The sequence below is a fragment of the Leeuwenhoekiella obamensis genome, assembly GCF_055391795.1.
This window is the reverse complement of sequence record NZ_AP029251.1, coordinates 1,566,101-1,796,786: the sequence shown is the minus strand read 5'-3', so window position 1 is coordinate 1,796,786 and position 230,686 is coordinate 1,566,101. Positions and strand designations below refer to the sequence as shown.

Here is a 230,686-nt window from a genome sequence, read left to right as displayed (position 1 = left end):
ACTGTAGAAATTCAGCAAGAAATTGTCGCAGGCTCAGATAAGGCGATCTTAAGTCTTGATAATGGAGAACAAATCGAGCTTGCCGAAGAAACGGTTTACACTTCTGATGATGCGAGTTTGCAAAACAATAAACTGGCGTATAGCAAAGGCAAAACTTCTGAGACCTTGCGATATAATTACCTCACTATTCCGCGTGGCGGTAAATTCTTTGTAGAACTTTCAGACGGGACGAAGGTTTGGTTGAATTCTGAGACGCAACTTAAGTTTCCTGTGCAATTCATTGCTGGGCGATCGCGTGAGGTCGAACTGGTTTATGGTGAGGCGTACTTTGAGGTTTCGCACAGTACAGATCACGGCGGAGATTCTTTCGTTGTAAAACAAAAAGAACAGCAAATAGAGGTTTTAGGAACCGCATTTAACATCAGCGCTTATAAAAACGAGAGTACGATTTACACCACGCTGGTAAACGGTAGCGTAGCTTTGAGTAAGGCTGCGGCCAAAGAAATCCTGAAACCCGGACAACAGGCAAAAAATACGATAAACACTTCACGATTTGATATTTATGAGGCCGATGTTGCTGGCGCAACTGCATGGAAAGATGGGCTCTTTATGTTTAATGATGAGACGCTGGAAGATATGATGATTCAACTAGCGCGCTGGTATGATGTAGAAGTTGCTTTTGAAAACGAAGACAAGAAACAATATACCTTCTCTGGTACTCTGCAAAGAGAAGATCACATAGCTAAACTATTAAATAATCTAGAAAAAACTGGAGAGGTTCAGTTTGAGATAAACAACAAGAGAATTATGATAAAATAAAGGCACAAAAAAAGGAATTAAAGTTAGCACCTTCCACAGCAACAAACTGAAATTCCTTATTAAAATTAATTACTTAAATCAACTTAATGTTTAAATAATCCTTCCACAAATTTATGAAAATTAATTTGACTCTTTATCATGGCTTTATAAGTCATGGTATACACAAATTCATCATGAGAACATTTATATTCTTGCTATGTGCGACAGCATTTGCATTTAGCCCAAACACTGGATTTTCTCAGGATGCCCCTATTACAATTGAAAATGATCAAACACTATCTCTAGAAGAGGTTTTTGATCTGATCAAAACTCAAACAGACTATATGTTTGTGTATCGCTCTGATGAGGTTATTAAAACACCATCTCTGGATGTAAAAAGCGGAGTGGTAAAAACTTCAGACTTGCTTAATAGAGGCCTTGATCCCCTGGGATATTCTTATTTTTTTGAGAACAATATCGTAATTGTAAAAAAGAAACCAACTCAAAATTTACCACCAGCAGTACAACAACTTATTGAAGTTACGGGCGTAGTGCGAGATTCACTAGGCGTACCTCTGGGTGGAGCAACAGTTAAGATCAAAGATTCTCAAAGAGCAACGGCAACTTCACTAGAAGGTGAGTTTAAACTCTCTAATGTAGCGGTGGGTTCTAGTCTTGTTTTTAGTTATGTAGGTTTTCTGGATAATGAGGTTGTTATCTCAACAGAGAATGCAAAAAATCTAATTGTTACGCTTAAGGAAGATGTAAGCGCTTTAGAAGAAGTTGTTTTGGTGTCAACCGGATATCAAACCATTTCTAAAGAGAGAAGCGCAGGTTCTTATTCAAAACCAGATATGGAGGTTTTTCAAAACCGTAGCAGTAGCATGAATGTTGCAGAGCGTTTGGATGGTTTGGTTCCTGGTCTTACGGTAAATAGAAGTCCGGGAGCAGAGATATTTAACCCGGTTCTAGTAAGAGGTTTATCTACAATGCAGTTCTTGCAAACCAGTCCGCTTATTGTGGTAGATGGTATTCCTATTGCAGATATTGAGCCTAGAACTGCAAGCGCAAATTCAATACCTGGATTATTGAATATTAACCCACAGGATATTAGAGATATTACTGTTCTTAAAGACGCAACAGCAGCTTCTATATGGGGAGCGCGTGCAGCAAATGGTGTGATCGTGATCAATACTAAAAAAGGTTCTTCAACAGGAGAAGTTGAGTTTAACTATGATACTTTCATCACTATGGAGGGCAGACCTGATCAAGGATATTTAAATACTTTAAATAGTAGAGAATTCATTCAGGTAGCCGAAGATATTTTTGACCCAGAACGCGTGAGCTACAATACGGCAACGGGTTATACCACTAGTGGTAATGGAATTCCTCCACATGAGAGAATTCTTTATGATCGTTATCGTGGAGTTATTAGTGATGCAACCGCAAGAAGACAACTGGATAGCTTAGGAGCCATAGATAATAGAAGTCAGATAAATGATCTTTGGTATCGTCCATCAATTCTTACTACACATACGCTAGCTGTATCTGCAGGTAAGAAGGGATATACTTTTTATGGATCAGGAAATTACACGGGTACACAAAGTAATCGTCCTGGCGAGAAGAACAATAGGTACAAATTAAACTTGAGACAAAATTTTGAAGTTGGTAAGCGCTTTAATTTTGATCTTATTACAGACTTAACGTATCAGGATCAATTTAGTCCTAACAACATAAATGCAAACAGTCGTTTTCTTCCCTATCAACTTTTTAGAGACAGTAACGGTAACAACTTAGAGCTTAATCACATGACAGAACTTAATGATTCTATTCGTCGTGTGATGGAAGACGCAAGTTTAGTTGATCTGTCGTATTCTCCGCTTGACGAGATTGACTACGCATATTCTACACGTAAGACTAAATCTATCAGAAATATTCTAGGAGTAAATGTTGAATTGTTTGATGGCTTGACCTTTCAAGGAAAATATGGTTACACGGTGAACGCTGTAGATAATGAGGATTATGTAGATCACAAAGCCATTGGCGAAAGAACAGAGTTAGTCGAGTTCACTGTAGTACCTACGCCGGGTGCGGCACCGCAATATTTCTTACCATCTACTGGCGGTAAATACACCACAAGAAATACCAGTGTAGAAGCCTATACTGTAAGAAATCAATTGGCTTACGCCAAAGACTGGAATAACCGAAAACATCAGCTTAATTTGATCATAGGTCAGGAAGCGCAAGAGCAGATAAGTGTTACAAAACTGAATGAAGTTAGAGGTTATGACGATAGATTACAAAGCTATGAGCAAGTAGATTATGGCAATCTAGCAAGAGTTGATAATGTAGTAAAGCCTATCACATATAATTATCCTCAATATGGCTTAGTGATAAGTAGTTTAACTTCTCAAAGATATTTTGGCAGAAGCGAAAGCACTACAAGATTCACATCTTATTACGGGAACGCAGCTTATACTTTTGATCAAAAATACTCAGTAAACGGTAGTGTAAGAAATGATCAGAGTAACCTTTTTGGCTTAGATAAATCTGCACAGAACAAACCCGTATGGAGCGCCGGCGCAAAATGGAATATCGGCAAAGAATCTTTTCTTCAAAATACAGCTTGGTTAAATACACTTGCCTTAAGAGCAACTTATGGTATCGCTGGTAATGCACCAGCTCCAGGAACTGCGGCATCTTTTGATATCTTATCACCTGTATCTAGTTTCTTCTTTCCTGAGACTGGTTTAAGGATCTCAACTCCTGGAAACAGGAAGTTAAGCTGGGAGCGTACAGCAACAAAAAACTTAGGTTTAGATTTTTCTATCATGAGACGTCTATCTGGATCTCTTGATTATTATAATAGGAAGACTTCAGATCTTTTAGGGACAATCCCAACTAATCCATTTACGGGATATAGTAGTGTAGTAGGAAACCTTGGGGATATTGAGAACAATGGTTTTGAGATGGGCTTACAAAGCCGCAATATTGCAAGCAAAAATTTCTCTTGGACAACAACTCTTAATGTCGCTTATAATGAGAATAAGGTTACAAGTCTAAACCTTACCGAAGAAACGACTTCTGGAGATGTAAGGGTAAGAGAACAGTTTGTTGAGGGCTATGCTTCTTTTGGGCTATTTGCTTACGATTATGTAGGTCTTGATGAAGAAGGAGATCCTCAAATACGTCTTGCAGATGGTACGATCACTTCAGATCCTAATGTAGCTACTCCTGAAGATATCAAATTCATGGGTACGACTCAACCAAAATGGAATGGTGGATTTGGAAATACTTTTCAGTATAAAAACTTATCTCTTAATATAAATACTGTATACAGCTTGGGTCATGTAATGCGCCGCGATGTAAACACATTTTACACAGGTACAAGGCTGGATGCTAATACTTTTAATTTCATGAGCGGTAATATTCACAAAGAGTTTATAGACCGTTGGCAACAGCCAGGAGATGAGTTAACAACAAACATCCCTAGACATTCTGCAATTCCAGATGGTACGCGCAACACAGACTATTACGTCTACGGCGATGATAACGTCATCAGTGGATCATTCATCAAGATCAGAGACATCAATCTAGTTTATCGTCTTCCTAATACAATTTTTGGAGTTTCAGGAATTGATAATGTTACGATTCGTGGTCAGGTTTCTAATATCCTTTTGTGGGCAGATAATGATTATGGTATTGATCCAGAGTATCACTTTTTCAGCGGAAGCAGAGCACTGAGACAAGGACAAAAACTGACATTAGGTCTAAATGTAAAATTCTAAAAAAAGCACTATGAAACTTTTATATATAAAAACGTATAGAGCATTTTTCTTGATGCTCAGCATACTGATCGTTAGTTCTTGTTCTAGCGAATTCCTTGAGATTATCCCAAAGGGAAAACTCATCGCAGAGAAGACTGTAGATTATGATAAGATGTTCTACAATCTGAACTTGATCAACATGACAAATACAAATGCTCAGGTTCCGCTTAGTAGCGAAATGGTAGCTTTTGAACCCTTTATAAGTTCTTCAGCATTAAGAACGCAGCGCCTTTTTAAATGGGAAGGATTAGTGTATGAAGATGAAGAAAATGCAGCAGAACTTGAGAATACAATGGAGAACTTGTATATCTACAACAAGATCATAAACGAGGTTCTCGATGCCACTGAAGGTTCTGAACAAGAAAAGCTTTCGCTGCAAGCGGAAGCATTAGTAGGAAGAGCTTGGGTGTATTTCACGCTTATCAATTATTATGGTTTGCCGTATAATGAAGCAACTTCCTCTACAGATCTTGGATTTCCTATAGTTCTTGAGGCAGATCTTGTAGCATCAAATTTTACGCGTGCTTCTGTAAAGGATGTATACGACTTGATGGTTAGCGATCTTACTCAAGCCATCCCTAACTTGCCTACTCAGGTTATAAGTAGATTTCGTTTTACACAAGCAGCTGGTAAAGCCTTATTAGGTAAAGTGTATACATTTATGGGAAGATTTGAAGAAGCAGAACCTCTTCTAGATGATGCGCTTGCGGCGCTACCTAGCGTAGGAATTGATGTAAGACTGCTAGATTATAATGACGGTTACAGTACACAGCGAGTAGATCTTGATCCAGAAAATCTTTATGGAAAGCAATTCACGAATAGCTGGGCGAATTATAATAGTGAATTGGTTGTAAAAGCAGAGGTGATGGATCTTTATGAAGATACAGACCTGCGTTTACAATATCAATATTCTCAAACTGCGCGTGATGGTAGTTCGTATCCAGTAGAAGGCGTTTACCGCAAACAAACGGGTAGCGGTCAGGCGGCATTTGGTGTGCGTGTTCAGGAGATCTATTTATTAGATGCAGAAGCAAAATGTCGCAACAATGATCTAGCTGGAGCTGTTGAGGTGCTAGAAGATTTTAGAGCACATAGAATGCCGGTAGAAAATGCCATAGTTCCTGCAGCAATAGCTTCAAACAGAGAGGCATTACTCCAATTTATTTTTGACGAGAGATTGCGTGAGTTTGCCGCGCTAGGTTATCGCTGGTTTGATATTCGTAGACTTACGGTAGATCCAGATATTCCTACACCGGTTTCAAATTATACACACACGATCTATGCTACAGACGGTTCTGTACAAAGCGAGACTCAACTTACTAAAGAGCGCCTTGTTTTAAGATTTCCGCAGTCTGTGATGGATCAAAACCCTAATCTAATTAACAACGATTAATTCGTGAGCAACAGGCCCGAAAAGCTTCAATGTTGAGTAAGGTCTGTTTTTAAGAAAATATGAAGATGAAAAAGACATTGTTTTTAATTTCTTTCCTTTTTGCTCAAGCTTTTGCTTTTGCGCAAGGAGTTGAGTTTGTAGAAGAGGATATTGATCAGGTTTTGGCTACAGCCAAAAAAACAAACAAGTATGTGTTTATAGACTTTTACACAAGTTGGTGTGGACCGTGTAAAATGATGGATAAGCAAATTTTTCCGCAACCGAAAGTGGGAGAATACTTTGACTCAAAGTTTGTAAGCATGATAGTAAACGCTGAAAAAGAAGGCGTTGATCTTGCGAAAAAATACGGAATCAAAGCGTATCCCACATTTGTAGTTCTTGATAGATCAGGCGAATTACAACATATATTCGCAGGAGGAATTCTGGATGCAGATAGGTTTATTGCCGCAGTAGAAAATTCTTTTGATCCTAAGAAGGCATACGGAGTTCTTAAGAAAAAATACGATGCTGGCGATAGAAGTGTCGCATTACAGTCGGCATATATACAGGCTTTGATCACTACGCATACAGAGAATCCGCAGCCGCTGGTTGATGCATTTTACAAGGAATTAAGTACAGAGCAAAAGGTAAGTAAAGATGCGCTTTTTGTTTACGAGTTTTTTGCACCATTAGACTCAGAAAAGGCAAAATTCTTTGAAGCAAATAGATCGCAGTTTCGCAAAGTTGCAGATGCAGCAAAAGTAGATTCTATTTTAAGAAGTAAATATGAGCAATACTTTGGCACGATCGTAAAAGGTTATGCTCCAGAAACAACCGTGGCAGATCTTGATAAGATAAAAAAACACGTAGCTTCTCTAGGTATTAAAGATTCTAAAGCGCTTCCTGTTTATACATCTGGCGCAAAATTAAAGCTTACAAATACTGGTAAAGAAGAGTTTCTTAATACGTTAAAAGCAACTACGCCTAAGCTCACTGATAATGAAAAAGACATGATGCTTTATATGGTTTTACCGGGGCTTAAAACAATTCTTACAGATCAGGAAAAACAAAATTTACTCGCCATGGTGAGTAATGATGATGTAAAAGGATACATAGAACGTAGCGTTAAATAGATTATAAGTAAATATTCAGTTTAACGAGTGGAGAGATCAGTCTTCGTGATCTCGCATATTTAGAGTTTAACTCAAAAAATTCATCGATGAAAAAATTAGTTTATTTCGCGGCAGCGAGCATATTTACTTTGCTATCATGCAAAGACGATAAGGCCACAAAAATAGATGGCTTTGTGATAGAAGGAGAAATGAATGACCTACCCGAATCTTCTCTTGCGATTTTGACGTATAAGCAGCAAGATTCTACCGTTACAGATAGCGCTCAAGTAAAGAATGGAAAGTTCAGTTTTAAAGGAAAGCTACAACATCCTGTAGAAGCAAATATTAGTTTGCGTCACGGCAAGGATTTTCCTGAAAAGGCATGGATGGCAGATGCATTTCATTTTTTTATTGAAAATTCTCTAATGCAACTTACCGCTACAGATTCTATTAAAAATGCAAATTTAGAAGGCTCTGCATTAAATGATGAAGCGATAGAGGTAGAAGGCCAGATCTCACCTTTAACTGATGAGATCATCGCGCTGTATAGCCGCATGAAAAATAGAAGTAAAGAAGACAAGTTGATCACCTATGATACAATCCAGATGTATGTAGATAGTATTAAAACTACAGCACATGACTTTATCATGAGTCATCCGGGATCTTATGTTTCTTTACAGCGTTTTATGCGTCACGAGATGCCTAAGGATTTTGATCCTATTGAGGCAGAGAAGAACTTCAATTCTCTTTTTGATGACAATCTAAAACAGACACCGCTGGGCAAAATGATCGCTGAGAAGATCGCGATCGAGAAAAAATCACAGATAGGTAAAGAAGCGATAGATTTTACTCAAAAAACTCCAGATGATGAAGATTTTAAATTGAGTTCACTAAGAGGTCAGTACGTTCTTGTTGACTTCTGGGCGAGCTGGTGTAAACCGTGTAGAGCAGAAAATCCCTTTGTGGTAAAGGCTTACAACAAGTATAAAGATCAAAATTTTGAGATCGTAGGCGTTTCTCTTGATGCTGGTAAAGAGGCTTGGGTAGCCGCGATAGAGAAAGACGGTTTACCGTGGATTCATGTGAGCGATCTTAAATACTGGAAGAACGAGGTGGCATTACAATACGGCGTTCATTCTGTGCCGGCAAATGTTCTAATTGATCCAGATGGGATTATAATTGCAAAAAATCTTAGAGGCGATGCGCTTACAGAGCGTTTGTCTGAGATCTTTGATACAAAAGGCTAAAACTTCAGTTTCTGGGCGGTAATCCATCGCTGCTCAACAAACAGTTCAGATACATTTTATGCAGTGTTTTTCCGGGTGAGAAAATCGCCCGGGGCACGCTGTTATTGTCTTTTGGCTGCAGCCAAAAGAATTTTTACACCAACATTAATAGTAAGAATTTACAAAGTGCATACGCAAAGAATCATCCCTAAACTATTAAAAACATTTCTGGTTTTTACACTGCTATTGCAGGCAGATCAGATGTTTTCTCAAATTTTTGATCCAGTTTCTTGGGAAACAAGAGTAGAAAAAATAAACGAGTCTGAATACGAATTGATAAGCTTGGCAAGCATAGAACCAGGCTGGCATTTGTATTCGATAGATTTGCCAGAAGGCGGCCCTGAAGCTACAACGTTTACTTTCCCACAAAGTGAATCATACATCCTTGAAGGCGATGTGAAACAGGAAGAACCCATTACCATTTTTGACGACATCTTTGGTATGGAAACCAGTTTCTTTGAATACAAAGCTGAGTTTAGACAATGCATTAAAATACGTCAGCAGGATTTTACTAAGGTCGAGGCTGAGGTCTATTTTATGGTTTGTAACGATTTACAATGTTTACCGCCAGAAACAAAAACGCTTGTTTTTAAAATGCCATTCGAAGCGCAGCCAAGCGCACAAAAACAAGAATCTTCTATAGCAAATAGTGATGACAAATCTTCCTCAGAGAGTAATGAAACAGACAATGATAGAAGCTTCTGGGGGATTTTTATAGTATCCTTTCTTTCTGGGTTTGCAGCGTTGTTGACGCCCTGCGTTTTTCCTATGATTCCGCTTACGGTTAGTTTTTTTACAAAGCAGAGCAAAACAAGAGCGTTGGGTATTCGCAATGCTATTATTTATGGTCTTAGTATTATTATCATTTATGTGATTTTAGGAAGTTTAGTAACGCTTATTTTTGGCGCAGATGCTTTAAATGCGTTATCCACGAATGTATGGTTTAACTTGATCTTCTTCTTATTGCTCGTCATTTTTGCTGTTTCATTTTTAGGAGCTTTTGAGATCGTTCTGCCCAGCAGTTGGGGTACAAAAATGGATGCACAAGCCGATCGCGGTGGTCTTGTAGGGATCTTTTTTATGGCGCTTGCGCTGGCTATCGTTTCATTTTCTTGTACAGGACCTATCGTGGGGACTTTACTTGTAGAAGCTGCTTCACAAGGCGGATTAGCACCTGTCGTGGGAATGCTAGGTTTTTCATGTGCTATAGCGATACCATTTGCATTGTTTGCTGCATTTCCTGGTTGGATGAATTCATTGCCGCGCTCTGGCGGATGGTTAAATACCGTAAAAGCAGTTTTAGGTTTTCTTGAACTGGCACTTGCATTTAAATTTTTAAGCAATGCAGATCTTGTTTTACAACTGCATATTTTAGAACGAGAAACATTCCTAGCGATATGGATCGCTATTTTCGGTGGTCTTGCGCTGTATCTTTTCGGTAAGATCACTTTGCCGCATGACAGTAAATTAACGCATATTTCGGTGGGGAGATTAAGTCTGGGACTTTTTGTTCTTGCATTTACCGTTTATCTCATTCCTGGTTTATGGGGAGCGCCATTGCAATGGATAAGCGGTTTCCCACCACCGCAACAATATAGCGAGTCGCCGTATGGTGTGGGAAGCAGTAGAGGTGGTTCTTCTTCAAACACCACTTTGCCAGAAGAAGCAGAGTTAGGTCCGCATGATATTCCTGCGTTTAAAGATTATGATGCAGGTATGGCTTACGCCAAAAAAATAAACAAACCTGCACTTCTTGATTTTACAGGATATGCTTGCGTAAACTGCAGAAAAATGGAAGAGCGTGTTTGGTCTGATCCTAAAGTGCTTCAGGTATTAAAAAATGATGTGGTTTTGATCTCACTTTATGTGGATGACAAAAGAAACCTCCCGGAAGCTGAACAATATGTCTCAGAAACAACAGGGAAAAAGATCAAAACCATTGGGAATAAATGGAGTGATTTTCAGATCAAAACCTATCAAGCAAATGCGCAACCGTATTATGTGATCATTGATAATGCTGGTAAAAGTCTAAACCAACCCACAGGTTACGATCCAGATATTGATGAATATTTAAACTGGCTTCAGTTAGGAAGTGACGCTTATAACAAAGGATGATGAAAAAGTTTCTACCGCTTATATGCTTATTAGTTGCGCAGCTCATCTTTTCGCAACAGCGAAAGGATTTTAAACCTGCCGAAATGAGCACCGGCATATTGCCTAATGGGATGCATTATTATGTGATGCAGAATGAAGAGCCTAAGGGGCGAGCCGCATTTTATTTTGCGCAAAACGTGGGTTCTATTCTTGAAGAAGACGACCAGCGAGGATTGGCGCATTTTCTGGAGCATATGGCCTTTAACGGCACAAAGAACTTCCCAGACAAGAAAATGCTGCAATATCTGGAGCAAAATGGGGTGAAGTTTGGCAACGAGATCAATGCATTTACTTTGTATGATGAGACGGTTTATAGCATTCGTAATGTGCCTACTGCAAACCCAAAACTCATAGATTCTGTATTGTTGATCTTGCATGATTGGGCAGGTTCTTTGACTTTGGCTGATGCCGAAATTGACAACGAAAGAGGTGTTGTGCATGAAGAATGGCGCACGCGTTACAATCCGCAAAAGCGGGCAAAAGATTCTGTGCAAGAGTTGGGTTTATTGCAAGGCTCAAAATATGCAGATCGTTCGCCAATTGGATTGATGGAAGTCATCGATAATTTTGAGTATGAAACCCTACGAAACTATTACAAACAGTGGTATCGCCCTGATGAGCAAGCTGTAATTGTTGTGGGCGATTTTGATGAGCAGGAAGTTGTTAAGGAGGTAAAAAAACTGTTTGGGTCTATTCCTCTGCGTGAGGATTTGCCAGAACGTCCTGTTTTTGATGTGCCGCTGGGCGATGAGTTGACCTATTTGCCCATCAAAGACAAGGAACTAGGCGTTACATCCATAGAGTATTATATAAAGCATAAACCTGATTTTGCTTTAAGCGAAAAGGAATCTATAGAGCGCGATCTTAAACTTCGTATGGTCAATACAATTCTAGATCGAAGGTTTACAGCTTTGGCCGCCGAGCCAGAGAGTCCGGTGTTTTCTTCGCGATTCTCTAATGAAGAAGTTGTGCGATCTATGGAAGCATTAAAAATTGATATGCAACCGAAAAATGATAGCTTGCTCGCCGCGTTACAATGGGCGGCGATAGAGTTAAAACGGTTTGATCTTTATGGCGCTACTGAAAAGGAATTTGAACGAACTAAATCTTCATTACAGGCCAGTTTTAAACGTGGGATGGAAAAGGGCGGAAGCTCTAATGTTTTTCATGCAATTGAGATCTACAAAGCCTTTTTTGATCAAAAACGTTTGCCAGACTACAGTTGGGAACAAGAATATCAGTTGGATTATCTAAACACTTTAACTCCAGCAGACCTATTGAAAACCTTCAAAGAATATTATAGTACTGAGGGAAATGTGGTAGCAATTTTAGGTTCTGACGCTCTAGACTATCCTTCAAAAGGTGAGGTTTCTGAGGTTTTACAAATAGGTCGTAAAGCAAATCCTAAGGTTTATGAAGAGAAGGTAATTGAGGCTAAACCATTAATGAAACTTGACCTGCCTGGAAGTGAAATTGTAGAAGAAAAGCAATTCACAGATGTGGACGCTAAGTATTTTAAACTAGCAAACGGCGCAACGGTTTATTTGTATAAACCCATCTCACAAATGGATGGCGTTTATTTTAAAGCCATCAGCGCAGGTGGGCGATCTGTATTGCCTCAAGAGCTTTTAGAGAATTCGCTGTTTGCAACCTACTTTAGTGCAGAATCTGGCATTGCAAATCTAACTAAAGAAGAGCTTAGAAAGTCAAGCGAACTGGTTATGCCTTCGGTTAAAATTGAGGAATATCAGGAAATCTTAGACGGCTATACCAATCTTGAAAATCTAGAAAAGTTGAGTAAAGGAATTTACCTTGCTTTTACCCAACCAAGATTTGATGAAAAGGTGTTTGAATCCTCTCGTCAGGTTTTAAAAAGGATGGTCACAATGCTTCAAAGTAGCGTGCAAAGCAATCTGTCTGATTCTTTGCAGATGGCAAAAGCTAATTTTAGCAACCGCGAAGTACATCTTAATAGCAAACTACTTCAAAATCTTACAATACCAGAGATGGAAAAGGTGTATCGCGACCGCATAACTAACGCAGCAGATTTTAAGTTTGTTTTTATGGGCGATGTAGATCAGGAAGATTTTAAGAAGCTGATCAAGAAGTACATTGGTAGCATCCCGGGAAGAGAGAAAAAGGAGCAGATAATAGATCAGAATTTAAGACCTGAGCTGGGTATCTATAAGCTTCACATGCAGCGAGAAATGCAGACCCCACAGGCAACGGTAAATATTTATCTTACAGGAGATCTGCCATATTCAGCAAAGAACGAGACGATGATTCAAGTAATTGCTCAGCTATTAAATAAGCGCTATATGGAAAAGATCAGGGAAGAAGAAGGCGGTACTTATGGCGTGAGGGTCAAAGCGGGATTACTTCATCTTCCAAATGCACATTATGAACTGAACATCAGCTTTAATGGTAATCCTGACAAAACAGATCGTCTTGTTGAGATCGTGTATGATGAGTTAGAAAATCTTACAAAGCAAGTAGATAATAAAGCCTTTGAAGAAGTGATCAATAACTTCAAGAAAGCAGCTACTGAACTTAAGGATAACAACAAATCTTATTTTGATGCGGTGATGGATCATGTAGAAAATGATACGCCTATTCTTACGCTAGAGCAACGCCTGCAGATGATCTCACAGATTTCGGTAAAAGATGTTTTGGCTACAGCCAAAAAAATAAATAAAGAAAAACGAGTAGTTGAGGCAATTCTTTCGCCATTAAACGTAGACGGAGAATAATTTTAGTCTTAACTAGCACTAACGAAAACACAAACAATAATTGTTTAGATATGAAATTTCATTTTAGAAAATGCTTACTGCTTCTTTTGGCGCTAAGCCTGCAAAACACATTTGCACAACAAAAGAGTGGCGAAGATTTTGAAAAACAGGATATTACTAAAGGCGTTTTGAGTAATGGTCTGCATTATTATATCATGCATAATGAGGAGCCTAAGGAGCGTGTTTCCTTTTACTTTGCTCAGAATGTAGGTTCTATTCTTGAGAATGATGATCAGCAAGGGCTGGCGCATTTCTTAGAGCATATGGCCTTTAACGGTACTGAGAATTTTAAGGATAAAGGGATGCTAGAATACCTGGAGCAAAACGGGATAAAGTTTGGCTCAGAGATCAATGCGTTCACCAGTTTTGATGAGACGGTTTATAATATTAATCAGGTGCCGGCAACTAATGAGAAACTGCTTGATTCTGTATTGCTGGTTCTTCATGATTGGTCTGGATCTCTCTCACTTCTTGATGAAGAGATCGACAAAGAGCGTGGTGTTGTCAATGAAGAATGGCGTTCTAGAAATACAGCAGGCTTTAGAGCAAATTCTAAGGTTTGGTTAGAAGGATTGCTGCTTGATTCTAAGTACAGCAAGAGAATGCCCATAGGTATTATGGATGTTGTTAACAATTTTGAATACGATGCGTTGCGCCAATATTATGCGCGCTGGTACAGGCCAGATCAACAAGCTGTAGTTATCGTGGGCGATATTGATACAAAGGTGATGGAAGAGAAAGTGCAGCAGGTTTTTAGTACAATTCCGCTTAAGGAGAATTTGCCAGAGCGTCCCACCTTTGATGTGCCTATTAATGATGAGCTGATCTACATTTCGTCACAAGATGAAGAGCTAGGCGAACCGTCTTTACAATACATGATCAAGACAAAGACAGAGGAGTTTGAGAAAATAGACAAGATCAAAAACAATCTGATAAATGGATTTTTAGGATACATTTTTAACAATCGTATGTCAGAGCTTACGCGCGAAGAAACGAGTCCGGCGCTGGGTGTGCGTTTTGGTGTACAGGAATTTGTGCGCCCGCTTGAGGTTACGAGTTTAGGTATTCAACCGAAGAAGGATAGTCTTTTAAGTGCGTTAGATTTTGGCTTAAGCCAATTTAAAAGATTTGCAGAATACGGGGCAACAGCAGGAGAAATTGAGCGTGCAAAAGCTGCATACACTACCAGTTTTGAAAATGCTAAAAAGAATATTGCTAAGCGTAGCAATGATTCTTATGCGCAGGAAATCTATAGCGCTTTCTTCAACGAGGAAGAAGTTACAGATTACAGTTGGTCTCTAGATTTTAGAAAAGACTTTATCCAGACCGTAGATAACCAGATGTTACTTGATCAATTAAAAAAATATCAAACCACAAAAGGTAAAGTGATCGGGATAACTGGGTCTAATAAATATACTTATCCTACAAAAGATGAGGTTATCGCTGTCGCGAAAAAGGTCGATAAAGCATCCGTTGAGGCCTTTGAAGAAGAGGTGATGGACAAACAATTGATCGCTGGAGAACTTAAGGGAGCGACGATCACTAAAACAGAAAAAATAGATCGAATTGAGGCAAAGCAATACACCTTGTCAAATGGTTTAAAGCTTGTGTTATTCCCTACGACTTTTGATAAAGAGCAGATCTATATGCAGGCTTTTAGCATGGGAGGTTCGTCTTTATTAGAAGCAGATCTTCTTCCAGACGCAGCGATGGCAACAGGCATTGTATCACAGTCAGGTTTAGGCGAGCTCAATAAAATAGAATTACAAAAGTTCCTTGCGGGTAAACAAACTTCACTTTCTGCAAGCATCGGCGGAATTTCAGAAGGTCTAGGCGGTAACAGTTCGCAAGAAGATCTTGAGACGCTTTTTCAGCAGATCTATATGCAGTTTACAGCACCACGTTTTGAAGATCAGGCGTTGCGCATTATCAAAGAGAGTCTAGAGAAAAGTCTTGTAGCACGTCAAAACAATGTAAAAAGCGCTTTTCAGGATTCTTTGAGTATGGCAAATTCAGGGCACAGTGAGCGTACTAAACTCTTTGATCAGGATTTTATAAATGCCTTAGATCTTGACGATATGCAGAAAGTGTATAAAGAGAGAATCTCTAATGCTAGCGACTTTACATTCGTCTTTGTGGGCGATTTTAAAGAAGATAGAATGCTTGAATTGGCTAAAAAATATCTTGGTAGTATTCCAGGAAATGGCACAACAGAAACTCCTGTAGATCATAAAGGTCGTCCTGCGATAGGTAAGACAGAAGTGCATATCACAAAAGAAATGCAAACTCCACAAAGCACCATACAAGTGTTTTTAAATGGTGATATGGAATATACTCGCAAAAACAGTTTGATGATGTATATGATCGCTCAGTTATTGAATAAAAAATACATGGATCATGTGCGCGAAGAAGAAGGAGGAAGTTATGGCGTGAATGTAGGTAGCAGTTTACAAAAATTGCCTAGCAACGAGTTCAATATCGTAATTAGCTTTAACTGTAATCCTGATAAAGCAGAGAAGTTGCTAGACATCGTTTACTCAGATCTTAACGCATTACCTAAAGAGATTGACGCAGATGATTTTCAAGAAGTGAAAAACAACATGAAAAAGTCAGTTACTGAGAATCAAGAAGACAATCAGTACTGGTTAAGCAATATCACAAAGAATCTTCAGAAGGATGAACCTATAACTACCGAAGCTTCATTTTTAGAAAGTCTTGAAGAAATAAGCATGCAAGATATCAGCGATTTGGCAAAACAGATCAATGATTCACAACTCAGAATTGTAGAAGGAGTTTTATCTCCAGTAACAGAATAAGCGCAGCGTGATCGTATTATAAATTTGAACTAGCCTTTAAACCTTATAAAACTCAATGTTAGCGTGTAGACAAGGGCTTAACCTGTTTTAAGTCCTTGTTCTTTTATCATTTAAGCTATGATAGATACAGAATTATATTTCAGCAAATACCGTTCTCAGATCATCGGGAACGAACAATCTTATGTTACGCCTTACGGCGAAAAGGACTTGTGCTACGCAGATTGGACCGCCAGCGGAAGGTTGTATAGACCCATAGAACAAACCATAACAGAGAAGATCGGGCCGTGGCTGGCAAACGTGCATTCAGAAACCTCGTATACAGGAGCCTTAATGACACAAACCTATGAGCAAGCCAGAAAGATCATCAAGAAGCATGTAAATGCCAACGAAAATGATGTTTTGATCGCATGTGGAACAGGTATGACAGGGGCTCTTGCAAGATTACAACGCATCTTGGGATTGCGCATCCCAGAACGTTGGCAAGACCATTTCGCTTTAGCGGAAGAAAAGCGCCCCGTAGTTTTAATCTCACATATGGAGCATCACTCTAATCACACATCATGGTTAGAAACCGTTTCAAAAGTAGAGGTGATTCCAGCAGATGAGGAAGGGTTGATAGATATTGAAGCATTTAAAGAATTACTACAAAAATATGAAGGTCGAGAATTGATCGTCTCGATAACCGCTTGCTCTAATGTTACAGGTATTACGACACCATTTTCCACCATAGCGATGCTTACACATCAATATGGTGGAAAATGTTTCGTAGACCTTGCGTGTAGCGCTCCTTATGTACATATAGATATGCATCCAGAGAATGAAGAAGAAAAACTGGATGCTATTTTTTTCTCACCGCATAAGTTTCTGGGTGGTCCTGGAAGCTGTGGTATTCTTGTGTTTGACAAGGCGCTTTATAAAAATAAAATACCAGATCAACCCGGCGGTGGCACTGTTGTTTTTACAGATCCTTGGGGAAATCACATCTATAAAAATGATGTGGAGCAACGCGAAGATGGCGGTACACCAGGATTTTTACAAACGATCAAAACTGCTATGGCTATCCAACTTAAAGATGCCATGACGGTTGAAAAAATCCAGGAGCGCGAAGAAGCGATCAATAAAATTGTTTTTAACAAGCTTGGTAATGTTGATGGTTGTAATCTTCTTGCGGAGCAACATCAGGAGCGTTTGTCAATTTTCTCATTTTATCTTGATGAGGTACATTATGAGTTGGTTGTGCAGTTGCTTAATGATCGTTTTGGTATTCAGGCGCGTGGCGGTTGCTCTTGCGCCGGTACATACGGCCATTATTTAATGCATATAGATGAAGACCATTCTAAGCGTATTATGCAGGATAGTGAATTTGGGTGCACCCTAAATAAACCGGGCTGGGTGCGTGTTTCTTTTCATCCTACGATGACAGATGCTGAGGTGAATTTTGTTTGTGATGCGATCATCGCGATCACAGAGAACGCAAAAACATGGAGTGCAGATTACAAACGCGATGCAGATGGATTTCGCTCAGTTTTGAACCATGAACTTCCAGATGTTACTGCCTTTTTTAAAGCAGCTTTAGAGACAGAATCTGCTGAAGTAAATCTTTCTATTTAAAACCTTATGAACGTTAATAATTCAATAATCAAGCAAATACAGACACCAATTATCATGGTTATTATTGCTATTGTAATTATTAGAATTTCAGTTACCTGAGAAGGCGCTTACACGATATTTTACCAAAGCCTTCTCATTTGCGAGAAGGCTTTTTTTATTCAATTAATCAAAGCGATCAAATATTAACAATGGAATCAAAATCATTCAAAATACAGATAATCACAGAAGACAACCTCAACATACTTGCGAGAATAGCAGGCATTTTTGTACGTCGTCACATCCCGATAAAAAGTATTGAATTAGTAAGAAATACAGCAAAAGAAGAACTGCAAATAACTATAAAATTATCTTGTGAAGATAACCAACTTGTAAAAGTCGTCAACCAGATCAATAAGCAGATCGATGTTCTAGCCGCGACATACACTCTTGAATACAAAACATTGGTAACGCTTTAGATCAATTCATTTTATAAATCCTATCTTTCAGAGGTAAACCGAATTACTAGCTTATAACTTAGCTTAATTTCATTTCCATGAAAATAAAACTCACCATTCTCACTGTTCTTGTTTTTAATCTTTTATCTGCGCAGCAGCAAAACCTGGTCGATTATGTCAACACGCTTCAAGGCACGTTTTCTACACCAGAACTAAGCTACGGAAACACATATCCCACGGTCGCGATGCCGTTTCCGGTGCATTCCTTTTCGGCGCAGACCGGTAAAAATGGCGATGGCTGGAAGTATCAATATCAAAAGGAAACCATACGCGGATTTCAGCAGGTGCATCAATGCAGTCCGTGGGTGAATGATTATGGCGTTTTCTCGTTAATGCCCGTCATTGGTGAGTTAAAGGTGAATGAAGAAGAGCGTGCAAGCCGTTTTAGCCATGAGAATGAGACCGCAAAACCGTATTACTACAGCGTGCAATTTGATAACGGTATCAAAACCGAAATCTCACCGGTAGAGCGCGGCGGTCACATGCGATTCACTTTCCCGAAAAGGGAGAAAGCCTTTCTTGTTTTTGATGGATATACAAAGCAAAGCAGCGTAACCATCGACCCAAAAAATCGAAAAATCACAGGTTGGGTGCACAACGGTTTGCTTATTCCAGAGGGTTTTAAGGCCTATTTTGAAATCACTTTTGACAAGCCATTTAAAAGCTACGGCACGTGGGAAAATCGTGAGAATACTATCGCTCAAGGCGAAAAGAACGCTGAAGGAGACGGTAAAGGCGCTTACTTAGAATTTAAACCTGGCACAACGGTGCAGGTAAAAATCGCATCTTCATACATAAGCTCAGAACAAGCTAGCTTAACCATGCAGCAGGAATTGGCTTCTCATAAAAAGTTTGAGGAAACAAAGAACAATGCAAAAGCTGCATGGAACAAACTCTTCAACCGTGTGCTAGTAGAAGGCGGAAGCGAGAAAGACCGAAAGACATTTTACTCTTGCTTGTTCAGAGCGAATCTATTTTCACACAAATTCTATGAACTAAAGGAAGACGGCACACCGTATTATTACAGTCCGTATGACGGGAAGATCCATGATGGTTACATGTACACAGATAATGGATTTTGGGATACATTCCGGTCGCAGTTTCCTTTGACAAATATTCTCAGCCCAACAATGCAAGGTCGCTATATGCAATCTTTGCTAGATGCGCAGGAACAGAGCGGTTTTTTGCCCACGTGGTCATGCCCGGGAATGTCTGGTATCATGATAGGGAATCACGCGATTTCTTTGTTGACTGATGCTTATGTAAAAGGCATTGAAGGTTTTGATGGAGAGCAGGCGCTTGCTGCTTATTTTAATGAAGCCACAAACGGCGGGCCTTGGGGCGGTTCTAACGGAAGACCAGCGCACGACGATTGGTTTGAGAAAGGTTACATTCCGTATAAGGTGGTGGGAGAAAGTGCAGCAAAAACCCTGGAGTATGCCTATGACGATTGGTGCGGATATTATTTGGCGAAAGCCACAGGAAACAAATTGTACATGGACGTTTTTGAACGCCAAATGTATAATTACAAAAATATCTATGATACCAGTGAAGGTTTTATGCGTGGGCGAAAGGAGAACGGCGAGTGGCTAGAGGATTTTAACCCGATTGCTTGGGGCGACCCTTTTACTGAGGCAAATGCCTGGCAATACAGTTGGTCAGTTTTTCATGATGTCGCCGGACTTATAGATTTAATGGGTGGCGAGCAGAAGTTTGCTGATAAACTGGATACATTTTTTACCATGGAATCTACGTATGACGTGGGGCATTACGGGCAGGTAATTCATGAAATGCGCGAGATGGAACTTGCAAACATGGGGCAATATGCGCACGGAAACCAGCCGGTGCTTCACGTGGCTTATCTCTACAATTATGTAGGCCAACCCTGGAAAACGCAGTCGCGTGTGCGCAAGATTCTTGACCAACTGTACAGCTACACAGAAAAAGGGTATCCCGGCGATGAAGACCAGGGCGGAATGTCGTCTTGGTATGTGCTGAGCGCGATGGGATTGTACAGCGTCACGCCGGGTACGGTGCAGTATAATTTGGGCAGTCCGCTGTTTGATAAGGTCACGATTACCACAGAGGCCGGGAAGAAATTTGTAATCAATGCCAGCGGCAACAGCGCAGAGAATGTGTATGTGCAATCGGCTAGCCTTAACGGTGCGGACTACACAAAGAATTACATCGATTATCAGGATATCATGAACGGCGGAACCTTGCAACTTCAAATGAGCGACACGCCTGCAAAAGACCGCGGGATTAAGGAGAGTGATAAACCGTATTCGGTTTCAACGGCGCAGGAATAAGCTGTTTTTCTCGCTTTCGCGAAAACTACTCAGCAGTAAAAACCCCGACAACTTCTGGAAGCTGTCGGGGTTCTTTTCGCCATGAGCGAAATAATTATACTTTGATAATCTCTATGCGATGCGTTTTTGGTTTATTTATCTCATAGATTTTATCCACTAGGATTTTAAGGTTGTCTTCCCACATTTTTCGTATTTCGGGGAAGCGGGCGGTGCGGTAGATGCCCATTTTGCTGGTAACAAAAATATTATCAGTAGAGCTTGCCGCATCAAAAGCTTGCTGAGAATCTTCATATAACATGCCTTTGTCCCTGAAGAAATTAGATTGCACCCACTCATATTCACGCAGTTTTCCTTCGATTTCTGCGCGTTGCTCATTAAGGAACATCACATTCTTGGCCTGCTTGTATTGTGGTGTGTTGCCATAGTTTGCCATGTTTATTCCTTTGGTAAAATCGGCTGCGGTGAATTGTGCAATTTCATTACCATCAATCAGGAGTTTATAATTGCCTGCGTTAAGATTGTCTACCTTGAGAATTTCTTGATTAAACTCTTTTACAAAAGGATACACCTTAAGCGCATCGCCCAGCTGCTGCGGATTTCCCCACGCGCCAGAAGTAGAGTCTATGGGATAAGGCAACGACTGCGCTTCATATTGAAAGGAAACTTGGTCTTTTTTCGCGTTAAGCAAATAGACTTTAGCATTCTCAGCTTTGTCAATAGAAGCGGCATCAGCATTAATGGCAATGTCTGCCACAGGTTTGCCCGCCAGTCCTTGACTTTTAAGAATGATAGACGCCATCACCAGATGTCCCGGTTTGCCCGGATGAATACGGTCTGGACCGGTAATGGTGTATGCAGAATCAGACTGTTGCTCGCGTTGTGTTATTTCTAGCATCGGGTGGTAGAGGTCGATGTATGGCCAGTTGTTCTTAGCCGCGCCTTTTTCTTGAAAAGCGACGATTTCTTCAATGGTTTTGCTTTTTCCAATAAAATTGTTCGCATCAATTTTTACCGTTTCATCAAAGGGCGACGTACTCATAATCGCTGGTTTGATGTCTGGATATGACATTAATTTTTCTTGCATGAGTTTAAAGTCGTGCGCAGATTTTGCGATGCGTTGCTTTGCTGTTTTTTCAGCGTCATCTTGCCAGAATTCTGCATAGCCGCTATCGTTCATACCGAAAGTAAGTACCACGATATTCGGGTTCATTTTAAGGATGTCGTCTTCAAAACGAGCATACATCTGGCCAACCACATCGCCACCAGAACCGCCGTTAAGAATCTGTACTTTCCTTTCGGGGAAATGTGTCATGTAATACAGCCAAACATACGATTCATAAAAACCGGCATGCGTGATGCTATTGCCCAGAAAAACGACGCGGTCGCCATCTTTAAAGGGTTCTAATTGCTGTGCATTTGCAGCTTTAAAGCAAAAAATACTAAGTAAAGCGCAAAGAATGATTTTCTTCATTTGATTGTAGATTTTCGTGTCTAATTGAATTCTATTCTTAAGGTTTTAAAACCCATTTTCGGGATAGAGAAAGACACGTTTTTATCGTTAGATTTTAATTGGTTTTCTATAGAACCATCCAAGTTTACAAGCGCAATAGATTTAATGTCTTTTGTAAACTGAATATTTCCTTTTTTATCATCGCCTTCTGGATTAAAAATCCGTGCGTAATAGGCGTTTTCCTTCTTTGAGAAAGAGGTAAGCAACCAACCATCTTTCTTTAAATCAAGTAAGGATTTGTTGTTTTCTTTTGGCGAAAGCCCAGTAATAACGGCCGTGAGCGGTTCTTGCTTGCTTTGTAGATGTTTCCAGATTTGCGCTTGTTTCCAGTTGCCTTTATGCGGCATCAGCGAATAATGGATTTCTGTAGGTCCATCAACGGTGTAATTGCGTCCCCAAAGCCCTATGCCAGAATATTGAATGGTCAGTCCCAAAGGAAAATCCTTGCCGTGGGTATAACTTGTTGTATGGTCTGTAAACAGCGTCATACCATATTTTTCATCACCATCTGTGACATCAACCCAATCCACAATAATGTTGTTTTTAATGTTTTTCCATGAGGTGAAAAAGGTGTCGTCAAGACCACTTTCCATCACATCAAATGCTGAATTCTTAAACACTCGCTGGTTCTTAAGGTTTACAGGAAATAGGCTTAGTAGCTTTTCACGGTCATTATAAAACGCTTTTTCAAGATTCTTCCAATCAAAGTTTTCTTCCTTGAAAGCACCAATTCCCATGTTCTCACTCCAGTCTATTTTAAGGTCAAAATCTATAACAGGATTTTCATTGTACAGCGTTACGGTTTGGGTCACGGGAACATCTGCGATACTGGTTTTTATCGCCAGTTTATAAACTAACGGACCGTTTTCAAGAATTTCGATTTCAGCAGTTTTATCCACCGTGGTTTTCTTCCCGCCGTCGTCATAAAAATTGCCAAGCAAGGTGTTGAAACCGTATTGAGAATCGGCGTCCACAAATTCTTTATTGTCTGCTTTTTTAGCGATTAAACTAGTTATTTTTCCGCCTTGAGCGGCATCAAAGGTCAACGTGTAGTTCTCAGTTTCTACTTTGTAGATGTTGTTTGATTGGGTTATTCCTTTTTTGGCTGTAGCCAAATTATCACCGCCCGAAACAATTTTATAAACCGAATAGCCCATCGCTGGCGCAGTGGCTTTAAACGTTATGAAATCACCATTTTGCTGATTCATTACGGCTTCGCCCTCCCATGTTTTAATTGTGCTGTTTTGCGGGGTTTTTACGTGAACCAATTCTTCGCGTACCGTACCTGAAGTGTTGTAAACACGAATAAACTTACCATCAGCCGCAGCATTCTGTTGAATATTTGCATCGCTGATATCCATGGTGTTTTTTGTCCAGTTCACTACTTTATCTGCCCAGGTGTCGCCTTTTTCACCATTGTAAGGCACGATCCAGCAGTCGTGATGTTGTGTAAGCAAAAGCGTGCTCCACGCGTTTTTAAAGTCGGTTTCTGGGTAGGATGTGTTGTCGTAAAGTGAGTTTATCGCAGTGATTTTCTCCGCAAGGATAATCTTGTTTGCCGCCTCACGTTCCTGCTGTGCGATACGCTGCATCACCTGACTTCCCCAAACTAAACTCACCTGCAAATCCTCCTGATTTACATGCCAAGGTTTGATATCTGCCGTTTGCGAAGCATGGTCAAAGTAGTTTGTCCAAGTCGTGTATTCTGTAGGTTTATAAAAACCACCTTTAAGCCACGGGCCGTTCTTCCAACCCGCGTCTTGCAAACACATCCCGATAGGCGCTGTAAAATCATTTTGTAACGCCGCGTTGATATATTCTGGCGAATTGGCGTTTGCGATGGTCTCCCAAGTAGAATTAGGTTTAAGCGACTCAAAACTGTAGCGCGGCGACATAATTATCGATGTACCGTCAGAGCCCACCCAATTTACCAGTTCGCCATCGTGCGCTCTCGTATAACCGCCCCAGCAAGTGTTTGGGTTTTTTAGCGAGGCATATTTAAAGCCAAAAGAAGAAAGAATTTGTGGTAGACCGCTAGTAAAACAAGGTTCTTCAGAAGAGTAGGAGGTAAAGGTAATTTCAGGGAAATAGTGTTTTAATTTTTCCATTCCCAGTTCAAACTGTTTTATGATGCTTTCGCCCGAAATGTTCCACATATACGGCTGGCCATACGCCGGGTTCACATATTCTACGCGGTCTTGCGCAAAATATCCTTTAAGTTTTTCAACTGATGCAGCGTCGATTTTTGAAGCGCGGTCCCAAGTTTCAGGTTCAATTTCAAGGTTGATCTTCCAGTCTGGATTTTTCTCAAGTTCATCAACGATGTAGGCTGTATAGCCTTCTGGGTAATGGCCCCAGATCCCGCCGTGGTAGCCATCTACAAAATATGCCGTTTGCTGGGCATGAGACGTAAAACTTGCGCAGGTAAATATCATTAGAAGTATAAAAATGGCTTTTACACTCCGGTTTTCGATTATCTGAATATTCATTATTTAATGGCTAGACGATTGAAGGTTTAAGATAAATCAATAAAACGGTTTAGCAAAAACTTTGACAACAAGTCATTTAAGAATAATCGGGTTAAAACCAATTTTTAGAAGCAGTCAATGCCGCTAGATCTAGATGGATATGGTGGGAGATATTTTCGCTTAAAGCGAAATAAAATGCGCTATGATCTATAAAGGCGATAAAATGTGTATTTAACGTTTAATTTTTAAGTATTACGCAATTAAATGATTATTTCATTAACGAAAATTTAATATAAATAAAATTGAATACATTTTTTTGAATAAAATTTAAAAGTATACATTTGCAACGAAAACGATGTAGTAATTAAAATTATTCATGAAAACATCAAAGACATTAGGAGAATTCATCATTGAGAATCAGAAGGATTTTCCCTATGCAAAAGGAGAATTATCAGCATTGCTGAGTTCCATTCGTCTGGCAGCAAAATTTGTCAATAAGGCGATAAACAGAGCCGGACTTTCTGAAATACGAGGAAAGCTTGATAACACAAATATTCAAGGTGAGCAACAAGCGAGGTTGGACCAGATGGCCAATGATGTTTTTATTCAAACGTTGCGCAACCGTGGGGAAGTTTGCGGTATTGCCTCTGAGGAAATGGAGGATTTTGTGGTGTGTGACGGTGAGATCAATAAAAATGCAAAATATGTAGTGCTAATCGACCCATTAGACGGATCATCAAATATTGATGTGAATATTACTGTGGGGACCATTTTTTCAATCTATAAACGCAAGTCGCCAGTGGGAAGTCCCGTAGAACTGGAAGACTTTTTACAGCCCGGCGTTAATCAAGTAGCGGCGGGCTATGTGATCTATGGCACTTCTACGATACTTGTGTATACTACGGGTAACGGAGTTAACGGTTTTACTTATGATCCGGGGATAGGATCATTTTTCCTATCGCATCCAGACATTCGTTTTCCTGAAAAACACCAGATCTATTCTATCAATGAAGGTAACTATGTGCACTTTAAAGATGGAATTAAACGCTTTATAAAATGGATGCAGGAAGAAGCACCACAAGACGGGAGACCTTATACTTCTCGCTATACGGGTTCGCTTGTGGCAGATTTTCATCGCAATATGCTCCTTGGGGGCATTTTTTTATACCCTATGGGTACGATGGCGCCACTGGGAAAACTGCGCTTACTGTATGAGTGCAACCCGATTGCCTTTATCACAGAGCAGACGGGAGGCGCTTGCAGCAATGGCTATTTGCGTATTCTAGAATTGCAACCCATAGAATTACATCAACGCACACCCTTTATCTGTGGTTCACGACCGCTAGTAGAAAAGGCAGAAGAATTTTTATATCAAGAATATCAATCTACGATCAATTCAAATTTTTTGACAAACGCAAATCAATTCATTTAAATCAAAAAACATGGAAACTCCAGTAATGGAATCTAAGTCAATTTCGCTTAAGCGATATGGAATAGAAAGCAAGCAGGTACATTACCAGACTGCGCCAGACGAATTGCAGCAGCATACCTTGAGAAGGGGAGAAGGTGTAGAAACTGCAAATGGTGTACTTGCTATTAATACAGGGCGATTTACAGGTAGATCGCCTAAGGATCGTTATATCGTGATCGATGATGTAACGAGAGATAAAGTGAATTGGGGAAGTGTGAATATTCCTTTTGATTCAGTAAAATTTGACAAACTCTATGCACGCGTTGCGGCACACCTTTCGACCAAAGAAGTTTACGTTCGCGATGCATACGCGTGCACAGAGGAGTCATATAAGCTTAACATTCGTGCCATTACGCAGACGCCGTGGGCAGGTTTGTTTGTGCATAATATGTTCTTAAGGCCAGAGGAAGCGGCTTTAGAGAACTTTAAAGAAGACTGGCTGATCTTAAATGCGCCAGACTTTTATGCTTTTCCTGAATGGGATGGTACTTCAAGAAATAATTTCTCAATTATTAATTTTACTAGGAAGATCATTTTACTAGGAGGAACGGGCTACACTGGTGAGATCAAAAAAGGGATATTCTCTGTTTTGAACATGCTTTTGCCTACTGAACATGATGTGTTGCCTATGCACTGTTCTGCCAATCAAGGCGAGGACGGCGATACTGCCATTTTCTTTGGCCTATCAGGAACCGGGAAAACCACTTTATCTACAGATAGTAACCGCACTTTGATAGGAGATGATGAGCATGGCTGGACGCCAAAGAACTCCATATTTAATTTTGAAGGTGGGTGTTATGCAAAGGTGATAGGTCTTTCTCAGGAAAAGGAGCCAGAGATCTTTGATGCTATTAGACCAGGTGCTATGCTTGAAAATGTTGTGCTTACTGAAAATGGTGCGGTAGCATTTAACGATGATAGCATTACGAAAAATACACGTGTGAGTTATCCTATTGAGTTTATTCGTGAGAATAGCGAGCTAGCAGAAAATAATACTATAAAGAATATTTTCTTTCTTTCTGCCGATGCATTTGGGGTATTGCCACCGGTTTCTAAACTTACAGCTGAACAAGCAGCATATTATTTTATCAATGGCTATACGGCTAAAGTTGCAGGTACAGAACACGGTATCAATGCGCCATTGCCGTCATTCTCGGCTTGCTTTGGAGCACCATTTATGCCGTTGCATCCCACAGTTTATTCTGATATGCTGATGCAAAAAATAAAGGACAATAAAATTAATGTCTGGATGCTTAATACAGGCTGGATAGGTGGACCTTATGGCAAAGGCGAGCGTATACCACTTAAATATACTCGTGCTATTGTAAATGCTATTCACGATGGAACTTTAGGAGAGTCAACCATAGAATTTAAAAACGATTCTATTTTAAATCTATCCTTCCCAAAACAATGTCCAGGAGTGCCTGATGAAATTCTAGATCAGAGTAAATTATGGAGTGATGCTTCTTCTTACGAGACAGCGACCAAGCAATTAGCTGCGCTGTTTAAGGAAAATAACAAACGATTTTTAAAGTAAACCTTTTAGGTTGGTTTTTGTTTTTTAGTTGAGGTTACGTGAAAATGCCGCCAGTGATGGTGGCATTTTCTTTTTGAATAATTTAATGTGCTTAGTTATTGGGTTAGATTGAGGAGGATTAATTTCCATACACTATCCATACACTATCCATACACTATCCATACACTATCCATACACTGTCCATATACTACCTTTTCTTTTTAGTTTTTAGTTGACATGGATAGATTAATTTGTGAATTAGCTAATAAGGTTATTAGCGAATGGGTGTTGGAAGCTAGAAGAGAATAAATCAATTTTCAATTTGTGGATCTCAAAATTGTAATTACTTATGACTGTGACTGTAGACTGAAGACTGAGAATGTCACTTCGGCTCCGCTCAGTGAACGGGGTTGATTGAACCCTCTGAGCTTTGTTTCACTTGCTCATCTCCCTTCTAGTATAAGGGAGAAGCTTTTTACTGCAAACTGCGACTGAGAATCGCTAACTGAAAAATGTAACTTCGGCTCCTCTCAGTGAACGTTTTTTTTAGCTAATTTGTTTAATTAGCGAATGGATAACTCTGTCATTTCGAGTGAAATTATGAAGCATAGCGAAATGATTTTGTATCGAGAAATATGTTGTCAGCCTTTTTCTTTTTTATACTGTCTAAGAAAGAAAGTAAATCCCGATATTCTTATGGATTAATCAAATATGATTTATCGATTTTCAATTTGTAGATTTAAGAATGTAAATTACTGAGAACTGACACTGAAGACTGATGACTTTGCGCGATATACTGAAATTCTTTTGCTTACTTTTATTTTCCATTTAATTTCTATAAAGACAAACATTTCCATGAAATCTATTCTCCAGGCTTTTATTTGTTTCATCACACTTACGGTATTTTCTCAACAACCCGATCCGCCGGGGCAGGTTGTGGAAGGAGAAAAAGCTATCAATGAGGCTTATCTCTTTGCGCATATGACAAAGGATGATTATGGTAGTTTATATTACTCAGTAAGCCAAGATGGACTGCATTGGAAACAGTTGAATAACGGGAATGTAGTATTTGATGAATATCATGGTCATGCAGATATCGCTAAAGGACCTGATGGAAAATATTATATCGCAGGGAATCAAAGCGACTCTTCTCCTGACATTAATATTTGGGTATCTGATGATCTTATAAATTGGAATAAACATGCAGTTTATACTCCGGATCTAAAAGCTACACCGGGATACTCAGAAGCGATGCAACGCATTGGGGCACCTAAGTTGTATTTTGATAAGGATTCGGAAAAATTTATTCTTACTTGGCATACGCCGCATCAAGATGGTACACCGGAGAATGCAGAAATATACTGGGCGAGTCAGCGTACGCTATATGTCTTATCTAAGGATCTTAAGAATTTTGAAGGTCCGCCGCAACGGATATTTGACTGGGATTTTGGGACGATAGATGTCTTTATCAGGAAAGTGGGAGATACGTATTTTGCTGTACTGAAGGATGAAACCTGTCCCACGCTTTATTGGCCCACAGGTAAAACCATACGCATTGCAAGATCTAAATCTTTAACTGGCCCGTATTCATTACCTAGCGATCCTATTAGTCCTAATTTTAGAGAGGCCCCTACTTTAATTCCTTCTCCGGATGGTAAAGTTTGGTATCTGTATTATGAGCAGTATCCGGGAGTTTCTTATGGCTTATCTATCGCAGACAATCTTAACGGACCATGGTATCAAGCTTCAGGTTATACTTTTTTTAGTACTTGGGATAAATACAGTTTACCACAAGGAATACGTCATGGTTGTATGATCACAATTTCTGATAAGGAGTATGAGGCTTTAGTAGAAAGCTTTGGAGAGTGGGGCGTTAATCGATTGTTGAATTTTTGATTAATCAATTCTTGATTACTCTATTGGGGGTGATTGAACCCTCTGAGCTTCGTTTCATTCGCTCATCTCCCTTCTAAAATAAGGGAGAAGCTTTTGCAGGTGACTGTCGCTTTGACTTCGCTCAGTGAAATGAATCTTTTAATGAGTTAATTAGCTAATGTGAGAATTAGCGAATGGGTGCTGGGAGATTAATAGATTCTCAATTATTCGATTGGGATGATTGGAACCCTCTGAGCTTCTAGTATAAGAAGAAACTTTTTACTGCATACTGCGACTGAAGACTGGTGACTGAAAATGTCACTTCGGCTCCGCTCAGTGAACGAGATAGTTTAATTGGAAAATGTATGATTATTGCTTTACTCGATATTTTGATAGTTCTGCGCGTCCCATGGCTCTTATATTTTCTCGCTGTGAGGGTGTCATAAGTTGGGAAATACCTTGTACGTAGTTATTGGGTACTATCATCATAAACTCATAACCATACTTCTTGCTTTGTGGATATAATTCGCTAAATATTGCGTGAAAGTATTGATTAATTTGTGCGGTTGATTTTCCTGAAGCGATCATATCCTTGGCTAGCTTCCCATAATACATTCTATTATCATATTCTTTTTTTGTTTTGTAGAATTCAATAAACTCCGCAGCTTCAGAGCTGAGATTTGTGGAAGATTCTTTGGAAGGTGGATTAGTGTAAAGTGCTTCATTATTATAGATTTTTCCATAGTGCAAGGATTTTTTTGTCACATCAAAGTAACCAGAGAAAATTGCCACAGGTTTATTTTCTATCATTAAAACCGGATGACCTTCTTTTGTGTATTTATATTTTGTCATTTTAGAGTAATCTATAGGCTTGCCGTTATAATAAATTACATCTACTTTCTTCTCTAGATCTCTTCCATAGACATAGGTGTTGCCTTCTTTAATTTCTGGTTTGTAAAAATGTTGTTGTCTGTCAAAATTATTCACTAAAAATCCTGTATTAGTTATTGAGTCCTGCAAGAAAAATCCAGTGCCATATATAGTAAAAGTAGATTTTGATTTTCTCCCTTTGATATACAGATTTGCATATTTATCATAAAATTCTAGGACCGCAGGAGAATTTTTCATTACTTCTCTAGCGATTCCTGTTTTGCCTAGATCATACTTTTCGTCAAAACCACCCAAGCCATGATAATAATTCTGAATGTGTGGGATATAAATAAGTGCTCCATTATCTAAAGCCCTTGAAGTTGATATGACATGCAGACGTAATGACTTTCCATCAATTATAGGGTATGGATAGACCAACTTATCATTGGGGACGAATGGGATCTTTTTCCATGAGACTTGCTTGTCTTTGATGATCTTATCAATGTCACTATAATATATAATTATTCGCGGCTGTGGTGGTGAGAATTGGCCTGTAAATGCCTCTGTAATCCAATTTCCTTATTCATCATAGGTATAGGAATATTTTATTTTGCCTCGCGAATCGTTTAACTCCTGTTTTAATCCATTTTTATATAATGCAAAACTTTTAAAAACCTCATTATCAGTTGATGTATATTTATAGTCAACTTTTAATAGACCATCTATTTTAGTGTATTGATATTCAAAGGAGCGTGAAGTTTTATCTTTTTTACGAAATTCAGTTTTCTTTATTACTCTTTTCTGATCATCATAAAGGTATGTTGAGACCCAATACTTGTTATCGCTTTTAATTAATAATCTGTCTTTGTTGTATTCATATGTAGAGGGTATTGAATCATACTGATAATTGAAAACTTCAGTTATAAGTCCATTTGTGAAACCTTGGTATATCAGTTTTTTTCTTTTGCTTCGGCACGATCATTAGTTATATTATTTAGATAGTTTAATAAATTACCGTTTCTGTCAAATATTTGCTTGTCAATAGAATATATATTCCCTTTTTTAAGTGAATATAATTTTTCACTTGCATAAGGTTCATAAGGATTTTCAGGTGCATTAACCTCATCAATAAATACTGTAGATCGTTGCGCATTCGCTTTCGCGAAAGCTAAACATAAAAGAATGAAAAGATAACGAGTCATGATTGAAGGTTTGAAACAAATGTGTCAAAAACTCTAAGTAGATGAAATACGGCATTTGACCTATATTTTGGCAAGGAGCGGAAAATGGGATTGGTTCATTTTCGTGTAGGCTTCGCTCAATTGACAATTTCATCAATGAGGAAATTAGCTGATTTGCTAATGGAGATTAGAACCCTTTGAGCTTCGTTTCACTCGCTCTTCTCCCTTTTAGGAAAAGTTAGAGGCATTTTATTGGAGATTGTTGACTGAAGACTGCCGACTGAGACTGTCACTTCGACTTCGCTTAGTGAACAGGATAATTTAATGAGTCAATTAGCTAATGTTAGATTTAGCGAATGGGTGCTGGAAGTTGGGTGTGGGGAGATTGATTAATCAATTCTCAATATGCTATCAAGTGATTCTGGGAGTGGCATTAACTTGATTTTCTATATTCACCGGGTGTAACACCTACATTTTTTTTAAAGACTCTGGTGAAATGTTGAGGATACTTAAAACCTAGTTCATAAGCTATTTCACTAATTGATTTGTCAACATCTAATATTAGATCTTTAGACACCTCAATAATTTTAAGCTGTATAATTTCTGACGCGCTTTTCCCTGTTTCTTTCTTAACTAGATCACCAAAGTAGTTGGGCGATAGATTAAACTCGTTTGCAAAATAGGATACAGTTGGGAATCCTTTAGTTTGTGCTATTTCTGATTTAAAATAATTGTTGAGTTGCTTATCAAATTTTGTAATGATGCTATGATTTAGGTTTTCACGGGTAATGAATTGGCGATCATAGAAACGTTTACAATAATTTAGTAGTAGCTCTATATTGGTGGCTATGATAGATTTGCTGTGTTGATCAATGTTTTGATCTAATTCATAATCTATTTTGTCAAAAAGTTCAATAATTGACTGCTGTTCTTTTCGAGAGAGATGCAAAGCTTCATTAAGCTCATAGTCAAAAAAAGAATATTCACTTATTATCTTCCCCAATGAAGTGCCATGTATGAATTCTGGATGAAAAATCAATGCCTTACCCTTGGGGTTATAGTTTTTGATACTCTTGATCTCTACAAATTGTCCTGGTCCCACAAATACCATAGAGCCTTCTTCATAATCATAAATGTTACGTCCATAAAGCATATCACAACCATTAACACCCTTTAAGAAAATCGCATAGAAGTTAAACCTAAATTTTCCTTCTTGAAGAGGTGTCGCAATTGAGCTATCAAAAACACTGATAAGTGGATGGCGTGTGTCAATCCCCTTAAGCTCATTGTATTTTTTTACAGAATCGATATTTATAACCTCTTGCATATTTATGTTTTAAACAAATATAATCGAGAACACAGTCAATGTATTAATACCGATGGCTAAATATGTAAAAATGGTATCTAATGCAGTAATATGTATACTGATTATACACTAGTCTTTTGAGAAATTTGTTACTGATCTCAATGTCAATTCTTAAAGAAGAAGTTTAAGTGATCAATTTTTGATGGTACAAATTAGGATTAGATTATATAGGACACAGATTCAAATTGTCTAATCATCAAAAGACACTTTAAATGTGATTGTTAGATAAGGCTTGTAGATAATTATATCGAATCGATTGAATCTTTGAGAGAGAAAATTTTATGCAGTTCATATAAAGAGTCAATAATTAATTAAATTATATATTTTAAGGTGTGAAAATCAAGGTTATAGGAGTGTTTGTGGTGCTTTTGAGTCAGGTAGGTTTTGCTCAGGATACGACCGTTGAAAAAGAACTTAAGGAATTGTCAAAGAACAAGTGGCAATGGATGGCTGACAAAAATATGGACGAGCTTACAGCTTTATTTCACCCGCAAGCACAATTTGTGCATATGGGCGGTTCATGGGGAACTGACCGCGAGTTGGAAATAATCAAGAAAGGATTCATTTGGTATAAAAAAGCCGACATTCAGGAAGTAAACGTTGATGTGCTGGGCGATACGGCGATACTTTTAAATCGCATCACCTTACTTGCCGTAGTAGGAGGTAACGAGGTTACAAATCCGTTTATGGTGACTGAAGTGTATAAGAAAGAGGCAGGTAACTGGAAACTGGCAAACCTCTCTTTTGTAAAACTGCTCACGGGTTCACCTGGAGAATAAATTCAGAATATGAAAACCCTTGTTTTGGCATTACATATCGTATTTAGCGTGGTAAGCTGCGGGCAAGCTGTGGAAAAGCAGGAGCTTGCAGATGGAGATAAGATTTTAATTATTTATCTCTCTCGTACGAGTAATACTATGGCTGTTGCCAAAATGATACAGGAGCAAACCGGCGGTCGGCTTATAGCACTTGAACTTGAAGAGTCCTATCCAGAGGATTATAAGGCAATCGTCGCTCAAGTTGCAGAAGAAAATGAAACAGGATTTTTGCCTCCTTTAAAGACTAAAATTGATGATCTAGAAGATTATGATACAGTTTTTATTGGTTTTCCCACTTGGGGAATGCAACTACCTCCACCAATGAAAAGTTTTTTAACGCATAATGACCTGTTAGGGAAAACAGTTGTACCTTTTAATACCAATGCCGGTTATGGTGTAGGCAGTAGTTTTAAAACGGTAAAAGAATTATGTCCTAGGGCTAATGTCCTTGAAGGATTTTCAGTCAAAGGCGGGATAGAGCGCGATGGAATCCTTTTTGTCATGGAAGGTGAAAAGGAAAGCGAGGTTAACCTGAAAGTGAAGGATTGGTTGACATCAATTTTCAAAAAAATATCTAGATGAGCGGCAGTAAACATATCGGAGTGATTTTGGCTTTAAGCCTTATTTTAATTTTAAACAAAATGGAGGTTTTTGCTCAAGATGCAACGCCGTTAACTCCTACGCAGGCTGGTATAGCCCACATTGCTATTGCCACCGCTCAAGGTGATGTAGAGCATATTGAGATAGCTTTGAACAAGGGACTAGATGCCGGCTTAACTGCAAATCAAGTCAAGGAAGAGCTAGTGCATCTGTATGCCTATTGTGGATTTCCGCGCAGTTTGATGGCTATTAACACACTCACCGAAGTTCTGAATGACCGTCGAGAGAATGGAGTTATTGATGACGATGGAGAAGCTGGCACAGCTGTCATGGGAACAGATAAATATGAGCAAGGCAAGCAAGTACTTGAAGAACTTACGGGTATTCCTGCCAACGGTAGCAAAGCGGGATATGCTATAACAGTACCTATTATTGAAGTGTTTTTAAAAGAACATCTTTTTGCTGATATATTTAAACGTGGTGTGCTGAGTTATCAAGAACGCGAAATCGCAACACTTTCTGCACTGTTTACCATGGGAGGTTTAACGCCTATGGCATCAGGACACTTACGCATTAATTTAAGATTGGGACTTACTGAGGGGCAAGCGTATCAAATTTTGGGTATGATTGAAGAATCAGTAGGAAAAAGTAGAGCAGATGAGGGGAGGCAAATTCTTAGCGCACAAAATACGCAGCAGCAGGAAGCAACTACAGAAACCGCTACATCGGTAGATTTGTTTGATAGGGGAGAATTGATAGAAGCTGATGTCTTCACAGGCAATGCTTGGCTTAACGGATTAGTAACGGCAGACGAAATCAATGATAATTCGGTGGGCGTGGTAACTTTTGAAAAAGGAGCGCGTACGTACTGGCATAAACATCCCAGCGGGCAGATTATTCTCGCTTTACGCGGAAAGGGATTTTATCAAGAGCAAGGTGGCCCAAAGCGGATATTACAAAAAGGAGATGTGGTAAAATGCCCAGAAAATACTCCGCACTGGCACGGAGCAAGCACAGATGAAGATTTTATGCAGATTGCAATTACCGGTCGAGCAAATGGGCCCACACAATGGTTGCAAGAAGTAACACAAGCAGAATATACCTCTGAAAATTAGTATCTTTAAGAAGAACCTTTTAAATCAAAAACTATGGTTACACTACAGGTAAATGGCAAGAAAATGCAAGTGGATGTTGACCCAGAAACTCCGCTACTTTGGGTCTTAAGAGACCATCTGGATTTAATGGGGACAAAATATGGTTGTGGTGTAGCCCAGTGTGGTGCCTGTGTGGTTCATCTCAATGGCGAGGCGGTGCGTTCTTGTGTTACAAAAGCAAAACGAGCAGAGAATCAGGAAGTAGTTACCATAGAAGGTCTTGCCGAAAATCATGACCATCCCGTACAGCAAGCCTGGAAAGATATTGATGTACCCCAGTGCGGATATTGCCATAGTGGTCAAATCATGTCTGCAGCAGTGCTTTTGCGCGAAAATCCAGAGCCTACTGATGAAGATATAGATATTGCGATGGCTGGTAACATATGCCGTTGCGGTACGTACTCGCGCATTCGTAAAGCCATTCACCGCGCTGCAGAAATCAAGAAAGAATCTCTTTAAAGCATTTACATGAAAAGTTTAAAGCAACAAACACTAAGAAAGGCGGTAGGTGCGGTTTTGGGAATATTCCTTATTAGCGCCCTCTTCTACACGCTGGCGAGTATGAAAGATATAGATAGAGATGATTCTGGGTACATACCTTTAACGCAAGCGATGCAAGACAGTTTAAAGTCTAAGCAAGCCTTTAAGAAGGTTTATGAAGTATTGATGCATCCTCGCTGTATGAACTGTCATCCGGCAGGTGACATTCCCTTACAGGGTGATGATAGTCATGAACACAGTATGAAACCCAGACGCGGTCAAGATGGAAAGGGATTATATGCGATGAAGTGTGCCAACTGTCATCAAGCAGAAAATACCGAGGGATTGCATGCGCCTCCTGGAAATCCTAATTGGCACCTGCCACCTGCAGATATGAAAATGGTTTTTCAAGGAAAAGGCATTAATGAACTTGCAAAACAGCTGATAGATAAATCAAAAAACGGGAATAAAAACATGGAAGAGCTTATTGCCCATGCTGATGATACGCTTGTAAAAGCAGGATGGAATCCTGGCGAAGGATTATCACTGCCGCCTATATCTCATCAAGAGTTTAAGCAAGCTTGGATAACCTGGATAGAGAATGGAGCGTATGCTCCAGAAGAAGATAAATAATTGCTGATTGATAGTGAATTTTATGGGTTAAACCCAAAATAAAAAAGGAACAGCGCGCTGTTCCTTTTTTTGTTTTGTTATATCATACTTCTTCAAGCAGCGGATGATTATAAAAACGCTTGTTCTTTGCTCTTGAAAGGGCATTAGCATACGCCGCAAAAATAGGAGGAAAAGGAGGTTCGCCAAGACCAGTAGGGTCTTTTTCATTTTCTACAAAATGTACTTCAATATCTTTTGGCGCCTCATGAATGCGCATCATTCGGTAATTATGAAAATTAGATTTGAGCGGTGTACCATCCTTAAAATTCATCTTACCAAACATCACGTTACCTAGTCCATCAGTTACCGCGCCTTCAACCATATTTCTTGCTGCATCTTTATTGATAACGATGCCACAATCAGCGGCGCTATACACCTTGTCAAAAACCGGATTGCCGTCTTCTAACTTTAAATCTACCACATGCGCCACGTAAGAATTATGGCAAAAATAGGCTGCCACTCCACGATGTATGTTTTCTTTTGGCGAAAGCCAATTTGATTTCTCTTTTACCAGTTTTAGCACGTCAATAAAACGCTGCGCTTCATAATCATTACGTTCTCCCACGGGATTGCTGAGCGCTTTTTCAAAAAGCTCAATTCTAAAATCAATAGGGTCTTTACCAGCGGCAATGGCAACTTCATCTAGAAATGCCTGCTCAGAAGCTCCCATAAAGTTTGAGCGTGGCGCCCGGAAAGCACCAATGGTAATGTTTGAAGGGATTTCCCAACTTTCTACGAGATAATGCTCTACCGCACCAGCGGGAAACCTGTTTTCATGTACCGGACTTTCTGGAATACCGCCACCTTTTACATGATATGCGATTAAATTATTGTTTGCATCCAGCGCAGCCCTAAATTTAATATGATACGCCGGGCGATAAATACCGTAAGTCATGTCATCTTCTCGCGAGTAGACAAGTTTTACGGGTTTTTTAAGCTGTTGCGAAATAACAGCAACTTCAACTAACTCGTGCGAATATGCCCTTCTACCGAAACCACCACCCATGCGGCACATCGTGATGTCAATATTCTTTGGGTCCATTTTTAAGCGCGCCGCCACCGTTGACTCAGTGAATTGTGGAGCTTGCAATGGGCCAGCCAGTACTGCGCTATCCTCCTTTACATCAGCAAAAAAGTTAATAGGTTCCATCGCATTATGTGCCAAAAAAGGTGCGGTATACGTACTCTCTACAATCTTGGCTGCATTTTTAAAAGCCTCTTCTGGATTTCCATCCTGGCGTCTTACGGTACCTGGTTCACTGCTTTTTTGTTCCATCTTCTGGAGATGGTCTTCTGTGCTTTCCAGAGGGCCGGGTATCACACGCTCAGAGCGATTCCCAAACATATTCATCTTTTGAACATACTCACCAGATTGTTCCCACGTGGCATTTACCTTTTTCTTGGCTTGCATGACTTGCCAGGTACTATCTCCTACTACGACGATTAATTTGTTGAACGAGACCGTGTCAAATATGCTTTGTTCATAGTCTTCAGCATAAGTGTCAATGGTAAATATGTCTGTGATGCCGGGCATTTGCAATGCCTCAGTGGCATCATATGTTTTTAATTTTAACCCAAAAGCCGGAGGATGCATTACCGTTGCATACTTCATGCCTTCCACCTTATAATCCATCCCAAAAATGGGTTTCCCGCTAAGGATATCGTCTATTCTTACATTCTTTTTTGAGGTACTGATAATTTTGAAATCCTTAGGTTTTTTAAGGGGCACATTTTCCGGTACGGGAGTATTGGCTGCTTTTTCAGCCATTTCGCCATACGGCAATTCTTTACCCGAAGCGTGTTTTAAAATTCCGTTTTCGGTAGTGATTTCTTGAGCGGGAACCGCCCAAGTTGAAGCCGCTGCATTGATGAGCATCTGTCTTGCCGTCGCCCCGGCAGTGCGCAGGGCTGTCCACCCTTGTCTTACAGATTGACTTCCACCAGCAAATTGACGCGTGTAAACATCCAGGTCATAAGGTGCTTGCTCAACTACAACATCTTGCCAGTCAACATCCAGCTCGTCTGCAACAATCATGGGTAGTGATGTGGTTACGTTCTGGCCAAACTCAGGATTAGGAGCGAGGATAGTTATTTTGCCATCTGCCGCTATTTTTAAATATGCGTTGAGTTTATGTACGCCTTCTGGCACCGGAATCCCATCTTTTGAGAGGGGGTTAGCATGCATAAGCCAGTTAAAGCCCAGTAGCATTCCGCCACCTGCCAGCACAGATGACTTAATAAATGAACGCCTGTTTACTTCATTTTTTACCTCTTTCATACCCAATTGAATTAATTATAGTGTCTCTCCTAATTTTTCTGACATAAAACGCACTCTAATTTAATCAATTTGAGGCGCATTTGCCCGTAGTCCACTTGCTATCAGTAAAAATGGTAAGCAATACTGTAAAATGGTTTATAGTAAATATTTCTGATAAGGAGTATAATGCTTAGTCAGAGCAGTTAGGAGAGTAGGGTATTAATTGATTGTGGAATTTTCGATTAATCATTTCTCAATTTGTTGATTGGGTTAATTTAATCCTCTGAGCTTTGTTTCACTTGGTCATCTCACTTCTGGGATTAGGAAGAAGCTTTTTATTGCGAACTGCGGCTGAAGACTGCCTACTGAAATCATCACTTTTTCTAAATGCGATAGTTGAGGATTTTAAGTAATGCAATTGAGTTAAATAATTTTAACTGTGATAAGAATGACTAAGAACATCATCTAAAATATAAAAACGCATAGATGTAAATCAATTGGTTTTATTTGTATCTTTATGGTAATCAGTTAGTTTGATGTGTTTTGTGCTTGTGAAAAATCACATCAATACAAAGTGTAATTCATCAATATCTGACCATAAAATGGGATGGAAAAATTTAAAAAACGTATTCAGCTTACCATTATAACCGTAATTATAGTTCTGACGATTATAAGTGCAGGTTTGTTTAAGGTAAATAGTATATCTCATGAAAATGAACTGGCTGAAGAGATCGAGAAATCTTCGGAAAATCTACAGTATTTAAGTCAGTCAATTTTAAAAACGGTTTTGCTTCTTAAAATTGAGGAGAGCGAATTTGATTCTCTAGCTGGTAAAGAACTCAAGCGTTTATTGCCTGATTTTGATATGAAGTACAGTAAGTTTCAAAGTGATCTTAATTTACTTGTAGAGAGAAATAAGTATCTCAAAGATCCTTTGAAGATATATAATGCAGAAGCAAAACCTCTATATTCGGATATTTTAAGCGATGCCAAATACATATCAGAAAATAATGCGTATCCATATGATGTAGATGTTTTTACTTACCTCGAAAAACAAGACAGTAATGAAAAGCAATTTTTAGAGGCGATGCGCAATATAAGTGCAATTGTGCGAAGTAGCTCTGAAGATAGACTAGATAGAATATATAGTATTAATTATATCATTCTGGTTACCTTAATAATTTTTATACTCATCCTCTCTTTTTTGGTATTAACACCCATTTTTAAGAAAAGAATAGAAGACTATCAACAGTTACTTGAGGCAAAAGAGCGAGCAGAGGCTGCCAGTAAAGCGAAAAGTGATTTTATGTCTAACATGAGTCATGAGTTGAGAACGCCTCTCAATGGTATCATTGGGTTTACTGAATTACTGGGCACCACAGGACCGTCAGATTTGCAAAGAGAATATCTTCAAAATGTGACCAAATCTTCTAACAACCTTTTGGAGGTTATTAATGATATTCTTGATTTCTCTAAGATAGAGGCCGGAAAATTAAGGATAGATAAAATTCCATTTAATCTTCATCAAACTGTTGAAGATACTATTGATTCACTTTCAATTGAGGCACATAATAAGAACATAGAATTGATATGCAATATCGACCCTAAGTTACCTGTGCAATTCCTTGGTGATTCCATTCGCGTCAAGCAAATCTTAATGAATTTGCTAAGCAATGCTCTAAAATTTACCACTACGGGTGAAATTGTAGTGAGTATAGAGAAAAATGGGATTATCTATGAAAAGGAAAGCAGTAAATATCTCGATCTAGTAATTTCAGTTACAGATACAGGTATTGGTATTTCAGCAGATCAATTACAGAATATTTTTCAAAGTTTTACACAGGCAGATACCTCTACAACGCGCAAGTATGGTGGCACAGGACTTGGCCTTACGATATGTAAGAATCTAGCAGATATGATGGGAGGGAAACTGGAAGTAGAAAGTAAAATAGGTTCTGGTAGCAATTTTAAATTACACCTTACTCTTAAAGTGCTTAATGAAGAATACTCATCTGGGGTGCCTTTAAAGCCAAAGCTAAAAAAGGTTCTTGTAATTGATGATAACATAACAAACTGTAGATTGATGCGGGGAATTTTTGAATTTCTAGAAGTGCCTTGTGATATATGCTATAGCGGTAAAGAAGCGCTTACTTTATTGTACAATGCTAATCAAGAAAATGATCATTACGATCTTATCATCACAGATCATCAAATGCCCGAAATGGATGGCATAACGCTAGTAAAAGAGATAAAGGGAATTTTAAAAGAATCACCAGACCCTTTTATTCTCATGCTTTCTTCTTTAGAAAAAAGTCTTTTTCTGCGAGAGGCAGAAGATAGCGGTATCAATAAATTTTTATCAAAGCCAATTAAGATAAGCGATATCAAACAGTTGTTATCAAAGGTGTTTGCTCAAAGAGAGCGTATGGCAAATCAAGACCTTACAAAAGCAATAAGTTTTAAAAGCGAAACCAGAGTGGTAATCGCAGAAGATAACAAGATAAACATGATGCTTTTAAAACGCATTCTCACTTTGATGAATATAGAGGTGATCCCTGTAAATAATGGGGTGGAAGCCTTGCAAGTAACTCTAGCCCAAAATCCGGATCTCATTTTTATGGACATTCATATGCCATTTATGAACGGTTATGACGCTACACGAGCGATCAGAGCATTACCGGGAGAATGTAGTAATGTGATAATTATCGCGCTTACGGCAGATGCGATGATACAGGATAAAGAAAAATGTATGGCCGCTGGCATGAATGATTTTTTAGCAAAGCCGTTTAGAACCATTCAGATCGAGCGTATGTTGAGAAAATACCTCTCTTCTCATTTTGTGAGCAATGCTTCTTAATATCTCATTTGTTTTTTGGCTGCAGCCAAAAGAATAAAATCTGTACTTCAAAAGGAAATTGTACTTGTGAAATATCTGAAAAGTCTTCTTAAATATTTGTTTGATAGAGTAGTAGGGTGATTATTTGTTATCTTTAGAATTAACAAAAAACTCCAAATCATGATCAAGTATTTTTTAATCTTTAATCTCAGTTTAGAAGGAGATTATAAGAATTTCTACAAGCAGCTAGAGCGTCTACGGGCGGTAAAAGTTCTCGATTCTATTTACTGCATCAAATACAGAGATTTTAAAACCAATGAATTGCTTCAATTCTTTCAAAAGTTCTTAGGTAAGAACGATGGGTTACTTGTCGTGAAATCTTCGCTTTGGGTAGGCAAGAATTTGATTGAAACGCCTAATGGTTTATAAGATCTGTAATCCTCAATCGATATAATTTAGCAATTCAGTTTTTAAGTAATAGCATTTTGTTTAAAACAGGATTACTGTTACTAATATTCTTGTTGTATTAAAATCAATGTAATTAACCGTCTGTTAATCTTTTTGTTGACTCGTCGAAAATTATAACATAAACCGATTTATTTCTAATAAAAATGTTATTTATGTAAAAGTTATATTCATCAATCATCAAAAATAGAACGTTGCTATGACCCCAAGTATCAACAATCTGTCTAAGGCGAGCGTGCGTTTTGGTTTCGTCTGCTTACTTCTATTTACAATTAGTTCTGCAGATACTGTTTTGGCTGTAGCCAAAAGAAAAAATGTATCTCAACTTACTCCTACATCTAGCAATACTTTTGACAAAAGTCATGGACAAAATGCCCCTAGATTTTTGTCAAAACTAAATGATTCTATTGCCGGTAGAAGTTTAGCAATAGATACAGACGGTGATGGAGTTGATGATACTATTGACCTGGACGATGACAATGATGGTATTCTTGATGAGGACGAATCTGTGTATGTCGTTAGAAAATTTAATTATCAGGGCACAGATCAAACTTTTATAGTTCCTGCAGATGTTGAGCAAATTGAGGTTAAAGTTTGGGGAGCTGGTGGCGGTGGTTCAAATTATCAATCTAGGTATTCTACAGGTGGAGCAGGCGGTTTTGTTTCGGGTTTTCTTGATGTTTCGGCAGGAGAAACATATACGGTGATGGTGGGCCAAGGTGGTGTATCAGACAATAATGCTACCCGCGGACCTATTTATGGTTTTGGTGGTGAACGCACCGCACATTATTATGGTTCATTTGGCGGTGGATTATCGGGTTTATTTACAGGAAGCGCTACGATAACAGAAACTAGTCAGTCACGCGCGATTCTAATTGCTGGCGGTGGAGGAGCAGGAGAACGGAGCACAATTTTTACAACCATTGGCGGTCAAGGAGGAGATGCGGTTTATGGAGGCGGTAGCTCTACAATGCATGGCGGTAATGATACCTTTGAGTACGGCGGTGGTGGTGGTGGCGGATATTCTGGTGGACTAGCAGAACAAACCCGATTAAGTACCGACCCAGCTAATGCAGAACATGGCGAAGGTGGAAGCAATTATATTGATCCTGCTGTGACTTTTTCTTCATCTCTGTCAACGGCAGATCTAAGTACGTATCCAGATCCGTATGCAATCTCAATAAATAATCCTCCTAACACAACAGATGTGGACTATGTATATGGTGTGGGTGTGGGAACGAGCAACTCAAATGCGAGTGGAGGTAATGGTCTGGTAGTTATTCGTTATTTGGTCAAGGTCGATACAGATAATGATGGCATACCAGATTTTCAAGATCTTGACAGTGATGGAGACGGTTGTAGCGATGCTAATGAAGCTTATGGCGATCCGCAAGCAGATGGAGGAGATTCGGGAATTTTTGGGGCGGGAACTCCAACTTTAAGCAATGGAGGTGTTGATGCAAATGGATTGGTAATCGCCGCTGGAATAAATACTGCCGGCGATGCTTATACAAATACAATTCAAACAGTAGATGGTAAGAATACTTTTCAGCAAGGTATGATGCTATCAATACTTACAGATCCTTTTAGTCTCACTGCAGAAGAGGGTTCTGATGTGCTTTTTTATGCAAGAGGTAGCGCAACGCCAACAGCTACAAATCCGCCAACTACAACAACCACAGAATTGACCTTCGCCTGGCAAGTAAGTACAGATGGAGGTAATACATATTCATTTTTGCCTAACGGTTATGGGAATAGTAACAGCGGCGATCCGGCATTTTTAAAATTAGAAAACGTCACCGCCTCAATGCATGGCAATTTGTATCGTGTATTATTTTTCAGTAGCTCAAACACTTGTTTTGAAATTTCCTCTCCTGCAACATTAAATGTTCTAGCGAGTGTGCCTTCTTTGTCACTAGAAAAGTCGGCTACTTTAAATGATGAAAATGGAGATGGTTTCCCGCAAGCAGGAGAGACTATAACATATGATTTTACTATAAACAATACTGGCGACCAAGATCTGTCAAACATTGTTATTACTGATGCTCTTCTGGGCGGAGATATATGTACTATACCATTTTTAGCCGCTGGCGCCACCTCAAGTTCATGTAGCGCTACCTACACGTTGACGCAAACAGATATTGATAATGGATTTATAATTAATCAGGCACAAGTTACCGCTGAAGACGGTTCAGGAAATATAATTGATGATCTATCTGATGATCCAGAAAAAACTACAGATATTGATGACAATGCAGACGGCGAGCCTGACGACCCCACGACAACACTTTTGTCAGCAAATCCCAAGATGCTACTTTTTAAACGAGGAATTTTTAACGATGAGAATAGCGATGAATTTGCGCAACCCAGAGAAACGATTAGTTACTTCATTGAAGTCATAAATACAGGAAACGTAACGTTAGAGCAGATTCACATTAATGATCCATTGTTAGGAGGCGAGATAGGTTTGATACCTAGTTTAAGACCAGATGAAGTTTTTAATTTACCTGTCTTAACGTATACAATTCAGCAAGAAGATGTTGATAATGAAGAAGTTTTTAATCAGGCTTACGCCGAAGAGAATTCTCCTGCGGGCGCTGTAGTTATCGAAATTTCGGACGACCCTGATGATGTCACAGAAACTGATCTAGATAATGATGGTGATGCTGATGATCCCACGATAATTCGTTTAAATGCAGAGCCAGCCTCTATCGAGATCTTCAATGCGCTTACGCCAAATAATGATGGACTGAATGATTATTTTAAGATCAAGAACATCTCTGATTATCCCGATAATAATGTGCAGATTTTCAATCGATGGGGCGTGCTGGTCTGGGAAATTGAAGGTTATGATGAAGACCAAAACATTTTTAAAGGAATCTCAAACGGTAGAGCCACTATAGCCAGAGGCGAGCGTCTACCATCAGGAACTTATTTCTATGTGATCGTTATTCGGGATGCTTCATTGCCTGAAAACGAAGAGACCTGCACTGGATATCTATATATCAATAACTAAGTGTTTTGCGATGAGAATTTCTGATGTCTTCGGTTTTTTAGTTTGTGTAGTTTTGAGTTTTTCTTCTAAAATTCAAGCTCAGCAAGACGCGCAATACACGCAGTATATGTATTCCACGCAAGTGATAAATCCTGCGTACGGAGCATCTCAAGAATTTCCCACAGTTTCGCTTTTAGCAAGATCACAATGGGCAGGAATTGAGGGCGCGCCTAAAACGGGAATTCTTGCTACTAATGTACCTTTGGGAGAACAGCAAAAAACGGCTTTGGGCATTTCGGTAGTTCATGATGTGATCGGGCCGGCGACGCAAACCAATTTATCAATTGACTATGCTTATAATCTCAAGATCAATAACCAATATAAACTCGCACTAGGTTTAAAGGCTGGAGCTGAATTGCTGAATATAGATTTTAATAAACTTAAGGTTGATGATGCAGGTGATTTTTTTGAAAGCGCAATAGATCAAAATCTGCAACCACAAGTTGGTGCAGGGATTTACTTTTATGACAACCGTTTTTATACGGGGTTTTCGGTGCCTAATGTATTACAGAATTCACATTTTGATGATCAGGATAACGCTATTGAGAAAAATCGTCAGCATTATTATCTCATGCTGGGATATGTCTTTCCGATTAATGAGAATATTAAGTTTAAGCCAGCAACGCTTTTTAAGGTTGTAAATGGCGCACCGTTGCAATGGGATTTTTCAGCTAATTTTCTTTTTTATGACAGACTTACTTTTGGGGCGGCTTACAGATGGAGTTCGGCGGTGAGTTTGCTTGCAGGTTTTCAGGTGATAGATCAGATTTTTATAGGAGCAGCGTATGATCATGAAACCACCGCTCTTAAAAATTATAGTAATGGTTCTTATGAGGTTGTCGCCAGGTTTACCATTTTCAACAAGAGAAATTGTGCCTGCAGTCTTAAGCCTAGGTTCTTTTAGCGTAAGCTAAAACCTATTTATCATTTTACAGAATAACTGATATATTTGAGCGCTATCGAGCAATTGTAAATGACCGCAGACAAACGATTTTTTAAATATCTCAAAACTGGCGAGGAGGAGAAGCGCTGGGGAATGTACGTTACCGGTGCCGGGCATATACAGGTGCCTAGAGAGACAACATATCCTTTTGTGAGCGATCCGCAGCATCACTATTTTCACTTCTCAATGGGGCGCCGGCTTAATGATTATCAAATAATCTATATCACAAAAGGTCGCGGGATTTTTGAGTCGGAGGTTTCAGGGAAGCACGAGATCAAAGCAGGAGATGCGTTTGTACTTTTTCCTGATGTGTGGCATACCTTCAAACCTGATGAAGAGACGGGTTGGGATGAATATTGGGTAGAATTTAATGGAGATCTGGTAGAGCATTTTGTACAAAACAATTATTTACAGCCAGAAAATCCGGTGATCTCTATCGGGATAAGCAATCAGGTTGCGTCAAATTACCTCAAGATCATCGCGGCGATCAAAGAAGAAAAACCCGGTCATCAATACATAACATCTGGAATTGTCGTGCAGCTGTTAGGGCAGATCATTTCGGCGATCAAGTTTCAATCTCTAGAAGGCAGGGAGATCGAGGATAAGATAAAACTCGCCCGCCTCAAAATGCTCGAAAATCTTGAAATGCCCATCAAACAAGAAGATATAGCGCAAAGTCTAGGTTTGGGATATTCGGTATATCGCAAGAAATTTAAGGAATATACAGGCCTTTCGCCAGCGCAATATCATATTCAGTTGCGCATACAGACGGCAAAAGATCTTCTTACCACCACAAACATGAGCATTAAAGAAATTGCTCATAAACTCAGTTTTAACAACAAGGATTATTTTTTCAGACTGTTTAAGCAAAAAACCGGTTGTACACTTTCAGAATACCGGGAGCAGAATCTGGGTTGAGGTTTTCTTTTTTTGGCTTAAAGCCAAAATGTGCCCGCCATGATACTTTTACTTCTTATTGTCTATATCAAAAAATGCAGTGAAAATATCATTTTGTGCATAATGCGCTTTCTTGAACCTATTATTTTGCAGTCTATAAAATTTCTTGAAATACCTGTGATCTATGCTTAAAAATAGCTCGAAATATACCAAAGTGTTATTTGTTGTGTTAGTGCTTTTCTCGGAAGCGATATTTCCTCAAACCGCCACTAAAACTGATGATTCTCATGTTTTAAAAGTGAAGATAGAAGATGGCTTTTGGGGGCCAAAAATTCAAACTTGGCGTTCTAAAACCATCAATGATGTTTTTGACAAATTTGAGGGGAAATACAAATTAGAGTGGCGCTTAGGGGAAGAGTATGAGCGAACCAAAAAGCGTCGGGATGCTTTTGAGAATTTTGATCTTGTGGCGCAAGGAAAACGCGATATTGGGGAGCATAACGGTCCGCCGTGGTATGATGGCTTAGTTTATGAAACCATTCGTGCAGCGGGAGATTTTCTTAAAAATTACGAAGACAAAGCGCTTGAAAATCGGGTGGATGGCTACATAAAAAGAATCGCTGCTGCCCAGCAATCTGACCCTGACGGATTTTTAAATACCTATACCCAACTCATAGAATCTGATCATCGCTGGGGTCGTGATGGCGGATTTTTACGCTGGCAACACGATGTTTATAATGCCGGAATGCTGATCGAGGCTGGTGTTCATTATTACAAGGGAACCGGTAAGACTCAACTGCTAGAAGTTGCTGTGAAAATGGCAAATCTCATGCATGATCTTATGGGGCCGGCGCCTAAGTTGAACATCATCCCAGCACACGCCGGGCCTGAAGAAGCCGTGGTAGATCTGTACACTTTGTTTAGAGATCATCCCGATGTTAAGTCTAAAATTGAGACAGCGGTTAATGAGCAAGATTATAATGATCTGGTAACATTCTGGATCGAGGGAAGAGGCGATCACGTGGGTTTACCAGACTGGAATGCTTGGGGAAATGGCAAGTCTGATCAATGGATCAGAGACAATAAATATGACGATCCGAAATTTGGTGATCATAATAGGCCAACCTTTGGTGATTATGCACAAGATTCAATCCCCGTTCTAGAGCAAGAAACGATAGAAGGTCATGCAGTGCGAGCAACGCTTCTCGGTACAGGAGTTACTGCGCTCGCCATGGAAAATGATGACAAGCGATATATAAACACGGCAGAGCGACTTTGGGACAATATGGTGGGTAAAAGAATGTCAATTAATGGCGGAGTGGGAACTATCGCGTTTGATGAGAAATTTGGGCCAGATTACTTCCTGCCGAACGACGCTTATCTAGAGACTTGTGCGGCTGTGGGTGCCGGTTTTTTTAGTGAGAAAATGCATGAACTCACTAAGGAAGGTAAATACATTGACGCCTTTGAACGCGTGCTTTATAACAACGTACTCTCAGGGATATCGCTGGATGGCGACCGTTATACTTATGAAAATCCGTTAGTGAGCGAGCATCATCATAGATGGGATTGGCATGATTGCCCATGCTGTCCGCCTATGTTTTTAAAAATGGTTTCGGCGTTGCCAGATTTTATTTATTCCGCTGCCGCGAAAAAGATCTACGTAAATCTATTTGTGCAAAGCAATGCTACTATTCAACTAGAAGAAGCAGGAGAAGTTGCGATCAAGCAAACCACTGAATATCCTTGGAATGGCATGATAAAACTTGAAGTAAACCCTGAAAAACCTGAAAAGTTTGCTTTGGCGATCCGCATCCCAGAATGGGCGAGAGGCGAGGAGAATCCTTATGGGTTGTACGAATCAGATTTTGTGGGAGGTTATACTGTGCGGGTAAATGATAAGACGGTTAAGACAGCAATTGTAGATGGGTATATTTCGCTACAGCGAAAATGGAAAAAAGGCGACACAGTAACGCTAGATCTACCTATGCAACCGCGATGGGTAACTGCAAACGAAAAGGTGCAAGACTTAAAAGGAATGGCTGTTTTAGCTTCTGGGCCGGTGATCTATGGCTTTGAAGAAAATACAAATACAGATCTTGAAAGTTTAAAAATAGATACCAATGCGGCATTGAATCTATCTTATGACAAAGATGCGCTGGGCGGAGTGAATATTATTACAGGAGAAGCAAAGCAAGAAGGAGAGATGTCAACTTTTACTGCAGTGCCATATTTTGCCATGGGTAACGCGCAACCGGGGAATGCTTATAAGGTTTGGGTTTCTGTTGAAGACTGACCTGAAATAGATCTTAATTCTTAAATGAGAAACATATAGTTTACTAAACTAGTTTTATCTTTAAATTCTATTAAGAATCTAAATCTATTTTCGCTGTATATTTTATGCGACAATGAAGTATTTAATTGCAGAAGATGAAGTTACGTTACAAGAGTCTATTGCCAGATATCTGAGCAATGATGGTAATGTTTGTGAATTAGCTTCAGATTTTTATCAAGCAAAAGAGAAATTAGATCTATATGATTATGATCTTATCATTCTAGATGTAAATCTCGTTACTGGCAGCGGTCTACAGTTAGTAAGAGAACTTAAGGAAAAGCAGAATACAACACCTATAATAATTGTTTCGGCTAATAACTCCTTAGATGACAAATTGCGTGGTCTTGACCTAGGTGCCGATGACTATATTACAAAACCATTTCACCTCGCAGAGCTAAACTCTAGAATTAAGGCAGTCTTAAGACGCGGTAAATTTGACGGTGATGATTCTATTTCATTTAATGAGATAAGAATGGATACTTTGGCTAGAGAAGCATACGTTAATGAGAAACCCATTGTTCTTACTCGCAAAGAATATGACCTATTATTATTTTTTGTTACAAATCAAGGAAGAGTACTATCTAAGGCTATAATCGCAGAACACTTATGGGGAGATGATAGCGATCTGTTAGATAATTTTGATTTTATCTATGTGCACATCAACAATCTACGTAAGAAGTTAACAGCTGTAGGAGCAAAGTATATAAAAACCGCTTATGGAAGCGGTTATAAATTTATGGCCGATTAAAAATAAAAAACAAAATAAAACAAGATTATTGAGAAAGGCATCAAAGACCTTTCTCATTTCTAGCAGTATAATATTATTACTCTCTGCTACTGCATTGATATTCTATACTCGTTATCTTCTAAAGCATGAGATCGAAGAAGAATTATATTCTAGTAAAGATAGATTAGAGCGATCACTTATAAAGAATCCAGACCATCCAGGTATTCCGCCTATAATGTCTGTAAAAAAAGTGAGCTATAGCGAAAGGGAAACACTTAAAGATACTGTGATCTATGATCCATTACAAGATGAGGAAGAATTGTTTAGGCAACTTTCGGGCACTAAGGTTATAAACGGTCAAAGCTATAGAATAGCCGTAAGGGTCATGGTTATTGAGTTTGAGGATATTTTATCGGCAATACTCATTAGCTTTTTACTGGTAATATTACTAGGATTCATATTTCTGTTTTATCTCAACAAATCTCGAAATGAAAAATTATGGGAACCATTTTTCGCTAATCTTGAGCGACTAAAGGCTTTTTCTCTTACATCAGATAGACAAATTCAATTTGTAGAATCTAATATAGTAGAGTTTAATGAACTTAATCTTGAAATAGAACAATTAACCACTAAAGTAAGAGCAGATTATAATAATTTAAAACAGTTTACAGAAGACGTTTCTCATGAGATCCAGACACCGCTTGCGATCATGCAAGCTAAGATCGAAACCTTTATAAATAATAATAAAATAGACGAATCTCACTTTGAAGAGATCGCCTCTTTGCAAGAAGACATACAGCGGTTAAAACAATTAAATAAACGACTAATTCTTTTAGCGAAAATTGAGAATAATCAATTTGTCTCAACAGAGGTTGTAGCTATGAATGCGATTGTAGATAATAGCATTTCAAACTTTTGCGAAATTCTAGACAAAGAATTTACGGTTATTAAAGAAGCGAATGTTGATGTTATCATGGATAAATATCTGGCACAAGTACTAGTTAATAATCTTATTTCTAACGCTATAAAATATTCAGAAACTGGGGAGCCCATAACTGTAACGTTTAAAAAAGATGAACTGCTTATTGCAAACTGTGGAGCAGAGCGAATAAGAAATCCAGAAAAGTTGTTTGAACGTTTCTACAAAGAGGCAAAACAAAGTGACTCCATAGGTTTAGGTCTTGCAATCGTTAAGAAGATCTGTGATCATTATGGTTTTGTTCCAGGTTATCACTTTCGTGAAAAGGAAGCACAGACGTACAAAACGGGACAACATATATTTAAAATAAGTTTTAATTCTAAGATTTAAGAAAGTCCTGAAAACATCTTTAAAATCTCTTTAGAAAACCGATTTACTTTAGCCTCAAACAAGTAAACCATGCACAGATTATCTCTCAGAATCTTTTTTTTAATAATATGTATCCTTACGACGGTTACAGCATTAAGTCAAGAGACAATTACAATAGCCGGTCAGGTCATAGATAAAAATACTAAGGAGTCACTTCCGTTCGTAACGGTTTCAATTAAAGAATATACCTCACAAGAAATTTTAGGTGGTACAGTTACAAATGAGTCTGGGAGATTTACTATAGAGCAGCCCATGGGCAACTATGTGGTGTCACTCTCATTTATAGGCTATAAAACGGTAGAAAAACGAATTACCGCAGGTGGATTAAACCGCATTTTTGATCTTGGCAAAATAGAGTTAGAAGAATCATCTCAACAACTCGATGAAGTCACTTTGATCGCTGAAAGAAGCACAATAGCTTCTGATCTAGATAAGAAGACCTTCAGTTTAAGTAATAATCTTGCTCAATCTGGCGGCTCTGTTATGGATGCTATGAAGACTATGCCCGGTGTAGCATTTGATCAAGATGGTAAGATCATTCTTCGCGGAAGCGATAAAGTTGTTGTTCTAATTGATGGTAAACAGTCTAGTCTTACCGGTTTTGGAAATCAGAAGGGGTTATCTAACATACCTGCAGCTAATATTGAGCGTATAGAAATCATCAATAATCCATCAGCAAAATATGATGCAAATGGTTTTGCAGGCATCATAAATATCATTTATAAAAAGGAAAAACAAAAAGGTTTTAATGGAGATGTAGGTATGTCCTTTGGACTTGGGGCATTAGGAAAAAGAAAACAAGATACCCCCACAGATCTTGGTAGTTACTCGGTAAACCCCAAGGTAATACCAAGCCTTAATTTAAACTACCGTACAGAGAAAGTTAACTATTTCTTGCAAAGTGAATTCATTCTTCAGGAAGCGCTGCCTAACAATGAGTTTACTACTCGCTTTTATGATGATGGCAGGGCTATTTTATCGCAAGTGCCTGAAAATCGTAAACAGTTTAGAAGTATAATAAGTGGCGGTGCAGATTTTACCCTGAGTGATAATGACGCTCTTACAGTTTCTGGCATGTTTGATCGTGAGCGGCATATAGATACTTCTCAAGTGGCATTTGTAAACCTCAATACAAATTATAGAAATAGGCTTTACACCTGGCAAGAAGAAGAGATCACCAGTTTTATTAATGCAGCTGCAAACTATAGACATGACTTTACAGAGGCTGGTCATTTTCTTACTGTAGATATGCAATACACTAGAGGTCTTGAGGATGAGACATATTCATTGAATGATAGTTCTTCTGTGCGAGTAGGTAGAGATAAAACTAACATTAGAGCAATTGAGCATACTGCCAGTTTTGCTGCAGATTACAGCAGAGCCTTAAGCAATGGGAAGATAGAACTGGGAGCTAAAGCACGCTTTAGGAACTTACCCGTAGAGTATACAATAACACCCGGCAATCAATCTATAATCTATCCTAATCTAGGAGATTTTTCAAACTGGAAAGAAAATCTATACGGTGCCTATGTTAATTATCTTTTAGAAAAAGAGCATTTTGATATTGAAGCTGGTTTAAGAGCAGAGCAAACAGCTGTTTCCTATAAACTAGACCCTAAGAATACATATTATAATACAAATGATAAATATGATTATTTTGAACTATTTCCTAGTGTAAGATTTACCTATAAACTAAATAGTAGTAACAAAATATCAATTTTTTATAATCGTAGAATTGACCGACCAGGAGAACCAGAATTACGCATTTTTCCAAAATATGATGACCCAGAATTACTTAAAGTAGGTAATCCATATTTAAGACCACAGTTTACAAACAGTGCTGAGCTAGCACATAGATACTCATGGGGTTCAGGATCTTTTTTTACTGCTATATATTATAGGAAGATCAAAGGAGCGTATCAACGCGTTTATAGCATTGATGATAGTAACCCAGATTATGATATCATAAACCGTATTTACCAAAATACCGGACAAAGTAGTAATGCAGGGTTTGAAATATTGTTAAGTCAAGACATCACAGATCATTGGAAGTTCTCAACTAGTTTGAACTTTTATAAAAACAAAGTGTATGAATACCAAGGCACATTACTTTTTCCTGTTGAGAGACCATTTTATATCAATAGTTCTTCAGACAATGCAGGTGATCTTAAAGTGACAAATACCTTTGATCTACCTTGGGGTCTTGAGGCTCAACTCACTGGTCTTTGGTTTTCAAAACGTAATATTCCTCAAGGTGAGCAATTGGCAAGATCTTCGGTAGACATAGGATTAAAAAAGGCGCTGTTTAATAAAAATGGAGAGATCACTCTATCTGCAACAGATCTTTTTAATCGTTTTGGCTTACGCCAAAATATAACAGGAGAAAACTTCAATGCCATGTATCAAAATTTCTACGAAACTCAGATCGTACGTCTAGGATTTAAATACAAATTTTAAAGATTTTCGATTTAAAGATCGTCATCTTAAAAATTACTTTAGAAAAGCTTTTTAAGTTTAATCTACAAATTAAGGTAAACTTTAAAACAAGGGCTTATTAGGTAAAATTACTTCGTTTAAAGAGTGTTTAATTTTAAAAATTATTCATTAGGGAAGTATAATACTATTCATTACTACTCTGAATCCAAGCCCTGTAAGGGGAGGAGGAATAAAGCGGGATCCTCCTTCCTTTATCAGGCACAACTCTTCAAGACTCATTACTTTTTCAATATAATTTTAACCTTAATATTCTTAATGATGAAAAGTCAAACCCTTAACAAAGTAGCTCAGGTTACCCTGTTATTTTGGATCATGAAAATTATAGCAACTACTCTAGGTGAAACACTTGGAGATTTTATTGCTCAAACACTAGGTCTGGGTTATAGTGTAGGTATAGCAATAACAATGTCATTCTTTATTTTAAGTTTGTCAATACAGCTTTATACTAAGCGTTATATTCCTGTTTTTTTCTGGATAGTAATAATCGCCACGACAACACTGGGTACGGAGATTTCAGACTATATGGATCGCAGTCTGGGATTAGGCTATACGTATGGTAGTCTTATACTATTTATATCTCTTGTTGCAGTGCTTTTTATTTGGTATAAGGCCTATGGTAATCTTAATGTATATCCCATTATAAATAAAAAGAAAGAAATTTACTTCTGGTCTGCCGTATTGCTGTCTAACAGTTTAGGTACGGCTTTTGGAGATTATTTAAGCGATGTAATAGGGTTCAGTTACTTGCAAGGAGCATTAGTGACATCGTGCATAATCGCCATTGTCATTTTCTTACATTATTTTACAAAGATCAATCAGGTATTGCTCTTCTGGATAGCCTTTATTTTTACACGTCCTTTTGGGGCGACATTCGGTGATTTGCTTACAAAACCTATAGCTAAGGGTGGTTTAGACCTAGGAACGTTATCATCATCTCTCATATCAATAGGCTTGATGACTATCTTAATAATTTTGGCGCATGCCAAACACAAAAATAATAGACCAGAATCACTTTAGATTTGCTTTAACCAAGCTTTAGAATCACACTTTACATTTATGGTAGTAATATAAAAAACGTAAAAAATGAAAAAAGCGATTATCGGTATAGCATTGGTTTTTATAGCATTAATCACCTTTGCTTTTACATCAAGTGACAATGCTCCAGAAGCTGTAAAGAAGGCTTTCGCCAAAAAGTTTCCCACAGCAAAAAAAGTAGCCTGGGAGAAGGAAAGTGACACAGAGTGGGAAGCAGAATTTAAAATGGATAAAGTGGAGTATTCGGCTAACTTTCTTAACGATGGCACCTGGCAAGAAACAGAACATGAGATTAAAAAATCTGAAATTCCTCAACAAGTCCTTTCATCCCTAGAAACAAATTTTCCTGATTTTGAGATCGAGGAGGCAGAGATTTCAGAAAAAGCCGCAGGCACATTCTATGAGTTTGAAATAGAAAAAGTAAAAACCGAATGGGAGGTTACCCTAGATGCCACGGGTAAGATACTTAAAAAGGAAAATGAAAAAGAAGGGGACAAGGATTAATAACCGTTGCCTCTTAAATTGATTTTACTCTCAATGCCTAGAAATATTTTCTGGGCATTTTTTATTTAAAAACACTCAATTCCTCTTCATACACAGGGCTTTCAATAGACAAGAAGTCAAGCACACTGTGAAAAACATAATGCTGTGTGACCTCAGTTTCGTGCTTTACTTGTTTTGAATTTTGTGATGCCCATACTATAAAAGGGATTTCTAATTGCTCATGTGGAGCAATACTTTTTGGGATGCCATGCATGTATAGATTGTTCTCGCCCAGGGATTCTCCATGATCAGAAACATAGATCATTGAAGTTTTATAACCTTCAAGTTCTTTAAGGTCCTTGATGAGCTTGTCAAGAATGTAATCAGTATAAACAATGGTATTGTCATAAGCATTGATCAATTCTTCTTGGGTGCAATTTGCAAGTTCTACACTGGTACAAACGGGAGAGAATTTTTCAAAGGCCTCAGGATATTTTTTAGAATATGTAGGTCCATGACTCGTACTGGTATGAAGTACAACAAACACCTTGTTTTTTGAGCTGGCAAGTATTTTTTCATTTAGGCCATCAAGCAGCACTTCATCATAGTTGCAAAGATCCCCTTCACAGTTGGCCCTTAGATCTTCCTTGCGACTGAATTTGTCAATAATGACTTTGGGTTCGCCCCAATTTGTACTGCGCCATATCACCTCTACATTATTTCTAAATAAATAATTGGGTAAAATTTCATATAGCTTACCGGTTTCTTTGTGGTCTAGAATACATTTTACCCCTGCGGTGGTGTATGTTGCGCACGATTCGGCTTTGTAATGATACAGGTTTTCTACCTGGGATAAGAGCGGGTTGGTATCCTTATCATAACCATAAAGAGAGAAGTTGCCACTTCTTGCCGATTCGCCAATGACAAGCACTATAACAGATTTTTCGTTATCCTTTATCGTTGCATCTGGCAGCAGGATTTGTTTTTTATTTTCTTTATTCTTCTTAATATAATACCGCGAGGTATTGATCACGTATGACCACGGCATCACTAGGCCACCCAGGGTTTTAGAGTTTTTGTCTATCCATAACCAGTTAGGTGCGTTTGCATAAGAAATGGCAAGCAGGGCAATTAAAGTCAGGCCTACATGCGTAAAGAACCTCTTTACGGTGGGTTTTATAATCTCAATTTTAAACAAGATAATACTGGGCAGGACTCCTAGAAAAATCAGATAAACAAACAGGCCTATTGATACAAAACTGCTGGACTCTTCATAATTTGTGTTGAGCACATTGCCTATCATGCTTCTGTCCACAATTATTCCATAAGAATTTATAAAATAAACAGCAATGGCACTTACGTGGAAGAAAAAGGCCAAGATCCATTTTCCTATTTTCCCCAGGGCATAAAGGCCTATGTAGAACACCCAGGCATTTAAAAGCAAGGCACAGATAAGCAAACTGCTTAGCAGCAGTACACCGTTAGCACTCGAAATTTCAAAATTATCAACGACAAATGAAAAAAAAGGGTAATGAAAGACTAGGTTGAAAAAACTCAATAACAAAGCAAAATAGCTAAGCTTAATTTTTTTTGACATGGTTTTTAATAAGAATTAGACCAGTGGATACGAGTGCAAGAATAGCTAAATAAAAGATAAGCAAATGATCTGAGATAGCTTTTTTAACAACGAGGCTAGACCATAGGATGAGGATGCCAAGGAGTATGAATACGTGGTATTTATTTCTAAAAAAGGCTATCCAGCAAGCGTTTTTGCAAATCAATATGCCCAAAATAGCAATGCAATACCCCAGAGCGCTTCCTACAACCACATCAAGCGGATAATGAGCTCCCACTGCAACCCTAGAAAAGGCTACAAAGAGCCCCATGATAATCACGCTCATGGTCCACAATATCCTCTTTGTTTTTTGTTTTGGCATAAAGCCAAACATTAAAATTGTCAATATCATGAATACAGAGACTGAATGGCCTGAAGGTAATGAATTATGGCCGGTGAGCGTTTTTCCTATGATAACAAAACTGTCTTGATCATAGACCGCAGCCGGTCTGGGCATCGCAAATAATCTCTTTAATACAGTGCATACCAGTAGCGAAAGCATGGCAGAATTCAATAAGGCTTCCCAAAGTTTTGAAGCGCAGATAACAAAAATGCTCAAAAAAGGAAAAAATATGAGAACATCTCCCAGTTGGGTAAGGTTGTTCTGAAGAATAGGATAATGGGATAGAAACTTATTTATTGTAAGAAACCACTCTTTTTGAACTTGAGTATAATTATTTATAAATCCGGTTTGATTATCTAATGATAAGAAGTAAATAGCACAGAAGGCCATAATAAGAACCGCAGGCAGCATAGATCTAAATCGAATAGAATTGAAATTGGCAGTGATACGACTATCTAAATTCTTATCTAAAAACATAGAATTACCTTGATGGATTGAAAAGAATTGATTTATCGACTAGTATTCTTTTCCCAGCAAGATTATTACCTAATTCTGTGAAGATTCTAAATGAATTCTAAAGAGAATCTAAAGAATGTTTGGAGTAGCTATTTCATTTCAACTTATTAAGATGTGCACACAATGATCACAGAAGAATACTGTGTAAATAGCTTTGAATAAGTAATTTATTATGTTATGACTTAGATTTTCTTTAGAATTGCTTAAAGATCTAGAAAGATCCATTTTAAAAATTTGAGCTCAAAAATCAATTAGAATTTTATGAGCAAAAAAGTAATTATCACTTTTAAAGAAATTAAAAACTTAGACGGGCCATTAAAGTCTACTTCCATAATTTTTAAAGTTGTACTCGCTCTTCTTTTTTTGATCACACAACAAGGATTCTCTCAAGATACTAGCGAAACCAAACCTCAAATAGGTACTACTCAAAAACTGGGTGATGTTGTCTTATTTGCATTACCAGCAGCAACCTTAGGTACAAGTTTTATATTAGGAGATGAGCAAGGTACATGGCAATTCAGTAAAGGTTTACTTCTTACAGCTGGAGTTACTTATGGTCTAAAATTGAGTATAAATAAAACTCGACCAGACTTTAGCAATGACAACGCTTTTCCATCGGGACACACCTCTACAGTCTTTCACAGCGCGGGATATATTCATAGGAGATACGGGTTTAAATATAGCATACCGTCCTATCTTTTAGCCGGTTTCACTGCTGCTAGTAGAATTGATTCAAAGAAGCACGATATCTACGATGTATTAGCTGGTGCAGTTATAGGTTTAGGAAGTAACCTACTTTTTACAACAGAGTATCAGCAAGAACATTTTGAGCTTAGTTACAGCAGCAATAAAGGAGATCATTTAATTAGACTAACCTATAAGTTTTGAAGGACTAATATGCTTCAAATACATTAATTTATAATTCTGGTTTTGATTAAAGCTCAAGGATTTTAAAAGGTACAGCAGGAGGCGAAGTTCAGTTTTTTCTTGATCTTCTTTTATAATAGAGAGGTTTTAAACCAACCTAGACTCAAAAATAAAATTATAAAGAAGTTTTTGGCTTAAAGCCAAAAGAAAAATCACGCGGGTAAAACCTTAAAGACTGAATTGGTTTTATAGTACGAAAGGTATAAAAACAAAAAAACCTCCAGTTTTCACTGAAGGTTCTTTTTCGTCGGGGTGGCAGGATTCGAACCTGCGACCTCCTGCTCCCAAAGCAGGCGCGATGACCGGGCTACGCTACACCCCGAGTATTGGTCTCAAGGAAAAAAAGAGTTGCGGAGAGACGGGGATTCGAACCCCGGCAACGGTTACCCGTTGACAGATTAGCAATCTGCTCCATTACCACTCTGGCACCTCTCCTAAAGAACTTACGTCTCTTTCTCAAAACGCGGATGCAAATGTAGCTTTTACTTGAGAACTACACAACCTAAATCGACATTTCTCGCGTTTTTTTTTGAAATTAATTTTTATTAAATTTTAACAATCTGAAATTCAGTTTTTTGTTGAAATAAAAATTTTTATTCAGTTAGGTCTTTTGCACTCACTACGGTTCTAAAACCTACATGATCTGTTGCAGAATCCATAGAATTACCCATTCTTGCCGAAATTCTATAGCTCGCACAATAGGATGCATTGCATAAAAACGATCCGCCTTTGATGACTTTTTCTTGTTGGTAAGGCATATCTGGGTTGTAAGATCTATCTGCGCCTTTCGGGTTTTTTGTCAATCCTTCACCGGCAGCTACCTGATAATAATTAACATCAAACCAATCTTGTGTGTATTCCCATACATTACCGCTCATATCATAAATGCCTAAAGAGTTAGGCGGATATGATTTTACCGGTGCAAGATGACTGTGACCGTCTTGAGAGTCGTTATTAACTGGGAAATCGCCCTGCCAAGTGTTTGCCTCATCATTTAATTTGCTTTCATCATCGCCCCAAGTGTAGATGCCACCATTTAATTTTCCGTGCGCTGCGGCCTCCCATTCAGCTTCTGTGGGTAAACGACGACCAGCCCATTTGCAATAGGCTAATGCATCTTCATAAGCTACATGAACTACAGGAAAATCATCTTTGCCTTCTATAGAGCTATCTGGTCCTTCTGGATGGCGCCAGTTTGCACCCGTTTGCCATTTCCACCATTGGCTGTAATCAACTAGATTATTCACTTTCTCAAGTTCACGACGAAAGATCAACGAACCTGGTTGTAAAATGCTATCATGCGGTTTTGGCGTGTTAGGAGGTAATTGCTTTTTCATCTCTTCCCAGTTAATAGCACGCTCTGCGATGGTTTCGTAACCTGTTTCTTCAACAAATTTTTTGAACTGTGCGTTGGTCACTTCTGTCTTGTCAATAAAAAAACCATCTACTGCGACCGGATGCGCCGGTTTTTCGCGTGGCAACGCATAAGAATCACCTTCTTGTGCGCCCTGAGTGAATTGCACTCCAGAAACCCAAACCATTCCTTCTGGAGCAGCGATCTCTGCAGGCTGCTCAACTAACAAGGCAAAATCCTTAGGTTCTTCTTGTATGGTTTCTTTAAGTGAAGTTTTTTTCTCTTTATCGCCGCAAGCCATAAGCAATGCACAACTGCCCACTGCGGCAAGAATTCTTAAATTCATATATCTATATTTTTTTGGCTGTGGCCAAAACATTTCTAATTATTCATACTACGCAAAACTGCAATCACCGTCACCAAAGTTCATCTGCACATCGCTAAAATCTTCTTTGCCAAATTGCTTGGAAATAATCGATTCTTTCACCTTTTTGCTCTTGTACAGAGCCGCTCTTTTCTTAAGCTGACTCACGATCGCATCGTCATATGTGATGATCTGAGAAACGCCCAGTTTTATTGCATGTAGCAATACGATATCGCCTAGATTTTCTGATGCGTTTTCATAATAAGCAAAAAGCACTTTAAGCGTATGATCGCGCTTTTGAAGCACTAAAAAACCGGTTGTTTTACCGTCTTCAAGAACTTTTACCAGATAAATATTAAAACTGCTATCAAAGCTTGAAAATTCGTATTTATCCTTTGGCGTAAGCCCTAACAAAGGCGCTTCTTGTACCCAGTGATATTGCTTAAGCCAAGCAAAAAACGCCGCCGACTTTGGTGCGATATGGTTTGTGCTCGTTCTATTTATGAACGCTTCACTCTCAGGATCAAGCGCGTTAAGATACTCTAGCGTTGTGTTGTTTAGCTTTCGCGAAAGCGACCTAGCTCTTAACCATAACCACGGCTTGAGGATGAAATTAAGCATTCCGTCAACCACCTTAAGCGGCTCAACCCACTTGTTATATTGTGGCCTGATCAAAGGCAAAACCACTGCAATATTACTACGTAGCACAAACTTGATACCCTTACTATTTTTAAGATCGTAGAAATATCCCGACTTCTCATATACTCGTTTTGCGCTAGGTGTAAATTGAGAAATGCCTATTTTACCATCTTGCAATTCATACATTTTTTGCAAAATGCTGCGCCCCACGCCGGTTCCTTTTGTCTTAGGATGCACCCACCAAGTGCTAAGCCAAGCGATCTTCTCGATCTTAAGGTCTATGCGAATGGTATCAATAAACGCGCCCATGTAACCTACGAGTTCGTCATTTAGATAGGCGAGAATTAAAACAGTGTCATCATCACCTGCGGTTGGGTTATGAAAATGTGCAAGCAGACGGTGTTTTGTGATGGATAAAAACTCATGGTCCCACAGTTCTTTTTCCTTAAAAAGTAGCGGAATTTCCTTCTTTGTTACAGGTCTTAATCTTCTATCCATTGCGTTTTATATGGTGTGCACCAGTTAACTTTTCAAATTTGCTGTATAGATTTTCCATCACGATGTGACGTGCGGTATCTCGCTCTGGTTTTTCCAGAGAAATACGCTGTATAATTCTGGGATGAATGTCTTTTTTTATCCCGCTATTGCCAAAAATAACCAACTTCTCATCATAAGAAAAAAGAGCGTCAATCAATTGAGCAGAAATACCTTTATCAGTAAAAGGGAAGGCAAAACACGCGTAGTCTAGCGCTAGTTTTTCTTTAACCCATTTTATGCTATTTATCGCTTCTTCCTTTTGTGCGTCTATATCTAATTTTTGCATTCTGGGATGACTCATTGTATGACCGCCAAAGTAAAAACCGTGATCTCGCATTTCTTCAATTTCGGTAAGCGTCATGAATGGTTTTTCATCTGCGAGATATTCTTTTGGGTCGTAGCCCAAAAGTTCACAGATCGAATTTATTTTCTCATCCCGTTCAGTATAAGAGAAACTATTGATCGCGGTTTTTATTTCCTGAAAGTTGGATGAAGTTTGCAGATATTCAGCAATGATTTTGACTTTGTTGCTGTCTTTTTCTGCTGCGATCTGTTCAAGGGTTACACTGCTTAAATATTCATAAGGCAACGCCTTATTGTCTACAAAATCTGGATTGAGAAAACTCACCGCAGAGATGCCATGCTCAGCGAGAATAGGGAAAGCATGCTGGTAAATTTGGCGTAAGCCATCATCAAAAGTGATCAAAAAAGAATTCTCAGGAATCTTAAGATCACCATCGTTAAAAAGCAATTTAGGATCAAGCGGACTGTATTGTTTTTTAAGCAAACGTATATCCCTAACAAAGGCGTCTACATCTTTAAAAGTGTACCTATGCTTGATGTGAGGCGGCGTCCTGTTGTCTATTAAATGATAATATCCAGTAATGCTTTGCTTCTTAAAAGTAGCCAGCATACCAGGTTTTGCAACAGTGTATAAAACGTCTTTTACGAGTCCCATTTGCGGTAAAAACCGCTAATTTAGGATTTAAGGCGGTAAATCATAGCTTAATCTTGAGAACTGTGCAAGGCAAGAATAGGCACGCGTGCATAACGGCTAAGTTTTTTTACCATTGGCGTGTGAAATAGATTCTCAAAAAATGAATGTTCTTTATTCAAGAAAGCGATCATACCGCTGTTTCTGCTCTCGGCAAAATTGACTACGGCCTTAGTTACTTCGCTATCATGAATATTGTGATATTGAATATTTTCAGCACCTAAAATTTCTTCTAGCGCAGCCTTGTTATGAACTTGATCTTGTGTAAGTGTTTCATCTTTTTCGATCACATGAAGTACTGCGATCTTAGCTTTAGTAAGATGAGCGATCTCTACAAGATGGCTCATTTCTTTTTGGTGAAAACGCAATGAAAAATCCGTAGGAAAAACTACTTCTAGCGTTGGCATATAGACCACATCTTCAGGAATTGCAAGCACGGGACAGCTTGTGATATTTTCCATCACGGTTGCTGTGTTTGTGCCAAAAAACTCTTCAACAGCGCCGCTCGCGCCTTGAGTTCCCATGATCACATAATCAATATCGTATTTGTCTACACACTCATTAATTCCCTCTGTAAGGCTGTTGTATAGTGAGATCGTATGAAATGCATGACAGCGATTTGCATTTTTAATGGTGAGTTTTTCTTTAAGCTCTTTGAGATTTTCTTCAGAGATCTCTTTATAGGTCTCATAATGCATCTCGCCAGTCTCTGGCATGGTCATGTTATCGCTAGTGTAGATCTGCGGCTGAAACACGTTAAGCATATAAAAATCGCAAGGATAATTAATGAATAACTTGGTTGCATAATCGATCGCTTGCCATGCGTTTTTAGAAAAATCTGTTGGAACTAAAATCTTCTTTTTCATCACCTTGATTAGGTTTGGTTTATTATAAAATTAAAAATTTGGCTACAGCCAAATCTTAATTTGCGGTTAATTCTTTATCACCGCAAAAACCTGAAAATGATCAAAGATCTATAGATCGCTAAGGATAAAATCTCTCGCCATTTGCGCATGCAAGAACGTCGTGTTAAGCATTGGTAGCGAGAAATCTTTGTCGTCAAGAAGCATGGGTAATTCTGTACATCCCAAGATTATACCATCTGCTCCACGGTTTTTGAGCAGCTGCATCTGGTTGATATAAAATGTTTTGGCTTGCGCCGAAAAGTTGCCTTGTGTGAGTTCGTTAGCAATAAGATCATGAGTCATTGTCAAATGCGATTCCTCAGGAATGATGACCTTTATATCGCTTTGCTCTGCAATGCGCTTTTGAAGAAATCCTTGCGTCATTGTAGGCATTGTGCCTAGTAAACCTAAGTTTTTTAATCCTTTAGCATTGGCTTCTTTTGCTATAGCATCGGCGATATGCAAAATGGGAATGTCAAGTTGCGGTTGCACAAAATCATACACAAGATGCGGTGTATTTGCACAGATCAAGATCGCATCAGCGCCAGCGTTTGAAAGATTTTTGCTGATATCGAGATAGGCTTGTTTGATCTTTTCGGTATGGCCTTCACGCATAAGCGCGACGTTAAGGCTGTACATCAACAACGGCGGATTGTATTTTGAACCGATCTTCTCAGAAACCAAAGAATTAATAAGTCTGTAATATTCTATGGTGCTATGCCATGAAGTACCACCTATTAATCCTAGTGTTTTCATTCTTGTTCAAATTTTTCAACCCAACCGCGATAGCCGCCTACCAAATCATAGATCTTTACAAAACCTTTAGTCGAAAGACTATCTGCTGCTTTGCCACTGCGATTGCCAGACCTACAATATAGGAATACCGGAGTGCCAGGATCTAGGGTTTTTATTCCTTTGGCGAAAGCCTCATTGTCTAAGTAATTGATGTTTACCGCTCCTTCCAGATGACCTTCTTCAAACTCTTCTGGGGTGCGAACATCAACCAGCATAACCTTTTTATGAGTTATAGAATCTTTAAAAATTGTGTTCTCAAGCTTAACGATCTGGGTTGTGTCTTGAGCCCAGGTAGTTGCTGAAAAGAGTGCTATAAAAAGTATAAAAACGTATCTCATAGTTTATGATAAAGTGGATGGGCAAACGTAATCTGTTACCGGCACACCAGCTTCTTTAATGGCTTTAAATCCGCCTTTAACGTCTACCAAATTATGAATACCGCGACTTTTTAAAATACTTGAAGCGATCATGCTGCGATATCCACCAGCGCAATGTACGTAGAATGTTTTGTCTTCTGGGAACTCAGCCAGATGCTCATTAAGATAATCTAGCGGTGTGTGCGAAACCTCTTTTAAATGCTCAGATTTAAATTCGCCATCTTTTCTCACATCAAACACCGGAACATCATTTTGCTCGATTCTAGATTTAAATGCTGTTGCAGGAATACTCTCAACGGTGTCAAGTTCTTTACCAGCATTTTCCCAAGCCTCGATACCACCTTGCAGATAACCCAAGGTCTTATCAAAACCTACGCGGGCTAATCTGGTGATCGCTTCTTCTTCACGACCTTCTGGAGTTACTAATAAAATAGGTTGCTCAACATCTGCGATAAGAGCGCCAACCCAAGGAGCGAATCCGCCATCAAGACCTATAAAAATAGATCGTGGTATATGACCTTTTGCAAAATCATCCTGATGTCTCACATCAAGCACAACAGCACCAGTTTCATTTGCTGCAGTTTCAAACGCCGCAGGAGAAAGTGCTTGTGTGCCGCGCTGCATAACTTCGTCAAAATGATCGTAACCTTCCTTATTCATTTTCACATTAAGCGGGAAGTATTGTGGTGGTGGCAATAAACCATCTGTAACTTCTTCTATAAATTCTTCGCGCGTCATATCTGCACGAAGTGCGTAATTCATGTTTTTTTGATTACCCAGCGTGTCAACGGTTTCTTTCATCATATTCTTACCACATGCAGAACCAGCGCCGTGAGCAGGATAAACAATTACATCATCAGCAAGCGGCATGATCTTATTGCGTAGACTATCAAACAATAATCCTGCGAGATCCTCTTGCGTCATGCTTGCCGCTTTTTGAGCAAGATCTGGTCTTCCGACATCACCTAGAAAAAGTGTATCGCCACTAAAGATCGCATGATCTTTACCATCTTTATCTCTTAAGAGATAGGTTGTACTCTCCATTGTGTGGCCTGGAGTGTGTAGCGCAATAATTGTGATATCTCCAATTTTAAATTCTTCACCATCTTTTGCCACGATACAATCAAAAGAAGGATTTGCTTCTGGACCGTAGATTATTTCTGCACCGGTTTCTTTAGCCAGTGTAAGGTGACCACTCACAAAATCTGCATGAAAATGCGTCTCAAAAATATATTTTATCGTAGCGTTATCTTGCTCAGCGCGATACGTATAAGGCTCAACCTCACGTAAAGGATCTATTACAGCCGCTTCGCCATTACTCTCAATATAATATGCGCCTTGTGCAAGACATCCGGTATAAATCTGCTCTATTTTCATGATTCAAATATATTTATTGCAAATGTAAAACAGGTATTTCTTTAGTTATGTAATAGGAGTTACACATTCGTGATTTTTCTATTTTACAATTCGTCATGGTTTTACGACAGTTCATCACTTTAGATTTTACAGTTTAGAAGACATCTTTCATTTTTGTGGGATCAATCAAAAAACGAACAGTAATGACACAATTTATTCTTTGGGTAATTGCCACTGCGGTTAATGTCCTTTTGGCTTAAGCCAAAAAAAATGTTTTATTTTAGAACTTCTCAAAAGCGTGATAAGCGCTACAAATATTAGAATCTGTGCGGTTTTTAACTGAATTATCTAAGTCTTTAGTTGTAGGAGTAGCTATATTTTTAGTGTTCCTTATCATTCGATATTTTCAAGGAGCAGAGATCGCTTTTAATACGGCGTTGTACCTTAACTTCTTTGGGACTTTAGTGTACAGTGTTGTGCTGTACTTGCTTAATGCCTATACTTTTTACTATTTCTACACCAAGCACGAGAAAGATCTTTTCTCTAGAAAGCATTTGCTAAGCGGTTTTGTAGGTAGTATGTGTATGACGGTAGCGGGTATTTTTGTATTGCGCTTTTTCTTTAGTGTAGTGGTTGCAGGGCAGGAAATCGCTTATTTCTTAAGTAACGAACGCCTGCAGTATTACTATGTTACGATCATAGTTTCGATCGTGGTGCTGCTTATTTTTTACACCGTTTTTTACTATAAACACCGTAAGGAAACGCAGGTTAAAGAACAGAAGATCATTGCCGGTACGGCATCTGCTCAGTTTGATGCATTAAAGAATCAGTTAGATCCTCATTTTCTATTTAATAGTCTTAATGTTCTTACTAGTTTAATAGAAGAAAATCCTGTGCAGGCACAGCGATTTACAACTGCATTGAGCAAGGTGTATCGCTATGTGCTAGAGCAAAAAAACAAAGAACTGGTAACGGTAGAGGAGGAGTTGGCTTTCGCCAAAACGTATATGAGCCTTATAAAAATGCGTTATGAAGAAAGTATTGTTTTTACCATGCCGCAAGAGGTAGAAAATCCTTTGGCGAAAATTGTTCCCTTGTCTTTACAATTGCTACTTGAAAATGCTGTGAAACACAATCGCGTCACACCTTCAGACAAACTTTTTATTACCATAGAACAAGAAGGTAATGCGCTCGTGGTAAGCAATAACCTTCAACCTAAAGCAATTATTAAAAAGAGCAGTGGTGTAGGATTGCAAAACATTAAACAACGTTACGGTTTACTTACTGAGCGACCGGTGATAATTTCAAAGGATGCGAGTAAATTTCGCGTAAGCGTACCCTTATTAACTGCGCAGATCAATAGCGGTGCAAAGGTCTCAAAAGTATATCTTGACGAGAAGCGATACGCGCAGGCTAAGGAGCATGTAGAGAAGGTAAAGGGCTTTTATGGCAATTTGCTGGCGTTTTGTATCGTGATGCCAGCATTGACGATTTTGAATATCTGGACGGGATCATTCCCGTGGGTGATCTTCCCTTTTGCAGGATGGGGATTAGGCTTGTTTTTTCATGCGATGGAAGCATTTAACTGGAGCCCGATATGGGGCAAAAAATGGGAAGAACGCAAGCTGCGTGAACTCATGGAAAAAGACGATCTGGATTGATTGACAATTCATCCTAATTTTTTGACAACTGGGTAGAATACAATTGTGAAGCCATGGTTTTCTGGAGATATTTGACTCAAGAAATTTAACCAATAACACTTTTAATCATGGAATATCAAAACGAATCTAAGTACAGCAGAGCAAAAGAAAAAGTTGAAAAACTTAAAGGATTTTATGGCAATCTAACTTCTTATTGTATCATCATTCCTTTTCTTGCATTGTTGAATTATTTTACAACATCTTTTCCTTGGGCGATTTTCCCGGCTGTGGGTTGGGGACTTGGGCTTTTCTTTCACTGGATGGAAGTTTCTGGATGGAATCCTATCTTAGGTAAGGACTGGGAAGATCAAAAGATCAAAGAATATATGCGTAAGGATAATTATAATCTATAATCTGATCCTAAATCAAACAAATCATGGAAGATTATAACAAAGAAAATAAATACTTAAGAGCTAAAGAAAAGGTAGCTAACCTTAGAAAATTCTATACTTCGCTGGCTTCTTATGTAGTATTTATGGCAATCTTAGCAGGAGTGAACTATTATGTAAACGAGTTGCGATATCCTTGGTTTTTATGGGCAGCTTTTGGTTGGGGAATTGGCTTGATATTTCAGGCAGCAAAGACCTTTGAGTGGAATCCGCTTGCGAATAAAAACTGGGAAGAACGCAAGATTAGAGAGTTTATGGAAAAAGAAGAACGCAACGAAAAAGGCATGGGAAGATGGGAATAAATACTACGATCATGAATGAACAAGAAACAAAATTAGAGCGCGCCCGTAAGAAGGTAAAAGAGATCAAAGATTGGTATGCGCATTTTGTGGTTTACATCGTTGTTTGCACACTTTATATTCTTTTTAATTCTGGTGTTTTTGATGGCGGCAAAGTGAGCGGCTACATCCCGTGGTGGTCATCGTTAACAATGCCCATAGGTTGGGGAATAGGTATTTTGTGTCACTGGTTTTATGCCTTTAAAGGCGGAAACTTCAAACAGCGATTAAAAAACTGGGAAGAGCGCAAGATCCGAGAATATCTGGATGATGAAAGGTCAGAATCTTCAAAGTTCAATGAAAAATAAATAAGTAGTTTTGGCTACAGCCAAAAAATAACAACCGCCATACATCATGAAAGTACTCATCATTGAAGATGAAAAGCCATCTGCAAGAAGACTCGCCAGAATGCTAGAAAGACAAGGGGTGAAGGTAGATCAAATGCTACACTCAGTCGAAGAATCTGTTGCTTGGTTTAAAAGTAACACGGCACCAGATCTTATTTTTCTGGATATTCAATTAAGCGATGGGTTGAGTTTTGAGATCTTTGATGCAGTTGAGGTAAAAAGCGCGATAATCTTTACCACGGCCTTTGATGAATATGCGCTGCAGGCATTTAAATTAAACAGCGTAGATTATTTATTAAAACCTATTGATGAAGAGGAGCTTGAATCTGCGGTAAAAAAGTATCAAGAGCGACTGCCGAAGCAACAAAACGTGCAGTTGAACTTTGAAGATATCAAAAAATTACTGGGCACAACGCCTGTAGAACGCGAGTTTAAAAAGCGTTATACAGTAAAAATAGGTCAACATCTTAAAATGATAGGCGTTGATGAAATTGAGTGTTTTTACAGCGAAAATAAAGGCACGTATGCGCACACCATTGATGGGCGGGATTACCTTTTAGAAACTACATTAGACAGTCTGGAAGATGATCTTGAACCTCAAAAATTCTTTAGAGTAAGTCGCAAATTTTACATCAATATAGATGCGATCAGAGATATTGTGACGTACACAAATTCGCGTTTGCAGCTTAAATTAAATCACTACAAAGAGCAAGAAATTATTGTGAGTCGCGAGCGAGTAAAAGATTTTAAATTGTGGTTAGAGTAGATTAATTCGTTGCGTTGAGCCTATCGATCTTCTCTTTAAATTTTGCGATCGCTTCTTTATCCAGTGAGTTGTCAATGCATTTACCGGCATCTTCAAGAATAGCTTCACTCTGCGTGATAATTTCCTTTTTGTAATCTTTAGAAACGGCTTCTTGCTGTAATAAATGACTTAACACATACAGCATTTTTTGCACCATCACTGCGTCATTTTTACAGTATTGCCTTAGCGGCGAAAAGACATAATACAGGATTTCTTTAAAATCTATTGTGCGCAGAGCAGCAACTTTGCTTCCATCTTCATTGATTAAAAAACTGAAGTCATGTTTACGCATACGGAGGGTAAAAAGTTCAGTAAGATAATCTAGGCAGCTATTTGCCGTGCCGGGATCATTAATCCCCGGGCTCATCGCTTTTACAGCGATCTCTGTGAGTTGCTTGAATCCCAGAACATAATTTTGTGAAACGATCTCACTACGAGAAAACCCAAAACAAGAGATCAATCTTTTTATTTCTTTTTTACTTAGGTTTTTATTGCATTTTACGAAAGCAGCACCCTTAACGGTAAAAGTACCTTTTGCAATAATGATGTCTAATTTACAATCTGCATCATGGCAAAGGTCTATGAGGCTTTTTTCATCAAGTGTTTGTAAATAGCCGGTTTCTCTGCTTTCAATTACATTCCAGTTCTCTGTGTCAGGATAATTATGATCATCACCGCTGTCGTTATTAGAGATCAGTTGTTCTAAGCGATTTTTTGACTTGTTATAAATGTCCTCGATAATATTATTGATCTGTATTGCTTCAGATATGCTGTGAATAAAATAGATAAAGCAGGCAAGAACATTAAGCACAAGAAAAATTGACAATAGTATTGCCACACCGGGCAGTTCTGTTTTATCCTGAGTAGGTTTCACCGCAAGGAGAATAAGAATACAATAAGTCAAAACGCCCATGTAAAATCCCAGAACGTATTGATGTTTTTTATTGCGAATAAGTCCCGGTAAAATGCGCGGAGAATAATTTGATGAAGCCTGGCTTAGCAACACCATCACCATTGAAAAGCTAAAAACCATAAGCGAGAAAATCCCAGCAATAAAGGTGCTTAGCAGACTTCGCGCTGTCTCAGCATCGTTGATAAACAACTGCGGAACTTCTTCAATAAACCATTTTGATATGCCTTCTTTTTCAAGGAAAAGCATAATAAAACCAAGCATTAAACCTGAAAATGTGAGTAAAGTAGGGTAGAATGCGATCTTAGTCGTGATGCGCTCAAAAAGCCATTTTAGCCTGATGTAGATTTGCTTCATGGTTTAAAATTCTGCATTTTAAACTGAAGCTATTAGCGGTTTTGCAATATGTTAACAGCAAATGTTACTGCTCTAGATTGTTTTCTCTAAAGGCAGACGGAAGCAATTCTGGGATGTATTTTATCAAAATAGGCAATAGCAAACTTCCACCAGGAAGTAAAAAGATCGCAAGCGATGGGATGCTTTTACAAATATCCAGTAATTGCGCTTTTACTTTTTTACGCTCATCTTTAGTAAGATCGCGCATAGTGCTTTGTCCCAGCAATTTTACTAGTTCGCCGCTTTCTAAGATTTCTTGTAGTAATCTATCCTTATTTCTTAAAACAAGCACTTTTACCGTGCGATTAGTTTGCTTGTAAAAATTCTTAAGCGGATTGCTATAATTAAGATAAGAAATACTGTTTTTATGTTCTGTAATGAACAAATGCGCAGTGAGAATGGCATCATTACAGATCTCATTATTTAGATCAAGTTGCTGTGCTAATCTGCGTAGAAATATATTTTCCTGCTGCTCGATCTGGTTATCTTCCCAAACGGTGAGTGCGGCAAGATCCATAATGTAGCGCTGTTCCCATTGGGTTTTAAAACCAGTAAAAGATAATTCTTCAAGCTTTGAAACTTCACGCACAAGATTCTTGTTGTATCTCAACGATTTCTCGAAAAGTTGTATCAACAGATCGTCATAATGTTTTTTAGTTCCCTTTTTTGTGAGCGCTAGCCAAAGCGTGTTCATCACAGCAGCTTCAAGGCCTGAGATGTAATCTGCAATATCATTATGACCTTTAAGAAATTGCTCAAATCCCAATACATCCAGAAAAAGCAAAGCATTTGTGATGAGGTGACTAAAGTTCTTTTGCAACAAAGGCTCATTAGTCTGAATCCGAGAATGTATTCTTTTTTCTAACGCGCTTGCTGTGCGGTTTTTGCGCGTAAGAATATATTCCCTTTCGGGGGAAATGATCTCGTAATAAGCAAGAGCATCTTCAACAAAATCTTCCGTCTTTCTTTCATTGGAAGCGTGAACAAAAATCAAACAATCTAGAAGATTGAGTTTTGTGAGCTCTAATTCTGTCAGCGTAAATTTCGACGAAAGTCTACTTAAAGAAATGACAGATATACCATAAATAAAACCGCTTTCTCTGATTTTTAGGTAATAGTCATGTGTAGAACCAGTGAGAGATTCTTTTTCTAATTGATGTAATTTTTTATTTATCCAGCCCGCTGATGAAGGATTCATACTTCTTAATTCTACTTCAAAACTACGTGGGTTTTGTGAGATGTAAAAGTTTAGATGGAGCGTAAAATGTTAAATAAAATTTTAACACTTTTTATTGAAACCAAGTTAGATGTAACTGCGTAAGTATGGTACAATTAGGTTAGAATTTGGAAATTATGATCCAAGAAAAAAAATGATTTTGTTTTATTACGTTGAAAAAGAAATAGAATATCAAAAATAATGGTTGATTAGTTTTTTTGGATTTTTTGTTAGTTGCGAATCGCCCGTTCTTTAACGGGCGATTCCTATTTATAACAACTATTGAATTTTAAAAATGGGAAGTTTTAAGCGCCTACTGCACCAAGGGTGTAAAGCTGCTCAAGGGTAGGAGATTCGCTACCACCTTCTGGCTCAAGTGTGATACCAAAGGCTTCTGTCTCGTTAGGATTGCTAAGCTCAAACAGTTTTGTAGAACTTTGGTTAAAACCAGATAGCAAACCAATACTTGTAGGTGTAAGTGGATCTAGTTTAAGAGACCAAACCTGATATTCTTTACCTTCTGGAGCTTCAGGAAGACCAGATGCATCTATGATCGCTTTGTTTTGTTCTTTATCCCAAAACACATTTACATAAGCATCAGGAGCAACCTGCTGTCCTGCAAGCGGTACGCGAATAAGATCAGTATCGCGGTACAGCTCAATAATTTGCTTTGAGGTTGCAAGTTTTGCATTAGATTCTTCAATCTCAGTTATTAAAACTCTGTTTTGAGTCTCAACTACTTCTACATCATGCTGTAAAGCTTTGTTCTTATTAAGCAGGCTAACGATTCCCACTAAAAGTGCGAGTGTCGCTGCAATGCTAATGTACATGATGATGCGAGATGTATTATCCTTCTTATTAATGCTTATAACTTTAGAATTGTCATTAAATTTAAGCAATAAATTATCTAGCAGCTTTTGAGGATCATAAGGAGATAAGCCCATTGCAAGTTGCTGCAATGCTTGCTCAATAGCCTCTACTTCTTCTTTAACTTCAGGGTTTTGTTTAAGCATAGAACTTACTTTAACACTCTCTTCTTCAGGGAGTGCACCGTACACATAAAGTTCTAGTATACCCGAGTCTATGTATTCTTTTACGTCCATTTAATCTTAGGGATTTAAGATTGTTCTTAATTTATTAATACAAATACGGTTGCGTGTTTTAATGGTACCCAGAGGCATATCTAATTCTTCACTAGCTTCTTTTTGGGTAAAGCCCTTAAAGAACAAAAGATCAATAACTTTTTTGCAAACGGGTTCCAGCTTTTCAATATACTTCTTGATACCTATGGCATCGATCTTACTTGAAAAACTATTTTTTGTTTCGAGTATATCTACGAAATAATCCTCAGTAAGGTTCTTCTTTTGATTTTTAAATGACTTAGATCTTAATTTATCTATAGATGCATTGCGAGCAATGTTTAGCATCCACGTGAAGAAGCGCCCTTTTTTAGAATTGTAACTTTTAGCATTATCCCAGATCTTTATAAAGACATCCTGCAAAACTTCTTCTGCAACTGTAACGTCTCGAACAATACTGTTAATTACTCCAAAAATACTTTCAGAATACATACCATAAATTTCCTGAAATGCCTTTTGATCTTTCTGCTGAAGGCGGGCGATGAGCTCGTCTGGTTGCATAAATTATTGAAGTTTTGTTAGTTGTGTTAAGATATAAAAAAAAAGTAACCCGTAGGTTACTTTTTAAGTCTGTTATTTAAGCATTGCTTATTCAATAATGCCACCGCACATAACTCTTGCGCCTGCGGCACCACTAGGTTGAGATGTAAAATCGTCAGCACCTTGGTGAACGATAATACCTTTACCTACAATATTTTTAGTAGCGTCTTCACATCCTATACACCACTCATCTGTAGTCATAGAGATAGAACCGTTACCGCTAGCATCAGCTTCAAAGTTTCCTATATCTCCTTTGTGGTAACCTTCAGCAGCTCCCCATTTACCATGGTTTTCATGCGTTGGGTTCCAGTGTCCACCAGCTGATTTTCCATCAGGTGAAGTACAATCTCCAGTTTCGTGAATGTGAATTGCGTGTGTACCTTCAGATAAACCTTGAAGAACGGCAGTCATTTTTACTTGTCCGTCTACTTCTTCAAAAGTTACAGTACCGGTTGCACCGCTATCGCTTTTTGGCTCAAGGTCAAAACTAATTTCCTTAGCCATTGCTGTTTCTTCCATCTCTGTGCTATCATCCATCTCAGTTTCCTCAGTCATAGCATCTTCTCCATCTGTCTTCTTTGTTTCCTTACAAGCGGTCATGCTAACCATTGCCGAAAGAACAAATAGTAAAGTGATTTTTTTCATAATGATTTGTTGTGGTTATTAGTATTAGAGTTTAAAAGTAAAGTTTCAAACTTGGCTATCCAAAGAATTACAATTAGCTTAACATTAAGAAAACAGATAAACAGTGGCCTCGTGTGATATTTCTTTTGACTTAAAGTCAAAAAAACTGAGCTGCGATCTCTAGTCTAATTATTTACAAATTCTTCTGGTACTGCAATTTGCAAAGCGGTTTTGTTAATATACGCCTCAACTTTAGTTTCATTGCCTATAAATTCACCGTCTACCTGAAGCGCCACAGGTTTTTTACAATAAATTGTTACTTGATCTGTGCGGATGGTTTTTACAAAATCAGGATCTTGAACGGTATCGCCTTTAAGCGTTTTGAGAATTTCCCAAATGTCTAGTTTTTTAAATACAAGCACTTCAAATTTGCCGTCGTTCACTTTACCTGTGGGATTGATATTTGCTCCTGTACCAAACTTTGATGCATTTGCGATCGCGACCATGATTCCTTCTTCGTCGTGTGTCTCGCCGTTTGCTTCAATTTTATATTTAAAAGGAAAATCTTCTTGAATTAACGTAGGTATTGTGTTTATGAGGTAGCCAAATTTCCCACGAATACTGCTCTCATCATAATTACGTATCAAAGCGGCATTGATACCCACATCTGCGATGTGCAACGATGGATGACCGTTAATTTCTAGCATGTCAAAATCTATAAGATGATCCCCTAGCGCGATCTCTATTTGTTTATCAAGATCATCAGGAATGTCAAGATTTACCGCAAGACCATTTGCTGATCCAGAAGGTAAAATGCCTAATGCGATATCAATTTTTCGGGCGATTTCTGCGATGCACACAATGGTGCCATCACCTCCCGAAACTAAAATTCGGTCTGCTTTAAATTCTTTATTGATTTCAAGAATGTTCTGCTCGTCATTTTCACCATCAGTTTCATATTTCTTGAGTGTAAGATTCCTTTTCGCGCAAGCGTTCTCAACCGCATTAATTATTGGAGATTTATCGTTGCCGCCGGCAATGGGGTTAATTACTAAAAGAACGTTATAAATGGAGGACATGGGTTTTGTTTTGATCGAAAATAGCTATTTTGACGAAAGCAAACCGTTAATAATTTACCAATAGAATGAAGCTGGATCTTAAGTTATATCGTGGATACGCGAATGATAGAGAGCTTGTAGTTTTTGGTCATGTGTTTAAATCGCGCAGTCCTGATGCCTATGAATATGACAAAAAAAAGTTAAGACATGCGCTTACAATAATCCAGATCTTTAGGGTTAAACCGGTAAATAATGTGGAGGTTGAGCTAGACTTTAAAGGGACTAAAGTAAAGACCAAAACGATGGAGGATGGTTACTTTAGATTCAATGTGCCCTTTGATCAAGAGATAAAAAGCGGTTGGCATACGTATACGGTTTCGGCAAATTGCGATGGCGATATTTCTACCGCGCAGGGAGAATTATTGAAGCCTTACAAAAGTAAAGTTGGGATAATTAGTGATATTGACGACACGTTTTTAGTCTCACACAGCAACAACATTTTTAAGAAGTTATATGTTATGCTTACGCGAAATATAGACCGCCGCAAGATCTTTGACGATGTGGTAGAGCATTATAAGCAGTTAAGCATTGCTGGCCAGGATGCAAAGGAAGCCTCAAATTCATTTTTTTATGTTTCGAGCAGCGAGTGGAATTTGTATGAATTCATAGAACGCTTCGCCCGTAAAAACGAACTGCCAAAAGCAGTGATCAAGCTTAAAAAATTAAAAACCGGTCTACGTGATTTTGTGAAAACCGGTAGAGGCGACCACGATCATAAATTCACTAAAATTCAGGATATAATTAGTTTTTATCCGCTTATCGATTATGTGCTTCTGGGTGATGATTCGCAACAAGATCCTAATATTTATGAGCGTATTTGTAAAACCTTCCCTAAGAATATAAGAGCGGTTTATATCAGACAAACCGGTTCAAAACAAAATGAGAATACTAAGAAAGCATTAAAGAATATAGAATCTATGGATGTTTCCACCTGCTATTTTAAAAAAAGTAGTATAGCCTTAAGACACAGCAAAGAGGTTGGGATAATCAAATAAAAAACCCCGCAAAAGCGGGGTTTTTAGTTTTAAGTTTTAGTCTATTGAGAACGACTGTACTTCTTTAAATGGAGACAGATCTAACGCCTGGATGGTGTCTTGATATCTTGGCCATTCTTCCTCATAGAATGTATTTACAGAGGTAAGCGCTTCTCTTAATTCATCTTTGGCTTGCGCCAAAAGTCGATTCTCTGTATCTGTAAGTCCTTCTGGTCTGCTGCTAATGTAGCTACTCGCAGTACCAATGCGTGTCATCACATTTTGCTCGGGGCTTCTTACAATACCTTGTCTATCATCTTCCTTACCGATGAATAAAGCGATCTGATTATCGATCTTCTTGATGATCTCTTCTGAAGCTTTGATCTCAGCTTCATATTGATCTTTACCAGCATCCTTCATACGCTTGATAAAATCCTGAGCGGTATTCTTACTTTGTACTAATTGCTCTACAGCATCAGCTGCGATTTGAGTGCTTTTCTCAAGATCTTTACCGCTATAATAGATGTCTTCAAGAGTTTTCTTACTTTGATTCAATCTAGGGTCAGACTTTACATTAATAGTCTCAGAAGATTTTTCAGTTCCATAAACTACTTCAACTTCGTATGATCCAGGTCTTACTGATAATCCACCGCGTTCGCGATCGCCTTTTCTTAAAGTACGTGAAGGTCTGTCAGCTCCTTTTTCATCCATGTACCATCTGAAGTTGTATAAACCAGCTTCTTCTGGAACTTTTGTTTTAAGGGTTCTTATCAATCTACCTTTGTCATAGATATTCAGTTTTACTGTATCCCATTTTTTCTCAGCATCTTTAGCCGTATTAGGACGAATAAAATAAGAGATCTTAGCTCCTGTAGGTCTGTTTACACCGCTATAAATTGCATCTGCTGCAAATCGAGTTCCTGTAGGTTGTTGATATGCATTTTGATAAGCTTCGGTAGGAGGGAAGACTTGTACAGTTCCCGGCTTTCCGTTCTCAAAGTTGTTGAGCATGGAACTATTTCGCGCAAGCGCTCTTAATGGTTTAATATCATCTAGCACCCAGAAGCTACGCCCAAAAGTCGCTATAACTAGATCATTTTCTCTAGGATGAATAACCATGTCTTTTACCGGCACAGTAGGGAAACCTTCTGTCCATTTTGTCCAGGTTGCTGCAGCGTCAATAGAAACATACAGTCCGTCGTCTGTTCCTAAGAACATCAATTCTGGAACCTTAGGATCTTCAATGATCGAAAGCGTGTAACTCTTAACATCACTACCATCTACGATGCGCTCCCAAGTTTTACCATAATCTTTTGTTCTATAGGCGTATGGTGTGTAATCGTTGCGGCGATAGTTATTCGCGATAAGCAATGCTTGTCCTGGTATATTTTTGTTTGCTCTTATTTGTGCTATCCAGCTACCTTTTGGAAGACCCTCTAAGTTTTCTGTAAGATCCGTCCAATGGCCACCACCATCTCTTGTAACATGCACACGGCCATCGTCTGATCCCGTCCAGATCAAGCCCATCTCAGCTTCTGATGGTTCTATTACAATGATAGTATTGTAGTTTTCAGCGCCAGTTGCGTCTAGAGTTAAGCCACCGCTTTCGGCTTGTTTTTGTTGTTCAGGATCGTTTCTTGTAAGGTCTGGTGAGATCACTTCCCAAGTTAGACCGCCGTCAAAGGTTCTATGAACAAACTGAGAACCAAAGTAAAGTGTCTTATCCTGAAATGGAGAAAGAGCGATCGCACTATTCCAGTTGAATCGTAATTGAACATTAGGATCTGGATGCGTAGGTCTTACAGAATAGTTATTACCTGTTTTTGCATCAAATCTACCCACATATCCTTGCTGACTCATAGACCAACCTTTTTCTACGTCTGTAGGATCTGGTACAACGTCAAAACCATCACCAAAGGAAATCTCCTGCCAGTATGAATTGCGAATACCTTGTGATTTTAAAACATAAGCCGGACCTCTCCAGCTACCGTTATCTTGCATACCACCATAAACATTGTATGGATAGTCATTATCTACAGCAACGTGATAAAATTGTCCTACTGGGATATTTTCAGCAAATCTCCACGTGTCGCCGCCATCTCTTGTGATGTATAATCCACCATCGTTACCATCCATCATAAAGTCTGGATTTGTAGGGTGAATGTACCATGCATGATGATCTGGGTGAACTCCATTATCACTACCGTAAGAAGGCATGAGTTCTTTAAAACTTTTACCGCCATCTTCAGAAACGTTTACATAGGTGAAGATAGAATATACTCTATTTTCATTATCTGGAGCTACATAAATATCTGCATAATAAAATGGGCGATTACCTATTTCATTCATGTCGTTATTTACCATTTTCCATGATTCGCCACCATTGTCAGAACGGTATAATGCATTTTTTTTAGACTCTACATACGCGTAGACAACATCACTTTTGCTAGGAGCGATCGCAAGACCTATTCTACCCAGCTCACCTTCTGGTAAACCGTCTTCAGATTTAAGTTTTTTCCAGTTCTCACCGCCGTCGTAAGTAATGTATAGACCAGAACCTTTTCCGCCACTTTTAAAGAAAAATGGATCACGATGATGTTCCCACATTGCAGCGATCAATTTATTAGGATTGTTAGGATCCATCACAAGGTCTGCGGTTCCTGTTCTGTTATTTACAAAAAGAACTTTTTTCCAAGATTTACCGCCATCTGTGGTTTTAAACACACCGCGTTCTGGATGATCACCCCATGGCGAACCTATTGCTCCTGCATAAACAACATCAGGATTGTTAGGATCTATAATTACACGATAGATATTACGTGTATTTTCAAGGCCCATGTTCTTCCAGGTTTTTCCGCCATCTAGAGATTTAAAAATACCATAGCCGCTATTCACACTATTACGAGGGTTTCCTTCTCCTGTTCCTACCCAAACCACGCTAGGGTTTGACTGTTGTATAGCTACAGAACCTATTGAAGCAGTTTCTTGATCGTCAAAAACCGGCTTCCAGGTTACACCGCCAGAAGTAGATTTCCATAGTCCGCCAGAGGCAGAACCTGCATAAATAATATCAGGATTGCTGGTTACCGCATCAATTGCAGTAACACGGCCGCTCATCCCGGCAGGACCTATATTTCTAGGTTGCATGTTCTTAACCAGAGACATGTCTAACTTTTGAGCGCTGGCAATCAGCGGAATAATAAAAATAAATAGAATGGGGAGTTTCCTCAACATGTGCAGAAGTATTTAAATTATAGTACTAGTTGTCTAATTTATACTTTTTTTAAAAGTAATCAGGCGTATTCGGGCACTTTCATGGCATTTTCAATAATGCAGATCAGGATTTTTCTTTGGGCGTCCATCCAGCAAGTGTGCTGTATGCCGGGCTTTCGGCAGTCGCTTTTTTTCGCCGTAAGGCTACAAAAGAGCTCCAACAAATGCCTCAATCCCTGACGCAACATTAACGTAAGCTTATTAAGTACTTACCAAATGTTTAACGAACGCATCTATACTTTTACATCACTAAAATCAAATAAAATAAACTGAAAATGAAAAAGATATTTTTAACTCTTGCCGCTGTATCAATGCTTGCAGTAGCTTGTAATGATAAAGAAAAAAAGACTGAAGATGAGATGACAGATGAAGTAGCAATGGAAGCTACAGAAATGGAATCTCCAGATGCAGATCTTGCAGATGAGCAAAATACCATCGCAGACATTGCTATGAGCAATGAGAATTTCTCTGATCTTGAAGGTGCTGTTGTAGCTGCAGATCTAGGAGAAACTTTAAAGAGTGAAGGTCCTTACACCGTTTTTGCCCCAACAAATACTGCTTTTGAAGCAATACCACAGGCAGATAGAGATGCATGGATGAAGCCAGAGAACAAAGAGAAATTGGCTACAGTACTTAAGTATCACGTAGTGCCAGGTAAATTTACAGCAGCAGATATTCAATCTGCAATTGAAGAGAATGGTGGTAGTTTTGAGATCATTACCGTACAAGGTGAGAAGATCACTGCAACCTTAGATGGTAAAGATGTTGTGCTTACTGATGCAAAAGGTAAAACTGCTAAAGTTGTAATGACAGATGTAGAAGCTTCTAACGGTATCATTCACGCGATCGATGCTGTTGTGATGCCCGCAAAATAATTTTCGGCGTAAGCCAGAACATAAATCCTCGTCTTATTAGACGGGGATTTTTTTTTGAGGTTACTTTAACGTCAGCATGTTTTTAAAGCATTTATAAATCCTGTAATTTTAGAAGATATGAAGAAGAAACCGCGAGAGAGGGGATTTAGTTTTAAAAAATACGAAGCCCCAGAGCAGCCGCTTTTTGATAAGCTACTTGATATTTTTAAGGAGCTTATTACGCATACTTCGGGAGATTTTGATGAAGCGCTAGACTGGCTCAAAGAATTAGATAAAGAATATAATCTTACCACAGAAGATTACACCTTAGATGACTTTGTAGAAGAGCTTAAAGAAAAAGGCTATATACGCGAGGAGATCAAGCCTGACGGCAAAAATGGGATGAGCATAACCGCAAAGACCGAGAAAGCCATAAGAAAAAAAGCGCTTGAGCAGATCTTTGGCAAGCTAAAGAAAAACGCACAAGGCAATCATCGAACCAACAAAATGGGTAGGGGAGATGAGCAAACAGGAGAATTTAGAGAGTATCAATTTGGCGATCCTTTAGAGCGAGTTTCAATTACCGAAAGTCTCAGAAATGCGCAGATCAATCATGGCTTGGGCGATTTTAATCTCAGCGAAAATGATCTGGTCGTAGAGCAAACGCATCATAAATCGCAGATGAGCACTGTGCTTATGATAGACATAAGTCACAGTATGATTCTCTATGGCGAAGATCGCATCACGCCGGCTAAAAAAGTGGCCATGGCGCTAGCCGAACTGATCACTACACGTTACCCAAAAGATACGTTGGATATCTTGGTTTTTGGTAACGATGCATGGCCTATTAAGATCAAAGATCTTCCGTATTTACAGGTCGGTCCGTATCACACAAATACCGTTGCCGGACTTCAACTTGCGATGGATATTTTAAGACGCAAGCGCAATACAAACAAGCAAATTTTTATGATCACAGATGGTAAACCCAGCTGTGTGCGTGAGCCAGATGGATATTACTATAAAAACAGTGTAGGCTTAGATGACTACATCGTGAATAAATGTTATAGCATGGCGAGTCAAGCTCGAAAGTTGAAAATCCCCATCACCACGTTTATGATCGCTCAGGATCCTTACTTAATGAAGTTTGTGCGAGAATTTGCTCAGGCTAATCAAGGAAAAGCTTTTTATACCGGTTTAGAAGGCTTAGGCGAAATGATCTTTGAGGATTATGAGACTAACAGAAAGAAAAGAATTAGATAAAAAGGAAAAACTACACGAATGTCAAAACCAAATATCACCACTTTAAAAGCACTTAAAGATTCTGGTTATACAAGCAAAAGCATAAAAGAAGAGTTGCGTGCAAATCTTCTTGAGAATATAAAACAAGGTAAAAACTCTTTTGAAGGAATTCATGGTTATGAATACACCGTGATCCCAGAGCTTGAAAGAGCAATTCTATCCAAACATAATATCAATTTATTAGGATTAAGAGGTCAGGCAAAAACAAGACTGGCCAGATTAATGGTGCAGTTGCTAGACGAGTGGATGCCTGTTATTGCCGGCTCTGAGATTAACGATGATCCTTTAAAACCCATTTCGCGTTCAGCGGTAGAATTACTAGAAGAAAAAGGAGCTGAAACTCCGATAGATTGGGTGCATCGCGACGAGCGATTTTTTGAAAAATTAGCGACGCCAGATGTAACCGTAGCTGACCTTATAGGAGATATTGATCCTATTAAAGCGGCTAATTTAAAACTGAGTTACGCAGATGAGCGCGTGATACATTACGGGATGATACCACGAGCTAATCGATCAATTTTTGTTATCAACGAATTACCAGATCTACAAGCACGTATTCAGGTTGCGTTGTTCAATATTTTGCAAGAAGGAGATATACAGATTCGTGGTTTTAAACTGCGCTTGCCGCTAGATATGCAATTTGTGTTTACAGCAAATCCAGAAGATTATACAAATCGAGGAAGCATTGTAACGCCGCTTAAAGATAGAATAGGTTCACAGATCTTAACGCATTATCCGCATGATATTGAGATCGCAAAAACTATTACGCAACAAGAAGCGAGCAAGAATAACGTACAATCTGATATTGTAGAGGTGCCACCATTTGCGATGGATCTTCTTGAGCAAATTAGCTTTGAAGCGCGTGAAAGCGAACTTATAGATGCTAAGAGTGGTGTGAGCGCTAGGATGAGTATCACCGCTTTTGAAAATCTTCTTAGCACGGCAGAGCGTCGCGCGTTGATCAACGGTCAAGAAAAAACTACGGTGCGCATGGGAGATTTCTTAGGGATAATCCCTGCGATCACCGGTAAGGTAGAACTTGTTTATGAAGGTGAGCAAGAAGGTTCTTCGGCTGTCGCCCAAATTCTACTAGGTGATGCGATAAAAACACTCTTTAGAGATAAATTCCCAGAGATCAAGAAACTTGAGAAAGAGTCTGAAAAGAATCCGTATGATGAGATCGTGAATTGGTTCTTTGATCAAACTGAGTTTAAACTTCTGGATGACATCAAAGATGAAGAATATAAAAAAGAGCTAGACAGAATTGAAGCGCTAGATGCTTTGATCAAAAAATACCAACCAGAAACAGAACCTGCAGATATTTACTTCTTAAAGGAATTTGTACTGTGGGCGCTGGTAGAGTTTAAAAAACTTAGCAAATTCCGCCTTACAGAAGGGATGAGGTTTAAGGATCTCTACGGTAGTTATATCAGCGGAATTTAAACATAAAAAAACCGGCTTTTAAAGCCGGTTTTTTTATTTCTAGTTATCTCTAATATCAAATTCTGTTCTTCGATTCATTCTGTGATCTGCTTCAGTACATTGTCGTACTTCACATTCTACAGCAGGGTGGCCTTCTCCTTCTTCACGCACTTCAAGGCGCACAGGATTTACACCATTTCTCACAAAGTAATCTCTTACAGATTCTGCTCTGCGACGCGCAAGATCGTGGTTGTAGATCTCTGGTCCGCGAATGTCTGTGTAACCTGTGATAAGGATATTCACATCAAGATTGCTTTTTAAGATATCAAGTAATCTTTCAACTTTCGGGCGCATGTCTCTTCTAATAAAGTCTGTGTCAAAGTAGAAGTAAATAGGCTCATACTCTGTTGCTGCAGCCTCAGACTCTTCAGTTTTATCTGTTTTGGCTATAGCCAAATCTAAACTTACGCGCTTCTCATTGCTATTATTGAAAGTTACTTGCTTTTCTACAGTTTCATATCTGTTTTTTGTAACCTTCACATTATATGATCCTTGTGGTAGACTTACTTGATATTCTCCAGCTTCATTAGTATAAACGATCTCAACGATGTCATTTTGAGCATCTCTAACAATAACTTTTGCATCAGCAATAGGCTGACCTGTTTCATCATCTTTAATCGTACCTGTGATAAAATAGCTTGCTTCATTAAAAGCATAGATCTTGTCCTTTCCGCTGCGGTTTGAAGAGAAATATCCGCTCCAGTTTGCTTCATCGATCGCTAGGGCAAAATCATCACGGCTTGTGTTGATATCTGCTCCCATGTTTTTCGCTGTAGCGAAACCATTACCTGCACCTGTGCTAAAATAAAGATCCAGACCGCCTAAGCTATTAATGCGATCGCTTGAGAAATACAGGTTTCCTTTTTGAGAAATAAAAGGAAATTGATCAAGGCCTTCGCTATTTATGTTCTCACCGAGGTTTTTTGGTTTACCAAAACTACCATCAGCATTTACGGCAACTTCATAAATATCATAAGAACCGTAACCACCGCTCATATCACTTGAGAAGTACAATTTCTTGCCATCTGCGCTTAGTGAAGGGTGAGCGACACTATAATTTTTACCGTTGAATGAAACAGGCTCAATGTTCGTCCACTTGCCATCTTTAAATTCTGCTTTAAAGATCTGTAGTAATGAAACTCTAGCGCCATTAACTCGTGTTTTGTTCTTTGAATTACGAGTAAAATACATGGTCTTACCATCTGCAGAGAAAGTAGGATTACTTTCGTGCAGATCTGTGTTTATTTCAGAGAAAAACGGCTTGATGTTAGTGATCATCCCGTTTTGTACTTCACCTTGAAAAAGATCCAAAAATGGTTGTTGATTCCATTCATAAATGGGTCTGTCTGTATTTCGCGAAGACGTAAAAACAAGTTTACCGTCATATTCTACAGCACCAAACTCAGAATAATTTGATGAGGTACTTAACGTCTCGATAAAATAACGCATTGGAGTCTCACCCATATCTGCTTGTATGCTGTTAAGAATATCAACTTCTTCACCTGTGTAATCGCTAAGAAGTTCGTTTGCTAATTCATATTCCTCTAGAGATTTTGCAGCATTAGCATAACGCAATTTAAACGCATCATCAGGATTGAATTTGTCAAAAAGCTCTTTATAAGTAGTGCTGGCTTTTGCATAATTCTGCGTGTAATAATAGCTATCTGCCAGCTTTTCTAGAAGCTCTTGAGTTCTATCGTTTTGTTTTTCAAAAATAGTGATCGCCTCAGGAAAGTTCTTGCTCGCAAATTCTTGAGATCCTTTTTTATATGTCGCTTCTTGCGCGGTAATGCCTTGCATAACAAATAGCATAACGCACACTGATAAATACTTTTGTAAATGTGTCATAATTTACTGGTCTGTTTAAGAGGTTATTTTAGAAGAATCTTGGAGATTTAGAATATTCGGCTGTAAAGCCAAACAGACTAAAATCAAATAACACCATGATCTCATGGCTACCACTGCTGTAATTACTAAGATTAGAAGTGGTGTAGTCATAAGCATAGCCCAGTTTAAGACCAGGAGAAACTTCAAAATTAAATAGTCCAGTTACAGCATCGCCAAAGCGATATCCTACACCTGCCTCAAACTTCTCTAAGAAAAGTACGTTTGCATTAACATCTAATTCAAACGGAGCACCTTTTACACCTCTTGCCATAAAAGAAGGCTTGAACTTCACATCATTATTGATGTCAAACACGTAACCTGCAGTTAAGAAAATATGTGTTGCTTCAGCTCCCAAGGTTTTTACACCATCCTTACTTTCAAGATGGTCGTTTGCAAGAATATTTGGCGTACTTAAACCCACGTAGTATTTATCAGTATAATAAAATGCACCAATACCTATCACTGGGAAGGTCTCGTTTATCATTTGACTAAATGCAGGATCTGTACTCATGTTACCGCTGTTAAATTGCAGTTGAGTAAAATCGGCATTAAAAAAGCTAAGACCCGCTTTCATACCTAACGATAATTTTCCTGCATCAGACACCGGAATGTTGTAAGCAAAATCTGCGTTAAGATTTGTTTCTTTTACAACATCACCTATTTCGTCATGAACGAGATTAAGTCCCATTTCTATACGCTCAGACAAGGCTGCGTGGGCAAAGAAAGTTCCTGTTGTGGGAGCGCCATCTATGCCTACCCATTGTGAGCGGTAAAAACCACCCACATTCATTGTGCCTATTTCACCGGTAGCATACGCTGGGTTCACGACACTCATGTTATACATATATTGAGTGTAAGAAGGATCTTGTTGTCCAAAGGTTTTAATACCAATAAGGACGATCGCTGCAAAAAGTATATTTTTCAATGTTCTAGTTTTCATATTGATTATCCTTTTATCTGTTTAGGTAAATATGACCTTGTACTGGTTTTGTTGATCCATCATTGTAGTTAAGGATGTAGAAGTAAACACCATTAGGTAAAACTCCGCTTCCTAAACCACCTTGGTTAGAACGTCCATCCCAGTCACCAGTTCCCGCATTTCCTTTAAATACAGTCTGACCGTTACGGTTAAAGAACTCAATAGTATAATCAGGATAAACCAAATCAATATTTCTAATTTCAAAAGTGTCATTTACACCATCGCCGTTCGGCGAAAAGCCATCAGGTATAAACAATCCGTCACACGCTGAAAGATCAACGGTAAGAGCTACACGAGTGCTTCCTTCACAACTTCCGTCTAAAGTAGCAGACGCATAATAAGTCGTACCATCTGTTAACGTAGTAGTGGTTGCAAGAGCAGTGCCGCCGGTATTTGTATCATAAACTGAAACACCTGTAGCTGGCTGAAGTTTTGCAATAAGATCTGCGATAGTAGGCGAATCATTTATACAGAACTCAAGAGCTTCAGCGATAGTAGGCGGTGCTGGGTCAACTACATTAAATGAACCAGTAAGGTTAGTTAACGAAGTACACTGTGTTGCTACACTCATTACAGAAGTAATAGTAACGTTAGTAATTCCACCATTCATGAGCAGGCTTCCGTCAAGCTCAAAGCTTGATGCGCCGTTAACGAATGATAATGTAGCACCAGTTTCAGCTTGAGCATTTGCACCATCCACGACATAAGTGATGATATAATCGCCATCCATTAAAGCTGTAGCATCTGTGATGATAACATCAGAACTATTGCCGTAGCAGATATCTGCGATAGTTAGTGTTGCACCCGTTGTATCAGGTAGTGGAGTGATCTCAAAATCTGTTGTAGCAGAAGCGCTCGCAGCATCGCAACCAAATTCACTTGCAATGTCAGTGATCGTCACAGTTTGTATTCCGGCGGAAGCCAAAAGATCTGCATCTATAAGGAAAAGTCCTTCACCACCATTTAAGGCAAAAGTTGCTGTATTTCCAGTTGATGCGTTCGCTCCACTAAGGTCAAAAGTAACTGTGTAATTTCCATCTACCAGCTTAGTAGAACTTATTGTTGCTAACCCAGATTCTGCAAAACAAATATCCATAGCATCTAGCGATAGATCGCTTGCGTCAGGAATAGGATTTACATCAAATGTTACACTAGCCGCTGTGGTATTTGTACAGGTGGTAAGTGTATTTGTAGCAGATGTAATAGTGAAAGTTGTAGTACCAACTTCTGTTAATGATGAAGCAAGAACCGTAAATTGAGCAACACCATCTGTAACGGTTATTGTTGCATTAGTTTCGGCCATTGCATTGTCACCAGTAAGCGTGTATGTAATATCATAGTTGCCATCATCTAGTCCAGTTCCTGAGTATGTGATCACAACGCTATCACCAAGACAAGCATCAGTAGCTGTAAGATCTTCGCTAGCTACTTGCGGAGTAACATTAATATCAAAACTATAAGCGATCGCTAAAGCATCTGTAAAGCAATCAGACTGATCATTTGTTACAGTAGTTACTGTAATAGTTGTTTCACCAGTATTTGCAAGGTTTGCAGGGTCAATATCAAAGTTTCCTTGTCCTGCTGATACAGGAACATTAGTAGCAAAATAAGAACCCTCATTTGCACCACTTAATGTGTACATGATCGTGTAGCTACCGTCTGCAAGAGCAGGAGCATCTAGGGTTACATTAAAGTTAGTTTCATCTGCACAAGTATCAGGAGTGCTTATGCTAGCATTTGTAAGATCTGGTGTTGGAGTAACATTAAAGTCTGCTATAAGCATACTAGCAGCCGTGCTACAAGATGTAGAGGCATTTGCAATACTATCAACAGTTACTGTGTAAGATCCTGTAGCTGTAAGAAGAGAAGCATCTACACTAAAGCTAGCCTCACCGTTTGTCACAGTAATCGTGTCAGTTAATCCAGTTGAATTATTAGCACCGCTTAATGAGTATGTAATAACGTAATCTCCATCACTCAAATTTGCATTAGGATCTGTTAAGAATACTGTGCCTGCATCACCTAAACATACAGTCTCGAGCGCTGTTAGTGCAGTTGAACTAAGATCAGGATTTTGATTCTGAGTAAACGTAACCGAAAGATCATTTACAACAGAGCTACAAGCATTACCAGAATCTTGCTCTACAATACCTGTGATTGTGATCGTGATCTCGCTGTCATCAGACAAGTTGCCTGTGTCGATGTTAAAGGTTGCATTACCACCAGTAAAAGTCACTACTTCATCTACAGATATAGTAATAGCATTTTCGCTAGTAATTTGATAAGAGATTTGATAAGAACCATCAGCAACCGTAGCACCGGTAATTTGAGCAAATGGGCTTTCGCCAAAACAAATATTCTCGATCGTAAGTGTGCTTTGCTCAAGTGTTGGCACTGGAGTTATCTCATAACTTGCGTTTAAAGGCAGACCCGCTGTAGGAGAACATGTAGGAAAAACTCTAACGAAGTTTGTAACTACAAGATCTTTGTTTCCTGTTTCAGCAGAAAAAGATGCCGGAATATCAAAAGATGTATCACCATCTACGGCTGTTACTTCAACCGTTTGTTCTACACCATTAATTGTATATGTAAGATTATATTCCCCATCAGGGATGTTATCAACAGAATCTGTAATTGAAGCTGTAACGATCTCATTTTGGCAAGAATCTTCTACTGTAAGTGTACTGTTGCTAAGGTCTGGGTTAGCATAAATAGTAAAGCTTGAAGCAGGAGAAGAGAAGTTAGTCGCATCACAAGTAGAGATGGTATTAACAATGTTTGTGATCGTCAGAGTAGAAGTACCGTTTACTAAAATAGAAGGGTCTAAGGTAAACGAAGCCATACCATCGGCAAACGTCACGGTTTCAGACAAACCAGTTTGATTGATATCACCGGTGATATCATAATCAATAGTAAAGTCTCCATCACCTAGTCCAGAATTTGAATCAGTTAGATAAACTGTTACTGAATCATCCTCACAAGTGTCTGCCACAACCACGCTCACTTGCTGAGCATCAGGAATAGGCGAAACTTCAAAAGCATCAGTAATATTTGCTGTGGTTACACAACCTTGACCAGTTTCAAAAGAATCAATTCTAATAGTATATGATCCTGTAGAAGGAATTTCGGTAGAAGGAATAGTTCCAGTTCCTTGACCACCGCTTATAGTTACAGAACTTGCATTGTAAACTTCACCATCCGGACCGTCAATGGTATAAGCTACTTCGTAAACACCATCTTCTAACTCTATCTGTGGAGTGTTAGCTGCGTCGCTTATGATAAATGTTGCATTATTGCCTTCGCAAATAGGCTCATTAACCACAACTTGAGAATCGCTAGGATCTGGCATTGCATTAATAGAGATCGTGTCTGTGAGTTGTGGGATTTCTGCCGCACAGTTATTTGGCGAACTAGGATCAATAATTTCAGTGATCTCTACAGTTGCATCTCCCACTGCCGTGAAAAAGTTACTGTTAAGATCAAACGTAGCTAAACCATCAGTAAAAGTAATGCTGATAGTTTCAGAACCTTGGTTAGGAGCAGGGCCTACTTGATAAGTCAGTTGGTATGTCCCATCAGGGATAGTTGCGGTATTATGATCAATCTCTGCAGTAACATTAAGCGGAAGCTCTGCAAAACAAACATCATCACTAGGCTGAGTGATTGCAAAAGTTGCTCCATTAAAGTTTAGAACATCCTCAATTTCAATTGAAACATTAGTTGTTGAAGGAGCACAAGCAGGGTTAAGTGGATTAACCGTGTATGAGAATGAGTAAATACCAGGACCAAAGGAGTCTCTTATATTTTCAACATCGATAAAAGAATCTTGAGTAGAAGATATTTCATTTGTTCCGCTGTTCTCAGTCCAAATTCCACCTTGATCTTCGCCCATCAATACATCTTGAAGGTCAAAACTTGTAAAAGCAGAAAGATCATCAGTCTCACAAAATATTTGCTGCATTGCTGTACCGCTTTCTGGAGTTCTTATTACTTCAAGTTGCACAGTACTACTTGATGAAGGGCAAGCTCCTTGAGCAGGAACTGTATAAGTAAATGTGTAATTTCCTGGCCCGGCTTGCTCTGCATTAAAAAGAGAACCCATTAATGAGCCAGAAGGCGCATTAATTGAAGACCAAGAACCATCCAGAGTAGGACTTGGGCTACTTCCTGTAAATTGAAAAAGATTTACACTGTTATCATCACTACATGCTACAACATTGCTGTTGTTCTCTCCTGGGAATGATCCCAAGGTTACGGTAACGATTGAAGAGTTATCTGTACAACCAGATTGCCCTTCTACAGTATACGTATAGGTAAATACACCACCGATTATTACTTCATGAGTATCTAGTACGCCAGTAGTTCTGTTTAATCCGCCGGTGTTATTGTTGTTTGTCCAAGTTCCTCCTGCAACAGCATTGGGGCCTAGAGCGGCAAATAAATCTAAATAGCGATTATTAGACTTATTACATTCAATCAGGGACGCATCATCTCCAGCACATTGCGCGAATGATTCGCTGTAAAATGCTGTAAGAAAAATAGTAATAAAAAGATACGAGACCCTCGTAAGAGTAAAAGTTTTAATCATAAAATCACGGGGTTAAAATTGATAACTATTTGAGGTGTAGTTGTTTAGTTGTTGGGTGTTTAAGTGTCAATCTAATTGCAAAATAATTAAAAGAACAAATAATTATTAGAATTTTCTTAAATATTTTTAAGGATAAACAGTTTTTCCGTCCGGAAATTTAGCAAATCGTTTATTTTCAGCATTATGTACGTTATCCGGGCGTTCCCAAGGCCATCCGCCAAATTCTGTTTGCCTAAAACGGTTTATTCCATCTTCGATATCTTGTCTATTATTCCCGACAAAGGGTCCGTTTTGTATCACTCTTTCTCCAATGGGTTTTCCTTGTAATAGAAGTAATCTTGCCGATTTTTTTCCATTTTTTAAAGAGAAATCTTGTGTAGGGTCTAGAATAATTCTGTGTCTTTCAGGTATTTCAAATCCATCTGTAAAAATATTGTCTCCTTCGAAGAAGTAAAGCGACCTGTTTATTTCTTCATCTTCACGCTCTAGAATAAAAGTAGCATCAGGATCTAAATCGATTAACCAAATTGCAACCTTGTTGTCAGAATTTACGGCCCAAGAATCGGGTGGAGGAGCAGGTGCTGATTTATCCTTATAATTTCCGGCTATCATTTTTACTTTTATAGAATTTCCTTCAGCGTCTGTTGTATGAACAATTGGGATATCTTCATGCCAAAACATGCTAAAATGCGGTTCTACATTCTTACTTTTCGCCGGAAGGTTAAGCCATATTTGAAATAATAAAAGCGGATTAGGTTTGTCTTGATGAATAAGCGGGAACATCTCACTATGTTGAACGCCTTTACCAGCCGTCATCCATTGCACGTCACCATCACCAAATCGCCCAGCAGCCCCGAGAGAGTCAGAATGATCTACGTAGCCAGTTTCTGCGAGGGTTACAGTTTCAAAACCAAGATGTGGATGCGCAGGAAAACCAGGGATCTCACGACCGTGATACATTGCCCAGCCGTCTTTTTGCTGAAAATCTTGCCCTAGAAGTCTGCCTGCAAGAGAAGCATCAGGACCTAATTTGCCATTTCCTTTAGGGTATTTGTCATTGTGAAAAGCACAAAATAAAAATGGGTCTGCAGTTTCCCATTGTTGTCCTATTTGTGTGATTTTTTTGATAGCGCTCATAAGATGTCTTTTAATCTAATCAACATTAAAATTAAGCGGATATATTGGTTTTAACCGTTAATTTTACTCAGATTCTTAGAAAAATTTCAAGGTTTATGAGTCAGTACTTTCAGAAGGAAATTAGTTTGCGAGCAAGAAAACGCGGTTTTCATCTTATCACTCAGGAGATTGTGCAAGCAATGCCACAGATCAGAAGTATAGAAATTGGCATGCTACAGGTTTTTATTAAACATACTTCGGCCAGTTTGACTATTAATGAAAATGCAGATCCTACAGTAAGAGAGGATTTTGAGAGTCATTTTAACGTGATGATCCCAGAAGATCAGCCGTATTACAAACATAATTATGAAGGTTCTGACGATATGCCGGCGCATATTAAAGCTTCTTTGCTTGGAGCATCAGTGCAAATTCCTGTAACAAAAGGCAGATTAAATATGGGCATCTGGCAAGGAATTTATCTTTGCGAACATAGAGATTACGGTGGTTCTAGAAATATTGTAATTACCTTGATGGGTAATTAACTTTTTGCCTCAAGAAGTTCTTCTAGAATTCTTACCACGCCATTTTCATTGTTACTTGTTGTGCTAAATTTCGCTGCGTTTTTTACCGCGTCGCTAGCATTTGCCATTGCATAACTAAAATGCGCCTGATCTAACATCTCCAGATCATTGTCATAATCGCCAAAGGCCATCGTTTCTTCTTTACTAATAGAAAGACGATCTTGTAATAGTGCGATCGCACTGCCTTTGTCTGTGTTGTTGTTAGAAATATCTAACCAATTCTCACCAGAAACTTTAACCTTAAAATCATTTTCAAACTTCTTAAAGTCTGGATAGGTGTTTTTCCTAGAACCAGTAAAACTATAGATCGCTATTTTAAGGAAGTCGTCATTTTCAATACTTTTTAAGTCTTCGGTTTGCTTGTAATCGCGGTAGTATTCTTTAAAGTGCTCTAAGAAATCCTGATTCTTACTTTCAACATAACCGTGTTTTTTACCACACAACACGATGTGCGCATCTTCAATTTTACGGGCGATCTCAATAAAGTTTTGACAAGCGCTTTGGTCAAGGGTTTTAACCATAAGTTCCTCTTCTCTATGTTTTACAAAAGCGCCATTTTCTGCAACAATATAGATCTCATCTTTAATGGCATCAAGCTTTTCGCGAATGCTATAATATTGTCTCCCACTTGCAGCTACAAACTGCACACCTTTAAGCCTTAGTTGATGTTCTAGTTCAAAAAATCTGTCGCTTACTTTGTCTTCTGCGTTAAGGAGTGTGCCGTCCATATCAGTGATGACCAGCTTAACATTTTGTAGTTCCATAGGTTAGCTAAAATAGGTTTTTTGGCTGCAGCCAAAAAGAATTAAACATTAAAAAAATGCAACCCTTTTGAGGTTGCATTTTATATTGTGATGCCTTTCGGCGAAAAGGTCTAGAATTTTGCTCCTTTTTCTATTCCTTGAAGCGCTTTTGTAATGAAAGTTCTGATGTCGTCGTTTGCCGTTTTAAGATCTTCTGAACGTAGATACATCATGTGACCGCTGCGGTATCCTTTAAAGTCTAGTCTGTCGTCTAACTTACCATTAGCATTGATCTGCCCCATGATGTATTTTGCATTAAAATAGGTGCATGCACCATCAAAATAACCACTTTGAACCATTACATGCAGATTAGGGTTTGTGTTCATCGCTTCTCTAAGATCTGCGCCAGAGTGATTGTTGTCGCGATCCCAAGGATGCACGGGGCCAAATAGATTGTATTTTAAGTCTGTTTTAAAGCCTAGCTCGTTAGCAAAATAGTAGTTTGCCGGCGGAGTGAAACTGTTAAGCCATGAGGTCAATTCGCTATTATAATCTGGTCTGTCGCCAGCGTCTTTTACATCTTGTCCTCTGTAGCGAGAATCTAGACGACCTATGGTAAAACCTTCGTCACGCAAAAGATCCTTCCAGAAATAATTAAACGGTACGGCAAGATTATTTTGAGCGATGGTTTTCTCAGAAAGCCCAGAATAATACGCCATTTTCTTGATTATCGCATCGCGCTCACTTTTTTCAAGAAAGCCGCCTTTTGCAACTGCGGGTAATACGGTGTTTACTGCATATTTTTCAACTTCAGGAAGAAGCTCAGTAAGATCTCTAGATTGTAATTCTGCCGGTAAAGCATTGTGATACCATGCAGCAGCTGTAAAATATGGAAGTCTATTTGCGATCTCTACAGGACCTTCAAAATTAAAACCAAGTTCTGTAGGAGAAACTAAGATCACGCCATTAAGATACATCCATTCGCCATTCTGTAAAGCGTTTGCTAAGCCAGAAACTCTAGTGGTTCCGTAGCTTTCACCTATTAAGAATTTTGGCGCAAGCCATCTATCATTGCGTGTCACAAAAGTTCTTATCCATCCTGCTAAATAATTGATGTCTGCGTTAACGCCAAAGAACATTTTTCTATCTGGCATTTCGCCGTCTTTGTTTGCTAACATGCGGCTATAACCAGTATTTACGGGGTTTACATAAACGATATCTGCAACGTCAAGAATAGAGTTAGGATTATCCTTCATGCCATACGGCTGAACAGGGTAACCTTCATCGTCAATTTTTAAAACACGAGGACCAGTATACGCAATATGCATCCAGATCGAGGCAGAACCAGGACCGCCGTTAAAACTAATAACCAGCGGACGATCTTCTTTATTTTTTACATCTGTGCGCTGGTAAAAAGTGTAATTAAGTGTAGCAACAGGATTGCCTTCATCATCCCAAACAGGTTGAAAGCCCACAGTTGCAGTGTAAGGAATGTTTTTACCGTTAATTGATGAGGTGTGGTTGGTGACGATCGTTGTGTCAACCGGAGCTTTTACTTGCTGTGCAGTAACGCTATATGCTAATAGCGAAAAAAGTAGAGTGATCGATAAATGAATTTTCTTCATTAAAATGAAATTAGGGTTAATAAAAAGTCAATTATGGAGCCCTCAATATAAGAAAGAAATTCCTTCTAAAGCCACGCCAATGAAGACAGCAAAGCCAAAACTGAGCAGTGTTCCGACAAGAACATACTCGGTTTTAAGATGATCAGAATCTTTAAAACGAAGAATAGATTTTGCGCCTATTAAAAAACCCACAGCAGAAAATTGGCCTACAATGATGAAAATGAGAACTAACCATCGCTCTACAATTCCTATAAGTCGACCGGCGTTAGGGAGATCTTCACCTTTTTTGCCGTCAAAACTGATGTTGTAGGTTTCAAAAATTTCGCGGATAAAAATGTTTGCAGGTTTAGTACAAAATAAAAATGCCGTAAAAACCTGTAAAAAAAACAGCGAAAAAGAAATATCAAAAGCAGGCTGCCAGTCGAGTAGCTTCAGGTATGTAATTGAAAAAACGGCAAACACAATTGCATGCAAAGTTTGGTCAATAAAAAATGCATATTTTCCTGTGTATTTGCTTTTGATAAGTTTTGGCTTAGAGCCATCAATAACAAAATGAAGTATTGCAATGCACAGCGCAAATGGTATAAAGCTTAAAGCGAAACCTAATACCGCGTGACAAATAAAAACAATGAGTGCATGCCATAGCAATTTTTTGCTTCTAAAGCCTTTTTTGTCTTTAGAAGATGCCATTTTCTTATTCTGGAAGCTATAATCAGCAAGGAGATGTGCAATTAGCTGAAGCAGAATAAGATGTTGTATGGTCATGCTAGTGGTTTGTTAATGCATTTTCGTAGTACAATATAGCTTTTTCTATGGCATTATAACCAGAAGTAGTGGAATGCTGATTAACTGAAGATTGACTAGTGCCCAGTTTATTTGCGATCTCTTCTTCTGATAAGCCCCACAATTTATAGAAAATAACCTCGCTTTGTTTTTTTGTGGCTTTAGAAAAAATGTGATCTAGAAGAGTAAAAATCGTGTTTATCGTGCTATCTAATACTTCATCATTAGAGATAAACATGAGAGTACCTTTAATGATAACACGCTTTTTGTAATGTGTGCTACTCTCGCTTACTAAGCGGCCGCTTAAATAAATCGCTTCACCATCTATAATACCAGCTTCTGGATCATAGCGAGATAACTCTTCAAAGCCTATTGCCATACGTAAACCATGCTCTTCAAAATAGCGATGACGCTTTGTCTTTGCATTAAGATGAAGTGATTTTATGAATGTTTTTATAATGAGCGCTACTCGTAGAGAATCTTGAGGAGCGGGTGTAACACACTCTAAGTAATCACCTTTTACAAGCCTACTAAACGTATTAAAAGTACGCTCTAATTTTTTAAAGAGTTCTTGTAATCCTGTTTCTAGAGTTTCTTTTGAGGGATCGTCTAGACTTGTATAGGCTATTACATCTCCAGATATGACGGCTTTATGCTTCATATCACAAATATAAGTAAATAAACTTATATTTTATATTTATAAGCTATTAAACTTATATTTTATGTTTATAAGCTCTTGAGCTTATTTATTTTGGTTAAATAGCGCTTTAACGTGTGGTTTTTGAAGCTCTATGATCGTGAAGACTCCTAGTAAAATGCCTAAAATACCTGTAAGACAGTTAAGAACAGCCATTACCATAATGTATGTATGGTGTTTTCTTTTACCAATATAACTAGCAGCAACTATTGTCATTATCCCAAAAGCAATAGAGATAAAGAACCCAACAATTCCTATGATTTGAAAAATTGCGAAGAAGTTAAATGGCATTTCTTCAAAACCATTATTTTGTTCTACGGCAGGGATAAAGAATCCAATAAAAGCGTATATCAAAAAGAAAAGAGAGAAAAGAAGGTTTAAAATTCCTTTAATGATAAAAAGAGTTTTAAAGGTGTCGAGATTGTTGCTTGGTTGAGTTTCCATGAGATGTTTATGTTATATGTAGTGAAAGTATGCAATTTGTTACGTCAAAACGTATTTAATAAAACGCTTCAATTTTAATAGTAATCACTTAGCATAAAATGAACTAAACCTTACCTTTGCCGTTCCCTAAAATTTTGATCCTTGATGACTGCCGAAACGATAGAAACGTACTCAGATCTTTTTAAAATAGACCAAAAGCTTGATAAACTTGTTAAGGATATTGAGCTGCTTAATTATCTTAATCCGCTTAATATTGAGCAGGAAAAGAAGCGCTTTTTTGCTTCAAAATATTCTGAGAATCCTGTTTTTAAATATCGCAAACTAAAGTTTGACCCTTACCGCATGCAGCGGTTATTCTTTAATCAGCGTGTTGAAGATATTAAAGATGATGAGGTGCGTAGTCTATATGAGGATATCATTTATGAGTACAGCGGCATAATTCAATGTTTTGAGAGTATAGGTCAAGGCAAGCGTTTTTACTACAATACGCTTAAAGTCTTTGGGACACCTAAAGAAAAAGACGTGCAGAATGCGCGTTTTATCCTGCATTTTGCAGATGAAGATGGTCTTGACGAAATGATCCCACGCTACACTGCTGATGAAGCTGAAGCATACTTTAGAGCTTTTGCAAAGCAGTATGATTTTAATTTTAAGATCAAGCAAAGCACACATATTTCGGCGGCGGCAATGGTGCTTAATGCATCAGAAACTTTGGTTTTGAAACGCAATCATAAGTTTAGTGAAAACCAACTTAAGGTGCTCGCAAATCATGAGATCGGGGTGCATGTTGTCACAACGTTTAACGGAAAAGCGCAACCTTTAAAGATTTTTTCTAATGGTTTTGTAAGCAACACAGAAACACAAGAAGGTCTTGCAGTTTTAAGCGAATATATGAGCGGTTGCCTTACTATGAAGCGCATGAAAGAGCTTGCTTATCGTGTTATCGCGGCAGATAGTCTTATTAAAGGATATGACTTTAGATCTACGTTTGATCTGCTGTATAGCCAGTATAAACTAGACAGAGAATCAGCCTGGCAGATCACTTTGCGCGCACACAGAGGCGGCGGTTTTACAAAGGATTTTGTATATCTCACTGGTTTAAAAAAGATGTACAATGCCTTTGAGGCTGGTGATGATTACAAGTTGCTACTTTCGGGGAAGGTGACGTATGAGTACCTGCCAATCATTAAAAAACTAATCGATAAAGGTCTTGCGATTCCTCCTAAATTTGATTCGTTCTCTTTCAAAGAGAATTTGAATACAAACAAAAAATTAGATTTTATACTTCATAATCTTAAATAGGTTCTTTTGGCTTTAAGCCAAATAATTATTGCCGCAATCCCGTTAAAAATTTGTAAAAGCAGTAGTTAAAGAAATTTAATTTTCTGCGGCTTAAGCGAGTGCTGTTATATCTTGTAGCGTCATTAAAATGAGATTATGATTATGCTGATGAAGCGCTTAGAAATATGGATCATTGCTACAATATTTTTGTTAACCGGTGTTTTGACTTTTGCCTTTAAAGGTCAGGTGTATAGACCTGATGAGGCTGGTGCCGAAAATTATGAGGTTACGCAAACCTGGGAAATGCCTGATGAACTTTCAGAGGTTTCTGGGATTGCATGGCTAGGCAGCAATAAGATCGCTGCGATTGAAGATGAGGATGCGATAATTTACATTTATGATCTTGATAGTCGTAAGGTGATTGACAAGATCACATTTGGCGAATACGGAGATTTTGAAGGGATTGCCGTGCGTGGCGACGATGCGTATGCGATGCGTAGCGACGGAGTGTTGTTTGAGATCAAGAATTTTCAATCAGAAAAGCCAGAGGTTAACACGTATGAACTTCCCTTTGACGACAAGAATAATATGGAAAGTTTGTCGCTGGATCGAGGTAAAGAGAATCTGCTCATAATCCCGAAAGATAAAGATACAGACGACGAAGATCATAAAGCGATCTATTACTTCTCTATTGATGAGAAGGAGTTTAAAAGTAAACCGTACGTAAACATTGATCTTAAAGACAAAAAGTTAAAAGAATTTGAGAAGAAAAAGGGTTATAAAACCCTGAGGCCATCAGAGATCGCGGCGCATCCAGGAACTGGTGAGATCTATGTTTTAGAAGGTGTAGACCCTAAACTTCTCATTCTTGATCTTGAAGGAAAAGTAGAAAAAGTCTACACCTTTGATGATGATATTTTTCCGCAGCCAGAAGGGATGACATTCACGCCCATGGGAGACCTTTTTATATCTAATGAAGGTCGTGGTGGTAACCCTGCGAATATCGTTATGGTTGAGCTTTTTTAAAGATTGATGTATTTGCTACGCGGGTATTTTACCTCATAGCTAAATTCCTTTTTAACGCTTTGCTTAGGTTCTAATTTAAGTTCCCATTGCATGATGCCGTCCTCATCATCATATTTTGCATCGCCAGTTTCAATTTCGCTTACTTTAATGTCGTCATTTTGAGAAATCGGGATTCTATCTTCGAGCAATAAATTGATTGCGCTGCTTTTATTGTTTTTAATATCGATAGTGTACTTTCTGGCAACGATGCGGTTATTTCCTAAGAAAGTAGATTTTTTAAAATCATTTTCTCGTTCTCTTTTTACGATAATATTTGGGTCTACGCCCAAAGAAAGACTCAGACTGTCTGAAGTTGCAACAGGGCTAATCTGGGTTTTACCCGCATAATTACCTTCAAAATAAATGCTTGCTTCTCCCTGCAAAAGATCATATTTCTCCCATTCTCGCACGGTTGCTGTAAGAAAAACATTTTCATTAAGCTCTGGCGCAGCATAATGTTTGTAAGTCGCCGGAAGATCAAAATTATCGATCTCAATAGTCGTTACATCACCATTAGAAACAATAGAATACGGCTTATTGATCTCAAATTTTGTGTTCGTTAAACTTTCTTGCTTTGCTGTAACATTCTCGCTATAGTCTTCTTGTTCAACTTTAATACCTGCCACGGCGCCCGTTAGGCTTCTCTTTTTTTGCCTCCCATAACCTACCACTACCACTTCATCTAATGTATTTGAATCTTGCTCAAGTTGAACATTCATAGTAGATGCATAAATAGGTAAATTTTGAGATTGATAGCCCACATATGAAATTGCCAACTCCTTCCCACGCTGAATATTAATTCTGTAATCCCCATCAACGTCTGTACTTACGCCATTTGAAGTTCCATTTTCTATAACATTAACGCCCGGCAGTGGCAGGCCATTGTGATCTAGAATTCTTCCATGTACTGTTTTAATCGTTGGGTTGTATTTGTGATTATCACGTCTTACCGCCGTTGAAGATCTATAATAGCGTCCCACAAAATTTAAATACTTGGTATCAAGCTCGGGCTTTATATTATTTGTGCTAGGATCACCAGTAGAAAGTGTGAGTTGCACATTGTCCCAATCTACACCGCTTTGTTGATATACATTTGCTTTATAATTTACTTCAATAGGGCTGTTACTGTTCTTTGCACGTATATCATATAAAGGGAACCATCCTGCGTTGCTAATGTTGTATGAAAGCTTAAGATCTAGATTAGTTGCGCTTTCAGCATCTAGCTTAAGAACAATTTCACCGCGTCTTTCTTTTTTATTGTCATTGAGTTTGTTCATTTCTTTTTTAAGATCAGCAACAGACTTGTCAAGGTCATATTTTTCAAGTCTTAGGCGGTAGATCTCATTCTTGATTTCGGTGGTGCGCTGGCGATAATAGGTTGCGATCTGTTTTAATTTCTCGAGAGAAAGATCTGTGTTATCGCTATTCACACGCTCATTTTTTGTAATAATGTCTAATTCCTGCTGATAACCGCTTATCTGATTTTCGATCTCATTTACTTTCGCGTCAAGCGCATCCATTTCATCCTCAAGACTTTTATATTCTGCAGTTTCTTTCTTTTTGTCCAAATAATTATAATTAAACATGATAGAGAGTACACTGGCATTTTTAAGTCCAGAAACCTGTATGCTACTTTCAATAATATCTGGCGAGAGGTTGTCAAAAGTTATTTCATTACTACCACCTTTTAAGCTTATATACGCTTGTCTTTCAATGGTTGCGCCTTGTAAATACACAGTGACATTTTTTATGGTAGAACTTTGCGCTGCTGGCTTTTCGCTTGCGCGAAAAGAATTAACACAAAAAAACGCTAAAATGAGAGTAAAGATATTTTTCATGAAGTGAATTGATTGAGAATAATATTGTTTGAATATAACGGTTTAATTTAAAACTTAAGTGAAAATGAGGAATATAAAAATGAACTTGCATCTAGATTTGGCGTATTAGGAATTGTTCTCTTACCGCCTATGAGAATATTAAAATCTCCATAATCGCCCTTAACACCTGCGTCAAAACCACTTTGAATAAACGACGGATCAAAGAAAATGGGATTCTGAAGATTTGTATTGTTATTGAGGTCATTACTAAAGTATCTACCGCTCGCAAACACAGACCAATGCTGACTTATAAAATATTCTGCATTAAAATCTGCGCCTACTTGTAGACTTTGATTTAGCGGATCATAACTTGACGCTTGCGCTAAAAATCCTGCGCCTAGCTCCAGAGAAAAATTACCTTTTGTAAATGTTAGTGCATTGCTTGCATAGCGAGAAAAACCAATGTTATCAATATTGCTACTTATGGTTTTTTGCGAGAAATCTAATGAGAATTTTGGTGAGGTGTAAATATTCAATTGATTGTCTTCACTAGGTTTTTCTACGATTTGAGCTTTCGCCGAAAGGCTAACATTTATGCATATGAGAATAAAAATGATGCTTTGCTGTAATCTATCGCTCATAGTTATCTTTTAATTTAAAGACCTAAAGACAATATCTATGTTGCAAAAGTATTGAAAATGAACAGGTCTAATCTAAAAATCTAGATTTCAGCGCTGGTGTTGGGATCATGCAATGCTCTTTCTTACCATACCATTTGTAGCGGTTGCGGGCGACAAAGTCATAAACGGAATTGCGTAAAAATCTTGGTACAGCGATAAATCCGTAGGCGAGGGGATAAGACTTGTCTAGATATTTTGAAACTCTAAGGGCAGCGCTACTTTTTATAAAAACCTTGCCGTGGTCTATAAAAACCATGCTGTCAGTTTCGGCGGGATCAATATTGTATTTTTTAAGTAAGTCTTTGCCGGTTTCGCTTTGTAGCGATGCAAAATAGATTTGCTCTTTTTTATCATGTTTAATGATAAATTGTACTGCGCCATCGCACAGATTACAAACACCGTCAAAAAGCAAAATCTTATTATGCATGGCGTAAAATTATTGAAATTTGACCGTATTTTGCAGCGATGTTTGAAAAAGAAAAGCTCATAGAACTGGCGCATTATAAAATGCCTTTTGGTAAATATGAAGGCCGTTACTTAGTCGATATTCCTGAGTATTATTACGGTTGGTTTAAACAAAAGGGTTTTCCTCAAGGTAAATTAGGTTTTATGATGGAGCAGATGCATGAGGTTAAAATAAACGGCATTGAGGAAGTAGTAAGAAAAATAAGGGATAATTACCCTAGGCCGAGTAACTTTCGCGGAAGCGAAAAATAAACATTTTACACTTCTTTAACTTCCTTAAAATTATACATACCTTTGCATCCCGTAAAATCACTTTTAGATGGCAGAAACCAAATACATCTTCGTTACGGGCGGGGTTTCATCTTCACTAGGTAAAGGAATTATCGCAGCTTCTCTTGCTAAATTATTGCAAGCTAGAGGATACCGTGTTACAATTCAAAAGCTTGATCCGTATATTAATGTAGATCCAGGAACGCTTAATCCATACGAGCACGGCGAGTGCTACGTTACTGATGATGGTGCAGAAACAGATCTTGATCTGGGGCATTATGAGCGTTTTCTTAATGTAAATACTTCGCAGGCAAACAACGTTACAACTGGTAGAATTTACCAAAATGTAATTGAAAAGGAGCGCCGTGGCGAATTTCTAGGTAAAACCGTGCAGGTTATACCGCATATCACAAACGAAATTAAAGAGCGTATTCAAGATCTGGGTAATCGTGGTGATTATGATATCATCATTACAGAGATTGGTGGAACTGTAGGTGATATTGAGTCATTGCCATACATTGAGTCTGTACGCCAATTAAAATGGGAGCTAGGCGATGATAATGCGCTAGTTATTCATTTAACGCTCATTCCTTATCTGTCTGCAGCAGGTGAATTAAAAACAAAACCTACGCAACACAGTGTAAAAACACTGATGGAAAGCGGTATCAAAGCAGATATTCTTGTATGTCGTACAGAGCATGAGTTAAGCGATGATCTTAGATCTAAATTGGCGCAGTTCTGTAATGTTAAGAAAGAAGCTGTAATCCAATCTATAGATGCATCTACAATTTATGATGTACCTAATTTAATGCTTGAAGAAGGTCTTGACCTTATTACGCTTCGTAAGCTAAAATTATCTGAAGATACTAAGCCAGAGCTTACACGCTGGAATGAGTTCTTGCGTCGTCATAAAAATCCTAAAGAAGTTGTAACCATTGGTCTTATAGGTAAATATGTAGAACTTCAGGATAGTTATAAATCTATTTTAGAAGCTTTTATTCACGCTGGTGCAGAAAATGAAGTGAAGGTAAATGTAGAGCCTATTCACAGTGAATTTATCACGCAGCAAGTAATTGACGAAAAGATAAGTAAGCTAGATGCTGTACTTGTTGCTCCAGGTTTTGGTGAGCGTGGTATAGAAGGTAAGATCAAAGCCGTGCAGTATGCCAGAGAAAATAATATTCCTTTTTTAGGGATTTGCTTAGGGATGCAAATGGCTGTGATAGAGTATGCACGCAACGTGCTAGGTCTTAAATCTGCCAATTCGACTGAAATGCACAAAGAAACTCCAGATCCTGTAATAGATATCATGGAAGAGCAAAAAGACATCACACACATGGGCGGAACCATGCGTCTTGGAGCTTGGGATTGTGACCTTGATGTAGACAGTATCGTGAGCAAAGTTTATAATGGTAACATAATAAGCGAGCGTCACCGTCACCGTTATGAATTTAATGATAAATACCGCAAACAGCTAGAAGATGCTGGTCTTAAAGTTACTGGTACAAACCCAAAAACCGGACTCGTAGAGATCGTAGAGATCCCAGAACATCCATGGTTTGTAGGAGTGCAGTATCATCCAGAATATCGCAGTACGGTTGCAAATCCACATCCGTTATTTGTAGCGTTTATTCAAGCGGCGGTAGAGCACAAAAATTCATAAACACCGCCAATGTGGCATAAAAAGGATTCTTGGGCTTGTAATTGTTTGCAGTGCTACAAGCAATCCTTGCAAATTATAAATTGAAACAGGCATTTTGCCTCATAGAATATGGAAGAAAAAAAGTTTGACGTAAAATCATTGATAGGTTTCTTGCTCATCGGCGGGATTTTGATATGGATGTTGTACAACAATCAACCTACCGAAGAAGAACTTGCTGCTGAAAAAGCAAAGCAAGAGCAGGTAGAAAATCAAGAAAAACAAGCAGCAAATGATGCAGTTATCGCTCAAGGCGAAAATGAGTCTGCCGCGCCTGTTACAGATAGTTTAGGTCAAATACGCTTACGCGAAAAGTTAGGAAGCTTTGCTTACAGTGCAACGCTACCGTCTGCGACTGATGCAACCACCACAATTGAAAACGACAAGATGGAACTTGTGGTTAGCAACAAAGGTGGGCAGATCGTTGAAGCAAGACTAAAGGAATTTAAAACCTATGATTCATTACCAGTTTATCTTATTAAAGATGGTAATAGTAGCTTCAATGTAACCTTTAGCACTTCAGACAATAGAACGCTTAATACACAGAACCTTTACTTTGAACCTTCAGTTACAAAGAATGGTGATAATAATGTGCTAAGCATGAAACTTAAGGTTTCTAACAACGAATATCTTGAGTTTAGATATGAGTTAAAACCTAATGATTATATGTTAGGTTTTGGCGTGAAAACGCAAGGATTACAAAACGTGATCAATACCTCAAATCCTACACGTTTAAAATGGGATTTTAAAGGATATCGCCATGCCAAGAGTATCTCTTATGAAAATCGCTATACACGTTTAACCTACGAGTATGATGATGAGAAGCATGATAAACTAGGACAAGCCGGTGAAGATGATGAGATAGAAAATGGTGTAAACTGGTTCAACTTTAGACAGCATTTCTTTGGGTCTATGTTATTAAGCGATACGCCGCTTAACGATGTAAAATTTACTTCTAAGAATCTTGTAGAAGATGAAGAAGTTGATACTTTATACACAAAACAATATTCTGCAGATGCATTGCTAGAGCCTACAAACGGTGAGCTTAATTATGCAATGGACATGTATTATGGCCCAATGGATTATCAAATACTTAACGACTATGATCGTGGTCTTGATGAAGCAATGCCATTAGGTTGGGGGATTTTTGGTACGATAAACAAATACATTATCATTCCATTATTTGGGTGGTTGATCTCATTCTTACCAGCTGGTTTTGCAATTATCGCATTAACGATTATCGTTAAGATTTGCTTGAGTCCTATTCAATACAAGCAATATCTTTCTCAAGCTAAGATGAAGGTGCTTCGTCCTGAGATCAACGAGATCAACGAGAAGTACAAAGACAATAAGATGAAAGCGCAGCAAGAAACAATGGCGCTTTATAACAAGGCAGGCGCGAGTCCGCTGAGTGGTTGTTTGCCTGGATTATTACAAATCCCGGTGTTCTACGCATTGTTCACGTTCTTCCCATCAGCTTTTGATCTAAGACAAAAAAGTTTCCTTTGGGCAGATGATTTATCAAGTTATGATGTGATCGTGCAGTTGCCATTCCATATTCCATTATATGGAGATCACGTGAGTTTATTCCCAATTCTTGCAGCGATCGCTATCTTTATTTACATGACGATGACTACTGGGCAGAGCATGCAGCAAACGCAGCAACCAGGAATGCCTAATATGAAATTCTTAATGTACTTGTCGCCACTTTTCATGTTGATATTCTTCAACAATTACGCTAGTGGACTTTCATTGTACTATCTGGTTTCAAACCTTATTACAATTAGCATCATGCTTGTGATCAAGAACTTTATTCTTGATGAAGATAAAGTACATGCTAAGATAGAGGCTAAAAAAGCTCAGCCACGCAAGCAAAATAAATTTCAGCGTAAATTCTCTGAAATGATGGAGCAGGCAGAGCAACAGCAAAAGAAAAAATAAGTTTAGTTTTTTCGCTGTAGCGAAAAGAACAAAAACCTGCAAGATGTGTTTCTCACGCTTGTAGGTTTTTTGTTTTTAGGAATTTACCTTAGAGGCTTTGTGCAGAGAAAATCCTTGAATGTTTATTTGTAATTTTGCCTTTTTAATTGCGACTTAGCAAGTCAATATATTTTTATGAAAACTGTTGTTGTAGGTCTTAGCGGTGGTGTAGATAGTAGTGTATCTGCTTATTTACTTAAGGAAGCGGGTTATAATGTCATTGGCCTTTTTATGAAGAATTGGCATGACGATAGCGTGACCATTTCTGATGAATGCCCCTGGCTGGATGATAGTAACGATGCGATGCTTGTTGCAGAGAAGTTGGGGATACCTTTTCAAACGGTAGACCTGAGTGAGCAATACAAAGAGCGTATTGTAGATTACATGTTCCGTGAATATGAAATGGGGCGTACGCCAAATCCTGACGTGCTTTGTAATCGTGAGATCAAGTTTGATGTTTTTATGAAAATTGCAATGAGTCTAGGCGCAGATTATGTCGCGACTGGGCATTATTGTCGAAAAGGTGAGATCGAAGCAAACGGCAATCCGGTTTTTCAATTGCTTGCCGGCGCAGATCCTAATAAAGATCAATCGTATTTCTTGTGTCAGTTATCACAAGAACAACTTTCAAGAACACTTTTTCCCATAGGTCATTTGCAAAAAAGCGAAGTGCGTGCTATTGCAAAAGAACAAGATCTTATTACGGCCGAGAAAAAAGATAGTCAAGGACTTTGCTTCATCGGTAAAGTGCGTTTGCCAGAGTTCCTTCAGCAGAAGTTGATGCCTAAGGAAGGTAATATCATTGAAATTCCTGCAGAAGTTTCTGAGGTAAAATTCAAGGCTTTGCAAGAAGAAAATTACAGTGACGGTGATACGCTTACTCAGACGATAAGTACTTTGGCTTTAAAGCCAAAATACAAAAGCACAGAGGGTAAAGTTGTGGGTAAACATCAAGGCGCACATTACTTCACGATAGGTCAACGCAAAGGGCTGGGTGTAGGAGGCACGGTTGAACCGCTTTTTGTGATCGATACTGACGTTGAAGAAAATATAATTTACACCGGTCAAGGAAAGCAACATCCTGGTTTGTATCGCAGTGCTTTGTATGTGCAAGCAAGCGAAATACACTGGATACGTGAGGATCTTGAACTTGCAGTAGGCGAAACCCTTGAAATTATGGCGCGCATTCGTTACAGGCAGCCATTACAAAAGGCCACCCTGCATAGAACAGAGGATGGCCTTTATGTAAGTTTTGCTCAACCACAATCTGCGATTACCACAGGTCAATTTGTGGCTTGGTATCGCGGGGTTGAATGTCTAGGATCTGGTGTGATATCTTAGTGTGAGTGACTGAAAAAGTCAGCTTCCTCGCCGCGTATGCGTTGAGATCTTCCCATAGTTAGATAAAGCACTCCGCCTACAAGTGGCAGGATCAATAAGATGGCTAACCATGCGTTTTTACCTTCTCCTTTAAATTTTAATTTTGAGATGTTGAATATGCAGATGATGTTTAGAACATATCCTGCGATTATCACTGCGAGAAGTAACCCGTTAAAAGTGGGAAATCCTTCCATAATTTGTAAAGGTATCATAGCTTGAATTTTTAATTATACTTGATGTGTGTTTCAATATGACCACACTCTAATTTTTTCTTTCTCTTAAAGTTACGCAGTGACGCGCTTGTATGGTGAGCAATTCACTATACTTTAAGACCATAAGGCTGTATTTTAGCATTCTTTAAATACTTTTTTGGCTGTAGCCAAAAACTGCTAGCTAAATGATATTTTTACAGCAAAATTTACCGCATGCATAAATTTAAAACCTGGATCTCTGCCGCACGTTTGCGCACATTGCCATTATCTATTTCTGGTATTCTTACAGGAAGCGTAATGGCTATTGAAACAGGAAATTTTAATGGGACGATCTTTGTACTTTGTTTGCTGGCAACGCTAGGTTTTCAGGTATTGTCAAATTTTGCAAACGACTATGGCGATGGTGTAAAAGGTACAGACAACGAGGATCGTATAGGTCCTACGAGAGCCATGCAAAGCGGACTCTTAAGCGCAAAAGAATTACGCGGCGGAATGATCGTAATGGCACTATTTTCATTGATCGTGAGTATTGCTTTGATCTATGTCGCTTTTGGGTCAGAAATGATCTTGTATTCTTTGATCTTCATCGTTCTGGGGATTCTTGCAATTGCTGCTGCGATTAAATATACGGTTGGCAATTCGGCTTATGGATACCGAGGTTTAGGTGATGTTTTTGTTTTTCTGTTTTTTGGCTTGGTAGCTGTTTGCGGCTCTAATTTTTTATATGAAAAACAACTTTATCTATATACTTTTCTGCCGGCTACGACCATCGGGTTTTTAAGTGCTGCGGTGCTTAACCTTAATAATATGCGCGACAGATTATCTGACGCAAAGGCTGGTAAGATCACACTTGCGGTAAAATTAGGAGAAGCTTCCGCGAAAGCGTATCATGCATTTCTCATTCTAGGCGCACTTGCTTGTGTGTTGATCTATTTTGCAGTTACCGGCACTTGGTTGTATTCAGTAATTTCAATTTTGGTTTTTGTACCGTTGATCATTCATTTAAAACGTGTTTTTAAAAATGACGCACCGGCGCTTCTGGATCCCGAATTAAAAAAGGTTGCACTGAGTACATTTTTCTTCTCGTTATTGTTTTTGCTAGGCTTTCTTTTTTAACGAAAACTTAGTACAGGCTTGACTTGCGAAGATTGTTTGGTTTCGTAATTTTCTGATCAATCAAATATTTACGATCCATGAAAATTACATACTACGGGCAAAATTGCTTTGGCTTTGAAGCCAAAGAAGTAAAAATTTTAACCGATCCTTTTATCACCGGCAATCCATTAGCAAAAGATAAAATTGACATCAATACCATTGAGGCAGATTATATCTTCCTGACGCATGCGCATCAAGATCATATTCTGGACGTTGAGGCTATTGCCAAAAATACTGGCGCGGTGATCTATGCAAATTATGAGATTGCTAATTACTTTGGTGAAAAAGGGCTTACCGTGCATCACATGAATCATGGCGGAACTGTAAAATTAGAATTTGGTTCCGCAAAATACGTGCAAGCGATTCACACAAGTTCATTTCCTGATGGAAATTATGGTGGTCAACCAGGAGGTTTTGTTTTTGTAATAGACGGCAAAACGGTTTATATGGCTGGAGACACGTGTTTAACGATGGATATGAAGTTGATCCCGATGCAGTTTGACGTTGATATCAATATTTTCCCGATAGGTGATAACTTTACCATGGGCGTTGAAGACGCTATTATTGCAAGTGATTTTGTAGAATGTGATAAAGTCATAGGTTGTCATTATGATACTTTTGACCCGATTAAAATTGATCATGAGTGGGCAAAATCACAATTTGAATTAAAAGGTAAAGAACTTACGCTGCTTGATATAGGAGCATCTCTTGAATTATAATTTGTGAAAGCAACATACTTTAAACATACATTACAATTTAAACGCCCCAGCGGGACTTCGCGGGGCGTTCTTACTGAAAAAGAAACCTGGTTCATACGTATTGATGCCACAGGAAAAGTAGGCTACGGCGAGTGTGGAATCTTAAGAGGACTGAGTATTGACGATCGCCCAGATTATGAAGAAACCTTAAAGTGGGCTTGCGATAATATTCATCAAGGTCTTGATGAGTTGTACTTCAAGCTAGAAGGTTTTCCTAGTATTCAATTTGGGTTAGAAATGGCGTTTCGTTCATTTGAATCACAAGACCCTTTTAAGCTATTTCCCTCTGCTTTCACTCACGGTGAAAAGGGGATAAGCATAAACGGTTTGATATGGATGGGTGAAGAAAAATTCATGCATCAGCAAATAGAGGAGAAGCTTGAAGCTGGCTTTGATTGCATTAAAATGAAAATAGGTGCTATTGATTTTGACACAGAGATTAAGCTTTTAAAAGGTATTCGTGATCGCTTTTCAGCGAAAGATATTACGCTGCGTGTAGATGCAAATGGAGCATTTGCTCCAGAGGATGCCATGAAAAAACTTGACCAACTTGCTTCGCTAGATATTCATAGTATAGAGCAACCTATTAAAGCGGGACAATGGGACGCGATGGCAAAACTCTGCGAGAACACACCATTACCTATTGCATTAGATGAAGAATTGATAGGCATTTTTGATGTTGCAAAAAAGCAAGAGATGATGCAACATATCAATCCTCAATATATCATTCTTAAACCTAGCTTGATCGGCGGTTTTCGCGGAAGCGATACCTGGATAAGTCTTACAGAGCAAATTAATGCCGGCTGGTGGATCACATCTGCCTTAGAAAGTAATGTGGGGCTTAATGCGATCGCACAATATACTTACACAAAAAACACGGTGATACCACAAGGATTAGGAACTGGTAGTTTGTATACAAATAATGTATCTTCACCTTTAGAAATAACACGAGGTCATCTCTGGTATAATCCAGAAAATAGATGGTCGCTTCAATTTTAATGTATGTTTATAGCTCAGGCTTATAAGGCAAAAAATAATGCTTTCTGGTTTTATTTAATTGGCTCTTTAATTATTTTTTTAGGCAGTATTATTGGGCAGATCCCATTTGTTATAGGAGTCGCTTTAGAAGTAGGTCTTGAAGGAATGACTACCATAGATGGCAATAATTTATTGTCAGTTTTAGACCCTAATTTATCTTTCTTTCTACTTTTAGTTTCATTTGTATTTGCTTTTGCGGCTATAATTTTTGTGGTGAAGATCTTACACGGGCAGAAGTTACTTGAAGTTACAACCACTCGTAAGAAATTTGATTGGGGAAGAGCATTTTTTGCTTTTGGTTTAGTGGCAGCATTTACCATTATTTCTACGCTTATAGATTACTGGCTTTCGCCGGAAGATTATGTGCTGAACTTTAGACCTATTCCATTTTTAATCCTCTTTATATTATCGCTTTTTCTTGTCCCAATTCAAACAAGTACAGAAGAATATGTCTTCAGAGGTTATCTTATGCAAGGTCTTGGGATTCTAGCAAAAAATAGATGGTTCCCATTAGTTATTACTTCAGTAGTTTTTGGAGGAATGCATTTTTTCAATCCAGAGGTAGATAAATTGGGGCCTATAATAATGATCTATTATATAGGAACTGGATTTTTACTAGGCATCATGACATTGATGGACGAGGGTATGGAGCTTGCCTTAGGCTTTCATGCAGGTAATAATATGATCACGGCGCTGCTAGTTACTGCAGATTGGACCGTATTTCAAACCGAATCTATTTTCAAAGATGTCTCAAATCCTGAAGTTGGTTTTGATGCTGTTTTGCCAGTATTCATTGTATATCCCATCTTCTTGATTATCTTAGCATATAAGTATAAGTGGAAGGGCTGGAAGGAAAAACTTTTTGGTAAAGTAAAACCGCCCGAAACCGCACTTATAGACGAGCAAGTAACAGTTTAAAATTTCATTTTACCTGTCTTATGGCCAAGAATCCTTTACACCCAGCATTTCAACTTAATGGTAAATCCTACAAAGTTTCTGGATTAAAAGATCTGGCGAAAGAATATATAAGGATGGGCGAAGCCCATGAAGAAGAGATAGGTGACTTTTTATTGTCTTGGTTAGATGATAAGAAGTATGTAATGGTTAATACTTCAGGCAGTACGGGTGAGCCCAAATCTATCAAGCTACGCAAAAAGCATATGATCAGTAGTGCAAAAGCTACTGGTAAGTACTTTGGGCTTGATGAAGATACCACAGCGCTACTTTGCTTGCCTTCTCGCTACATCGCCGGTAAAATGATGCTTGTAAGAGCAATGGTTTTAGGCTGGAGATTAGATGTTGTTCCACCTAAGGCAAATCCGTTAGATCAGGTTTTTAAACGTTATGAATTTTCTGCAATGACGCCTTTTCAATTAGATAATTCTGTGGCTCGCTTGCATTTAATAAGCAAACTTATCGTGGGCGGCGGTCCATTTTCAGAGTCGTTAAAAGAACTAGTAGCTGATATTGATACTAAGGTTTATGAAACCTATGGAATGACAGAGACAATTTCGCATATAGCGGTAAAAAGAATAAACAGCAAGAAGCATAAAAGCGGCGAAACTCCCTTTAGAACGATGAGCAAAGTTACCGTGAGTCAAGATGATCGCGGTTGTCTTATAGTAAAAGCGCCAAAGGTTTCTAGCGATCCTGTGATCACAAATGATGTGGTGCGATTATTTAGTTACAAAAAATTCTTGTGGCTAGGCCGTGTAGATAACGTGATCAATAGCGGCGGGATAAAATTGCATCCAGAGCAAATTGAGAAAAAATTGGCACCGCAGATCGATTCTCAATTTTTTGTAGCTGGCGAAGAAGATGAAAAATTAGGCGAGCGTCTCGTGCTCGTCATAGAGTCTGATAATATAGACGTTGCCAAGCTAGACTATTCTGAGCTTGATAAATACGAAGTGCCCAAAGCTGTTTACTGCACGGCAAAATTTGTGTACACAGAGACGGGCAAGATCAAACGCGGCGCAACCCTTCGGGCGTTAAAATCCTCAGAGCAGGTATAATTTCTTTTTTGGTATAAGAATTGATTTATTGATCGCGTAAGTGATTTTTTCGCTTTAAGCGAAAAGGTCTCCTAAACCATTAATTAACCGAAACGAAAACCTAAACGCTCAAAAGTGGCATTGTTTATTGATTTTTGTTTCCTTTGTGAAAAATTCCTTAAAATGAAGAGAATAATCCTCGCAGCAGTATTTTTTGTTTTTTTAGCAAATGAAGCTTCGGCGCAATATTATAATAGAATGGGCGGTATGGGTCGCATGAATCGCAGCATGTCTCAACCTACTCCCAGACCACAACCAGAACCTAAAACTCCAGAAGATATCACTGCAGAGCGTTTGCCAGTGTATGTTGAAGAATTTGGGCTTGACCCATTTAAATCTGAAGTGTTGAGATCATATCTCAATGATTATTATGATAAGGTTTTTAGACTTCAAAAAAATGATGCATTAAAAGGTGAGGATGCTCGCAAGGAATATGAATTTATAGAGAAAGAATTCAAAAACAACTTGAGCAATATTCTTACAGAGGATCAAGTCAATAAATTTATGGCGATCGATGACTTTGATAAAAAGAAGAAAAAGCGAAAGAAAAAAGATAAAGACAATTAGTAAAAAGTGCCAGATGGCACTTTTTTTTCTTAAAACACAACCAAAATTTGAGCGTTTACGTAAATGTATCATTAAACCAACGCTCAAATTCTTGATATGATTAAGATTCAAAGCATTAGATGCGCTATCAAAGATTTTCTTGTAACTTTTGTAGATAAATACCTTGTTAAGAGTAAGAGTTTGTCCGTTAATAAATCGTTAATCCTAGCTGCGCATATTGCTCTATCTAGGCTCGCGGTTAACTTTGGTATTTTATACAAGTAAAAAATGATTGATAAAGGTACGCTGGTAAAGTGGAAAAATGGAGAAATTGTGGAGACTGGCAAAGTAAAGTCTATCTTTGGAGGAGAGCTTGCTCAAATAGAAGATAGTATCAGTGCAAAAAGCGCTCCCATTCGCTCCTTATATATAGAACAAGAAAACGGAAGTCACGTCTTAAAATTAGAAAGTGAAGTAGAAAAAGTCTAATGGCAGAATTAATTAAAGTTTATAATGAAAACCCTAACTCTCGCGAGATAAAGCGCATTGCAGATTATCTTAGAGATGGCGGCATCATAATCTATCCTACAGATACGGTTTATGGTCTGGGCTGTGATATCACAAATACAAGAGCGCTAGAGCGCGTGGCACAGATCAAGGGTATAAAGTTAGCTAAGGCAAACTTTTCTTTCATTTGCGAAGACTTTAGTAATCTCTCAGATTATGTGCGCCAGATAGATTCTACGACTTTTAAAATACTCAAACGCGCTTTACCTGGGCCGTACACTTTTATTCTTCCGGGTAACAACAATTTGCCTACGGTTTTTAAAAAGAAAAAAACAGTAGGAATTAGAATTCCAGATAACAACATCGCTCGCGCAATTGTTCGCGAACTGGGTAACCCTATCATTTCTACATCTATCTACGATGAGGACGAAGTGATAGAATACACCACAGATCCAGAACTTATTTTTGAAAAATGGGAGAAGATCGTAGACTGCGTAGTAGACGGTGGTTATGGTGATAACGTGCCTTCTACGATAATTGATCTTACTTCGGGCGATCCAGTTTTAATAAGAGAAGGTAAAGGAAGTCCAGAGTTGTAATCTTTTCACTTTCGTGAAAAGGTCTTCGACAGGATCTCTTTACTTATTTTCTTATTTCATCTCATCTCGTTAATTTTCTGTTATTTAGATTTTCATTATTAATGCTTTTAGCTCATGAATAGTAGTTTTAAATTAAAACTATAATTATGATCAGAGAAGGAAGCAAAGTAAAATGGAAATGGGGTAATGGCACCGCAACAGGCAAAGTAAAATCTACTTTTGACAAGAAAGTTACCAGAAAGATCGATGGAAGCGAAATAACGCGTGATGGTAGCAAAGATGATAAAGCACTTTACATCGAGCAAGAAGATGGCGCTAATGCTCTTAAATTAGAAAGCGAAGTACAAAAAGCTTAATTACACTTTTAATTTTTTGGCTTAAAGCCAAAACAAAATATACAAGACGGCAACCGCCGTCTTTTTTCTTGCTACTATTTCCGTTTAGGACAAAGCATAAAAAAAACCGCTGATAGCAGCGGGTTTTCTCTTTTTGGCGAAAGCCAAATTATTTTAAACCTATTTAGGCATACCGTCTTCGATCATTTTGTAGAACTGATCTAGCTTAGGAAGCACAACGATTCTTGTTCTACGGTTTTTAGCACGACCTTCTGCAGTGTCATTGCTAGCAACAGGAACGTAGTAACTTCTACCAGCAGCTACCATTCTTTCTGGTGGCACACCAAACTCGTCCTGAAGGATTCGCACAACAGAAGTTGCACGCTTAACACTTAGATCCCAGTTATCTTGGATCACGTTATTGCTTATTGGGTTAGGATCTGTATGACCTTCTACCATAAATTCTATTTCTGGCTTAGCTTTTACAACTGTTGCAACTTTACCAAGTACTTCTTTAGCACGGTTTGTTACATCCCAACGACCGCTATTAAATAATAGCTTGTCTGAGATAGAAACATATACAACACCTTTTTCAACATTTACTTCAATGTCTTCGTCGTTGATATTTCCTAGAGCTCCTTTAAGGCTAGTTACAAGTGCAAGAGTTACACTGTCTTTCTTGTTAAGCGCATCACGGAAAGCTTTGATCTGTAGATCTTTTTCTTTGATAGCTTCTAGAGAACGCTCAAGGTTTTCTGCACCTTTAGTAGAAAGTGTAGTTAAGTTACCTTGAGTATCAATAAGGTCGCGATTAGTTTGCTTAAGATCAGAAATTTGATTTTCCATACGATCTTTTTCAGCAAGACAAGTATTTAATTTTACTGTCGCTGAGTTAAGCATATCTTGTGTTTCTTTTTGTTTTGCTTCAAGTGCAGCGTATTTCTTCTGCGAAACACATGAAGTAAGTAATACTGCCGATGCAGTTATGATCAAAAATTTTTTCATCTGTTTAAAAATTGTTTTTCTTTATTGTTTAACGATCAAAAGTATTAAAAATGGTATGCAATATAAGTGCCTTAACAATACTTTAAAAATTAATCTTTTAACATATTGGTTTTCGTGCTGTTGGGCTTGCCATTTTTACCTCTTAACCGCAGTAATATAACGTAACTAATACGATTTATCTTATATCATATTTTAAAACCCTTATTTTAATGGGGCTTTTACTTTATTTATTTGGCTGCAGCCAAAAGAATTTCAACCGATTAAATCGAAATAGTGTTAAGATTTAGTTAATAGAGAAATTTATAATTCTTCATATTTCTCATAAAATCGTCCATTTTGCTTATTGGTATTGATAATATCACAAAAGATAAGCCTTATTCTGCATGATATTTCAATATAACCTGGTGAATTTTAACAATTTGATGTAAAAATTGGGTAGTGGTTAACAAATCCTGAAAACTTAATCGGTTAATTTAACGTACATCTTATTGATAACCAATACCAAAAGTTAACTTATGAAACAAGAAACTACGCTGCGCACGCTTCTTACGTGCTTTTTTTTCACCCTTTTCACAACTCTTACTTTGCAAGCGCAACTTGTGACGCAAAGCAATGATGGTGGTGGTGATGGCACTTTGAGAGCTGAGATCTCTGATACTCCTGCTGGGGGTGTTGTAACTTTTGACCCTTCAATCACTTCGGTTGGTCTTATAGGTCAAATAGTAATCACAAAAGACATTACTATAACAGGTAATGGTTTATCGAATACCTTAATTGATGGTAATGACGCTAGCCGAATTTTTTATGTTATCTCTGGTGTTACGCTAACGATCAATGACCTTACACTCACAAACGGGGCAGATGATGATGGCGGCGCGATCTACGTTAGTGGTGGTGCATTGAATCTAAGCAATACAGCGATAGAAAATAGTTTAGCTTTTGGCTCTTCCGGTTCTGGAGGAGCTGTTTTTTTAGATGCTGGTTCAGATTTTTCTGCGCTTAATTCTTCTTTTTCAAATAATAGAGCAAATAGAGCAGGTGGAGCAATTGAAGATAATTCAGGCGACTCTACGGTTCTATCAATTGTGGGATCTAGTTTTATGAATAACAATGCCGGAGTTTCACCGGCTACGGCAGCTCCAGGAAATGGTGGTGCAATTCATATTACAGGTGCTGGTGACATGACGATAGCAACAAGTGACTTCTCTGGAAATATGGCAGCAAGAGAAGGTGGTGCTTTATGGAATGGTGCGGGTCTAATGACCGTAACAGCAACTAATGTGGATGGTAACATGTCTTATGGAGGCGAATCTCATGATGGTGGTGCTGGTATCTTTAATAATGGCGGTGATTTGACAATTGAGTCAAACTCGGTTATAGCAAATAATACAGGTAGTGGAGCATCGGCTTCTGGTGGTGGTATTTTGAGTCTTGATGGTGCAGTAACTATCACAGATTCTGAAATTCATATGAACATGGCTAATAGAGCCGGTGCAGGTATTGAAATCATAGATGGATCTTTAACGATCACTAATTCTAATCTTACCGGAAATTCCTTTGTAAGTGCAAGTCCAGGTAATGGTGGTGCGCTTCATGTTACTGGAGTTGCGACTGTTAATATCACAGGTGGTACAGTAAATATGAATACAGCAGATTCAGAAGGTGGTGGTTTGTGGAATCAAGTCGGGTCTACCATGACGGTTTCTGGAGTTGAAATTTCAGGTAACACCGCACTTGGCGCTGCTGCTGACAATGGCGGTGGTGGAGTTTTCAATAATGGAGGAACGCTCAACATTGAGAATGGTACAATGATCACTTCTAATTCGGTTACTGGTGCTTCGGCTTCCGGTGGCGGACTTTTATCTACTGATGGCGCTGTTAGTATTTTGGCTTCAAGCCTAAATAACAACACAGCAAATCGTGCCGGCGGTGCTATTGAAATTATAGATGGAGAACTGACTATGACAAATTCTTCAATGAATGAAAATAGTTTTACAACTCCCGCACCGGGTAATGGCGGTGCACTTCACGTTACTGGAGTTGCGACTGTTAATATCACAGGTGGTACAGTAAATATGAACACAGCAAATTCAGAAGGTGGTGGTTTATGGAATCAAGCCGGATCAACTATGACTGTTTCTGGAGTTGAAATTTCGGGTAACACCGCACTTGGCGCTGCTGCAGATAATGGTGGTGGAGGTATTTTTAACAACGGTGGAGATTTGATAGTTAATCAAAGCACCATGATCACAGATAATACCGCAACAGGTTCTGCTGGATCTGGAGGTGGTATCCAGAATGTGACTGGTGGAAGTGTGAACGTTTCTGCGAGTACAATTTCGGGTAATATGGCGATGCGCGCAGGTGGTGGTATAGAAGATAATTCTACTGCAGATGCAATGGGAGAGATCATTTTAGTTGATGTCGCTTTAAGCGAAAACATGACAGGTTCGGCTCCCGGAAACGGTGGTGGATTGCACGTTACAGGTCCTGGTGATGTTATGATCACTGGCGGAATGATAAACGATAATACGGCAGCTAACGAAGGCGGCGGATTATGGAATGGTAGCGGAACAATGACAATTGCAGGTGCGACAATTGCAGGAAATGTGGCAAGCGGAGCAACTATCGCCGATCCTTTAGATATTAAAGGTGGAGGAGGGATTTTTGCAAATGATGGAGGTAGTCTAATAATTAATGAAGGAACAACGATTTCAGGAAACTTTGCTGACGGAGCGGGTGGTTCTGGTGGAGGTATTTTACTAGCTACAACTTCTTCTCTTGCGATTAATGGTACAGAAGGTAGTCCAGTAGTTTTTGATGGTAACGCTGCAAATCGTGCTGGTGGTGCTATTGAAGATTGGTCTCTAGATAATTCAACATCGACTATTGCCTTTGCAAACTTTACAGGAAATAGCGCAGGTGTGGATATTGATGGATTCACAGCTTCTGCTGCACCCGGAAATGGAGGAGCTATTCATATTACTGGTACTGGTAGCATGACGATTTCGGGTGGTAGTGCTATGAATAATTTGGCTGCAGCCGAAGGAGGCGCGTTTTGGAATAGCATAGCATCAATGACTATTGAAAATGTAACGGTTACCGGAAATACAGCTAGTGGAGCCGCAGCAGACAATGGCGGCGGTGGACTATTTAATAATGGCGGAGTAATGATGGTCGCTAACAGCATGATATCAGAAAATATGGCTGATGGAACTTCCGGTTCAGGCGGTGGTATTCTTAATGTCGCAGGAGGCTCTCTAACCGTTACTGGTTCTGAGATCTCTGAAAATATGTCCATGCGTGCTGGCGGTGGAATTGAAGATAACTCTAGTACAGCAGGCGGATCTTTAAGTCTTATCAATGTCGATTTAATGAATAATAGCACAGGTTCAGCTCCAGGAAATGGTGGTGGACTTCATATCACTGGTGGTGGAAATATAACGATCACAGGTGGTACCATTTCAGGAAACACAGCTTCTAATGAAGGCGGTGGCTTATGGAATGGCAGCGGGGTGATGACGATAAATGGCACTATGATCTCAGGTAACATAGCCAGTGGAGCTACAATTGCAGATCCTTTAGAAATAAAAGGTGGTGGCGGAATTTTTGCCAATGACAATGGTACTTTAATAATAAATGAGGGTACAATGATAACAGGCAACTTTGCTGATGGAGCAGGTGGCTCTGGCGGTGGAGTTCTAATGGCTGTGGGGTCTTCTTTAACTATAAATGGAACGGAAGAGTCTCCAGTTACTTTTGATGGCAATGCAGCAAATAGAGCAGGAGGTGCTATTGAAGATTGGTCATTAGATTCTGCTGTGTCTATGTTAACGAATGTAACCTTCACAGGAAATAGTGCAGGCGTTAGTTTAGATAGTTTTACAGCAACCGCAGCACCTGGTAATGGAGGAGCGATTCACATAAGTGGCCCTGGTAGTATGATGATCACAGATGGTATGGCAACAGGAAACCTAGCTGCATCAGAAGGAGGCGCATTCTGGAATAGTACTGCAGATATGACTATTGATGGAACTCAAATTTCTGGAAATATCGCCTCTGGAGCGGCAGCAGATAATGGCGGCGGCGGACTATTCAATAATGGAGGTTATCTTATGGTGATGAACGCGATGATCGCAGATAATACTGCTAATGGGGCTTCAGGATCTGGCGGTGGAATACAGAATGTTGCTGGTGGAATGGTAGACGTATTAGATTCACAAATCATGAATAATATGGCTATGCGCGCCGGTGGTGGTATAGAAGATAACTCATCTATAGAATCAGGTTTTATTACTCTAACAAACACAACTGTGAGTGGTAATGCTACAGGAGCTGCTCCTGGTAACGGTGGTGGTTTTCATATTACTGGCCCTGGTGATGCAGCAATCGTTAGTTCAACCTTTAGTGGTAACACGGCAGTAAATGAAGGTGGTGCTATCTGGAATGGAGCCGGAAGTATGTCAATCATAATAAGTACTATTTCAGGGAATAGTACAGATGGTGATGGCGGTGGATTATTTAACCTTAATGGTGAGCTTAGCGTAAATGCTTCTACAATTGCAATGAATACTGCTGCAGGAACTGGTGGTGGTGTAGATAACGCAGCTAATAGTCCTGTAACAACTTTTACAAATACTATTGTAGCAATGAACACAGCAGCTACCGGAAATGATATAGGTGATGGCGGTACATTTACTTCAGCAGATTATAATCTTATAGGTATCGCAGGGTCTTCTATTTCGGCGCAAGCCAATGATATTTTTGGATCTGTTGCATCACCTGTGGATCCATTGCTTGGTGCTCTTGCAGATAATGGCGGCGTAACTCTTACTCACGCTCCGGGTAATAAATCTCCGGTTTACAATGCGGGTAATCCAGCAGATACTTTTGTAGATCAGATAGGTCAAGACGTTTTTGACGGTATTAGAGATATAGGTTCTTTTGAAGCACAGCTATCTCTAGGAGTTGATGATTTTGCTATCGTAGGTATCAAAGGAAGCAAATTGTATCCTAATCCTGTAATGCGTGGCGAGTTTAATATAAATATTCCTCAATCTGTTTCTGGGCAAGAGATCGCTCTTAAGATCTATGAGGTAGGAACTGGCAAATTAGTTTACAATCAGCAGGCGACTAGTGGAGTGAATAATGTGAATGTAAACGGTCTTGCATCGGGAACGTATATTGTTCAACTTGTTCATCAAGACAAAGTTCAAAATCTTAAAATGGTAGTGGGGCGATAAGTCCTTTTGACTAACTTAAACAAAAACGCCCCTTTTAGGAGGGGCGTTTTCTTTTTTATTTATTTGGCTGCAGCCAAATCTTCTAAAGGAATTTGATGCTTAAGTATATCATCAAAATTCTCTCTTTCTCGTATCAATTTTAATTCTCCATTAATGAAAAGCACTTCTGCAGGTCGCAATCTAGAGTTGTAGTTGCTAGACATTGAGAAGCAGTATGCACCGGCATTACTGAATGAAAGAATATCTCCATCAGTAATTTCGGCAATTCTGCGGTTTGTAGCAAATGTGTCTGTCTCGCAGATATATCCCACAACGCTGTAAAAACGTTCTTTTCCTTCCGGATTGCTAATGTTCTCTATATGATGAGAAGATCCATAAAGCATAGGGCGGATAAGGTGATTAAAACCACTATCTACCTGTGCAAAAACAGTAGAAGTTGTTTGCTTTACAGAGTTAACGCTCACAAGAAATTTACCAGATTCACTCACTAGGAATTTTCCTGGTTCAAAAGCCAGCGTAAGTTCGCGGCCGTATTCTTTTTCAAAAGCATTGAAGCGTTTTGTTAGCTTTTCGCCAAACTCTTCAATGTTAGTTTCAATATCGCCAGGGTTATATGGTACTTTGAAACCACTACCAAAGTCGATAAAATCTAATTCTTTAAAATGCTTTGCAGTATCAAAAAGGATCTCTGAAGCATGAAGAAAAACATCAATATCAAGAATATCGCTACCGGTATGCATGTGAATACCGTTAATGTGCATTTTAGTATTTTCTACAATACGTAGTAAATGCGGTAGCTGGTGAATTGAGATTCCAAATTTACTATCAATATGCCCCACAGAAATGTTTGTGTTTCCACCAGCCATAACGTGAGGATTGATCCTTACACAAACAGGGATCTTTGGATGTTTTGTACCAAAGCTTTCTAAGATAGAAAGGTTGTCAATGTTTATTTGCACACCCATTTTGGCGACAGCCTCGATCTCACTCATAGAAACCCCGTTAGGAGTAAAAATGATGCGTTGTGGCTCAAAGCCCGCAGCAAGACCAAGTTTTACTTCTTGAATACTTACAGTATCTAGGTTAGAGCCTTTATTTTTAAGCAACTGTAAAACCGCGATGTTTGATAATGCTTTAACTGCATAATTAATTCGCAGGCGTTTGACCTTTTTAAAAGCACCGGTTAGACGTTTATATTGTGATACAATTTTATCCGCATCATATACATATAGCGGACTCCCGAACTCCTCAACTGCCTTTAATAGGTCTATACGTGTCATTGTTAAAAATTTTAAGCCTACAAAGCTAACATAGAAAAAAGATTCTACATCCTGTTATTGTTAAAAAAATCCCAATTTATTTAAGCGAGTCACGCTGGGTGTGGTGGTTTTGTACATTTAGTTATTAAAACCCTTAAGATGACTTCAATTTTTACCAGGCCAATGTTTCCTCTGGAAATAGTGGTTTTTCCTCAAGAGACAATAGCCTTGCACATCTTTGAGCAGCGATATAAAGACTTAGTTCAAGATTGTTTAAAGTCTGGGATGACATTTGGTATACCTGTGGTTATGGATGGTAAATTAAATTATGGTACAGAAGTTAAGCTTCATAAAATAGTTAATGAGTATGAAGATGGAGCTATGGATGTGGTTTTTAAAGCCTTGAGAGCTTTTAAAATAGAGCGTTTTTACAAAGATTTTAATGGTAAATCATACTCTGGGGCAGATGTAAGCTTTTTAGACAACGAAGAAGATGGTTTAGCTACCCAACGATTAATTTACATCGACTTGCTTAAACAGCTTTATAACCTACTTAAAATATCAATTCCCGAAATCGATATAAACAAAACTACAAGCTTTACTTACGCACACAAGTTGGGTTTAACGTTAAGTCAGGAGTATCATTTGCTCACTATGAAAAAGGAGTCAGAGCGCCTGAAATATCTTCAAGATCATCTTAATATTTCAATACCCGTGCTTCAGCAAATGGAAAAGGCTAAGGAAGTTGCGAGACTTAATGGCCATATTAAGAATTTTGATCCTTTAGATTTTTCTGATCTTGCTTTTTAAAAAGTATAGATATGTCTTAAGTGAAGTTTCTTTTTAAAGCATAATTACAAGACATTTTTATGTATTTATCTTACTTTTGTTTTGAAAAATTTAAAAACACAAGAATCCGCTAGATTATGAATCTACACGAATATCAAGGAAAAGAGATACTAAGCAGTTTTGGCGTTCGCATACAGCGCGGTAAAGTTGCTACTACACCAGCAGAAGCAGTTGAAGCTGCAAAAAAACTTACTGAAGAAACCGGAACAGGATGGCACGTAATTAAGGCTCAAGTTCATGCCGGTGGTCGTGGTAAAGGTGGTGGTGTTAAACTCGCAAAAAACCTTCAGGATGTAGAATCTATTTCTAATGACATCATTGGGATGAACCTTGTAACTCCGCAAACTTCTGCAGAGGGTAAAAAAGTTCACCAAGTGCTTGTTGCGGAAGATGTTTACTATCCTGGTGATAGCGAGCCAGAAGAATACTACATGTCTGTACTGCTTAACCGCGCTACAGGTAAGAACATGATCATGTATTCTACAGAAGGAGGTATGGATATCGAGGAAGTTGCTGAGAAAACTCCACACCTTATCTTTAAAGAAGAGATCGATCCACTTCTGGGATTAATGCCTTTTCAAGCAAGAAAAGTAGCATTTAACCTTGGTCTTTCAGGAGCTGCTTTTAAAGAGATGACAAAATTTGTAATGGCGCTTTATAAAGCGTACACAAATTCAGATTCTTCTCTTTTTGAGATCAATCCTGTTCTTAAGACAAGTGATGACAAAATATTAGCAGTAGATGCTAAAGTTACTCTAGATGATAACGCACTTTACCGTCATAAAGATTATGCAGAGATGCGTGACAAACGTGAGGAAAACCCTATTGAAGTAGAAGCTAAAGAAGCTGGCCTTAACTATGTAGACCTTGACGGTAACGTAGGTTGTATGGTAAACGGTGCAGGTCTTGCAATGGCAACTATGGATCTTATTAAGCAAGCCGGTGGTGAACCAGCAAACTTCCTAGACGTAGGTGGTACTGCAGATGCAGAACGTGTTGAAACTGCATTTAAGATCATCCTTAAAGATCCAGCGGTAAAAGCGATTCTAGTAAATATCTTTGGAGGTATCGTTCGTTGTGATCGTGTAGCTCAAGGTATTGTAGATGCATACAAAAATATGGGTAATATAGATGTGCCAATTATTGTGCGTCTTCAAGGTACAAACGCAGATATCGCAAAAGAATTGATAGACAATAGCGGTCTTGATGTGCAAAGTGCGATTCAGTTTCAAGAAGCTGCAGACAAAGTACACGCAGTACTTTCTTAAAATAATTATTTCGCTTTCGCGGAAATCTAACCCTCAGGATCCCTGGGGGTTTTTTTATGCTTTTTATTTATAAGTCAGTTTATTTTATAGGTAGGTGTAACGATTTATTTTTTGGTTGGTCTTTAAAGTAATCAATCAAATCAATAATGAAACGAGCAGTTATGTTACTGGCAGTACTTCTATGCCAGTCTTTTTTATTTTCACAGGAAACTGATAGCATTCCGAGGAAAAAGATCACCATTTCAAGAATTACCGAAGCACCGAAGATTGATGGAGTTCTTGATGATAAAGCTTGGGAAGGTGCTGCGATCGCTTCAAACTTCATTGAGAGAATGCCTAACAATGGCAAACCCATTGCCGATAGTCTTTCAACAGAAGTTAAGATCGTTTATGACGACAATGGGATTTATTTTGGCGCAAGCCTTAAAGACCCAGATCCCTCAAAAATCCTTACCGAACTTACTGAGCGTGACGATATAGGTAATGACGACTTCTTTTTTATTCTCCTTAATGGCTATAATGACAGGCAGCAGAGTTTGCAATTTATCGTGACCGCTGCAGGTGTGCAGTATGATGCAAAGATGACGAGTAATGGCGAGGATACTTCGTGGAATTCCGTTTGGTATTCTGCAGTGAATATTGTGGATGATGGTTGGATAGCTGAAGTTTATATCCCGTATTCTGAGGTGCGTTTTCCTGAAAAAGATGTGCAGAAATGGGGTTTGCAGTTAGAGCGAGAATTCAGACGTACACGCACAAGATATTCGTGGAGTCACGTAGATAATACAAAGGGATATTACTCAATTTATGACGGTGAGATCTATGGTATAGAAAATATTGAAACGCCTACACGACTTAGTTTTCAGCCTTATATTTCTTCATATTACAATAATTATGACGGCACAGGAGATGTGACTGTCAATGGAGGGATGGATCTTAAATATGGTATTAACGATGCGTTTACGCTAGATATGATCTTGATTCCGGATTTTGGTCAAACGCCTTTTGATAATGCGGTTTTGAATCTCTCTGCGATAGAAGTGCAATACGTTGAGCAAAGACCGTTTTTTACAGAGGGAACAGAGCTTTTTAATATAGGAGAGCTTTTTTATTCTCGTAGAATAGGTAGTGCGCCTTCGGGTAGAGTAAACCTTGCAGAAAATGAAGAATTGATTGAATATCCCGGAAAAGTAGATCTCCTTAACGCGCTTAAGATCTCTGGCCGTACAGACGACGGACTTGGAATCGGCTTTTTCAACGCAGTTACAGAAAATACTTTTGCTAAGATCAAGAATACTGAAACCGGTGAAACACGGGAAGAAAAAGTAGAGCCGATAACCAATTATAATGTGTTGGTTCTAGATCAGCGTTTCGGTGATAATTCTTCTATTTCTTTTGTGAATACCAGCACCGTGCGTGACGGAAGTTTTAGAGATGCGAACGCCACGGCACTAGCGGCAAATATCACGAATAAGAAAAACACCATGCGCTATTGGGCAGGTTTAGAAGGCAGCTGGGTGCATGAAGATGAGACAAAATTTGGTGCAGAAGCGAGCGCTGGTCTTTCAAAGATTAGCGGTAAACATCGCCTTAGCGGCGAAATTTCTCTGCGTACTAAAGATTATGATATTAACGATCTAGGATATTCTAACTTCACAAACCAGATCACTTATTATGGCTATTATGGCTACCGTTTATTGCAACCCAAAGGCTTTTTAAACAACATGTTTCTAAACTTTAATCTTGCCCACACGCGCAGGCTGGAGCCAGATCTTTATAACGAACTCAATTTCAATTTTAACTCCAGTTTTACCACAAAGAAGTTTTGGAATTTTGGTGGAGGTTATGAGAGTACGCCTTTCGGCGAAAAGGACATCTTTGAGCCTAGAACACCCGGAAGACATTTTAATATCCCTACATATAATGAAGGTTGGGTTTGGGTAAGTTCAGATTTTAGAAAAGCACTGGCTTTTGAAACCTTTGTTGATTGGACAAAATTCAGTGAAAAAGGGCGAGCTGTTTTGAGTATGGATTTTAGTCCGCGATATCGGGTTTCAGATAAATTGACCTTTAGTCTTAGTAGCCAGGCAAATCTATCTAATAAAGAAGAGGGTTTTGTTACTAGAAATAATGGAGACATAATTTTTGGTCAACGTGATCGCAACACGTTAATACAATCTATTAGATCAAAGTACATCTTCAACAATAAGATCGCGTTGAATTTAGCCTTTAGGCATTATTATTCTGAGGTTACCTATTTAGGTTTTTATGCTTTGCAAGAAGATGGTGAGTTGCAACAAACAGCAATAGAAAATGAATTTGACACCACTTATAACACCTGGAATGTTGATCTAAGATTCTCATGGTGGTTTGCTCCGGGGAGTCAAGTGAGTTTACTGTATCGCAACGCAATTGAATCTTACGTTGGCGAAACCAATCAAAGCATGTCTGATAATTTTGAAACCTTGTTTGATCAGCCGCAACTTAATAGTCTCTCACTTAGAGTTACTTACTTTCTTAATTATAATAGAGCTAAAAACTGGTTTAAGAAGAATAATACAAGTACTTCTCAATCAACTTCTTTCTTAAATCGTAGAGGAAAAAAGTATGATGGCTTAGTTTCTGGTTTTTAAATAGTTAAAAAGTGTTAAAATCATTAAAACGCTGTAACTGTTTGATTTGTCAATAGTCTATTAAGTATAACATTCATCAATTTAAAATCAAACAATTATGAGAAATTTAAAAACCTTATTGCTTGCGGTTTTGATAGCTAGCAGCAGTGTAGCAATGGCAAACACAGAGCCAACAAATTATGACGAACCAACTAAGATCTGTAAAGAAGTTACAACGTTCTTAGAAGAGCACAATCTAGAACTTGCTTCAGATGTAAAAGCTAGAGTTACTTTTATGGTAAACGGTAGCAACGAAATCGTTGTTATGAATGTAGAAACAAAAGACAAGGCTGTTGAGAAATACATCAAAGCTCGTTTAAACTACAAGAAGCTTAAGTCATTTGCTAAAAAAGGTACTCCTTACTTTCTGCCAGTAAAAGTTGAGCAGAGCTAGAAAAAGAAGTTTTATACCTACGAATGAAACCCGGTTCTAATCAAATCGGGTTTTTTAATGCCATAAAGTCAGCTATTATTCATTTAAAAATGACAAAAAGGCATTAATTATGAGTTGGTATTCATTTTGACTATTGAATCATGAAAATATTTACAAACAAGTTTCAATTAAAAAATATAGTAAGATGAGTTTAGTTAAAAGAACAGATGAGAATTGGTTACCAAACATTTTTGACGATATGTTTAAAACAGATTGGTTTGGTGGTACAACTAATGTAAACAGCATCGGCACAAGTATTCCGGCTGTGAACATTAAAGAGAATGAGGATGGTTTTAGTGTAGAAGTTGCTGCTCCTGGCAAGTCTAAAGAAGACTTTAATATTGAGTTAGACAATGAGGTGATGACCATTTCGGCGCAAGCCAAAAAAGAAAACGAAACAAAAGAAGACAACGGCCGCTACACGCGTAGAGAATTTAGTTACGCAACTTTTAAAAGAGCCTTCACACTTCCTGATAGCGTAGATAACAGCAAGATCGCTGCGTCATATGAAAATGGAGTTTTGCTCATCAGCATCCCAAAAAAGGAAGAAGCAAAGGTGCAGCCCAAACGTCTTATTGAGATAGCATAATTCATGTTAGGTTAATTAATTAAGTTAGTTAAGATGGTCAATGCCTCGCGATTTGCGGGGCATTGATTTTTATGGGGGTTTTCACCCCTTTTTTATTTCATTGTGGCATTAAAAGGAAAAAATACTTAACTATGAAGGTTATAAACTAACTAACCCAATCATGATCAAAAAATTACAAGTTATATTTTTCTTGCTTCTTGTTTCATTTTCAGCGAGATCACAAAAAATATTACTTACTGCAGATAGACTTTTTGATGGAGAATTACTTCATAAAAATTACGCAGTTTTAGTAGAAGGCAACAAAATTCTTGCTGTTGATGCCTTTTCTTCGCTTAAAGCGAAAGCAGATACTATAATACAATTTGGCGATAAAACCATAATGCCGGGAATGATAGAAGGACATTCGCATGTTTTGCTGTATCCCTATGATCAAAGATCTTGGAACGATCAGGTTTTAAAAGAATCTAGAAGTCTTCGCGCTATTAGAGGAGCGATCATGGCAGAGCGCCAACTTATGGCTGGTTTTACTACCGTGCGTGATCTAGGTTCAGAAGGTGCAGAATATGCAGATGTAGCGGTAAAAAGAAGTATTGAAACCGGGCTTACTCCGGGCCCTAGAATGATTGTTGCTGGTCGCGCAATTGTTGCTTCAGGAAGTTATGGTCCTAAGGGGTTTCATCCAGATGTGCACACGCCGCTAGGCGCGCAAGCTGCAGATGGAGATGAATTGCGCAAAGTTACACGTGAGCAAATAGGCTATGGAGCAGATGTGGTAAAAGTTTATGCAGATTACCGCACAGGACCTCGTGGCGAGTCGATGCCTACATTTTCATTAGAAGAATTAAAACTTGTGGTTGAAGCAGCTAAAAGTAGCGGTAGAAAAGTGGTGGCTCATGCTGCGACCGAAGAAGGAATGCGCAGAGCGATCCTTGCTGGCGTTTCTACCATTGAGCACGGCTCAGAAGCCACAGGTGAGATTTATGAATTGATGAAACAACATAAAGTGGCGCTTTGTCCTACACTGGCGGCTACTTATTCAATAAACACATACGGCGACTGGGACGGTAAATCATTACCAGAACCACAAGAGATAACTGAAAAAAGAGAGTCTTTTAAAAATGCCCTTAAACATAACGTTACCATTATCGCTGGCGGCGATGTGGGTGTTTTTCCTCATGGAAAAAATGCGCTAGAGCTTGTGCTTATGGCAGAGTATGGTATGTCTAACATTGATGTTCTTAAAGCCGCGACAAGTTCTAATGCAAAATGGATCTCGCTTGATCCTGTGGGCAATTTAAAAAAGGATTATTTAGCAGATATTATCGTTGTAGATGGCGACCCATCAGAAGAGATCAGCAAATTATATGATGTTGATTTTGTGATGAAAGATGGCGATATTTATAAGAGTTAATCTGGCTTTCGCCAAAATTCTTCAACTATGAGATCAATTCTTTCTTTTGTCTTATTAATCATTTGTTGTACTGCAAATGCACAGGAAAAGGAATATCATTTTTTCAAATCAGTTGATGGTTTGCAGATCGCTTATACAGATGAAGGTAAAGGTGAGCCGGTGATGCTTATTCACGGTTTTATCAATACCGGAAGCAGTTGGGATAAGTCGAGTTTAAAGAAAGAATTACTTAATTCGGGTTTTAGAGTGATCGTGCCAGACCTTAGAGGTAACGGTAAATCAGATCAACCTCATGATCCAGAGAAGTACAAAAATAATATTGAAATAGATGATCTCATTGCTCTAGCAAATCATTTACATTTAGAAGAATATAGCGCCGTAGGTTATTCTAGAGGTGCGATAGTTTTGGCAAATCAGCTTACAAAAGATAAGCGCATCACAAAAGCAGTTTTAGGCGGAGTAGGGTTGGACTTTTCAAATCCTGATTGGGATAGGAGAATAATGTTTGCCGATGCTTTTACAGGTCGCAAAGAACCCAATGAGATCACCGCCGGAGCGGTAAAATATGCAAAAAGTATCAACGCAGATCTTGAGATCTTAGGATACCTTCAGGATTATCAGCCGGTGACTACACCTCAAGAATTAAAAGAAATTTCAGCAAAAGTTCTGGTTATTGCAGGTGATCAAGATAAAGGCAACGGCGATCCCGCAGAACTTCATCAGGCAATTATTGATAGCCAACTAGTTTTTGTGCCAGGTGAACATGATGGCACGTACCACTCAGTAGCTTTCGCGGAAGCGATAATAGATTTTTTAAATCAGTGATCTTATTGATTTTCTTTTCGCATAAAGCGAAAAAACATCTGCGAGATGGGTATAAACATCAGTCCGGCAAAGAGGAATAGCACAAATGCAACCTTAAGGTTGAAGGCGTGCGCAAGATATCCCACAAGCGGTGGACCTAGCAACATCCCCACGATAGAGTAAGTAGAAATGATCGAAACAGCCATGCCTGCGCTGTATTTTTCTGATTTACCGGCAAGACCAAAGGTCATAGGGAAAATCGCTGCAGCACCTAGACCTACCATTCCAAATCCTATCAACACAGGCCAGAAATAGGGGAGGAGAATCGCGATCAGAATTCCGCAAACAATGGTGATGCTACTTAAAATATATGTACGCTCTTTGCCTATACGATCTATGATCTTATCGCTCATAAAACGCGAGATCGCCATAAAGATCATAAAGCTTAAATGACCAAGTGTGAAAACGTCTTGCCCCACGATTTCTTTAAAATAAACACCCGTCCAGTCAAACATTCCGCCTTCGCAAATCGCCGCAAAAAATACAAGAAGGCCCAGAGAGAGGATGAATTTATCAGGTTTGCCTATTTTGATCTTGTTACCGCTAGTGGCCTTGTCTTGCTTGATCAGCCAGCGATACATAGGCAGCGCAACAATAAGCACAAAAATCGAAATGCTCAACAAATGATAAGGCATTGCAACATTGTATTTTACCATCAATGTTGAAAATCCCACACCAAGAACGCCACCGCCGCTCCACACACCATGAAACGACCCCAAGATCGTTTTGCCGTATTTCTTCTGTAGCGTAATACTCTGCGTATTCAACGAAATATTTAAAATACGCATACAAAAACTAAAACTAAATATCGCGATCACAAGTACAGCGATGTTTTGCGCAAAGCCAATGGTTGCAAGCGACAACGCAAATACACAAAACGAGATCACCATAGGAACCCGGCTATTAAATCTTGATACAAGCCAGCCGCTAATGGGCAAACCTATCAACGAACTAATAGGCATCGTGAGCAATAAATTACCAAGTTCAGCCTCATTGAGGTCAAAATTTTCTTTGATCGTCGGGATGCGAGAAGCCCATGTAGAAAAGCAAAAGCCGGATAAAAGAAAATAAAAACTCAGCGCGATACGTTGCTTCCTTGTGGTGCTCATTTAATGCTTAATTAAGAAGCGCAAATATCTTTCAATTTATCGGTCTTGAGATTACCAGAAGATTAAAAGTTTTTTCGCTTTAAGCGAAAGGGTGTTTTCTACAATTCATACAATTCTAGCGGTAGATCGTCAGGATCTGCAAAGAAGGTGAACCTTTTGCCCGTTAACTCATCAACTCGCACCGGTTCTGTTTTTACACCTTTTTCATTGAGTGAATGTATCGCTTCATCAATATCTTCCACTGAAAATGCGAGATGTCTTAGACCCGCAGCTTCAGGTCTTGAAACACGCTCTGGCGGATCAGGGAATGAGAATAATTCTATCACGTAATTATTGTCTAAAGCAAGATCCAGTTTATAGGATTTTCGCTGGCTACGATAGGTTTCTTGCAAGATCTTTAAACCTAAGATTTCAGTATAAAATGCTTTTGACTTTGCATAGTCGCTGCAAATAATGGCGATGTGATGAATTGCTTTTAAGTGCATGGTTTTGATTTATTTTGGCTGCAGCCAAAAAATGATTTTTCTATTTTCTAGGATGAAATTGCTGCATTACCTGCGTAAGATGTGATCTGTCTACGTGCATATAGATCTCGGTAGTGGTGATGCTTTCGTGGCCCAGCATTTGTTGAATTGCTCTTAGATCGGCGCCGTTTTGTAATAAATGTGTCGCAAAAGAGTGTCTAAACGTATGCGGACTGATAGATTTCTTAATGCCAGCATGAATCGCCAAATCTTTAATGATCGTGAAGACCATCGCACGTGTTAATCTGCTGCCGCGACGATTGAGAAATAACGTGTCATTAAATTCGGGTTTCGGTGTGGTGTGAATCCTGATCTCGTTGCGATAAATGTTGATGTATTTCTGCGTGATATCTGCGATAGGTACAAAACGAGTTTTGTCGCCTTTGCCTGTGACAAGGATATAGCCTTCTTTAAAAAACAGATTTGAGATCTTAAGATCAAGTAATTCTGAAACGCGAAGGCCGCAACCATAAAGGGTTTCGAGCATGGCGCGATTGCGTTCTCCTTGCGGATGGCTAAGATCTATGGCTGCGATAAGTTTGTCAATTTCTTCTTCAGAGAGCGTGTCTGGAAGTTTGCGACCTAGCTTTGGCGCTTCAATGAGATCCATGGGATTATCCTCGCGATATTCTTCAAAAACGAGATAATTAAAAAATCCTTTTAAACCACTAATGATCCTAGCTTGTGAACGCTCATTTACCGTTTTTGCAACTTCATAAACAAAGGTTTGTAGGGTATCTTTTTTAATACTTTTTGGCGAAAGCCCTATCTCATTTTCTTCTAGCCATTGCGTGAGTTTCTGTACATCAAGGCTGTAGTTTATGATGGTGTTTTTTGAGAGGCCGCGTTCTAGTTTGAGGTAATATTTATAATCGTCAAGTGTTTTTTGCCAAGTCATAAAGCAAGCTAGTTTGTGCTATATCCATCGCCTAATTTAAGGCTTAACTGAATACCATGCCTGCTGCTGAATGGATTTGTGCCAAATGAATGATTATAAAAATACATAAGTCTAAAATTCTCAAAAAGATACGCGCCGGCAAGAAGATTTACAGATGAGTTAGATCTATAACCGGCACCAAGTTCAAACTTCTCTTTTATAGTTGTCGCAACATTTACATCTACTTGAAAAGGTGCGTTGGGCTCGTATTTTAAAAGCAAATTAGGTTTGATTATGTATTCATCAAAAAGTCCGGCGTAGAAACGGTAGCCAAAAATACCATAAACTGGCAAACTCAAGGAAACAGATTTATCTGAAGCAAGAACGTCACCCAGAATATTAGGCGTAGAAATCCCAGCATAAAACTGCTCCTGATTATACAGCAGACTCATCCCGATCATAGGTACTGTAGATTGTAAATTTTGAGCAAAATTAGGGTCGTCTTCAAGGCCTAGTTCAAGAAAGCGATCTTCATATTGCATAACTCCGGCGGTTAATCCAAAAGACAAAACAGGCGTTTGATAATTTTGATAATATGGACGAGTATCCATAAAACCCAGCTCAATCTTATAGCTGTAAGCAGCGTAGAATTGAGTTGTTGTGGTAACACCAACTTCGTCAAAAAGAATTCCGCCGCCAAGGCCCATTTTACCATCTTGTAACGGGCTGGTAATTGTACCCGTAAGCGTACGCGGACTCCCATCAAACTGATTAAAAAAACCAGAGTTGCTGATGTTAATTTCAGCATTTGCAAGCATGCCTGCATAAGCTGAGTTCAACAAGAATGGGTTGTAGTTATATTCTGCAAATACAGGTGTTTGCTGGGCTTTCGCCAAAAAACATACGAATAAGGATAAAATAAATAACTTAAGTCTCATGATTTTCTAGCGTCGTATTACGATAAACCCTTTAAGGTCATTAAACTCTGATTCTTCTGCGGTTTCAATGGTAAAAAAGTAAGTTCCGTTAGGTAACTGTGAAGCTCCCATTCCGGTTTTTCTATTGGCTGTACCATTGAAGGAAATAGACTGGTTATCATAACCAGTGGCTTCAAAAACAAGATCGCCCCAACGATTGTAGATCTTAACCACATTATCAGGAAATTCTTCAATTCCTGGTATTTCCCAGAAGTCGTTTCTTCCATCACCGTTAGGAGAAATACCATATTTTGTTTCTTTTACTTCTGTTAGCGTTGTAAAACTCACAATCTCACAACCGGTCGCAGAACCCAAAACATTAAAAGGCGTAACACTTATGTAAAGCGTTGTTCCTTCAGGAAATCCTGTGCTAGGAGAATAACTTGTTCCGGCAACTATTGTTTCTTCATAAATGTCTATTTGGTCAGAATCACGGCTTACGGTTACCACATAAGCATCTGCATTTTCAACGGTCGTCCAATTAAAAACAGCCTCAAGCGCAACGTTTATATCACCATCTAATGGATTGATAATAGTTGTACAGGCAGGAAGCGTGAGCAACGTTTCGGTTGTGAAACTTGTTTCGGTGCAACCGCTTGCGTTGCCGGAAGAATTGTAAGCCGTTACAGTAACGAATATTTGTGTGTTTTCTGGTAGATCATTCGGTAGATCGTAAGAGGTAACATTTCCTACATCTTCGTTATTCACAATGTCTGAACCACCAGAAGTTGTACCTACGGTTAAGAAATATCCAGTCGCTTCCGCGGAAGCGTCCCAGCTAAGATCAGTGTCGATAGCCACATCAGTCGCGCCGTCTGCGGGATTGTTTAAAACAACACACTCAGGAACGGTGATCACTGTTTCGGTTGTGAAACTTGTTTCCGTGCAACCGCTTGCGTTTCCGGCAGTGTTGTAAGCCGTTACAGTTACGAATATTTGTGTGTTTTCTGGTAGATCATTTGGTAGATCGTAAGAAGTAATATTTCCTACATCTTCGTTGTTCACAATGTCTGTACCGCCCGAAGTTGTACCAACGGTAAGTCTATATCCAGTCGCTTCCGCGGAAGCGTCCCAACTAAGATCAGTGCTGATAGCAACATCTGTCACTCCGTCTGCGGGATTGTTTAAAACAACACATTCAGGAACGGTGAGCAGAGTTTCGGTTGTGAAACTTGTTTCGGAGCAACCGCTTGCGTTGCCGGCAGTGTTGTAAGCTGTCACGGTAACGAATATTTGTGTGTTCTCTGGAAGATCATTTGGTAGATCGTAAGAAGTAATATTTCCTACATCTTCATTATTCACAATGTCTGAACCACCAGAAGTTGTACCAACGGCTAAGAAATATCCGGTCGCTTCCGCGGAAGCGTCCCAACTAAGATCAGTGCTGATAGCAACATCTGTCGCTCCGTCTGCGGGATTGTTTAAAACAACACATTCAGGAGCCGTTATGATAATCTCTGTGGTAAAACTTACTTCTGTACAACCAGTTGTGCTACCAATGGAGTTTATAGGAATAATCGTTACAAAATATTGCGTGTTTGATTGCAGCGTTCCGTCTGGTAAATCGTAGAAAACATCAGTTACCGTATCATTTAAAATATCGTCAGCACCTGAACTTGTACCTACAAGTATAGTGTACTCGTCAGCGCCATTTGCAGCGTCCCAGTATAGATCTGTGTTGACATTTACATCTGTAGAATTATTTACAGGAATGCTAAGCTCAGTACAATCTGGCGGAGCGGTTGTGTTGCTCGTAGTGAACATTTCTTCAGTACAACCGGTTAGTTCACCATCAGCAAAATATGGTGTGATCGTTACATAAATATCTTGATTGGGAGGAAGATCATTTTGAAAATTATAGATCTGAACATTGCCTACATCAAGATTATTTTCAATATCTGTACCGCCTGATGTTGTGCCTACATTAAGAATATATCCACAAGCTCCTGTGGTATTTTCCCATTCGATCCCAGAATTTATGGGAACATTTGTGTCTAAGTTTAATGGATTGCTAAGGGTAACACATGTTTTGGTGACGCTTACATTTACTGTGATGTCATTTCGCGTAAGCAAAAGATTTTTACCGTTTGTGCCTGGAGGATCAGCATTCTCAAACGGAACCAGATCGCTTGTGATCTCGCTGTAATAAACGCCGTTGTCACAATCGCTTATGTTGCTAAGAATTAGCTCAGGTGAGTCTGGCGCATTTGTAAGTTCTACACCATCTTTAAACCATTTATAATGATTTTGCTCACCGCGCACGGTGGTTTTAAGAATCACATCGTCGCCAGCAGTAGGCGTAAGGTTTTCGATTTCGTTAACCTTAGCTTGTAGTGCATAAGTGTAGTCTCTAAATAATGGCAAACTTGGGATGTTTGTCCAATACGTTGTTAAGAACGAAACGTAACTAAGATGCTCATTTTCAAAATCGCCAAAATGAAAATTATTATTGTCAAAGTTGAGTTCAAAATAATTTGTGCGTCCATCTTTTGTAAGACTTGCAAAATCAGGAATTCTACCAGATAGGTTATTGAAACTCACATCTAGCACATCAGAAGCACCAAGAGCGCCTTTTGCATTCCAGATTGCATAATACTGATCCATAATATCAGTACCAGAAAAAAGGTTGTGATTTAAGATCAGCGAGCCTAGTTTGGTGTTTTGGGTAATATTAAGAGACTCGATCTGGTTATTCGCAGCGTTAAAATATTGTAGTTCTGGGTTTTGAGTAAGGTCAAGTCCTGTGCCAGTAAACAGATTATTATTAATGATAAGGGCGCTTAGTTTTGTATGAGTTGTAACATCAAGTGCAGGCAATTCATTATAAGCTAGATAAAGATTAAGTAGATCAATATTGGTGCTAAGATCAATACTTGGGAGTTTATTGTAATTAAGGTTAAGCGTGTTAAGCTTAGTATTTGTTGTAAGATCCAGATTAGTAATATTATTACTAGAAGCATTAAGACTTGTGAGATTTACGTTTTGACTTACGTCAAAAGTAGTGAACTGGTTACTCGCTAAGTTCAACGATTCTAGAGCAACATTGTTAGTCAGATCTATATTCGTCATATAATTACTTCTGGCATTTAAAGTTCTCAAAGCCATGTTTTGAGTAACGTCTAGCTGTAAGCCAGGAGCAGAATTCTTCCCAGTTATAGTAAGATTTGTAAGCATATCTGCATCAGCAAAAGAAACTGAAGCGATCTGGTGACTAGAGATTTTAATATCTGTTAGTGTACTGGTTTGTGGTACGTCAATGGTTTGCGTATTTGTAGTTTGAAGCGTGATGGACTCAAGTGCAAGAAAATTTGATAAGTCTACATTAATAATATTTCCTCCTTGAAATGCAACCGTTTTTAGCACATTTTGCTCGCTGGGTAACGTCGCATTGATCGCAAAAGAGTTGTTGAAATTAGTACTAAGTGCCAAATATTCTAGACTGCTGTATCCTGAAAAGTCAACCGTAATATCATTGTGCATTAAAAGATATATGTCTACAACTGTATCAGTATTCGGGAAGATTACATTTTGAAGATTCCTAAAGTTATAAATATCTATTTCCTCTGACTTGAGATTGTTACTAAGATCAATAACGGTAATAGGAGCGGAGTTTGTCCCGCCATTTGCTCTCGCCTCAAATATGCGCAACTCTGCATTTGCGCTTAGATCTAGTGAAGCAAGAACCATATTTTGATTAAATCTTAGTTCTTCTAGTTGCGTTAAAGAGGTAAGCGGCAAAGTCGCAAATTGATTTGTGCCAGCATCTAGAGTTAGCAGATTTGTAAAAGCCTCTAATCCTGTAAAATCTGTAATCGTATTTACAGAAATATTTAAAGCGGTTACCGCTTGCGCATCAGTATTTAGAATGTTGCCGTTAAGACCATTTGTGTCAATACCTTGATCTACGAGAAACTGCTCAAAATTACCATCTGGTATTGCAGTGGTTTGGGCTTTCGCCGAAAGGCAAAAAATAAAAACGAGGACTAAGTAGAAATACTTCATCGAATTAGTTGAGAGTTATTTTAAGAGCACAAAAACTTCCTAAAGCGCCAAAAATAAAAATATAACTCAAAACTTAATTTTTTTAACAAATAGATTTTTTTGAAAATGAACGGTTTACGACTAAATCTATGAAAACATAGATAAAAGCCACTATAATTTTTAATAATGCTTTAATAATCATTTATGCTTTCGTTATAACCGCAGGGATTCTTTTCCTCCTAGATTTGCTCAAAAATCTAAAGAAAAATATCATGAAAAAAATAGTTTTATTAGCAGCTTTTATAGTTGGAGGAATCGGAGCAATGAACGCTCAAGAGATGTTTCAATTTGGTGTAAAAGGTGGAGCAAACTTTGCTAGCATCACAAACGGGAACGACGCGTACGACAATGAAAGCGGGAGAACAAGCTTTAATATAGGTGTTCTTGCAGAAATTCCGGTATCAGAGAAATTCTCTATCCAGCCAGAGGTTTTGTATTCTGCGCAGGGAGCAACGTTGATCTCAAGAGATGAGGATAATATTTTTGATACAGACGAGAATGTAGAATATCAATTAGATTACATTCAAGTTCCTGTATTGGCTAAAGTTTATCTTGTAGACGGTCTTAACTTCCAGGTTGGTCCTTCTTTTAACTTTAAAGCAAATGAGGAGATCGATTATGCACCACAAGATGACGGTGGAGATGTAAATCTTGACGAGGCAAAAAGCTTTGATATGGGAGCTGCAGCCGGTCTTGAATATAAATTCAACAATGGCTTCTTTATTAACGGTCGTTACACATACGGTTTTACAGAACTTTATGACAACAGTGACCTTCATAACTCTGTTATCCAAGCCGGTGTAGGGTTTATGTTCTAAAAAGAAATTGTTTATTAGGGATGTAAGAAAGCGTTTGTCTTCATTGGGCAAGCGCTTTTTTTATGTTTAAAACTGTGGCAGTTTAATTTTTTACTGTTTTATAAAGGTTTATTTTTGGCTTAAAGCCAAAAGATGAAAGAACTAAGAATATTGATCATTAACGGTCCTAATCTAAACATGCTGGGCAAGCGTGAACCGGGAATTTATGGTAGCCAGACCTTTGAAGATTATTTTACAAAACTTCAATTGAAGTATAAGGATACGCAGTTGAGCTATTATCAATCTAATATTGAAGGTGAGCTTATAGGAAAGATCCAGGAAGCTGATGAGGATTTTGATGGCGTGATATTAAATGCTGCTGCTTACACGCATACCTCTGTGGGAATAGGCGATGCGGTAAAAGCGATAAGTAAACCGGTGATCGAGGTGCATATTTCTAATACTTTTGGAAGAGAAGAATTCAGGCATCAAAGCTATATTTCTGCCGGTGCATCTGGCGTTATCCTAGGTTTTGGTCTTAAAAGTTATGACCTTGCGATAGAGAGTTTTTTAATAGAATAAAAAAAGCTGAGCGTTTGCTCAGCTTTTTCTTTTTTATGTTGTTCTAAGATTAAAATCTTTTCCCAAAAGTAAGTCCGATTCTAGGATATGCTTCTGATCCGTAACTGCTGTCATCATACAAAAAATTACGTCCTAAACCGCCATAGATCTCAAATACAAAACCAGACTTGGTCATGAATTTTCCACCGGCTGCAAATCCCATCCCAAAGCCAAATTCTGATTCTGATCTTGATTCAGAACCACCATCTGATAAATAGTAAACTTCATAATCTACATCTTGAGAAAATAATGCTGTGTTTGCTTCAATAAAGAATCCGGCAGATGGTTTATTTCCAAAATAGAAACGATAAAATGGGGTCACCATATACTCTAAGTCAATATCATCAACTAAAGCCACAGCGGCAGAAAGACCTATACTACTTTCATCAGATAGATGTCTTTCGTATTTGATTTCAGGAATTCCTGCTACAGAATAAAGCATATTAAGCGTGAATTCATTTTTACCAAGACCTTGATAATCGCTATAATCTTCCTCTTGAGCAAAACCAGTAAGTGATGCGAATAATACGCATGCTAAAATTGCAATGTTTTTAATTTTCATGATGAATTTTTATTGATTGAAGCAAATAAAGAAATAATACTGAGAAATAAAAAGCATTATCATTAAATATACTTTACGGTTATTTATTTTGGTTTTAATTATTTGGCTTTAAGCCAAAAGAAAAATGCCGCACTTGATAAGTACGGCATTTTAATTACTATAATGTAGCCTAAATCTTAGGCAAAATTTTATAAGTGAATCACTTCGTCGTAAGCATCAGCTGTAGCTTCCATAACCGCTTCACTCATTGTAGGGTGAGGGTGAACAGCTTTTAATACTTCGTGACCAGTAGTCTCTAGCTTACGACCCAGAACAGCCTCTGCGATCATATCTGTAACTCCAGCACCTATCATATGGCAACCTAACCATTCACCATATTTAGCATCAAAGATAACTTTTACAAAACCTTCTTTGTTACCAGCAGCACTTGCTTTACCAGATGCAGAGAATGGAAATTTACCTACTTTGATCTCGTAACCAGCTTCTTTAGCTTGCTTCTCTGTCATACCTACAGATGCGATCTCTGGGCTAGCGTATGTACAACCAGGAATGTTACCATAATCTAGTTTCTGTACGTGCATACCTTTAATCTTCTCAACACAAAGAATACCTTCAGCAGAAGCTACGTGTGCAAGAGCAGGACCAGGAACAACATCACCTATTGCGTAATATCCTGGCATGTTAGTTTGGTAAAAATCGTTAACGATGATCTTATCACGATCTGTGATGATACCTACGTCTTCAAGACCTATACCTTCAATATTCGTTTTAATACCTACTGCAGAAAGTACGATATCTGCTTCGATCTTTTCTTCTCCTTTTTTAGTCTTAACGGTTGCAACAACACCATCTCCAGAAGTATCAACACTTTCTACAGATGAGTTAGTCATCACATTAATACCTTGCTTCTTGATGCTACGCTCAAATTGTTTTGAGATCTCCTCATCTTCAAGAGGTACAAGGTTAGGCAAGAATTCTACGATAGTTACTTCAGTACCCATGCTGTTGTAGAAGTTTGCAAACTCTACACCTATAGCACCACTACCTACTACGATCATTTTCTTAGGTTGCTCAGCAAGTGTCATCGCTTCACGATATCCTATTACTTTTTTACCATCTTGTTTAAGACTTGGCAATTCGCGTGAGCGAGCACCAGTTGCGATGATAATATGATCTGCGCTATATTCTGTACCATCAACGTCTACTTTTTTGCCTGGCTTAAGTTTACCAAAACCATTAATAACGTCGATCTTATTTTTCTTCATTAAGAACTGAACACCTTTGCTCATGCCTTCGGCAACGCCACGGCTACGCTTAATAACGGCATCAAAATCTTTATCAGCACCTTCTACTTTAAGTCCGTAATCTTCTGCGTGTTTTAGGTATTCAAAAACCTGTGCACTTTTTAAAAGTGCTTTTGTAGGGATACAACCCCAGTTAAGGCATACACCACCTAGATTTTCTTTTTCTATAACAGCGGTTTTAAAACCCAGTTGTGAAGCACGAATGGCTGTAACATAACCACCTGGGCCGCTTCCTAAAACTATGACATCGTATTTGCTCATATCTATTTTGGTCAAAAAAATTAGAGCACGAATTTACACATAAAAACCCTAAAAAACGAACTGAACTCTGGCTGGGTTTTTGGGTTTAAGAATTACGTTACTTTCTTAGTTTTTCTGCAATGATTTTGCGTAAAACAGGAATATTTTCTTCAAGAAACCAAGGATTTTTGTTGATCCAAAAATGATTTACAGGAGATGGGTGTGGAAGTAAAAAATACTTGGGTAAATATTCTCTAAAATTCTGAAGGCGTTGTGTCAACGTTTTATCGTCTTTTAAATAATATCGTTGCGAGTGATTACCGATCAATATAAATAGCGGATCGTTTTCAAATTTTTCTAACACTTTATGATGCCAAAGTGGAGCACATTCTGGGCGAGGAGGGAGATCACCGGTTTTCGCTTTGCCTGGATAGCAAAACCCTAAAGGTAAAACAGCAAAATTATCAGGATCGTAAAATATCTCCTCATCAACGCCAAGCCAATCTCTTAATCTTCTGCCGCTGGGATCGTCCCATGCTTTATTGTTAAGGTGCGCAAGTCTGCCCGGCGCCTGACTTGCCAGTACTATTTTGCTTCTAGAAGTTCCTGAAATAATAGGATTTGCGCCCAGCGGTAAGTGCGGTTCGCAAAATCTGCATTGCTTTATTTCATGAATTAACTTCTTGATAGGTTGTGTTTTTATTTGGCTTTAAGCCAAAAAATAACCCGCGAAATTGCGGGCTATTTATTCTAATATTATCTTTCAATTATTTTCTTAATTGAATATCACTTTCTTTAATATCAAGTGTATTCATTAATTCACTTAAGCTAGGTGTCTTGTTGAATTGAGATATTAAGTCGGAAGGAATAAGAGCAATTCTAATAGGAACGCCCACAGTATAAAAATCATCTAGAGTACTAAGATCACTATCACCAATAATTGATATAAGGGCTGTTCCACTTACATAATCAAAGTCATAGACATATTGAAATTCTCCTTGATCATCAAAATAACTAACAGGTAAGTTTGTCCAAAGATTGTCACCAAGGTTTAAATAAACAATTATTATATCTCCATCAAGAACACCGTTGTAACCAAATTCTTGTGAAGTCCATACGTTTCCATCGGCGTCAAAGTTGAAATCTGCTGTTTCTTCATAAACCGTAGGGACAACAACTCCGTCTGCTCCATTTTGACCATCTTGTCCATCAATGCCATCATATCCCGGAGGTCCTGGAGGGCCTTCTGGACCTTCACATGCAGTTAAACCTAAAGCGAGTATTGTAAAAAGTGTGAGTAGTTTTTTCATTGCTTTAATAATTTATAGTTATACTTTTTGAATAATCAATAGTCGTTCCAAAAAATAGATTAACGTTATTTTTTTCTTTTTATTGATCTTCAAAATCTATGCTAAGCGAATTCACGCAGTAGCGCTGTCCTGTTTCTGTAGGGCCATCGTCAAACACGTGACCTAGATGACTACCGCAGTTTGAGCATAAAATTTCGGTACGAATCATACCATGGGTAGTGTCACGCACATATTCTATCGCACCTTCTTTTGCTTGATCAAAACTGGGCCATCCGCAGCCACTTTCAAATTTGCTATCGCTTTCAAATAATTCTGAGCCGCATGCTGCGCAGGCGTAAGTGCCATTCTCAAAATGTAAATTGAATTTTCCTGTGTGCGGACGTTCGGTTCCTTTTTGTCGTAAGACATAATATTGCTCAGGAGATAATTGCTCCTTCCAGTCTTGTTCAGACTTTTCTACAGCATACTTTTTCATATTACTGATCTGCTGGTTCAAAATCTAAAGCAACTCCGTTTATGCAATGGCGTTTACCGGTAGGTTTTGGTCCATCGTTAAAAACGTGACCTAAGTGCCCGCCGCAAGTTGCGCAATGTTCTTCTGTGCGCGTGTAGCCTAATTTATTGTCAGAAGAAAACGCAACGTTACCTTCTATATAATCAAAAAATGATGGCCAGCCTGTACCGCTGTCAAATTTTGTTTCACTTTTAAAAACTGGTGTACCACAAGCAGCGCAAACGTAAGTTCCTTTTTCTTTGTTTCTCAGAAGGTCGCTGGTAAAGGCACGCTCAGTTCCTTCTTTTCTAAGCACATTATATTCGGCATCTGTAAGTTCCGCTTTCCACTCAGAGTCAGTCTTAGAAACTTTAAAATCTTCTTTTGTCTGCTTTTGAGCAGAGCTTTGACAACTTAGGCACAAGGCCAAAATTGCCAGCATTAGTATATTTTTCATAACAAAACATGTTTTTAGCTAAATTAAGCAAACGCCTTGCCAGCCCATTTTTCTTAATATGTTTTTAACAAAACGCTAACGCTACAACCTTGTCATGATAATATTCTTTTAAAATAAGCCTTAAACTTTTGGTAAAAGGTTTTAATGCCTAATTTTAGAGTAATTACTAACTAACCATAATACCCTTTGAAACAACAGCGTGTAATTATTGAAAATATTAAGCCCCAGATAAATAGCGGGGAGTTTTTTATAAAAAGAGTAACCGGTGAGATCGTGAATATTACTGCAGATGTAATAGGCGATGGTCACGATGTTATACAGGCAGAAGTATGCTTTAAACATGCAGATGCGGCAGACTGGCAAACCGTGAGATTGCAACCCGGCATCAACGATAATTACCACGCATCCTTTATAGTTGACAAACAAGGCGATTGGGAATACAAGATCAAAGGTTGGGTCGATCAAGCCTTAAACTGGCAACATGGTATAGAGGCAAAGATCAAAGATGGACAGCATGTAAAAAGTGAATTGCTTGATGGTGTGCAATACCTTAAAGCGATCATAGATGATCTTAACGATAATGATAAAGCATATTTAAACCATGCGATTACCGTTTTTCAGGATGAGCATGCTTATGACGAGGCCGCTGCAATTGCCATAGAAGATAGGCTACACCAACTATTTTATAACAATCCTATAAGACAGCTTTTCAGCGAAAGCAAAACATTAGCGATCTACGTTGATAGAGAAAAGGCACGTTTCAGTACATGGTATGAATTTTTTCCTCGTAGCGCTTCCGCGGAAGAAGGTAAGCACGGAACATTTAAAGATTGCGAAAGGATCTTACCTCGTGTCGCTTCGATGGGATTTGACACGCTGTATTTTCCGCCGATTCATCCAATAGGCGAGAAAAACAGAAAAGGAAAAAATAACGCAACCAATGCGCAAGAAGGAGATTCTGGTGTGCCATGGGGAATTGGTTCTCGTTTTGGTGGGCATAAATCCATCCATCCAGAATTAGGGAATGAGGAGGATTTGAAAAGCTTGATCAAAAAGGCAGAAAGTCTGGGAATTGAAGTTGCGCTAGATCTTGCATTTCAGGCGGCTCCAGATCATCCATATCTTGAGTCAAACCCTGAGTGGTTCAAGAAACGTCCAGACGGGACAATGCAGTATGCAGAGAATCCGCCAAAGAAATATCAAGATATTGTAAACTTTAATTGGGATACGCCTGCTTACAAAGAGCTTTGGCAAGAATTGCTTAGCGTTGCTCTACATTGGATTTCCTTCGGTGTTAAAGTTTTTAGAGTAGATAATCCGCACACAAAGCCATACCTTTTTTGGACCTGGTTTATCACCGAAATTAAAAAAGACCATCCAGACGTGCTCTTTTTGGCGGAAGCCTTCTCAAGACCACGCGTAATGCAACAGCTTGCTAAACAAGGATACTCGCAATCGTACACTTATTTTACTTGGAGAACCAGCAAGCATGAGCTCACAGAATATCTCACAGAGCTCACTCAAACAGAGATGAAAGAATATTACAGGCCAAACTTTTGGCCTAATACGCCAGATATTAATCCGTATCACTTGCAAGGTGCAAACGAGGCGCAGCATTTAATTCGCTATGCGCTGGCAGCTACATTAAGTAGTAACATAGGTTTGTACGGGCCGGTGTATGAATTTATGGTGACTGACGCGATGCCGGGTAAAGAAGAATATCAGGACTCAGAGAAATATCAGATCTGCCATTGGGATTGGGATTATGAGAATAAATTGATGCGTCTAATTGCGAAGATCAATGCGATAAGACATCAGCAGCCTGCGTTGCAGCAAACAAATAATATTCGCTTTTGCGAAATAAACAATGATGCGATGCTTGCTTTCTATAAGTATGATCAGAACAAAAACGATGAGTTGCTCATAGTGATAAGTCTTGATCCTTATTATAAACAAGCGGGATCAATACAGTTGCCGCTAGGAGAACTGGGCGTGCATCAAGGACAACGTGTGATGGTAAAAGATCTGGTAACAGACAGCACGTATAACTGGTATGATGAGTGGAACTACATCGAATTACACCCAGCATTGCCTTTCCATATTTTTAAAATCTATAAATAAACATCAATCAAAGGCGAGAGCTTACAACCTTAATAAAACCGTGTGATGACTCAAGATACCATTCACAAAAATTCGATTTTTAAATATCAATCTAAATGGGAAAACCTGCTAGATGATGAACATTTTCATAAAGAACTTTGTGAGGATATTCTGGAGCCATACATTCTTAATCAGCGTTGGTATGGCGGTAAAGCAAGCGCTTTAAAATATGTTGAGATCATAGATCATTTTCCTATAGAGCGTGGTGATGAGCGCTATTATGGGCTTGTGCTTGAGGTAAATTTTAAGGAAGCTTTTGTGCAAAATTACTTCTTGCCAATAGCTTTTGTTACAGATCCGGCTTACGCCAAAGGTGGAATCGCGTATCTCAACCTAGACGGGACAGAAGGTTATCTTATTGATGCACTTTTTCTTGAATCTTTTAGAAAACAGATCTTTGAAAAGATACTAGAAGGAGAGAAAAACAAATACAAAGAAGTAGCGTATAGAAGAGGTTTCAGTAATACATGCCAGTCTTACGAAAGCAGTAGATTTCTAGGAGCAGAGCAGAGTAACACTTCTATAGTTTACAACGATAAATACATACTTAAGATCTTCAGAAGGGTTTATGTTGACGAGAATCCAGATTATGAGATCAATAAATACTTGACTCAAAAAGGGCATTTTGCAAGTACGCCAAAATACCAAGGTAGCATTACTTTACGCTTTAGCGATAACAATGTGATGACGCTTGGTCTGCTACAAGAACTTGTACCTAATCAAGGCGATGCGTGGGAATTTTATACAAATAATCTTAAAGCGGCTTTCGCCAAATTATCTGAGCAACAATCAAACCTGTCTGAGATAAAGGCATTGAAGCATTTTCAGCAAATTACGCTGAAGGAATTGCCAGAGAATATTTTAAGCTGGTGTCCGCTTGAGTTTTTTGAAGATGTTGAGCAATTAGCAAGACGAAGCGCACAAATGCATATCGCTCTTGGTCAAGAAAGAATAAACAACGCGTTTACGCCGCAAGCCTTTGGTAACGATTATACGGTTTGGTTAAAAAACCGACTGATATACATGTTTGAGAATCGCATGAATCTTGTGGAGAATAATCTTCATAAGCTAGAAGATATGCGACTTGAGCTGGCGCAAGAGTTCATGAACAACAAGAAATTGATCAGAAAACGCTTGTTAGATTTTGATGAAACTAAGCTTAAAAGTGAGCGCTTAAGAATTCACGGCGATTATCACTTGGGTCAAGTACTGGTGAATGACAGAGATTACTTCATTATCGATTTTGAAGGAGAGCCAGAAAGTACAATTCGCGACAGGAAGGTAAAACAACCGCCTATTAAAGATATCGCTGGGATGTTCCGTAGTTTTCACTATGCCATCTATGCAACGATCTTTAATAATAAGCAATCACTAGATTATGAATATGAAGAACTATTTCATGTAGCTGAAGCTTTATACAGCTATATGGTAGGCATATTCTTAAACACATATATTAAAGAAGTTCAACAAGCCAATCTTAACATAGGCTACATTAAAGAAATTGAGTTCTTGCTCAATTACTGTTTGCTTGAAAAAGCCGTTTATGAGCTTGGCTACGAACTGAACGCGCGCCCACGATGGGCCATAATTCCGCTTAAAGGAATTTCTAATATTCTAAATGAAACCAATGATGAGTAACGTAAAAACGTATAGTCTTTTTACAGAATTTGATATCGATCTTTTTAAATCCGGAAAACACTTTAGACTTTATGAGAAGTTAGGTTCACACCCCATTGAAGTTGATGGAGTAGATGGAACTTATTTTGCCGTCTGGGCGCCTTCTGCAAAATCTGTAAGTGTTATAGGAGACTTTAATTATTGGTTAGAAGGAGAGCATAAACTCAATGTGCGTTGGGATAGCAGCGGTATTTGGGAAGGTTTTATCCCTAACGTTGGCCCCGGTACAGTTTATAAGTACAAAATACAATCGCATAACAACGATATAAAAACAGAAAAGGCAGATCCTTTTGCGTTGAGAAATGAGCATCCGCCAAAAACAGCTTCGGTGGTTTATGGCTTGGATTATAAATGGCAAGACAAAAAATGGATGGATACTCGTGCTGAGCATAATAGCATTGATAAACCATTCTCTGTTTATGAAATTCATTTAGGCTCATGGCGAAAAAAAGCCGAAGAGAATAGAAGCCTTAGCTATACAGAACTGGCAGATGAATTAGTGGACTATTTGGTGCAAACCGGATTCACACACGTAGAATTCATGCCTATAATGGAATACCCTTATGATCCTAGTTGGGGTTATCAATTAACGGGATATTTCTCGCCTACATCACGCTTTGGTTACCCGGAAGAATTCATGCTTCTGGTAGATAAATTACACCAAGCAGGAATAGGCGTGATCTTAGATTGGGTGCCTTCACATTTCCCTGAAGATGCGCATGGTCTTGGATTTTTTGATGGTTCAAACCTGTATGAACATCCAGATAAAAGAAAAGGTTATCACCCAGATTGGAAGTCGCTGATCTTTAATTATGGTCGCAACGAAGTGCGTGCATTCCTGATAAGCAATGCGATATTTTGGTTAGAAAAATACCATGTAGACGGTTTGCGAGTTGACGCTGTAGCCTCTATGTTGTATCTAGATTACAGTAGGGAAGATGGAGAATGGGAGCCAAATGAATTTGGCGGTCGCGAAAATCTAGATGCGATCTCCTTCTTCAAAGAATTGAACGAAACAGTTTATGCAAACTTTCCGCATGTACAAACCATAGCAGAAGAATCAACCAGTTTCCCGATGGTTTCAAAACCAACTTTTATAGGAGGTTTGGGCTTTGGTATGAAATGGATGATGGGCTGGATGCACGACACGCTTGAGTATTTTAAAAAAGAACCTATTTACAGAAAACATCACCAGAACGACATAACCTTCAGTATGACGTATGCGTTTACTGAGAATTTTATGTTACCGCTATCTCACGATGAGGTAGTTTATGGCAAGCGCAGTTTGCTAGGTAGAATGCCGGGAGACGAGTGGCAGCGTTTTGCGAATCTACGTTTGTTATTTAGCTACATGTATTTTCATCCAGGTGCAAAATTGATCTTTCAAGGAGGTGAATTTGGTCAGTCTGAAGAGTGGAATTTTCAAGAAAGTCTAGACTGGCATTTGCTGCAATATGATTATCATTCTGGGATTCAAAAAACCATTACAGAACTTAACAAGGTTTACAAATCATATCCTGCTTTATACGAGAAACAATTTTCTGGCGAAGGCTTTGAATGGATAGAGTGGAACGACAGCGAAAATTCTGTTTTAAGCTTTACGCGAAAAGGTAACAAACCCGAAGAAGCTGTTCTTGTGGTTTGCAATTTTACACCCGTGCCTAGAGAAGGCTATCGTGTAGGTGTTCCTGAAGAAATGCTTCCGAAGAATAAAACGCTACATCAAATTTTTAATGGTAACGCTGAAGCATTCGGCGGTAGTGGAGATTATCTAATTCAAAAAGTTAAGGCAGAAAATGAACCTTGGAATGGTAAGGAACATTCAGTAAAAATTGACCTACCACCACTTTCTGCCGTAGTTTTTTTCGCGAAAGCGAAAAAGTAATCAACAATTAACGTTATAGTAATTTTTTTTATCACCAATACTTTACAATTAAGCATTGAATAGCTTTGCTTTGTAGGTGTTAACTCCTAAGCCTATGATTACTAATACTGAGCTTGTAAATAAAGGAAATCAATTTCCTAACAAAATATCAGATTTTAAACACGAGGTTGATACACTCACCTTCACCACCGAAAATAAAGTTGTTTTGCAAGTCACGATTTTGCGTGATAGTGTGATACGTTTTAGATACGGTACTCGTGGAATTCTTGCAGAAGATTTTAGCTACGCTATTGATCAGGATGATATGTATGTGGGCTATAATAAGCTTGAAATTACTGATGATACTCTCAATTATATAATCACAACAAATAAGCTTGTTGTGAAGATCGCTAAGGCTGATCTTAAGGTTAAGATCTTTGATACTAAGGGCGTTTTGATCAATGAAGATGAGTTAGGTTTTCACTACGAAGAAACCTTTGAGAATGGAGGCATTGTGCCAAAAATGAGCAAGCGTTCTACCCATGGCGAGAGTTATTATGGGCTGGGTGATAAGCCTATGCACTTAAACTTGCGCGGTAAGCGCATGCAAAACTGGGCAACAGATTCTTATGCTTTTGGTAAAGATCACGACCCAATTTACAAAACGGTGCCATTTTACATCGGCTTGACGCAAAAGAAGGCCTACGGTATTTTCTTTGACAACACCTTTAGATCGTATTTTGATTTTTGTCAAGAGCGTCATGATGTATCAAGTTTTTGGGCGCTCGGGGGCGAAATGAACTATTACTTCATCTACGGGCCAGATATGGGCGAGGTGGTTAAGAGTTACACAAATCTTACAGGAAAACCAGATCTACCACCTATGTGGACGTTAGGTTTTCATCAATGTAAATGGAGCTATTACCCTGAAGCTACTGTAAAAGCAGTAACAAGTAAGTTTAGAGAATTACAAATTCCGTGTGATGCGATCTATCTAGACATAGATTACATGGAAGGATTTAAATGCTTCACCTGGAATAAAGATTACTTCCCAGAACCTAAGCGAATGGTTAAAGAACTAGCAGAGCAAGGTTTTAAAACCGTTGCGATCATAGATCCGGGAATTAAGATAGAAGATGATTACTGGGTTTATGAAGAGGCTAAGAAAAATGATTATTTCTGTAAGCGTGCCGATGGACCTTATATGATAGGTAAAGTTTGGCCTGGTGAATGTAATTTCCCAGACTTTACAAATCCAGAAGTGCGTGAGTGGTGGGCTGGATTATATAAAGAGTTGATCTCAGACATTGGCATTCGCGGCGTTTGGAACGATATGAACGAGCCTGCAGTAATGGAGGTTCCTGGAAAAACTTTTCCTGATGATGTGAGACACGATTATGACGGTCATCCATGTAGTCATAGAAAAGCGCATAATATTTATGGAACGCAAATGGCGCGTGCTACTTATGAAGGTGTAAAGAGATTTACTTACCCTAAACGTCCATTTGTTATTACAAGATCTGCTTACAGTGGTGCACAGCGCTACACCTCATCATGGACGGGAGATAACGTTGCGACATGGGAGCATCTTTGGGTAGCTACCGTACAAGTACAACGTATGTGTATGAGCGGTATGTCTTTTACCGGTACTGATATTGGTGGATTTGCAGAGCAGCCTACAGGAGAATTATTTACACGTTGGGTGCAGCTTGGAGTTTTTCATCCATTTTGTAGAGTGCATTCATCTGGTCATCATGGCGATCAAGAGCCGTGGGCTTTTGATGAAGAAGTAACAAATATCACACGTAAGTTCATCGAGATGAGGTACACTTTGTTGCCGTATCTATATACGATGTTCTATGATTATGTGACTAAAGGAATTCCGTTGCTTAAGCCACTTGTGTATTATGATCAAGAAGATGCACAAACACATTACAGAACAGATGAATTTATCTTTGGAGATAAGATCTTTGTTTGTCCTATTCTAGAACCTAACAGTAAAGGTAGACGTATGTATCTTGCTCGTGGTCGCTGGTATAGCTACTGGGATCATACAGTTATTGCTGGTGGTCGTGAACTGTGGGTTGACGCAGATATTGATACTATTCCTATTTATGTAAAAGAAGGATCTATCATTCCTAGATATCCTGTTCAGCAATATGTGGGAGAGAAAAAGATAGAAGAGCTTACGCTAGAAGCTTATTACTGCGAAGGAACTGAAACAAGCCATGTCTTTGAAGATGCAATGGATGGTTATGATTACAAAAAAGGTAGATATAGTTATCGTGATTTCAGATTTACGGGTAAAGCTAAAGAGGTAATAATTCAACAACACAAAACAGGAACATTTGAATGTGATTACGAGAAGCTAAAATTTAAGTTGATCGGGTTGCCATTTGAGGTTAAAGAAATAGAAGTTGATAACGTGGTTCTTGATCTAGCAGATTTGCAGTACGAGAAGCAAGAGGGTGTTTTCAGAGTACCTAAGAACTTTACTGAGATACATATTTTAGGATAACGTTAAATGCTTTTGCTAAAGTTTAGCTAATCCTAAAACGCTCAGAGAGCAATCTTTGTACCTTTCGGCACTAACCTTAATTAACTACTATGAAAATTAAAAATATCTTTGCCGGGCTGGTATTTGTTTTGCTGGTTTTTTCGTGTAAAACGAGTCCTTTTACCGGTAAGAAGACCTTGAATTTTGTAAGTAACGAAGAGTTATTCCCTATTTCGTTTCAACAATACAATCAATTTTTATCAGAAAATAAAGTAGTGTCTGGAACTGCAGATGCTAATATGGTAAAACGTGTAGGAGCAAAAATTGCAAATGCTGCTGAACGTTACATGACAGCTTTGGGATATCCAGGATATCTTAATGATTACAGATGGGAATATAACCTTGTGCAAGATGAAGCGATAAACGCTTTCTGTATGCCTGGAGGTAAAATTGTGGTTTATACAGGGATTTTACCGATCACTCAGGATGAAACAGGTCTTGCAATGGTTATGGGGCACGAGCTTGCTCACGCACTTGCAAATCATGGTGCACAACGTATGAGCGCTGCACAATTACAACAAGTTGCTGGCGCAGCTGGTGGACTTGCTTTAGGAGATTCTAGAGCAGGACAGATCTTTAGTCAATATTATGGTGTAGCTTCAGATGTGGGTGTAATGCTTCCATTTAGCAGAAGTCAAGAAAGTCAGGCAGATGAGATAGGAACAATAATCGCTGCAATTGCTGGTTATGATCCTTATGCTGCTCCTAAACTTTGGGAAAGAATGGCTCAAAAAGGTGGAGCAACACCTCCAGAAATTTTGAGTACGCACCCTTCTCCACAAACAAGAATTCAAGATCTTCAGCAGATCGCTCCTAGAGCGGTAGAAGAGGCTAAGAAATTTGGGGTAACCCAATTCAAATAAAATTTTAGATAAAATAATATTACAGAAGCCGCTCAATTGAGCGGCTTTCTTAATTTAGAGCCCATAAATCTATCTGCTAATGGCAACTCTAGAAAAAGGAAGTAAAAAACTACTCAACGCTTGGGCCTTTTACGACTGGGCAAACTCTGTATATTCTTTGGTCATTTCTTCAGCTGTGTTCCCTATTTTTTATGGAGCGCTTACTGTTTTAAAAGATGACGACGGCAACGTTTTGACAGATAGAGTTCAATTCTTAGGGATGGACCTCAACAATGACACGCTTATAAGTTTTGTTACGGCAGCAGCGTTTTTAGTGGTTTCGTTCTTGAGTCCGTTTTTGAGTGGTATTGCAGATTACGTGGGGAATAAGAAGATCTTTATGAAGTTCTTTTGCTATATGGGAGCTGTGAGTTGCATAGGTCTTTTTTGGTTCAATATGGAGCACCTTTGGTTCGGTCTTCTGTGTTATTTCTTGGCATTGATCGGGTTCTGGGGAAGTTTAGTTTTTTATAATTCTTATTTACCAGACATCGCATATCCTGAGCAACAAGATAAAATTAGTGCTAAAGGTTATTCTCTAGGCTACATTGGTAGCGTGATCCTGCTTATTGTTTGTCTTGCGATGATCTTAATGTATGACACCTTTGGTTTTGAAGACGAAGGTTTGCCCACAAGACTTTCATTTGTGCTTACTGGTGTTTGGTGGATAGGTTTCAGTCAGTACACCTATTTCTATTTGCCAAAGGGTAATAAAAAGCAAAAGCTTACGCGAAATGTTCTCTTCAACGGTTTCAAAGAATTGAAGAAAATTTGGCATAAGCTAAAACAAAACAAACCGCTACGCCGCTATCTTGCTGCATTTTTTCTGTATAGTATGGCTGTGCAAACCATCATGCTTATAGCAACATATTTTGGTATTGAAGAACTAGATTGGGGCGAGGCAGACAGTACCACAGGATTGATCGTGAGTATACTTTTAATACAGTTGGTCGCAATTCTAGGAGCGGTTTTAACCTCTCGCGCTTCCGCGAAATATGGAAACATACAAACCCTAATCGTGATCAATTTTATATGGATCGCGATCTGCGTTTATGCATATACGATCACAGTTCCGCTACAATTTTATATTACAGCCGCCTTTGTAGGTCTTGTAATGGGCGGAATACAGTCACTTTCTAGATCTACCTATTCTAAATTGATACCTGAAGGTGAAAAAGACACAGCTTCTTTTTTCAGTTTTTATGATGTTGCAGAAAAGATAGGAATTGTGATAGGTCTGGCAAGTTATGGCTGGGTAGCCGAAGTAACGCACAGCATTCGTAATGCGATACTGTTTTTTATTGTGTTCTTCGTGCTGGGGGTGATTCTACTTTTTAGAGTTCCGCGAAAGCGTGTAATAGAATAAATAAAAAGGGAAAGTCCGTTATTCAGACTTTCCCTTTTTTTCTTTAAGTATAAAAGGAGTTCTATTTCTTTCTCACTTTACCAGAGCCTGAAACTTTGATATCTTCTCTGGAAGTGTTGCCAGAATATGAGATATCGCCGCTACCGCTTACTCGTGCCGTAAGAGCACAATCATCACAGTCAAAATCAATATCACCACTACCAGCAACCGCCGCATCAATATTTCTTACCGTTAATTGATCGGCCTTTACATTACCGCTACCCGCAACACGCATCTTAACTTCATCAGTATCTCCAGAGAGTTCAAGATTACCACTGCCGGCAACAGATGCTTCAATTTCTTGAGCTTCAACCTCAATGTTAAGATTACCGCTACCTGCAACCGCACATTTAAAACGAGAAGTTTTTATAAGATCTTGGCCAGTAACGTTGCCCGAGCCAGCAAGGTTTACCTCATTTAAGGTAGTAAAGGGAACTGTAACCTTGATCTTCCCACTCGGGCGGACGTTATACCCATCTTTTATTTTGATCTTCAGCTTATCGCCATTAGTTTCAGTGATGATATATTCCATCAGGTTTTCATCTGCTTCAACCGTGATTTTTCCCTCATTACCTTTTACCAGATCAACGGTAAATGGGCCGCCTATTGAGACTTCGTCATAATCTGCTGTAGAGCGAGTTTCAGTTTTCATATCGCCGTTTCCTTTTACTTTTCGCCATTGGGCTTGCGCCGAAAAAGCTAACGACATGATGAATAGAATAAGAATTACTTTTTTCATAATTGTTGATTTTTTGATTGAATTTAATTTCTATAAAAGCTCACGCTTCCATATTCTGTATTGATGTTGACCTTGTTCTTTGCTGCTGGGCTACCGTGATAACCGTTGTAGTATTTTTCAGTAGACTCTGTGCGACGTTTTATGATCTCAAAATCGTCTTCACCGCTTAAGCTTCCATACTCTAGATTGATATCAAAAGTAAATGTGTAACCAAGATCGTAACCTAGTTTAATTCCCGTATAATCTGATTGAATAGTTACGTTGCCTGCTTTTGGCGTAAGCCTATCAACCTTTATACTACCGTAGTTTGAGTTGATGTTGAGGTCGCCGCTTACATCACCTATTTTTGTTGTAAGATAATCTCCTTTACCAAAGATCTTACCGGTGCTGTCTACAGATAAATTGCCATAATCACAGTTGTAATTGATGCTTTTTACTTCTCCAAAAGCTGACTTTGAATAATCTGCACTAAGCTCAATATAATCTGCTTTTTCTACAGTAAAAGACGAATAATCTGCATTGATCTTTCCGGTTTTCATGTAGCCTATGGTGCTGTTGTTTGTGTAATCAAACTTTAGCAAATTGTCACTAGCATTGAGTTCACCAATTTCTAGTTTACCATAATCACAGCTTATTCTCGCATTACCGTTGATGCGGTTAAGATATATCGCACCATAATCGTTGCTAAGATTAACCGAGTTGTTCACGGGAACTTTAATGGTGTAGTTGATCTCCATGTTGATGTTGTTGTTTCCGCCTACCCAGCTTTTCCACCAGGAGCCGCTTGCTTCTTCAATCACTGTGCGTGCCGAAACCAGTGTGCTGCTTGCATCAAAGATCACATCAATATCATCTAACCTTTGTTTTACCTTCTCTTCATCATTACCGTTTGTCTTTACAGTAACCTGAATCGAGGTGTAATTCTGATCCCAAGAGGTGATATCTAGATTTCCGTAACGATTACTGATTTTAAGACCAGCGTTGTCATTCACAGTGAATTCTCTTTTGATCTTTTTTTCTTTAGTGTACCTGCCTTTAAAGCTATCAGGATCACTTGTTTTATTAGCAAAAGCAGTAGTGCTTGCTATAAAAAACAGGAGTAATATTTTAAAGTAAATTATCTTCATGATTTGTAGTGTTTAGTGTTTTTAGTTCTTCGATCTCATCTAATACTTGGTTAAGAAGGTCAATACGTGCCTGAAAATTTGAGATCATAGCATGTATCACTCTTCTATCTTCGCCACTATCAGCGAGATCTTCTTTTAGTTTGTCATAATCTTTTTCTAAGACATTAAGTTGCTTAAGAGCATCTTTGATCAATGCCTCAGTAAGCGGACTTTGCTCTTGTCTTAGCGAGTAAAGTTCTTTTTCAATTGCTTGTGTAAAGAAATCTTGTGTTTGTTGCATTTCAGGAGATACCGCAGCTAATTCTTTACCAGAAGATTGATTAGGCGTAAGCATCACAATACTTATGATCGCAACTATTGACGCTGCCACAAGCAAAGGTTTCCACCAGTCTAGCGATCGCACCTTAGTTTTTTTCGCCTTAGCGCTATTTAATTTATGAAGAAAGCGTGCCTGGTGATCATTTGCGGGTTCTGCAATGTCCCAGCAATCCTGCTTTTCTTTAAATAAATTGTCTAGATCATCTATAATCATGACTCCACAAGTTTTTTTCTTAGACTTTCTTTAGCTCGTGACACCATAGTTCTGCAGTTTGCATAACTAATTTTCATAATGTCGCTTACCTCTTCATAGTCATAACCTTCAATTAAATGTAGGGTTAGCGAAACCCTATAATTATCTTTAAGCGTTGCGATTGTGCGCAAAACTCTTTTTACTTCGCTAGTGTTTGAGTTGCAATCTTCAGGGTTGTCATTGTCGCTTAACCAGTAGAGATCATTTTCCAGAGGAACTTCACCCATTCTGTTTTTCTTTTGATAACTATTAAGGCTATTATTCACCACGATGCGTTTTAACCAACTGCCAAATGTGGAATCACCCTTATAACTATCCAGTTTTGTAAAAGCGCTCAAAAACGACTCTTGCATTACATCCTCAGCCTCCGCAGTATTTTTTGTAATGCGCAGGGCAGTGTTGTACATAGCTTTATAATAGCGGTTATAAACCTCTAGCTGTGCACTCTGATGGCCCGTTTTGCATAACTGCAAAAGCTCTTCAATATGATGGTCGGTTAGTGTCAAATTGTTTTAAAGCTTCAGTATAAAGATAGGGGCAGTGGTAGTTTGTTACACTTTGAGAAAAAATATTTTTTTGCCTTTCGGCGAAAGCGACTCAGACACGACCCACCATGGCATAACAATTGAATAATTAGGGTGGTTGATAAAGGTAAAATGCCTTAACTCACAGGTTTTTAAGAGATAATAACACAGTGATCGTAAGATCATGAAGCTCAAATTAGTAAGTTTGAGTGACATACTGACGTAATATATTTTATGGCTAGAACAAAATTTACAAACATTGACAGTTTGTCATTGCAGGATATAGATGGAGAAGCAGAGTTGATCCCGCTTATGACGCCTGAAGATGAAGATGAAATAAACCGAGAAGAATTACCAGAGACCCTGCCGATTCTTCCCTTGAGAAATACCGTACTTTTTCCTGGAGTTGTGATCCCTATCACAGCAGGAAGAGACATGAGTATTGATCTTATCAATGAAGCAAACAAAGGAAGTAAGATCATAGGTGTAGTTTCTCAGAAGGATGAGGAAGTTGAGAATCCAGGTCCCAATGATATAAACTACATAGGTGTTGTTGCACGAATACTGCGTGTGCTTAAAATGCCAGATGGTAACGTTACCGTAGTTATTCAAGGTAAGAAGCGTTTTAGAGTTTCTGAGATCGTGACAGAGAAGCCATATCTAGTAGCCACAGTTGCAGAAGTGCCAGAAGAACGCCCAGAACCAGAAAATGAAGAGTTTGCCGCGATCATTGAAAGTATTAAAGAACAGTCTTTAAAGATCATTAAAGACTCACCTAATATTCCTAGTGAAGCGGCTTTTGCGATAAAAAATATTGAGAGTAATTCTTTCTTGATCAACTTCGTTAGCTCAAATATGAGCCTTAGCGTTGAAGAAAAGCAAAAACTACTGGAGATAAACAGTCTTAAAGACAGAGCGCTTGAGACCTTGCGTCACATGAATACAGAGATGCAGAAGCTTACGCTACGCAATGATATTCAGAATAAGGTTCATAGCGATATGAGTCAGCAGCAGCGTGAGTACTTTTTGCATCAGCAAATGAAAACCATTCAAGAAGAGTTGGGTGGCGTTTCTCAAGAAGGTGAGCTAGAGGAAATGCGTGAGCGCGCAAAATCAAAAAAATGGGACGAGAAGGTTGCAAAGCACTTTGACAAAGAGTTGGCAAAAATGCAGCGTATGAATCCTCAGGTTGCTGAGTATAGCATACAGCGCAACTATCTTGATCTTTTTCTAGACTTACCGTGGAATGAATTCAGCAAGGATAAATTTGATCTTAAAAGAGCTAAAAAGATCCTTGATAGAGATCATTACGGTCTTGATGACGTTAAGAAACGTATCATAGAATATCTAGCAGTGCTTAAGCTGCGTAATGATATGAAGTCGCCTATATTATGTTTGTATGGACCTCCGGGAGTTGGTAAAACTTCGCTGGGTAAAAGTGTAGCAGAGGCTTTAGGAAGAGAATATGTAAGAATGAGTCTTGGTGGTTTAAGAGATGAAGCTGAGATACGTGGTCATAGAAAAACCTATATCGGTGCGATGCCAGGAAGGATCATTCAGAATCTTAAAAAGGCAGGCACAAGCAATCCTGTTTTTGTTCTTGATGAGATCGATAAGTTGAGTAACAGCAATCAAGGTGATCCTTCATCTGCTTTGCTAGAAGTTCTTGATCCAGAGCAAAACGGTGATTTTCATGATAATTTCCTAGAAATGGGCTTTGACTTAAGTAAAGTCATGTTTGTTGCGACAGCAAATAATCTAGGGTCTATTCAACCAGCATTGAGAGATCGTATGGAGATCATCAATGTTTCGGGTTACACCATTGAAGAAAAAGTTGAGATCGCTAAGCGTCACTTGCTTCCTAAACAATTAGAAGAGCACGGCGTAAAAGCAGATCAGCTTAAGATCGCTAAGCCACAACTAGAGAAAATAGTTGAAGGTTACACGCGAGAATCTGGTGTGCGTGGTCTTGAGAAGCAAATCGCAAAAATGGTTCGCTATGCAGCGAAAAACATTGCGATGGAAGAGGAGTATGAAACCAAAGTGAGTAATGATATTGTTATTGACGTTTTGGGTTCACCCAGATTAGAAAGAGGAAAATACGAGAACAATGATGTTGCTGGTGTTGTAACAGGTCTTGCTTGGACTAAGGTAGGTGGAGATATTCTTTTTATTGAATCTATTCTATCTAAAGGAAAAGGAAACCTAACCATTACTGGTAACCTAGGTAAAGTGATGAAAGAAAGTGCTACCATCGCGATGGAGTACATTAAAAGTCACGCCGAAGAATTGAATATCGATCCGGGCATTTTTGAGAAATACAACGTACATATTCACGTGCCTGAAGGCGCTACTCCAAAAGATGGACCAAGTGCTGGGGTTACAATGCTTACGTCGCTAGTTTCTTTGTTCACGCAACGCAAAGTGAAGAAAAGCATTGCTATGACTGGTGAGATCACCTTAAGAGGTAAGGTATTACCAGTAGGCGGAATTAAAGAAAAGATCCTTGCCGCAAAACGCGCAAGAATTAAAGAGATCTTACTTTGTAAAGAAAATGAACGTGACATTCTTGAGATCAATCAGGAGTATTTAAAAGGGTTGACCTTTCATTACGTAAGCGATATGAGCGATGTGCTTAAGTTTGCGGTCACCAATAAAAAAGTTGAGAACGCTAAAGTTCTATAAATATTAAAACCCCGGTTTATCCGGGGTTTTTCTTTTTGGGGCAAACCCAGATAAAACCCTTAAATTTCTTTTGTCAAAATAATTTATACTTGCATCCGTTTTTATTTAGACTCAAGAAGTTGCTGTTCATGCGAAATATTATCATTCTTTTTCTTTTTTGCATTATGAGTCTTACTGGCTTTGCACAGATAGGAGGGCGGGCAACATATCAATTTCTTAATCTTCCTGCTTCGCCTAAGCAAGCTGCGCTGGGCGGTAAAGTGCTTACAGATTATGCCTATGATCCCACAAGTGCGATGTTTAATCCTGCTACGATTAATGTAGAGATGGATAATAACGTTTCGCTTAACTACATGAATTATATCGCAGATGTTAATTATGGTACGGCCAGTTATGCATATTTGATAGACAGGCATACACAAGTGATCCATGCTGGTGTTACCTATATTAATTATGGCAATTTTGCTGGCTATGATGAGCAAGGTAATGCTACGGGAGATTTTGGTGGAGGTGAAGTGGCGCTTTCTGTAGGGTATGCGATGAATATTCCACGTAGTGACTTTTATGTGGGGGCAAATCTCAAAATGATCTCCTCAAAGTTAGAGCAATATACATCTCTGGGAGCTGCGCTAGATCTGGGGATAATTTATGTCAATAAAGAGCTTAATCTTAATATCGCTGCGGTAATTCGCAATGCCGGCACGCAGTTCGCGGCATATGACGATGTTTATGAGAGTTTGCCCCTTGATGTAGCTTTAGGATTTTCACAACGTGTACCTAATGTCCCTGTGCGCTGGCATGTTACTTTTGATAACTTACAAAATTGGAATCTCGCCTATGAGAATCCCGCGCGCAGCACAACAGATCTTAATGGCAATGAAACTGCTGAAGATGTAAATTTCTTTGATGAATTTGCACGGCATACCATCGTGGGCGCAGAGCTTTTTCCAGAAGGCGGATTTAATATCAGGCTGGGCTACAACTTTAGAAGAGGCGAAGAACTACGCGTGATAGATCAACGCAGTTTTGCAGGAATTAGCGCAGGCTTCTCGATCAAGTTTAATAAATTGCGCCTGAGTTATACCTACGCAAAATACAACAGCGCAGCAAGCTCAGGATTCTTTGGGTTAAACCTTCAACTCTAATACTCTTTTGAAAAAAATAACCATTGCCCTAGACGGCTATTCTTCAACAGGAAAAAGTACCGTAGCAAAACTTCTAGCTCATGAGTTAGGCTATATTTATGTAGATACTGGCGCAATGTATCGTTCGGTGACGCTTTTTGCCTTACGGCGAAATCTAATAGGAGAAGATTTCCTTGACAAAGAATCGATCATTGAAGCGCTGCCAGAGATCACGATAAACTTTCAACTTAATCCAGAGAATAACAGTAGAGAGGTTTGCCTTAACGGCGAAAACGTAGAACGTTTGATCCGCACCCTTGAAGTTTCTGGTTATGTAAGCAAAATAGCAGCCATTAGCGAAGTGCGCGAAAAACTCGTAGAACAACAGCAAGAAATGCGCAAAGATGAAGGTGTTGTTATGGATGGTCGTGATATAGGTACTGTAGTTTTCCCAGATGCCGAACTCAAAATATTTATGACCGCCAGTGCAGAAGAGCGTGCACAACGTCGCTATTTAGAACTTACAGAGCGTGGCGATAATGTGCAGTATGAAGATGTTTTAAAAAATGTTCAAGAGCGCGATCATATTGATACTACACGAGAAGATTCTCCACTTGTAAAAGCAGAAGATGCTATTGAGATAGATTCAACACACATCAATGCGCATGATATCTTTCATACCATTTTGCAGCTAGCAAAAGATCGTATTTACGGTAGGATTTAAGAAGGGCTGTTCTTTTGGCGAAAGCCAAATATTATATCTTTTCTAATAACCACTTAACATAAAAATCGATCACATCATTCTTGTTGATTTCATTATGCGTTTCATGGCGTAGGTTGGGCCATTCTTTAAATGATACAGTTTTGGGATGTTGAGAAGCTAGTTTTTTTGATGCTTCAATCGCGGTGATCTTGTCATCAGTTCCATGGGCTAATAATATCGGATTTCTAAACTCCTCATTCATTTGAAGTAGGTAATTACCGTTTTCGCGTAAAGCGAAAAAAGCCTTAGGCGTTATCTTACCATGGGTTAATGGATCTGAAATATAATTTTTTCCTACTTCAGGATCGTGGGATAAATATTTAGGGTCAAGTGCAGCATCTTGAGCAATATTTAATCCTAAGGTCATGGTCATTCTGCCCAGAATTATTTTAAAAGCTGAGGGTTCACTGGCCAGCTGAAGCCAAGGCGAAGTAACAACAGCAGCTTGTGGCGGAGTTTCAACCAGCGTGAGGTATCTTAAAAGTAGTCCGCCGCCCATGCTATGACCGTACATAAAATAAGGAAGCGCTGGATTTTCGGTTTTGCCTAATTCCATCAAAGCATCGATCGCAAGTATAAAGTCATTCAGAGCTTTGATATCGCCTTGTTTACCGCTGGATTTTCCGTGTCCCGGCAGATCTATGAGATAGGTTGAGATTTGCCTTTCGGCGAAAGCCAAAGCGACATGATCATACCGCCCGCTATGCTCACCAAAACCGTGAATTATGCAAACAAACGCAATGGGTTGATCTGCTTTTAAAACCTTTGTAAATAGTGTGTGACGAGCAGTCTTAACCTGCGAAGTTTGAAAATCTGGGGTGAAAGACATTTTTTACGTCTTAAGAAATAGAATTTGTTGAAAATAGTTGTACTTTTGCACACCTTTTTGACAACACCATGAAAGCCCAAAAAGGTTTTGAAAATCAAATTTATAACCTCTTTTACGGTTTAGAAGTTGATAAATGGCTTTCGCTAGAGCGTAAAATACAAATTTTTTGATCAGCTATGGCTGAAGAAACAAAAAAAACTCAAGAGCAAGAAGTAGAAGCTACTGCACAAGAGCAAGCAACTGCAACAGAGGCTCAAGAGACTACACAAGCAGAAGAAAAAGCTGCAAAAGAGCCTAGAGTAGAAAACCCTGCACAGGCTAATCCTGAGAAATTTCTTAAAGAATTCAACTGGCACAACTACGAGGAAGGTATTGACCCAATCGATGATGATAAGCTAGATGAGTTTGAGAAACTTGTTGAAGAAAATTTTGTTGATACCCTTGATGACGAAGTTGTTGAAGGTGAAGTGATCAACATCACAGATCGTGATGCTATCATTGATATCAACGCTAAGTCTGAAGGTGTTATCTCTCTTAACGAGTTTAGATATAACCCAGATCTTAAAGTAGGAGACAAGGTAGAAGTATTGATCGATGTGCGTGAAGATGCAACTGGTCAACTTGTTCTTTCTCACCGTAAAGCTCGTGTGATCAAAGCATGGGAGCGTGTAAACAAAGCTCACGAAGATGGTAGCATTGTTACTGGTTTTGTAAAGGCACGTACTAAAGGAGGTATGATCGTTGACGTATTTGGTATCGAGGCTTTCTTGCCAGGTTCTCAAATAGACGTTAAGCCTATTCGTGATTACGATGCTTACGTTAACAAAACAATGGAATTTAAAGTTGTTAAGATCAACCAAGAATTCAAAAACGTTGTTGTATCTCACAAAGCGCTTATCGAAGCTGATATCGAAGAGCAGAAGAAAGAGATCATTGGTCAACTTGAAAAAGGTCAAGTACTTGAAGGTACTGTTAAGAATATCACTTCTTATGGTGTATTCGTTGATCTTGGAGGTGTTGACGGTCTTGTACACATTACTGACCTTTCTTGGTCTCGTATCAACCATCCTAATGAGATCGTTGAACTTGATCAAAAACTTAACGTGGTTATCCTTGACTTTGATGAGGATAAAACACGTATCCAACTTGGTCTTAAGCAGCTTAAGAAGCACCCATGGGATGCGCTTAGCGATACCCTTAAGGTAGGTGATAAAGTTAAAGGTAAAGTAGTTGTTATTGCTGACTACGGTGCATTCGTAGAAGTAGAAGAAGGTGTTGAAGGTCTTATCCACGTTAGCGAAATGTCATGGTCTACGCACTTACGTAGCGCTCAAGACTTCGTAAACGTAGGTGATGAAGTAGAAGCTGTAGTATTGACTCTAGATCGCGAAGATCGTAAGATGTCTCTAGGTATTAAGCAACTTACTCCAGATCCATGGACGGATATTACTAGCAAGTACCCTGTAGGTTCTAAGCACAAAGGTATTGTACGTAACTTTACAAACTTTGGTGTATTCGTAGAGCTAGAAGAAGGTATTGATGGTCTTATCTACATCTCAGATCTTTCTTGGACTAAGAAGATCAAGCATCCATCAGAATTTACAAACATTGGTGATGAACTAGAAGTAGTAGTTCTTGAGCTTGATGTTGATGGACGTAAATTGAGCCTTGGTCACAAGCAGATCGAAGATAACCCATGGGATAAATACGAGGATGATTTCGCTGTAGGTACTAAACATAATGGTACTGTAGAAGAGATCGTAGACAAAGGTGCTACCGTTAAATTTAACGAAGATATCACTGCATTTGTTCCTTCTCGTCACATGGAGAAAGAAGATGGAGGCAAGATCGCTGCTGGTGAGGAACTAGAATTCCAAATCATTGAGTTCAATAAGGACTTTAAGCGTGTAGTTGCATCGCATACATCTATCCACAAGGAAGAAGAAGCTAAGATTGTAAAGCAAGCTGCTAAGAAAGCTGCTGAACAAGCTGCTGCTAATCAACCTACACTAGGTGATGCAAATGATGCTCTTGCAGCATTGAAAAAGAAAATGGAAGGCGGTAACTAATCCGTAGTACATTTTTAAATAATAAAAGCCTTTCCAAATTTTGGGAAGGCTTTTTTCTTGTTAGGGCGTTACTTTTTGCCTACCGGCGGCAAGGTCGGGCTTTACGCTACAATTCCTCGTTTCCCTGCGGTGCACTGCGGGATTTTCGCTGCAATCCCTAACGCATGCGCAGTAGATTTCATTATTTTTGCTTTGGCGAAAGCCAGATAAAGAAATGAGATCATATCTTAATTCTAACCTCTAAAAAACAGCTATGAATTATATACTTTTTGACGGGCCCGTGCGCAATGCTCTATTGCCATTAACCTTTACAAGACCCGTTGCAGATATTAGAATAGGGATCCTTACCATTAGAGAAAAGTGGGAAAAGCACCTAGGTTCTACCACTTCTACACTCACTGAAGAATATTTGTCAGACAAATATCCCATGGTAGAGCTAGAAGAAAATGTGATGATCAATGCTAGTTTTTTACCTAGTCTAGATCTTGTGGAGCTTATTCTAGATCTTAAGCCTAATCAGGCGATATTTTATGAGGAAGATGTGATCGCTTTTTATACCACAGAAGATCAAGAAGAGGTAGATTTTGATCAATATGAGTGTTTAGAATATGAAAATACTGAAGCTTTATTCATTGAGAATACTTGGGATATTTTTTCTAAGAATGATAAAGCCATCGCTCAGGACTTTGAGCTGTTAACTGAAGATCGAACTTCTGCGCCTATACCAGAAACGGTAAACTGCATTAACCCAGAAAATATCTTTATAGAAGAAGGTGTAGATATCAATTTTGTGAACCTTAATGCTTCTGCGGGGCCTATTTATTTAGGTAAAGACAGCGTTGTTCTTGAAGGATCAAACATTAGAGGGCCATTTGCATTGGGAGAAGGTGCATTGGTGAAAATGGGTGCAAAGATCTATGGCCCTACTACAATTGGGCCACATTGTAAAGCCGGTGGCGAGATCAATAATGCGGTGATGTTTGAGCACAGCAACAAAGGTCATGAAGGCTTCTTAGGAAATTCGGTGTTAGGGGAGTGGTGCAACATTGGTGCAGACTCAAACACCAGTAATTTGAAAAATAACTATGACGAAGTAAAACTTTGGAGCTATGAGACAGAGCGTTTTGCCAGAACCGGACTCCAATTTTGCGGTCTTGTAATGGGCGATCATAGCAAATTAGGGATCAACACAATGATTAATACCGGCACCGTGATAGGTGTGAGTTGTAATGTTTTTGGGCCGGGTTTTCCGCGCAATTTTATCCCATCTTTTAGTTGGGGGGGTAGCGCAGGATTTTCTAACTATATGCCTAAGAAAGCTTTTGAAACAGCCACCAGAGTTATGGCGCGTCGCGATATAGAATTTGATGAAATAGAATCTGCCATCTTAGAGCACGTTTTTGAAGAAACAAAAAAATACCGAAGATGGTAAAAAGCAAAAGGCAGGTAATTTACCTGCCTTTTTTGTTTGATAGTTTTTTTCGCTTTAAGCGAAAATATTACTCACTCAATGTAATTTCTACACCGTCTTGCACCGGTTTGCCAAAGTTAGGTTTACCATCTTCCCAAGTGAAAGGTTGTACTTTTACTTTTCTATCCCAGCCAGAACCTTTTTCTCTAGCGGTGTGATAAACAATAACATCTTGATCGTCCACTTTAGTAAAAGAAGCGTGCCCCGGACTGTAAACTCCGTCAGCACCTTCAAAGACCGGTCCGTTAGATTTAGTCCAAGCTGCAACATCCATAGGATCGTTGCCGGTTAAGGTAAGCATGCCTAGGCAATAAAAATTAGACCAGCTACCACTAGCCGAATAAACGATGAATAGATCATCACCATTCACGATGGTTTCTGGACCTTCATTGATGGTTGGTAAATTACCATTTGAGCCGCGCTGTTCCCATTCTTGATCAGGGCTAGAGATCTTAACTCTAGCAGAGCTAATTGACGTTGGACTGTCCATCTTTGCAATATATAGGTGTTGAGCCACATTTTCTGTGCCTTCCCAGCCAGACCAGATAAAGTATAATTGATCTTTATAATCTAGCACTGTACCATCTATCGCCCATTTATTTTCTTGCGTTTTCAGTTGGCCTACATGTTCAAAATCGCTATTAATATCCTTCTCGGTTGACTTTATAACGTGCATGCGATGGTTTGCGTTATCGCCGTTATCTGCAGCAACGTAGATGTAATAATATCCATCAATGATCGCCAATTCTGGAGCCCAGATCTCTTTAGAATACTGGGTATCTTTAGGAGCTTTCCACACCACTTTTTCTGGAGCTTCACGCAACGCAGGAATACTTTCAGTGGTTTTTATCGCTACGCCGTTTCCTTTTGCATAACAGTAGTGGTAAACATCTCCATCTTTAATGATCCATGGATCTGCTCCACGGTCAAAAAGTGGATTGGTGATCGTTACAGGTTCTGATTGTGGGGTTTCTGTGTTGACTTTTTCGCTGCTATTTTCTTTTGGCTTACAGCCAAATAATAAAAGCCCAACTAAAAGTAGAGAAAGATATTTCATTAAGTGTAATATTTACATTTATTACACAATTATAAGAAATAAATCATCATGCCGATGATAAAGCTCATAATTACACCAGAAATAAGATAGATCTTGATGTTGCGCTTTCTGGTTTTTATTTTGAGTTCTTGCTTAAATATGGCAAATTCTTCTGGACTTAATTTCTTAAAAGAAAGCTCTTTTTTGCCCTCAGTCTTCTCAAGTTGTCTTTCAAAATAGGTTTTACGTTTACCCTTTTGCGCAAGGTTAGATTTGACAGATTTTGTCATTTCTGCCCCGGGACCAAATCCAAATGCCATAATAATTGTCTTAAGAAGGTCACTAATATAAAAAAACCAGAACTATAAAGCTCTGGTTTTTAGAATTAGGGGTTTAAGGCAGTTTGCCTAATAGCATAACTTGTATGCTAAATTTTTAGTGTGCTGAGCCAGCGTTTACTTTACCTGCACCTTTTTTGATCAGTAGAACAAAAGGCACACAGCATAAGAACACAAGACCTAGATATAAAAATATTTCCATATAGGTTATAACGGTACCTTGTAAGCTGATGCTACCGTCGATTAATGCGTATGCTCGCTGTAATGCTTCATTTGCACTAAAGCCTTTGCTCATAAACATATTTTGCATCCCATTAACGCGTTGCTGCGTTTCTGGGTCGATCGCAGTAATATTAGGAATTAGGTCAACTCTGTGTTGTACATTAAGACGATAGATCACTGTTGTGATGATCGCAATACCAAATGATCCTCCGAGCTGTCTCATCATACCTGTAAATGCAGCACCTTCACCTATTTCTCTTCCTTTAAGCGTAGAAAGAGCAAGAGTTGTAATTGGTACAAAAAGTAATCCAAGGCCAATACCTCTTACCACTAAAGGCCAGAACATATGCTCAGAACCTGTGTCTGGTGTGATGAGTTTATACATCCACAAACTATAGATAAAGAATATTCCAAACCCTGCGGCAACCATGTATTTTTGGCTCACGCCACGTTCTAACAATTTGCCTATTATAGGCATCATTAAACCTGTGGTAATGGAGCTGGGAATTAATAATAAACCTGCATCAGTTGCTGTCCAGCCTAAAATTGATTGTGTGTAAATAGGTATGATAAAGGTTGAGCCATAAAGGCCAAATCCCATTATAAAGGTCATGATCGTTCCTAATGCAAGGTTAGAGTTTTTAAGCACTCTAAGATTAACGATTGGATTTTCGTACACTAATTCACGCCAGATAAATGCGATCAAACCAAAAAGCGATACTACTGATAATATCAAAATTGTTGAGTTTGAAAACCAGTCATCTTGTTGACCGTGTTCTAAAACATATTGCAACGAACCGATAAAGGATGCGAGAAATACAATTCCCCACCAGTCTACTTGATTTGCTCGTAACTTCTCACCGTATTTAGGACTCCGCACAAACATGATCGTGAAGATCGTCGCAATGATACCAATAGGAATGTTGATATAAAATATATAAGGCCAAGAATAATGGTCTACAATATATCCTCCTAGTGGCGGCCCTAAAGTTGGCCCCACGATCACACCCATACCATAGATCGCTTGTGCCATCCCACGTTTTGCGGCTGGATAACTTTCTGTAATGATCGTTTGTGCTGTAACTAGCAAAGCACCACCACCCATACCCTGGATGAATCTAAAGGTCACAAGCTCCCATATATTAGTTGCGTTACCACATAAAAATGATGATATGGTAAAAATCACTATTGAAGCTGCAAAATAATTTCGGCGTCCAAATTGCTTTGAGAGCCAACTCGTCATGGGTATGATGATCACGTTTGCAATAGCATAAGCCGTGATCACCCAGGCAATATCATTAAGCGTCGCACCCATGCTTCCTCGCATATCGTTGAGTGCAACGTTAACAATTGTTGTATCTACGATCTCGAGAAGCGCGCACAGTATGGCAGTGATCGTGATTATTACACGTCTAAAGCCATATTCTACTAAGCTGTCTTCTTCTTGTTCCATGATCTAGTTTAAGTATACGTCTACATTTGCGTTCATACCTGCACGAAGTAAGTCTAAACGCTCTGCACTGTTATCATCAGTAAACTCAATTTTCACAGGTAATCTTTGTACCGTTTTCACGAAATTCCCTGTGGCATTATCAGGAGGTAATAATGAAAATCTAGCTCCTGTTGCTGGCGAAAAGTTCGTGATACGCGCTACATATTCCTCGTCTGGATATGCATCCACTTTAACATGAACTTCCTGACCTACTTTCATCTTCTCTAGTTGCGTTTCTTTAAAGTTTGCAACGATCCATTTGTCTGTAGTATTCACTAGATAGATCAACGCTTGGCCCGGAGAAACAAACTGTCCGCTTTGTAATTCTACTGCAGAAAGTTGCCCATCGATAGGAGCAGTGACAACGGTGTAATCAAGGTTAAGTTGAGCAGCGTCTACTTTAGCTTGAGCGCTTTTTAAGTTAGCTTCTGCTACGGTGATCTGCTTATCTGCAACTGAAGTTTGAGAATATGCCGCCTGACTTTGATTTCTCACAGCCTTTTGTTGACTTTCTAAAATTTTAAGTTGATTCTCTGCTTCTTCTTTTGCGGCAAGTGCTTGCTCATATTGTTGCGCTGTGATAGACTTGCTGTCATACAAATTTTTGTATCGCTTGTAATCATCTGTAGCACGACGCAATTTTATCTTAGCATTTTCAATATTACCTTGAGATGATGATATCTGTGCGCTGCTTGCTGCTGCGTTTGCACGAAAACCAGACGTGCTTGCTTCAGCCACTGCTATCTGACTTTCGGCGGCAGCCAAACCTGCTTTAGCTTGCTCTAATGCTACGATATAATCTTTTTGATCAATAGTGAAAAGTGTGTCACCCTTTTTTACATTTTGATTATCTGAAACATAGACTTTGTTCACATATCCATTAACTCTAGGGATGATGCTGGTCATGTTTGCCTCAATTTGTGCATCATCAGTTTCTTCGTGAGACAGTGAATGGATGTATTTGTAACCACCATAAACGATACCCACAAGCAATAGTCCACCTATGATGAAGATGAACTTCTTATTTGTCTTTTTCTTCGTATTCTGTTCCATTGTAGAAGATTCTTTACTTGGTAAATTGTTGTTTTAAATGGCCGGTAGCGGCTTGTAATTCGTAGTATTTTTCAGCGATATTCGCTTTGGCGTAAGCCAGATCAATTCTTGCTTGTAGTTGTTGCACATCTGCCTCAAGAAGATCATTTGTGTCTTGTAAACCGTTGTCGTATTTGTCTTTAACAATGCGGTAATTCTCTATGGCTTGCTCCTCAGATTTTGAGTAAGTTTCAAGTTTTTCAAGGGCGAGTTGGTACTCGTCTTGCGCATTTTCTACCTGAAGCTCGATCTTATCTTTTGTATCTTCTATTTGATAATCTAGCTCCTGAGCTTTGGCTTTAGCCAATTTTACTTCTTCTTTATTTTTAAATATACTCGCCAGATTATAGCTTACACCCACGCCCACATTCATTGCGTTTTTAACGGTAAGTGCATTTTTTACATCCAGCGCGATATAACCGCCATTAATGGCAAGAGAAGGATAGTAAGCACTTTGAGCTACTTTGATCTGATCTTGTGCAGCTTCTTTTCTGTAGTTTAGCGCTTCCAGATCTTTGCGCTCTACACTAAGGTCTGCAAGAATACCAACTTCAGTGATCACGGGATCTATTTTCGTGTTTTGTTCTAGCTGCAAAAGTTTAGCAAGTCTTGAGTTTAAGATCTTCCTATTTTTTTTGGCTTCAGCCAAAGAAACCGAAATATTTGCTTCTTGCAATTGTGCTTTAAGCAAATCATTTTTTGCAAGCAAACCGTTATCCATCATATTTGTGAAATCTGTAACGCGCTGTTGTGCACTTTTAAGATTTTCTTCCACAAGTCCTATAGTTTGCGTGGCTTTGTACAATGCCACATACAGTTGAATGGACTGTAAAGCAATTTGTTCTTGCTCGTTCTGTGCATTTAAAAATGCTGCTTGATAGCTAGCTTCACTTGCTTTTACCAGATTCTTAAGTTTAAAACCAGAAAAAATAGGCATGCTCACATTTGCTTGACCTATCATTAACTGATTAACCTTTGGCATGTCGCCGCCTTCACCAGAATCTTCGCCATCGCTTGCGCCAGAACCTTGGCCAAATTGCAACTCAACATCTGGATTAGAGAGGTACATGTATTGCCCGCTGATATTCGCATCTGGATATTGCAGGCTTTTTGTTGTTTTAAGCTCGCCTTCTGCCACTTTCACACGGCTTTCGGCAATTTTTGAGGCATTGCTATTTTGAAGCGCCATTGTCACGACCTCTTCTAAAGTCAAATGCCTTTCTTGAGCTTTTAATGATCCTATTTTGGCTGTAGCCAAAAGAAGAATCAATAAAAATCTACTTTTCATTTGATAATAAAGCTTTAATTGTTTGAGTGAGGTGTTGTGTAAGTGTGGTGTGAACAAACTGATCTTCGTCCATGTCTTCATTAATACCATACTTCTCAACAAAAAACTCCTTGTTGTAGTTATAGTGAAAATAAGTACCCAGAATGGTAGGGATAATAAGAGCAGCATTTATTCCTGTTCTAAAAGCGCCAGCATCCTGACCGTCTTTGATAAATTGCTCAAAAAGTGCGTAGTTGTCTAGCTTTTGTGCTTTTAACTTCTCAAAGTCTGCGCGAGATCTGTTGCTAAATTCAAAATGCAGGATTTTGTAGATTCTCTTTTTACTGTGAACACGGCTCACCAGTAGTTCTACTATTTTTTCTAATTTCTCATCAAAACTGCTATCCTCATGCATCACCGCATCCAGCTGTAGCCTGAAGTCGGCCATGCGATATTGAATAAGGGCATCTAGCATTTTGTCTTTAGAACCAAAATAATAGCTCACCATAGCAATGTTGATACCTGCTTCTTTAGCGATCTGCCTCAAAGAAGTACCATCAAAACCATTTTCTGAGAAGAGGCGTTCTACCACCTCAAGAATCTCTATTTGCTTCTCATTAAAATCCATTCTGGAAATTTTTGACAAAATTAAACAGTTGTTTAAATTAAACGTTTGTTTAATTGTTAATAAATTCAAAAATCTACGCAAAGGTTGTCGTTATCCATTTGCTTTTAATTATACGAGAGCATAGTTGCTCAACAGCTACTTTTGTTTTGAAAAGTAAACGTTGACTGTACTCAACAATTGGTTTTGTGTTGTAAAATATCCGTTGAGCACATTCAATAGGATATTATATTTAGTGAAGTGCATGTTGAGCATGCTCAATGACAAGTTTTGGTATATAAAGTATTCGTTGAACTAGATCAACAGCTACTTTGGGTTTTGAAACCATCTGTTGAGCATTTTAATATAGAAAGAGAAAGTAATACAACACAGAAAGTAGTGGTATCATCACAGAGATCCAAATCCCTAAAACACGTTTCTGTCTTCTTAATTTGTGAAGCCTATAAATACGACTGAATTTCGTCAGTTGAGCGGGACTCATTTTTGGTTTGGCAGTTTTTTTGGCGCAAGCCATATCTGCCTTTGTGACCTCGCGGTCAAAGTATGTTTTACGCTTACCCTTTAATTTCAGGTTATTGCGTATAGAAATCACCATGCCTTGTCCTAGACCAAAACTCATAGCTTATTTTTAATACATTAGCCACAGTACAATTCCTGCAAGTGCAGCAAGGATCAAAACTATCAGGGCGTTAGTTCTTAAACTAGTAAGTGCTTGTTCTTGTTTAATGCGCTCACGCAGGGCTGCTAGTTGCTCTGGCGTAGATTTTTTATGATCTACAAAGGGCTTGCGATCTATCTGCCCCAGGTCTTTATCAAAACGTGTTTTACGCTCTCGCTTATTATTTTTAAGCGAGGTGATCATTGCCGCAACAGAACCTCCAAACCCCATAATACTAAACTTTTAATGTAGTATATAGGTGTGGCTTTCGCCAAAAAAGTTACAGGAAATCCCCTTTATTCTTTGCGCACCGTTTTAAGATTGAGAAAGTTTTGCGGGTTGGGTTTTAATCCTTTTACATTCTTCTGAACAAACTGTACTACCTGGTCATAATACAGCGGTACAACGGGAGCTTCAGCGATGATAATGCTATCCATTTGCGCATAGAGATTCTTACGTTCAGTAATATCTGTTAATAGAAAACTTTGCTCATAAAGCGCATCAAATCGCTCATTCTTAAAGTGGGTGTAGTTAGGGCCGTTAGGCGTGAAGTTCTTACTGTAAAATAGCGAAAGATAATTTTCAGCATCCGGGTAATCTGCGATCCAGCTTGCGCGAAAAACCTGCAGCTGCCCAGTACTTTTCATCTGGCGTAGGGTAGAAGGCGGCATAACATCAACTGTGATCTCTAGACCTAATTTGCCCACTTCTCGCTGAATATATTCGCAAATATCTAGATATTGACTGTTTGTGCCAATGTTGAGCGTAGGAGAAGCGTCGCCAGTTTCATTGATGTATTGCGATATGAGTGCTCTGGCTTTTTCTGGGTTGTATTCAAAACCAGCAGTCTCACCATAGCCTGGCAATCCCATGGGAATGAAACCAGCATTCGCCGGAATCCCAATACCATTGCGCAAATATGTGATCATCTTTTGACGGTCAAAGCCATAATTTACTGCTTGCCTAAGCAGTTTAGATTGAGATTCTCCTTGTTTGTCAAGAAAGAAGCCTAGATATTCAGTGTTGAGAAACGGCCCAGTAAGAATATTGACTTTATCTAAATATTTGTCTCTTAGTTTGCCTTTAGTGGTAAGCAATTCGTCTTTATAAGATGGATCTAAACTGTTTAAAAAATCCAGATTACCTTGAGCAAACTGCAGAAATTCACTTTGTTTATCTGGTAAGAATGTGATTGCAACTGCTTCAAGATAGGGTAACTGATTGCCGGTTTCGTCTTTCTCAAAGTAGAGTTCATTTCGTCGCAAGACAAGTTTAACCCCTTCTTCCCAACGCTTAAATTTAAACGGACCAGTGCCTATGGGATGAGATCTAAATTTTGAACCATAAAAATCTGCGACTTCATGCGGCACAACGCTACAATAACGCATACCCAGAAGCCCAAGAAAAGCAGGAAACGGTTGGCTAAGTTTTATGACAAAAGTTGAGTCGTTCTCAGCATGATATTCTTCTACATTACCCAATACCCAACCGCCGGGAGAAGCAACCGCCGGATCTTTAAGTCGGTTAAAACTGTAAACAAAATCCTGCGCAACTACTGCGCGTGTGCTGTCTTTACCAAACTTCTCATGCTTATGAAAAAACACATCATCTCTAAGTGTGAAAGTGTATGTCTTCGCATCCTCGCTTACTTGCCAACTTTTGGCAACATCAGGCACAACATTAAGACTGTCATCCTGTTTTACCAGACCATTAAACAATTGGTTCGTGGGCCAGATAATAGGAGGATTACGCGCAAAAGCAGGATCTAGTGTCGCAATATTATACTGCTCATTATAGCGAAAAACTTGGGAGTCGTTGAAGGTTGTTTTATCGTCACTACACGAAATACAGCATACAGCGAGTGTAATTATTATGAGGAATTGACTTAAAATGGTTTTTAAGGACATCAAATTTTGAGCAATAGCATTATTCTGAGTAAATTTGCACCACTTTTTTAATAAGGTAGGCGCCTTATGGCGAAATTAACCTAATAATTAAAAATAACGTTACGTGGTTGACATAGGTTCAAAAAAAGTCGCATTCTATACGCTGGGTTGTAAGTTGAATTTCTCTGAAACTTCGACCATTGCGCGCAGTTTTGAGCAAGAAGGCTTTGAACGGGTAGAATTTGAAACTCATGCAGATATTTATGTAATTAATACCTGCAGCGTTACAGATAACGCAGATAAGCGTTTTAAAACCATTGTAAAGCAAGCACAAAAGATCAATCCGGATGCTTTTGTTGTAGCGGTGGGTTGCTATGCGCAATTAAAACCAGAAGAATTGGCGGCCGTTGACGGTGTGGACCTTGTTCTGGGCGCTACTGAAAAATTTAAGATCACAGATTATCTAAACGACCTTTCTAAAAATGATTTAGGAGAGGTACATAGTTGCGAGATTCAAGAAGCAGATTTTTATGTTGGCTCTTATTCAATAGGCGATCGCACGCGTGCTTTTCTCAAGGTTCAGGATGGTTGCGATTATAAGTGTACCTATTGCACCATTCCGCTGGCGCGTGGTATTTCACGAAGTGATACATTAGATAACGTTTTGGCGAATGCCAAAGAAATATCAGAGCAAGGCATTAAAGAGATCGTACTTACCGGTGTAAATATCGGTGATTACGGTAAGGGAGAATTTGGGAACAAGAAACACGAGCACACATTTCTTGACCTCGTTACAGAGCTTGATAAAGTAGATGGAATCGAACGTTTACGAATTTCAAGCATAGAGCCTAATTTACTTAAAAACGATACCATAGATCTGGTTGCTGAAAGCAGGGCTTTTGTGCCGCATTTTCACATACCATTGCAGAGCGGGAACAATGAGATCTTGGGTAAAATGCGCCGTCGTTATCGCCGCGAACTTTATGTAGATCGTGTTGCTCGCATTCGCGAAAAGATGCCTCACGCGTGTATTGGTGTTGATGTGATCGTTGGTTTTCCTGGCGAGACAGATGAACATTTCTTGGATACGTATAAATTCTTGAGCGATCTAGATATTTCATATTTACACGTTTTTACATACTCTGAGCGTGACAATACGTTGGCGACAGAGATGGAAGGCGTGGTGCCATTAAAAGTGCGTAAGAAGAGAAGTAAAATGCTTAGAGGCCTTTCGGCGAAAAAGCGTCGCGCGTTCTACGAATCGCAAGTAGGAGATGAAAGAACAGTGCTCTTTGAAGGTGAAAATAAACAAGGATACATTCACGGTTTTACAGAAAACTACGTCAAAGTAAAAGCCCCATGGAATCCTGAGCTTGTAAATACACTACACGATGTTGAATTAACGCACATTGATGAAGATGGTCTTGTGCGGTTTGATTTTGTAGAAGAACAAGAGAACATATATGCATAAAAAAACCTCGCAGCTGCGAGGTTTTTTTATTTTTTATGGAGGTAAAATAGCTAGATGTTAATCCCCACAGGTAAAAGTTTTTTATACTTTCTACGATTAGATCTCATGAATTTAGCGATCTCTGGACTTGTGGGAACAAGGCTTATATTTCTGTCTTCAATGATATTAAAAACAGCAACGATAAAATCGGTCATGTGATCCTCTGTGCCTTCTGGCATAGTGATTTTCGTAAGAAAGATTTTGCGATCTTGCTGAGAGTATTCAATCTTAGCAAGTTTCTCATCAAAAGTGGCTTCAAATTGCCTTAAGAATTCATTGTCTGTAATCTCAATATCATTCATTACTTCCATAAATATTTGGTTTAATTTAGATTTTCGGTCTAATGATTCTTTTGGTTTGGCGGGAAAACGTTAACAACAAGTTAACACGATCATGTATCAAATTTACGAAAAATTAACGATTTATCAAGGGTCAAAAATGTTAAACCACTAATTTTGAAGTATGCCTGCACACGTTTATCTCATGCCAGGGATGGCCGCGAGTCCCAAGATCTTTAACTTTATTAAGCTGCCAGAAGAAGATTATGTAATTCATAAGCTACAATGGATCATTCCAGAAACTTCAGAGACTTTACAAGAGTATGCAACTAGTATAAGTAATGAGATCACAGAGCCAGATCCTATCCTAATTGGTGTGAGTTTTGGAGGTGTTCTTGTGCAAGAAATTGCTAAGATCATTCATGTAGACAAGCTTGTGCTCATAAGCAGCGTTAAAAGCAAATATGAATTGCCTAAGCGTATGAACTTTTCGCGAAAGCTAGCTTTATACAATATCGCGCCGGTAAGCATATTTAAGAATTTGCCTGCGTTGAGGCGTATGGCGCCAAATAAATGGTTGAAGAAAAAGCTTTCTTTATATGAGAAATATCTATCTGTAAATGATCCTAAATATCTCTCGTGGGCGCTTGAGCAAATGCTTTGCTGGGAGCAGGAAGAGCCGCCACAACCTCTTGTTCATATTCATGGTGATGCTGATACGGTTTTTCCGCATAAATACATTAAAAACTGCATTACAGTGCCCGGCGGAACGCACATTATGATAATCACTCAGTACCTGTGGTTTAACAAAAAGCTTCCTGATATTTTAGAAAATTATTCGGTAAATTGCGTTAACTAAAAACAAGATCAAGCTATGATTAAAATGAAAAATGTGCTTGCGGGAATAGGCCTGATCGCTATTACGCTAGTATCAATACAGGCGGTGCAAGATGCACCGAAACAACAAAAAAAGGTTCAGGATTCTCCTGAGAAAAATAACTTTAAGGATAAATTAGTTAACGATTATAATGTCTACGCCATCCCGATGCAGGATGATCTGGAGTTTGCTGGTGAGAAAGTGCCGCTAGAAAATCCGGATATAAAAGAGCGTATGGATCGCGAACTTTTAGTAAACACTTATTGGCAGAGTAATGGTTTACTTCTTATAAAACGTGCACACAAATACTTCCCGCTTATTGAGCCTATTTTAAAAGAAGAAGGTGTGCCAGAAGATTTTAAATATCTAGCGGTGATAGAAAGTGGATTAACACAGGCTGTTTCGCCTGCTAGAGCTACTGGTTTTTGGCAATTGATGAGCGGTACTGCAAAAGATGGCGGTCTTGAAGTAAATGATAATGTTGATGAGCGCTACCATATTGAGATGGCAACTCGAGTTGCTTGTGATTATCTTAAGCATAGTAAAGAAGAATTAGGCAGTTGGACACTAGCAGCAGCTGCATATAATGCTGGTCTTGCAGGCATCAACAGAAGATTACGTGAGCAGGATGTAAACGATTATTATGATCTTTTGCTAGGCGAGGAAACAGGGCGCTATATGTTTAGAGTGATTGCTTTAAAAGAGATTTTAAAAGATCCACAGAAGTTTGGGTTTAACTACAGGCCTCAGGATATGTATGCTTCGGTTCCTACTTATGAAGTAAGAGTGGATACAGCAGTGACTGACTTTGTGAAGTTTGCTCAGAAGTTTGATATAAATTACAAGATCTTAAAAATTCACAATCCGTGGTTGAGAGAAGATCACCTTAATAATAAATCTCGCAAAGAGTACTTTATCAAGATCCCTAAAGAAGGTTCTTATACGTACAGCGTAGGAAATTAAGAAGAGAATAAAATGAATTGTTTGAGGGTTGCTTTCGCGAAAGCGACCCTTATTTTTTTACCAAGTAGCGAGCGATTCTTGAATCTCTGTAGGATTTATATTAAGATCAAGATAAACTGCGGCCAACTGTGATGAGATAAATGAAGCGTTCTGCGCATAAGCATCTTCATAACTCACGTTAAGAGAATTAGGCAATCTGCGATTGATGTCAAGAATTTCATGACTTGCAGAGAAAACAAAACTTAGATTAAGTCCTAAAGCATGTTTTAAAAGCGACACTGTTTGCATATGCTCGTTTTGAGTATCATCTACATAAACGATGGTGATATCCTTGTCAAAGCGCTTAGATTCTTTTCTTACCGTCTTTTTATCATCCCAAAACAGAACAACAAAATCTACAAGATCGCTATACTCACTGCAAAGTCTATTAATTACAGGAATTTCACCCTCGTTAGGAATACACCAAGAATCATAAGTAAAAAGAATTACCGGTTTTTCAAATTCACTAAAATCTCTAAGACTTGTATTGTAACCGTTAAAGGTTAATCTGTCTAAAACCGTACCTTGAAGATGGTATTTTACGAGACTGTCAAAATACCTGCGTGCAAGATCTATCTCATTGTTTTTTAACGCAGCATCAGCTTTCTTGTTATAATCCCTAAGATGCATTGACAATGCTTCAGAAAAGAATAATCTGTCGTCTTCAAGATTTTGAGAAGCGGCAAGAAAAGGAGAGAAAAAAAGTAAAAAAAGTAGAGTTCTTGCCATACAAAAATGTTCTTACTACGAATTTAACCTTAAGTAAATAGCAGTTAAAACATTTTAGCTGAAGGGTATAAAAAATCCGCCGTAAGGAATACTTAGGCGGATCGTATGTGTTTTGTGAGGGATTTATCTTCTCCCCATGCGGCCGTATTGATGTTTAGGAACACCAGGCGCTTTACGCATTTGTTGTTTCATCATTTTTATCTGATCATCCAGCATATTATGCTTGTCTAATTTTTTGGCTTCCGCCAAAAGTAGATCTGCTTCTCTACGGCGGTTCTTAGACATTGCAATACCTGCAAGATTTATTTTGGCCATAGCCAGATCAGTCTTCATATTAAGCCCTAAAGAGATCGCTTTTTTGAAATATTTCTCAGCTTGTGAAATGTTGGTTTGAGAAAGCATCAAACCGTTAAGGTAATAATAGTAACCTTCTTGCTTTTGAACTAAAGCAGCTTTAGGGTTGTTGATTTTATCTAGCCATCTTTTTGCGCCAGCAAAATCTTGTTTTCTTAATCTTAAAAATGCAAGAATGATGATCTCATTTTTAAAATAGAGAAGAATGAATATCGCCGAAAACAGTACAAGGCTAATGCCGTTGCCTATTTCATTTTCTATAAATTGCCATACAGCGAGGGCAATTACAATTACAAAAAGCGCTAATTTTATATTCTTATTGAACATGCAAAGTTATTTTCGTGTTTAGAAGAGATTGCAAAAGTATTTCTTTTTACAGGCTTGCAAAGGTAAAAAAATCAATTGTAAAAAAATTAGGAAATAGGTTTGTGCAACAAAAAAGACTTTGTATATTTGCGCCCAGTTTTTTGGGTCCCTGCCCAGTTACAGTTTAGACAATAAAATTTTAAAGCGAGTAAAGAAGATACACCATGAAAAGAACGTTTCAACCGTCTAAGAGAAAGAGAAGGAACAAGCACGGCTTCCGCGAGCGTATGGCATCCGCTAACGGTCGAAAGGTACTTGCCCGTAGAAGGGCTAAGGGTAGAAAGAAGTTGTCTGTATCTTCTGAACTAAGACATAAGAAGTAATGGTTAATTACCATTTAATAAAAAGGTGTTGCTTTTAGGAGTAACACCTTTTTTTTTAGCCTACTGGCTCGTAATTTTACAAACACCAATTAATTAATTCTTTTATAATGCCAAAAGACCAGAGTCTTAAATCGATTTTAATAATAGGGTCAGGACCTATCGTAATAGGTCAGGCCTGTGAGTTTGATTATTCAGGATCTCAAGCGCTGAGATCATTAAGAGAAGATGGGATAGAGACGATCCTTATAAACTCTAATCCTGCAACGATAATGACAGATCCATCAATGGCAGATCACGTGTATCTATTGCCATTGACTACAAAGTCATTAGTAAAAATCCTTAAAGAACACCCGCAAATTGATGCTGTGCTACCTACTATGGGTGGGCAAACTGCATTAAATCTTTGTATCGAAGCAGATGAAAAAGGTATTTGGGAAGACTTTGGTGTTAAGATCATTGGTGTAGATATCGATGCTATTAATATCACAGAAGATCGTGAGAAATTCCGTGAGTTAATGCTTAAGATCGGTGTAGGCATGGCGCCGCAGGCTACGGCTACATCTTTTCTTAAAGGTAAAGAGATCGCTCAAGAATTTGGGTTTCCGCTAGTAATTAGAGCGTCTTATACGTTAGGTGGAGCTGGTGCTTCTATAGTTTACAAGCCAGAGGATTTTGATAAACAATTAAGTCATGGTCTTGAGATCTCTCCTATTCATGAGGTGATGATAGATAAAGCCCTAATGGGGTGGAAGGAATATGAATTGGAACTTTTAAGAGATAAGAATGATAACGTAGTTATTATTTGTACCATTGAGAATATGGATCCAATGGGTATTCACACTGGAGATTCAATTACTGTTGCTCCGGCAATGACTTTGAGTGATAGTACCTTCCAGAAAATGCGTGATATGGCAATTCATATGATGCGTTCTATAGGTGATTTTGCAGGTGGATGTAACGTGCAGTTTGCTGTAAGTCCTGATGAGAAAGAAGATATCATCGCTATCGAAATTAACCCTCGTGTATCTAGATCATCAGCTTTAGCGTCTAAAGCAACTGGTTATCCAATTGCAAAGATCGCTTCTAAACTTGCGATAGGTTATACTCTTGATGAGCTAGATAACCAGATCACAAAATCTACTTCGGCGCTTTTTGAGCCTACTTTAGATTATGTAATCGTAAAAATCCCTCGTTGGAACTTTGATAAATTTGAAGGGAGTGACCGCTCGCTAGGTCTGCAGATGAAGTCTGTAGGTGAAGTAATGGGTATTGGTCGTTCTTTCCAGGAAGCGCTTCATAAAGCAACTCAATCTCTTGAAATCAAGAGAAATGGTCTAGGAGCTGATGGAAAAGGACATACGAACTACGATACTATTATTGAAAAACTTACTGTCGCAAGTTGGGATAGAGTGTTTGTTTTGTATGATGCGATACAGATGGGTATTCCGTTGAGTCGTATTCATGAGATCACAAAAATAGATATGTGGTTCTTGAAGCAATTCCAGGAACTTGACGCTCTTGAAAAAGAGATAGGTAAGTATACGATAGATACACTTTCTAGAGACCTGTTGCTTGAAGCAAAACAAAAAGGTTTCGCCGACAGGCAAATAGCGCACATGCTAGATTGTCTTGAAAGTCAAGTCTACAATAAGCGCGACGAACTGAAGATCAATCGTGTTTACAAACTAGTTGATACTTGTGCGGCGGAATTTGTTGCGCAAACTCCATATTTCTATTCGACTTTTGAGAATGACATGCAGTTGGCTTCCGGTGAGCCATTTGCTGAAAATGAAAGTAAGGTTACTGATAGAAAGAAAATCATTGTGCTAGGTTCTGGACCTAACCGTATAGGTCAAGGTATCGAGTTTGATTACTGTTGTGTGCATGGTGTTTTGGCTGCAGCCGAATGTGGTTATGAGACCATTATGATAAACTGTAACCCTGAAACGGTATCTACAGACTTTGATACGGCAGATAAATTATACTTTGAGCCAGTATTCTGGGAGCATATTTATGACATTATTCGTCATGAAAAACCTGAAGGTGTAATTGTACAGTTAGGTGGGCAAACAGCTCTAAAACTAGCTGAGAAATTAGATCGCTACGGAATAAAGATCATAGGTACAAGCTATCAAGCGCTTGATCTTGCTGAAGATCGTGGAAGCTTCTCAAGGCTTCTTAAGGAAAATAACATTCCTTATCCTGAATTTGACACTGCAGAAACTGCTGAAGAAGCACTTGCTGTGGCAGATAAATTAGATTTTCCAATTCTTGTAAGACCTTCTTACGTATTGGGTGGTCAGGGGATGAAGATTGTGATCAATAAGCAGGAACTAGAGGAAACTGTAGTAGATCTACTTAGAAAAATACCAAACAACAAATTACTTCTTGATCATTATCTAGAAGGTGCGATCGAGGCAGAAGCTGATGCGATCTGTGATGGAGAAAATGTGTACATTATAGGTATTATGGAGCACATTGAGCCTTGCGGTATTCACTCTGGTGATAGTAACGCTTTGCTTCCTCCGTTTAACTTAGGAGACCTTGTGATCCAGCAAATTAAAGAGCATACGCATAAAATCGCGCTTGCGCTTAATACTGTAGGATTGATCAATATTCAGTTTGCGATCAAAGATGACAAAGTATATATCATAGAAGCAAACCCACGTGCTTCTAGAACAGTGCCTTTTATTGCAAAAGCTTATGGTGAGCCATATGTGAATTATGCAACTAAAGTTATGCTAGGAGAGAAGAAGGTGACGGATTTTGACTTTAAGCCAAAATTAGACGGATATGCGATCAAGCAACCGGTATTCAGTTTCAACAAATTCCCTAATGTGAATAAACAACTAGGGCCAGAGATGAAGAGTACAGGAGAGAGTATCTTGTTTATAGATAATCTTATGGATGATGACTTTTATGATCTGTATGCAAGAAGAAAAATGTATTTAAGTAAATAATTTTGCAACGTTTTTAAGCTTTCATCGTCTATTCAGATAAATAGATTTGTAATCTTGGCATTATTTTAGCATTAAGAAATATATAAATCTATAATTTTGTGTAACCTAAATACCTGAGTATGGCATGAAAGCTACATTTTTATTTATTGCATTATTTGTGGCGAGCTTGTCTTTTTCGCAGAGTTATCCAATAAACTCAACGGAAAATTATCAGGTTACTCAGCCTACTAAGATTAAAATATATCCTAATCCTGTAAAAGATAGGTTGTATTTTAAAACAGACGGAGAGAGGAGAAGCTTTGAAGTTTCGATTCATGATGTGCTGGGTAAGCTCGTTAAAAAAGAAAAACTTACCACGTCTAGTATTAGAAATGGTATGGATGTTAGCAATTTGCGCAGAGGTGTATACTTAGTTCAAATTGATGACGGCAAGTCTTCGCATACGCAGAAAATGATCAAAAACTAATCGCTAGTAAAATTCTAGTATAAAGCCAGTTCAAATTGAGCTGGCTTTTTTTATGGAAAGAGCATAAAATATTTTTCAAGTAATACGTAAATTGAAAATAAATTACCCTTCATTAAATATTCAATGACCCCAAAAGATCAAATAAATAAACTTCGTGAAGAGCTTAAAGAGCACAACTATAATTATTATGTGCTTGACAATCCTGTGATCTCAGATCTTGAGTTTGATCAGAAACTTAAAGAGCTTCAAGATTTAGAGTCTAAACATCCAGAATTTTTTGATGCTAATAGCCCATCACTTAGAGTAGGCGGTGCGGTAACTAAGAATTTTAATACCGTTGCGCATGAGTTGAGAATGTATTCTTTAGATAACTCATACTCACAGGAAGATCTTGAAGATTGGGAAAAACGAATTAAAAAGATCGTAGATGGCGATGTTGAGTATACCTGCGAACTAAAGTATGACGGGGCGTCAATTAGTCTTACTTATGAAAACGGCGAACTGGTACGAGCGGTAACAAGAGGTGATGGATTTCAAGGGGATGATGTTACTAATAATGTAAAAACCATTAGATCGGTTCCTTTAAAGTTGCGAGGTGATTTTCCTGAGAAATTTCATATTAGAGGTGAGATCGTTCTGCCGCTTGAAGGGTTTGCAAAAATGAATGCAGAGCGTGTTGAGGCTGGTGAAGAACCATACAGTAACCCTAGAAACACAGCGTCTGGAAGTCTAAAATTGCAAGATAGCGCCGAGGTTGCAAAGCGGCCATTAGAGTGCTTATTATACAGCATCGTGGGCGAAAATATTAAAATAACCTCACAATTTGAATGTCTTACAAAAGCAAGAGAATGGGGTTTTAAAGTGCCTGATGTTGCTAAACTGGCAAAATCAACGCAAGAAACGCTTCAGTTTATAGATCATTGGGATGTTCACCGTCATGAACTGCCTTATGAGACAGATGGTGTTGTAATTAAAGTAAACAGCTTTCAGCAGCAGGAAGAGCTGGGTCACACAGCAAAAGCGCCACGCTGGGCAATGGCTTACAAGTTTAAAGCAGAGCAGGCTGCTACAAAACTCAATAAGATCACTTATCAAGTAGGACGAACGGGAGCGATAACTCCTGTAGCAAATTTAGAAGCTGTGCAATTGGCAGGAACGATCGTTAAGCGCGCTTCACTACATAATGCAGATCAAATTGAAAAACTGGATATTCGAGAAGGAGATACGGTTTTTGTTGAAAAAGGGGGAGAGATCATTCCTAAGATTGTGGGAGTTGATTTTGAAAAAAGAGATCCAGATTCTCAACCTACACAATATATTTCTGAATGTCCTGAATGCGGCTCTGAACTCATAAGAAATGAAGGAGAAGCCCAGCATTATTGCCCTAATGATACCGGTTGTCCTCCACAGATCATCGGGAGAATACAGCATTTTATTTCGCGTAAAGCGATGGATATTGAAGGTTTAGGTGGAGAAACTGTAACACTTTTGGTTAATGAAGGACTAATCAGCAATTATGCTGATCTGTACGAGCTTAAAAAGGAGCAGATCGTGCCTTTGGAGCGCATGGCAGAGAAGAGTGCAGAGAATTTGGTAAACGGAGTGGAAGCTTCAAAAAACATACCTTTTGAGCGTGTTTTGTTTGCTTTGGGAATTCGCTATGTGGGTGAAACTGTCGCAAAAAAATTGGCTAAGCATTATAAAAGCATAGATAATTTGGCTACAGCCAAAAGTACTGAGTTAATAGAAGTAGATGAGATAGGATCGCGTATTGCCGAAAGTGTAGTTGAGTTTTTTGAAAATGAAGAAAAACGACAACTTGTAGAACGCTTAAAGTCATACGGAGTTCAACTTGAAATATCGCAAGAGGAATTAAAAGGTCAAACCGATAAATTATCAGGTAAGACTTTTGTGATAAGTGGTGTTTTTGAAAAAGTAAGCCGCACAGAGCTTAAAAAATTGATAGAGAAAAACGGTGGTAAGAATACTGGGAGTATTTCGGCAAAGACAGATTATCTGGTTGCTGGCGAAAATATGGGACCTAGTAAACGCACAAAGGCAGAAGGTCTAAATGTGCCTATTATCACTGAAGAAGAATTCTTGAACATGATTGGGTAGTGAGTGATGCAACCTCGATTGAATTTTAAAAATATTGCAATGGGAGTGGGACTTGTCTATGTCCTGCTTATTACGCTTGACGATCACGAAAAATACTTCTGGATCGATTATCTTTTCACGACCTGCATTGGTCTATATTATTACATTGAAAGCGGTAGAAAGATCAACTACAAATTGATCGCTTTGTATATCTTTTCTTGTGGTGTAGAAAGCCTTTTTATTTTCGGGTTTACAGAGAATTATAATGGTATAATGTGGTTTGCAACACTTTTGTTTATAGTGTTCTTGATAATGCTTTATCCAGTTGCAAGAGAAACTATTGTTAGTTTTAAGGAAGTAGATATGCTCAGTTCTGTTCTAGGAATTATTGGGATGGGCTATATCTTATGTTATATAATTTATGTAGTTCTGCCTGTAGTTCCTAATAAAGAACTTCTAATTATGGCTGTAATTCCGTTTGGGATCGTGCTTCTATTATTGATTTTTATACCCGTATTTAACACCAGGATCAACAATTTTAATCTTGTGATTATTGGAGGAGCACTTTTTGTAGAAATGGTTTCAGGTCTTGTGAGTGAATTTCTATTTGAGTCGTACGCAATGGTAGTAGCCACTTATGTAGCATCAATGATCTATAAAGTGGTTTTTGCAGTCTTCTTGCTTAATAGGATGAAAAAAGACGATAGAAATCTTGAACTCGATAGAGTTACACGTTGATCACAACACCTTCTGAAGATGCTTTGCCTGATGTGTCAAAGTAAAAATCTACCTTACCCAGGTTGATTCCGCCCCAGCCAACTTGATTTACCATTACATCCTTGCCGTCAGCATTTTTAGCAATGGTTGGTTTTGGTAAAAAAGTATGCGTGTGACCACCTATAATCAGATCAATGTTTTTAGTGTTTTTGGCTAAAACAAGATCTGATACTTTATCATATTTGTACTCATATCCTAAGTGCGAAAGACAGATAACGAGATCGCATTGTTTTTCTTCTTTTAAGATACGTGTCATGTCTTGAGCGATCTCAATAGGGTCGAGATATTTAGTTTCTTTAGACATTGCAGGATTAACCAATCCTTGCAATTGTATCCCTACACCAAAGATCCCAACTTTAACGCCATCAACATTAAAGATCTCATACGGTTTTGTTAAGCCATCCATTATGGTGTTGCTAAAGTCATAATTAGATGAGATCATCTTAAACTTAGCATTAGGCATTTGTGCAGCAAGGCCATCAACACCGTTGTCAAAATCATGATTACCTATTGTGGCAGCATCATACTCAAGCATGCTCATGAGTTTAAACTCTAATTCACCGCCATAAAAATTAAAATATGGAGTCCCTTGAAAGATATCACCAGCATCAAGAAGCAAAGTATTCGGGTTTTGTGCTCTCAATTTTTGAATAAGAGATAGTCTTCGAGCTACGCCACCTTGATTTGCAAAATGTGGATCTTCAGCAGGAAACGGCTCTATATGACTATGCACATCGTTAGTGTGTAAGATCGTTAAGTGTTTTTTTGGCTCAGCAAAAGCACTAGTAAAACCTGAACTTGCAAATCCTGCTGCGGTTGCTGCTGCAGCACTTGTTTTTATAAAATTTCTTCTTTTCATAATGTGCTACTCTTGAATAAATCTATTATCTCTTACAGGTGCTATAGTGTCTTTTTTGCCAAAATAATCAATAAGCACATTGCGTACTTTGTAATTAAGAACCTCCATGCTGATTGATTCTCCTAAGAAAACCATTCCGTCGCCGCCTTGCTGTAAATAGTCATTTGTGGCGATAAAGTACGTCTCATTATCTTCTACAGGTTTTCCTTGAATAGTAGATTTTACTATGTTACGATCTTTATCAATGATAAGTTGCATGTGCGAGATAGGATGCGCTTTACCACGTTTAAGGTATTCAAACATTTCTTTAGCTTTCTCGCCGCTAATTTCTACAACAACGATGCTGTTCTCAAAAGGCATGATCTCAAAAGCCGTACGCGTAGTGATTGGTCCTTCTCCTAGAGGAGCTCTAATGCCACCATGATTAAGAAGTACTGCGTCTAGATCTTTACCTGTACGTTCTTTAAACACCGGTCCAGCCATATCATAAACGGCATCTGCCATCATGTTTCCTATTGCGGTGTTGTATTCTCCATCGCTTTTAGAAATACTTTTAGCAGAATAAGATAGCACGCTATCCATTTGCTTATCTATATTTTCTTTGAACGGTTTAATGTATTCTACAATTTTAGCGTCACTCTCAATACTATCGTTAATATTGATCTGAGTTCCGGTAATCTTCTGTAGTGTAGGCTTATTCTCTTTGCAGGAAGTAAAAGCAATAAATAAAAGGCTTAGTGAAGCCAGAAAGAATCTTTTCATGATCTAATGAAAATAGTTTAGCGACAAGATAATTAGTTACATTTGTCCTCTAACGCAAAATTAGATGTTTTTTCAATCTTTAAAGAAAAAATCACTTAAAAGAAATATTCATAAACTACTGCAAAGCGGCGAGGGACCTACATCTTCTAGCCAATTAAAAACAGCAGGAATACTTGTGGATCATACGGCTTTTAAAGATGTATCTGCTTTAAAACAAATGCTTCAGGATATAAGCAGTGGTCTTAATTATGAGGTTTTAATTTATGTGAAAAGTCTTAAAGAAGAAGAAACTTTAGTAGGGGATAAATTTTCTGAAAAGTCGGTTAGCAATACCGGTAAAATAAAAGATCCGGTAGTAAAAAGTTTTATTGAAAAACCTTTTGACTTTCTCGTGAGCTATTATAGTACTGAAAATTTACCTTTGCAACTTATTACAGCAAGCTCTGCAGCGAAGTTTAAAGTGGGTCTTCCTACAGATATTGATGTAAACGATCTGGTGCTCAACGTCGTGGTGGGCGATCTAAGCACCTTTAAAAGTGAATTACTTAAATATTTAAAAATCCTTAACAGGATAGATTGAGAATGCAACAGTTTAAAGGAACTGGTGTGGCATTGATCACACCTTTTAAAAATGATCTTTCTTTAGATCTAGAAGGTCTAAAAAAAGTGGTAGAATACTCTATTGATGGTGGAGTAGAATACCTTGTAGTAATGGGTACCACCGCAGAAAATGCAACCCTTACTCCAGCCGAAAAAAAACAGGTTATCCACACCGTGGTAGAAATTGCTAAAGGCAAACTTCCTATTGTTCTTGGCGTGGGAGGTAATGATACAATGAAGGTTGTAAAAGAATTGCAAGAAACAGATCTTAGTGATTTTGATGCAATACTTTCAGTTTCTCCTTATTATAATAGACCTACAAAAGAAGGTATTTATCAGCATTACAAAGCAGTTTCAGAGGCTTCAACGCTTCCTATAATCATGTACAATGTGCCTGCAAGAACAGGTTCTAACATGACTGCCGAAACGACTTTGAGAATCGCTAGAGATTTTGATAACATCATAGGTATTAAAGAAGCAGCTGGAGATATGGTGCAAATGCTTCGTTTGCTTAAGGATCGTCCAGAAGGATTTCTTGTGATCTCTGGTGATGATATGATCGCTTTGCCTACTGTTTTGTCAGGTGGTGATGGTGTTATTTCTGTGATAGGGCAAGGACTTCCAGTGCAGTTTACACAGATGATCAGAGATGGTTTGATAGGTAATTTGGCTGCAGCCAAAGAAAAACATTTTGCATTAATGGAGTCTATAGATTTAATTTTTGCAGAAGGCAATCCCGCAGGAATAAAGGCGTTATTGCATAAAAAAGGTATTTGCGGACCATCAGTTAGACTTCCGCTTGTGCAGGCAAGTGAACAATTAAATGAACAACTTGCAACATACTTGAAGGACATGTAGTCCTTTAGTTTTGTAATCTATTGAAAATACTTATTTTTGCACGATGTTTTTAAACACAATGAAGAACCTTTTTGTAGCGTTATTAGTAATCCTTTCTTTAAGTTCATGCAGTGAATTTCAAGATGTTTTAAAGTCTGATGACGTAGGGAAGAAATATGCATTTGCAGACTCTCTTTATCAGGCTGGTAAATACCGTAAGTCATTAAGGCTGTGGGAGCAGATCGTGCCAAGTTATAGAGGTAAGCCTCAAGCAGAGCGCATCATGTATCTTTATGCTGATAGTTATTATAATGATAAGCAGTACTACATGGCTGGTTATCAGTTTGAGCGTTTTGCATCAGCATATCCTAGTTCAGAAAAAGTAGAAGAAGCAGAGTATAAATCTGCGATGAGCTATGCAGAACTTTCTCCTAGATATAGCTTAGATCAAGGAGAGACAGAAAAGGCGCTTGATAAATTACAGCTTTTTATAGGTAAGTATCCAGACTCAGAATATGCAGAGGTTGCTAATGACCGTATTATTGAGCTAAGTACAAAAGTTCAGAAAAAGGTATTTGAGATCGCAAAAGGCTGGAATAAAATTGAAGATTATCCTACAGCTATTTCAGCTTTAGATGATTTTATATATGATTATCCTGGTTCTCCATTTAGAGAAGCAGCATTTTTCTGGAAGCTCGACTCGCAGTATAAATATGCAGTGGGTAGTGTAGACAGACTTGTAGAAACTAGGCTTGAACAAGCTGATGTGTTTTATGAAAACCTCATAAGATCTTATCCTGAAGGTGACTTTAGAGCAGAGGCGGATGAGATGAAAGAAGATATTGACAAACGTTTGCAGCAAACATTATAATTTTTTAATCCATGGATGTTAAAAATCTAGAAGCACCGGTTAACACGGTAACTCTTAACAAAGAAGAAGTAGATCAACCTACAGGTAATATCTACGAGGCGATCTCTATCATCGCTAAGCGTGCTACGCAAATCAACACAGACATTAAGCGTGAGCTTCTTGAAAAACTTGATGAATTTGCTACTTACAACGATAGCTTAGAAGAGATCTTTGAGAACAAAGAGCAGATCGAGGTGTCTAAATTCTACGAGAAACTTCCTAAGCCACACGCAATGGCTGTTCAGGAATGGTTAGAAGACAAAATTTACTTTAGAGGTTCAGAGGAATCAGAAGCCTAAGCCATGTCTGTATTAAGCGGTAAAAAAGTTTTACTAGGCGTTACTGCTGGTATTGCCGCTTACAAATCAGCCTGGTTAGTAAGGTGTTTTATAAAAGCTGGGGCAGAGGTAAAAGTCATTATGACTCCTGCCGCTAAAGACTTTGTAACACCGCTTACGCTTTCCACTTTATCTAAAAATGAAGTATTGTCCACGTTCACAAATGATGATGAAACGGATAATCCTTCATGGAATAATCACGTAGAACTCGGCCTTTGGGCCGATTTCTTCGTTATAGCCCCTGCCACGGCAAATACGCTGGCAAAAATGAGCACGGGCACTTGCGACAATCTTTTGCTTGCCACATATCTTTCGGCAAAATGTCCTGTTTATTTCGCGCCTGCAATGGATCTTGACATGTATAAGCACAAGAGTACTTTTGAGACTTTTGAGAAATTACAGTCCTTTGGCAATATCATGATCCCTGCCGCACATGGAGAACTCGCCAGTGGTCTTGAAGGTCAAGGAAGAATGGCAGAGCCCGAAGATATTGTTGCTTTTATAGAAAATAGCTATTTAGAGCAATTGCCTTTGCGGCGAAAAAAAATCTTACTCACAGCAGGTCCTACCTACGAAGCTATAGATCCTGTGCGCTTCATAGGCAACCACAGTAGCGGAAAAATGGGTTATGCTTTAGCTGAAAAAGCTCTTGCTTTAGGAGCAGAAGTTATTCTAGTTTCTGGTCCCACGCATTTACAGCTAGAAGATTCCAGACTTACATTAATACGAGTAAGTAGTGCTCAAGAAATGTATGAAGCAGCGCAAGAAAATTTTGATCAAGTAGATATAATGATCGCTGCTGCTGCGGTTGCAGATTATAGACCTTCAAACCCTGAAGCAAACAAAATAAAAAAGAAAACTGCGACGTTAACCTTGCAGTTAGAGCCTACTATAGATATTTTGGCTACCTTAGGAAAGCAAAAGAAAGATCAGTTTATGATAGGTTTTGCTCTTGAAACAGAAAACGAATTAGAAAATGCACAAGGCAAGCTTCAGCGTAAGAATCTTGATATGATCGTTCTCAATTCGCTCAATGACAAAGGCGCAGGCTTCCAGACAGAAACAAACAAGATCACAATTTTGCACAAGAGTGGTGATCAGATAACTTTTGATTTAAAATCAAAAAAAGAAGTCGCTGCAGATATTATAGATCAATTAATTGAAAAAATAAATGCTTAAAAAAGTTCTGTTTTTCATCATATTTCTACCATTCTTAATGAATGGTCAAGAGCTTAATTGCTCTGTAGAGATCAATGCAGAACAAACAGGACAAAGCAATTTGCAAGTTTTTAGAACGCTGCGTACAGCTGTAGAAGAATTCATGAATACCACTTCGTGGACGAATGCACAGTACAAACAGCAAGAAAAAATAGATTGCAACATTGTTTTGATCATAAACACGATCAGCTCAGATTATTTTACAGGAAGTATACAGGTGCAATCTTCGCGACCTGTTTACAACAGCACTTACAATACAACGATATTTAATTTTAATGATAGGCAACTTAGCTTTAGGTATACTGAGTTTCAGCCTATGAATTATAATGCAAATACCTTTGATAATAACCTTATCTCTACACTTGCATTTTATGCGTATACGGTAATCGGGATGGATGCTGCAAGCTTTGAAAACGGTGGAGGTAAACCATATTTTGAAGAAGCTGCGCAGATCGTGAACACCGCTTCACAAGGCAATGGCGAGGGCTGGACGCCACAAAGCGGAGCACAAAGTAGATATCGTTTAAATAGAGATTTACTTTCGCCTAACTTTGAAGGTTTTAATAGCATTCTTTATGCGTATCACCGCAACGGTCTAGATTTTATGGCTGAGAATCCCAAAGAAGCAAAGCAATCTCTGGCGGTTACCATCGGTCTGTTTAATGAACTTTATAATAATCGACCTAACAATTTTCTTACAAGGGTTTTCTTTGACGCAAAGGCAGATGAAGTTGTGAGTATCTTCTCTGGCGGGCCTCAAGTAAATGTAGCAAACCTTACTTCAACGCTCAATAAAGTCGCACCTACAAAAGGTTCTTACTGGCGTAAGATCAAACTGTAAATCTGTTTGATTTTGGTTTGAATTTGCCCTTAATCCCTCTTATCTTTACGGTTTAATTCGCTTCCGCGAAAGCGATAATTAACTCATAAATCATCTGCTGCATTGCTAAGTAGTCTTATCATAAAAAACTATGCACTCATTGAGGAAGTTAGCCTCGATTTTGATAACGGTTTTACCGTAATTACGGGCGAAACTGGTGCAGGTAAATCTATACTTCTAGGCGCTCTTGGCTTGATCTTAGGCAATCGCGCAGATCTTGGTAGCATAGGAGATCCAGAGACTAAATGTGTGATCGAAGCTCAATTTAGCATTGAGAACTACAATTTGCAGCAACTCTTTAAAGAAGAAGATCTAGATTATGAGCCGCAAACGATCATAAGGCGGGAGATCTTGCCTAGCGGAAAAAGTAGAGCCTTTATTAATGATACGCCGGTTACGTTAAGCCAACTTTCGGCGCTCGCAAAAAGGCTTGTTGATATTCACAGTCAGCATCAAACAATGGAGGTTACCTCTAGTGATTTTCAGTTTAAAGTTCTTGACGCTTACGCGGAAAATGCTGCGCTGTTATCTGATTATGGCACAAATTTTAAACAGCTACAAAAGGAGAAAAAAGAGCTTATTTCGCTGCAAAAGCAAAGATCTGAAGCGATAAAAGAAGAAGAATATAAAAACTTCTTACTTACAGAGCTGCTCGAAGCAAACCTAAAACCAGGTGAGCAAGAAGAGATGGAAGCAGAGCATGAGGCGCTTAACAATGTTGAGCAAATCACAGAGGCGCTGGGCGATGCACACCAATTATTGAGCAGAGAAGAGCTTGGCATAAACGAGATGCTATCTGAAGCAAAACGCAATATTTCTAGAATTGCTGGTTTTGGTGAAAAATACAAATCTATTGATGAGCGTCTTGAGAGCGTAACGATCGAGCTGGATGATATTACTCAAACCATCGAAGATTTGGCAAGTGCTACAGAAAGCGACCCAATAGAGCTCGCTAGGCTAGAAACAAGATTAAAATTGATCTTTGATCTTCAGAAAAAGCATAATGTAGGATCAGTAGAGGAGTTGATCGCAATTCGTGAGGAACTGGATGCAGAGGTTCAGTCTATGCAAGGTCTTGATGATGCGATAGAGAAGTTAGAGAGATCTATTAACGCTTCACGCGAAAACCTGTTGAAAATGGCAGAGAAGATTTCGCAAAAGCGAAATAAAAAAATACCAGCTTTAAAAGAGAATTTAGAAGCTTTACTTGCAGATCTGGGTATGCCTAATGCAAGTTTTCATATAGAGTTGCTCCCCACGGAAGAACTGCGCGCGAACGGAAAAGAAGAATTGAGTTTCTTGTTTTCTGCAAACAAAGGGATGCGCCCACAAGAGCTTAAAAAAGCGGCATCTGGCGGAGAATTGAGCAGGATCATGCTTTCTATTAAAGCGATCCTTAGTGAATATGAAAATCTGCCTACGTTGATATTTGACGAGATAGATACGGGTGTGAGTGGTGAGATAGCTTTAAAAATGGGTGTGATCATGAAGAAAATGGCTGCGCGCATGCAGGTGTTGAGTATCACGCATTTACCGCAAATCGCCGGTCAAGGAGATCACCATTATAAAGTGTTTAAACAGGACAGTGAGGCAAGAACAACTACGAGTTTAGTAAGGCTTAAAACTGAGAATAGAATTGAAGAAATTGCCGAAATGCTAGGAGGGAAGTCAACTTCTGCAGCAGCAATAGAGCATGCAAAGCAGCTGCTCAATAATTAAAATCGTATTTTTGACAACGAAACTAATCATATATTATGGCCTATAATCTTTTAAAAGGAAAACGCGGGATCATTTTTGGCGCGCTAGATGAAAATAGTATCGCCTGGAAAACCGCAGAACGTGTTCACGAAGAAGGCGGAAAATTTGTGCTTACAAATGCTCCTATCGCAATGCGTATGGGAACTATCAATCAACTTGCTGAAAAAACAGGTTCTAAAGTAATCCCTGCAGATGCTACTAGCATTGAGGATCTTGAGAAACTAGTTGATGCAGCTGTTGAAGAGCTGGGAGGTAAAATTGACTTTGTACTTCACAGTATCGGGATGTCTATTAACGTGCGTAAAGGCAAGCATTACACAGATCAAAACCACGATTGGACGGCAAAAGGATGGGATGTAAGTGCAGGAAGCTTTCATAAAGTGATGCAAGTTCTTTATAAAAAAGACGCCATGAGCGAGTGGGGTAGTATCGTTGCATTGTCCTATATGGCGGCACAACGCGTATTCCCAGACTATAACGATATGGCGGACAACAAAGCATATCTAGAGAGCATCGCAAGAAGTTTTGGATATTTCTTTGGTCGTGATAAAAAAGTAAGAGTAAACACGATCTCTCAATCTCCTACGCCTACTACAGCTGGTAAAGGTGTAAAAGGTTTTGATGGTTTTATCGCTTACGCGGAAAAAATGAGTCCGCTGGGTAATGCCACTGCAGATGATTGTGCAAACTACACAGTGAGTCTTTTCTCAGACCTTACAAAAAAGGTAACCCTACAAAATCTTTTCCACGATGGAGGATTTAGCAATATGGGTGTGAGCGATGCTGTTATGGAAGCATTTGTTGACGAAGAGTAATCAACGTATTATTTGATAAAACAGAGCCCGTGAAGTAAATTCACGGGCTTTTTTATAGCAGATGGAACTCTATTTTTCTTTCATAATTCCCGTTTATAATAGACCAGAAGAGGTTGACGAACTTCTCCTGAGCTTCTCTCGTCTGGATTATGACAAACCTTATGAGATCGTTCTTATAGAAGATGGTTCAACCATTTCTTCTAGAACCATTGTAGAAAACTACAGCGCGCTGCCTATTTCTTATTTTGAAAAAGCAAACTCAGGACCCGGACCATCGCGCAATTATGGTATGGCTAGAGCCAAAGGAAATTATTTTATAGTTCTAGACAGTGACGTCATTCTCCCTGAAAATTATCTGCAAGAAGTAGAAAAGGAATTAATCTCGAAGTATGTAGATTTTTTTGGTGGGCCAGACGCCGCAGATGAGTCTTTTTCAGACTTGCAAAAAGCTATTGACTTTACCATGACTTCGTTTTTAACCACTGGCGGAATACGAGGTGGTAAAAAGGGCGTAGATAAATTTCAGCCGCGCAGTTTTAATATGGGCATCTCAAAATCTGCTTTTAAAGCTACACAAGGTTTTGGGAAAATTCACCCAGGAGAAGATCCTGATCTCACATTTAGATTGTGGCAGCAAGGTTTCAGTTCTAGATTGTTTCCTGAGGCAAAGGTTTTTCATAAACGTCGTATTTCTTGGAAGAAGTTTTATCAGCAAGTGAGAAAATTTGGTTTAGTTAGACCTATTCTCAGCTCGTGGCATGAGGGCACGGCAAAGCTGACGTATTGGTTTCCTACATTGTTTTGTCTCGCATTTATAGGGGCGATCGTTTTTGCGGCATTCTCTATCTATTGGCCACTACTTTGTTTTGCAGTGTATTTTATCTTACTAGCCGGAGGCGCTTTGGTGAAAACCAAAAAAATAACTATCGCTTTACAAGTTCTAGTCGCTGTATTTGTACAATTTTTTGGATATGGGATCGCATTTTTTCAGTCAACTTTAGCAATTCGTTGGCTTAAAAAGGAACCTAAAGAGAAATTCCCTCACCTATTTTTTGACTAATTTTACAGAAGAGTAATCTTGCTATGTCAAAAACAAAAAAGAAGCTAAACAACGCAAATATTAGGATCTTTCTACTGATTCTTGTGCTTACTGCCTGCGTTTCTCTTTTTGTAAAACTCAACAAACTGTTTACCTACACGGTCAAAGTTCCTGTGCATTTAGTGAACACTCCTGAGGACAAGATCTTAAAATCGTATAGTGCAGATAAGATTCAAGTTAGCGGCCGTGCCACTGGCTATGAATATTTAAAATATAAACTATCTGATCAAGAATATGAGGTAGATCTTTCGCGAATTAAGCGTGCAAAGAACGGTAAATACTTCTATGCTTTTGATGCAAATAACGCACGATTAGGCGGCAGTTTGATAGATAGCGAGATCAGCAGTATAACGCCAGACACAATATTTTTTGTGCTTGATGAGAATTACGAGAAGCGCGTGCCTGTAAAGATCAACTCAGAGATTTCTTTTGCGGCCGGTTATGGTAGTCTCAAGGGCGTTGTTCTTGATCCAGATACGGTTTTGGTTCGGGGACCAAAAAGTGATCTCGACAAGCTCAAAGCCGTAAATTCTGATCTTATACAATTTAAAGAGATCAAGTCTAGTCAAGAAGACAGTGTTGCACTCACGGTGAAAAACAGCAGCATTGAGATCATACCTAATAAGGTCTTAATGGATCTTGAGGTAGATAAATTTACCGAAGGTGATATTGAGATTCCGCTGCAGATCATCAATGTTCCTAGTGGTGTGACGGCAAAGATTTTCCCGAAGCGTGTGAACCTTATCTTCAACGTAAATCTCAAAGATTACGAACGCGTTAAGATCAATGAATTTAAAGTAGTATGTGATTTTGCCGAGATCGATAGCACTACAACCACAATTACGCCTAAGATCGTAGCGCACCCAGATTTTGTAAGAGATGTGCGCTTACGCGAAAAGACAATACAATACTTACTGGTAAAATGATGATCGTAGGTCTTACTGGCGGCATCGGCAGTGGAAAAACTACTATTGCGGGTTTTTTCAAAGAGCTTGGTGTTCCCGTTTATCACTCCGATGACGAGGCAAAAAAGCTCATGCATACTCCAGTGGTGAGAGAAAAGGTTGAGAAACTTTTTGGCTCCCAAGCCTACATCAATGATATTTTAAATAGAAAGTTTATTTCTGATCAGGTTTTTGAGAATAAAGACCTCCTTCATCGGTTAAATGCAATTGTTCATCCTGCGGTGCGCAAAAATTTTGAAGAATGGGTCGCTGCCCAAAATGCTAAATATGTAATTCAAGAAGTAGCGATTCTCTTTGAAAATGACCTGCAAAAAAAGTTTGATTTTACCATACTTGTAACCGCTCCTGAAGACACCAGAATTGAACGTGTGATGAAGCGTGAAAATGTTAAAAAAAGCGCAGTATTAGCGAGAATTGCCAATCAATGGAGTGATGAAAAAAAGCGTCCTTTAGCCGACTTTATCATAGAGAATATCACCCTTGAAAACTCCCGGAAAAAGGTTGAGGAAATAAATGTTAAAATCTTGTCAAGGCGCATAAATACATAGGCTGCCGATGTTAACATTTGGTTAAACCACCGCTCGTGTAAATGTTAAAATCATACATTTGGAGCATGAACAAAAAATTATTTGTGCTTCTGGTGGTGCTGATGAGTCTCTCGCTTATGGGGATCATCTTTGTTCAAGGTTACTGGATATCAAACAGTATCGAGACAAAACGCGGGCAGTTTGCATTTAACGCTAATCAGGTTTTAAAATCTACGGCGGTTAAATTGCAGAATAACGAGCTCGAGCGTTTGTACACTCCCATTTTAAAGTTGCGCGATAGTTTAGGTTCTATAGATAATATTACTTTTTACGAACTATTCGTTCGTCCTCAAGATTCTCTTACCAGTGACAACTATATCTATCGTAATAGTATAGCAGATCAAGATTATAAATTAACTGCGCCTATTCTAGATTTTGATATGGATAGCGTGAAGTTTAATAAATATCTGCAAGGCAAAGGCAAACTTACAAGAGCTTTAGAGAATAATCAAATTCAAAAAACGCAGGTTGACAGAAGAGCACAATTTGTTAGATACAATAATCTAGAGGATTTTGAGAAATACAGTCTGCAGCAGTTTATTCTAGAGACTACAAGAAAGATCCCTATTTCAAATCGTGTGAGCAAAGCAGATATTGAGCGTCTTATGACGATGGAGCTTGCTGAGCGTGATATGGATACAGAATTTGAATATGCCATTTATAGCAACAATCTTGCAACAAGCGTTAGAAGTGAAGGTTTTGATATAGAGAATCCTAAGAACACGTTTAGCGAACCGCTTTTTGTAGATGGTGATGGTAATAACGATTATGAACTTTGGGCTCGTTTTCCTGGTGAGAAAAAGTTTGTGATCTCCTCAGTGGTTGTAATGGGAGGTTTGAGCATCTTGTTTACACTCATTATAGTAGTGGCTTACAGCAGTGCGTTACAGCAGTTGATAAAGCAACGTCAGATCTCGCAGATCAAGACAGACTTTATTAATAACATGACACACGAATTCAAGACGCCTATCGCAACAATAAATTTGGCGCTTGACGCAATAAAAAATCCTAAAGTAAGCGGTAATCCTGAGTTTCTTAATAGATACATGGGGATGATACGTGAAGAAAATAAGAGAATGCACGCACAGGTAGAAAATGTGTTGCGTATTTCTAAATTAGAGAAAAACCAACTTGACATTAAAAAAGAACGTCTCAAACTACACGATCTAGTAGAAGATGCAATAACGCATGTAGAACTTATCGTAGAAGATAGAGGCGGTTATATAAAAACACATCTAGGAGCTGTAAAATCTTCAGTTCTTGCAAATGAAACACACTTCACAAATGTAATTGTGAATATTCTGGATAACGCTGTGAAATATTCTAGCGATACTCCTAAGATCGATATATATACAGAGAACCTTAAGAACTTCATCCTGCTTAAGATCAAAGATCAAGGCGATGGAATGACAAAAGGCGTTCAGAAAAAAGTATTTGAAAAATTTTACCGTGAACATACAGGAGATATCCATAATGTAAAAGGACACGGTCTAGGTCTTGCTTACGCAAAACGCATTGTAGAAGATCACTCTGGTGATATCTGGGTGCAAAGTGAAGTAGGTAAAGGCAGCACATTTATAATTAAATTACCACTAATATCTTAACTCATGGAAACAGAAAACAAGAAAATCCTACTGGTTGAAGACGACCCAAACTTTGGAACAGTATTGAAAGATTATCTTTCAATGAACGATTATGACGTAACTCATGCCAAGAACGGTATGGAAGGTTTTGAAAAGTTCAAGAAAGATGATTTTGATCTAGTTATTGCAGACGTAATGATGCCATACAAAGATGGTTTTACGCTAGCTAAAGAGATCAGAGAAAAAAATGAAGATGTGCCTATCATTTTCTTAACTGCAAAAGCAATGAAAGAAGATGTACTTAAAGGGTACAAAGTAGGAGCAGATGACTATTTGAACAAGCCATTTGATAGCGAAGTTCTTCTTATGAAGATCAAGGCGATCATGATGCGTAAGGCTACAGATAGCATCGCAGATAGCAAGCAATTTGAATTCCAGATCGGTAACTTCTTCTTAAACTCAAAATTAAGATTCCTTACTTATAAAGAAGAAGAGCCTATTAAGCTTTCGCCAAAAGAAAACGAACTTCTTAGATTATTAGCACTTCATGAAAATGATCTTATGCCTAGAGAACTCGCGCTTACTAAGATCTGGAGAGATGATAACTATTTTACATCTAGAAGTATGGATGTTTACATCGCAAAACTGCGTAAATATCTTAAACTAGATGACACTGTTGAGATTCTTAACATTCACGGTGAAGGTTTCCGTCTTGTAGTAAAGAAAGAGGAAGAAGAAAAATAAAGTGGTAAATAAAGACGTCCCTTTGTTTGGGTCAGAGGGACGTTTTTTTATCAATCACTTCTAGAATTTCAGAGGTTGGGGTTTTATGATCAAACCACAATATCGATTCATCTTTTCTATACCACGTTAATTGCCTTTTTGCAAACCGGCGTGTATTCTTTTTAATTTCTTCTACAGCTTTTTCTTTAGAAATTTCCCCATCAAAGTATTGAAAAAGCTCCTTATAACCTACAGTTTGTAATGCATTAAGCTCACGTTGAGGATAGACCTTTCTAGCTTCCTCTTCTAAGCCATTTTGCATCATAATGTCAACCCTGCGATTGATGCGGTCATAAATGATCTCACGATCTGCAGTAAGACCTATTTGTATAGCATTAAAATTTCTTTTAATAGTATTTCTCGCTAAGAATGAGGAATAGGGCTTTCCTGTGCCTATGCAAATTTCAAGTGCTCGCATAACGCGCTGCGGATTATTAATATCTACGCGCTCATTGTGCTCAGGGTCTAATTCTTTCAGTAGTGTTTGTAAAGCTTCAAAACCTTCTTCATCTCGCTTCCGCGAAAGCGACTCCCGAACGTCACCGTCTACATCTGGAAATTTGTCTAGACCATAAAGCACTGCATTGACGTACAAACCAGAACCGCCTACTAAAACCGCAACATCATTTTTTTGATGAAGCTCAGCAATTTTGGCGACAGCCTCTTGCTCAAAAAGGCCTACGTTATACTCATCCTCAATACTGATGTGTTGAATAAAATGATGTTTGGCTGCAGCCAACTCATCTTCATCTGGCACAGCAGTACCAATGCACATTTCTTTAAAAAACTGCCTGGAATCTGCCGAAACGATCTCGGCATTATAATGCTGCGCGAGTTTGATTCCCAAAGCCGTTTTACCAATGGCCGTGGGACCTACAACCGTGATCAAAGTTTTAGTCATGATGAAGTGTGTGTCCGCATTTATGACAAAACTTAGCGCCGTCTTGATGTTTGTTCGATCCGCAGTTTTGGCACGATTGTGTGTTGAGCGCAAGATTACCTTCAGGAGAACCTTTTGCCATTTCTGCACTTACGATGCCGGTAGGAACAGCGATGATACCATACCCTAAGATCATGATGACCATCGCAATAAATTGACCTAGCGGCGTAACCGGAGCAATATCACCAAAGCCCACCGTAGTAAGCGTCACAATACACCAATAAATACTTAACGGAATATTTCTAAAACCATTTTCAGGCCCTTCTACCAGATACATGAGTGTACCCGCGATCACAGATAGAATAAGAACGGCAAACAGAAAAACAAGAATCTTAGGTTTGCTGTCTTTTAAGGCTTTTGCAAGCCGATTTCCTTCGCCTATGTAGCGCGTAACTTTTAAGATCCTGAAAACGCGAAGTAACCTCAATGCTCTTATGGTTAACAAAGCATGCGTTCCCACAAAAAAGAATGACAAATACAATGGTATGGTTGAAACTAGATCTATAAAACCATAAAAGCTAAAAATATAAGCGCTAGGTTTTTTTATCGTGATGCATCTTAAAATATATTCTATGGTAAAAAAAATGGTTATGATCCACTCACCGATAAAGAAATAATCGCCATATTTTGTGCTGATGGCTGTTACACTTTCTAGCATAACCATAATTATGCTTAAGAAAATAAGGATCAGCAATACAACATCAAATGCTTTACCAGCAGGCGTATCTGCCTCATAAATTATTTCATGCAGTCTGGTTTTCCAGTTGTATGTAGCTTTTGATGTCAATTTTTAATTTCTTCTAGTTCTACGGTTTTCAGAACTTTTTTAGTTCTAAGATAACTCTGTATTATGTGTCTTGCATCACGATTGTCTTGCATTGGGATCACAAGATTTTGAAGCACTTCAATATTATTTAATTGAAAGTTGAGATTGTAAAACCCAAAACCTTTAAAGGTTCCATCTTCAATAAGTACAAAACTTCTTTCATCAACTTCACGACCGCGATCAATGATCACCATACTTTTATTGATAAAGCCGTATTTATTGATGTAAGTGTTTACACGCTCATTGTAAACCTCAGGTGATTCTTCTCCTAGGCATGCGCCAAAACATTGCTTGATGGTATAATTAAAACAATTCCCGCCGGTGGACTGGAGGCCTGTTTTGCTTTGGCATAAGCCATATTCCTCAATTACAAATTCCAGATGATTTTTCGCCGAAAGGCTATTACCAAAAGTCGTAACACTATCTTTTTTTGAAGTAACAGACTCGATCTTAAGATTTACATAGCCATCATCATCTACAAAGGTGCTTAGCTGATTTTTAAAGATCGTGCGGCGCAGAGCGCGGTTGTGTTTTGGCTTATTTTTTTTGATCTCCTCATTCTCTTTGAGTAGAGCGATGAGTTCGCTGCCGGTTTCTTCATACGTCACCGCTTCAACCTCTTCTTGCATTTGTTTAGACTTGCGATTATCGCTTGTAAAATGCTGATTGATACGTTTTCTTATATTTTTTGCCTTGCCTATATAGATCACTTTGCCGTTAGCATTGTGCATGTAATACACACCACAAGTGCTGGGTAATTCTTCGATAATATCTCGAAGTTTAGTGTCCATTTGCCGTTTAGGGTTGAGTTTAACGGCTTCTTGTATAATTATCTTTTCGGTGTCTTTGCTAAGTAGAAGTTTAAACAATTTTACGGTTGCGATTGCATCACCACTTGCTCTGTGGCGATCTGTCATCGGGATTCCCAGGCTTTTACACAGTTTGCCTAAACTATAGCTTGCCTGGCCGGGAAGTAATTTTTTCGAAAGTTCTACAGAGCATAAAGACTTGCGCTGGTAATCATAACCTAAACGGTCAAACTCTAACTTTAAAATGCGGTAATCAAATTGGGCATTATGCGCAACGATCGTACAATCTGTCGTGATCTCAATAATGCGTTTTGCAACCTCCCAAAACTTAGGAGCGTTGCGCAACATCTCATTGTTTATTCCCGTAAGTCCCACAACAAAAGGCTGTATAGGGCGCTCAGGATTTACTAAGCTAATAAATTGATCTACAACTTTATGACCGTCAAACTTGTAAATGGCAATCTCGGTTATGCCTTCTTCATTGTATTTTCCGCCTGTAGTTTCTATATCGAGTATTGCGTACATCAAATCGTTTTGGTCAATAATTAAATTTTGATGGTTAAAATCAGGCTTAAGTTAATCATAATTTCTTTTGCCAAAAATCGCACTTCCCACACGCACCATATTACTGCCACAAGCAATGGCAAGCTCATAATCGCCACTCATGCCCATACTAAGGTGTTTAAGGTTATGGCTTTCGCCAAAAGTATCAAACAACGATTTAAGAGAACTAAATTCTTTTTTCAGTTGTGTCTCGTCATCAGTAAAAGTCGCCATGCCCATAAGTCCCACAACGGTAAGATGCGGATAGTTTTTGCCTAGATCTTCTTCAAAGAATCTTTTGGCCTCAGCCATAGGCATACCAAACTTAGAATCTTCATCTGCGATCTTAACTTGAAGAAGTACATCAACATGTTTTCTAAAACGCTCTGCCTGGCGATCGATCTCTTTAAACAACTTCAAGCGATCTACACTATGAATGAGACTTACATAAGGCACGATATATTTTACCTTGTTAGACTGCAAATGACCTATCATATGCCATTGAATGTCCTTAGGTAATTCTTCATGCTTGGCGGTCATTTCTTGCACTTTGTTCTCACCAAAAATGCGCTGACCGGCCTCGTAAGCTTCCATAAGATCTTCGTTAGGTTTTGTCTTAGAAACAGCAACTAACGTAACATCTTTTGGAAGTTCGTTGTAATACGATTTTAGATTTTCTGTAATGCTCAAAATGTATAGTCTTTTAAATCAAATTTACGGTTTTGCTAGCGCAAAATCTAAAACTCATAGATCGTAACTCCGCTTCTTAATTTAGGTTCAATATAGGTTGATTTTGGAGGCATTCTTAAACCCTCGTCTGCAATGTCTTTTACCTCGCTCACAGTGGCAGGAAGCATTGAGAAACCAACTTTAAAGTCACCACGATCTACTTTCTCTTTTACCGCGATCATGTTGTTTTTTCCTTTGCCATAAGCAATACGCGCATCATTTCTTAGATCGTGTATTCCTAGGATGGGTTCTAGCACTTTTTTAAATAAGATCTGTGCATCTAATGAATCTAGCGCATTTGAAAAATCATAGTGTCTTTGGCGTAAGCTTAATTCATAAAATTCTCCGTCTAGATACATGCAGAAATCATGTTTTTTCTCTGACTGATAAAACTCATGTTTTCGATTATCGATCTTAAAAACTTCGTCAAGCGCAATAAGAAATTCTTCTTTGCTCAGACCGTTAAGATCTTTAATCATGCGGCTAAATGCATGAATAGACAAATGCGACTCCGGGATGAGATACGACATAAAGAAGTTATACGGTTCATCACCCGTATGATCAGGATTTTCATCTTTTAAGTCCTTAGCAAGAAGCATAGAAGAGCTACTGCGATGATGACCATCTGCAATATAAATAGACGGCATCTCGCCAAAATATGCCTTTATCTTTTCAACACGCTCAGTGTCACAAATGGGCCACAAATAATGCGTGTCTCTATACGTAGTTGTAAACTCATATTCAGCGCGCGATTGCATCACATCTTCTATGATATTCTCAATACCATCATGATCAGGATAGGTAAGCAAAACAGCTTCTGCATTAAAGCCTACGACTTTGAGATACTCTTTAAAAAGTTCTTCACGATGCTGCAGCGTATCTTCATGTTTTTTGATCACATTATTCTCATAATCTTCAACACTTGCTGCCGCAATAATGCCAGTAAACTCTTGATAATCGCGATCAATTATTTTATAAACATAAAAGCACGACTGCTCTTCATGCATAAAAACACCATCTTCTTTAAATTCCTGATATCTGTTTTTAACAAGCTGAAAACGCTTTGCACCATTGATCTCTTTGTGAAACTTGTAGCCAGGATTCACAATGTGTAAAAACGAATATGGATTTGCCTTCATGCGAGATTTGCGCTCTTCACTAGAGTACGTTTCGTATGAACGTGAAGCGATCAGTGAGACTTTATCACGTGTAGGTCTTACAGCTTTAAATGGATGTATTTTTGGCAATTGTTATTGTTTTTACGCTTAAAGCGAAATTAAAAATCATACGCTAAACCGGCCTCAATATTCAGGGAATTGTAGCCTGAATTTGGCGTCTGGAGGTCGGCATTGCTCACATGTCTAAAACTTGGCTGAATATTAATGCTTATGTTTTTGGCGAAAGCCAAATTCACACCCAGCGCTATATTATCTGAAAAAGCAAAACCCTTTGCTAGGCGTTCAGAGCGTGTGTCAAAATAGCCCGGACCTAGACTTCCCAGCGCATAAAGTTCTAGCCATGGCAAGACTTCTTTACTTACAACAAGGCCAAAATTCATGATGTATTCTTTGATTTCCTTTTTTTGCATGAATTCTGCTCTTTCCTCGTCTGTATCCACAAACCAATAATTTAGAAGTTCATGGTGAGCAGTATTAAATTCTGGCTGAAATAGGAGATCAAGTGCTAGTTTTTTTCGCTTTAAGCGATAATAAACCTGCACTTTTCTAAAATCTACTTGATAAGCGTAATCGGCATCGTTAAAAAGAAAATTGTTGATATTACCAGTGCCTATGTGTACTGCAATACGGTGTATTTTTTTATCGCTTTGCTGCGAAAAGACCATAACCGGAAATACCAACAAAAAGTACAATGCCTTCACGCGCTATGCAAATTGTGACGCTACGTTCTCAGCTTTTCTGCTCTCTGAATAATCGTAGAATCCTTCACCGGTTTTTACTCCTTTTTTACCAGCGCGCACCATATTTACAAGCAATGGACACGGAGCGTATTTCGGATTTTTGAATCCGTCGTGAAGCACTTCTAGAATTGAAAGACAAACATCAAGTCCGATAAAATCTGCCAATTGAAGCGGTCCCATAGGATGCGCCATACCAAGCATCATTACTGTGTCAATTTCTTTTACGCCAGCAACGCCGTTATACAACGTTTCAATAGCCTCGTTGATCATAGGCATTAAGATGCGGTTTGAGACAAAGCCCGGGTAATCGTTAGCTTCTACAGGCACTTTGCCTAATTGCCCTGAAAGCTCCATAATGGTTTTTGTCACCTCGTCAGTCGTATTATAACCGCGGATGATCTCAACCAATTTCATGATAGGCACCGGATTCATAAAATGCATCCCGATCACTTTTTCCTGTCGATTTGTGACAGAGGCAATTTGTGTAATACTTATAGAAGACGTGTTTGAAGCAAGAATTGTTTTTTCAGGACAAAGAGCGTCTAGTTTCTTAAAAAGATCAAGTTTGATCTGCACATTTTCGCTGGCAGCTTCTACAACAAGATCAGCTTCTTTAACACTGTTTTCAAGGCTTGTGTTAAGCGTAATTTTTCCTAGTGTAGCTTCTTTATCAGCTTCAGTGATTTTTTCTTTTGCGACCATACGGTCCAGGTTTTTACTAATGGTAGCAAAACCTTTTTCAAGCGCTCCTTGCGAGATATCAACCAAGTTTACTGAGAATCGGCTTTGAGCAAATGTATGAGCGATGCCGTTACCCATGGTGCCGGCGCCAATAACTGTTATATTTTTCATGCGTTTATTTTTTATTTGGCTTTAAGCCAAAATCTATTTCTCAAGATCCTCGATCACCATCATGGCAACACGTAGTGCCTCAGTTCCTTGAGCTAGACTTACTTTAGGGGTTTCATTATTTGCGATAGAATCTGCAAAAGACTCCAGTTCATCAAGAATCGCGTTGTTCTCATTAACTTCTGGATTGTCAAAATAGATCTGTTTTTTAATGCCTTCAGCATTTTCTAAGATCATAGCAAATTCATCGGGATTTTGTGGAGCTTCTTTCATACGTACCACTTCGCATTTTTTCTCTAAGAAATCTACAGAGATATAAGCATCCTTCTGGAAGAAACGAGATTTGCGCATTTTTTTCATAGAAATACGGCTTGCGGTAAGGTTTGCCACGCAACCATTTTCAAACTCGATACGGGCGTTTGCGATATCTGGAGTATCGCTTATCACAGCTACACCAGAAGCAGAAACCTTTGACACTGGACTTTTTACCACGCTCAATATTGCATCAATATCGTGAATCATAAGATCGAGTACAACAGGCACGTCTGTACCACGCGGATTAAATTCTGCCAAGCGATGCGCTTCAATAAACATAGGTTTCTCAATGCGATCGTTCACAGCAGTAAATGCAGGATTAAATCGTTCTACATGACCTACTTGACCACGCACGCCGTGTTCTTTTGCAAGCTCTCTGATCTTAACGGCCTCTTCAACCGTGTTTGCAATGGGCTTTTCTATAAACAAATGCTTGCCGGCTTGGATCACCTTTTCTGCGCAAGCAAAATGAAAAGTTGTAGGCGTCACCACATCCACAACATCGCAGGCCTCAATAAGCGCCTCCATGCTAGGAAATGATTTGTAACCAAACTCAGCTTCTATATTTTTTGCAGCCTCTGGTGAGGCATCATAAAATCCTACAAGTTCATATTTTGAGGATTGTTTTAGCAATTTCAGGTGAATTTTCCCTAGGTGACCGGCACCCAGTACGCCAGCTTTAAGCATATCTTGATCGTTTTTGTAAAAATAAGATTTCTCATTCAGTTTAGAAGAGGGTTTTGAGTTTTGGTTATGGGTAAGTTTGATTATTTTAGCGCTATGAGGGATACTACGCGACACCAGGGAAAACGCCGTTTACTGGCAAAAACCGTTGAAGAAAAGGGAATTAAAGACGAGCGCGTTCTTGATGCGATAAAAAAGATACCGCGACACCTTTTTATGGATAGCAGTTTTGAGGATCACGCATACCAGGATAAAGCGTTTCCTATAGCCGCAGATCAAACAATTTCTCAACCGTACACCGTAGCTTTTCAAACAGAACTTCTTGAGATCAACAAAGGAGATCTCATTCTTGAAATTGGTACAGGAAGTGGGTATCAAACCGCCGTTTTGTGCGAGATGGGCGCAAAAGTGTATTCTATAGAGCGACAGCATGAGTTGTTTAAGCTTACGCGAAAATTTCTCACAAAGCTGGGCTACAGGCCAAAGCGATTGACCTTTGGCGATGGGTATAAAGGAATGCCAGAGTATGCACCTTTTGACGGAATAATAGTTACCGCTGGAGCTCCGTTTATCCCAAAACCCTTGCTAGCACAACTGAAAATAGGAGGGAAGCTTGTTATACCCGTTGGCAAAGAACATCAGGTAATGACAAGAATTGTGCGCACCGCTGCAACAAAATTTGAAAAAATGGAATATGGCGAGTTTAGATTCGTTCCATTATTAGAAGACAAGAACTAACTTCGTTAGTACACAAATACCAAAAGAATTTATGAGGATAGAGCAAGATTTAAAGCTAGGCTTTAAAGATGTAATGATACGCCCAAAAAGATCTACACTTAAAAGCAGATCTCAAGTAAGCTTAGAACGAGAATTTAAATTTCTACATGGCGCTACAGCCTGGAAGGGCGTACCCATCATGGCAGCAAATATGGATACTGTGGGGACTTTTGAAATGGCAAAAGCTCTGGCAGAAAATAAAATGTTCACGGCAATTCATAAGCATTATTCTATTGAAGAATGGGGCGCGTTTTTAAAAGGAGTAGATGCTTCTTTGCTAGAATATATCGCAGTAAGCACAGGTACCGGTAAGCAGGATTCTGAGAAATTAAGAACGCTTATCGATGCGCATCCTGAACTTCGTTTTATTTGTATTGACGTGGCAAACGGTTACTCTGAGCATTTTGTTGAGTTTGTAAAAAACACACGCTCTCAATTTAAAGACAAAGTGATCATCGCAGGAAATGTCGTTACTGGCGAGATGGTAGAAGAATTACTTCTTGCAGGGGCAGACATTGTAAAAGTTGGTATCGGCCCAGGTAGTGTTTGTACCACAAGAGTAAAAACAGGTGTAGGTTATCCACAGCTTTCTGCGATTATTGAGTGTGCAGATGCTGCGCATGGGCTCGGTGGCCAAATAATTAGCGATGGCGGTTGCTCTATCCCGGGAGATATTGCAAAAGCCTTTGGGGCGGGAGCAGATTTTGTGATGATAGGCGGTATGCTTGCAGGTCATGACGAAAGCGGAGGCGAAAGAATAGAGCGCGACGGTAAAGAGTATAAATTATTTTACGGTATGAGTTCGTCTACAGCTATGGAAAAGCACGTGGGCGGCGTTGCAGAATATCGTGCTAGCGAAGGCAAAACAGTAGAAGTTCCTTATCGCGGAGCGGTGCAAGCAACGGTTCAAGATATTCTGGGTGGTATTAGAAGTACCTGCACCTATGTGGGCGCTAGCCGACTTAAAGAATTGACAAAAAGAACAACCTTTATCAGAGTAGCAGAGCAAGAAAATAGGGTCTATACTAGCTCTTAAATTTCCTCTGTATTTGCATTTATCGAGGTTACCACTTCGTCAAGCTCGTCTATAGATTGAGAGAGTAATTTGATATACTTTTCTTTTTCGGCAGGACTGGCAGATTTATCTTTTTTAATAATTTCTATAAGGCTTTTGGCATTCGCCAAAGGTCTTCTTACTTCATGACTTTGCTGCCAGGCGATCTCTCGTAGCTGCTTATTTTTCGCCGAAAGGCTAGAGATGTTTTTAATCATTTTCTTCTCAAAAGGAAGAAATATAAATCGTACTTCTAAGATGATCACAAGAATGGAGATCAACATGAGTAAGACTTCGGTAGAGACGATGAGTCTAAGTTTTGAATGTGAATTTTTCTCGAGAAGATTCACGGCATTGTTCATCTGAAAAAGAAATTCTTCCTGATTCTTGTTGATGTTTGTGTAATTCAGCGTGGTGATATCGCTTGCTGAAAGCCATTCGCTTACATTTTTGATCTCTGGCTCAAGGTAATGTAGAATGTCAATTACCTTATTGTTTTCAATGGGCTCAAGATCTAGCGATTTATCTCCTTCTAGCAGGGCGTTGTGTGCTTTTTGCCATTGAGCAAAAAGATCATTCAAATGGTTGATATCACCTTCATTATTCTTGATGCGATAAAATTCTAGATTTATCTTTTGGCTCAACATACGCTGGCGGCCGGCGATGTTTATCACACGTGCATCCTGATCCTTCTTTGCAAGCCAATATTGTATAAATATTTGATTGCAAACAAGCACAGCAATAGCGATGATCACGCTGTAGATATATCTATTTTTTAGAATTTTTGATTTCATTACGGGGCCGTCAGAAAAATCTTCACCAAGATAAGTCTTTATAGCATTTTATTAAAAGAGAAATTCTGTAAGATGTTTAATGTTGTGTTTTATGTAGTCAAAATGCAAATATTCAATATTTTAGCTTCTGTAAACTAACCAATCTAAACATGTCTCTAAACACAATTGATGATGTAATTACTCATCTTAATCTCATCATTACTGCCGAAAAGCAACGATCTTCCTGTCTTGTTTTCTTTCCTATTCTTTATAAAGCGGTGACCGTGCGTGTAAAAGAGGGAATTGCAAACAACGAGTTTAGCAACGGCCCGCGTATGGAAAAACTAGATGTGATCTTTGCAAAACGATACATTGATGCGCACACTTCTTATCGTGCTGGCGAGGCATGCACACAAAGTTGGTTTGAAGCTTTTGAGGCTGTGAACCATAAAAATTTGTTGATCATTCAGCATTTGTTATTGGGTATCAATGCGCATATCAATCTTGATCTTGGTATCGCAGCTTCTCAAACAATGGCTGATAATGATCTAGCCGATTTTGAGGATGATTTTAATAAAATAAATGAGATCCTTGCTAGTATGGTGGCCGGTGTAAAAGACAAGATAAAGAAGGTTTCTCCCATGTTCAGTCTGTTTGAAAAACTCACAAAAGGCAAAGAAGACAAAGTAGTTTCCTTTAGTATAAATATTGCGCGAGATGGCGCTTGGCTATTTGCAAATGAGTTTCATAATGCGCATGATAAAGAGAGATCTATACGAGATCGTGATGGTGTTATTTTGGCTGTAGCCAAAAAAATAATCTCTCCAAAAAGTAAGCTAGTGAACTTCTTGATGAAGGTTGTGAAGTTCTTTGAGCAAAAAGACACAGCTGCTATTTGCCTAATTATGGAAAAATAAAACAAAGCTCTTCTGTTTGTGCTTCAGTATCTTACCTTATAAACAGTGTATGTTAAAAAAACACCTTTAACAACCACATAATTAAACCGATTTTGTAACGTTAAAATACAGGGCAAGCCCGTATCTTTACGGTATGGCATAGCCGCTAAACCAGACATTAAATTTCGCCGTATGCGTCATAAAATTTTATTCTTTTGCTTACTGGGAATGTTGACTTTCCCTACCATATATGGTCAAAAATCTGCTGCTTATACTAATGATCTTGTGAAGTTTAACAAGGCGTTATCTCTTTATAATAGCAAGCAATATTTAGCTTCTCAAACACTTTTTGAGGAAGTAAAAAACTCAACTAATGATCCCACGATAGAAGGTGATTGCGCATACTATGTTGCTAATGCGGCAGTGCGTTTAAATCAAGCGGGAGCTGATCAAAAAATGCAAGAATTTGTGGATGATTACCCCACAAGTACAAAGCGTAACTCAGCTTACAAAGATGTAGCCGATTATTATTTTGAAAATGCGCGTTACCCTAATGCAAAACGCTGGTATGAAAAAGTTGATCTAGGAAGTCTAAACTGGCGAGAACTTGATCGCTATAACTTCAATATGGGTTATGTGCATTTAAGAACACGTCAACCAGAGCAAGCTAAAGTGTATTTTGATCGTGTGATCCATTCTCCAGAATTTGGTGAGCAGGCAAAATACTATGAAGGTTTTATCGCTTATGAGAATGATGATTATGAGAAAGCGACAGAGTTTTTTAATCAAGTAGAGGCAGAGGGCGGTAATAAAGAAGACTTAACGTATTTTAAAGCTGATCTTAACTTCAAGCAAGGAAATTTTGATGAAGCGATCAAGCTGGGTAAAGAACAATTATCATCTGCAACTCCGCAAGAAGCGAGTGAGATCAATAAGATCATTGGTGAAAGTTATTTTAATATGGGGCAGTTTGATGAAGCGCTTCCATATTTAAAGAAATATCGTGGTAAACGTGGTCGCTGGACTAACAATGATTACTATCAGTTAGGATATGCGTATTATAAGCAAGGCGATTATGAGTCAGCGATCAATGAGTTTAACAAGATCATTGGTGGTAAAAATAGTGCGGCGCAAAATGCTTTTTATCATTTGGCGGATGCCTACTTACAAACAGACCGCAAGCAAGAAGCTCTTAATGCGTTTAGAAACGCATATCAAATGGACTTTGAGCCAAAGATCAAAGAAGATAGCGGTTTGAACTATGCAAAGCTTAGTTATGAAATAGGTAATGCTTATGAGCCAACGCCAACCGTAATTGTAAACTATCTTGATTCTTATCCAGATTCTCCTAAGAGACAAGATCTAGAAGCACTTTTAATAGATAGTTATATCACATCTAAGAATTATGCGCAGGCAATGCAATTGCTTGAAAACAATAGAAACTTTAATGATAAAGTCGCTTACCAAAAAGTTGCTTTTTACAGAGGTATAGAATTATATAACGAAGGTAATTATGCAGAAGCGATCACAAATTTTGATAAAAGTTTAAGCGAGCCACGCACGCCAGACTTTACCGCTCGTGCGCTTTACTGGAAGGCAGAGAGCGAGTACAGCCTTAACCGTTATGAAGATGCTGTGTTGACGTATAAGCAATTCAGTCAGAATGCGGCGGCTAAGAATTTACCTGAGCAAAAGGAGGTGAACTATAATATCGCTTACACTTACTTCCAGAAAAAGAATTATGAAGAAGCTGCAAACTACTTTGATAAATATGTAAAATCTAATCCTGATGATGAGGTGCGTTTACCAGATGCTTACATGCGTTTAGGAGATAGCTATTTTATAAGCAGTAAATATTGGCCTGCGATGGAAGCGTATAATGCTGCTGTTTCTAGCGGAACTTCAGATAGAGCATACGCTACTTTTAAAAAGGCGATAAGTTATGGTTTTGTGGATCGTAACAATCAGAAGATCGAAAATCTAAGAAACTTTGATAGTGATTTTCCAGACAGCAGTTATAAAGACGATGCGCTTTATGAGCTTGGGAATACGTACGTTTCGCTGCAGCGAAATAATGACGCACTTGCTGCTTATGATAAATTAATTCGTACGATACCTAACAGTAAGTTTGTGGCAAAGGCAATGCTTAAAAAAGCGTTGATCTACGATAATACAACAAGAAGTCAAGATGCTCTTAACCTGTTTAAGCGCGTAGCAGAAGAATACCCAGGAACTCCAGAAGGCGTTCAAGCGGTGGCTTCTGCAAAATTGATCTACATAGACATGGGCAAAGTAGATGAATACGGTCGCTGGGCAAATGACTTAGATTACGTTTCTGTAGAAGATTCTGAGTTGGATGATGCGGCTTACGCTTCTGCTGAGAAGAACTTTGTAGATGGCGATAGCGGTGCAGCGATCACACAATATGAAAAATACTTAAGAGATTACCCTACCGGTCAACGTGCGCTTGAAGCTCACTTTAGATTGGGTCAACTATATTATGCAAAAGAGCAGTTTGATAAAAGTACACCGCATTATCAATTTGTGATAGATAAAGAACGCAGTGAATTCACAGAAGAAGCTCTAGCGCGTCTAGGTCAGATACAATTATCTAATAGAAATTATACTGCTGCAGCGCCATTGCTTCAACGTCTGGAAGCAGAAGCTGATATTCCACAGAACATCATTTTTGCGCAAAGTAACTTGATGAAGTCTTACTACGAGTTAAAGAAGTATGACAAAGCAGTGAATTATGCAGAGAAGGTTTTGGCGAATGCCAAAATTGATAACAAAGTAAAAAGCGACGCACAGGTAATCATTGCTCGTAGCGCAATGAAAACTAACAATGAGCCGCGCGCAAAACAAGCGTATGCTGAGGTGATGAAGATCGCTACTGGCGAACTTGCGGCTGAAGCGTTATACTACGACGCATACTTTAAAAACAAAGCGGCAGATTACAAAGGCTCTAATGAGTCTGTGCAAAAATTGGCAAAAGATTATAGCGGCTACAAGCTGTATGGCGCTAAAGGTTTGATCTTAATGTCTAAGAATTTCTATGCGCTTAAAGATGCTTACCAAGCCACATATATCTTAGAGAATGTGATTAAGAATTTTGCTGACTTCCCAGAAGTTACTGCAGAGGCTAAGCAAGAACTTGCAAGGATAAAGGCAGAAGAAGCAAGAACAAATTCATCAATAGAAGAAAATTAATCCGGGCATAGATTTTTTCGCTTAAAGCGAAAAGAACAAAAAAACAATTATTGACCTACCAGTTATTACCGAAAATATGTTCAAGAAAGTAAAATATATATTGTTATTAAGCGGAATGTTCCTAACTGCGTTTTCTGGCTTTGCTCAGGATGAAGAGGAGAACTTAGGTACCGAAGTTGTGAACGTTGTAAAACCGTATACGCCAGAAATAGGTGAGGCGTTTAAAGTAAAATCTACTCCGCAGCTTAATGACTCTGTGAATACGGCCAAAAAGAAAGTGACTTATGGCATTTACTCTGTGCCTGTGGCTTCAACGTTTACACCAGAAAAAGGGCAAGCGGCTGAGGTAGAAAAAGCAAAACCGGTGAAGTTGTATGATAATTATGTGACGTTAGGTTTTGGTACGTATAGCAGCATTTTGGCAGAGTTTTATTCAAATTTTGAGATCGATAGAAATAAGAATTTTGGGATCTATTTGAATCATAATTCTAGCCAGGGACAAATAGAAGGTGTGGATCTTGATGATCAATTTTACGACTCAGATCTTAACTTAAATTACAGTTCTTATGATCGTGATCTTAACTGGCGCACAGATCTGGATGTTGAGCACGGCTATTACAACTGGTATGGTATAGATAATGAAACGCTTGTAGATCCAGAAGTTTTTAAACTTATTGAGCCAGGACATAGTTTCTACGGCGCGGCTTTAAGCGGTAATCTAGATATTAATGAAGGTTTCTTTGAAGGCGGTAATGCAAATATCCAATACTTTGGTGATTCTTTTAGCAGCAGTGAATTAAGAGCAATTGTTGCACCGCGTATTAACTTTGACATTACAGATGAACATCTTTTCTTAGATCTTAAGTTAGACTACGTCAATGGAAGTTTTGACCGTAATTATGCAAACTCTCAAGAGATCGCGTATAGTCATCTTAACGTTTCTGCAAATCCTAGTTTACAGATCTTGCGTGATGATCTTACCTTAAATCTTGGTGTTTCTGCAGCGATGAATATGGACGGCGAGAAAAGCGAAACCAACTTTTATCTGTACCCTAAAGCCAATGCGTCTTATAGAGTAGTAGATGAATATTTTATCGCTTATGCAGGTGTAGAAGGAGAATTACAGCAAAACACGTATAGAGATCTTGCAAAAGAGAATCCGTTTATATCTCCTACGATAGACAGTATAAAACCTACAGATCAGCAGTATGATGCATACTTGGGAATTAAAGGTAAACTAAGCAGCAACCTGAGCTATAATTTAAGAGGTAGCTACATCGCTCAAAATAACAGAACGCTTTACAAATACAATCCGCGTTATGATAATGGCACGGGTAGCCAAGGCAATGAGGGTTATCAATTTGGGAACAGTTTTAATGTTGTGTTTGATGATGTGGAGACCTTTTCTGTATTCGGTGAACTTAATTATGACTTGAGTAATCTTAAGTTACGTGTAAATGGTGAGGCCTTTACTTATGACACCACAAACGAAGCAGAAGCATGGAATTTACCAACGTTTAAAGCATCATTCTTTGCAGATTATCAAGCTACAGAACATTGGTTCGGCGGTGTACAATTATTTTATGTAGGCGAAAGAATGGACGAATTCAATATTGTGGGTCCAGGTATAAATTCTTTTCCGTACACAAAAACCCTTGAAAGTTATTTTGATGCAAACGTGCATTTAGGATATCGCTTTAATGATCAATTAAGCGTATTTGCGAGAGGTAATAATTTACTTAATAACAACTATGAGCGCTGGATGAATTTCCCAGTTCAAGGCATTCAGGTTATTGCTGGAGCGACGTATAAGTTCGATTGGTAAACCCGATCATCATATAAAAATAAAACCTCCTTTAGTGGGAGGTTTTTTTATTTGGCTTAAAGCCAAAAAACTATTTTCTACAGCTATAAAGTCTTGCCATACTTCGTCATATCTGGTTTAAAACCTAGCGACGAATAAAGACTTCGCGCCTTATCGTTATCATTGAAAACATTGAGCGTGAGTAAAGAATATCCATTTTCTTTAGTCCATTCTTCTGCTTTGCTCATGAGCATTTTACCGATGCCTTTGCCGCGAGCATCAGGCGAAACGATAATGTCTGCGATGTGGCCGTGTGGCTCAGGATGATAATAATCTGTACCAACTTCCAGAAATATAAAACCCAGTTGCTGGTCGCCTTCTTCTGCGATGTAAATGGCGTTATCTTTGTTGCCTTCTTCAATCTCGGCTTTAAGGATCTTTTTGTCAATATCTAGCATCACCTTAGGATCTCTCCAGTGCGGAAGTTCAGGATCTGCAAGGCTTGGAAGTAATCGCATTATAAATTCGGTGTCACTTTTTCTAACGCGACGTATTTGTATTTCGGGCATAGTTTGATTTCTTAAACTCTAAAGTTATAACAATTTTTAGAGGTTGTAAATCGCGCTGTTTATTAGTTGCTTAGGTAAGATTTAAAAGTCGTTCCCCAGAATAGATTGTTGTTCTCATTAGGGAGGAGATCGTTGTTTAAAAGCGCATTTTGATCATCGCTATTCGCATTAAAAACCCATGCAAGAACGGAGATATTTAATTTTTTGGCTGCAGCTAAAAAGTGCTCCACAGGCATTAATCCGCTACTATTTATTACGCCAATTTCACCAAAGATCACCGGGATCTTTGCATCTTGAATCTTTGTAAGCCTATTTTCAATTTCTAGTTGAGAATTATCAAGAAGCCATTTTTCATAAGCGTGAAGATCAAAAAGTAGATTAGAAAATTCAGCCTGAAGTTGGGAAGCCTGTTCAAATAAAACCTCTTCACTTTGTCCCTGTGCATTTCCTGGAACTAGAATTATGTTATCAAAACCAGCAATGTTTCGCAGATTACTTACCATCAATCGTATATCAGACAACCACAACTCGTGTGAATAGCTGTTGCCGTTTGTCCAAGAATAGGGTTCATTCCATACTTCGATCCAGACGTCGTCTTGCCCCTTAAAATGCTCAGCGATAGCACGCATTTTAATTAAATATTCATCAAAAAAGGCTTGTGCAGAAGGATTGAGACCTGTGAAAAGAATTTGTTCGCCAGCGTTATTTACCCAACCAAAAGGACATAAAATCGTCACCATACCTAAGCTGCGATTGTGAGCAACGATCTTTTCTAGGCTATGTAGCCATTTGTTCTGAGAAGATAGAATGGCGTCGCCGGTAATGGGTTGTTCCTTCAAATTCCCAATAAATTCTCTACTGATCTTAACGTTCCAAGCTGTGTAAAGATCAGCTTGCATCAACCCGAAAGTTTGTAAAGAGTTTACACCGTTTAAAGTAACAGCTTCGCCGTTGTAAAGAATTTTATCTGCTTGCGTAGAAAAGCCAGATCGTGTTTTATCTTGTTCGATATCTTCGGTTTCGCAACCGGAAATTAAGATAGCAAAAATGACTATTAGCAGTGATCTAAACATAACTCAAGCAGATCGTTTTTGGCTTTAAGCCAAATAAAAACCAACCTAAACCTTATAAACAGCGGCGTTGATATTCATGCCGGCACCCACAGATGCAAAAAGGATAAGATCGCCCTCGTTGAACTGCTGATTTTCCATTTCATTTTTTGAAATAAGATCATAAAGAGTAGGCAAGGTCGCCACAGAAGAGTTGCCGAGCCATGAGATCGTCATTGGCATCACGCCTTCTGGAATATCTTTGATCTCATAAAGATCATATAGCCTTCTCAAGATCGCATCGTCCATTTTACCATTAGCCTGGTGGATCAATACTTTTTTGATCTCGCTAAGATGAACACCGCTTTTTTCAAGGCATGATTTTATGGCTTGTGGTACGTGTTCTAGCGCATATTGATACAGCTTGCGACCATGCATTTTAAGATAGATGTCGTCTTTATTCTCTTCGGTGGTGTTGTATGAACAACCCATGAAAAGCATTTTAGAATGCATGAAAGTGTCTGATCTGGTTTTGTGCGCCAAAATCCCGCTGCGACCATCTGATTCTTCAGCTTGAAGGATTACAGCACCAGCACCGTCAGAATAGATCATACCATCGCGATCATGCGGATCATAAACTCTTGAAAGAATTTCTGCGCCGATGACAAGCACTCGTTTTGCATCTCCAGATTTTATATAATAATCTGCCTGAATTACACCTTGTAACCAACCGGGACAGCCAAAGGTCACATCATAAGCAACACACTCAGGATTCTCGATCTTCAACTTGTGTTTTACTCTAGCCGCAAGACTAGGAACAATATCAGAACGATTGTTGTCGCTTTTTACATCACCAAAATTATGTGCAACGATGATATGATCTAGCGTTTCTTTATCAATGCCTGCATTTTCAATTGCTGCGGCACCTGCAAAAGCAGCAATGTCTGAAGTGACATAGCTATCGCTTGCATAACGTCGCTCTGCAATGGTGGTAATTTCAAGAAATTTATCAATGATCTCTTGATTGTCTTTGTCAAGTTTTTTGGCCCCCGTGCCATAAAATTCTTTAATAAGAAAGGCCTTATTCTTGATTATATTTTTTGGGATGTAGCTTCCGCTACCAGAAATTGTACTGTAAATGGCACTCATAGTTGAAGTTAGCTTTTGCTAAAAAGGTTTGACCAACAAATATAAGGGATTTGTCGCCTATTCGTACATTTCATCAAGATTTGCTTCACAAAGTTCTTGCATTAAATCGCCCATTGCGGTGGTAACATCGTCAAAGAATTTCTTTCCTTTTTCTGCAGAAGCCGCCTTGGGATCGCCTATTCCTGTATCTTCTGATACCTGCGACCATTTGCGTTCTGCCCAGGCCCAGCCTTCTTTAAATGCGCTGATCTTAAATTTTTTGTCTTTCCCAGATCCCCAATGTTCTTTGTCTAAAACCAAATGTGGCTGTAGATGCATGATCATACTCGTTTCCATCTCATCAGCGTGATCGCCTGGATTTTCAAAGTATTTTGAGCGGTCTAGTGTTTGCGGCCAGAATGTAAAACACACGAACATATCTGGGAATTTTAAGCCAAGTTCTCTAACCAGCGGTTTAAAATTGTTACCGCCATGACTGTTAAGGATCATCAGTTTTTTAATGCCTTGCCTGTTGAGAACCGTTGCAATATCTTCAAGGATCTTAAGTTGTGTGCTAGGATTAAGATTGATGTCGAGATAGATGTCGCTTTGTCCCGTATTCACCCCAAAGGGCATCGTAGGTAAAACCATGACTTTAGCTCCTTTTTCCCAAGCCTTTTTCGCAGATTCTGCTGCGACGCCGTCTGCTTCATAAATGTCAGTAGCGTAGGGGAGATGGTAATTGTGCGCTTCTGTGGCGCCCCAAGGTAAGATGGCCAACTCTATTTTTTCATCTTTAAGGGCTTTCCAGTTTGTTTCTGCGAGAATGTATGGTCGTATGGAAGACATAAATTTGTGGATTTATGCTTAAAGATATTGATTTCTTTTCGCTGTAGCGAAAAGATGCTTCACCCGATCTATTTTAAATTCTTATGCGAGCCATCGCAAGTAGGGTAGCGTTTTGAAAGTCCGCAGGTGCAATCATGAATACCATGACCTGCCAGAATGCGATCTACGTATTTTTCTACTCGGCTTGCTCTGGTCTTGGCTTGTTTTGCTCCTGAAATAAACAAGATATATCCTTTTTGTCTTCCCGGGGTGAGCGATTCAAAAGCTTCTTTAAAAGTTATGTCGCTATCTATTTTTGCCTGTAATTCTTCAGGAAATTCATAATCTGAGACTTTTTTTACTTTGACTTTTAATCCTGCTTTTTCAACGTCTACTGCTTGAAAAATGTAAGACTTAATGATGTCCTTCTCTTGCTTGATATCTTCAGCAGCTGTGAATTTTATGAGTCGGCTTGAGTTGCTGTTATCGCCTGGTTTTTCTAATATTTTGTCTGTGTCTTTGAGCAGCGCGCCTTTAAAAAAACCGATGGCGCAATAGTCTTTAAAATTATGAAGTAGAAGTACATTCTTTCTGTTAATGGTGTAGCATGGAGATTTCCATTTGTATTCTTCCGTAAGGCCACAATCTAGAATGATCTGTCGTAGCAACTTAAGTTCTTCTTGCCACGTGTTTATGCGCTCTAGATAATTATCAACGTCTGGATTCATGTGAATGGATTGAGTATTTGAACTTTTCGCGAAAGCGATATGAAAAGTAATAAAAAAAGCCTCTAAAACGGTTGTTTTAGAGGCTTTAAAATGTGTTTTAAAAACTTAGTCTTCTACAATTACCCATTCTCCTTTATCGATCAACGGGATGGCTTGCTTGTACTTCATAGTTTTGTTCTCACCATTCATCACATGCTTTATGGTAACTTTATCGTTACGGCCTATTTTTGGCTTATCGCGAGTGATGGTTTCTGTGATCGCTTGCTGTGGCTGTGTGCGTTGTCCTGCAGCACGGCTTTGTGCAGCGCGCTCATCAAGATTCTGAATTTCTTCTTTAGAAGTTTCGGTCTTCTCTTTAGGACGTTGCGACTGGCGTGCTTCGCGAATCTGGTTTTGATCCTGAACAGGAAGCTCACCTTTAAACAAGAATGAGATCACATCTTTGTTCACCTTCTCGATCATCACCTTAAACAGTTCAAAAGCCTCAAACTTATAGATCAATAAAGGATCTTTCTGCTCGTGAACTGCCAGCTGAACGCTCTTCTTAAGTTCGTCCATTTTGCGAAGGTGCGTTTTCCACGCATCATCGATAATGGCAAGTGTGATGTTCTTCTCAAAGTCGGTTACAAGTTGTTTACCTTCACTCTCGTAAGCGTCTTTAAGGTTTGTTACAACGCGAAGTTCTTTATTACCATCAGAGAACGGCACTACAATACGCTCAAACTTGCTGTCTGGGTTTTCATAAACGTTTCTAATGATAGGGAATGCAGTCTCAGCGTTGCGCTCCATCTTTTCACGATAGTGCGTTAACGCGGCTTTGTAAACGATTCCGGCTAACTTCTGTGCGTTAGTATCTTTAAATTCTTTCTCATCTACCGGACTTGGCATTGAGAAGTATCTTATCAACTCAAACTCAAAATTCTGATAATCTTGAGAAGCTTTGTTGCTTTCTACGATCACTTCTGATGTGTCGTAGATCATATTCGCGATATCCACACGAAGACGCTCACCAAACAATGCATGATATCTACGCTTGTAAATTACCTCACGTTGATTGTTCATCACATCATCATACTCAAGCAAACGCTTACGTACACCAAAGTTATTTTCTTCAACCTTCTTCTGAGCGCGCTCAATAGATTTTGAGATCATCCCATGCTGTATCACTTCACCTTCTTGAAGTCCCATGCGGTCCATAAGTTTGGCCATTCTTTCAGAACCAAAAAGACGCATCAAGTTATCCTCAAGAGATACGTAGAATTGCGAGCTACCTGGATCTCCCTGACGACCACTACGACCACGTAGCTGTCTATCTACACGACGAGAGTCGTGACGCTCTGTACCAATGATCGCAAGACCACCAGCATCTTTTACATCTTTAGTTAACTTAATATCTGTACCACGACCTGCCATGTTAGTAGCGATAGTTACTTGACCAGCTTTACCAGCTTCAGCAACGATATCTGCTTCCTTCTTGTGCAATTTCGCGTTAAGCACATTATGCTGAATCTTACGCAGGGTAAGCATACGGCTTAAAAGTTCAGAGATCTCTACAGAAGTAGTACCTATAAGAATAGGTCTTCCTGCTTTTGTGAGTTCGCTTACCTCTTCAATTACCGCATTGTATTTTTCGCGCTTAGTTTTATAAACTTTGTCATCGCGGTCATCACGTGCGATAGGACGGTTTGTTGGGATCTCAACAACATCAAGTTCATAGATCTCCCAGAATTCACCAGCCTCAGTAACCGCAGTACCCGTCATACCACTTAACTTGCGATACATACGGAAGTAATTTTGAAGCGTCACAGTAGCAAAAGTCTGTGTTGCATCTTCGATCTTCACATTCTCTTTTGCTTCGATCGCTTGGTGTAAACCATCGCTATAACGACGACCATCCATGATACGACCTGTTTGCTCATCTACGATCATTACCTTGTTGTCCATCACCACATACTCAGTATCTTTTTCAAAAAGAGTATATGCTTTGAGCAACTGGTTCATGGTGTGAATACGCTCGCTCTTGATGCTAAAATCACGGAAAAGCTCTTCTTTTTTATCTGCTTTTTCTTCAGGTGAAAAATCAGCGTTATCGATCTTGCTGATCTCCATACCTATTTCTGGCATCACAAAGAAGTCTGGATCATCCTTACCTGAAAGGTGTTCAACACCTTTATCTGTAAGTTCAATTTGATTGTTCTTCTCATCAATCGTGAAATAAAGTTCAGCATCAACCTTAGGCATCTCACGGTTGTTGTCTTGCATGTAGTGATTTTCGGTCTTTTGCAATAATTGCTTAATACCTTCTTCACTTAAATATTTTATAAGGGCTTTATTCTTAGGTAAACCTCTGTAAACTCTAAGTAATTGTAGTGCTCCTTCTTTTGTATCGCCTTCTGCAATTAGTTTTTTGGCTTCCGCCAAAGTGCCTACCAATTGTTTTCTCTGGATATTTACAAGATTGTCAACCAAAGGTTTTAGTTGATCAAACTCATGCTGATCACCTTTTGGCACCGGCCCAGAAATAATAAGCGGAGTACGCGCATCATCTACAAGAACCGAGTCAACCTCATCGACGATCGCATAGTTATGAGGACGCTGAACAAGATCATTAGGAGAGTGAGACATGTTGTCTCTTAGGTAATCAAAACCAAATTCGTTATTCGTACCGTAAGTGATATCTGCTTTGTACGCCTTACGTCTTGAAGCCGAGTTAGGACGATGATAGTCAATACAATCTACAGATAAACCATGAAACTGGAAGATAGGAGCCATCCACGCGCTATCACGTTTAGCAAGATAGTCGTTAACGGTCACGAGGTGCACACCATTTCCCGTAAGGGCATTAAGATAAACCGGAAGCGTTGCAACCAGCGTTTTACCTTCACCCGTTTGCATTTCTGCGATCTTACCTTGATGCATTGCGACACCACCTATAAGCTGCACGTCATAATGAACCATATCCCAAGTTACCTCCTTACCAGCAGCATCCCAACTATTAGCCCAGAATGCTTTGTCATCTTCAAGAGTAACATAATCTTTATCTGCACTAAGCTCACGGTCATAAGCGCTGGCAGTTACTTCGATCTCTGTATTGTCTTTAAAACGCTTAGCGGTTTCTTTTACAACAGCAAAAGCTTCTGGCATGATCTCATTAAGAACATCTTCACTGATCTTGTATGCATCATCCTTTAATGCATCGATCTGTGAGTAGTAGTCCTCTTTCTCATCAATATCATCAGTCTCATCTGCCTTTTTCTCAAGATCTGCCATTTGCGCATTAACGTCGCCTAAGGCATCAGCTATTTTAGCTTTAAAAGCTATAGTCTTAGCTCTAAGTGCATCATGCGAAAGCTTTTCTAGCTCAGCTTCAAAACTTTTGATCTTATCTACGATAGGTCGTATCGCAGCAACATCTTGTTTTGCTTTGTCGCCGACGAAAATTTTTAAAACATTATCGAGTAATCCCATAATTAGGTATGTTTTCGGTATAAAATAGGTTCAAATTTAAACAAAAAAAAAGCCCCTGAAGAGAGACTTTTATAGTGTTTTTGTATAGCTTTTATTTAGTATTCATCCTCGTTCCAGAGGTAATCCTCATCACTAGGATAATCAGGCCAAATCTCATCAATTGAATCATAAGAATCGCCTTCATCTTCCATAGACTGTAGATTCTCTACAACCTCTAGCGGCGCTCCCGTTCTGATCGCATAATCAATTAATTCATCTTTCGTTGCCGGCCAAGGTGCATCGCTTAAGTGAGATGCTAGTTCTAAAGTCCAGTACATAGGTTACGCGTTTTATTTTTTTTGCAAAAATAAATTTTTGAGCGTAATGACCAAATAAATTATCAATTATTTAGAAAAAAATTAAAGAACGTATCCAAGTCCTTAAAAAATAAGGGTTTGATAAAGATTATTGAAGTTAAAATGGTTTTTTACTATTCCTTCTCAGGGATCCATTTAATTTCGTTAACCTGAAGCGTTTTAGTCAACATCCGTGCCAGTACAAACAGATAGTCAGAAAGTCTGTTGAGATATTGAATGATCACTTCTTCTACGGGCGCATTCTCGCTTAAGGTCACACAGTTACGTTCTGCTCTGCGACATACACTTCTGGCTATGTGACAATATGACACAGTTGTGTGTCCGCCTGGGAGAATAAAGTGCGTCATTGGCTCTAATTCTTGCTCCATGCGGTCTATGGCAGTTTCTAAAAATGTAATGTCCTCTTCAGTAATATGTGGGATCTGCAGGCGATCTTTACCGTTTTTTAGTTTGGCTTTTTCAGGGTCTGTAGCAAGTACGGCACCAGCGGTAAAAAGGTCATGTTGCACTTTGAGAAGTTCACTTTTCGCTGCAGCGAAAATATCTTGATCGCGAATAAGACCAATGAAAGAGTTTAATTCATCAAGCGTACCGTATGCCTCGATCCTAATGTGGTTTTTAGGTACTCTGGTACCACCGAAGAGTCCTGTAGTTCCTTTGTCGCCTGTCTTAGTATAAATTTTCAATGCTACTCTTTTTTGCTTTCTTCTTCCTCAATCTCTTTGCGACGCTCCATATAATTGGTTTTAAAATCTCTGCCTCTGCGATCTCGCATTCGGGATTGATTGCGGCGATTATTTGCCATCACAAAAAAGCATAAAACCGCAAGAACACCTACAATGATAATGAGTTTATATTCTTCGGGGATCGCATCAAACATAGAGGTAGATCTTAATTATTAGCGTGTTTAGCATAATTGCGCCACTTCTCGATACACTGCTCCATATCTTCTGGAATGTCTGTGTTGAAGCTCATCCATTTACCGGTTGTGGGATGTTCAAAGCCTAGCGTTTTTGCATGTAGCGCTTGTCGCGGAAGTACTTTAAAACAGTTTTCTACAAACTGCTTGTATTTTGTAAAAGTCGTTCCTTTTAAGATCGCGTCACCACCGTAGCGTTCGTCATTAAAGAGTGTGTGACCTATATACTTCATATGCACACGAATTTGATGCGTACGACCTGTTTCTAGCTTACATGAAACTAGCGTTACATAGCCCAGACGCTCTATAACTTTAAAGTGCGTTACCGCTTCTTTACCTTGGCTACCATCTTCATAAACGGTGTTCCAAAGTCGGTTTTTTGGGTGACGACCTATATGACCTTCTACTGTACCTTCTTCTTCTGCGATATTTCCCCAAACGATAGCAACATACTCGCGCTCGCTGGTTTTATGGAAAAATTGCTTTGCCAGATGTGTCATGGCTTCTTCTGTCTTTGCAACAACAAGAAGTCCGCTAGTGTCTTTGTCAATTCTATGCACTAATCCTGGACGACCGCTACTGTTGTTTGGTAGCTGCTCAAAGTGATGAACTAAAGCATTTACAAGCGTACCGCTATAATTACCATGACCAGGATGAACAACCATGCCCGCCGGTTTATTAACGACAAGAAGGTCATCGTCTTCATAAACGATGTCTAACGGAATATTCTCTGGCGTAAGTAAAAACTCGTATGGTGGATGCTCAAACATCACTTTAACTACGTCGTCTGCCTTTACTTTGTAATTCTGCTTAACGACCTCACCATTTACATGGATGTTACCGTTTTTTGCAGCTTTTTGTATTTTGTTTCGAGTAGCGTTTTCAACGAAGTTCATCAAGAATTTATCCACGCGCAGTGGCTCCTGACCTTTGCCAGCAGTAAAACTGTAATGCTCATACAGTTCATCATCCTGATCATGTTCATTCTCCTCGTTAAAATTCTGCATCTTCTGTATTTTCAGTTGTATTGTCTTCAGCTTCTGGATCAAATTCCTCTCCCGGTGCATTATCGCCATTAGGATTATAGCGCTGACTACCATCGCCTAAAACAAGGTCGATGACAGATTTTCGCGGAAGCCTATCTCCAGCATTTAATTTCTCGCCTTTATGACGAATTTCTAACACCTCATCTTCTGCGATATAAGGCTTATAGGTAATTGTACCAATGGTAAAATCTAGCGCCTCAAGTGTAGGTGTTGCTTGTCTTTTTGTTCTACCCACAATATCAGGGATCTCGATCTTGCGATAGTCTGATGGGTTTAAAACAAGATATATCTGGCGGTTCTCCTTAACAAATTTACCTGCCGCAGGAGATTGCTCTATCACGCTATACTTGGGATAATCTGGATTGTAATTTGCAGAGTCCTGCACTTTATATCTTAGACCGGCATTCTCTAGCTCTTGATCTACAAGATCTAGCGTTAATCTACTAAGATTAGGCACCTCAATGCGTTGATCATGATTAGTAGAACTCTTCAACCAGAATAATAGTAAGAAGACTAAAGCGACAATAAGGATCAAGGCGATGATTATTTGTTTTAAAAATGCCTTGCTAAACAGGAATCGTATAAAACCCATGAATTTTTTGTTTACGGCTACAAACTTAACTTAAATTAAGCTTACCCTCAATTAGGCCATATTTTTTGTGTCAAAAAAATAATAACATTCATTGAGGTAATGACCAATTATGTACTTTTAAACGCAAAATTTTGGCTTTTACTATGCACAAAAAAAATATAGCGGTTCTCATGGGAGGTTTCTCCAGTGAAGTTGATATTTCGCTGCTAAGCGGAAAAACCTTAATGAAGAATCTAGATCCTGATAAATACGAGCCTTACGCTATTGAAATACTTAAAGAAGGATGGATCTGTCGTCTTGAAGATGGTACTTCTGTACCTGTGAATAAGGACGACTTTACGGTGATGATAGAGGATCAGATCGTTTCTTTTTATTGCGTTTTTAATACCATTCATGGTACGCCGGGAGAAGATGGTAAGATGCAAGCCTATTTTGATCTTGTAAACGTTCCTCATACCACTTGCGATTTTTATCAAGCGGCATTGACTTTCAATAAACGTGATTGCATCAGTGTTTTGAGGAAGTTTGGTGTAAAGACCGCAACTAATTATTTCTTGAATAAAGGTGATTTGGTGGATGCTAAGGCAATCGCAGAGACCGTTGGTTTGCCATGTTTTGTAAAAGCAAATAGGGCAGGGAGCAGCTTTGGTGTTTCTAAGGTTTACACCGAAAAGGACATACCCACGGCTGTTGAAAAATCATTTAAAGAAGACGACGAGATCATTATTGAAAGCTTTCTGGAAGGAACAGAAGTTTCAGTAGGTGTGATCAATTACAATGGTGAAGTCCTGGCTTTGCCGGTTACTGAAATCGTGAGCGAAAATGACTTCTTTGATTATGACGCTAAATATTTAGGCAAAAGCCAAGAAATAACACCTGCACGCATCACAGATGAGCAAACAAAGGCTGTACAAGAATTGGCAGTAAAAGTCTTTAAGGTTCTCAAATTAAAAGGAATCACCAGAGCAGAATATATTTTCCATAACGGCGAGCCGCATTTCTTAGAAGTTAACACCACGCCAGGCTTGAGTCCGGCGAGTATCGTGCCACAGCAGGCTAAAGTTGCTGGGATCTCTTTAGCAGATCTTTTTACAAATGTGATAGAGGCCGCGATTGTAGAAAAGAAGAAGTAGCTTTACAACATAAACACGATTATCATGAAAAGAGCAGTTTTTCCAGGGAGTTTTGATCCATTGACGTTAGGTCACTGTGATATTATAGAACGCGGATTGACGCTTTTTGACGAAGTGATCCTTGCGCTGGGTAACAACGCAGCAAAGAATTACATGTTCACAACAGAGGAGCGCGAAGAATTCTTGAGAGCAACCTTTAAAGACGAACCGAGCATTAAAGTCATGAAATATTCTGGTTTAACGGTAGACTTCTGTAAAGAGCAAGACGCCGGTTTTATTCTGCGAGGTTTACGCAATCCAGCCGACTTTGAGTTTGAAAAAGCCATTGCACACACCAATAGAAAACTATCACAAATAGAGACTGTTTTCCTATTGACATCTTCAGGTAAAAGTTACATCTCATCTAGCATTGTGCGTGATGTTATACGCAATGGCGGTGACTATACCATCCTTGTTCCAGATCCTGTGCGCGTAAAATAACTTGCAACATCATATTGCGATACAGGTCTTTAGCATAGACCGATCAAAATATGCAAAAACATTTACTAGCGCTCGCACTATTTATGTGTGTTCATTTGGCTTTCGCCCAAAGTTTTAATGGTATAATCTATGGTGACGACGATGTTGTAGACGGAGCCGTGATCCAGAACATGACCCGTGGAAGCTATGCTATAACAGATAGAGAAGGAATTTTTGAAATACGAGCAGATCTAGAAGATAGTCTGAAGATCTCAGCGGCATTTTACACTTCGCAGTTTATCGTGATCAATAGAAAACACCTCAATGAGAATTGGGTAATAGAACTCAAAGAAAATCTAAACGAACTTGATGAAGTACGCATACAAGATTCAATCGTAGAAATAGAGTTTGACGCCGTGGTAGAGACTCAAAAACTGCAAAAGGTAATTCAAGATGATTATGCAAAAAATCCGTCGCTTTATACACCTGAGCGAATTACAGGAGGCGTAGATTTTATAGGTCTTGCCATAAAAATTATCAAGCTTTTAAAAAGCGACGAGAAGAAAGCCGAAGAAGCAAGATTACCTCCCAGTACATTTAAAGACTTCGCTAAACTCTTTGAAGAAGATAACATGTTTGATGACGCACTTCTTACTGATGATCTCGCTATTCCGCTAGAATATAAAACGCTTTTCTTTGATTATCTGGATAGCCAAAAAATCCCATCAGAGTTGCGGCAGGAAGCAAATTATTTTGAACTTCTGGATAGGCTTTTCACCGAGAGTGAAAACTTCAAAAAACTGCTTGAAACAGCAAAAGCTGAAGCTGAAAAGGACTAGCGAATTTGCATCTTGATACCCACGTAAAAATTGATAGGCTCACCCGGATAATAGAAGCGGGGAGAGGCACCACCAAAACCTACTGCGTTAGGCAGAATTTGAGAAGCATAATCTGTATCAAAAACGTTGTTCACTCCGCCAAAAACATAACCATTTAACAAGTCTGAAAGTCCAAAGCCATAATCCACTCTAAAATTGACTAATTCGTAGCCGCCATAATATACGGTGTTCGCATCGTTCAACGGAGTTTCTCCCACAGACCTAAGGTTAACGTTGAGTTTTAATCCAGAATCATGTTTGGCTTCAAGCCCAAGATTCACCGTGCTTTTTGCAACACCTGTAAGTTCGTTACCAGAGTAATCTGTACCATCATTTACAAACTCATCAAATTTATGATCTGTGAGCGCAAATGATCCATACGGATTGATCGTCCAGGCACCAGCAAGATGCAAATAATTTGCAGTGAATTCAAGGCCGTTGTGGGTGGTTTTCCCAGCATTTACACCTACATATTGATCATTGTCTATGCGTTGCGCAACAATAAGATTTTCAATATCTATGGTGTATGCGGCAATTTCTGTGTAAAGACGATTATTTAACCAATTCAGTTTTAAACCGGCTTCATAATTCACGCCAGTTTCTGGCTTAAGATCTGGGTTTAATTGTCCCTCTGGAGTAAGCGTCTCTGCAACAGAAGGAAGTGAGAAGCCACGGCTTGCTGTAGCGTAAAAATACTTTTTGCGGGCAAATTCATAGTTTAAACTTCCACTAGGCAAGAATTGTCTAGGATAGGTATAAACGCCGCTGCGATCTTCATTTGCTCCATTAAAGCCATCGTCAAGAATGTATCTACTGTGATTGTAGCTCATGCCAAGTTCTGCTTTAAGA

196 protein-coding genes and 2 tRNA genes (2 of these 198 cut by a window edge) are annotated in these 230,686 nt (G+C 38.8%); 107 read left to right on the top strand and 91 right to left on the bottom strand.

Annotation, left to right across the window (positions count from 1 at the left end; translation table 11 throughout):
* The 11 genes from ACZ5L8_RS07950 to ACZ5L8_RS07900 form a co-directional block, all read left to right on the top strand.
* Positions 1 to 819, top strand: the 3' portion of a protein-coding gene (locus tag ACZ5L8_RS07950; RefSeq protein WP_464440760.1) for a FecR family protein. 339 nt of this gene lie to the left of the window's left edge; only the last 819 of its 1,158 coding nucleotides appear in the window; the start codon falls outside the window, past its left edge; its stop codon occupies positions 817 to 819.
* Positions 820 to 992: 173 nt separating this feature from the next.
* Positions 993 to 4,586 carry a SusC/RagA family TonB-linked outer membrane protein gene (locus ACZ5L8_RS07945; RefSeq protein WP_464440758.1) on the top strand — a complete coding sequence of 1,198 codons (3,594 nt, stop codon included), beginning with the start codon at positions 993 to 995 and terminating at the stop codon, positions 4,584 to 4,586.
* Positions 4,587 to 4,596: 10 nt separating this feature from the next.
* Positions 4,597 to 6,018: a RagB/SusD family nutrient uptake outer membrane protein gene (locus ACZ5L8_RS07940; protein WP_464440756.1), complete on the top strand. Its 1,422-nt coding sequence runs from the start codon at positions 4,597 to 4,599 to the stop codon at positions 6,016 to 6,018.
* A gap of 65 nt (positions 6,019 to 6,083) precedes the next feature.
* Entirely contained in the window at positions 6,084 to 7,130 is a 1,047-nt protein-coding gene (locus ACZ5L8_RS07935; RefSeq protein ID WP_464440754.1) for a thioredoxin fold domain-containing protein, read from the top strand.
* 86 nt (positions 7,131 to 7,216) lie between these two features.
* Positions 7,217 to 8,356: a redoxin domain-containing protein gene (locus ACZ5L8_RS07930; RefSeq protein WP_464440752.1), complete on the top strand. Its 1,140-nt coding sequence runs from the start codon at positions 7,217 to 7,219 to the stop codon at positions 8,354 to 8,356.
* A 240-nt stretch (positions 8,357 to 8,596) separates the two neighbouring features.
* Positions 8,597 to 10,510: a protein-disulfide reductase DsbD family protein gene (locus ACZ5L8_RS07925; RefSeq protein ID WP_464440938.1), complete on the top strand. Its 1,914-nt coding sequence runs from the start codon at positions 8,597 to 8,599 to the stop codon at positions 10,508 to 10,510.
* A gap of 83 nt (positions 10,511 to 10,593) precedes the next feature.
* On the top strand, positions 10,594 to 13,299 hold the full coding sequence (locus ACZ5L8_RS07920; protein WP_464440751.1) for a M16 family metallopeptidase: 2,706 nt from the start codon (positions 10,594 to 10,596) through the stop codon (positions 13,297 to 13,299).
* 50 nt (positions 13,300 to 13,349) lie between these two features.
* Entirely contained in the window at positions 13,350 to 16,154 is a 2,805-nt protein-coding gene (locus tag ACZ5L8_RS07915; protein ID WP_464440749.1) for a M16 family metallopeptidase, read from the top strand.
* Between the two features lie 117 nt (positions 16,155 to 16,271).
* Positions 16,272 to 17,765 carry an aminotransferase class V-fold PLP-dependent enzyme gene (locus ACZ5L8_RS07910; RefSeq protein WP_464440747.1) on the top strand — a complete coding sequence of 498 codons (1,494 nt, stop codon included), beginning with the start codon at positions 16,272 to 16,274 and terminating at the stop codon, positions 17,763 to 17,765.
* Positions 17,766 to 17,953: 188 nt separating this feature from the next.
* Positions 17,954 to 18,220 carry a hypothetical protein gene (locus ACZ5L8_RS07905; protein ID WP_464440745.1) on the top strand — a complete coding sequence of 89 codons (267 nt, stop codon included), beginning with the start codon at positions 17,954 to 17,956 and terminating at the stop codon, positions 18,218 to 18,220.
* A 77-nt stretch (positions 18,221 to 18,297) separates the two neighbouring features.
* On the top strand, positions 18,298 to 20,568 hold the full coding sequence (locus ACZ5L8_RS07900; RefSeq protein WP_464440744.1) for a GH92 family glycosyl hydrolase: 2,271 nt from the start codon (positions 18,298 to 18,300) through the stop codon (positions 20,566 to 20,568).
* Between the two features lie 94 nt (positions 20,569 to 20,662).
* Here the strand turns inward: ACZ5L8_RS07900 and ACZ5L8_RS07895 are convergent, their stop codons facing one another.
* Together ACZ5L8_RS07895 and ACZ5L8_RS07890 are read right to left on the bottom strand one after the other, a co-directional pair.
* Positions 20,663 to 22,039 (bottom strand): SGNH/GDSL hydrolase family protein, encoded by a 1,377-nt coding sequence (locus ACZ5L8_RS07895; RefSeq protein WP_464440743.1) that lies wholly within the window; start codon positions 22,037 to 22,039, stop codon positions 20,663 to 20,665.
* Between the two features lie 20 nt (positions 22,040 to 22,059).
* Positions 22,060 to 24,567, bottom strand: a complete 2,508-nt coding sequence (locus ACZ5L8_RS07890) for a glycoside hydrolase family 38 C-terminal domain-containing protein (protein ID WP_464440742.1) — start codon at positions 24,565 to 24,567, stop codon at positions 22,060 to 22,062.
* Between the two features lie 355 nt (positions 24,568 to 24,922).
* On the opposite strand from ACZ5L8_RS07890, the gene fbp reads away from it, so the two are divergent.
* The 3 genes from fbp to ACZ5L8_RS07875 all read left to right on the top strand — a co-directional run bounded on the left by fbp (position 24,923) and on the right by ACZ5L8_RS07875 (position 29,429).
* The gene (fbp, locus tag ACZ5L8_RS07885) at positions 24,923 to 25,978 is read left to right on the top strand and encodes a class 1 fructose-bisphosphatase (protein WP_464440740.1); all 1,056 of its coding nucleotides are present in this window, start codon (positions 24,923 to 24,925) and stop codon (positions 25,976 to 25,978) included.
* A gap of 10 nt (positions 25,979 to 25,988) precedes the next feature.
* Positions 25,989 to 27,554, top strand: a complete 1,566-nt coding sequence (gene pckA / locus ACZ5L8_RS07880) for a phosphoenolpyruvate carboxykinase (ATP) (protein WP_464440738.1) — start codon at positions 25,989 to 25,991, stop codon at positions 27,552 to 27,554.
* Between the two features lie 834 nt (positions 27,555 to 28,388).
* Complete coding sequence (locus ACZ5L8_RS07875) at positions 28,389 to 29,429, top strand: glycoside hydrolase family 43 protein (RefSeq protein ID WP_464440736.1); 1,041 nt, start codon at positions 28,389 to 28,391, stop codon at positions 29,427 to 29,429.
* 348 nt (positions 29,430 to 29,777) lie between these two features.
* Here ACZ5L8_RS07875 and ACZ5L8_RS07870 read toward each other — a convergent pair whose 3' ends face one another.
* The 3 genes from ACZ5L8_RS07870 to ACZ5L8_RS07860 form a co-directional block, all read right to left on the bottom strand.
* The gene (locus ACZ5L8_RS07870; protein ID WP_464440734.1) at positions 29,778 to 30,716 is read right to left on the bottom strand and encodes a hypothetical protein; all 939 of its coding nucleotides are present in this window, start codon (positions 30,714 to 30,716) and stop codon (positions 29,778 to 29,780) included.
* 512 nt (positions 30,717 to 31,228) lie between these two features.
* Complete coding sequence (locus tag ACZ5L8_RS07865) at positions 31,229 to 31,480, bottom strand: hypothetical protein (protein WP_464440732.1); 252 nt, start codon at positions 31,478 to 31,480, stop codon at positions 31,229 to 31,231.
* A gap of 412 nt (positions 31,481 to 31,892) precedes the next feature.
* The gene (locus ACZ5L8_RS07860) at positions 31,893 to 32,786 is read right to left on the bottom strand and encodes a helix-turn-helix domain-containing protein (RefSeq protein ID WP_464440730.1); all 894 of its coding nucleotides are present in this window, start codon (positions 32,784 to 32,786) and stop codon (positions 31,893 to 31,895) included.
* 371 nt (positions 32,787 to 33,157) lie between these two features.
* Between ACZ5L8_RS07860 and ACZ5L8_RS07855 the strand changes: the two genes are divergently transcribed.
* Genes ACZ5L8_RS07855 through ACZ5L8_RS07835 form a run of 5 tightly spaced genes read left to right on the top strand, consistent with a single transcriptional unit; the run spans position 33,158 to position 36,510 of the window.
* Complete coding sequence (locus ACZ5L8_RS07855) at positions 33,158 to 33,604, top strand: nuclear transport factor 2 family protein (protein WP_464440728.1); 447 nt, start codon at positions 33,158 to 33,160, stop codon at positions 33,602 to 33,604.
* Positions 33,605 to 33,613: 9 nt separating this feature from the next.
* A complete protein-coding gene (locus ACZ5L8_RS07850) occupies positions 33,614 to 34,225 on the top strand; it encodes a flavodoxin (protein ID WP_464440726.1) in 612 nt (203 codons plus the stop codon).
* A complete protein-coding gene (locus ACZ5L8_RS07845; RefSeq protein WP_464440725.1) occupies positions 34,222 to 35,358 on the top strand; it encodes a carboxymuconolactone decarboxylase family protein in 1,137 nt (378 codons plus the stop codon). The genes ACZ5L8_RS07850 and ACZ5L8_RS07845 overlap by 4 nt, the downstream gene beginning before the upstream one ends.
* A gap of 33 nt (positions 35,359 to 35,391) precedes the next feature.
* Entirely contained in the window at positions 35,392 to 35,856 is a 465-nt protein-coding gene (locus tag ACZ5L8_RS07840; RefSeq protein ID WP_464440724.1) for a (2Fe-2S)-binding protein, read from the top strand.
* A gap of 9 nt (positions 35,857 to 35,865) precedes the next feature.
* Positions 35,866 to 36,510, top strand: coding sequence for a hypothetical protein (locus tag ACZ5L8_RS07835; RefSeq protein ID WP_464440722.1), 645 nt, complete (start codon positions 35,866 to 35,868; stop codon positions 36,508 to 36,510).
* Between the two features lie 82 nt (positions 36,511 to 36,592).
* Here the strand turns inward: ACZ5L8_RS07835 and ACZ5L8_RS07830 are convergent, their stop codons facing one another.
* Positions 36,593 to 38,827 carry a xanthine dehydrogenase family protein molybdopterin-binding subunit gene (locus ACZ5L8_RS07830; RefSeq protein WP_464440720.1) on the bottom strand — a complete coding sequence of 745 codons (2,235 nt, stop codon included), beginning with the start codon at positions 38,825 to 38,827 and terminating at the stop codon, positions 36,593 to 36,595.
* Positions 38,828 to 39,413: 586 nt separating this feature from the next.
* Between ACZ5L8_RS07830 and ACZ5L8_RS07825 the strand changes: the two genes are divergently transcribed.
* From ACZ5L8_RS07825 to ACZ5L8_RS07770, 12 genes are all read left to right on the top strand, one after another.
* Positions 39,414 to 41,663, top strand: a complete 2,250-nt coding sequence (locus ACZ5L8_RS07825; RefSeq protein ID WP_464440718.1) for a response regulator — start codon at positions 39,414 to 39,416, stop codon at positions 41,661 to 41,663.
* A gap of 159 nt (positions 41,664 to 41,822) precedes the next feature.
* The gene (locus ACZ5L8_RS07820) at positions 41,823 to 42,071 is read left to right on the top strand and encodes a hypothetical protein (RefSeq protein ID WP_464440716.1); all 249 of its coding nucleotides are present in this window, start codon (positions 41,823 to 41,825) and stop codon (positions 42,069 to 42,071) included.
* Between the two features lie 235 nt (positions 42,072 to 42,306).
* Entirely contained in the window at positions 42,307 to 45,123 is a 2,817-nt protein-coding gene (locus tag ACZ5L8_RS07815; RefSeq protein ID WP_464440714.1) for a DUF7507 domain-containing protein, read from the top strand.
* A 10-nt stretch (positions 45,124 to 45,133) separates the two neighbouring features.
* Positions 45,134 to 46,066, top strand: a complete 933-nt coding sequence (locus ACZ5L8_RS07810) for a PorP/SprF family type IX secretion system membrane protein (RefSeq protein WP_464440712.1) — start codon at positions 45,134 to 45,136, stop codon at positions 46,064 to 46,066.
* Positions 46,067 to 46,135: 69 nt separating this feature from the next.
* Complete coding sequence (locus ACZ5L8_RS07805; RefSeq protein ID WP_464440710.1) at positions 46,136 to 47,023, top strand: AraC family transcriptional regulator; 888 nt, start codon at positions 46,136 to 46,138, stop codon at positions 47,021 to 47,023.
* 39 nt (positions 47,024 to 47,062) lie between these two features.
* Positions 47,063 to 47,194 (top strand): hypothetical protein, encoded by a 132-nt coding sequence (locus ACZ5L8_RS07800; protein ID WP_464440708.1) that lies wholly within the window; start codon positions 47,063 to 47,065, stop codon positions 47,192 to 47,194.
* Positions 47,187 to 49,298 carry a glycoside hydrolase family 127 protein gene (locus ACZ5L8_RS07795; protein ID WP_464440706.1) on the top strand — a complete coding sequence of 704 codons (2,112 nt, stop codon included), beginning with the start codon at positions 47,187 to 47,189 and terminating at the stop codon, positions 49,296 to 49,298. Before ACZ5L8_RS07800 ends, ACZ5L8_RS07795 begins: the two co-directional genes overlap by 8 nt.
* 112 nt (positions 49,299 to 49,410) lie before the next feature.
* Positions 49,411 to 50,085, top strand: coding sequence for a response regulator transcription factor (locus ACZ5L8_RS07790; RefSeq protein ID WP_464440704.1), 675 nt, complete (start codon positions 49,411 to 49,413; stop codon positions 50,083 to 50,085).
* Positions 50,086 to 50,113: 28 nt separating this feature from the next.
* Positions 50,114 to 51,373, top strand: coding sequence for a sensor histidine kinase (locus tag ACZ5L8_RS07785; protein WP_464440702.1), 1,260 nt, complete (start codon positions 50,114 to 50,116; stop codon positions 51,371 to 51,373).
* A 69-nt stretch (positions 51,374 to 51,442) separates the two neighbouring features.
* Positions 51,443 to 53,869: a TonB-dependent receptor gene (locus tag ACZ5L8_RS07780; protein WP_464440700.1), complete on the top strand. Its 2,427-nt coding sequence runs from the start codon at positions 51,443 to 51,445 to the stop codon at positions 53,867 to 53,869.
* A gap of 294 nt (positions 53,870 to 54,163) precedes the next feature.
* Positions 54,164 to 54,925: a COG4705 family protein gene (locus tag ACZ5L8_RS07775; protein ID WP_464440699.1), complete on the top strand. Its 762-nt coding sequence runs from the start codon at positions 54,164 to 54,166 to the stop codon at positions 54,923 to 54,925.
* 66 nt (positions 54,926 to 54,991) lie between these two features.
* The gene (locus ACZ5L8_RS07770; RefSeq protein ID WP_464440698.1) at positions 54,992 to 55,447 is read left to right on the top strand and encodes a PepSY-like domain-containing protein; all 456 of its coding nucleotides are present in this window, start codon (positions 54,992 to 54,994) and stop codon (positions 55,445 to 55,447) included.
* Between the two features lie 61 nt (positions 55,448 to 55,508).
* Here the strand turns inward: ACZ5L8_RS07770 and eptA are convergent, their stop codons facing one another.
* Complete coding sequence (gene eptA, locus ACZ5L8_RS07765; RefSeq protein ID WP_464440696.1) at positions 55,509 to 57,023, bottom strand: phosphoethanolamine--lipid A transferase EptA; 1,515 nt, start codon at positions 57,021 to 57,023, stop codon at positions 55,509 to 55,511.
* Positions 57,007 to 57,861 carry a phosphatase PAP2 family protein gene (locus ACZ5L8_RS07760; protein WP_464440695.1) on the bottom strand — a complete coding sequence of 285 codons (855 nt, stop codon included), beginning with the start codon at positions 57,859 to 57,861 and terminating at the stop codon, positions 57,007 to 57,009. The genes eptA and ACZ5L8_RS07760 overlap by 17 nt, the downstream gene beginning before the upstream one ends.
* 300 nt (positions 57,862 to 58,161) lie before the next feature.
* Here ACZ5L8_RS07760 and ACZ5L8_RS07755 point away from each other — a divergent pair, with 300 nt between their 5' ends.
* Positions 58,162 to 58,788 (top strand): phosphatase PAP2 family protein, encoded by a 627-nt coding sequence (locus ACZ5L8_RS07755; protein ID WP_464440694.1) that lies wholly within the window; start codon positions 58,162 to 58,164, stop codon positions 58,786 to 58,788.
* Positions 58,789 to 59,074: 286 nt separating this feature from the next.
* Here the strand turns inward: ACZ5L8_RS07755 and ACZ5L8_RS07750 are convergent.
* The 9 genes from ACZ5L8_RS07750 to ACZ5L8_RS07710 form a co-directional block, all read right to left on the bottom strand.
* Positions 59,075 to 59,149 (bottom strand) — tRNA-Pro (locus ACZ5L8_RS07750).
* A 29-nt stretch (positions 59,150 to 59,178) separates the two neighbouring features.
* Positions 59,179 to 59,262 (bottom strand) — tRNA-Ser (locus ACZ5L8_RS07745).
* A gap of 158 nt (positions 59,263 to 59,420) precedes the next feature.
* Complete coding sequence (locus tag ACZ5L8_RS07740; protein WP_464440692.1) at positions 59,421 to 60,527, bottom strand: formylglycine-generating enzyme family protein; 1,107 nt, start codon at positions 60,525 to 60,527, stop codon at positions 59,421 to 59,423.
* Positions 60,528 to 60,575: 48 nt separating this feature from the next.
* Positions 60,576 to 61,682, bottom strand: a complete 1,107-nt coding sequence (locus ACZ5L8_RS07735; protein WP_464440690.1) for a GNAT family N-acetyltransferase — start codon at positions 61,680 to 61,682, stop codon at positions 60,576 to 60,578.
* Positions 61,675 to 62,679: a polysaccharide deacetylase family protein gene (locus tag ACZ5L8_RS07730; protein ID WP_464440688.1), complete on the bottom strand. Its 1,005-nt coding sequence runs from the start codon at positions 62,677 to 62,679 to the stop codon at positions 61,675 to 61,677. The genes ACZ5L8_RS07735 and ACZ5L8_RS07730 overlap by 8 nt, the downstream gene beginning before the upstream one ends.
* Positions 62,680 to 62,726: 47 nt before the next feature.
* Positions 62,727 to 63,581: a universal stress protein gene (locus ACZ5L8_RS07725; RefSeq protein WP_464440686.1), complete on the bottom strand. Its 855-nt coding sequence runs from the start codon at positions 63,579 to 63,581 to the stop codon at positions 62,727 to 62,729.
* A 108-nt stretch (positions 63,582 to 63,689) separates the two neighbouring features.
* Positions 63,690 to 64,376 (bottom strand): aspartate/glutamate racemase family protein, encoded by a 687-nt coding sequence (locus ACZ5L8_RS07720; protein WP_464440684.1) that lies wholly within the window; start codon positions 64,374 to 64,376, stop codon positions 63,690 to 63,692.
* Entirely contained in the window at positions 64,373 to 64,753 is a 381-nt protein-coding gene (locus ACZ5L8_RS07715) for a rhodanese-like domain-containing protein (protein WP_464440683.1), read from the bottom strand. The genes ACZ5L8_RS07720 and ACZ5L8_RS07715 overlap by 4 nt, the downstream gene beginning before the upstream one ends.
* Positions 64,754 to 64,756: 3 nt before the next feature.
* Entirely contained in the window at positions 64,757 to 66,169 is a 1,413-nt protein-coding gene (locus tag ACZ5L8_RS07710; protein ID WP_464440681.1) for an MBL fold metallo-hydrolase, read from the bottom strand.
* Positions 66,170 to 66,474: 305 nt separating this feature from the next.
* Between ACZ5L8_RS07710 and ACZ5L8_RS07705 the strand changes: the two genes are divergently transcribed.
* The 5 genes from ACZ5L8_RS07705 to ACZ5L8_RS07685 all read left to right on the top strand — a co-directional run bounded on the left by ACZ5L8_RS07705 (position 66,475) and on the right by ACZ5L8_RS07685 (position 69,688).
* Positions 66,475 to 67,809: a histidine kinase gene (locus ACZ5L8_RS07705; RefSeq protein WP_464440680.1), complete on the top strand. Its 1,335-nt coding sequence runs from the start codon at positions 66,475 to 66,477 to the stop codon at positions 67,807 to 67,809.
* A gap of 107 nt (positions 67,810 to 67,916) precedes the next feature.
* Positions 67,917 to 68,201, top strand: a complete 285-nt coding sequence (locus ACZ5L8_RS07700; protein ID WP_462597965.1) for a 2TM domain-containing protein — start codon at positions 67,917 to 67,919, stop codon at positions 68,199 to 68,201.
* 23 nt (positions 68,202 to 68,224) lie between these two features.
* Positions 68,225 to 68,539, top strand: coding sequence for a 2TM domain-containing protein (locus tag ACZ5L8_RS07695; RefSeq protein WP_464440677.1), 315 nt, complete (start codon positions 68,225 to 68,227; stop codon positions 68,537 to 68,539).
* Positions 68,540 to 68,550: 11 nt separating this feature from the next.
* Positions 68,551 to 68,883, top strand: a complete 333-nt coding sequence (locus ACZ5L8_RS07690) for a 2TM domain-containing protein (protein ID WP_464440675.1) — start codon at positions 68,551 to 68,553, stop codon at positions 68,881 to 68,883.
* Positions 68,884 to 68,929: 46 nt separating this feature from the next.
* Positions 68,930 to 69,688, top strand: coding sequence for a LytR/AlgR family response regulator transcription factor (locus tag ACZ5L8_RS07685; RefSeq protein ID WP_464440673.1), 759 nt, complete (start codon positions 68,930 to 68,932; stop codon positions 69,686 to 69,688).
* A gap of 1 nt (position 69,689) precedes the next feature.
* Here the strand turns inward: ACZ5L8_RS07685 and ACZ5L8_RS07680 are convergent, their stop codons facing one another.
* From ACZ5L8_RS07680 to ACZ5L8_RS07655, 6 genes are all read right to left on the bottom strand, one after another.
* A complete protein-coding gene (locus ACZ5L8_RS07680; RefSeq protein WP_464440672.1) occupies positions 69,690 to 70,994 on the bottom strand; it encodes a DUF2254 domain-containing protein in 1,305 nt (434 codons plus the stop codon).
* A 64-nt stretch (positions 70,995 to 71,058) separates the two neighbouring features.
* On the bottom strand, positions 71,059 to 72,231 hold the full coding sequence (locus ACZ5L8_RS07675; RefSeq protein ID WP_464440670.1) for an LETM1-related biofilm-associated protein: 1,173 nt from the start codon (positions 72,229 to 72,231) through the stop codon (positions 71,059 to 71,061).
* Between the two features lie 323 nt (positions 72,232 to 72,554).
* Positions 72,555 to 73,352, bottom strand: a complete 798-nt coding sequence (locus ACZ5L8_RS07670) for an anti-sigma factor (protein WP_464440668.1) — start codon at positions 73,350 to 73,352, stop codon at positions 72,555 to 72,557.
* A 6-nt stretch (positions 73,353 to 73,358) separates the two neighbouring features.
* Complete coding sequence (locus tag ACZ5L8_RS07665; RefSeq protein WP_462597972.1) at positions 73,359 to 73,889, bottom strand: RNA polymerase sigma factor; 531 nt, start codon at positions 73,887 to 73,889, stop codon at positions 73,359 to 73,361.
* A gap of 87 nt (positions 73,890 to 73,976) precedes the next feature.
* A complete protein-coding gene (locus ACZ5L8_RS07660) occupies positions 73,977 to 74,573 on the bottom strand; it encodes a superoxide dismutase family protein (RefSeq protein ID WP_464440665.1) in 597 nt (198 codons plus the stop codon).
* Between the two features lie 164 nt (positions 74,574 to 74,737).
* The gene (locus ACZ5L8_RS07655) at positions 74,738 to 75,631 is read right to left on the bottom strand and encodes a diacylglycerol/lipid kinase family protein (protein WP_464440663.1); all 894 of its coding nucleotides are present in this window, start codon (positions 75,629 to 75,631) and stop codon (positions 74,738 to 74,740) included.
* Between the two features lie 65 nt (positions 75,632 to 75,696).
* On the opposite strand from ACZ5L8_RS07655, the gene ACZ5L8_RS07650 reads away from it, so the two are divergent.
* A complete protein-coding gene (locus ACZ5L8_RS07650; RefSeq protein ID WP_464440662.1) occupies positions 75,697 to 76,665 on the top strand; it encodes an App1 family protein in 969 nt (322 codons plus the stop codon).
* A gap of 36 nt (positions 76,666 to 76,701) precedes the next feature.
* Here the strand turns inward: ACZ5L8_RS07650 and ACZ5L8_RS07645 are convergent, their stop codons facing one another.
* Positions 76,702 to 79,878: a WD40/YVTN/BNR-like repeat-containing protein gene (locus tag ACZ5L8_RS07645; protein ID WP_464440660.1), complete on the bottom strand. Its 3,177-nt coding sequence runs from the start codon at positions 79,876 to 79,878 to the stop codon at positions 76,702 to 76,704.
* A 314-nt stretch (positions 79,879 to 80,192) separates the two neighbouring features.
* On the opposite strand from ACZ5L8_RS07645, the gene ACZ5L8_RS07640 reads away from it, so the two are divergent.
* The 3 genes from ACZ5L8_RS07640 to ACZ5L8_RS07630 all read left to right on the top strand — a co-directional run bounded on the left by ACZ5L8_RS07640 (position 80,193) and on the right by ACZ5L8_RS07630 (position 83,513).
* Positions 80,193 to 80,792: a fasciclin domain-containing protein gene (locus ACZ5L8_RS07640; RefSeq protein ID WP_464440658.1), complete on the top strand. Its 600-nt coding sequence runs from the start codon at positions 80,193 to 80,195 to the stop codon at positions 80,790 to 80,792.
* Positions 80,793 to 80,909: 117 nt separating this feature from the next.
* The gene (locus tag ACZ5L8_RS07635; protein WP_464440656.1) at positions 80,910 to 82,031 is read left to right on the top strand and encodes a vWA domain-containing protein; all 1,122 of its coding nucleotides are present in this window, start codon (positions 80,910 to 80,912) and stop codon (positions 82,029 to 82,031) included.
* An 18-nt stretch (positions 82,032 to 82,049) separates the two neighbouring features.
* Positions 82,050 to 83,513 (top strand): magnesium chelatase, encoded by a 1,464-nt coding sequence (locus ACZ5L8_RS07630; protein ID WP_464440654.1) that lies wholly within the window; start codon positions 82,050 to 82,052, stop codon positions 83,511 to 83,513.
* 39 nt (positions 83,514 to 83,552) lie between these two features.
* Here ACZ5L8_RS07630 and ACZ5L8_RS07625 read toward each other — a convergent pair whose 3' ends face one another.
* The 4 genes from ACZ5L8_RS07625 to ACZ5L8_RS07610 all read right to left on the bottom strand — a co-directional run bounded on the left by ACZ5L8_RS07625 (position 83,553) and on the right by ACZ5L8_RS07610 (position 92,143).
* Positions 83,553 to 85,400, bottom strand: a complete 1,848-nt coding sequence (locus tag ACZ5L8_RS07625) for a carboxypeptidase regulatory-like domain-containing protein (RefSeq protein ID WP_464440653.1) — start codon at positions 85,398 to 85,400, stop codon at positions 83,553 to 83,555.
* A 28-nt stretch (positions 85,401 to 85,428) separates the two neighbouring features.
* Complete coding sequence (locus tag ACZ5L8_RS07620; protein WP_464440652.1) at positions 85,429 to 86,364, bottom strand: PorP/SprF family type IX secretion system membrane protein; 936 nt, start codon at positions 86,362 to 86,364, stop codon at positions 85,429 to 85,431.
* A gap of 28 nt (positions 86,365 to 86,392) precedes the next feature.
* Positions 86,393 to 91,006: a T9SS type B sorting domain-containing protein gene (locus ACZ5L8_RS07615; protein ID WP_464440651.1), complete on the bottom strand. Its 4,614-nt coding sequence runs from the start codon at positions 91,004 to 91,006 to the stop codon at positions 86,393 to 86,395.
* Between the two features lie 126 nt (positions 91,007 to 91,132).
* On the bottom strand, positions 91,133 to 92,143 hold the full coding sequence (locus ACZ5L8_RS07610) for a pirin family protein (RefSeq protein ID WP_464440650.1): 1,011 nt from the start codon (positions 92,141 to 92,143) through the stop codon (positions 91,133 to 91,135).
* 95 nt (positions 92,144 to 92,238) lie between these two features.
* Between ACZ5L8_RS07610 and ACZ5L8_RS07605 the strand changes: the two genes are divergently transcribed.
* On the top strand, positions 92,239 to 92,664 hold the full coding sequence (locus ACZ5L8_RS07605) for a secondary thiamine-phosphate synthase enzyme YjbQ (RefSeq protein ID WP_462597984.1): 426 nt from the start codon (positions 92,239 to 92,241) through the stop codon (positions 92,662 to 92,664).
* On the opposite strand, the gene ACZ5L8_RS07600 is transcribed toward ACZ5L8_RS07605, so the two are convergent.
* The 5 genes from ACZ5L8_RS07600 to ACZ5L8_RS07580 all read right to left on the bottom strand — a co-directional run bounded on the left by ACZ5L8_RS07600 (position 92,661) and on the right by ACZ5L8_RS07580 (position 96,995).
* Positions 92,661 to 93,467 carry an HAD family hydrolase gene (locus ACZ5L8_RS07600; protein WP_464440649.1) on the bottom strand — a complete coding sequence of 269 codons (807 nt, stop codon included), beginning with the start codon at positions 93,465 to 93,467 and terminating at the stop codon, positions 92,661 to 92,663. The genes ACZ5L8_RS07605 and ACZ5L8_RS07600 overlap by 4 nt on opposite strands.
* A 110-nt stretch (positions 93,468 to 93,577) precedes the next feature.
* The gene (locus ACZ5L8_RS07595) at positions 93,578 to 95,071 is read right to left on the bottom strand and encodes a S10 family peptidase (protein WP_464440648.1); all 1,494 of its coding nucleotides are present in this window, start codon (positions 95,069 to 95,071) and stop codon (positions 93,578 to 93,580) included.
* 42 nt (positions 95,072 to 95,113) lie between these two features.
* Positions 95,114 to 95,836, bottom strand: a complete 723-nt coding sequence (locus tag ACZ5L8_RS07590; protein ID WP_464440647.1) for a DUF3307 domain-containing protein — start codon at positions 95,834 to 95,836, stop codon at positions 95,114 to 95,116.
* Between the two features lies 1 nt (position 95,837).
* Positions 95,838 to 96,515 (bottom strand): helix-turn-helix transcriptional regulator, encoded by a 678-nt coding sequence (locus tag ACZ5L8_RS07585; RefSeq protein WP_464440646.1) that lies wholly within the window; start codon positions 96,513 to 96,515, stop codon positions 95,838 to 95,840.
* 81 nt (positions 96,516 to 96,596) lie between these two features.
* Positions 96,597 to 96,995: a hypothetical protein gene (locus ACZ5L8_RS07580; RefSeq protein ID WP_464440645.1), complete on the bottom strand. Its 399-nt coding sequence runs from the start codon at positions 96,993 to 96,995 to the stop codon at positions 96,597 to 96,599.
* A gap of 144 nt (positions 96,996 to 97,139) precedes the next feature.
* On the opposite strand from ACZ5L8_RS07580, the gene ACZ5L8_RS07575 reads away from it, so the two are divergent.
* Positions 97,140 to 98,297: a flavohemoglobin expression-modulating QEGLA motif protein gene (locus ACZ5L8_RS07575; protein ID WP_464440937.1), complete on the top strand. Its 1,158-nt coding sequence runs from the start codon at positions 97,140 to 97,142 to the stop codon at positions 98,295 to 98,297.
* Positions 98,298 to 98,432: 135 nt separating this feature from the next.
* Positions 98,433 to 99,302 (top strand): SdiA-regulated domain-containing protein, encoded by an 870-nt coding sequence (locus ACZ5L8_RS07570; RefSeq protein WP_464440644.1) that lies wholly within the window; start codon positions 98,433 to 98,435, stop codon positions 99,300 to 99,302.
* Here the strand turns inward: ACZ5L8_RS07570 and ACZ5L8_RS07565 are convergent.
* From ACZ5L8_RS07565 to ACZ5L8_RS07555, 3 genes are all read right to left on the bottom strand, one after another.
* A complete protein-coding gene (locus tag ACZ5L8_RS07565) occupies positions 99,299 to 101,179 on the bottom strand; it encodes a DUF4139 domain-containing protein (protein WP_464440643.1) in 1,881 nt (626 codons plus the stop codon). The genes ACZ5L8_RS07570 and ACZ5L8_RS07565 overlap by 4 nt on opposite strands.
* A 47-nt stretch (positions 101,180 to 101,226) precedes the next feature.
* The gene (locus ACZ5L8_RS07560; protein ID WP_464440642.1) at positions 101,227 to 101,799 is read right to left on the bottom strand and encodes a hypothetical protein; all 573 of its coding nucleotides are present in this window, start codon (positions 101,797 to 101,799) and stop codon (positions 101,227 to 101,229) included.
* A gap of 67 nt (positions 101,800 to 101,866) precedes the next feature.
* The gene (locus tag ACZ5L8_RS07555) at positions 101,867 to 102,265 is read right to left on the bottom strand and encodes a thiol-disulfide oxidoreductase DCC family protein (protein ID WP_464440641.1); all 399 of its coding nucleotides are present in this window, start codon (positions 102,263 to 102,265) and stop codon (positions 101,867 to 101,869) included.
* Positions 102,266 to 102,303: 38 nt separating this feature from the next.
* On the opposite strand from ACZ5L8_RS07555, the gene ACZ5L8_RS07550 reads away from it, so the two are divergent.
* The 4 genes from ACZ5L8_RS07550 (at position 102,304) to mnmA (ending at position 107,593) form a co-directional block, all read left to right on the top strand.
* Positions 102,304 to 102,555 (top strand): DUF3820 family protein, encoded by a 252-nt coding sequence (locus ACZ5L8_RS07550; RefSeq protein ID WP_462597994.1) that lies wholly within the window; start codon positions 102,304 to 102,306, stop codon positions 102,553 to 102,555.
* A gap of 67 nt (positions 102,556 to 102,622) precedes the next feature.
* The gene (locus tag ACZ5L8_RS07545; RefSeq protein WP_464440640.1) at positions 102,623 to 104,236 is read left to right on the top strand and encodes a CTP synthase; all 1,614 of its coding nucleotides are present in this window, start codon (positions 102,623 to 102,625) and stop codon (positions 104,234 to 104,236) included.
* A 108-nt stretch (positions 104,237 to 104,344) separates the two neighbouring features.
* Entirely contained in the window at positions 104,345 to 106,213 is a 1,869-nt protein-coding gene (gene yidC, locus ACZ5L8_RS07540; protein WP_464440639.1) for a membrane protein insertase YidC, read from the top strand.
* Between the two features lie 174 nt (positions 106,214 to 106,387).
* Positions 106,388 to 107,593 carry a tRNA 2-thiouridine(34) synthase MnmA gene (gene mnmA, locus ACZ5L8_RS07535; protein WP_464440638.1) on the top strand — a complete coding sequence of 402 codons (1,206 nt, stop codon included), beginning with the start codon at positions 106,388 to 106,390 and terminating at the stop codon, positions 107,591 to 107,593.
* Here the strand turns inward: mnmA and ACZ5L8_RS07530 are convergent.
* Positions 107,590 to 107,844, bottom strand: coding sequence for a PLD nuclease N-terminal domain-containing protein (locus tag ACZ5L8_RS07530; RefSeq protein WP_464440637.1), 255 nt, complete (start codon positions 107,842 to 107,844; stop codon positions 107,590 to 107,592). The genes mnmA and ACZ5L8_RS07530 overlap by 4 nt on opposite strands.
* 213 nt (positions 107,845 to 108,057) lie before the next feature.
* On the opposite strand from ACZ5L8_RS07530, the gene menA reads away from it, so the two are divergent.
* The 9 genes from menA to ACZ5L8_RS07485 all read left to right on the top strand — a co-directional run bounded on the left by menA (position 108,058) and on the right by ACZ5L8_RS07485 (position 114,857).
* Positions 108,058 to 108,960: a 1,4-dihydroxy-2-naphthoate octaprenyltransferase gene (gene menA, locus ACZ5L8_RS07525; protein ID WP_464440636.1), complete on the top strand. Its 903-nt coding sequence runs from the start codon at positions 108,058 to 108,060 to the stop codon at positions 108,958 to 108,960.
* 77 nt (positions 108,961 to 109,037) lie between these two features.
* Positions 109,038 to 109,718 (top strand): metal-dependent hydrolase, encoded by a 681-nt coding sequence (locus ACZ5L8_RS07520; RefSeq protein WP_464440635.1) that lies wholly within the window; start codon positions 109,038 to 109,040, stop codon positions 109,716 to 109,718.
* A 3-nt stretch (positions 109,719 to 109,721) separates the two neighbouring features.
* Positions 109,722 to 110,756 carry an o-succinylbenzoate synthase gene (locus ACZ5L8_RS07515; RefSeq protein WP_464440634.1) on the top strand — a complete coding sequence of 345 codons (1,035 nt, stop codon included), beginning with the start codon at positions 109,722 to 109,724 and terminating at the stop codon, positions 110,754 to 110,756.
* A 3-nt stretch (positions 110,757 to 110,759) separates the two neighbouring features.
* Positions 110,760 to 111,713 carry a lysostaphin resistance A-like protein gene (locus ACZ5L8_RS07510; protein WP_464440633.1) on the top strand — a complete coding sequence of 318 codons (954 nt, stop codon included), beginning with the start codon at positions 110,760 to 110,762 and terminating at the stop codon, positions 111,711 to 111,713.
* Between the two features lie 20 nt (positions 111,714 to 111,733).
* Positions 111,734 to 112,810 carry an AMP-binding protein gene (locus tag ACZ5L8_RS07505; RefSeq protein WP_464440632.1) on the top strand — a complete coding sequence of 359 codons (1,077 nt, stop codon included), beginning with the start codon at positions 111,734 to 111,736 and terminating at the stop codon, positions 112,808 to 112,810.
* Positions 112,811 to 112,972: 162 nt separating this feature from the next.
* Positions 112,973 to 113,416, top strand: coding sequence for a hypothetical protein (locus ACZ5L8_RS07500; protein WP_464440631.1), 444 nt, complete (start codon positions 112,973 to 112,975; stop codon positions 113,414 to 113,416).
* A 267-nt stretch (positions 113,417 to 113,683) separates the two neighbouring features.
* Positions 113,684 to 113,884, top strand: a complete 201-nt coding sequence (locus tag ACZ5L8_RS07495) for a hypervirulence associated TUDOR domain-containing protein (RefSeq protein WP_464440630.1) — start codon at positions 113,684 to 113,686, stop codon at positions 113,882 to 113,884.
* Positions 113,884 to 114,501, top strand: coding sequence for an L-threonylcarbamoyladenylate synthase (locus ACZ5L8_RS07490; protein ID WP_464440629.1), 618 nt, complete (start codon positions 113,884 to 113,886; stop codon positions 114,499 to 114,501). Before ACZ5L8_RS07495 ends, ACZ5L8_RS07490 begins: the two co-directional genes overlap by 1 nt.
* Positions 114,502 to 114,647: 146 nt before the next feature.
* A complete protein-coding gene (locus ACZ5L8_RS07485; protein ID WP_464440628.1) occupies positions 114,648 to 114,857 on the top strand; it encodes a hypervirulence associated TUDOR domain-containing protein in 210 nt (69 codons plus the stop codon).
* A gap of 159 nt (positions 114,858 to 115,016) precedes the next feature.
* On the opposite strand, the gene ACZ5L8_RS07480 is transcribed toward ACZ5L8_RS07485, so the two are convergent.
* The gene (locus tag ACZ5L8_RS07480; protein ID WP_462598008.1) at positions 115,017 to 115,841 is read right to left on the bottom strand and encodes an OmpA/MotB family protein; all 825 of its coding nucleotides are present in this window, start codon (positions 115,839 to 115,841) and stop codon (positions 115,017 to 115,019) included.
* Positions 115,842 to 116,356: 515 nt separating this feature from the next.
* Between ACZ5L8_RS07480 and ACZ5L8_RS07475 the strand changes: the two genes are divergently transcribed.
* Positions 116,357 to 121,084, top strand: coding sequence for a choice-of-anchor Q domain-containing protein (locus ACZ5L8_RS07475; protein WP_464440627.1), 4,728 nt, complete (start codon positions 116,357 to 116,359; stop codon positions 121,082 to 121,084).
* A gap of 59 nt (positions 121,085 to 121,143) precedes the next feature.
* Here the strand turns inward: ACZ5L8_RS07475 and lysA are convergent, their stop codons facing one another.
* Entirely contained in the window at positions 121,144 to 122,364 is a 1,221-nt protein-coding gene (gene lysA / locus ACZ5L8_RS07470; RefSeq protein WP_464440626.1) for a diaminopimelate decarboxylase, read from the bottom strand.
* A gap of 138 nt (positions 122,365 to 122,502) precedes the next feature.
* On the opposite strand from lysA, the gene ACZ5L8_RS07465 reads away from it, so the two are divergent.
* From ACZ5L8_RS07465 to ACZ5L8_RS07435, 7 genes are all read left to right on the top strand, one after another.
* A complete protein-coding gene (locus ACZ5L8_RS07465; RefSeq protein ID WP_464440625.1) occupies positions 122,503 to 123,153 on the top strand; it encodes an LON peptidase substrate-binding domain-containing protein in 651 nt (216 codons plus the stop codon).
* 116 nt (positions 123,154 to 123,269) lie between these two features.
* Complete coding sequence (sucC, locus tag ACZ5L8_RS07460; RefSeq protein ID WP_462598012.1) at positions 123,270 to 124,460, top strand: ADP-forming succinate--CoA ligase subunit beta; 1,191 nt, start codon at positions 123,270 to 123,272, stop codon at positions 124,458 to 124,460.
* Between the two features lie 146 nt (positions 124,461 to 124,606).
* Positions 124,607 to 127,093 (top strand): DUF5916 domain-containing protein, encoded by a 2,487-nt coding sequence (locus tag ACZ5L8_RS07455; protein WP_464440624.1) that lies wholly within the window; start codon positions 124,607 to 124,609, stop codon positions 127,091 to 127,093.
* Between the two features lie 97 nt (positions 127,094 to 127,190).
* Positions 127,191 to 127,526, top strand: coding sequence for a hypothetical protein (locus ACZ5L8_RS07450; protein ID WP_464440623.1), 336 nt, complete (start codon positions 127,191 to 127,193; stop codon positions 127,524 to 127,526).
* A gap of 184 nt (positions 127,527 to 127,710) precedes the next feature.
* Positions 127,711 to 128,154, top strand: a complete 444-nt coding sequence (locus ACZ5L8_RS07445; RefSeq protein ID WP_464440622.1) for an Hsp20/alpha crystallin family protein — start codon at positions 127,711 to 127,713, stop codon at positions 128,152 to 128,154.
* Positions 128,155 to 128,314: 160 nt separating this feature from the next.
* Positions 128,315 to 129,565, top strand: coding sequence for a metal-dependent hydrolase family protein (locus tag ACZ5L8_RS07440; RefSeq protein ID WP_464440621.1), 1,251 nt, complete (start codon positions 128,315 to 128,317; stop codon positions 129,563 to 129,565).
* A gap of 27 nt (positions 129,566 to 129,592) precedes the next feature.
* Positions 129,593 to 130,390, top strand: a complete 798-nt coding sequence (locus tag ACZ5L8_RS07435; protein WP_464440620.1) for an alpha/beta fold hydrolase — start codon at positions 129,593 to 129,595, stop codon at positions 130,388 to 130,390.
* A 2-nt stretch (positions 130,391 to 130,392) separates the two neighbouring features.
* Here ACZ5L8_RS07435 and ACZ5L8_RS07430 read toward each other — a convergent pair whose 3' ends face one another.
* From ACZ5L8_RS07430 to ACZ5L8_RS07410, 5 genes are all read right to left on the bottom strand, one after another.
* The gene (locus tag ACZ5L8_RS07430) at positions 130,393 to 131,538 is read right to left on the bottom strand and encodes an MFS transporter (RefSeq protein WP_464440619.1); all 1,146 of its coding nucleotides are present in this window, start codon (positions 131,536 to 131,538) and stop codon (positions 130,393 to 130,395) included.
* 98 nt (positions 131,539 to 131,636) lie between these two features.
* The gene (gloA2, locus tag ACZ5L8_RS07425; protein ID WP_464440618.1) at positions 131,637 to 132,023 is read right to left on the bottom strand and encodes an SMU1112c/YaeR family gloxylase I-like metalloprotein; all 387 of its coding nucleotides are present in this window, start codon (positions 132,021 to 132,023) and stop codon (positions 131,637 to 131,639) included.
* A gap of 40 nt (positions 132,024 to 132,063) precedes the next feature.
* Positions 132,064 to 132,960 carry a site-specific tyrosine recombinase XerD gene (gene xerD / locus ACZ5L8_RS07420; RefSeq protein ID WP_464440617.1) on the bottom strand — a complete coding sequence of 299 codons (897 nt, stop codon included), beginning with the start codon at positions 132,958 to 132,960 and terminating at the stop codon, positions 132,064 to 132,066.
* Positions 132,961 to 132,968: 8 nt separating this feature from the next.
* A complete protein-coding gene (locus ACZ5L8_RS07415) occupies positions 132,969 to 133,877 on the bottom strand; it encodes a PorP/SprF family type IX secretion system membrane protein (protein ID WP_464440616.1) in 909 nt (302 codons plus the stop codon).
* A gap of 6 nt (positions 133,878 to 133,883) precedes the next feature.
* Complete coding sequence (locus ACZ5L8_RS07410; RefSeq protein ID WP_464440615.1) at positions 133,884 to 137,918, bottom strand: T9SS type B sorting domain-containing protein; 4,035 nt, start codon at positions 137,916 to 137,918, stop codon at positions 133,884 to 133,886.
* Positions 137,919 to 138,169: 251 nt separating this feature from the next.
* Between ACZ5L8_RS07410 and ACZ5L8_RS07405 the strand changes: the two genes are divergently transcribed.
* Complete coding sequence (locus ACZ5L8_RS07405; RefSeq protein WP_464440614.1) at positions 138,170 to 138,775, top strand: porin family protein; 606 nt, start codon at positions 138,170 to 138,172, stop codon at positions 138,773 to 138,775.
* 132 nt (positions 138,776 to 138,907) lie between these two features.
* Entirely contained in the window at positions 138,908 to 139,336 is a 429-nt protein-coding gene (aroQ, locus tag ACZ5L8_RS07400; RefSeq protein ID WP_464440613.1) for a type II 3-dehydroquinate dehydratase, read from the top strand.
* Between the two features lie 49 nt (positions 139,337 to 139,385).
* On the opposite strand, the gene ACZ5L8_RS07395 is transcribed toward aroQ, so the two are convergent.
* The 6 genes from ACZ5L8_RS07395 to msrB (ACZ5L8_RS07370) form a co-directional block, all read right to left on the bottom strand.
* A complete protein-coding gene (locus ACZ5L8_RS07395; RefSeq protein ID WP_464440612.1) occupies positions 139,386 to 139,937 on the bottom strand; it encodes a DUF3575 domain-containing protein in 552 nt (183 codons plus the stop codon).
* Between the two features lie 188 nt (positions 139,938 to 140,125).
* Positions 140,126 to 141,502, bottom strand: coding sequence for a dihydrolipoyl dehydrogenase (gene lpdA / locus ACZ5L8_RS07390; protein WP_464440611.1), 1,377 nt, complete (start codon positions 141,500 to 141,502; stop codon positions 140,126 to 140,128).
* A gap of 97 nt (positions 141,503 to 141,599) precedes the next feature.
* The gene (locus ACZ5L8_RS07385; RefSeq protein WP_464440935.1) at positions 141,600 to 142,070 is read right to left on the bottom strand and encodes a uracil-DNA glycosylase family protein; all 471 of its coding nucleotides are present in this window, start codon (positions 142,068 to 142,070) and stop codon (positions 141,600 to 141,602) included.
* A 178-nt stretch (positions 142,071 to 142,248) separates the two neighbouring features.
* Positions 142,249 to 142,791 carry a hypothetical protein gene (locus ACZ5L8_RS07380; RefSeq protein ID WP_464440610.1) on the bottom strand — a complete coding sequence of 181 codons (543 nt, stop codon included), beginning with the start codon at positions 142,789 to 142,791 and terminating at the stop codon, positions 142,249 to 142,251.
* A gap of 79 nt (positions 142,792 to 142,870) precedes the next feature.
* The gene (gene msrB, locus ACZ5L8_RS07375) at positions 142,871 to 143,266 is read right to left on the bottom strand and encodes a peptide-methionine (R)-S-oxide reductase MsrB (protein WP_464440609.1); all 396 of its coding nucleotides are present in this window, start codon (positions 143,264 to 143,266) and stop codon (positions 142,871 to 142,873) included.
* Between the two features lies 1 nt (position 143,267).
* Entirely contained in the window at positions 143,268 to 143,741 is a 474-nt protein-coding gene (gene msrB / locus ACZ5L8_RS07370; protein ID WP_464440608.1) for a peptide-methionine (R)-S-oxide reductase MsrB, read from the bottom strand.
* Between the two features lie 186 nt (positions 143,742 to 143,927).
* Here msrB (ACZ5L8_RS07370) and ACZ5L8_RS07365 point away from each other — a divergent pair, with 186 nt between their 5' ends.
* The 6 genes from ACZ5L8_RS07365 (at position 143,928) to ACZ5L8_RS07340 (ending at position 154,267) form a co-directional block, all read left to right on the top strand.
* Complete coding sequence (locus tag ACZ5L8_RS07365; RefSeq protein ID WP_464440607.1) at positions 143,928 to 145,862, top strand: alpha-1,4-glucan--maltose-1-phosphate maltosyltransferase; 1,935 nt, start codon at positions 143,928 to 143,930, stop codon at positions 145,860 to 145,862.
* 45 nt (positions 145,863 to 145,907) lie between these two features.
* Positions 145,908 to 147,539 (top strand): maltokinase N-terminal cap-like domain-containing protein, encoded by a 1,632-nt coding sequence (locus ACZ5L8_RS07360; RefSeq protein ID WP_464440606.1) that lies wholly within the window; start codon positions 145,908 to 145,910, stop codon positions 147,537 to 147,539.
* A complete protein-coding gene (gene glgB / locus ACZ5L8_RS07355) occupies positions 147,532 to 149,463 on the top strand; it encodes a 1,4-alpha-glucan branching protein GlgB (protein ID WP_464440933.1) in 1,932 nt (643 codons plus the stop codon). The genes ACZ5L8_RS07360 and glgB overlap by 8 nt, the downstream gene beginning before the upstream one ends.
* 94 nt (positions 149,464 to 149,557) lie before the next feature.
* Positions 149,558 to 151,960, top strand: a complete 2,403-nt coding sequence (locus tag ACZ5L8_RS07350; RefSeq protein WP_464440605.1) for a glycoside hydrolase family 31 protein — start codon at positions 149,558 to 149,560, stop codon at positions 151,958 to 151,960.
* 89 nt (positions 151,961 to 152,049) lie between these two features.
* Positions 152,050 to 152,862, top strand: a complete 813-nt coding sequence (locus ACZ5L8_RS07345; RefSeq protein ID WP_464440604.1) for a M48 family metallopeptidase — start codon at positions 152,050 to 152,052, stop codon at positions 152,860 to 152,862.
* Positions 152,863 to 152,941: 79 nt separating this feature from the next.
* A complete protein-coding gene (locus ACZ5L8_RS07340; protein WP_464440603.1) occupies positions 152,942 to 154,267 on the top strand; it encodes an MFS transporter in 1,326 nt (441 codons plus the stop codon).
* Positions 154,268 to 154,328: 61 nt separating this feature from the next.
* Here the strand turns inward: ACZ5L8_RS07340 and ACZ5L8_RS07335 are convergent, their stop codons facing one another.
* Genes ACZ5L8_RS07335 through ACZ5L8_RS07320 form a run of 4 tightly spaced genes read right to left on the bottom strand, consistent with a single transcriptional unit; the run spans position 154,329 to position 157,249 of the window.
* A complete protein-coding gene (locus tag ACZ5L8_RS07335) occupies positions 154,329 to 155,045 on the bottom strand; it encodes a head GIN domain-containing protein (RefSeq protein ID WP_464440602.1) in 717 nt (238 codons plus the stop codon).
* Between the two features lie 23 nt (positions 155,046 to 155,068).
* Entirely contained in the window at positions 155,069 to 156,172 is a 1,104-nt protein-coding gene (locus ACZ5L8_RS07330; RefSeq protein ID WP_464440601.1) for a DUF4097 family beta strand repeat-containing protein, read from the bottom strand.
* Complete coding sequence (locus tag ACZ5L8_RS07325; protein WP_464440600.1) at positions 156,153 to 156,704, bottom strand: hypothetical protein; 552 nt, start codon at positions 156,702 to 156,704, stop codon at positions 156,153 to 156,155. The genes ACZ5L8_RS07330 and ACZ5L8_RS07325 overlap by 20 nt, the downstream gene beginning before the upstream one ends.
* Positions 156,701 to 157,249, bottom strand: coding sequence for an RNA polymerase sigma factor (locus ACZ5L8_RS07320; RefSeq protein ID WP_464440599.1), 549 nt, complete (start codon positions 157,247 to 157,249; stop codon positions 156,701 to 156,703). Before ACZ5L8_RS07320 ends, ACZ5L8_RS07325 begins: the two co-directional genes overlap by 4 nt.
* Before the next feature lie 252 nt (positions 157,250 to 157,501).
* On the opposite strand from ACZ5L8_RS07320, the gene lon reads away from it, so the two are divergent.
* The 3 genes from lon to cmk all read left to right on the top strand — a co-directional run bounded on the left by lon (position 157,502) and on the right by cmk (position 161,800).
* The gene (gene lon, locus ACZ5L8_RS07315) at positions 157,502 to 159,952 is read left to right on the top strand and encodes an endopeptidase La (protein WP_464440598.1); all 2,451 of its coding nucleotides are present in this window, start codon (positions 157,502 to 157,504) and stop codon (positions 159,950 to 159,952) included.
* Between the two features lie 128 nt (positions 159,953 to 160,080).
* A complete protein-coding gene (porQ, locus tag ACZ5L8_RS07310) occupies positions 160,081 to 161,097 on the top strand; it encodes a type IX secretion system protein PorQ (RefSeq protein WP_464440597.1) in 1,017 nt (338 codons plus the stop codon).
* Between the two features lie 7 nt (positions 161,098 to 161,104).
* The gene (gene cmk, locus ACZ5L8_RS07305; RefSeq protein ID WP_464440596.1) at positions 161,105 to 161,800 is read left to right on the top strand and encodes a (d)CMP kinase; all 696 of its coding nucleotides are present in this window, start codon (positions 161,105 to 161,107) and stop codon (positions 161,798 to 161,800) included.
* Positions 161,801 to 161,831: 31 nt separating this feature from the next.
* On the opposite strand, the gene ACZ5L8_RS07300 is transcribed toward cmk, so the two are convergent.
* Complete coding sequence (locus tag ACZ5L8_RS07300; protein ID WP_464440595.1) at positions 161,832 to 162,668, bottom strand: alpha/beta hydrolase; 837 nt, start codon at positions 162,666 to 162,668, stop codon at positions 161,832 to 161,834.
* Positions 162,669 to 162,844: 176 nt separating this feature from the next.
* Here ACZ5L8_RS07300 and rpsA point away from each other — a divergent pair, with 176 nt between their 5' ends.
* Positions 162,845 to 164,737 (top strand): 30S ribosomal protein S1, encoded by a 1,893-nt coding sequence (gene rpsA, locus ACZ5L8_RS07295; protein WP_464440594.1) that lies wholly within the window; start codon positions 162,845 to 162,847, stop codon positions 164,735 to 164,737.
* A gap of 101 nt (positions 164,738 to 164,838) precedes the next feature.
* On the opposite strand, the gene ACZ5L8_RS07290 is transcribed toward rpsA, so the two are convergent.
* Positions 164,839 to 164,961 carry a hypothetical protein gene (locus ACZ5L8_RS07290; RefSeq protein WP_464440593.1) on the bottom strand — a complete coding sequence of 41 codons (123 nt, stop codon included), beginning with the start codon at positions 164,959 to 164,961 and terminating at the stop codon, positions 164,839 to 164,841.
* A gap of 29 nt (positions 164,962 to 164,990) precedes the next feature.
* On the opposite strand from ACZ5L8_RS07290, the gene ACZ5L8_RS07285 reads away from it, so the two are divergent.
* On the top strand, positions 164,991 to 166,169 hold the full coding sequence (locus tag ACZ5L8_RS07285) for a GlmU family protein (protein ID WP_464440592.1): 1,179 nt from the start codon (positions 164,991 to 164,993) through the stop codon (positions 166,167 to 166,169).
* A gap of 67 nt (positions 166,170 to 166,236) precedes the next feature.
* On the opposite strand, the gene ACZ5L8_RS07280 is transcribed toward ACZ5L8_RS07285, so the two are convergent.
* The 9 genes from ACZ5L8_RS07280 to ACZ5L8_RS07240 all read right to left on the bottom strand — a co-directional run bounded on the left by ACZ5L8_RS07280 (position 166,237) and on the right by ACZ5L8_RS07240 (position 174,845).
* Positions 166,237 to 167,265, bottom strand: a complete 1,029-nt coding sequence (locus ACZ5L8_RS07280; RefSeq protein WP_464440591.1) for a glycoside hydrolase family 43 protein — start codon at positions 167,263 to 167,265, stop codon at positions 166,237 to 166,239.
* Between the two features lie 29 nt (positions 167,266 to 167,294).
* Complete coding sequence (locus tag ACZ5L8_RS07275; protein WP_464440590.1) at positions 167,295 to 167,564, bottom strand: hypothetical protein; 270 nt, start codon at positions 167,562 to 167,564, stop codon at positions 167,295 to 167,297.
* A gap of 115 nt (positions 167,565 to 167,679) precedes the next feature.
* Positions 167,680 to 169,257 (bottom strand): DHA2 family efflux MFS transporter permease subunit, encoded by a 1,578-nt coding sequence (locus ACZ5L8_RS07270; RefSeq protein WP_464440589.1) that lies wholly within the window; start codon positions 169,255 to 169,257, stop codon positions 167,680 to 167,682.
* 3 nt (positions 169,258 to 169,260) lie between these two features.
* Positions 169,261 to 170,349: an HlyD family secretion protein gene (locus ACZ5L8_RS07265; RefSeq protein ID WP_464440588.1), complete on the bottom strand. Its 1,089-nt coding sequence runs from the start codon at positions 170,347 to 170,349 to the stop codon at positions 169,261 to 169,263.
* A 13-nt stretch (positions 170,350 to 170,362) separates the two neighbouring features.
* The gene (locus ACZ5L8_RS07260; RefSeq protein ID WP_464440587.1) at positions 170,363 to 171,676 is read right to left on the bottom strand and encodes a TolC family protein; all 1,314 of its coding nucleotides are present in this window, start codon (positions 171,674 to 171,676) and stop codon (positions 170,363 to 170,365) included.
* Positions 171,666 to 172,283, bottom strand: coding sequence for a TetR/AcrR family transcriptional regulator (locus ACZ5L8_RS07255; protein ID WP_464440586.1), 618 nt, complete (start codon positions 172,281 to 172,283; stop codon positions 171,666 to 171,668). Before ACZ5L8_RS07255 ends, ACZ5L8_RS07260 begins: the two co-directional genes overlap by 11 nt.
* A 337-nt stretch (positions 172,284 to 172,620) precedes the next feature.
* Positions 172,621 to 172,899 carry a hypothetical protein gene (locus tag ACZ5L8_RS07250; RefSeq protein WP_464440585.1) on the bottom strand — a complete coding sequence of 93 codons (279 nt, stop codon included), beginning with the start codon at positions 172,897 to 172,899 and terminating at the stop codon, positions 172,621 to 172,623.
* Positions 172,900 to 172,908: 9 nt separating this feature from the next.
* Positions 172,909 to 173,169, bottom strand: a complete 261-nt coding sequence (locus ACZ5L8_RS07245) for a hypothetical protein (protein ID WP_464440584.1) — start codon at positions 173,167 to 173,169, stop codon at positions 172,909 to 172,911.
* Between the two features lie 65 nt (positions 173,170 to 173,234).
* The gene (locus ACZ5L8_RS07240) at positions 173,235 to 174,845 is read right to left on the bottom strand and encodes an ABC transporter substrate-binding protein (protein ID WP_464440932.1); all 1,611 of its coding nucleotides are present in this window, start codon (positions 174,843 to 174,845) and stop codon (positions 173,235 to 173,237) included.
* Positions 174,846 to 174,957: 112 nt separating this feature from the next.
* Here ACZ5L8_RS07240 and mtaB point away from each other — a divergent pair, with 112 nt between their 5' ends.
* Positions 174,958 to 176,295 carry a tRNA (N(6)-L-threonylcarbamoyladenosine(37)-C(2))-methylthiotransferase MtaB gene (mtaB, locus tag ACZ5L8_RS07235; protein WP_464440931.1) on the top strand — a complete coding sequence of 446 codons (1,338 nt, stop codon included), beginning with the start codon at positions 174,958 to 174,960 and terminating at the stop codon, positions 176,293 to 176,295.
* 50 nt (positions 176,296 to 176,345) lie between these two features.
* On the opposite strand, the gene ACZ5L8_RS07230 is transcribed toward mtaB, so the two are convergent.
* The gene (locus ACZ5L8_RS07230) at positions 176,346 to 176,645 is read right to left on the bottom strand and encodes an N-acetyltransferase (RefSeq protein WP_462598053.1); all 300 of its coding nucleotides are present in this window, start codon (positions 176,643 to 176,645) and stop codon (positions 176,346 to 176,348) included.
* A 151-nt stretch (positions 176,646 to 176,796) separates the two neighbouring features.
* Here ACZ5L8_RS07230 and ACZ5L8_RS07225 point away from each other — a divergent pair, with 151 nt between their 5' ends.
* Together ACZ5L8_RS07225 and ACZ5L8_RS07220 are read left to right on the top strand one after the other, a co-directional pair.
* Positions 176,797 to 177,471: an alpha/beta hydrolase gene (locus tag ACZ5L8_RS07225; protein WP_464440583.1), complete on the top strand. Its 675-nt coding sequence runs from the start codon at positions 176,797 to 176,799 to the stop codon at positions 177,469 to 177,471.
* Positions 177,472 to 177,486: 15 nt separating this feature from the next.
* A complete protein-coding gene (locus ACZ5L8_RS07220; protein WP_462598055.1) occupies positions 177,487 to 178,452 on the top strand; it encodes a lytic transglycosylase domain-containing protein in 966 nt (321 codons plus the stop codon).
* Between the two features lie 57 nt (positions 178,453 to 178,509).
* Here the strand turns inward: ACZ5L8_RS07220 and ACZ5L8_RS07215 are convergent, their stop codons facing one another.
* Both ACZ5L8_RS07215 and ACZ5L8_RS07210 read right to left on the bottom strand, forming a co-directional pair.
* The gene (locus ACZ5L8_RS07215; RefSeq protein ID WP_464440582.1) at positions 178,510 to 179,220 is read right to left on the bottom strand and encodes a hypothetical protein; all 711 of its coding nucleotides are present in this window, start codon (positions 179,218 to 179,220) and stop codon (positions 178,510 to 178,512) included.
* Between the two features lie 123 nt (positions 179,221 to 179,343).
* Entirely contained in the window at positions 179,344 to 179,901 is a 558-nt protein-coding gene (locus tag ACZ5L8_RS07210) for a DUF2892 domain-containing protein (RefSeq protein ID WP_462598057.1), read from the bottom strand.
* 203 nt (positions 179,902 to 180,104) lie between these two features.
* Between ACZ5L8_RS07210 and rpmH the strand changes: the two genes are divergently transcribed.
* From rpmH to ACZ5L8_RS07185, 5 genes are all read left to right on the top strand, one after another.
* The gene (gene rpmH, locus ACZ5L8_RS07205) at positions 180,105 to 180,263 is read left to right on the top strand and encodes a 50S ribosomal protein L34 (protein ID WP_136844485.1); all 159 of its coding nucleotides are present in this window, start codon (positions 180,105 to 180,107) and stop codon (positions 180,261 to 180,263) included.
* 107 nt (positions 180,264 to 180,370) lie between these two features.
* Positions 180,371 to 183,223, top strand: coding sequence for a carbamoyl-phosphate synthase large subunit (gene carB / locus ACZ5L8_RS07200; RefSeq protein ID WP_464440581.1), 2,853 nt, complete (start codon positions 180,371 to 180,373; stop codon positions 183,221 to 183,223).
* A 124-nt stretch (positions 183,224 to 183,347) separates the two neighbouring features.
* A complete protein-coding gene (locus tag ACZ5L8_RS07195; RefSeq protein WP_464440580.1) occupies positions 183,348 to 183,689 on the top strand; it encodes a T9SS type A sorting domain-containing protein in 342 nt (113 codons plus the stop codon).
* Between the two features lie 123 nt (positions 183,690 to 183,812).
* Complete coding sequence (ligA, locus tag ACZ5L8_RS07190) at positions 183,813 to 185,807, top strand: NAD-dependent DNA ligase LigA (RefSeq protein ID WP_464440579.1); 1,995 nt, start codon at positions 183,813 to 183,815, stop codon at positions 185,805 to 185,807.
* A gap of 39 nt (positions 185,808 to 185,846) precedes the next feature.
* On the top strand, positions 185,847 to 186,524 hold the full coding sequence (locus tag ACZ5L8_RS07185) for a hypothetical protein (RefSeq protein WP_464440578.1): 678 nt from the start codon (positions 185,847 to 185,849) through the stop codon (positions 186,522 to 186,524).
* Here the strand turns inward: ACZ5L8_RS07185 and ACZ5L8_RS07180 are convergent.
* Together ACZ5L8_RS07180 and ACZ5L8_RS07175 are read right to left on the bottom strand one after the other, a co-directional pair.
* Complete coding sequence (locus ACZ5L8_RS07180; RefSeq protein WP_464440577.1) at positions 186,514 to 187,422, bottom strand: bifunctional metallophosphatase/5'-nucleotidase; 909 nt, start codon at positions 187,420 to 187,422, stop codon at positions 186,514 to 186,516. The genes ACZ5L8_RS07185 and ACZ5L8_RS07180 overlap by 11 nt on opposite strands.
* Before the next feature lie 6 nt (positions 187,423 to 187,428).
* Positions 187,429 to 188,184: a 5'-nucleotidase C-terminal domain-containing protein gene (locus tag ACZ5L8_RS07175; protein WP_464440576.1), complete on the bottom strand. Its 756-nt coding sequence runs from the start codon at positions 188,182 to 188,184 to the stop codon at positions 187,429 to 187,431.
* A gap of 64 nt (positions 188,185 to 188,248) precedes the next feature.
* Between ACZ5L8_RS07175 and ACZ5L8_RS07170 the strand changes: the two genes are divergently transcribed.
* From ACZ5L8_RS07170 to ACZ5L8_RS07110, 13 genes are all read left to right on the top strand, one after another.
* A complete protein-coding gene (locus ACZ5L8_RS07170; protein WP_464440575.1) occupies positions 188,249 to 188,764 on the top strand; it encodes a DUF6913 domain-containing protein in 516 nt (171 codons plus the stop codon).
* Positions 188,765 to 188,766: 2 nt separating this feature from the next.
* Positions 188,767 to 189,642 (top strand): 4-hydroxy-tetrahydrodipicolinate synthase, encoded by an 876-nt coding sequence (dapA, locus tag ACZ5L8_RS07165; protein WP_464440574.1) that lies wholly within the window; start codon positions 188,767 to 188,769, stop codon positions 189,640 to 189,642.
* Between the two features lie 58 nt (positions 189,643 to 189,700).
* Positions 189,701 to 190,492: an outer membrane protein assembly factor BamD gene (locus ACZ5L8_RS07160; RefSeq protein WP_462598066.1), complete on the top strand. Its 792-nt coding sequence runs from the start codon at positions 189,701 to 189,703 to the stop codon at positions 190,490 to 190,492.
* 11 nt (positions 190,493 to 190,503) lie between these two features.
* On the top strand, positions 190,504 to 190,830 hold the full coding sequence (locus tag ACZ5L8_RS07155) for a DNA-directed RNA polymerase subunit omega (RefSeq protein ID WP_464440573.1): 327 nt from the start codon (positions 190,504 to 190,506) through the stop codon (positions 190,828 to 190,830).
* A 3-nt stretch (positions 190,831 to 190,833) separates the two neighbouring features.
* The gene (coaBC, locus tag ACZ5L8_RS07150) at positions 190,834 to 192,048 is read left to right on the top strand and encodes a bifunctional phosphopantothenoylcysteine decarboxylase/phosphopantothenate--cysteine ligase CoaBC (protein WP_464440572.1); all 1,215 of its coding nucleotides are present in this window, start codon (positions 190,834 to 190,836) and stop codon (positions 192,046 to 192,048) included.
* A complete protein-coding gene (gene porD / locus ACZ5L8_RS07145) occupies positions 192,041 to 192,928 on the top strand; it encodes a type IX secretion system protein PorD (protein ID WP_464440571.1) in 888 nt (295 codons plus the stop codon). The genes coaBC and porD overlap by 8 nt, the downstream gene beginning before the upstream one ends.
* A gap of 102 nt (positions 192,929 to 193,030) precedes the next feature.
* Positions 193,031 to 194,686 carry a DNA repair protein RecN gene (gene recN / locus ACZ5L8_RS07140; protein ID WP_464440570.1) on the top strand — a complete coding sequence of 552 codons (1,656 nt, stop codon included), beginning with the start codon at positions 193,031 to 193,033 and terminating at the stop codon, positions 194,684 to 194,686.
* Between the two features lie 35 nt (positions 194,687 to 194,721).
* Entirely contained in the window at positions 194,722 to 195,540 is an 819-nt protein-coding gene (locus tag ACZ5L8_RS07135; RefSeq protein WP_464440569.1) for an enoyl-ACP reductase FabI, read from the top strand.
* A 61-nt stretch (positions 195,541 to 195,601) separates the two neighbouring features.
* Complete coding sequence (locus ACZ5L8_RS07130) at positions 195,602 to 196,600, top strand: glycosyltransferase family 2 protein (RefSeq protein ID WP_464440568.1); 999 nt, start codon at positions 195,602 to 195,604, stop codon at positions 196,598 to 196,600.
* A gap of 23 nt (positions 196,601 to 196,623) precedes the next feature.
* A complete protein-coding gene (locus ACZ5L8_RS07125; RefSeq protein WP_464440567.1) occupies positions 196,624 to 197,565 on the top strand; it encodes a CdaR family protein in 942 nt (313 codons plus the stop codon).
* Positions 197,562 to 198,152 carry a dephospho-CoA kinase gene (gene coaE, locus ACZ5L8_RS07120; RefSeq protein WP_464440566.1) on the top strand — a complete coding sequence of 197 codons (591 nt, stop codon included), beginning with the start codon at positions 197,562 to 197,564 and terminating at the stop codon, positions 198,150 to 198,152. Before ACZ5L8_RS07125 ends, coaE begins: the two co-directional genes overlap by 4 nt.
* A gap of 65 nt (positions 198,153 to 198,217) precedes the next feature.
* A complete protein-coding gene (locus tag ACZ5L8_RS07115) occupies positions 198,218 to 199,795 on the top strand; it encodes a sensor histidine kinase (RefSeq protein WP_464440565.1) in 1,578 nt (525 codons plus the stop codon).
* Between the two features lie 3 nt (positions 199,796 to 199,798).
* Complete coding sequence (locus tag ACZ5L8_RS07110; RefSeq protein ID WP_462598076.1) at positions 199,799 to 200,518, top strand: response regulator transcription factor; 720 nt, start codon at positions 199,799 to 199,801, stop codon at positions 200,516 to 200,518.
* Between the two features lie 31 nt (positions 200,519 to 200,549).
* Here ACZ5L8_RS07110 and miaA read toward each other — a convergent pair whose 3' ends face one another.
* From miaA to ACZ5L8_RS07070, 8 genes are read right to left on the bottom strand one after another with little or no spacing between them, the layout of a single operon-like run.
* A complete protein-coding gene (miaA, locus tag ACZ5L8_RS07105) occupies positions 200,550 to 201,458 on the bottom strand; it encodes a tRNA (adenosine(37)-N6)-dimethylallyltransferase MiaA (protein ID WP_464440564.1) in 909 nt (302 codons plus the stop codon).
* Positions 201,451 to 202,284, bottom strand: coding sequence for an ion transporter (locus ACZ5L8_RS07100; protein WP_464440563.1), 834 nt, complete (start codon positions 202,282 to 202,284; stop codon positions 201,451 to 201,453). The genes miaA and ACZ5L8_RS07100 overlap by 8 nt, the downstream gene beginning before the upstream one ends.
* Complete coding sequence (locus ACZ5L8_RS07095) at positions 202,281 to 203,657, bottom strand: exonuclease domain-containing protein (RefSeq protein ID WP_464440562.1); 1,377 nt, start codon at positions 203,655 to 203,657, stop codon at positions 202,281 to 202,283. Before ACZ5L8_RS07095 ends, ACZ5L8_RS07100 begins: the two co-directional genes overlap by 4 nt.
* A 51-nt stretch (positions 203,658 to 203,708) precedes the next feature.
* Positions 203,709 to 204,365, bottom strand: coding sequence for a YggS family pyridoxal phosphate-dependent enzyme (locus tag ACZ5L8_RS07090; protein WP_464440561.1), 657 nt, complete (start codon positions 204,363 to 204,365; stop codon positions 203,709 to 203,711).
* A gap of 47 nt (positions 204,366 to 204,412) precedes the next feature.
* Positions 204,413 to 205,651 carry a DUF1015 domain-containing protein gene (locus ACZ5L8_RS07085; protein WP_464440560.1) on the bottom strand — a complete coding sequence of 413 codons (1,239 nt, stop codon included), beginning with the start codon at positions 205,649 to 205,651 and terminating at the stop codon, positions 204,413 to 204,415.
* A gap of 29 nt (positions 205,652 to 205,680) precedes the next feature.
* The gene (locus tag ACZ5L8_RS07080) at positions 205,681 to 206,283 is read right to left on the bottom strand and encodes an acyloxyacyl hydrolase (RefSeq protein ID WP_464440559.1); all 603 of its coding nucleotides are present in this window, start codon (positions 206,281 to 206,283) and stop codon (positions 205,681 to 205,683) included.
* Positions 206,284 to 206,286: 3 nt separating this feature from the next.
* A complete protein-coding gene (locus tag ACZ5L8_RS07075) occupies positions 206,287 to 207,174 on the bottom strand; it encodes a 3-hydroxybutyryl-CoA dehydrogenase (protein WP_464440558.1) in 888 nt (295 codons plus the stop codon).
* Positions 207,175 to 207,207: 33 nt separating this feature from the next.
* Positions 207,208 to 208,173 (bottom strand): Gfo/Idh/MocA family protein, encoded by a 966-nt coding sequence (locus ACZ5L8_RS07070; protein ID WP_462598083.1) that lies wholly within the window; start codon positions 208,171 to 208,173, stop codon positions 207,208 to 207,210.
* Positions 208,174 to 208,266: 93 nt separating this feature from the next.
* On the opposite strand from ACZ5L8_RS07070, the gene ACZ5L8_RS07065 reads away from it, so the two are divergent.
* Positions 208,267 to 208,908: a protein-L-isoaspartate(D-aspartate) O-methyltransferase gene (locus ACZ5L8_RS07065; protein WP_464440557.1), complete on the top strand. Its 642-nt coding sequence runs from the start codon at positions 208,267 to 208,269 to the stop codon at positions 208,906 to 208,908.
* A 31-nt stretch (positions 208,909 to 208,939) separates the two neighbouring features.
* Positions 208,940 to 209,983 (top strand): GMP reductase, encoded by a 1,044-nt coding sequence (locus ACZ5L8_RS07060; protein WP_464440556.1) that lies wholly within the window; start codon positions 208,940 to 208,942, stop codon positions 209,981 to 209,983.
* Here ACZ5L8_RS07060 and ACZ5L8_RS07055 read toward each other — a convergent pair.
* Positions 209,980 to 210,795 carry a type IV pili methyl-accepting chemotaxis transducer N-terminal domain-containing protein gene (locus tag ACZ5L8_RS07055; protein WP_464440555.1) on the bottom strand — a complete coding sequence of 272 codons (816 nt, stop codon included), beginning with the start codon at positions 210,793 to 210,795 and terminating at the stop codon, positions 209,980 to 209,982. The genes ACZ5L8_RS07060 and ACZ5L8_RS07055 overlap by 4 nt on opposite strands.
* A gap of 149 nt (positions 210,796 to 210,944) precedes the next feature.
* Between ACZ5L8_RS07055 and ACZ5L8_RS07050 the strand changes: the two genes are divergently transcribed.
* The 3 genes from ACZ5L8_RS07050 to ACZ5L8_RS07040 all read left to right on the top strand — a co-directional run bounded on the left by ACZ5L8_RS07050 (position 210,945) and on the right by ACZ5L8_RS07040 (position 216,705).
* Entirely contained in the window at positions 210,945 to 211,691 is a 747-nt protein-coding gene (locus ACZ5L8_RS07050; RefSeq protein ID WP_464440554.1) for a DUF5995 family protein, read from the top strand.
* Positions 211,692 to 211,862: 171 nt separating this feature from the next.
* The gene (locus tag ACZ5L8_RS07045; RefSeq protein WP_464440553.1) at positions 211,863 to 214,880 is read left to right on the top strand and encodes a tetratricopeptide repeat protein; all 3,018 of its coding nucleotides are present in this window, start codon (positions 211,863 to 211,865) and stop codon (positions 214,878 to 214,880) included.
* A gap of 76 nt (positions 214,881 to 214,956) precedes the next feature.
* Positions 214,957 to 216,705: a TonB-dependent receptor gene (locus tag ACZ5L8_RS07040; RefSeq protein WP_464440552.1), complete on the top strand. Its 1,749-nt coding sequence runs from the start codon at positions 214,957 to 214,959 to the stop codon at positions 216,703 to 216,705.
* Between the two features lie 83 nt (positions 216,706 to 216,788).
* Here the strand turns inward: ACZ5L8_RS07040 and ACZ5L8_RS07035 are convergent, their stop codons facing one another.
* The 11 genes from ACZ5L8_RS07035 to ACZ5L8_RS06985 form a co-directional block, all read right to left on the bottom strand.
* Positions 216,789 to 217,253, bottom strand: a complete 465-nt coding sequence (locus ACZ5L8_RS07035) for a GNAT family N-acetyltransferase (RefSeq protein ID WP_462598090.1) — start codon at positions 217,251 to 217,253, stop codon at positions 216,789 to 216,791.
* Between the two features lie 62 nt (positions 217,254 to 217,315).
* Positions 217,316 to 218,326 carry a cellulase family glycosylhydrolase gene (locus ACZ5L8_RS07030; protein WP_464440551.1) on the bottom strand — a complete coding sequence of 337 codons (1,011 nt, stop codon included), beginning with the start codon at positions 218,324 to 218,326 and terminating at the stop codon, positions 217,316 to 217,318.
* A gap of 45 nt (positions 218,327 to 218,371) precedes the next feature.
* Complete coding sequence (locus ACZ5L8_RS07025) at positions 218,372 to 219,451, bottom strand: 3-oxoacyl-ACP synthase III family protein (RefSeq protein ID WP_464440550.1); 1,080 nt, start codon at positions 219,449 to 219,451, stop codon at positions 218,372 to 218,374.
* 57 nt (positions 219,452 to 219,508) lie between these two features.
* Entirely contained in the window at positions 219,509 to 220,279 is a 771-nt protein-coding gene (locus ACZ5L8_RS07020; protein ID WP_464440549.1) for a creatininase family protein, read from the bottom strand.
* 68 nt (positions 220,280 to 220,347) lie between these two features.
* A complete protein-coding gene (locus ACZ5L8_RS07015; protein ID WP_464440548.1) occupies positions 220,348 to 220,986 on the bottom strand; it encodes a YdeI/OmpD-associated family protein in 639 nt (212 codons plus the stop codon).
* Positions 220,987 to 221,091: 105 nt separating this feature from the next.
* Positions 221,092 to 224,454 (bottom strand): preprotein translocase subunit SecA, encoded by a 3,363-nt coding sequence (gene secA / locus ACZ5L8_RS07010; protein ID WP_464440547.1) that lies wholly within the window; start codon positions 224,452 to 224,454, stop codon positions 221,092 to 221,094.
* A gap of 95 nt (positions 224,455 to 224,549) precedes the next feature.
* Complete coding sequence (locus ACZ5L8_RS07005) at positions 224,550 to 224,771, bottom strand: DUF2795 domain-containing protein (protein ID WP_462598095.1); 222 nt, start codon at positions 224,769 to 224,771, stop codon at positions 224,550 to 224,552.
* A 152-nt stretch (positions 224,772 to 224,923) separates the two neighbouring features.
* Positions 224,924 to 225,496, bottom strand: coding sequence for a cob(I)yrinic acid a,c-diamide adenosyltransferase (locus ACZ5L8_RS07000; RefSeq protein WP_464440546.1), 573 nt, complete (start codon positions 225,494 to 225,496; stop codon positions 224,924 to 224,926).
* A 2-nt stretch (positions 225,497 to 225,498) separates the two neighbouring features.
* Positions 225,499 to 225,690 carry a hypothetical protein gene (locus ACZ5L8_RS06995; protein WP_464440545.1) on the bottom strand — a complete coding sequence of 64 codons (192 nt, stop codon included), beginning with the start codon at positions 225,688 to 225,690 and terminating at the stop codon, positions 225,499 to 225,501.
* 11 nt (positions 225,691 to 225,701) lie between these two features.
* Positions 225,702 to 226,736 (bottom strand): RluA family pseudouridine synthase, encoded by a 1,035-nt coding sequence (locus tag ACZ5L8_RS06990; RefSeq protein WP_464440544.1) that lies wholly within the window; start codon positions 226,734 to 226,736, stop codon positions 225,702 to 225,704.
* A complete protein-coding gene (locus tag ACZ5L8_RS06985; RefSeq protein ID WP_464440543.1) occupies positions 226,723 to 227,367 on the bottom strand; it encodes a PASTA domain-containing protein in 645 nt (214 codons plus the stop codon). Before ACZ5L8_RS06985 ends, ACZ5L8_RS06990 begins: the two co-directional genes overlap by 14 nt.
* A gap of 143 nt (positions 227,368 to 227,510) precedes the next feature.
* Between ACZ5L8_RS06985 and ACZ5L8_RS06980 the strand changes: the two genes are divergently transcribed.
* Genes ACZ5L8_RS06980 through ACZ5L8_RS06970 form a run of 3 tightly spaced genes read left to right on the top strand, consistent with a single transcriptional unit; the run spans position 227,511 to position 229,798 of the window.
* Positions 227,511 to 228,500, top strand: coding sequence for a D-alanine--D-alanine ligase (locus ACZ5L8_RS06980; protein WP_464440542.1), 990 nt, complete (start codon positions 227,511 to 227,513; stop codon positions 228,498 to 228,500).
* A 24-nt stretch (positions 228,501 to 228,524) separates the two neighbouring features.
* Complete coding sequence (gene coaD / locus ACZ5L8_RS06975) at positions 228,525 to 228,980, top strand: pantetheine-phosphate adenylyltransferase (RefSeq protein ID WP_464440541.1); 456 nt, start codon at positions 228,525 to 228,527, stop codon at positions 228,978 to 228,980.
* 50 nt (positions 228,981 to 229,030) lie between these two features.
* Positions 229,031 to 229,798, top strand: coding sequence for a peptidase associated/transthyretin-like domain-containing protein (locus tag ACZ5L8_RS06970; protein ID WP_464440540.1), 768 nt, complete (start codon positions 229,031 to 229,033; stop codon positions 229,796 to 229,798).
* Here the strand turns inward: ACZ5L8_RS06970 and ACZ5L8_RS06965 are convergent.
* On the bottom strand, positions 229,795 to 230,686 hold the 3' portion of the coding sequence (locus tag ACZ5L8_RS06965; RefSeq protein WP_464440539.1) for a TonB-dependent receptor family protein. 1,181 nt of this gene lie beyond the right edge of the window; 892 of the gene's 2,073 nt are visible here — the last part of the coding sequence; the start codon falls outside the window, past its right edge; its stop codon occupies positions 229,795 to 229,797. The genes ACZ5L8_RS06970 and ACZ5L8_RS06965 overlap by 4 nt on opposite strands.

Coding starts and splice junctions, on each gene's coding strand:
- coaE (WP_464440566.1), top strand. CDS start 197,562: ATGATGATCGTAGGTCTTACTGGCGGCATCGGCAGTGGAAAAACTACT.
- ACZ5L8_RS07835 (WP_464440722.1), top strand. CDS start 35,866: ATGAAAAGTTTAAAGCAACAAACACTAAGAAAGGCGGTAGGTGCGGTT.
- ACZ5L8_RS07440 (WP_464440621.1), top strand. CDS start 128,315: ATGATCAAAAAATTACAAGTTATATTTTTCTTGCTTCTTGTTTCATTT.
- ACZ5L8_RS07600 (WP_464440649.1), bottom strand. CDS start 93,467: ATGGAACTACAAAATGTTAAGCTGGTCATCACTGATATGGACGGCACA.
- ACZ5L8_RS07410 (WP_464440615.1), bottom strand. CDS start 137,918: ATGAAGTATTTCTACTTAGTCCTCGTTTTTATTTTTTGCCTTTCGGCG.
- ACZ5L8_RS07360 (WP_464440606.1), top strand. CDS start 145,908: ATGACTCAAGATACCATTCACAAAAATTCGATTTTTAAATATCAATCT.
- ACZ5L8_RS07170 (WP_464440575.1), top strand. CDS start 188,249: ATGTTTTTTCAATCTTTAAAGAAAAAATCACTTAAAAGAAATATTCAT.
- ACZ5L8_RS07500 (WP_464440631.1), top strand. CDS start 112,973: ATGAAGAGAATAATCCTCGCAGCAGTATTTTTTGTTTTTTTAGCAAAT.
- carB (WP_464440581.1), top strand. CDS start 180,371: ATGCCAAAAGACCAGAGTCTTAAATCGATTTTAATAATAGGGTCAGGA.
- msrB (WP_464440609.1), bottom strand. CDS start 143,266: ATGAAAAAGTATGCTGTAGAAAAGTCTGAACAAGACTGGAAGGAGCAA.
- ACZ5L8_RS07040 (WP_464440552.1), top strand. CDS start 214,957: ATGTTCAAGAAAGTAAAATATATATTGTTATTAAGCGGAATGTTCCTA.
- coaBC (WP_464440572.1), top strand. CDS start 190,834: ATGTCTGTATTAAGCGGTAAAAAAGTTTTACTAGGCGTTACTGCTGGT.
- ACZ5L8_RS07395 (WP_464440612.1), bottom strand. CDS start 139,937: ATGAAAATTAAAAACATTGCAATTTTAGCATGCGTATTATTCGCATCA.
- lpdA (WP_464440611.1), bottom strand. CDS start 141,502: ATGAGCAAATACGATGTCATAGTTTTAGGAAGCGGCCCAGGTGGTTAT.
- porD (WP_464440571.1), top strand. CDS start 192,041: ATGCTTAAAAAAGTTCTGTTTTTCATCATATTTCTACCATTCTTAATG.
- ACZ5L8_RS07940 (WP_464440756.1), top strand. CDS start 4,597: ATGAAACTTTTATATATAAAAACGTATAGAGCATTTTTCTTGATGCTC.
- ACZ5L8_RS07510 (WP_464440633.1), top strand. CDS start 110,760: ATGTTTATAGCTCAGGCTTATAAGGCAAAAAATAATGCTTTCTGGTTT.
- ACZ5L8_RS07720 (WP_464440684.1), bottom strand. CDS start 64,376: ATGAAAACACTAGGATTAATAGGTGGTACTTCATGGCATAGCACCATA.
- xerD (WP_464440617.1), bottom strand. CDS start 132,960: ATGACTTGGCAAAAAACACTTGACGATTATAAATATTACCTCAAACTA.
- ACZ5L8_RS07530 (WP_464440637.1), bottom strand. CDS start 107,844: ATGATACCTTTACAAATTATGGAAGGATTTCCCACTTTTAACGGGTTA.
- ACZ5L8_RS07300 (WP_464440595.1), bottom strand. CDS start 162,668: ATGTCTTTCACCCCAGATTTTCAAACTTCGCAGGTTAAGACTGCTCGT.
- ACZ5L8_RS07475 (WP_464440627.1), top strand. CDS start 116,357: ATGAAACAAGAAACTACGCTGCGCACGCTTCTTACGTGCTTTTTTTTC.
- ACZ5L8_RS07070 (WP_462598083.1), bottom strand. CDS start 208,173: ATGCTTAAAGCTGGCGTACTGGGTGCCGGTCACCTAGGGAAAATTCAC.
- ACZ5L8_RS07030 (WP_464440551.1), bottom strand. CDS start 218,326: ATGTTTAGATCACTGCTAATAGTCATTTTTGCTATCTTAATTTCCGGT.
- porQ (WP_464440597.1), top strand. CDS start 160,081: ATGCGAAATATTATCATTCTTTTTCTTTTTTGCATTATGAGTCTTACT.
- ACZ5L8_RS07775 (WP_464440699.1), top strand. CDS start 54,164: ATGATGAAAAGTCAAACCCTTAACAAAGTAGCTCAGGTTACCCTGTTA.
- ACZ5L8_RS07680 (WP_464440672.1), bottom strand. CDS start 70,994: ATGAAGCAAATCTACATCAGGCTAAAATGGCTTTTTGAGCGCATCACG.
- ACZ5L8_RS07925 (WP_464440938.1), top strand. CDS start 8,597: ATGTTTTCTCAAATTTTTGATCCAGTTTCTTGGGAAACAAGAGTAGAA.
- ACZ5L8_RS07935 (WP_464440754.1), top strand. CDS start 6,084: ATGAAAAAGACATTGTTTTTAATTTCTTTCCTTTTTGCTCAAGCTTTT.
- ACZ5L8_RS07050 (WP_464440554.1), top strand. CDS start 210,945: ATGTCTCTAAACACAATTGATGATGTAATTACTCATCTTAATCTCATC.
- ACZ5L8_RS07650 (WP_464440662.1), top strand. CDS start 75,697: ATGAAGCTGGATCTTAAGTTATATCGTGGATACGCGAATGATAGAGAG.
- ACZ5L8_RS07230 (WP_462598053.1), bottom strand. CDS start 176,645: ATGGAAGTAATGAATGATATTGAGATTACAGACAATGAATTCTTAAGG.
- ACZ5L8_RS07155 (WP_464440573.1), top strand. CDS start 190,504: ATGGATGTTAAAAATCTAGAAGCACCGGTTAACACGGTAACTCTTAAC.
- ACZ5L8_RS07275 (WP_464440590.1), bottom strand. CDS start 167,564: ATGGCATTTGGATTTGGTCCCGGGGCAGAAATGACAAAATCTGTCAAA.
- ACZ5L8_RS07545 (WP_464440640.1), top strand. CDS start 102,623: ATGGCAGAAACCAAATACATCTTCGTTACGGGCGGGGTTTCATCTTCA.
- ACZ5L8_RS07035 (WP_462598090.1), bottom strand. CDS start 217,253: ATGCCCGAAATACAAATACGTCGCGTTAGAAAAAGTGACACCGAATTT.
- ACZ5L8_RS07570 (WP_464440644.1), top strand. CDS start 98,433: ATGATTATGCTGATGAAGCGCTTAGAAATATGGATCATTGCTACAATA.
- ACZ5L8_RS07255 (WP_464440586.1), bottom strand. CDS start 172,283: ATGGATTTTAATGAGAAGCAAATAGAGATTCTTGAGGTGGTAGAACGC.
- ACZ5L8_RS07930 (WP_464440752.1), top strand. CDS start 7,217: ATGAAAAAATTAGTTTATTTCGCGGCAGCGAGCATATTTACTTTGCTA.
- ACZ5L8_RS07845 (WP_464440725.1), top strand. CDS start 34,222: ATGAGCGGCAGTAAACATATCGGAGTGATTTTGGCTTTAAGCCTTATT.
- coaD (WP_464440541.1), top strand. CDS start 228,525: ATGAAAAGAGCAGTTTTTCCAGGGAGTTTTGATCCATTGACGTTAGGT.
- msrB (WP_464440608.1), bottom strand. CDS start 143,741: ATGAAAAATATACTAATGCTGGCAATTTTGGCCTTGTGCCTAAGTTGT.
- ACZ5L8_RS07445 (WP_464440622.1), top strand. CDS start 127,711: ATGAGTTTAGTTAAAAGAACAGATGAGAATTGGTTACCAAACATTTTT.
- ACZ5L8_RS07840 (WP_464440724.1), top strand. CDS start 35,392: ATGGTTACACTACAGGTAAATGGCAAGAAAATGCAAGTGGATGTTGAC.
- ACZ5L8_RS07945 (WP_464440758.1), top strand. CDS start 993: ATGAGAACATTTATATTCTTGCTATGTGCGACAGCATTTGCATTTAGC.
- ACZ5L8_RS07325 (WP_464440600.1), bottom strand. CDS start 156,704: ATGATTATAGATGATCTAGACAATTTATTTAAAGAAAAGCAGGATTGC.
- ACZ5L8_RS07095 (WP_464440562.1), bottom strand. CDS start 203,657: ATGTACGCAATACTCGATATAGAAACTACAGGCGGAAAATACAATGAA.
- ACZ5L8_RS07755 (WP_464440694.1), top strand. CDS start 58,162: ATGAGCAAAAAAGTAATTATCACTTTTAAAGAAATTAAAAACTTAGAC.
- aroQ (WP_464440613.1), top strand. CDS start 138,908: ATGAAAGAACTAAGAATATTGATCATTAACGGTCCTAATCTAAACATG.
- ACZ5L8_RS07635 (WP_464440656.1), top strand. CDS start 80,910: ATGAAGAAGAAACCGCGAGAGAGGGGATTTAGTTTTAAAAAATACGAA.
- ACZ5L8_RS07055 (WP_464440555.1), bottom strand. CDS start 210,795: ATGAAATCAAAAATTCTAAAAAATAGATATATCTACAGCGTGATCATC.
- ACZ5L8_RS07665 (WP_462597972.1), bottom strand. CDS start 73,889: ATGCAACCAGACGAGCTCATCGCCCGCCTTCAGCAGAAAGATCAAAAG.
- ACZ5L8_RS07850 (WP_464440726.1), top strand. CDS start 33,614: ATGAAAACCCTTGTTTTGGCATTACATATCGTATTTAGCGTGGTAAGC.
- ACZ5L8_RS07240 (WP_464440932.1), bottom strand. CDS start 174,845: ATGTCCTTAAAAACCATTTTAAGTCAATTCCTCATAATAATTACACTC.
- ACZ5L8_RS07830 (WP_464440720.1), bottom strand. CDS start 38,827: ATGAAAGAGGTAAAAAATGAAGTAAACAGGCGTTCATTTATTAAGTCA.
- ACZ5L8_RS07110 (WP_462598076.1), top strand. CDS start 199,799: ATGGAAACAGAAAACAAGAAAATCCTACTGGTTGAAGACGACCCAAAC.
- ACZ5L8_RS07220 (WP_462598055.1), top strand. CDS start 177,487: ATGATTAAAATGAAAAATGTGCTTGCGGGAATAGGCCTGATCGCTATT.
- ligA (WP_464440579.1), top strand. CDS start 183,813: ATGACCCCAAAAGATCAAATAAATAAACTTCGTGAAGAGCTTAAAGAG.
- lon (WP_464440598.1), top strand. CDS start 157,502: ATGGCTAGAACAAAATTTACAAACATTGACAGTTTGTCATTGCAGGAT.
- ACZ5L8_RS07435 (WP_464440620.1), top strand. CDS start 129,593: ATGAGATCAATTCTTTCTTTTGTCTTATTAATCATTTGTTGTACTGCA.
- ACZ5L8_RS07195 (WP_464440580.1), top strand. CDS start 183,348: ATGAAAGCTACATTTTTATTTATTGCATTATTTGTGGCGAGCTTGTCT.
- ACZ5L8_RS07430 (WP_464440619.1), bottom strand. CDS start 131,538: ATGAGCACCACAAGGAAGCAACGTATCGCGCTGAGTTTTTATTTTCTT.
- ACZ5L8_RS07480 (WP_462598008.1), bottom strand. CDS start 115,841: ATGAAAAAATTTTTGATCATAACTGCATCGGCAGTATTACTTACTTCA.
- ACZ5L8_RS07065 (WP_464440557.1), top strand. CDS start 208,267: ATGAGGGATACTACGCGACACCAGGGAAAACGCCGTTTACTGGCAAAA.
- ACZ5L8_RS07760 (WP_464440695.1), bottom strand. CDS start 57,861: ATGTTTTTAGATAAGAATTTAGATAGTCGTATCACTGCCAATTTCAAT.
- ACZ5L8_RS07780 (WP_464440700.1), top strand. CDS start 51,443: ATGCACAGATTATCTCTCAGAATCTTTTTTTTAATAATATGTATCCTT.
- ACZ5L8_RS07415 (WP_464440616.1), bottom strand. CDS start 133,877: ATGAGACTTAAGTTATTTATTTTATCCTTATTCGTATGTTTTTTGGCG.
- ACZ5L8_RS07340 (WP_464440603.1), top strand. CDS start 152,942: ATGGCAACTCTAGAAAAAGGAAGTAAAAAACTACTCAACGCTTGGGCC.
- ACZ5L8_RS06995 (WP_464440545.1), bottom strand. CDS start 225,690: ATGTTTGATGCGATCCCCGAAGAATATAAACTCATTATCATTGTAGGT.
- ACZ5L8_RS07795 (WP_464440706.1), top strand. CDS start 47,187: ATGCTTAAAAATAGCTCGAAATATACCAAAGTGTTATTTGTTGTGTTA.
- ACZ5L8_RS07865 (WP_464440732.1), bottom strand. CDS start 31,480: ATGACTCGTTATCTTTTCATTCTTTTATGTTTAGCTTTCGCGAAAGCG.
- ACZ5L8_RS07405 (WP_464440614.1), top strand. CDS start 138,170: ATGAAAAAAATAGTTTTATTAGCAGCTTTTATAGTTGGAGGAATCGGA.
- ACZ5L8_RS07640 (WP_464440658.1), top strand. CDS start 80,193: ATGAAAAAGATATTTTTAACTCTTGCCGCTGTATCAATGCTTGCAGTA.
- ACZ5L8_RS07605 (WP_462597984.1), top strand. CDS start 92,239: ATGAGTCAGTACTTTCAGAAGGAAATTAGTTTGCGAGCAAGAAAACGC.
- ACZ5L8_RS07700 (WP_462597965.1), top strand. CDS start 67,917: ATGGAATATCAAAACGAATCTAAGTACAGCAGAGCAAAAGAAAAAGTT.
- ACZ5L8_RS07345 (WP_464440604.1), top strand. CDS start 152,050: ATGAAAATTAAAAATATCTTTGCCGGGCTGGTATTTGTTTTGCTGGTT.
- secA (WP_464440547.1), bottom strand. CDS start 224,454: ATGGGATTACTCGATAATGTTTTAAAAATTTTCGTCGGCGACAAAGCA.
- ACZ5L8_RS06980 (WP_464440542.1), top strand. CDS start 227,511: ATGCACAAAAAAAATATAGCGGTTCTCATGGGAGGTTTCTCCAGTGAA.
- ACZ5L8_RS07465 (WP_464440625.1), top strand. CDS start 122,503: ATGACTTCAATTTTTACCAGGCCAATGTTTCCTCTGGAAATAGTGGTT.
- ACZ5L8_RS07595 (WP_464440648.1), bottom strand. CDS start 95,071: ATGAAGAAAATTCATTTATCGATCACTCTACTTTTTTCGCTATTAGCA.
- ACZ5L8_RS07715 (WP_464440683.1), bottom strand. CDS start 64,753: ATGAGATACGTTTTTATACTTTTTATAGCACTCTTTTCAGCAACTACC.
- rpsA (WP_464440594.1), top strand. CDS start 162,845: ATGGCTGAAGAAACAAAAAAAACTCAAGAGCAAGAAGTAGAAGCTACT.
- ACZ5L8_RS07685 (WP_464440673.1), top strand. CDS start 68,930: ATGAAAGTACTCATCATTGAAGATGAAAAGCCATCTGCAAGAAGACTC.
- ACZ5L8_RS07455 (WP_464440624.1), top strand. CDS start 124,607: ATGAAACGAGCAGTTATGTTACTGGCAGTACTTCTATGCCAGTCTTTT.
- ACZ5L8_RS07060 (WP_464440556.1), top strand. CDS start 208,940: ATGAGGATAGAGCAAGATTTAAAGCTAGGCTTTAAAGATGTAATGATA.
- ACZ5L8_RS07740 (WP_464440692.1), bottom strand. CDS start 60,527: ATGAATTTAAGAATTCTTGCCGCAGTGGGCAGTTGTGCATTGCTTATG.
- ACZ5L8_RS07025 (WP_464440550.1), bottom strand. CDS start 219,451: ATGAGTGCCATTTACAGTACAATTTCTGGTAGCGGAAGCTACATCCCA.
- ACZ5L8_RS07790 (WP_464440704.1), top strand. CDS start 49,411: ATGAAGTATTTAATTGCAGAAGATGAAGTTACGTTACAAGAGTCTATT.
- ACZ5L8_RS07225 (WP_464440583.1), top strand. CDS start 176,797: ATGCCTGCACACGTTTATCTCATGCCAGGGATGGCCGCGAGTCCCAAG.
- ACZ5L8_RS07380 (WP_464440610.1), bottom strand. CDS start 142,791: ATGAAAAAACTACTCACACTTTTTACAATACTCGCTTTAGGTTTAACT.
- miaA (WP_464440564.1), bottom strand. CDS start 201,458: ATGACTAAAACTTTGATCACGGTTGTAGGTCCCACGGCCATTGGTAAA.
- ACZ5L8_RS07805 (WP_464440710.1), top strand. CDS start 46,136: ATGACCGCAGACAAACGATTTTTTAAATATCTCAAAACTGGCGAGGAG.
- ACZ5L8_RS07185 (WP_464440578.1), top strand. CDS start 185,847: ATGGGAGTGGGACTTGTCTATGTCCTGCTTATTACGCTTGACGATCAC.
- ACZ5L8_RS07115 (WP_464440565.1), top strand. CDS start 198,218: ATGAACAAAAAATTATTTGTGCTTCTGGTGGTGCTGATGAGTCTCTCG.
- rpmH (WP_136844485.1), top strand. CDS start 180,105: ATGAAAAGAACGTTTCAACCGTCTAAGAGAAAGAGAAGGAACAAGCAC.
- ACZ5L8_RS07690 (WP_464440675.1), top strand. CDS start 68,551: ATGAATGAACAAGAAACAAAATTAGAGCGCGCCCGTAAGAAGGTAAAA.
- ACZ5L8_RS07495 (WP_464440630.1), top strand. CDS start 113,684: ATGATTGATAAAGGTACGCTGGTAAAGTGGAAAAATGGAGAAATTGTG.
- ACZ5L8_RS07610 (WP_464440650.1), bottom strand. CDS start 92,143: ATGAGCGCTATCAAAAAAATCACACAAATAGGACAACAATGGGAAACT.
- ACZ5L8_RS07575 (WP_464440937.1), top strand. CDS start 97,140: ATGACTGCCGAAACGATAGAAACGTACTCAGATCTTTTTAAAATAGAC.
- ACZ5L8_RS06970 (WP_464440540.1), top strand. CDS start 229,031: ATGCAAAAACATTTACTAGCGCTCGCACTATTTATGTGTGTTCATTTG.
- ACZ5L8_RS07675 (WP_464440670.1), bottom strand. CDS start 72,231: ATGAATCCTTCATCAGCGGGCTGGATAAATAAAAAATTACATCAATTA.
- eptA (WP_464440696.1), bottom strand. CDS start 57,023: ATGTCAAAAAAAATTAAGCTTAGCTATTTTGCTTTGTTATTGAGTTTT.
- ACZ5L8_RS07735 (WP_464440690.1), bottom strand. CDS start 61,682: ATGGATAGAAGATTAAGACCTGTAACAAAGAAGGAAATTCCGCTACTT.
- yidC (WP_464440639.1), top strand. CDS start 104,345: ATGGAAGAAAAAAAGTTTGACGTAAAATCATTGATAGGTTTCTTGCTC.
- ACZ5L8_RS07335 (WP_464440602.1), bottom strand. CDS start 155,045: ATGAAAAAAGTAATTCTTATTCTATTCATCATGTCGTTAGCTTTTTCG.
- ACZ5L8_RS07860 (WP_464440730.1), bottom strand. CDS start 32,786: ATGCAAGAGGTTATAAATATCGATTCTGTAAAAAAATACAATGAGCTT.
- ACZ5L8_RS06990 (WP_464440544.1), bottom strand. CDS start 226,736: ATGCAGAATTTTAACGAGGAGAATGAACATGATCAGGATGATGAACTG.
- ACZ5L8_RS07285 (WP_464440592.1), top strand. CDS start 164,991: ATGAATTATATACTTTTTGACGGGCCCGTGCGCAATGCTCTATTGCCA.
- ACZ5L8_RS07560 (WP_464440642.1), bottom strand. CDS start 101,799: ATGAGCGATAGATTACAGCAAAGCATCATTTTTATTCTCATATGCATA.
- ACZ5L8_RS07180 (WP_464440577.1), bottom strand. CDS start 187,422: ATGAAAAGAAGAAATTTTATAAAAACAAGTGCTGCAGCAGCAACCGCA.
- dapA (WP_464440574.1), top strand. CDS start 188,767: ATGCAACAGTTTAAAGGAACTGGTGTGGCATTGATCACACCTTTTAAA.
- ACZ5L8_RS07520 (WP_464440635.1), top strand. CDS start 109,038: ATGAAAATTACATACTACGGGCAAAATTGCTTTGGCTTTGAAGCCAAA.
- ACZ5L8_RS07585 (WP_464440646.1), bottom strand. CDS start 96,515: ATGAAGCATAAAGCCGTCATATCTGGAGATGTAATAGCCTATACAAGT.
- ACZ5L8_RS07350 (WP_464440605.1), top strand. CDS start 149,558: ATGATTACTAATACTGAGCTTGTAAATAAAGGAAATCAATTTCCTAAC.
- ACZ5L8_RS07625 (WP_464440653.1), bottom strand. CDS start 85,400: ATGACACATTTACAAAAGTATTTATCAGTGTGCGTTATGCTATTTGTT.
- ACZ5L8_RS07890 (WP_464440742.1), bottom strand. CDS start 24,567: ATGAATATTCAGATAATCGAAAACCGGAGTGTAAAAGCCATTTTTATA.
- ACZ5L8_RS07215 (WP_464440582.1), bottom strand. CDS start 179,220: ATGGCAAGAACTCTACTTTTTTTACTTTTTTTCTCTCCTTTTCTTGCC.
- glgB (WP_464440933.1), top strand. CDS start 147,532: ATGAGTAACGTAAAAACGTATAGTCTTTTTACAGAATTTGATATCGAT.
- ACZ5L8_RS07900 (WP_464440744.1), top strand. CDS start 18,298: ATGAAAATAAAACTCACCATTCTCACTGTTCTTGTTTTTAATCTTTTA.
- fbp (WP_464440740.1), top strand. CDS start 24,923: ATGAAAACATCAAAGACATTAGGAGAATTCATCATTGAGAATCAGAAG.
- ACZ5L8_RS07810 (WP_464440712.1), top strand. CDS start 45,134: ATGAGAATTTCTGATGTCTTCGGTTTTTTAGTTTGTGTAGTTTTGAGT.
- ACZ5L8_RS07245 (WP_464440584.1), bottom strand. CDS start 173,169: ATGGGGTTTGGAGGTTCTGTTGCGGCAATGATCACCTCGCTTAAAAAT.
- ACZ5L8_RS07565 (WP_464440643.1), bottom strand. CDS start 101,179: ATGAAAAATATCTTTACTCTCATTTTAGCGTTTTTTTGTGTTAATTCT.
- ACZ5L8_RS07330 (WP_464440601.1), bottom strand. CDS start 156,172: ATGAAGATAATTTACTTTAAAATATTACTCCTGTTTTTTATAGCAAGC.
- ACZ5L8_RS07250 (WP_464440585.1), bottom strand. CDS start 172,899: ATGAGTTTTGGTCTAGGACAAGGCATGGTGATTTCTATACGCAATAAC.
- ACZ5L8_RS07075 (WP_464440558.1), bottom strand. CDS start 207,174: ATGAAAAATATAACAGTTATTGGCGCCGGCACCATGGGTAACGGCATC.
- ACZ5L8_RS07260 (WP_464440587.1), bottom strand. CDS start 171,676: ATGAAAAGTAGATTTTTATTGATTCTTCTTTTGGCTACAGCCAAAATA.
- sucC (WP_462598012.1), top strand. CDS start 123,270: ATGAATCTACACGAATATCAAGGAAAAGAGATACTAAGCAGTTTTGGC.
- ACZ5L8_RS07820 (WP_464440716.1), top strand. CDS start 41,823: ATGATCAAGTATTTTTTAATCTTTAATCTCAGTTTAGAAGGAGATTAT.
- ACZ5L8_RS07815 (WP_464440714.1), top strand. CDS start 42,307: ATGACCCCAAGTATCAACAATCTGTCTAAGGCGAGCGTGCGTTTTGGT.
- ACZ5L8_RS07270 (WP_464440589.1), bottom strand. CDS start 169,257: ATGGAACAAGAAGAAGACAGCTTAGTAGAATATGGCTTTAGACGTGTA.
- ACZ5L8_RS07920 (WP_464440751.1), top strand. CDS start 10,594: ATGAGCACCGGCATATTGCCTAATGGGATGCATTATTATGTGATGCAG.
- ACZ5L8_RS07905 (WP_464440745.1), top strand. CDS start 17,954: ATGGAATCAAAATCATTCAAAATACAGATAATCACAGAAGACAACCTC.
- ACZ5L8_RS07130 (WP_464440568.1), top strand. CDS start 195,602: ATGGAACTCTATTTTTCTTTCATAATTCCCGTTTATAATAGACCAGAA.
- ACZ5L8_RS07020 (WP_464440549.1), bottom strand. CDS start 220,279: ATGTCTTCCATACGACCATACATTCTCGCAGAAACAAACTGGAAAGCC.
- ACZ5L8_RS07580 (WP_464440645.1), bottom strand. CDS start 96,995: ATGGAAACTCAACCAAGCAACAATCTCGACACCTTTAAAACTCTTTTT.
- ACZ5L8_RS07590 (WP_464440647.1), bottom strand. CDS start 95,836: ATGACCATACAACATCTTATTCTGCTTCAGCTAATTGCACATCTCCTT.
- ACZ5L8_RS07630 (WP_464440654.1), top strand. CDS start 82,050: ATGTCAAAACCAAATATCACCACTTTAAAAGCACTTAAAGATTCTGGT.
- ACZ5L8_RS07160 (WP_462598066.1), top strand. CDS start 189,701: ATGAAGAACCTTTTTGTAGCGTTATTAGTAATCCTTTCTTTAAGTTCA.
- ACZ5L8_RS07490 (WP_464440629.1), top strand. CDS start 113,884: ATGGCAGAATTAATTAAAGTTTATAATGAAAACCCTAACTCTCGCGAG.
- ACZ5L8_RS07265 (WP_464440588.1), bottom strand. CDS start 170,349: ATGGAACAGAATACGAAGAAAAAGACAAATAAGAAGTTCATCTTCATC.
- gloA2 (WP_464440618.1), bottom strand. CDS start 132,023: ATGCACTTAAAAGCAATTCATCACATCGCCATTATTTGCAGCGACTAT.
- ACZ5L8_RS07280 (WP_464440591.1), bottom strand. CDS start 167,265: ATGAAATATCTTTCTCTACTTTTAGTTGGGCTTTTATTATTTGGCTGT.
- ACZ5L8_RS07875 (WP_464440736.1), top strand. CDS start 28,389: ATGAAATCTATTCTCCAGGCTTTTATTTGTTTCATCACACTTACGGTA.
- lysA (WP_464440626.1), bottom strand. CDS start 122,364: ATGACACGTATAGACCTATTAAAGGCAGTTGAGGAGTTCGGGAGTCCG.
- ACZ5L8_RS07175 (WP_464440576.1), bottom strand. CDS start 188,184: ATGAAAAGATTCTTTCTGGCTTCACTAAGCCTTTTATTTATTGCTTTT.
- ACZ5L8_RS07550 (WP_462597994.1), top strand. CDS start 102,304: ATGTTTGAAAAAGAAAAGCTCATAGAACTGGCGCATTATAAAATGCCT.
- ACZ5L8_RS07770 (WP_464440698.1), top strand. CDS start 54,992: ATGAAAAAAGCGATTATCGGTATAGCATTGGTTTTTATAGCATTAATC.
- ACZ5L8_RS07645 (WP_464440660.1), bottom strand. CDS start 79,878: ATGTTGAGGAAACTCCCCATTCTATTTATTTTTATTATTCCGCTGATT.
- ACZ5L8_RS07290 (WP_464440593.1), bottom strand. CDS start 164,961: ATGATCTCATTTCTTTATCTGGCTTTCGCCAAAGCAAAAATAATGAAA.
- ACZ5L8_RS07910 (WP_464440747.1), top strand. CDS start 16,272: ATGATAGATACAGAATTATATTTCAGCAAATACCGTTCTCAGATCATC.
- pckA (WP_464440738.1), top strand. CDS start 25,989: ATGGAAACTCCAGTAATGGAATCTAAGTCAATTTCGCTTAAGCGATAT.
- ACZ5L8_RS06985 (WP_464440543.1), bottom strand. CDS start 227,367: ATGGGTTTTATACGATTCCTGTTTAGCAAGGCATTTTTAAAACAAATA.
- ACZ5L8_RS07210 (WP_462598057.1), bottom strand. CDS start 179,901: ATGTTCAATAAGAATATAAAATTAGCGCTTTTTGTAATTGTAATTGCC.
- ACZ5L8_RS07655 (WP_464440663.1), bottom strand. CDS start 75,631: ATGTCCTCCATTTATAACGTTCTTTTAGTAATTAACCCCATTGCCGGC.
- ACZ5L8_RS07800 (WP_464440708.1), top strand. CDS start 47,063: ATGATACTTTTACTTCTTATTGTCTATATCAAAAAATGCAGTGAAAAT.
- ACZ5L8_RS07895 (WP_464440743.1), bottom strand. CDS start 22,039: ATGAAGAAAATCATTCTTTGCGCTTTACTTAGTATTTTTTGCTTTAAA.
- ACZ5L8_RS07825 (WP_464440718.1), top strand. CDS start 39,414: ATGGAAAAATTTAAAAAACGTATTCAGCTTACCATTATAACCGTAATT.
- ACZ5L8_RS07005 (WP_462598095.1), bottom strand. CDS start 224,771: ATGTACTGGACTTTAGAACTAGCATCTCACTTAAGCGATGCACCTTGG.
- ACZ5L8_RS07045 (WP_464440553.1), top strand. CDS start 211,863: ATGCGTCATAAAATTTTATTCTTTTGCTTACTGGGAATGTTGACTTTC.
- ACZ5L8_RS07710 (WP_464440681.1), bottom strand. CDS start 66,169: ATGAAAATAGAGCAGATTTATACCGGATGTCTTGCACAAGGCGCATAT.
- ACZ5L8_RS07125 (WP_464440567.1), top strand. CDS start 196,624: ATGTCAAAAACAAAAAAGAAGCTAAACAACGCAAATATTAGGATCTTT.
- ACZ5L8_RS07450 (WP_464440623.1), top strand. CDS start 127,191: ATGAGAAATTTAAAAACCTTATTGCTTGCGGTTTTGATAGCTAGCAGC.
- menA (WP_464440636.1), top strand. CDS start 108,058: ATGCATAAATTTAAAACCTGGATCTCTGCCGCACGTTTGCGCACATTG.
- mnmA (WP_464440638.1), top strand. CDS start 106,388: ATGAAAACTGTTGTTGTAGGTCTTAGCGGTGGTGTAGATAGTAGTGTA.
- ACZ5L8_RS07670 (WP_464440668.1), bottom strand. CDS start 73,352: ATGGACGTAAAAGAATACATAGACTCGGGTATACTAGAACTTTATGTG.
- ACZ5L8_RS07505 (WP_464440632.1), top strand. CDS start 111,734: ATGGCCAAGAATCCTTTACACCCAGCATTTCAACTTAATGGTAAATCC.
- ACZ5L8_RS07660 (WP_464440665.1), bottom strand. CDS start 74,573: ATGAAAAAAATCACTTTACTATTTGTTCTTTCGGCAATGGTTAGCATG.
- ACZ5L8_RS07730 (WP_464440688.1), bottom strand. CDS start 62,679: ATGGGACTCGTAAAAGACGTTTTATACACTGTTGCAAAACCTGGTATG.
- ACZ5L8_RS07015 (WP_464440548.1), bottom strand. CDS start 220,986: ATGAATCCAGACGTTGATAATTATCTAGAGCGCATAAACACGTGGCAA.
- ACZ5L8_RS07615 (WP_464440651.1), bottom strand. CDS start 91,006: ATGATTAAAACTTTTACTCTTACGAGGGTCTCGTATCTTTTTATTACT.
- ACZ5L8_RS07915 (WP_464440749.1), top strand. CDS start 13,350: ATGAAATTTCATTTTAGAAAATGCTTACTGCTTCTTTTGGCGCTAAGC.
- ACZ5L8_RS07695 (WP_464440677.1), top strand. CDS start 68,225: ATGGAAGATTATAACAAAGAAAATAAATACTTAAGAGCTAAAGAAAAG.
- ACZ5L8_RS07725 (WP_464440686.1), bottom strand. CDS start 63,581: ATGAAAAAGAAGATTTTAGTTCCAACAGATTTTTCTAAAAACGCATGG.
- ACZ5L8_RS07555 (WP_464440641.1), bottom strand. CDS start 102,265: ATGCATAATAAGATTTTGCTTTTTGACGGTGTTTGTAATCTGTGCGAT.
- ACZ5L8_RS07485 (WP_464440628.1), top strand. CDS start 114,648: ATGATCAGAGAAGGAAGCAAAGTAAAATGGAAATGGGGTAATGGCACC.
- ACZ5L8_RS07135 (WP_464440569.1), top strand. CDS start 194,722: ATGGCCTATAATCTTTTAAAAGGAAAACGCGGGATCATTTTTGGCGCG.